Source organism: Bradyrhizobium sp. WSM3983, assembly GCF_000473045.1.
Lineage (GTDB): Bacteria > Pseudomonadota > Alphaproteobacteria > Rhizobiales > Xanthobacteraceae > Bradyrhizobium.
The window spans coordinates 108393-335356 of sequence record NZ_AXAY01000006.1 but is presented as its reverse complement, the minus strand read 5'-3'; the positions used below and the strand labels follow the sequence as shown (position 1 = coordinate 335356).

The 226964-nt window shown below is 63.9% G+C and carries 215 protein-coding genes, 3 tRNA genes and 4 pseudogenes (2 of these 222 cut by a window edge); 98 read left to right on the top strand and 124 right to left on the bottom strand.

The window, feature by feature from the left end:
• The 4 genes from YUA_RS0112895 to YUA_RS0112880 form a co-directional block, all read right to left on the bottom strand.
• On the bottom strand, positions 1-242 hold part of the coding region annotated (locus YUA_RS0112895) for an efflux RND transporter permease subunit (protein ID WP_027531069.1) (this coding region is incomplete at its 3' end). Its footprint begins 2715 nt before the window's first position; 242 of 2957 annotated nt are visible.
• Positions 242-3394 carry an efflux RND transporter permease subunit gene (locus tag YUA_RS0112890; protein ID WP_027531068.1) on the bottom strand — a complete coding sequence of 1051 codons (3153 nt, stop codon included), beginning with the start codon at positions 3392-3394 and terminating at the stop codon, positions 242-244. The genes YUA_RS0112890 and YUA_RS0112895, both read right to left, overlap by 1 nt.
• A gap of 36 nt (positions 3395-3430) precedes the next feature.
• Complete coding sequence (locus tag YUA_RS0112885) at positions 3431-4855, bottom strand: efflux RND transporter periplasmic adaptor subunit (RefSeq protein ID WP_027531067.1); 1425 nt, start codon at positions 4853-4855, stop codon at positions 3431-3433.
• Complete coding sequence (locus tag YUA_RS0112880; RefSeq protein ID WP_245285154.1) at positions 4845-6290, bottom strand: efflux transporter outer membrane subunit; 1446 nt, start codon at positions 6288-6290, stop codon at positions 4845-4847. The genes YUA_RS0112885 and YUA_RS0112880 overlap by 11 nt, the downstream gene beginning before the upstream one ends.
• A 445-nt stretch (positions 6291-6735) precedes the next feature.
• Between YUA_RS0112880 and YUA_RS48105 the strand changes: the two are divergent.
• The 3 genes and pseudogenes from YUA_RS48105 to YUA_RS0112870 form a co-directional block, all read left to right on the top strand.
• Positions 6736-6966: pseudogene (locus YUA_RS48105) on the top strand (DUF1365 family protein); the annotation flags it as partial.
• Positions 6967-7059: 93 nt separating this feature from the next.
• Positions 7060-8289 (top strand): cyclopropane-fatty-acyl-phospholipid synthase family protein, encoded by a 1230-nt coding sequence (locus YUA_RS0112875; protein ID WP_027531065.1) that lies wholly within the window; start codon positions 7060-7062, stop codon positions 8287-8289.
• Positions 8290-8386: 97 nt separating this feature from the next.
• On the top strand, positions 8387-9421 hold the full coding sequence (locus YUA_RS0112870; RefSeq protein ID WP_027531064.1) for a cysteine synthase A: 1035 nt from the start codon (positions 8387-8389) through the stop codon (positions 9419-9421).
• Positions 9422-9437: 16 nt separating this feature from the next.
• Here YUA_RS0112870 and YUA_RS0112865 read toward each other — a convergent pair whose 3' ends face one another.
• The 5 genes from YUA_RS0112865 to YUA_RS0112845 all read right to left on the bottom strand — a co-directional run bounded on the left by YUA_RS0112865 (position 9438) and on the right by YUA_RS0112845 (position 14801).
• Positions 9438-9974, bottom strand: a complete 537-nt coding sequence (locus YUA_RS0112865; protein ID WP_027531063.1) for a DUF805 domain-containing protein — start codon at positions 9972-9974, stop codon at positions 9438-9440.
• Between the two features lie 311 nt (positions 9975-10285).
• Positions 10286-11026, bottom strand: coding sequence for an amino acid ABC transporter ATP-binding protein (locus YUA_RS0112860; RefSeq protein WP_027531062.1), 741 nt, complete (start codon positions 11024-11026; stop codon positions 10286-10288).
• Positions 11027-11037: 11 nt separating this feature from the next.
• Positions 11038-12558, bottom strand: a complete 1521-nt coding sequence (locus tag YUA_RS0112855) for an amino acid ABC transporter permease (RefSeq protein WP_027531061.1) — start codon at positions 12556-12558, stop codon at positions 11038-11040.
• Entirely contained in the window at positions 12555-13760 is a 1206-nt protein-coding gene (locus tag YUA_RS0112850; RefSeq protein ID WP_027531060.1) for an amino acid ABC transporter permease, read from the bottom strand. The genes YUA_RS0112855 and YUA_RS0112850 overlap by 4 nt, the downstream gene beginning before the upstream one ends.
• Before the next feature lie 24 nt (positions 13761-13784).
• Positions 13785-14801 carry an amino acid ABC transporter substrate-binding protein gene (locus YUA_RS0112845; protein WP_027531059.1) on the bottom strand — a complete coding sequence of 339 codons (1017 nt, stop codon included), beginning with the start codon at positions 14799-14801 and terminating at the stop codon, positions 13785-13787.
• Between the two features lie 387 nt (positions 14802-15188).
• On the opposite strand from YUA_RS0112845, the gene metC reads away from it, so the two are divergent.
• A complete protein-coding gene (gene metC, locus YUA_RS0112840; RefSeq protein ID WP_027531058.1) occupies positions 15189-16373 on the top strand; it encodes a cystathionine beta-lyase in 1185 nt (394 codons plus the stop codon).
• Between the two features lie 70 nt (positions 16374-16443).
• On the opposite strand, the gene YUA_RS0112835 is transcribed toward metC, so the two are convergent.
• The 6 genes from YUA_RS0112835 to YUA_RS0112810 form a co-directional block, all read right to left on the bottom strand.
• Positions 16444-16782: a lipid-A-disaccharide synthase N-terminal domain-containing protein gene (locus tag YUA_RS0112835; RefSeq protein ID WP_027531057.1), complete on the bottom strand. Its 339-nt coding sequence runs from the start codon at positions 16780-16782 to the stop codon at positions 16444-16446.
• Positions 16779-17513 carry a glycosyltransferase family 2 protein gene (locus YUA_RS0112830; RefSeq protein WP_027531056.1) on the bottom strand — a complete coding sequence of 245 codons (735 nt, stop codon included), beginning with the start codon at positions 17511-17513 and terminating at the stop codon, positions 16779-16781. The genes YUA_RS0112835 and YUA_RS0112830 overlap by 4 nt, the downstream gene beginning before the upstream one ends.
• Positions 17514-17579: 66 nt before the next feature.
• Positions 17580-18425 (bottom strand): phosphatase PAP2 family protein, encoded by an 846-nt coding sequence (locus YUA_RS0112825; protein ID WP_027531055.1) that lies wholly within the window; start codon positions 18423-18425, stop codon positions 17580-17582.
• Between the two features lies 1 nt (position 18426).
• Positions 18427-20169, bottom strand: a complete 1743-nt coding sequence (locus YUA_RS0112820) for a glycosyltransferase family 39 protein (RefSeq protein ID WP_027531054.1) — start codon at positions 20167-20169, stop codon at positions 18427-18429.
• A 50-nt stretch (positions 20170-20219) separates the two neighbouring features.
• A complete protein-coding gene (pbpC, locus tag YUA_RS0112815; RefSeq protein ID WP_245285153.1) occupies positions 20220-22352 on the bottom strand; it encodes a penicillin-binding protein 1C in 2133 nt (710 codons plus the stop codon).
• 8 nt (positions 22353-22360) lie between these two features.
• Positions 22361-27565 carry an alpha-2-macroglobulin gene (locus YUA_RS0112810; protein ID WP_027531052.1) on the bottom strand — a complete coding sequence of 1735 codons (5205 nt, stop codon included), beginning with the start codon at positions 27563-27565 and terminating at the stop codon, positions 22361-22363.
• A 403-nt stretch (positions 27566-27968) separates the two neighbouring features.
• Here YUA_RS0112810 and YUA_RS0112805 point away from each other — a divergent pair.
• From YUA_RS0112805 to YUA_RS0112795, 3 genes are all read left to right on the top strand, one after another.
• Positions 27969-28045: transfer RNA gene (locus tag YUA_RS0112805), tRNA-Arg, on the top strand.
• A gap of 102 nt (positions 28046-28147) precedes the next feature.
• Positions 28148-28375: a hypothetical protein gene (locus tag YUA_RS49940; protein ID WP_156947106.1), complete on the top strand. Its 228-nt coding sequence runs from the start codon at positions 28148-28150 to the stop codon at positions 28373-28375.
• A gap of 279 nt (positions 28376-28654) precedes the next feature.
• Positions 28655-29056: a hypothetical protein gene (locus YUA_RS0112795; protein WP_156947105.1), complete on the top strand. Its 402-nt coding sequence runs from the start codon at positions 28655-28657 to the stop codon at positions 29054-29056.
• Between the two features lie 188 nt (positions 29057-29244).
• Here the strand turns inward: YUA_RS0112795 and YUA_RS43865 are convergent, their stop codons facing one another.
• The gene (locus YUA_RS43865) at positions 29245-30510 is read right to left on the bottom strand and encodes a hypothetical protein (protein ID WP_245285152.1); all 1266 of its coding nucleotides are present in this window, start codon (positions 30508-30510) and stop codon (positions 29245-29247) included.
• A 266-nt stretch (positions 30511-30776) separates the two neighbouring features.
• Positions 30777-31121, bottom strand: coding sequence for a hypothetical protein (locus YUA_RS52535; protein ID WP_371259879.1), 345 nt, complete (start codon positions 31119-31121; stop codon positions 30777-30779).
• A gap of 652 nt (positions 31122-31773) precedes the next feature.
• On the opposite strand from YUA_RS52535, the gene YUA_RS50985 reads away from it, so the two are divergent.
• Positions 31774-31929 carry a hypothetical protein gene (locus YUA_RS50985; RefSeq protein ID WP_027531048.1) on the top strand — a complete coding sequence of 52 codons (156 nt, stop codon included), beginning with the start codon at positions 31774-31776 and terminating at the stop codon, positions 31927-31929.
• A 308-nt stretch (positions 31930-32237) separates the two neighbouring features.
• Here the strand turns inward: YUA_RS50985 and YUA_RS0112765 are convergent, their stop codons facing one another.
• The 3 genes from YUA_RS0112765 to YUA_RS0112755 all read right to left on the bottom strand — a co-directional run bounded on the left by YUA_RS0112765 (position 32238) and on the right by YUA_RS0112755 (position 33772).
• Entirely contained in the window at positions 32238-33047 is an 810-nt protein-coding gene (locus YUA_RS0112765) for a hypothetical protein (RefSeq protein ID WP_027531047.1), read from the bottom strand.
• Positions 33048-33222: 175 nt separating this feature from the next.
• Positions 33223-33462, bottom strand: coding sequence for a hypothetical protein (locus YUA_RS0112760; protein ID WP_027531046.1), 240 nt, complete (start codon positions 33460-33462; stop codon positions 33223-33225).
• Positions 33463-33535: 73 nt separating this feature from the next.
• Positions 33536-33772 carry a hypothetical protein gene (locus YUA_RS0112755; RefSeq protein WP_027531045.1) on the bottom strand — a complete coding sequence of 79 codons (237 nt, stop codon included), beginning with the start codon at positions 33770-33772 and terminating at the stop codon, positions 33536-33538.
• Between the two features lie 266 nt (positions 33773-34038).
• Here YUA_RS0112755 and YUA_RS0112750 point away from each other — a divergent pair, with 266 nt between their 5' ends.
• Entirely contained in the window at positions 34039-34386 is a 348-nt protein-coding gene (locus tag YUA_RS0112750) for a DUF6481 family protein (protein WP_027531044.1), read from the top strand.
• 159 nt (positions 34387-34545) lie between these two features.
• Here the strand turns inward: YUA_RS0112750 and YUA_RS0112745 are convergent, their stop codons facing one another.
• Positions 34546-34788 (bottom strand): pentapeptide MXKDX repeat protein, encoded by a 243-nt coding sequence (locus YUA_RS0112745; protein WP_027531043.1) that lies wholly within the window; start codon positions 34786-34788, stop codon positions 34546-34548.
• A 342-nt stretch (positions 34789-35130) separates the two neighbouring features.
• On the opposite strand from YUA_RS0112745, the gene dctP reads away from it, so the two are divergent.
• Genes dctP through YUA_RS0112730 form a run of 3 tightly spaced genes read left to right on the top strand, consistent with a single transcriptional unit; the run spans position 35131 to position 38059 of the window.
• Positions 35131-36153, top strand: coding sequence for a TRAP transporter substrate-binding protein DctP (gene dctP / locus YUA_RS0112740; protein ID WP_027531042.1), 1023 nt, complete (start codon positions 35131-35133; stop codon positions 36151-36153).
• Entirely contained in the window at positions 36150-36704 is a 555-nt protein-coding gene (locus YUA_RS0112735; protein ID WP_027531041.1) for a TRAP transporter small permease, read from the top strand. The genes dctP and YUA_RS0112735 overlap by 4 nt, the downstream gene beginning before the upstream one ends.
• On the top strand, positions 36701-38059 hold the full coding sequence (locus YUA_RS0112730; RefSeq protein WP_027531040.1) for a TRAP transporter large permease: 1359 nt from the start codon (positions 36701-36703) through the stop codon (positions 38057-38059). Before YUA_RS0112735 ends, YUA_RS0112730 begins: the two co-directional genes overlap by 4 nt.
• A 5-nt stretch (positions 38060-38064) precedes the next feature.
• Here the strand turns inward: YUA_RS0112730 and YUA_RS43860 are convergent, their stop codons facing one another.
• Genes YUA_RS43860 through YUA_RS47440 form a run of 3 tightly spaced genes read right to left on the bottom strand, consistent with a single transcriptional unit; the run spans position 38065 to position 41185 of the window.
• Entirely contained in the window at positions 38065-39174 is a 1110-nt protein-coding gene (locus tag YUA_RS43860; protein ID WP_051383158.1) for an SCO family protein, read from the bottom strand.
• Positions 39171-39899, bottom strand: a complete 729-nt coding sequence (locus YUA_RS46845; RefSeq protein WP_051383157.1) for a HEAT repeat domain-containing protein — start codon at positions 39897-39899, stop codon at positions 39171-39173. The genes YUA_RS43860 and YUA_RS46845 overlap by 4 nt, the downstream gene beginning before the upstream one ends.
• On the bottom strand, positions 39896-41185 hold the full coding sequence (locus YUA_RS47440) for a tyrosinase family protein (RefSeq protein WP_027531039.1): 1290 nt from the start codon (positions 41183-41185) through the stop codon (positions 39896-39898). The genes YUA_RS46845 and YUA_RS47440 overlap by 4 nt, the downstream gene beginning before the upstream one ends.
• On the opposite strand from YUA_RS47440, the gene YUA_RS52305 reads away from it, so the two are divergent.
• Positions 41184-41309: a hypothetical protein gene (locus tag YUA_RS52305; RefSeq protein ID WP_256375362.1), complete on the top strand. Its 126-nt coding sequence runs from the start codon at positions 41184-41186 to the stop codon at positions 41307-41309. The two genes, YUA_RS47440 and YUA_RS52305, sit on opposite strands and share 2 nt — an antisense overlap.
• 25 nt (positions 41310-41334) lie before the next feature.
• Here the strand turns inward: YUA_RS52305 and YUA_RS0112710 are convergent, their stop codons facing one another.
• From YUA_RS0112710 to YUA_RS0112695, 4 genes are read right to left on the bottom strand one after another with little or no spacing between them, the layout of a single operon-like run.
• Entirely contained in the window at positions 41335-42246 is a 912-nt protein-coding gene (locus YUA_RS0112710; RefSeq protein WP_027531038.1) for a hydroxymethylglutaryl-CoA lyase, read from the bottom strand.
• Position 42247: 1 nt separating this feature from the next.
• Entirely contained in the window at positions 42248-44251 is a 2004-nt protein-coding gene (locus YUA_RS0112705; RefSeq protein WP_027531037.1) for an acetyl/propionyl/methylcrotonyl-CoA carboxylase subunit alpha, read from the bottom strand.
• Between the two features lie 4 nt (positions 44252-44255).
• Positions 44256-45860 (bottom strand): carboxyl transferase domain-containing protein, encoded by a 1605-nt coding sequence (locus YUA_RS0112700; protein WP_027531036.1) that lies wholly within the window; start codon positions 45858-45860, stop codon positions 44256-44258.
• Positions 45861-45900: 40 nt separating this feature from the next.
• The gene (locus tag YUA_RS0112695; RefSeq protein ID WP_027531035.1) at positions 45901-47073 is read right to left on the bottom strand and encodes an isovaleryl-CoA dehydrogenase; all 1173 of its coding nucleotides are present in this window, start codon (positions 47071-47073) and stop codon (positions 45901-45903) included.
• Positions 47074-47198: 125 nt separating this feature from the next.
• On the opposite strand from YUA_RS0112695, the gene YUA_RS0112690 reads away from it, so the two are divergent.
• Positions 47199-48227, top strand: a complete 1029-nt coding sequence (locus tag YUA_RS0112690) for an AraC family transcriptional regulator (RefSeq protein ID WP_027531034.1) — start codon at positions 47199-47201, stop codon at positions 48225-48227.
• A 31-nt stretch (positions 48228-48258) separates the two neighbouring features.
• On the opposite strand, the gene YUA_RS0112685 is transcribed toward YUA_RS0112690, so the two are convergent.
• Together YUA_RS0112685 and YUA_RS0112680 are read right to left on the bottom strand one after the other, a co-directional pair.
• On the bottom strand, positions 48259-48753 hold the full coding sequence (locus tag YUA_RS0112685) for an Lrp/AsnC family transcriptional regulator (RefSeq protein ID WP_027531033.1): 495 nt from the start codon (positions 48751-48753) through the stop codon (positions 48259-48261).
• Positions 48754-48849: 96 nt separating this feature from the next.
• Complete coding sequence (locus YUA_RS0112680) at positions 48850-49155, bottom strand: ETC complex I subunit (protein ID WP_027531032.1); 306 nt, start codon at positions 49153-49155, stop codon at positions 48850-48852.
• 259 nt (positions 49156-49414) lie between these two features.
• Between YUA_RS0112680 and YUA_RS0112675 the strand changes: the two genes are divergently transcribed.
• Positions 49415-50593, top strand: a complete 1179-nt coding sequence (locus YUA_RS0112675; RefSeq protein ID WP_027531031.1) for an OpgC domain-containing protein — start codon at positions 49415-49417, stop codon at positions 50591-50593.
• 48 nt (positions 50594-50641) lie between these two features.
• On the opposite strand, the gene YUA_RS0112670 is transcribed toward YUA_RS0112675, so the two are convergent.
• Entirely contained in the window at positions 50642-50836 is a 195-nt protein-coding gene (locus YUA_RS0112670) for a hypothetical protein (RefSeq protein ID WP_027531030.1), read from the bottom strand.
• A gap of 802 nt (positions 50837-51638) precedes the next feature.
• Between YUA_RS0112670 and YUA_RS0112660 the strand changes: the two genes are divergently transcribed.
• Positions 51639-51860 carry a hypothetical protein gene (locus YUA_RS0112660; RefSeq protein WP_027531029.1) on the top strand — a complete coding sequence of 74 codons (222 nt, stop codon included), beginning with the start codon at positions 51639-51641 and terminating at the stop codon, positions 51858-51860.
• A 45-nt stretch (positions 51861-51905) separates the two neighbouring features.
• Here the strand turns inward: YUA_RS0112660 and YUA_RS0112655 are convergent, their stop codons facing one another.
• A complete protein-coding gene (locus tag YUA_RS0112655; protein WP_027531028.1) occupies positions 51906-52634 on the bottom strand; it encodes an outer membrane protein in 729 nt (242 codons plus the stop codon).
• Between the two features lie 329 nt (positions 52635-52963).
• Between YUA_RS0112655 and YUA_RS49935 the strand changes: the two genes are divergently transcribed.
• The gene (locus YUA_RS49935) at positions 52964-53245 is read left to right on the top strand and encodes a hypothetical protein (RefSeq protein ID WP_027531027.1); all 282 of its coding nucleotides are present in this window, start codon (positions 52964-52966) and stop codon (positions 53243-53245) included.
• Between the two features lie 413 nt (positions 53246-53658).
• Here YUA_RS49935 and YUA_RS0112645 read toward each other — a convergent pair.
• The 4 genes from YUA_RS0112645 to YUA_RS0112630 all read right to left on the bottom strand — a co-directional run bounded on the left by YUA_RS0112645 (position 53659) and on the right by YUA_RS0112630 (position 56038).
• A tRNA-Pro gene (locus YUA_RS0112645) sits at positions 53659-53735 on the bottom strand.
• Between the two features lie 82 nt (positions 53736-53817).
• Positions 53818-54303, bottom strand: a complete 486-nt coding sequence (locus YUA_RS0112640) for a DUF192 domain-containing protein (protein WP_027531026.1) — start codon at positions 54301-54303, stop codon at positions 53818-53820.
• Between the two features lie 127 nt (positions 54304-54430).
• On the bottom strand, positions 54431-55066 hold the full coding sequence (locus YUA_RS0112635; protein WP_027531025.1) for a cold-shock protein: 636 nt from the start codon (positions 55064-55066) through the stop codon (positions 54431-54433).
• A 210-nt stretch (positions 55067-55276) separates the two neighbouring features.
• Positions 55277-56038, bottom strand: a complete 762-nt coding sequence (locus YUA_RS0112630) for an NAD-dependent protein deacetylase (RefSeq protein WP_027531024.1) — start codon at positions 56036-56038, stop codon at positions 55277-55279.
• 268 nt (positions 56039-56306) lie between these two features.
• On the opposite strand from YUA_RS0112630, the gene YUA_RS50980 reads away from it, so the two are divergent.
• On the top strand, positions 56307-56471 hold the full coding sequence (locus YUA_RS50980; protein ID WP_164988584.1) for a hypothetical protein: 165 nt from the start codon (positions 56307-56309) through the stop codon (positions 56469-56471).
• Between the two features lie 72 nt (positions 56472-56543).
• Here YUA_RS50980 and YUA_RS0112620 read toward each other — a convergent pair whose 3' ends face one another.
• Positions 56544-56825, bottom strand: coding sequence for a hypothetical protein (locus tag YUA_RS0112620; protein WP_027531023.1), 282 nt, complete (start codon positions 56823-56825; stop codon positions 56544-56546).
• Between the two features lie 317 nt (positions 56826-57142).
• On the opposite strand from YUA_RS0112620, the gene YUA_RS52300 reads away from it, so the two are divergent.
• Positions 57143-57268 (top strand): hypothetical protein, encoded by a 126-nt coding sequence (locus YUA_RS52300; RefSeq protein WP_084292470.1) that lies wholly within the window; start codon positions 57143-57145, stop codon positions 57266-57268.
• Between the two features lie 14 nt (positions 57269-57282).
• On the opposite strand, the gene YUA_RS0112610 is transcribed toward YUA_RS52300, so the two are convergent.
• From YUA_RS0112610 to YUA_RS0112590, 5 genes and pseudogenes are all read right to left on the bottom strand, one after another.
• Entirely contained in the window at positions 57283-57480 is a 198-nt protein-coding gene (locus YUA_RS0112610; protein WP_027531022.1) for a hypothetical protein, read from the bottom strand.
• 151 nt (positions 57481-57631) lie between these two features.
• Positions 57632-57982 (bottom strand): GrlR family regulatory protein, encoded by a 351-nt coding sequence (locus YUA_RS0112605; protein ID WP_027531021.1) that lies wholly within the window; start codon positions 57980-57982, stop codon positions 57632-57634.
• Positions 57983-58446: 464 nt separating this feature from the next.
• Positions 58447-58584: a hypothetical protein gene (locus YUA_RS50975; protein WP_198029406.1), complete on the bottom strand. Its 138-nt coding sequence runs from the start codon at positions 58582-58584 to the stop codon at positions 58447-58449.
• Between the two features lie 493 nt (positions 58585-59077).
• A complete protein-coding gene (locus tag YUA_RS0112595) occupies positions 59078-59374 on the bottom strand; it encodes an HU family DNA-binding protein (RefSeq protein ID WP_027531020.1) in 297 nt (98 codons plus the stop codon).
• 272 nt (positions 59375-59646) lie between these two features.
• Positions 59647-59856 (bottom strand): annotated as a pseudogene (locus YUA_RS0112590) (helix-turn-helix domain-containing protein); the annotation flags it as partial.
• A gap of 47 nt (positions 59857-59903) precedes the next feature.
• On the opposite strand from YUA_RS0112590, the gene YUA_RS0112585 reads away from it, so the two are divergent.
• Together YUA_RS0112585 and YUA_RS0112580 are read left to right on the top strand one after the other, a co-directional pair.
• Positions 59904-60089, top strand: coding sequence for a hypothetical protein (locus YUA_RS0112585; protein ID WP_027531018.1), 186 nt, complete (start codon positions 59904-59906; stop codon positions 60087-60089).
• 308 nt (positions 60090-60397) lie between these two features.
• Positions 60398-60700, top strand: coding sequence for a hypothetical protein (locus YUA_RS0112580; RefSeq protein ID WP_027531017.1), 303 nt, complete (start codon positions 60398-60400; stop codon positions 60698-60700).
• A gap of 95 nt (positions 60701-60795) precedes the next feature.
• On the opposite strand, the gene YUA_RS49930 is transcribed toward YUA_RS0112580, so the two are convergent.
• The 6 genes and pseudogenes from YUA_RS49930 to YUA_RS47430 all read right to left on the bottom strand — a co-directional run bounded on the left by YUA_RS49930 (position 60796) and on the right by YUA_RS47430 (position 63891).
• Entirely contained in the window at positions 60796-60960 is a 165-nt protein-coding gene (locus tag YUA_RS49930; RefSeq protein ID WP_156947104.1) for a hypothetical protein, read from the bottom strand.
• Positions 60953-61273 (bottom strand): hypothetical protein, encoded by a 321-nt coding sequence (locus YUA_RS0112570; protein WP_027531016.1) that lies wholly within the window; start codon positions 61271-61273, stop codon positions 60953-60955. The genes YUA_RS49930 and YUA_RS0112570 overlap by 8 nt, the downstream gene beginning before the upstream one ends.
• A gap of 28 nt (positions 61274-61301) precedes the next feature.
• A complete protein-coding gene (locus YUA_RS0112565) occupies positions 61302-61610 on the bottom strand; it encodes a hypothetical protein (protein ID WP_245285151.1) in 309 nt (102 codons plus the stop codon).
• The gene (locus tag YUA_RS47435) at positions 61607-61888 is read right to left on the bottom strand and encodes a hypothetical protein (RefSeq protein WP_063627781.1); all 282 of its coding nucleotides are present in this window, start codon (positions 61886-61888) and stop codon (positions 61607-61609) included. The genes YUA_RS0112565 and YUA_RS47435 overlap by 4 nt, the downstream gene beginning before the upstream one ends.
• 193 nt (positions 61889-62081) lie before the next feature.
• A pseudogene (locus YUA_RS52530) lies at positions 62082-62192 on the bottom strand (PEPxxWA-CTERM sorting domain-containing protein); the annotation flags it as partial.
• A 1084-nt stretch (positions 62193-63276) separates the two neighbouring features.
• Positions 63277-63891 carry an alpha/beta hydrolase gene (locus YUA_RS47430; RefSeq protein WP_035970887.1) on the bottom strand — a complete coding sequence of 205 codons (615 nt, stop codon included), beginning with the start codon at positions 63889-63891 and terminating at the stop codon, positions 63277-63279.
• Between the two features lie 344 nt (positions 63892-64235).
• On the opposite strand from YUA_RS47430, the gene YUA_RS0112545 reads away from it, so the two are divergent.
• The 6 genes from YUA_RS0112545 to YUA_RS0112520 all read left to right on the top strand — a co-directional run bounded on the left by YUA_RS0112545 (position 64236) and on the right by YUA_RS0112520 (position 68124).
• Positions 64236-64781, top strand: a complete 546-nt coding sequence (locus tag YUA_RS0112545; RefSeq protein ID WP_156947103.1) for a hypothetical protein — start codon at positions 64236-64238, stop codon at positions 64779-64781.
• Between the two features lie 2 nt (positions 64782-64783).
• Entirely contained in the window at positions 64784-65902 is a 1119-nt protein-coding gene (locus YUA_RS0112540; RefSeq protein ID WP_027531010.1) for a hypothetical protein, read from the top strand.
• Positions 65903-66143: 241 nt separating this feature from the next.
• Complete coding sequence (locus YUA_RS0112535; RefSeq protein WP_027531009.1) at positions 66144-66446, top strand: hypothetical protein; 303 nt, start codon at positions 66144-66146, stop codon at positions 66444-66446.
• Between the two features lie 300 nt (positions 66447-66746).
• Positions 66747-67199: a VOC family protein gene (locus tag YUA_RS0112530; protein ID WP_027531008.1), complete on the top strand. Its 453-nt coding sequence runs from the start codon at positions 66747-66749 to the stop codon at positions 67197-67199.
• The gene (locus YUA_RS49925) at positions 67166-67351 is read left to right on the top strand and encodes a hypothetical protein (RefSeq protein WP_156947102.1); all 186 of its coding nucleotides are present in this window, start codon (positions 67166-67168) and stop codon (positions 67349-67351) included. The genes YUA_RS0112530 and YUA_RS49925 overlap by 34 nt, the downstream gene beginning before the upstream one ends.
• 134 nt (positions 67352-67485) lie before the next feature.
• Entirely contained in the window at positions 67486-68124 is a 639-nt protein-coding gene (locus tag YUA_RS0112520) for a glutathione S-transferase family protein (RefSeq protein ID WP_027531007.1), read from the top strand.
• Positions 68125-68241: 117 nt separating this feature from the next.
• Here YUA_RS0112520 and YUA_RS48085 read toward each other — a convergent pair whose 3' ends face one another.
• Genes YUA_RS48085 through YUA_RS0112505 form a run of 3 tightly spaced genes read right to left on the bottom strand, consistent with a single transcriptional unit; the run spans position 68242 to position 68968 of the window.
• On the bottom strand, positions 68242-68409 hold the full coding sequence (locus YUA_RS48085) for a hypothetical protein (RefSeq protein ID WP_084292438.1): 168 nt from the start codon (positions 68407-68409) through the stop codon (positions 68242-68244).
• Between the two features lie 7 nt (positions 68410-68416).
• Positions 68417-68668, bottom strand: a complete 252-nt coding sequence (locus tag YUA_RS0112510; protein WP_027531006.1) for a hypothetical protein — start codon at positions 68666-68668, stop codon at positions 68417-68419.
• Positions 68669-68713: 45 nt separating this feature from the next.
• Complete coding sequence (locus YUA_RS0112505) at positions 68714-68968, bottom strand: PilZ domain-containing protein (protein WP_027531005.1); 255 nt, start codon at positions 68966-68968, stop codon at positions 68714-68716.
• A 228-nt stretch (positions 68969-69196) separates the two neighbouring features.
• Here YUA_RS0112505 and YUA_RS0112500 point away from each other — a divergent pair.
• A tRNA-Glu gene (locus YUA_RS0112500) sits at positions 69197-69271 on the top strand.
• 125 nt (positions 69272-69396) lie between these two features.
• On the opposite strand, the gene YUA_RS0112495 is transcribed toward YUA_RS0112500, so the two are convergent.
• Complete coding sequence (locus YUA_RS0112495) at positions 69397-70593, bottom strand: 6-phosphofructokinase (protein ID WP_027531004.1); 1197 nt, start codon at positions 70591-70593, stop codon at positions 69397-69399.
• Between the two features lie 45 nt (positions 70594-70638).
• Positions 70639-71856 carry a fructose-1,6-bisphosphatase gene (locus YUA_RS0112490; RefSeq protein WP_305728013.1) on the bottom strand — a complete coding sequence of 406 codons (1218 nt, stop codon included), beginning with the start codon at positions 71854-71856 and terminating at the stop codon, positions 70639-70641.
• A 394-nt stretch (positions 71857-72250) separates the two neighbouring features.
• Between YUA_RS0112490 and YUA_RS0112485 the strand changes: the two genes are divergently transcribed.
• The 6 genes from YUA_RS0112485 to YUA_RS0112455 all read left to right on the top strand — a co-directional run bounded on the left by YUA_RS0112485 (position 72251) and on the right by YUA_RS0112455 (position 77445).
• Positions 72251-72910 carry a hypothetical protein gene (locus YUA_RS0112485; RefSeq protein WP_027531002.1) on the top strand — a complete coding sequence of 220 codons (660 nt, stop codon included), beginning with the start codon at positions 72251-72253 and terminating at the stop codon, positions 72908-72910.
• Positions 72911-73100: 190 nt separating this feature from the next.
• Complete coding sequence (locus tag YUA_RS0112480) at positions 73101-73727, top strand: PilZ domain-containing protein (RefSeq protein ID WP_027531001.1); 627 nt, start codon at positions 73101-73103, stop codon at positions 73725-73727.
• Positions 73728-73857: 130 nt separating this feature from the next.
• Positions 73858-74115 (top strand): hypothetical protein, encoded by a 258-nt coding sequence (locus YUA_RS0112475; protein WP_027531000.1) that lies wholly within the window; start codon positions 73858-73860, stop codon positions 74113-74115.
• 322 nt (positions 74116-74437) lie between these two features.
• Complete coding sequence (locus tag YUA_RS0112465) at positions 74438-75478, top strand: PrsW family glutamic-type intramembrane protease (protein WP_027530999.1); 1041 nt, start codon at positions 74438-74440, stop codon at positions 75476-75478.
• Positions 75479-75547: 69 nt separating this feature from the next.
• Positions 75548-76126, top strand: a complete 579-nt coding sequence (locus tag YUA_RS0112460) for an HdeD family acid-resistance protein (protein ID WP_027530998.1) — start codon at positions 75548-75550, stop codon at positions 76124-76126.
• A gap of 233 nt (positions 76127-76359) precedes the next feature.
• Positions 76360-77445 carry a 3-deoxy-7-phosphoheptulonate synthase gene (locus tag YUA_RS0112455; protein WP_027530997.1) on the top strand — a complete coding sequence of 362 codons (1086 nt, stop codon included), beginning with the start codon at positions 76360-76362 and terminating at the stop codon, positions 77443-77445.
• A 55-nt stretch (positions 77446-77500) separates the two neighbouring features.
• Here the strand turns inward: YUA_RS0112455 and YUA_RS0112450 are convergent, their stop codons facing one another.
• Genes YUA_RS0112450 through epmA form a run of 3 tightly spaced genes read right to left on the bottom strand, consistent with a single transcriptional unit; the run spans position 77501 to position 79951 of the window.
• Entirely contained in the window at positions 77501-77755 is a 255-nt protein-coding gene (locus YUA_RS0112450; RefSeq protein WP_027530996.1) for a hypothetical protein, read from the bottom strand.
• A 40-nt stretch (positions 77756-77795) separates the two neighbouring features.
• Positions 77796-78890: a lysine-2,3-aminomutase-like protein gene (locus tag YUA_RS0112445; RefSeq protein WP_027530995.1), complete on the bottom strand. Its 1095-nt coding sequence runs from the start codon at positions 78888-78890 to the stop codon at positions 77796-77798.
• Positions 78887-79951: an EF-P lysine aminoacylase EpmA gene (epmA, locus tag YUA_RS0112440; RefSeq protein WP_027530994.1), complete on the bottom strand. Its 1065-nt coding sequence runs from the start codon at positions 79949-79951 to the stop codon at positions 78887-78889. Before epmA ends, YUA_RS0112445 begins: the two co-directional genes overlap by 4 nt.
• Positions 79952-80113: 162 nt before the next feature.
• On the opposite strand from epmA, the gene efp reads away from it, so the two are divergent.
• Entirely contained in the window at positions 80114-80680 is a 567-nt protein-coding gene (efp, locus tag YUA_RS0112435) for an elongation factor P (protein WP_027530993.1), read from the top strand.
• 39 nt (positions 80681-80719) lie between these two features.
• Positions 80720-82321, top strand: coding sequence for a peptidoglycan DD-metalloendopeptidase family protein (locus YUA_RS0112430; RefSeq protein ID WP_027530992.1), 1602 nt, complete (start codon positions 80720-80722; stop codon positions 82319-82321).
• A 60-nt stretch (positions 82322-82381) separates the two neighbouring features.
• On the opposite strand, the gene YUA_RS0112425 is transcribed toward YUA_RS0112430, so the two are convergent.
• Together YUA_RS0112425 and YUA_RS0112420 are read right to left on the bottom strand one after the other, a co-directional pair.
• Positions 82382-82885, bottom strand: a complete 504-nt coding sequence (locus YUA_RS0112425; protein WP_027530991.1) for a cupin domain-containing protein — start codon at positions 82883-82885, stop codon at positions 82382-82384.
• Between the two features lie 23 nt (positions 82886-82908).
• On the bottom strand, positions 82909-83388 hold the full coding sequence (locus YUA_RS0112420) for a carboxymuconolactone decarboxylase family protein (RefSeq protein WP_027530990.1): 480 nt from the start codon (positions 83386-83388) through the stop codon (positions 82909-82911).
• Between the two features lie 54 nt (positions 83389-83442).
• Here YUA_RS0112420 and YUA_RS0112415 point away from each other — a divergent pair, with 54 nt between their 5' ends.
• Positions 83443-83976: a MarR family winged helix-turn-helix transcriptional regulator gene (locus YUA_RS0112415; protein ID WP_027530989.1), complete on the top strand. Its 534-nt coding sequence runs from the start codon at positions 83443-83445 to the stop codon at positions 83974-83976.
• A 27-nt stretch (positions 83977-84003) separates the two neighbouring features.
• On the opposite strand, the gene YUA_RS0112410 is transcribed toward YUA_RS0112415, so the two are convergent.
• Positions 84004-84255 carry a hypothetical protein gene (locus YUA_RS0112410; protein WP_027530988.1) on the bottom strand — a complete coding sequence of 84 codons (252 nt, stop codon included), beginning with the start codon at positions 84253-84255 and terminating at the stop codon, positions 84004-84006.
• A 198-nt stretch (positions 84256-84453) separates the two neighbouring features.
• Between YUA_RS0112410 and YUA_RS0112405 the strand changes: the two genes are divergently transcribed.
• Positions 84454-85683: a lytic murein transglycosylase gene (locus YUA_RS0112405; RefSeq protein ID WP_027530987.1), complete on the top strand. Its 1230-nt coding sequence runs from the start codon at positions 84454-84456 to the stop codon at positions 85681-85683.
• Positions 85684-85685: 2 nt separating this feature from the next.
• On the opposite strand, the gene YUA_RS0112400 is transcribed toward YUA_RS0112405, so the two are convergent.
• From YUA_RS0112400 to recJ, 3 genes are all read right to left on the bottom strand, one after another.
• Positions 85686-86477 carry an aldolase gene (locus YUA_RS0112400; protein ID WP_027530986.1) on the bottom strand — a complete coding sequence of 264 codons (792 nt, stop codon included), beginning with the start codon at positions 86475-86477 and terminating at the stop codon, positions 85686-85688.
• A 96-nt stretch (positions 86478-86573) separates the two neighbouring features.
• Positions 86574-87383 (bottom strand): SDR family NAD(P)-dependent oxidoreductase, encoded by an 810-nt coding sequence (locus tag YUA_RS0112395; protein ID WP_027530985.1) that lies wholly within the window; start codon positions 87381-87383, stop codon positions 86574-86576.
• Positions 87384-87430: 47 nt separating this feature from the next.
• A complete protein-coding gene (recJ, locus tag YUA_RS0112390; protein WP_027530984.1) occupies positions 87431-89272 on the bottom strand; it encodes a single-stranded-DNA-specific exonuclease RecJ in 1842 nt (613 codons plus the stop codon).
• A gap of 285 nt (positions 89273-89557) precedes the next feature.
• On the opposite strand from recJ, the gene YUA_RS0112385 reads away from it, so the two are divergent.
• Positions 89558-90634, top strand: a complete 1077-nt coding sequence (locus YUA_RS0112385) for a methyl-accepting chemotaxis protein (RefSeq protein WP_027530983.1) — start codon at positions 89558-89560, stop codon at positions 90632-90634.
• Between the two features lie 170 nt (positions 90635-90804).
• Positions 90805-90999, top strand: coding sequence for a hypothetical protein (locus YUA_RS43850; RefSeq protein ID WP_051383155.1), 195 nt, complete (start codon positions 90805-90807; stop codon positions 90997-90999).
• A gap of 11 nt (positions 91000-91010) precedes the next feature.
• Here the strand turns inward: YUA_RS43850 and YUA_RS0112375 are convergent, their stop codons facing one another.
• Entirely contained in the window at positions 91011-91997 is a 987-nt protein-coding gene (locus YUA_RS0112375) for a helix-turn-helix domain-containing protein (RefSeq protein WP_027530982.1), read from the bottom strand.
• Between the two features lie 503 nt (positions 91998-92500).
• Between YUA_RS0112375 and YUA_RS0112370 the strand changes: the two genes are divergently transcribed.
• From YUA_RS0112370 to YUA_RS0112360, 3 genes are all read left to right on the top strand, one after another.
• Positions 92501-93511: a formylglycine-generating enzyme family protein gene (locus YUA_RS0112370; protein WP_027530981.1), complete on the top strand. Its 1011-nt coding sequence runs from the start codon at positions 92501-92503 to the stop codon at positions 93509-93511.
• Positions 93512-93719: 208 nt separating this feature from the next.
• Positions 93720-95825, top strand: a complete 2106-nt coding sequence (locus YUA_RS0112365) for an adenylate/guanylate cyclase domain-containing protein (protein ID WP_027530980.1) — start codon at positions 93720-93722, stop codon at positions 95823-95825.
• Positions 95826-96087: 262 nt separating this feature from the next.
• Complete coding sequence (locus YUA_RS0112360) at positions 96088-96831, top strand: SDR family oxidoreductase (RefSeq protein ID WP_027530979.1); 744 nt, start codon at positions 96088-96090, stop codon at positions 96829-96831.
• A 36-nt stretch (positions 96832-96867) separates the two neighbouring features.
• Here the strand turns inward: YUA_RS0112360 and YUA_RS0112355 are convergent, their stop codons facing one another.
• The 7 genes from YUA_RS0112355 to YUA_RS0112320 form a co-directional block, all read right to left on the bottom strand.
• The gene (locus YUA_RS0112355; RefSeq protein ID WP_051383154.1) at positions 96868-97878 is read right to left on the bottom strand and encodes a L,D-transpeptidase family protein; all 1011 of its coding nucleotides are present in this window, start codon (positions 97876-97878) and stop codon (positions 96868-96870) included.
• A gap of 105 nt (positions 97879-97983) precedes the next feature.
• Positions 97984-98988 (bottom strand): 4-hydroxythreonine-4-phosphate dehydrogenase PdxA, encoded by a 1005-nt coding sequence (locus YUA_RS0112345; RefSeq protein ID WP_027530977.1) that lies wholly within the window; start codon positions 98986-98988, stop codon positions 97984-97986.
• On the bottom strand, positions 98985-100523 hold the full coding sequence (locus tag YUA_RS0112340) for a tripartite tricarboxylate transporter permease (RefSeq protein ID WP_027530976.1): 1539 nt from the start codon (positions 100521-100523) through the stop codon (positions 98985-98987). Before YUA_RS0112340 ends, YUA_RS0112345 begins: the two co-directional genes overlap by 4 nt.
• A gap of 10 nt (positions 100524-100533) precedes the next feature.
• Positions 100534-101016 carry a tripartite tricarboxylate transporter TctB family protein gene (locus tag YUA_RS0112335; protein ID WP_027530975.1) on the bottom strand — a complete coding sequence of 161 codons (483 nt, stop codon included), beginning with the start codon at positions 101014-101016 and terminating at the stop codon, positions 100534-100536.
• 220 nt (positions 101017-101236) lie between these two features.
• Positions 101237-102226 (bottom strand): Bug family tripartite tricarboxylate transporter substrate binding protein, encoded by a 990-nt coding sequence (locus YUA_RS0112330; RefSeq protein WP_371259878.1) that lies wholly within the window; start codon positions 102224-102226, stop codon positions 101237-101239.
• A gap of 54 nt (positions 102227-102280) precedes the next feature.
• A complete protein-coding gene (locus tag YUA_RS0112325; RefSeq protein WP_027530973.1) occupies positions 102281-103531 on the bottom strand; it encodes a CaiB/BaiF CoA-transferase family protein in 1251 nt (416 codons plus the stop codon).
• A 9-nt stretch (positions 103532-103540) separates the two neighbouring features.
• Positions 103541-104335 (bottom strand): enoyl-CoA hydratase/isomerase family protein, encoded by a 795-nt coding sequence (locus tag YUA_RS0112320; RefSeq protein ID WP_027530972.1) that lies wholly within the window; start codon positions 104333-104335, stop codon positions 103541-103543.
• A 115-nt stretch (positions 104336-104450) separates the two neighbouring features.
• On the opposite strand from YUA_RS0112320, the gene YUA_RS0112315 reads away from it, so the two are divergent.
• Both YUA_RS0112315 and YUA_RS0112310 read left to right on the top strand, forming a co-directional pair.
• Entirely contained in the window at positions 104451-105116 is a 666-nt protein-coding gene (locus tag YUA_RS0112315; protein WP_027530971.1) for a GntR family transcriptional regulator, read from the top strand.
• A gap of 88 nt (positions 105117-105204) precedes the next feature.
• On the top strand, positions 105205-105852 hold the full coding sequence (locus YUA_RS0112310; RefSeq protein ID WP_027530970.1) for a glutathione S-transferase family protein: 648 nt from the start codon (positions 105205-105207) through the stop codon (positions 105850-105852).
• A 67-nt stretch (positions 105853-105919) separates the two neighbouring features.
• On the opposite strand, the gene YUA_RS0112305 is transcribed toward YUA_RS0112310, so the two are convergent.
• The 5 genes from YUA_RS0112305 to YUA_RS0112285 form a co-directional block, all read right to left on the bottom strand.
• On the bottom strand, positions 105920-106141 hold the full coding sequence (locus YUA_RS0112305) for a hypothetical protein (RefSeq protein ID WP_156947101.1): 222 nt from the start codon (positions 106139-106141) through the stop codon (positions 105920-105922).
• A 91-nt stretch (positions 106142-106232) separates the two neighbouring features.
• Complete coding sequence (locus YUA_RS0112300) at positions 106233-106991, bottom strand: sulfite exporter TauE/SafE family protein (RefSeq protein WP_027530968.1); 759 nt, start codon at positions 106989-106991, stop codon at positions 106233-106235.
• A gap of 56 nt (positions 106992-107047) precedes the next feature.
• Positions 107048-107173 (bottom strand): hypothetical protein, encoded by a 126-nt coding sequence (locus YUA_RS52295; protein ID WP_256375361.1) that lies wholly within the window; start codon positions 107171-107173, stop codon positions 107048-107050.
• A gap of 128 nt (positions 107174-107301) precedes the next feature.
• Positions 107302-107775, bottom strand: coding sequence for a hypothetical protein (locus YUA_RS43845; RefSeq protein ID WP_035970882.1), 474 nt, complete (start codon positions 107773-107775; stop codon positions 107302-107304).
• 16 nt (positions 107776-107791) lie between these two features.
• Positions 107792-108118 carry a hypothetical protein gene (locus YUA_RS0112285; RefSeq protein WP_027530967.1) on the bottom strand — a complete coding sequence of 109 codons (327 nt, stop codon included), beginning with the start codon at positions 108116-108118 and terminating at the stop codon, positions 107792-107794.
• 102 nt (positions 108119-108220) lie between these two features.
• Here YUA_RS0112285 and YUA_RS0112280 point away from each other — a divergent pair, with 102 nt between their 5' ends.
• Together YUA_RS0112280 and YUA_RS0112275 are read left to right on the top strand one after the other, a co-directional pair.
• Positions 108221-109153 (top strand): LysR family transcriptional regulator, encoded by a 933-nt coding sequence (locus tag YUA_RS0112280; protein ID WP_027530966.1) that lies wholly within the window; start codon positions 108221-108223, stop codon positions 109151-109153.
• 176 nt (positions 109154-109329) lie between these two features.
• Complete coding sequence (locus YUA_RS0112275; protein ID WP_035970880.1) at positions 109330-111273, top strand: serine hydrolase; 1944 nt, start codon at positions 109330-109332, stop codon at positions 111271-111273.
• 51 nt (positions 111274-111324) lie between these two features.
• On the opposite strand, the gene YUA_RS0112270 is transcribed toward YUA_RS0112275, so the two are convergent.
• On the bottom strand, positions 111325-112053 hold the full coding sequence (locus YUA_RS0112270) for a haloacid dehalogenase type II (RefSeq protein WP_027530964.1): 729 nt from the start codon (positions 112051-112053) through the stop codon (positions 111325-111327).
• A gap of 164 nt (positions 112054-112217) precedes the next feature.
• Here YUA_RS0112270 and YUA_RS0112265 point away from each other — a divergent pair, with 164 nt between their 5' ends.
• Positions 112218-113411, top strand: coding sequence for a hypothetical protein (locus YUA_RS0112265; protein ID WP_027530963.1), 1194 nt, complete (start codon positions 112218-112220; stop codon positions 113409-113411).
• Between the two features lie 96 nt (positions 113412-113507).
• On the opposite strand, the gene glpX is transcribed toward YUA_RS0112265, so the two are convergent.
• The 5 genes from glpX to YUA_RS49920 all read right to left on the bottom strand — a co-directional run bounded on the left by glpX (position 113508) and on the right by YUA_RS49920 (position 118092).
• Positions 113508-114509 carry a class II fructose-bisphosphatase gene (glpX, locus tag YUA_RS0112260; protein ID WP_027530962.1) on the bottom strand — a complete coding sequence of 334 codons (1002 nt, stop codon included), beginning with the start codon at positions 114507-114509 and terminating at the stop codon, positions 113508-113510.
• Positions 114510-114646: 137 nt separating this feature from the next.
• Positions 114647-115963, bottom strand: a complete 1317-nt coding sequence (locus YUA_RS0112255) for a homoserine dehydrogenase (RefSeq protein WP_027530961.1) — start codon at positions 115961-115963, stop codon at positions 114647-114649.
• A 28-nt stretch (positions 115964-115991) separates the two neighbouring features.
• Positions 115992-117212, bottom strand: a complete 1221-nt coding sequence (locus YUA_RS0112250) for an LL-diaminopimelate aminotransferase (protein WP_027530960.1) — start codon at positions 117210-117212, stop codon at positions 115992-115994.
• A gap of 245 nt (positions 117213-117457) precedes the next feature.
• The gene (locus tag YUA_RS0112245) at positions 117458-117733 is read right to left on the bottom strand and encodes a hypothetical protein (RefSeq protein WP_035970878.1); all 276 of its coding nucleotides are present in this window, start codon (positions 117731-117733) and stop codon (positions 117458-117460) included.
• Positions 117734-117774: 41 nt separating this feature from the next.
• Positions 117775-118092 (bottom strand): hypothetical protein, encoded by a 318-nt coding sequence (locus tag YUA_RS49920; protein ID WP_198029408.1) that lies wholly within the window; start codon positions 118090-118092, stop codon positions 117775-117777.
• Here YUA_RS49920 and YUA_RS0112240 point away from each other — a divergent pair.
• From YUA_RS0112240 to YUA_RS0112230, 3 genes are read left to right on the top strand one after another with little or no spacing between them, the layout of a single operon-like run.
• Positions 117986-119818, top strand: coding sequence for an alpha/beta hydrolase (locus YUA_RS0112240; protein WP_027530958.1), 1833 nt, complete (start codon positions 117986-117988; stop codon positions 119816-119818). The genes YUA_RS49920 and YUA_RS0112240 overlap by 107 nt on opposite strands.
• Before the next feature lie 58 nt (positions 119819-119876).
• Entirely contained in the window at positions 119877-120275 is a 399-nt protein-coding gene (locus YUA_RS0112235; RefSeq protein ID WP_027530957.1) for an MAPEG family protein, read from the top strand.
• A gap of 25 nt (positions 120276-120300) precedes the next feature.
• Positions 120301-121167: an ornithine carbamoyltransferase gene (locus tag YUA_RS0112230; protein WP_027530956.1), complete on the top strand. Its 867-nt coding sequence runs from the start codon at positions 120301-120303 to the stop codon at positions 121165-121167.
• On the opposite strand, the gene YUA_RS51610 is transcribed toward YUA_RS0112230, so the two are convergent.
• On the bottom strand, positions 121119-121295 hold the full coding sequence (locus YUA_RS51610) for a hypothetical protein (protein WP_245285149.1): 177 nt from the start codon (positions 121293-121295) through the stop codon (positions 121119-121121). The two genes, YUA_RS0112230 and YUA_RS51610, sit on opposite strands and share 49 nt — an antisense overlap.
• 185 nt (positions 121296-121480) lie before the next feature.
• Here YUA_RS51610 and YUA_RS0112225 point away from each other — a divergent pair, with 185 nt between their 5' ends.
• On the top strand, positions 121481-122248 hold the full coding sequence (locus YUA_RS0112225) for an outer membrane protein (protein WP_027530955.1): 768 nt from the start codon (positions 121481-121483) through the stop codon (positions 122246-122248).
• A gap of 148 nt (positions 122249-122396) precedes the next feature.
• On the opposite strand, the gene argC (YUA_RS0112220) is transcribed toward YUA_RS0112225, so the two are convergent.
• The 5 genes from argC (YUA_RS0112220) to YUA_RS0112200 all read right to left on the bottom strand — a co-directional run bounded on the left by argC (YUA_RS0112220) (position 122397) and on the right by YUA_RS0112200 (position 128890).
• Complete coding sequence (gene argC / locus YUA_RS0112220; protein WP_027530954.1) at positions 122397-123395, bottom strand: N-acetyl-gamma-glutamyl-phosphate reductase; 999 nt, start codon at positions 123393-123395, stop codon at positions 122397-122399.
• A 192-nt stretch (positions 123396-123587) separates the two neighbouring features.
• On the bottom strand, positions 123588-124637 hold the full coding sequence (gene argC / locus YUA_RS0112215) for an N-acetyl-gamma-glutamyl-phosphate reductase (RefSeq protein ID WP_027530953.1): 1050 nt from the start codon (positions 124635-124637) through the stop codon (positions 123588-123590).
• The gene (locus tag YUA_RS0112210) at positions 124637-125320 is read right to left on the bottom strand and encodes an FMN-binding negative transcriptional regulator (protein WP_027530952.1); all 684 of its coding nucleotides are present in this window, start codon (positions 125318-125320) and stop codon (positions 124637-124639) included. The genes argC (YUA_RS0112215) and YUA_RS0112210 overlap by 1 nt, the downstream gene beginning before the upstream one ends.
• A gap of 258 nt (positions 125321-125578) precedes the next feature.
• The gene (locus YUA_RS0112205) at positions 125579-128176 is read right to left on the bottom strand and encodes a DUF3857 domain-containing protein (RefSeq protein WP_035970875.1); all 2598 of its coding nucleotides are present in this window, start codon (positions 128174-128176) and stop codon (positions 125579-125581) included.
• 183 nt (positions 128177-128359) lie between these two features.
• On the bottom strand, positions 128360-128890 hold the full coding sequence (locus YUA_RS0112200; RefSeq protein WP_027530950.1) for a DedA family protein: 531 nt from the start codon (positions 128888-128890) through the stop codon (positions 128360-128362).
• A gap of 268 nt (positions 128891-129158) precedes the next feature.
• On the opposite strand from YUA_RS0112200, the gene parE reads away from it, so the two are divergent.
• The 4 genes from parE (at position 129159) to YUA_RS0112180 (ending at position 133712) form a co-directional block, all read left to right on the top strand.
• Positions 129159-131207 carry a DNA topoisomerase IV subunit B gene (gene parE / locus YUA_RS0112195; RefSeq protein WP_027530949.1) on the top strand — a complete coding sequence of 683 codons (2049 nt, stop codon included), beginning with the start codon at positions 129159-129161 and terminating at the stop codon, positions 131205-131207.
• Positions 131208-131634: 427 nt separating this feature from the next.
• Positions 131635-132420 carry an outer membrane protein gene (locus YUA_RS0112190; protein WP_027530948.1) on the top strand — a complete coding sequence of 262 codons (786 nt, stop codon included), beginning with the start codon at positions 131635-131637 and terminating at the stop codon, positions 132418-132420.
• 314 nt (positions 132421-132734) lie between these two features.
• A complete protein-coding gene (locus tag YUA_RS0112185) occupies positions 132735-132920 on the top strand; it encodes a hypothetical protein (protein WP_027530947.1) in 186 nt (61 codons plus the stop codon).
• A gap of 21 nt (positions 132921-132941) precedes the next feature.
• Positions 132942-133712: an SDR family NAD(P)-dependent oxidoreductase gene (locus tag YUA_RS0112180; protein WP_027530946.1), complete on the top strand. Its 771-nt coding sequence runs from the start codon at positions 132942-132944 to the stop codon at positions 133710-133712.
• Positions 133713-133809: 97 nt separating this feature from the next.
• On the opposite strand, the gene YUA_RS0112175 is transcribed toward YUA_RS0112180, so the two are convergent.
• The 3 genes from YUA_RS0112175 to YUA_RS0112165 all read right to left on the bottom strand — a co-directional run bounded on the left by YUA_RS0112175 (position 133810) and on the right by YUA_RS0112165 (position 137789).
• Positions 133810-134580, bottom strand: a complete 771-nt coding sequence (locus tag YUA_RS0112175; protein ID WP_027530945.1) for an outer membrane protein — start codon at positions 134578-134580, stop codon at positions 133810-133812.
• Positions 134581-134759: 179 nt separating this feature from the next.
• Entirely contained in the window at positions 134760-136016 is a 1257-nt protein-coding gene (locus tag YUA_RS0112170) for an FAD-dependent oxidoreductase (protein WP_027530944.1), read from the bottom strand.
• A 249-nt stretch (positions 136017-136265) separates the two neighbouring features.
• The gene (locus tag YUA_RS0112165; protein WP_027530943.1) at positions 136266-137789 is read right to left on the bottom strand and encodes a caspase family protein; all 1524 of its coding nucleotides are present in this window, start codon (positions 137787-137789) and stop codon (positions 136266-136268) included.
• Between the two features lie 189 nt (positions 137790-137978).
• Here YUA_RS0112165 and YUA_RS0112160 point away from each other — a divergent pair, with 189 nt between their 5' ends.
• From YUA_RS0112160 to fabA, 4 genes are all read left to right on the top strand, one after another.
• The gene (locus YUA_RS0112160) at positions 137979-138941 is read left to right on the top strand and encodes a helix-turn-helix domain-containing protein (protein WP_027530942.1); all 963 of its coding nucleotides are present in this window, start codon (positions 137979-137981) and stop codon (positions 138939-138941) included.
• Between the two features lie 281 nt (positions 138942-139222).
• On the top strand, positions 139223-140767 hold the full coding sequence (locus YUA_RS0112155) for a DEAD/DEAH box helicase (RefSeq protein WP_027530941.1): 1545 nt from the start codon (positions 139223-139225) through the stop codon (positions 140765-140767).
• A gap of 128 nt (positions 140768-140895) precedes the next feature.
• The gene (locus YUA_RS0112150; protein ID WP_027530940.1) at positions 140896-141963 is read left to right on the top strand and encodes a GGDEF domain-containing protein; all 1068 of its coding nucleotides are present in this window, start codon (positions 140896-140898) and stop codon (positions 141961-141963) included.
• A gap of 208 nt (positions 141964-142171) precedes the next feature.
• Complete coding sequence (gene fabA / locus YUA_RS0112145; RefSeq protein ID WP_027530939.1) at positions 142172-142702, top strand: bifunctional 3-hydroxydecanoyl-ACP dehydratase/trans-2-decenoyl-ACP isomerase; 531 nt, start codon at positions 142172-142174, stop codon at positions 142700-142702.
• Between the two features lie 3 nt (positions 142703-142705).
• Here the strand turns inward: fabA and YUA_RS0112140 are convergent, their stop codons facing one another.
• From YUA_RS0112140 to YUA_RS51605, 10 genes are all read right to left on the bottom strand, one after another.
• Positions 142706-143149 carry a TfoX/Sxy family protein gene (locus YUA_RS0112140; protein ID WP_027530938.1) on the bottom strand — a complete coding sequence of 148 codons (444 nt, stop codon included), beginning with the start codon at positions 143147-143149 and terminating at the stop codon, positions 142706-142708.
• 182 nt (positions 143150-143331) lie between these two features.
• Entirely contained in the window at positions 143332-143742 is a 411-nt protein-coding gene (locus tag YUA_RS0112135) for an iron-sulfur cluster assembly accessory protein (RefSeq protein WP_084292432.1), read from the bottom strand.
• Between the two features lie 49 nt (positions 143743-143791).
• Positions 143792-144163, bottom strand: coding sequence for an SUF system Fe-S cluster assembly protein (locus YUA_RS0112130; protein ID WP_015686425.1), 372 nt, complete (start codon positions 144161-144163; stop codon positions 143792-143794).
• Positions 144160-145407: a cysteine desulfurase gene (locus YUA_RS0112125; RefSeq protein ID WP_027530936.1), complete on the bottom strand. Its 1248-nt coding sequence runs from the start codon at positions 145405-145407 to the stop codon at positions 144160-144162. Before YUA_RS0112125 ends, YUA_RS0112130 begins: the two co-directional genes overlap by 4 nt.
• Positions 145404-146708: a Fe-S cluster assembly protein SufD gene (gene sufD / locus YUA_RS0112120; protein ID WP_027530935.1), complete on the bottom strand. Its 1305-nt coding sequence runs from the start codon at positions 146706-146708 to the stop codon at positions 145404-145406. The genes YUA_RS0112125 and sufD overlap by 4 nt, the downstream gene beginning before the upstream one ends.
• A gap of 11 nt (positions 146709-146719) precedes the next feature.
• Entirely contained in the window at positions 146720-147472 is a 753-nt protein-coding gene (gene sufC / locus YUA_RS0112115) for a Fe-S cluster assembly ATPase SufC (protein ID WP_027530934.1), read from the bottom strand.
• A 61-nt stretch (positions 147473-147533) separates the two neighbouring features.
• Entirely contained in the window at positions 147534-149030 is a 1497-nt protein-coding gene (gene sufB / locus YUA_RS0112110; protein WP_027530933.1) for a Fe-S cluster assembly protein SufB, read from the bottom strand.
• A 113-nt stretch (positions 149031-149143) separates the two neighbouring features.
• Positions 149144-150283, bottom strand: coding sequence for a cysteine desulfurase family protein (locus YUA_RS0112105; RefSeq protein WP_027530932.1), 1140 nt, complete (start codon positions 150281-150283; stop codon positions 149144-149146).
• A gap of 51 nt (positions 150284-150334) precedes the next feature.
• Positions 150335-150469, bottom strand: a complete 135-nt coding sequence (locus YUA_RS52290) for a hypothetical protein (protein ID WP_256375360.1) — start codon at positions 150467-150469, stop codon at positions 150335-150337.
• On the bottom strand, positions 150466-150609 hold the full coding sequence (locus YUA_RS51605; RefSeq protein ID WP_245285148.1) for a hypothetical protein: 144 nt from the start codon (positions 150607-150609) through the stop codon (positions 150466-150468). Before YUA_RS51605 ends, YUA_RS52290 begins: the two co-directional genes overlap by 4 nt.
• A 271-nt stretch (positions 150610-150880) precedes the next feature.
• Here YUA_RS51605 and YUA_RS43840 point away from each other — a divergent pair, with 271 nt between their 5' ends.
• The 4 genes from YUA_RS43840 (at position 150881) to YUA_RS0112075 (ending at position 153564) form a co-directional block, all read left to right on the top strand.
• Positions 150881-151747: a LytTR family DNA-binding domain-containing protein gene (locus YUA_RS43840; RefSeq protein ID WP_245285147.1), complete on the top strand. Its 867-nt coding sequence runs from the start codon at positions 150881-150883 to the stop codon at positions 151745-151747.
• 319 nt (positions 151748-152066) lie between these two features.
• Entirely contained in the window at positions 152067-152714 is a 648-nt protein-coding gene (locus YUA_RS0112085; RefSeq protein WP_014495555.1) for an alpha/beta hydrolase, read from the top strand.
• Positions 152715-152721: 7 nt separating this feature from the next.
• Complete coding sequence (locus YUA_RS0112080) at positions 152722-153234, top strand: DUF1697 domain-containing protein (protein ID WP_027530931.1); 513 nt, start codon at positions 152722-152724, stop codon at positions 153232-153234.
• A 39-nt stretch (positions 153235-153273) separates the two neighbouring features.
• Complete coding sequence (locus YUA_RS0112075; protein WP_027530930.1) at positions 153274-153564, top strand: DUF1330 domain-containing protein; 291 nt, start codon at positions 153274-153276, stop codon at positions 153562-153564.
• 15 nt (positions 153565-153579) lie between these two features.
• Here the strand turns inward: YUA_RS0112075 and YUA_RS0112070 are convergent, their stop codons facing one another.
• The 3 genes from YUA_RS0112070 to YUA_RS0112060 form a co-directional block, all read right to left on the bottom strand.
• Positions 153580-153903 (bottom strand): multidrug efflux SMR transporter, encoded by a 324-nt coding sequence (locus YUA_RS0112070; RefSeq protein ID WP_027530929.1) that lies wholly within the window; start codon positions 153901-153903, stop codon positions 153580-153582.
• Between the two features lie 10 nt (positions 153904-153913).
• Positions 153914-154591 (bottom strand): glutathione S-transferase family protein, encoded by a 678-nt coding sequence (locus YUA_RS0112065; protein ID WP_027530928.1) that lies wholly within the window; start codon positions 154589-154591, stop codon positions 153914-153916.
• Positions 154592-154703: 112 nt separating this feature from the next.
• Positions 154704-155807, bottom strand: coding sequence for an anhydro-N-acetylmuramic acid kinase (locus YUA_RS0112060; RefSeq protein ID WP_027530927.1), 1104 nt, complete (start codon positions 155805-155807; stop codon positions 154704-154706).
• 165 nt (positions 155808-155972) lie between these two features.
• Between YUA_RS0112060 and tyrS the strand changes: the two genes are divergently transcribed.
• The 4 genes from tyrS (at position 155973) to YUA_RS0112035 (ending at position 161252) form a co-directional block, all read left to right on the top strand.
• A complete protein-coding gene (tyrS, locus tag YUA_RS0112055) occupies positions 155973-157226 on the top strand; it encodes a tyrosine--tRNA ligase (protein WP_027530926.1) in 1254 nt (417 codons plus the stop codon).
• 56 nt (positions 157227-157282) lie between these two features.
• Positions 157283-158527 (top strand): MFS transporter, encoded by a 1245-nt coding sequence (locus YUA_RS0112050; RefSeq protein ID WP_027530925.1) that lies wholly within the window; start codon positions 157283-157285, stop codon positions 158525-158527.
• Positions 158528-158761: 234 nt separating this feature from the next.
• Positions 158762-159199, top strand: coding sequence for a DoxX family protein (locus YUA_RS0112045; protein WP_035970869.1), 438 nt, complete (start codon positions 158762-158764; stop codon positions 159197-159199).
• Positions 159200-159557: 358 nt separating this feature from the next.
• On the top strand, positions 159558-161252 hold the full coding sequence (locus tag YUA_RS0112035) for a methyl-accepting chemotaxis protein (RefSeq protein ID WP_027530923.1): 1695 nt from the start codon (positions 159558-159560) through the stop codon (positions 161250-161252).
• A gap of 65 nt (positions 161253-161317) precedes the next feature.
• Here YUA_RS0112035 and YUA_RS0112030 read toward each other — a convergent pair whose 3' ends face one another.
• Positions 161318-165106 carry a DUF3971 domain-containing protein gene (locus tag YUA_RS0112030; protein ID WP_027530922.1) on the bottom strand — a complete coding sequence of 1263 codons (3789 nt, stop codon included), beginning with the start codon at positions 165104-165106 and terminating at the stop codon, positions 161318-161320.
• Between the two features lie 204 nt (positions 165107-165310).
• Between YUA_RS0112030 and YUA_RS48075 the strand changes: the two genes are divergently transcribed.
• Together YUA_RS48075 and YUA_RS0112020 are read left to right on the top strand one after the other, a co-directional pair.
• Positions 165311-166060 (top strand): redoxin domain-containing protein, encoded by a 750-nt coding sequence (locus YUA_RS48075; RefSeq protein WP_084292428.1) that lies wholly within the window; start codon positions 165311-165313, stop codon positions 166058-166060.
• A gap of 111 nt (positions 166061-166171) precedes the next feature.
• A complete protein-coding gene (locus YUA_RS0112020) occupies positions 166172-167539 on the top strand; it encodes a M23 family metallopeptidase (protein ID WP_027530920.1) in 1368 nt (455 codons plus the stop codon).
• 27 nt (positions 167540-167566) lie between these two features.
• Here the strand turns inward: YUA_RS0112020 and YUA_RS0112015 are convergent, their stop codons facing one another.
• Entirely contained in the window at positions 167567-168205 is a 639-nt protein-coding gene (locus tag YUA_RS0112015; RefSeq protein WP_035970918.1) for a TetR/AcrR family transcriptional regulator, read from the bottom strand.
• 245 nt (positions 168206-168450) lie between these two features.
• On the opposite strand from YUA_RS0112015, the gene YUA_RS0112010 reads away from it, so the two are divergent.
• Genes YUA_RS0112010 through YUA_RS0112000 form a run of 3 tightly spaced genes read left to right on the top strand, consistent with a single transcriptional unit; the run spans position 168451 to position 174231 of the window.
• Positions 168451-169965, top strand: a complete 1515-nt coding sequence (locus YUA_RS0112010) for an efflux transporter outer membrane subunit (RefSeq protein ID WP_245285146.1) — start codon at positions 168451-168453, stop codon at positions 169963-169965.
• 17 nt (positions 169966-169982) lie between these two features.
• Positions 169983-171107 (top strand): efflux RND transporter periplasmic adaptor subunit, encoded by a 1125-nt coding sequence (locus YUA_RS0112005; RefSeq protein ID WP_027530917.1) that lies wholly within the window; start codon positions 169983-169985, stop codon positions 171105-171107.
• A gap of 10 nt (positions 171108-171117) precedes the next feature.
• Positions 171118-174231, top strand: coding sequence for an efflux RND transporter permease subunit (locus YUA_RS0112000; RefSeq protein ID WP_027530916.1), 3114 nt, complete (start codon positions 171118-171120; stop codon positions 174229-174231).
• A 54-nt stretch (positions 174232-174285) separates the two neighbouring features.
• Here the strand turns inward: YUA_RS0112000 and YUA_RS0111995 are convergent, their stop codons facing one another.
• Together YUA_RS0111995 and YUA_RS0111990 are read right to left on the bottom strand one after the other, a co-directional pair.
• A complete protein-coding gene (locus YUA_RS0111995) occupies positions 174286-175470 on the bottom strand; it encodes a DUF5666 domain-containing protein (RefSeq protein ID WP_027530915.1) in 1185 nt (394 codons plus the stop codon).
• Positions 175467-176357, bottom strand: a complete 891-nt coding sequence (locus YUA_RS0111990; RefSeq protein ID WP_027530914.1) for a DUF6502 family protein — start codon at positions 176355-176357, stop codon at positions 175467-175469. The genes YUA_RS0111995 and YUA_RS0111990 overlap by 4 nt, the downstream gene beginning before the upstream one ends.
• A 126-nt stretch (positions 176358-176483) precedes the next feature.
• On the opposite strand from YUA_RS0111990, the gene YUA_RS50970 reads away from it, so the two are divergent.
• Genes YUA_RS50970 through YUA_RS0111970 form a run of 4 tightly spaced genes read left to right on the top strand, consistent with a single transcriptional unit; the run spans position 176484 to position 180701 of the window.
• The gene (locus YUA_RS50970) at positions 176484-176648 is read left to right on the top strand and encodes a hypothetical protein (protein ID WP_198029405.1); all 165 of its coding nucleotides are present in this window, start codon (positions 176484-176486) and stop codon (positions 176646-176648) included.
• A 7-nt stretch (positions 176649-176655) separates the two neighbouring features.
• Positions 176656-178581 (top strand): glycosyltransferase, encoded by a 1926-nt coding sequence (locus YUA_RS0111980; RefSeq protein WP_027530913.1) that lies wholly within the window; start codon positions 176656-176658, stop codon positions 178579-178581.
• A 3-nt stretch (positions 178582-178584) separates the two neighbouring features.
• Positions 178585-179325, top strand: a complete 741-nt coding sequence (locus YUA_RS0111975; protein WP_027530912.1) for an ABC transporter ATP-binding protein — start codon at positions 178585-178587, stop codon at positions 179323-179325.
• The gene (locus tag YUA_RS0111970) at positions 179322-180701 is read left to right on the top strand and encodes a glycosyltransferase family 1 protein (protein WP_027530911.1); all 1380 of its coding nucleotides are present in this window, start codon (positions 179322-179324) and stop codon (positions 180699-180701) included. The genes YUA_RS0111975 and YUA_RS0111970 overlap by 4 nt, the downstream gene beginning before the upstream one ends.
• A 59-nt stretch (positions 180702-180760) precedes the next feature.
• On the opposite strand, the gene YUA_RS0111965 is transcribed toward YUA_RS0111970, so the two are convergent.
• The 8 genes from YUA_RS0111965 to YUA_RS52465 form a co-directional block, all read right to left on the bottom strand.
• Entirely contained in the window at positions 180761-182008 is a 1248-nt protein-coding gene (locus YUA_RS0111965; RefSeq protein ID WP_027530910.1) for an ABC transporter substrate-binding protein, read from the bottom strand.
• A 106-nt stretch (positions 182009-182114) separates the two neighbouring features.
• Positions 182115-183026, bottom strand: a complete 912-nt coding sequence (locus YUA_RS0111960) for a DMT family transporter (RefSeq protein ID WP_027530909.1) — start codon at positions 183024-183026, stop codon at positions 182115-182117.
• Positions 183013-183981: a DMT family transporter gene (locus YUA_RS43835; protein WP_245285145.1), complete on the bottom strand. Its 969-nt coding sequence runs from the start codon at positions 183979-183981 to the stop codon at positions 183013-183015. Before YUA_RS43835 ends, YUA_RS0111960 begins: the two co-directional genes overlap by 14 nt.
• Before the next feature lie 16 nt (positions 183982-183997).
• Positions 183998-184879 (bottom strand): NAD(P)-dependent oxidoreductase, encoded by an 882-nt coding sequence (locus tag YUA_RS0111950; protein ID WP_027530908.1) that lies wholly within the window; start codon positions 184877-184879, stop codon positions 183998-184000.
• 1 nt (position 184880) lies between these two features.
• Positions 184881-186012 (bottom strand): peptide chain release factor 2 gene (gene prfB / locus YUA_RS0111945; protein WP_156947099.1). Its coding sequence is split into 2 segments (ribosomal slippage): positions 184881-185942 and positions 185944-186012, totalling 1131 coding nucleotides; the frame shifts between segments, so codons are not numbered across the junction.
• Positions 186013-186121: 109 nt separating this feature from the next.
• A complete protein-coding gene (locus YUA_RS0111940; RefSeq protein WP_027530906.1) occupies positions 186122-188629 on the bottom strand; it encodes a penicillin-binding protein 1A in 2508 nt (835 codons plus the stop codon).
• Positions 188630-188850: 221 nt separating this feature from the next.
• Entirely contained in the window at positions 188851-190149 is a 1299-nt protein-coding gene (locus YUA_RS0111935; protein WP_027530905.1) for an N-acetylmuramoyl-L-alanine amidase, read from the bottom strand.
• Positions 190150-190764: 615 nt separating this feature from the next.
• Positions 190765-191553: a hypothetical protein gene (locus tag YUA_RS52465; protein WP_305728012.1), complete on the bottom strand. Its 789-nt coding sequence runs from the start codon at positions 191551-191553 to the stop codon at positions 190765-190767.
• A 123-nt stretch (positions 191554-191676) separates the two neighbouring features.
• On the opposite strand from YUA_RS52465, the gene YUA_RS0111930 reads away from it, so the two are divergent.
• Together YUA_RS0111930 and YUA_RS0111925 are read left to right on the top strand one after the other, a co-directional pair.
• On the top strand, positions 191677-193977 hold the full coding sequence (locus YUA_RS0111930) for a ribonuclease E/G (protein WP_305728011.1): 2301 nt from the start codon (positions 191677-191679) through the stop codon (positions 193975-193977).
• A gap of 64 nt (positions 193978-194041) precedes the next feature.
• The gene (locus YUA_RS0111925) at positions 194042-195274 is read left to right on the top strand and encodes an FAD-binding oxidoreductase (protein WP_027530903.1); all 1233 of its coding nucleotides are present in this window, start codon (positions 194042-194044) and stop codon (positions 195272-195274) included.
• A gap of 44 nt (positions 195275-195318) precedes the next feature.
• On the opposite strand, the gene YUA_RS0111920 is transcribed toward YUA_RS0111925, so the two are convergent.
• Positions 195319-196152, bottom strand: a complete 834-nt coding sequence (locus tag YUA_RS0111920; protein ID WP_027530902.1) for a helix-turn-helix transcriptional regulator — start codon at positions 196150-196152, stop codon at positions 195319-195321.
• Between the two features lie 91 nt (positions 196153-196243).
• Here YUA_RS0111920 and YUA_RS0111915 point away from each other — a divergent pair, with 91 nt between their 5' ends.
• Positions 196244-197122, top strand: a complete 879-nt coding sequence (locus tag YUA_RS0111915) for an SDR family oxidoreductase (protein ID WP_027530901.1) — start codon at positions 196244-196246, stop codon at positions 197120-197122.
• Between the two features lie 27 nt (positions 197123-197149).
• Here the strand turns inward: YUA_RS0111915 and YUA_RS0111910 are convergent, their stop codons facing one another.
• From YUA_RS0111910 to YUA_RS0111900, 3 genes are all read right to left on the bottom strand, one after another.
• Complete coding sequence (locus YUA_RS0111910; protein ID WP_027530900.1) at positions 197150-198484, bottom strand: dicarboxylate/amino acid:cation symporter; 1335 nt, start codon at positions 198482-198484, stop codon at positions 197150-197152.
• Positions 198485-198568: 84 nt separating this feature from the next.
• Positions 198569-199117, bottom strand: a complete 549-nt coding sequence (locus YUA_RS0111905; protein WP_027530899.1) for a biotin transporter BioY — start codon at positions 199115-199117, stop codon at positions 198569-198571.
• 90 nt (positions 199118-199207) lie between these two features.
• Positions 199208-200395 (bottom strand): pyridoxal phosphate-dependent aminotransferase, encoded by a 1188-nt coding sequence (locus YUA_RS0111900; RefSeq protein WP_027530898.1) that lies wholly within the window; start codon positions 200393-200395, stop codon positions 199208-199210.
• Between the two features lie 229 nt (positions 200396-200624).
• On the opposite strand from YUA_RS0111900, the gene YUA_RS0111895 reads away from it, so the two are divergent.
• The 10 genes from YUA_RS0111895 (at position 200625) to aat (ending at position 210518) form a co-directional block, all read left to right on the top strand.
• Positions 200625-202028: a M48 family metalloprotease gene (locus YUA_RS0111895; RefSeq protein ID WP_027530897.1), complete on the top strand. Its 1404-nt coding sequence runs from the start codon at positions 200625-200627 to the stop codon at positions 202026-202028.
• A gap of 52 nt (positions 202029-202080) precedes the next feature.
• Positions 202081-202848 carry a DsbA family protein gene (locus tag YUA_RS0111890; RefSeq protein ID WP_027530896.1) on the top strand — a complete coding sequence of 256 codons (768 nt, stop codon included), beginning with the start codon at positions 202081-202083 and terminating at the stop codon, positions 202846-202848.
• A 222-nt stretch (positions 202849-203070) separates the two neighbouring features.
• Positions 203071-203943: a DUF1236 domain-containing protein gene (locus YUA_RS0111885; protein WP_027530895.1), complete on the top strand. Its 873-nt coding sequence runs from the start codon at positions 203071-203073 to the stop codon at positions 203941-203943.
• 226 nt (positions 203944-204169) lie between these two features.
• Entirely contained in the window at positions 204170-204637 is a 468-nt protein-coding gene (gene aroQ, locus YUA_RS0111880; RefSeq protein WP_027530894.1) for a type II 3-dehydroquinate dehydratase, read from the top strand.
• A gap of 37 nt (positions 204638-204674) precedes the next feature.
• Positions 204675-205166, top strand: a complete 492-nt coding sequence (gene accB / locus YUA_RS0111875) for an acetyl-CoA carboxylase biotin carboxyl carrier protein (protein WP_027530893.1) — start codon at positions 204675-204677, stop codon at positions 205164-205166.
• 80 nt (positions 205167-205246) lie between these two features.
• Positions 205247-206605, top strand: a complete 1359-nt coding sequence (gene accC / locus YUA_RS0111870; protein WP_027530892.1) for an acetyl-CoA carboxylase biotin carboxylase subunit — start codon at positions 205247-205249, stop codon at positions 206603-206605.
• 104 nt (positions 206606-206709) lie between these two features.
• Positions 206710-208227 carry a CHASE3 domain-containing protein gene (locus YUA_RS0111865; protein ID WP_027530891.1) on the top strand — a complete coding sequence of 506 codons (1518 nt, stop codon included), beginning with the start codon at positions 206710-206712 and terminating at the stop codon, positions 208225-208227.
• Positions 208224-208664 carry a response regulator gene (locus tag YUA_RS0111860; RefSeq protein WP_027530890.1) on the top strand — a complete coding sequence of 147 codons (441 nt, stop codon included), beginning with the start codon at positions 208224-208226 and terminating at the stop codon, positions 208662-208664. The genes YUA_RS0111865 and YUA_RS0111860 overlap by 4 nt, the downstream gene beginning before the upstream one ends.
• Positions 208661-209776 carry a sensor histidine kinase gene (locus YUA_RS0111855; RefSeq protein ID WP_027530889.1) on the top strand — a complete coding sequence of 372 codons (1116 nt, stop codon included), beginning with the start codon at positions 208661-208663 and terminating at the stop codon, positions 209774-209776. The genes YUA_RS0111860 and YUA_RS0111855 overlap by 4 nt, the downstream gene beginning before the upstream one ends.
• 61 nt (positions 209777-209837) lie before the next feature.
• On the top strand, positions 209838-210518 hold the full coding sequence (gene aat / locus YUA_RS0111850) for a leucyl/phenylalanyl-tRNA--protein transferase (RefSeq protein ID WP_027530888.1): 681 nt from the start codon (positions 209838-209840) through the stop codon (positions 210516-210518).
• A 29-nt stretch (positions 210519-210547) separates the two neighbouring features.
• Here aat and YUA_RS43830 read toward each other — a convergent pair.
• Positions 210548-211611 (bottom strand): annotated as a pseudogene (locus YUA_RS43830) (DUF2155 domain-containing protein).
• 302 nt (positions 211612-211913) lie between these two features.
• Between YUA_RS43830 and YUA_RS0111835 the strand changes: the two are divergent.
• The gene (locus tag YUA_RS0111835; RefSeq protein ID WP_027530887.1) at positions 211914-212921 is read left to right on the top strand and encodes a hypothetical protein; all 1008 of its coding nucleotides are present in this window, start codon (positions 211914-211916) and stop codon (positions 212919-212921) included.
• Between the two features lie 11 nt (positions 212922-212932).
• Here YUA_RS0111835 and YUA_RS0111830 read toward each other — a convergent pair whose 3' ends face one another.
• The gene (locus tag YUA_RS0111830; protein ID WP_027530886.1) at positions 212933-213835 is read right to left on the bottom strand and encodes a LysR family transcriptional regulator; all 903 of its coding nucleotides are present in this window, start codon (positions 213833-213835) and stop codon (positions 212933-212935) included.
• A 99-nt stretch (positions 213836-213934) separates the two neighbouring features.
• On the opposite strand from YUA_RS0111830, the gene bla reads away from it, so the two are divergent.
• Complete coding sequence (bla, locus tag YUA_RS0111825) at positions 213935-214819, top strand: class A beta-lactamase (RefSeq protein ID WP_027530885.1); 885 nt, start codon at positions 213935-213937, stop codon at positions 214817-214819.
• Between the two features lie 16 nt (positions 214820-214835).
• Here the strand turns inward: bla and YUA_RS0111820 are convergent, their stop codons facing one another.
• Positions 214836-215774 carry a GlxA family transcriptional regulator gene (locus YUA_RS0111820; RefSeq protein WP_027530884.1) on the bottom strand — a complete coding sequence of 313 codons (939 nt, stop codon included), beginning with the start codon at positions 215772-215774 and terminating at the stop codon, positions 214836-214838.
• A 90-nt stretch (positions 215775-215864) separates the two neighbouring features.
• Here YUA_RS0111820 and YUA_RS0111815 point away from each other — a divergent pair, with 90 nt between their 5' ends.
• The gene (locus YUA_RS0111815) at positions 215865-216551 is read left to right on the top strand and encodes a DJ-1/PfpI family protein (RefSeq protein ID WP_027530883.1); all 687 of its coding nucleotides are present in this window, start codon (positions 215865-215867) and stop codon (positions 216549-216551) included.
• Between the two features lie 494 nt (positions 216552-217045).
• On the opposite strand, the gene YUA_RS0111810 is transcribed toward YUA_RS0111815, so the two are convergent.
• Positions 217046-217453: an NADH:ubiquinone oxidoreductase subunit NDUFA12 gene (locus YUA_RS0111810; RefSeq protein ID WP_027530882.1), complete on the bottom strand. Its 408-nt coding sequence runs from the start codon at positions 217451-217453 to the stop codon at positions 217046-217048.
• Positions 217454-217715: 262 nt separating this feature from the next.
• Between YUA_RS0111810 and YUA_RS0111800 the strand changes: the two genes are divergently transcribed.
• The 4 genes from YUA_RS0111800 to YUA_RS0111790 all read left to right on the top strand — a co-directional run bounded on the left by YUA_RS0111800 (position 217716) and on the right by YUA_RS0111790 (position 221563).
• Positions 217716-218330 (top strand): BA14K family protein, encoded by a 615-nt coding sequence (locus YUA_RS0111800; RefSeq protein WP_027530881.1) that lies wholly within the window; start codon positions 217716-217718, stop codon positions 218328-218330.
• A 22-nt stretch (positions 218331-218352) separates the two neighbouring features.
• On the top strand, positions 218353-218508 hold the full coding sequence (locus YUA_RS49910) for a hypothetical protein (protein ID WP_156947098.1): 156 nt from the start codon (positions 218353-218355) through the stop codon (positions 218506-218508).
• A gap of 386 nt (positions 218509-218894) precedes the next feature.
• Entirely contained in the window at positions 218895-219308 is a 414-nt protein-coding gene (locus YUA_RS0111795; protein WP_027530880.1) for a response regulator, read from the top strand.
• A complete protein-coding gene (locus YUA_RS0111790; protein ID WP_027530879.1) occupies positions 219305-221563 on the top strand; it encodes a CHASE3 domain-containing protein in 2259 nt (752 codons plus the stop codon). Before YUA_RS0111795 ends, YUA_RS0111790 begins: the two co-directional genes overlap by 4 nt.
• Here YUA_RS0111790 and YUA_RS0111785 read toward each other — a convergent pair.
• Positions 221560-222456, bottom strand: a complete 897-nt coding sequence (locus YUA_RS0111785) for a DMT family transporter (protein ID WP_027530878.1) — start codon at positions 222454-222456, stop codon at positions 221560-221562. The genes YUA_RS0111790 and YUA_RS0111785 overlap by 4 nt on opposite strands.
• A gap of 763 nt (positions 222457-223219) precedes the next feature.
• On the opposite strand from YUA_RS0111785, the gene YUA_RS0111780 reads away from it, so the two are divergent.
• Positions 223220-226964 carry the 5' portion of a vitamin B12-dependent ribonucleotide reductase gene (locus YUA_RS0111780; protein ID WP_027530877.1) on the top strand. 29 nt of this gene lie beyond the right edge of the window, so only the first 3745 of its 3774 coding nucleotides appear in the window; it begins with the start codon at positions 223220-223222; its stop codon lies off the right edge, out of view.

Here is a 226964-nt window from a genome sequence, read left to right as displayed (position 1 = left end):
ATCTGGTTGATGCCCGCGATTTCGCCGAGCCGCCGTTCCAGCGGCGCGGCGACGGTTGCCGCCATCACCGAGGGATCGGCACCAGGACGGCTCGCCGAGACGAAGATGGCGGGGAAGTCGACATTCGGGACGGAAGCAACCGGCAGGAACTCGTAGGCGACGCCCCCTAGCAGGAACAGCCCGATCGACAGCAGCGTGGTCGCGACCGGGCGGCGGATGAAGGGCTCCGAGATCGATGCCATTACTGCATCCCCTCGGTCGCGCCCGCCGCCGGGGGGCCTTCGGGCGCCGGCGGCGGCAGCGCCTGCTCGAGGCGGCGGTTGATGCGGTCGAGCGCGAGGTAGATCACGGGCGTGGTGTAGAGCGTCAGCAGCTGGCTCAGCAGCAGGCCGCCGATGATCGATATGCCGAGTGGAAAGCGCAGCTCGGCGCCGGTGCCGCTCTCGATCGCCAGCGGCAGCGCGCCGAACAGCGCAGCCAGCGTCGTCATCATGATCGGACGGAAGCGCAACAGACAGGCCTGCACGATCGCCTCATGCGCCGGCATGCCCTGCCCGCGCTCGGCCTCCAGCGCGAAGTCGATCATCATGATCGCGTTCTTCTTGACGATGCCCATCAACAGGATGATGCCGATCAGGCCGATGACCGAAAGATCCTGCCCACACAGGATCAGTGCCAAAATGGCGCCGACGCCGGCCGAGGGCAGCGTCGAGAGGATCGTGATCGGGTGGATGTAGCTCTCGTAGAGCACGCCCAGCACGATGTAGATCGTGATCACGGCGGCGAGCAGCAGCCAAGGCTGGCCGGCGAGCGCCTTGGCGAACTCAGCGGCATCGCCGGCATAGACTCCGACGATGCTGTTGGGCATTTCGATCCGGGTCTCGATCGTCTTGACCGCTTCGACGGCGTCACCGAGCGCGGCACCCGGCGCGAGGTTGAAGCTGAGCGAGATCGCCGGGAATTGCGCCTGGTGCGAGATCGCGAGCGGCGCCGTGGTGCGCTTCAGCGTCGCCACCGCGTCGAGCGGCACCTGGGCGTTGGGCGCGCCGACGACGGAGCTGCTGGCGCCGCCCGGCAGATAGAGTTTTGACAGGATCGAGGGATCGCGCTGGTACATCGGCAGCGCCTCCAGCACCACGCGGTACTGATTGGCCTGACCATAGATGGTCGAGATCTGGCGCTGCGCAAACGCATCGTTCAGCGTGTCGGTGATGGCCTGCAGGCTGACGCCGAGCTGACCGGCGCGAGTGCGGTCGACGTCGAGCTGCGCGCGCAGGCCGCCTTCCTGCGCTTCCGAAGAGACATCGCGGAACAGGGGATCGCGCCGCATCTCGTCGACGAGTTTTCGCGCCCATTCAGAGACCAGCGTCGCGTCGGTGCCGGTCAGCGTGTACTGGTATTGCGAGCGGCTCGACTGGGTCGATATCTGCACGTCCTGTACCGGCTGGAAGTAGACGGTCATGCCGGGGATGCCGGAGACCTTGTCCTTCAACCGCGTGATGACCGCGCTGACATCGTCGCGCCGCTCGCCGCGCGGCTTCAGCGTCATGACGAGGCGGCCGACATTGGTGGTCGGATTGACGGAGCCCGCGCCAATCACCGAGACCACGCCGGTCACGTCAGGATCGGCCTTGATGGCATCGGCGGCCTCGGCCTGGCGCTTCTGCATCTCGCCGAACGACACGTCGGGCGCCGCCTCTGTCACCGCCGTGATCGAAGCCGTGTCCTGCAGCGGCAGAAAACCCTTCGGCGCCACGACATAGAGGACCAGGGTCGCCACCAGCGTCGCAAAGGTCACGACCAGCGTGGCGCGCTGGCGCTCCAGCACCCAGAGCAGCGTGCGATGGTAGAACTCAACGGTGCGGTCGATGAAGCGGCTGACCGCGGCAAGCCCCGGCACCGCCAACTCCTCATGGGCGTGCCTGAGCAGCCGCGAACACATCATCGGCGTCAGGGTCAGCGAGACCACCGCCGAGGTCACGACCGCGATCGTCAAGGTCAGCGCGAATTCGCGGAACATGCGGCCGACCAGGCCCGACATGAAAAGCAGCGGGATGAACACTGCGATCAGCGACACCGTCAGCGAGATCACGGTGAAGCCGATTTCGCTGGCGCCCTTGAGCGAGGCCTGCATCGCGCTGTCGCCGTTCTCCATATGGCGGACGATGTTCTCGATCATGACAATGGCGTCGTCGACCACGAAGCCGGTGCCGATCGTGAGCGCCATCAGCGACAGATTGTCGAGGCTGAAGCCGGCAAAATACATGATGCCGAAGCTCGTGATCAGCGACAGCGGCAGCGCCACGCCCGCGATCAGCGTGGCGCGCAGCGAGCGCAGGAACAAGAGCACCACCAGCGTCACCAGCACCACGCTGAGGACCAGCGTGAACTGCACGTCGTGGACCGAGGCGCGAATGGTGACGGTGCGGTCGGAAACGATGGTCAGGTGCACGCCGGCTGGAATGGCGCGCTGGACTTTCGGGATCTCGGCGCGGATCTGCTTGACGACGTCGATGACATTGGCACCGGGCTGGCGCTGGATGTCGATAATGACGGCCGGTGTGCCCTGGTACCAGCCGCCGGTGCGGTCGTTCTCGAGCCCGTCGACGATCTGGGCGACGTCGCCGATCGTGACCGGCGAGCCGTTGCGATAGGCGATGATGATCGGCCTGTAGGCGTCTGCGGCGGCGATCTGGTCGTTGGCGGCGATGATGTAGGATTGCTGGGCGCCGTCGAGCGAGCCCTTCGGCCCGGAGACGTTGGCGTTCGCGATCGCGGCGCGCAGATCCTCCATCGCGATGCCATAGGCGGCTAACCGCGCCAGATCGGCTTGAATGCGCACGGCCGGCTTCAGCCCGCCGAGCACGGAGACGCGACCGACGCCGGAGATCTGGCTGAGCCGCTGCGCCAGCAGCGTATCGGCGATGTCGCTCATCGCGCGCAGCGAGATCGTGTCCGAGCGCAGCGCCAGCGTCATCACCGGCGCGTCCGCCGGGTTCACCTTGGCGTAGGTCGGCGGATAAGGCAGCGTCTTGGGCAGCACGCCAGCGGCGGCGTTGATCGCGGCCTGCACGTCCTGCGTCGCGCCGTCGATGTCGCGGTTGAGGTCGAACTGCAGCGAGATCTGGCTGACGCCGAACGAGCTCGTCGAGTTCATCGCCGTCAGCGACGGGATCTGGCCGAGCTGCCGCTCCAGGGGCGCGGTGATCAGCGAGGCGATCACGTCGGGGCTCGCGCCCGGCAGCTGCGTCGACACCTGCACGGTCGGGAAATCAACCTGCGGCAGCGCGGAGACCGGCAGCGCGAAATAGCCGAGCGCGCCGCCAATCAGCAGCGCTATGCCGAGCAGCGAGGTCGCGATCGGCCGGCGGATGAAGGGTTCGGAAACACCCATGAGATGCGCCTGCCGCTCAGGCGGCTGTTGCCGGGATCATGGCTGCTTGGCTCCAGGTCCCGTTGGTTGAGCCCCCGGCCCCGGCGCCGGGCCGGTCTGGCCCTTCTGGTCGCCTTCACTGCTCTTCCGCTTAGCGCGGAATTCGCCATCCTTGCCTTGCCCGTCCTTCTGCCCGTCCTTGGCTTGACTGTCCTTGGCCTGACCGTCCTTCTTCTGGCCATCCGGCGCGCGCGTGCGCTTGCGCGGGGCGAGGTCAGCCGACGGCGTCTGCTCGTCGCGGCCGATGATGACCTTGGAGCCATCGGACAGATTGGCGAAGCCCGTTGTGACGACCTTATCGTTCGCCGTCAGGCCGCTGGCAATGACTGCGTCATGCTCGTTCTGCTGGGTCACCGTCACCGCTTTGGCCGAGACGACGTTGTCCTCGCCGATGATATAGCTGAACGTGCCGATCGGTCCGCGCTGCACCGCTGACGTCGGCACCACCAGCGCCTGCGACAAGGTTTCGACCTTGAGGCGGACATTGACGAACTGGCCAGGCCAGAGCTGGTAATTGGCGTTGGGGAATTCGGCCTTGAGCTTGAGCGTGCCGGTGGTCTGGTCGACCTGATTGTCGATGCCGGTGAGCTTGCCGGTGTCGATCACGGTGACGCCGTCATTGCCGAACACGTCGACCGCGAGCGCGCCCTTTGCGGCGGCAGCATTGACACGCATGATCTGCTGCTGCGGCAGGCTGAACCACACCGCGATCGGCTGCAATTGCGTGATGACGACGAGGCCGGTGGTGTCGGCAGCGTGGATGATGTTGCCCTGGTCGACCTGGCGCAGGCCCGCGCGGCCCGACAGCGGCGCCACGATCTTGGTGTAGCTCAGCGTCGCCGCCGCATTGTCGATCGCGGCCTGGTCGGCCTTGACCAGCGCCTCGGTCTGCGCGACCGCGGCGCGCTGGGTATCCGCCTGCTGCTTGGAGCCGGCATTGGTGGCCGCGAGCTGCTCGTAGCGCGTCAGATCGATGCGCTGGTTGGCGAGCTGGGCTTCGTCCTGGGCCTTCTTGGCGACGGCCTGGTCGTAGGTCGCCTGGTAGAGCGCAGGGTCGATCTCGCCGAGCACGTCGCCCTTCCTGACGTCCTGGCCTTCGGTGAACTTCACCGCGATCAGCTTGCCGTCGACCTGCGAGCGCACGGTGACGGTGTTGAGCGCACGGATCGCACCGACGCCGTCGAGATAGACAGGGACGTCCTGGACCTTGGGCGTCGCCGCCAGCACCGGCACCGGCAGATCGGGCCGCTGGTTGCGGCCGTTGCCCTGCTGCTGCGGCTGCTGATGCATCACGCTCCAGCCGAGATAGCCGAGGCCGCCGAGGATCGCGACTGTGATCAGGGTCATGACGAAGCCGCGGCTGCGCGACTTTTTCGCCGTCCCTTTCTTCGCGTCCTGCTTCATGTCCGGCTTAAAGAGCATTGACCGGTTTCTCCATTCGCGGCTCCCAGCCGCCGCCAAGCGCCTGATACAGGCTGACGATGGCAAGAAGGCGTGCGAGCTGCGCCTGCGCCAGCGTGTCTTCGGCCTGGAATAGCGTCAGTTGGGTGTTGAGCACCGTCACGATATCGGCCGTGCCGGCATGCAGCTGCTGCTCGGCGAGGTCGAAGGCGCGCCGTGAGGCGTTGACGACATCGCGCTGCAATTGCAGCTTGATCGTGGTCTGCTTGATCGAGAACAGCGCATTGTCGACGTCGGTGAAGGCCTGGACGATGGTCTTGCGATAGGTCTGGAGCAACTCGTCCTGTCGCGCCTTGGCGTATTCGAAATTGCCGAGGATCTTGCCGCCGTCGAAGATCGGCTGGGTCGCGCTGCCGACCAGCTGGAAGAATGCCGCGTGCGGCTGGAACAGCGAGACCAGCGCCGAGCTCTGATAGCCGCCATTGCCGGTAAGCTGGATGGTCGGAAAGAATTGCGCGCGGGCATTGCCGATGTTCGCAGTTGCCGAGGCGAGTTGCGCCTCCTGCCGGCGGATGTCGGGCCGCTGCGTCAGCAGCTCCGACGGCAGGCCGGGCGTGACGCGCGGAATCGCGATCTGGTCCAGCGAACCGCCCGCAAGGCGCACGCTCTCCGGCGGACGCGACACCAGCACGGCGAGCGCATTGGTGTTCTGGTCGAGCGTCTGCCGCAGCGGTGGCACTAGCGCCTTCTGGTTGGCCAGCACGCTTTCCTGCTGGGCGACGTCGAGATCGGTACCGGTGCCGGCCTTGCGGCGTTCGCGGATGGCATCGAGGATGCGCTGGGCGCTGGCGATATTGCGCTGTGCGGTGCGCAGGCGGTCCTGCGAGGACAGCACCTGGAAATAGGCGTTCGCGACGGCTGCGAGGGTCGTCAGGGCAACGGTGTCGCGGTCGAAGCGGTTGGCATGGGCAGTCTCTTCCGCCGTCCGCAGCGCGTCGCGGTTCTGGCCCCAGAAATCGAGCTGGTAGCTGGCGCTGAGCGACGAGGAGTAATTGACGACTTCACGGCCGCCATTGGTCAGGCCCGACGCGCTCGAGCCGGATGTGCGCGAATACGTCTCCGATCCGCTTCCCGACAGGCTTGGCAACAGCGCCGCGCCCGCCTGGCGCGCCTGGGCGTCGGCCTCGACGATGCGCGAGACCGCGGCAGCGATGTCGAGATTGACGGTCTGGGCCTCTTCCATCAGCTGCGTCAGCTCCGTCGAGCGGAAGCCGCGCCACCAATCCAGCGTCGGCGGCGCGTCCGCCTTCCCGGCGTATTTGTATTGCGTGGGGACATCGAGCGCGGGATCGGGAAGGTCCTGGGTCAGCACGCAGGCGCCGGAGCTCGAGGCAAAGCAAAGCACCGCGAGCCAGCGCGCCGGCGTGCGGAAAGCTGAACCAAGAGATCGCCGCATGGCGACCGCCGCAACTCGCTGGGTCACATCCACCCCCTGCCGGGCAGATCCAACCGCCACCGCGCGGCCGGATTAGCCGATTCGCGGCTGAACAGCTGGGTGGGTCTGTGTAACTCGGTCACAACGGTGATGCTTTCTGCGGAAGTTGAGAGCCATCCTAGCCGGGCGCGGAACTTCGCGACAGTCCCGCACTTGCGAAATGCGTCCCCGAAAGTGCCCACATCCCCGGCCCGAAAATGTAAGATATGCCTGTCTTACAGGGCTTTCTCTCATTCTCGAAACATCCGGAAACGGGTCAAGCTTACTAAGATTTCATGTGATATTGCCGCCACACTGACGCCAGAGCCAGCGAACCGGTCCCGCGCTCCACTGAAACCTGAGCCGCAACGCACCGTAACCTTGTCCAGCACAAGGCGGGGACGCTGACACGGCGGCCGAGGCGCTCGCGGCGACCTTCAGCGGCCGCCGCCGGCCGCTGACCTCGCGTGTTCTGCCGCGATCATTCTTCGGCCTGCTGCTCGTCAACCTCAAGCTGAAGGCGGTGATCCACTGGGAGGCGCTGCAGCTCTGGCTGAAGGATGCGCGGCTGGTGCCACGACCGAATGCTGCAGTGCCGCCTGACTGCGAAACCACCTTGGCGGCCGGCAAAACACTCGCCTATATTATCCGTAGCTGACCGTTTGCGGGGCGCGCGCGGTTCTGGCGAAAGACGGGATGGGCGCGTCTTGCGGATTGTCACCCTTGACCAGTTGAGGCGATGAGTCCGGCGATGTCGAATATCGTCTCGGTGACGCCCGATAATGTGGAGACAGCGCTCGCTGACGTGCCGCGGATTGTCCGCCTTGCACTCACTTTCGGCTCCAGGCTCAGGCGCGGTACACTCGATGTGACCCTGCCCGATGGCCGTGTGATCCGGCTTGGCGGTCATGAGCCGGGTCCGAATGCCACCATGCGCCTGCACAATTACGGCTTCGCCTCGCGCCTGATCAATGGCGGCGACATCGGCATCGCTGAAGCCTATCTCGCCGGCGATTGGGATACGCCGGACCTGACGCAGTTTCTCTACCTGTTCTGCGTCAACCACGATCTGATCCAGGCCATGCTGCGCGACAAGCCGCTGATGCGGTTCGTCCAGATGGTGCAGCACTGGTTCAACCGCAACACCCGCCGCCAGTCCCGGCGCAACATCCACGCCCATTACGACATCGGCAATGCGTTCTACTCGGCCTGGCTCGATCCGAGCATGACCTATTCGTCGGCGCTGTTCGAGGGATCGACCACAGACCTCACGGCGGCGCAGACCAACAAATATCGCCGCCTCGCCGAGGCGCTCGACCTGAAGCCGGGCCAGAAGCTGCTCGAGATCGGCTGCGGCTGGGGCGGCTTCGCCGAATTCGCCGCCAAGACTTTTGACGCACGCGTCGTCGGCCTCACGATCTCGACCGAACAACGCGACTTCGCGCGCAAGCGCATCCACGAGGCGGGCCTCGCCGAGAAGGTCGAGATCCGGCTGCAGGATTATCGCGACGAGCGGGACCGCTACGACCGGATTGCCTCGATCGAGATGATCGAGGCGGTCGGCGAGCAGTTCTGGCCGCGCTATTTCGCACAGTTGCGTGACCGGCTGCTGCCGGGCGGGCTTGCCGGCATCCAGGCCATCACAATCCAGGACCGGCTTTTCCAGGGCTACCGGCGCGAGGTCGACTTCATCCAGCGCTACGTCTTTCCCGGCGGCATGCTGCCCTCGCCGGCCGTCCTGAAATCGCTCGGGGAGCGATTCAACGTCCCTGTCATCGGCGAGCGCATCTTCGGGCAAGATTATGCCAAGACGCTTGCCTCCTGGCGAAATAATTTTCGCGCGGCGTGGCCGGGCTTGGTGCCGCTCGGCTTTGACGACCGGTTCCGGCGGCTTTGGGAGTACTATCTCGCCTATTGCGAGGCCGGATTCCTCTCCGGCAATATCGACGTCCGGCAGGTCATCTTCGCAAAGCAGCAATAAGAGTTTGCGCCCTCGCCTTGCAAGGGGTCGCTTGTAAGCCTGGCGACCCTACTTTAGGGTCGCGTCCATCTCGTGAACCAGCCGGTAATTGCCTGACATGACCATCAACAACGACGTTGTCGAAGCCATCGGCAACACCCCGCTCATCAAGCTCAAGCGCGCCTCCGAACTGACCGGCTGCACCATTCTCGGCAAGGCCGAGTTCATGAACCCCGGCCAGTCGGTCAAGGACCGCGCCGGCAAATGGATGATTTTGGAAGCCGAGAAGCGCGGCGAGCTGAAGTCCGGCGGTCTCGTAGTGGAGGCGACCGCCGGCAACACCGGGATTGGGCTAGCGGTGGTGGCGAGCGCGCGCGGCTATCGCACGCTGATCGTGATTCCGGAGACGCAGAGTCAGGAGAAGAAGGACTTTCTCAAGCTGTGCGGTGCGGAGCTGCTGGAATCGCCGGCACTGCCCTATTCCAATCCGAACAACTACCAGCATGTCGGCCGCCGCCTTGCCGACGAGCTGCGCAAGACCGAGCCGAACGGCGTGCTGTTCGCCGACCAGTGGAACAATCTCGACAATGCCAAGGCGCATTACGACTCGACCGGCCCCGAGATCTGGGAGCAGACCGGCGGCAAGATCGACGGCTTCGTCTCCTCGGTCGGCAGCGGCGGCACGCTCGCTGGCGCCAGCCGTTTCCTGAAAGAGAAGAACAAGGACATCCGGATCGCCTGCGCCGATCCGCACGGCGCCGGCATGTTCGAATACTTCAGGACCGGCACCGCCAAGGCGACCCCCGGCGATTCCATCACGGAAGGCATCGGGCTCGGTCGCGCGACCGCGATCGTCGAGAGCGCGAAGGTCGATGACGCCTATCTCATTCCCGATGCCGAAGCGGTTACGGTGATCTACGAGCTGCTCCAGCACGAAGGCCTGTGCCTCGGCGGGTCGACCGGCATCAACATCGTCGGCGCGATGCGGCTCGCCAGGGAGCTCGGGCCCGGCAAGACCATCGTCACCATTCTCTGCGATTCCGGCAGCCGCTATCAGTCAAAGCTGTTCAACGCCGACTTCATGCGCGCCAAGAACCTGCCGGTGCCGGAATGGCTGGAGAAACGCAGCAACATCAAGCTGCCGTTCGTCTAGCTTCCAGGCAGGTCCGTCAACTCCAGTTCGGACGCGCAGTGCCTTGCGACACGCGCGCGAGGCGCTGATTCGACATCGAAGGCTTGTTGACCGCGCGCGCGGGCGGCTCGAACGGGTTGGTGTAAGCGCCCTCATTGTGAGCGCTCGGCCAGAAGGTGAGCGCCAGCAGCAGAGCGAGATTGACCAGCCCGCCGACCATCGTGCCCTGATGCTCCTGACCGATCGCCCAGGCCGGAAACCGGCCTGCCGCCACGTGATCGACGATCATGAACGCGATCCAGGCCGGGATGACGCAGACCGGATCCCAGCCGATGTCGCGGATGCGCATCGATTGCAGCGTAAAGGTCGCAAGCCCGAACAAGACCATCGCAGCGACGATGGCCCAGTTATGGGTGAGGTCCTCGGGACGGATCATGCTCGGCGATGTCGTGCGCAGCACGGCCATCGCGATCGCAAAGCAGATCGCGGTCATCACGATCGCCAGCGCGATCGAGGCCAGGAAGAAGTGCAGCCGCCCCAGACGGGCATTGAGGCCGAACACGAAGCCGAGCATTTGACGCCCCCTTTTGCGCGACATGCGCAGAAAGAGCTTTCGGACGCGTGAAGCGGCGGGTGTCGTCATCAGCATGGTTTTTGGCCGGCGACTCAATTGCGTAAAATTCTATGCTTCGGGTTTCATGGCACGGTGCCGGAGGGCAAAGGCGCTCTTGCGCCGTGCCCACCATCTTTCGGCGATCGCGGACGGATGGTGGGCACGCCGTGCGCGCTCAGCAGCGCTCGCTCTCCGAAGGTTGGCCAACGAAGAGTCCAGCCGATTCGCATGCCTCGCCGGTCGGCCGGCGAGCATCCGGGCTTCCCCGGAGATCAGCGCAGGATCTGGCTCAGGAACAGCTTCGAGCGCGCGTGCTGCGGGTTGGCAAAGAATTCGTTCGGCGTGTTGGCCTCGATGATTTGGCCGGCGTCCATAAACACCACGCGGTTGGCGACCTCCTTGGCAAAACCCATTTCGTGGGTCACGACCAGCATGGTCATGCCCTCCTTGGCGAGGTCGACCATGGTGTCGAGGACCTCCTTGACCATTTCGGGGTCGAGCGCCGAGGTCGGCTCGTCGAACAGCATCACTTTGGGGTTCATGGTCAGGGCGCGCGCGATCGCGACCCGCTGCTGCTGGCCACCGGACATCTGGCCCGGGAATTTGTTGGCCTGGTGCGGGATCTTGACCCGCTCCAGGAATTTCATCGCGGTCTCCTCGGCGACCTTCTTCGGAATGTTGCGCACCCAGATCGGCGCGAGCGTGCAATTGTCCAGCACGGTCAGGTGCGGGAACAGATTAAAACTCTGGAACACCATGCCGACCTCGCGGCGCACCGCGTCGACATGCTTGAGGTTCGGCCCGAGTTCGATGCCGTCGACGACGATCTCGCCCTCCTGGAATTCCTCGAGCGCATTGATGCAGCGGATCAAGGTCGATTTGCCCGAGCCCGACGGGCCGCAGATCACGATGCGCTCGCCTTTGTTTACCTCGAGGTCGATGTCGCGCAGCACGTGAAATTCACCGTACCATTTGTTGAGGCCGGAAATGTTGACGATGGGATCTGCGGTCATGGTGAGCTCGATCAGTTGCGACGGTGGGCGTTGAGGCGGCGCTCGACGAAGAGCGAGTAGCGCGACATTCCAAAGCAGAAGATGAAGTAGATGATACCGGTGAACGCGAAGCCGGTGAAGGCGGTCGACGGCGTGGTCCAGACCGGATCGGCGAATGAGGCCCGCAGCGAGCCGAGAAGATCGAACAGCGCGACGATCGAGACCAGCGAAGTGTCCTTGAACAGCGAAATGAAGCTGTTGACGATGGCGGGAATGACGTGGCGCAGCGCCTGGGGCAATACGATCAGCGAGGTGGTCTTCCACCAGGACAAACCGAGCGCGGAGGCCGCCTCTCCCTGCCCACGCGGCACCGCTGCCAGACCGCCACGCAGGTTCTCGGCCTGATAGGCCCCGGTGAATAGCGAAACGCCGATCAGCGCGCGCACCAGGCCGTCGACGGTGAAATTGCCCGGCAGGAACAAGGGCAGCATGTAGGTCGCGAAAAACAGCACCGTGATCAGCGGTACCCCGCGCCAGAACTCGATATACGTAATCGAGAAGATCCGGATCAGGGGAATGGTCGAACGCCGGCCAAGCGCCAGCGCAACGCCGATCGGCAGTGATGCCACGATGCCGGTAATTGCGATCACCAGCGTCACCAGCAGCCCGCCCCACAGCCGCGTATCGACGATCGGCAAGCCGCCGTGATCGAGCCCCATCAGCTTGATCACCGCCGCAATTCCGGCGAACGTGGCGAGGCTGGCGATCAGTGGCCGCGAACCGGCGCGCGTGCCACCCCCGAGCATGAACAGGATCACCGAAACGATCACCGCCGTGATCAGGAAATCGAGCCAGGGCCCCTGCCCTGCCGCCTGCATCTGATCGCGCGGCCAGGTCAGTGGAAAGATCACCCAATGCAGCAACGTGCCGACCAGCGCGATGACGCTGCCGATCGCCCAGAGCAGCGGCCCGGCAGGAGAAGCCTTGCTCAGACCGACCAGAATCTCACCGGCTCCGCTGATGCTGTCGGCGAACAATTGCAGGAGGCCCGCGACCCAGCTCACGCCGAAGCCGGTAATGCCCCCGCCATGCAGCAGGAAGAATGCGACCACGGGAAAGGCGAAGAAGAATAGCCCGGCGTTCGAGCCCTTGGCCGGCAGCCTCGGAATAAGCAGCGGCAAGAGCAGCACTGCGCCCAGTGCGAAGGTCAGGTTGACCCGCCAGCGTTCGGCCTCGGGATAGAAGCCGTAGAAAAGCTGCGTGAACTTGGCCTGGATAAAGGGCCAGCAAGCGCCGACCGGACGGCCGGCATTCTCGGCGAGGCAGGCCGTGCGATCCTTGCCGCTCCAGACCGCATCGACCAGCAGGAACTTGATGGTCGGAACGACGGCGTACCAGACCAGCAACAGGCCGAGGATCGTCAGCAGGATATTGGTCGGCGAGTTCAACAGGCGCGTGCGCACGAAGCCGAGAAAGCCGGTGGTCTTCACAGGCGCCGGGCGCTCGGCAACCAGGTCCTGCCGGACAAAGGAAGACGCGACAATATCGGTCATGCACCGAGGCTCCGACTGATGCGCCAGCCATAGACGCTCATGATGGCGCTGGTGATGAGCGAGGTCAGGAGATAGACGCCCATCGTCATGGCGATGATCTCGATCGCCTGTCCGGTCTGGCTCAGTGCCGTGCCGGCGAACACCGAGACGAGATCGGGATAACCGATCGCGACCGCAAGCGACGAGTTCTTGGTCAGGTTGAGGTATTGGTTGGTGAGCGGCGGCACGATGACGCGCATGGCCTGCGGCACCACGATCAGCCGTAACGTCGCGCCTCGGCTCAAGCCCAGCGAGGAGCCCGCCTCCATCTGCCCCTTATGGACCGACAGGATGCCGGCACGGACGATCTCGGCGATGAAGGCCGCCGTATAGGTCGACAGTCCCACCGTCAGTGCGACGAGCTCCGGAATGACCCGCCCGCCGCCGGCGAAGTTGAATCCCTTCAGCTGCGGAAATTCGAACGTGAAGGGCAGGCCGAACACAAGCATCGTGACGAGCGGAAATCCGACGAGCATTGTCAGCACATACGGCCAGATCCGGATCACGCGGCCCTGCCCAAACAGCGCGCGCCGCGCGTAGCTGCGCAACGCCAGCGACGCGACGAGGCCGAGCGCCAGCACGGCAAGGAATGGAGCAAGGCCGGGCTGCCCCAGCGGTGACGGCACGATCACGCCGCGATTGTTGAGAAAGAAGGCGCCGAAGATCGAGACGCTTTGCCGCGGCGCCGGCAGTGCCGCGAGCACTGCGAGATACCAGAACAGGATCTGGAACAGCAGCGGCAGGTTGCGGATGGCCTCGACATAGAGACCGCCGACGCGCGACACCAGCCAGTTGGGCGACAAACGGCAGAGTGCGACGATGAAACCGATCAAGGTGGCAAAGAAGATGCCGACCACCGAAACCAGCAGCGTGTTCAGGACGCCGACCACAAAGACGCGGAAGTAGGTATCGGACCCCGAATAGGAGATCAGGGTCTGATTGACGTCGAAGCTGGCGCTGTTTTGCAGGAACCCGAAGCCCGCGGCGATGTGCTGAGTTTCCAGGTTGGTACGGGCGTTCGAGATGATCTCATAGGCAATCCAGGCCAGGATCGCGCCAAAGACAAGCTGGACGGCGACGCCGTTCCAGCCTGCCTTGCCACCGAGCGCGCGCCTCAGCTTCAACGCGACTTGCGGTGGCGGTTTCCGGGCCTCGTCGCCCATCGGCACAGCCTGCGGGGGTGCCGATCAGCGGATCGGCGGCGCGTATTGCAGCCCGCCCTTGGTCCAGAGACTGTTGATGCCGCGGCTGATACCGAGCGGCGAGCCGGCGCCGACATTGCGATCGAACGACTCTCCGTAATTGCCGACTGCCTTCACGATCCGGATCACCCAGTCCTTGGTGAGGCCAAGCTGTTCGCCGAGATTGCCGTCGGTGCCGAGCACCCGCTTGAGCTCCGGCTTGTCGGATTTCGCCATCTCGTCGACGTTCTTCTGGGTGATGCCGAGCTCCTCGGCCGTGACCATCGCGAACAGCGTCCATTTCACGACGTCGAACCACTGATCGTCGCCGTGGCGCACCATCGGACCCAGTGGCTCCTTCGAAATGATCTCGGGCAGCACGATGTGATCGGCGGGATTGGTCAGCTTCAGGCGGCTGGCATAGAGTCCGGATGAATCGTCGGTGAAGACGTCGCAGCGCCCCGACTCGTAGGCCTTGACCGCTTCGTCGATCGTGCCGAACGCGATCACCTCATACTTCATGTTATTGGCCTTGAAGTAATCGGCAAGGTTCAGTTCGGTGGTGGTGCCGGTCTGGACGCAAACGGAGGCGCTGTTGAGCTCCAGCGCGGAATTGACCTTGAGCGACTTCTTCACCATGAAACCCTGTCCGTCATAGTAGGTGACGCCGGTGAAGTTGGCGCCTAGCGACGTGTCGCGCGAAACCGTCCAGGTGGTGTTGCGCGAGAGCACGTCGATCTCGCCGGATTGGAGCGCCGTGAAGCGGTCCTTGGCTGACAGCGGCACGAACTTGATCTTGGTCGGATCGTTCAGGACCACCGCCGCGATCGCACGGCAGACATCGACGTCAAGGCCGGTCCAGTTGCCCTTGTCGTCAGGCGAGGAGAAGCCGGGCAGGCCCTGGCTGACGCCGCAGGACAGCATGCCCCGGTCCTTGATGGTCTTGAGCGTTTGCGCATCGGCGGCCTGGGCAGAGAGGCCGGCGGCGAGAGCAAAAGAGAGAGCCAGGGTTACGCGTTTCATGGGCTTCAAGCCTTTCAAAGTCATCTCAAGGTCAGGAACGGTGTCTCTGCCAAGACTTTCCCTATGGAAAGGGGAGCCTTGCAAGAGTCATGCTGGAAAATCTTGCCGAACACTCGCACATCCTGGGAGGCCATACCTTAATCCTCGCCGCAGGCGCCCGCCGTTGTGGCTGTGGCGCAAGGTCCGGTCAGACGAAGGATCGAAGGTCGCGGCAGGCCCCTCAACATGCGGCGACTGAATAGCACCTGCGCATCACAGAACGACTGGCGAGCCGGGTCAAGGGGTTGACGGGACTCTTCTGTGTTCTGTTATTAACGTGAGCGGCCTTTCGGCCGTCCCAGCCGTGCGATCCGCGCCCGGCAGAAACGCTTTTTTGAAAGCAGACGCATGGATTCCTCGCACCCCGCACAGCAGCATGCCGAAACCCGGCTGGTCACCTCCGGCCGCGACACCAAGGCGCAGAAGGGGTTCGTCAACCCGCCGGTGTTCCACGGCTCGACCGTGCTCTATCCGACCGCCGAGGACCTGCATGCCCATCGCGGCGAGTTCACCTATGGCCGCCACGGCACCCCGACCACGCGGGCGTTCCAGGACACGCTGATGGCACTGGAGGGGCCGCAATGCGCCGGCGTCGGCATCGTGCCGTCCGGCCTGTCGGCGATCTCGACCACCCTGCTCTCGGTGCTGAAGACCGGCGACCATCTGCTGGTCTGCGACAACGTCTATCGTCCCACGCGCAATTTCTGCAACGGCATGCTGGCCCGCCTTGGCATCGAGACCACCTATTTCGATCCGCTGATCGGCGCCGGCATCGAGAAGCTATTCAAGCCCAACACCCGCGCCGTGCTGGTCGAGGCGCCCGGCTCGCAATCGTTCGAGATGTCCGACATTCGCGCCATCGCCGAGGTCGCACATGCGCGCGACGCGCTTGTCATAGATGACAACACCTGGGCGACGCCGCTCTATCACCGCTCCCTCGAGCAGGGTGTCGACATCAGCATGCAGGCAGCCACCAAATACATTGGCGGCCATTCCGACATCATGTTCGGCACCATCTCGGCCAACGCCAAGGCCTGGCCGCAGATTGCGGAAGGCATCCGTCTGCTCGGCGTCTGCGCCGGCCCTGATGACGTCTTCCTCGCGCTGCGCGGCCTGCGCACGCTGTCGGTCCGGCTCGCGCAGCATCACCGCTCCGGCCTCGATATGGCGCGCTGGCTCGCTGGCCGCCCCGAAGTCGCGCGCGTCCTGCATCCGGGGCTCGAGACCGATCCGGGTCACGCCATCTGGAAGCGCGACTTCACCGGTGCCTCCGGCCTGTTCAGCATCGTGCTGAAGCCGGCGCCGCAGAAGGCCGTCGACACCATGCTCAACACGCTCAAGCTGTTCGGCATGGGTTTCTCCTGGGGCGGCTTCGAGAGCCTTGCGATTCCCTTCGACTGCGACGCCTATCGTACCGCGACCAAGTGGGCGCCGGGTGGCCCGACACTGCGACTGCACATCGGGCTCGAGAGCGTCGACGACCTCAAGGCCGATCTCGATCGCGGTTTCGCTGCCCTCAAGGGGGCAATGTGAGCCTACAGACGAGGCTTGATGATCGTGGTCTGCGTGAAAATACGATAGCGCCGTCTCAGCGGTTGTGCGATCAGCGGTCCAGCATCTTCGACATCCGGCCGCGGTTCTTGATGATCAGCATGATGTTGCGGATATAGATGATCGTCGCAAACGCCTGTCCGAGGATGATGACCGGCTCGCGCTTCACGACGCCGTAGGCCAGCGTCATCAGGCCACCGCCCATCGAGCAGAACCAGAACGCCATCGGCACCACGCTGTTGCCGGCGCGCTCGCTCGCGATCCATTGCACCAGAAAGCGCGCGGTGAAGAACAGCTGAGCGACCAGGCCGAAGGCGAGCCAGAAATCGAACTTGGCGACGAAGACGTCGTAAAAATAATTGTGCAACGCCTGACCAAATTGAATGATCATGCCTTTACCTCGGTCACGTCTGGAGTGGGCTTCTTGCGGCGGATCAGCCACCAGACGCCGGCGAGATCCATGATCCCGATCCACAGCCGGTCGAAGAGGCCGTAATTGGACACGCCGGAATGGCGCGGCCGGTCGATCACGTCGACATAGGCGATGTCAAAACCTTCGCGGCGGACGAGCGCCGGCAGGAAACGGTGCAGCCCGTCGAAATAGGGCATGGTCAGGAAGACCTCGCGCGGGAACGCCTTCAGCCCGCAGCCGGTGTCGCGCGTGCCGTCCTGCAGGATCGTGTTGCGGATCTTGTTGGCCACCCGCGACTGGAGTTTCTTGAAGCCGGTATCCTTGCGTCCGACGCGTTGTCCGGCGGCAAGCCCGACATTGGGGCCCTTCTCCACCGCCGCGATCAAGTCCGGAAGGAACGCCGGATTGTTCTGGCCATCGCCGTCGAGCGTCGCCACGATCGCGCCGCGGGCCGCGCGCACGCCGCTGCGCACCGCCGCCGACTGGCCGCCCGATTTGGCATGGCGCAACTGCCGCAGATTGTCCCGCTGCGCCATGATCGCCGCGAGCCGCTCGCCGGTCGCATCGGTCGAGCCGTCGTTGATATAGATGATCTCATAGGCCCAGCGGCCATTGAGCGCGGCCGTGATCTCCTCGATCAATGGCGCAATATTGTCGGCTTCGTTGCGCACAGGGACGACAATGGAAACCGAAGGCTGGGACGACGACAAATCGAAGCTCGTGGTTGGAATTAGCCTGCCTCCGGGGAACCGGCAGCCCCGAGGAAGCAGCCGCTTTTATGGGGCAGATGGCCCGCGGGCAACCCTTTTGAGCCGGTCCGTGATCGCCCCCGGCAGCGGCACGATGGTGCCGTCGGCACGGATCGCAAAGCCGAGGCGGCGCGCGGCAAACCAGTAGCGGACCGCCATGGCGCCGACCATCCCGACCAGAGCGCCGGCCGTGACGTCACTCGGGTGGTGCGCCAGCAGCACCAGGCGTGTCAGCACGATCACTATTGCGTAAGTGAACATGAACACGCGCAGGCGCGGCCACAGCGCCGAGACAGCAAAGGCAAGAGCGAAGACCGTCACCGCATGCCCCGACGGCAGGCTGGCATACGCTCCCGTGCCCTCGAACGGTATGAAGTTGAACGGATCGGCCTTGCCGCCGACGAACGGACGCCCGCGACCGATGAGATATTTCAGGATCTCGGCGACGAACACGGAGAAGGCAACCGACAGAAACAGATATTGCAGCCGGGTGCCGAAGCCGAGCAGCAGCGCGCGGCTTGTGCCGTGCATCGCGGCCGCAACGAGCGCCACGACGATGAGCGCGACACCCAGCAAGGAGAGCACATTCTCGTCCTTGCCGAAATCGGTGAGGATGCGGATCGGCCAGAGCGCCGGCGTACCGCGCGCCGGCATCAGCTGGATCTCGGTCTGGTCAAACGCGACCATCAGCACGATAATCAGGGCGGCGCCGGCCGCGCTGAGCCACAGCGAATGTCGCGCCAGTTTTCGCGCAGCGGCTTCGCGGCACGAATGCGAGGGCGTGCGCACGAGCTGCGCCAGCGCATGCCCCGCGACCGCGAGCAACTGCATGGGATAGCTCGCACGCGGCGCGATGACGGGCGTAACAGGCATCCTATTCGGTGCCCTCGGAGCGGAAGATCGAGATCGAGATCGCGCGTCCTTGCGAGAAATTATAACCGTCGATGCGCGTTCCGACCTTGTAGCGCAGGCCGATCGCTTCGGCGCGCTGCACGAAGCTGCGCTCCGAGCGCTGCTCGATCAGCGCAAACCGGCAGCTTCCCTGCCTGAGGAAGTCGGCAGCTCCAGACCCGTCGGTCAACAGCGTCTGGGTGCCCGTCAGGAACACGAGGCTTGGCTCATGATAGCCGGCCGACGCTGCCTTCGGCCCGACGCAGGTGACATTGCGCAGCGCACGCGCGACCTCGATACTCGGAAACAGCGGCGTCAGCGACGGCAGCACGATGCCGTAGACCACCACCGCCAGCATCAGCGCCGCAACCAGCGCGTTGAGCACCGAGCGCTCGGCCCGGTTGTCGTCGTAGAGCCACCAGGCGAACAGGCCGAAGATCAGCGAGGCCGCGATGAAGGGCCAGGCCACAAAGGCCGGCTGCCGCGTCAGCATGACCGCGCCGACGACGGCGATGATCGAGCCGCCCGCGGGGATCGCGAACCACCAGGCCGAGCCACGCGCCAGCCAGGAGCGCGACAGCACCCGACGCTCCAGTGCGCCGACGGTGAGGATCGCGATCGCGGGGTAGAGCGGCAGCACGTAATGCGGCAGCTTGGTCAGCACCGCCTCGAACACGATCCACGACGGGATCAGCCAGGCCAGCAGGAACTGCGCGCCGGGCTCGCGCCGCGCCCGCCACACCGCAGGTGCCGCCATCGCCGCAAGCGGCGCGCCGGGCCAGAAGGTGATCCAGAACAGTGCCAGGTAAAGACCGGGCGGCGCGCCATGGGATTCCTGCGCGCCGATCTTGCTCAACATGTCGCCGCCGACGGAGTCGGCGAAGAAGGCATCGCCCGCGCGCCAGAAGATCGCGACGAACCAGGGCAGCACCAGCACCAGCATCCACATCAGGCCCCAGACCGGGCGCAGCTTCCACAGCCAGGAGGCATCGCGGTCCAGGATCGCGAGCGCGACGATGGTCAGGCCTGCGAACATCAGGATCAGAGGGCCCTTGATCAGGATGCCGACGGCAAGCGCGGTCCAGAAGATCGCGGGCCAGCTCCAGGGCGGATGGGTCTCATTCTCGGCGCGCTGCCAGGACAGATAGGCCCGTGCCATCGCGCCCATCGCGGCGACGACGCAGAACAGCAGCATCGCGTCGGTCTTGGCGAGACGCGCTTCAACACCGAGCAGCACGGAGGCGGACATCAGCAGCGAGGCCAGGACTGCCGCGCGCCGCGTCACGAAGCCGAGCGCCGTCCAATAGGTCATCAGGACCGCGCCGATCGCGCCAATCAGCGACGGCAGCCGATAGACCCAGATCCGCAATTCGGCCTTCGGCAGCTTCAGCGCCGTCGCGGCTTCGACTGCAGCCGATTGCAACCAATAGATGCCGACCGGCTTCTTGTAGCGCACGTCCTCCTGGAAACGGATGTCGACATAGTCGCCGCTCTCGACCATCTGCTTGGTGGCCTGCGCGAACCGCGCCTCGTCGCGGTCGACCGGCGGGATGGTGAAGAAGCCGGGCAGGAACAGCAGCAGCGCACACAGCACCAGGAAGCTCACCGCACGTGCGTGGCTGGCAGTGGCAAAGTCGAGCATCAACACGAGCCGGCTGCCCGGATTCACAGGCGTTTTCGGCTCGCGGGGCGCTCCAAAACGGGGAGTTGGGTAGGTCTCGGCCATTGGTTCCGCTTACGCTGAAACCGCCATCGCCACAACCGCTTAAGCCACGTTCATTGAATTCGAATGACAACTGTGTCCGCGGCGCCAGTGGCATCGATCACGGTCAGCCGTGCAAAGCCCGGGCCGGGCGGATCGATCAGGCGCTGGCGCCGTCCGTCGATTTCGCCGAGCGCGGTACCGTTGACCATGACAGTCATCGGCAACACCCCGCCGGCGACCTTGACGGGCATGGCGGCAACCTCGGCGCCGCCCGAGCGATCCACGTCGATCCGGGAGCCATTGAGCGGGAACTGGATGTGGAGCGCCTGCTCACCGCCGGTCCGAACCAGTTCCCCGACCGGACGGAACCGCTTCAAGGGTAAAGGCAACTTTGCGTTGCTGGCAACCAGGGTTCCCTTCGGGGGCTTGGGCAGCGGAACCAGGGTCTTGCCGGTCCGCGCGAAGGCGTCGAACAGGATGGGCGCCGCGGCGACGCGGCCGATCAGGCCGGGAACCGGCGCGCCATCGGGCCGGCCGACCCAGACGCCAATGGTCATGCGGCCGTCGAACCCCACCGACCAGGCATCGCGATAGCCGTAGGAGGTGCCGGTCTTGAAGGCGATGCGGTTGTGGGCGGCGTTCTCCGGCGGCGGAGTTCCCAACAGCACATTGCCGACCTGCCAGGCCGCGACCTGATCCAGCAGCCGCAGTGGCTCACGATCGTCCGTGGCAGCCATCACCTCACGCAGGGGCTTGGTGGTGCCGAGCCGGGCGAACCCGGCATAGAGCTGCGCGAGATCCTGAAGCGTCACGCCGACGCCGCCAAGGCCCATCGCGAGCCCCGGTGCCTCGTCTTTAGGCAGAACCAGATTGCCGCCGGCCTGGCGCAGCCGCGAGGCCAGCCGGCTCGAGCCAACGCGGTCGAGCAATACGATCGCCGGCACGTTCAGTGAGAGCTGCAGCGCCTTCTTCACCGGCACCGTGCCCTGGAACGTCATGTCGAAATTTTCCGGCGCGTAGGAGCCGAAGCGCACCGGCCGGTCGTCGATCAGGCTGTCGGGATGCACAAAACCGTCCTCGAAGGCGAGGCCATAGATGAACGGCTTGAGCGTCGAGCCCGGCGAGCGGATGGCGCGGGTCATGTCGACCTGCCCTGCCCGGCTGTCGTCGAAATAATCCGCCGAGCCGACGCGCGCGAGCACGTCGCCGCTGTCATTGTCGACCACGATGATGCCGACCGAAATGTTCGGCCCCAGCACGATGGCGCGATCGCGTGCCAGCGGCTCCAGCACCTTCTGGAGATTGGAATCCAGCGTCAGCTTGATGATCGGCACGTCCTTGACCGTCGCCAGCGCACTGTCAGACGCATGCGGGGCCAGGATCGGCATCGGCTTGCGCAGCTTTGGCACGGGAACGGCCTTGGCCTGCTTGGCGTCGTCGGTGCTGACCACATGCTCCTCGACCATGCGGTCGAGTACGCGGTCGCGTGCGATACGCGCCGCTTCCGGATAGCGATCGAGCCTGCGCGTCTCCGGCGATTGCGGCAGCGCGACCAGCAATGCAGCCTCGGCCAGCGACAGCCGCTTCGGCTCCTTGCCGAGATAGGCGATGGAGGCGGCGCGGACGCCCTCGAGATTGCCGCCGTAGGGCGCGAGCGCGAGGTAGAGGTTGAGAATCTCGTCCTTGCTCAGCGTTCGCTCCAGTTCGATCGCGCGCACGATCTGGTGCAGTTTTGCATAGAGCGAACGCTGCCGCCGCGGCTCCATCAGGCGGGCGAGCTGCATCGAGATGGTCGAGCCACCGGACACGATGTGGCCGCGCGTGGTGAGTTGCGCCGCTGCGCGGCCCAGCGCCAGCGGATCGATGCCGTCATGGGCGTAGAAGCGCTGGTCCTCATAGGCGAACAACAGTTTCAGATAGGTCGGATCGACATTGGCTTTGGCATCGACCGGCAGCCGCCAGCGGCCGTCGGCCATGGCATAGGCGCGCAGCAGTTTTCCGTTGCGGTCGACGATTGTGGTGGACACACGGCGCGCTTCGTCGAGCGGCAGCGGGCCGAGTGAGTAGACCCAGCCGACGAAGCCGATGACGCCGAGGATGAACGCGAGCGCGGCGACGGAGGGGAGACGATATCCCCTGCCCCGTCCTCCGTCATGGCCGGGCTTGACCCGGCCGTCCACGCCGTCGCTCAGCGCCTCGCTCATCTCGCTACTCACTTCGCCGCCCGCACCTCGACGGATCCCGTCCCAGTGCGGCCGTAGCGCGAGGGGTTGTACATATCCTCGACATAGGCCTGCGGCAGCACGTATTTGCCGGGCGAGACCACGCGCACGACATAGGCCACGGTGAAGACCGCCTTGGAGTCCGAGGCACGATCGACCGCAGCAGTGAAGCGGTCGTCACGGAACTCGGTATCCTCCGGCTCCTGCCCGTCCTCGATCCAGTCCAGCGTACCACTGTCGCCCGACGACACCAGCTTCGGGTTGTCGATCTCCAGCCCCGCCGGCAGATAGTCGGACACCATGATGTGGCCGTACTCGGGCTTCGCCTCCGTAATCTTCAACACCACGGCGAAGCGATCGTTCTGCTTGACCTTGCTGATGTCCGCCGGCTTGCCGTCGAGCGTGAAGTAATTGCGCTCGATCTTGAAGCCGTTGGACGCGGCCGGCTCCGGCGTCACCGGCGAGCCGGACACCGAGATCACCGCCTGCACCGGCGCATCGCCGGTGTTGGTGATCTTCAGCGGCTTGCCGCTGAGCGTGTCCGCCTTGTAGCTGCGGTAGAGCGCGGTCTTGACCGGCTGGCCGTCGACCTCGATCGAGAGGTTCTCCTTGGCCAGTGCCCGCGCCGCCAGCACCAGCCACGCATTCTCCTGCGTGGAGGTGTAGGGCGTCAGCCCGCGCGCGGTCTCGACCCGCAATACGGCTTGCGTCAGCGTCGCCTTCGGCGCGTTGCCTTCGCTTGCGAGCGAGACGAGTGCAGCAGCGTCGCGCAGCTGCGAGCCGTAGTCGGTGCGGCCGAACTCCAGCACCGGCTTTGGCGCGAGGCTGTCGAGGGCTGCGCCATAGACCCGCTCAGCACGGTTACGGTCGCCGACCAGAGCCAGCGCCGCCGCGAGCTGGGATTTGGCGATCGGCGTCGCCAGATTGTTCAGCTTGGTATCCGCGAGATAGCGGAGATCGCCGATCGGCGCCGCGCCGTTGCGGGCTAGCACGTAGAGGCCGTAGGCGAGATCGCGGCCGCCGTCCTTCTCCGGCTCGTTGCCGTTGACGACCGAGTTGCGGATGCGATCGAGCGCGTTCTTGAACAGCACGTCCGGCACCACAAAACCCTTTTCACGGGCACGGGTGAGGAAGTCCGTGACGTACGCATCGAGCCAGGCATCATCGCCGCCAGCCGACCACAGGCCGAACGAGCCATTGGAGCCCTGACGGGCCAAAAGCCGCTCGATGGCATCGCGAATGCGCTGGTCGACCTCGGTGTCCATGGCGAGATGCGCCCCCGCCGCGAGGTCGTTGACGTAGAGCAGCGGCATCGCGCGACTCGTGATCTGCTCCGAGCAGCCATAGGGATAGCGGTCGAGCGCTTTGAGGATCGTCGCCGCATCGAGCGCGGTCGACAGGCTCGCCGAGACCGAGACGCTGCCGGTGCCCGGCACGAGGTCGGAGAACATGTCCGAGGTTAGCGTCAGGCTCTCGCCCTTCGCCAGCGTCCGGATCGAGCGCCGCGCCAGCACTTGCGTTGCCGCCTTGACGTCGAGCGCATAATGGCGCGCCAGCCCCAGGCCGTTCGGCCCCTTGATGTCGACGTCGAGCGTCGCCGGCCCCGCTGCGGTTGCGTCGATTGCCAGCGAGAACGAATTGCGCTGCTTGGCGGCGAGCTTGACCGTGGTGGCGGGATTGCCGGTCATCTTTACCGGGCCGCCCGTCTTGACGTTGATGACATAGTCGCCGGCCTGGCCCTCGACATTGTCGATCTCCAGATTGACCGTGCCGTGGTCGCCGTTGAGCAGGAAGCGAGGCAGGGTCGTGGTCAGCACCACGGGATCGCGGATCACGACGTCCGTGTTGGCTCGCCCGAGTTTGGTCGCGGTCCACGCCACCGCCATCACGCGCGCCGTGCCGGCGAACTCCGGAATCTCGAAGCTCACTTCCGCGCTGCCGTCGGCGCCGACGGTAATGATGCCCGAATAGAGCGCCAGCGGTTTTTGCGCGGGCGGCGAGCCCTGGAGCTCGGCAGCGCCTGCGTCGCCGCCGGACTTGATCTGGCCGCGCGTGCCCGACATGCCGTCGATCAGTTGCCCATAGAGATCGCGGATCTCCGCGCTCAGACGGCGCTGGCCGAGATAATAGTCATCCGGCGCCGGCGGCTTGTAATTGGTGAGGTTGAGAATGCCGACATCGACGGCGGCGATGACGACCTTGGCGTCCTCGCCCGGATTGAGCCCCTCGAGCTTGACCGGGATCTTCAGCGTTGCATTCGGCCGGATCAGCGCTGGCGGCGTCAGCTTGACCTGGAGCGTGCGCGTCTGCTTGTCGATCCCGAACCATTTCAGGCCGATCGCGCGGCCCGGCATGCGCTGGGCTGCCGCATCGAGCGGACGGCGCAGCGTTGCCACCACATAGGCGCCGGTGCCCCAATCCTTGCCGACCGGGAGCTTCACCTGCGCGGTGCCTTCCTTGACGTCGATGGTCTGCGTCGTCAGCAGGCGATCGCCGAGCACGTTGACGGTAAGCTTGCCGGCGGAGCGGGCATTGACCGACACCGTCATGGTGTCGCCTGATGAGTATTGCGGCTTGTCGATCGAGGTCTCCAGCAGGTCCGGCGTATCGGCGCTGCCGTCGGAATACCAGCCGACATCGAATTGCACCGAGGTCATGGGGCCGTCGGCGTCGTTCGCTTTGACATCGAGCCGGTAGCGGCCGGGCTGGGGCGCGAGCGAGATCCGCGACGGCTTGTCGGCGGCGATGGTGACGTCACCGTCGGCGACGCGCGAGGTCGACTTGACCGGCTCGTACTCCCAGTAATTGTTCTGGCGGTACCATTGGTAGCGCGACTCCATCTTCAGGAGCTCGTAGCGCAGGCCGTCGCGCGGCAAGGTCTTGCCCTCGGGCGAGACGAACACGATGTCGAACTCGGCCTTGTCGCCCTCCGCGACGTTCTTGTCGCCGAATAGCGGCTTGATGCCGATCAGCGCCGCCGCGGGCGCGACCGGCAGCACGAGCTTGCGCTCGACGGCGCGCCCGCCCGTCTCGACCATGCGGACGAAGATCTGCGCCTCCTGCGGACGGGTCGAGGCCGGCTGCTTCTCCAGCGTCACCGGAAAGGTCGCAACGCCATTGGAGTCGGCTTCGGGAAGGTTCTCCAGCGGCGTGCGCTCGTTCGACGTGGTCTCCTCATCGGCGACGCCGAACTGGTAGCCGGCAAAGCCTGGCCGCTCGCTTGCGGGCGCGATGAGCATGTCGCCTTCGAGCTGGAGACCAGACGCCGGCGCGCCATAGAGGAAGTGACCGTCGGCTTTAAGCTCCACAGGAGCGTTAGCCTTGATCAGCTTGTCCTTGGCAGACAAGTCGAATTCGATCCGATCCGGAACGTAATCCTCGACCATGAAAGTGGTCTCTCCGACCGAAGATCCCTTCGGATCGGTGAAGGCGCGGACCCGCCAGGTGCCGGTCGGAACGGCCGAGTTGAGCGGCACGGCAAGCGTGCGGCCGCCGGCGCCCTGGTCCGCGAGCTGAGCGCGGCGGAATTCGACGCCGTCGGGGCGCTCGATCACCAGGGTCAGCGGCCCGCCATTGACGGCGTTGCCCTGCCCGTCCCGCAGCAGCGCGGTGAGATAGACAGTCTCGCTGGAGCGGTAGACACCGCGCTCGGCATAGACGAAGGCGTCGGCGCCAACAGGCACCACGCGGCCCGCGACACCGCGGTCGGACAGATCAAAGGCCGAGGTCTTCAAGCTGAGGAAGGCGTAGTCGGCCTTCTCGCCGGTGACCGTCAGCATCGCCGGCGACAAGCCGCCCTCGCCGCGCGCGAGCCCCGCCTCGAACAGCACGTGGCCCGAATCGTCGGTCTTGCGCGTCGCCAAAATCTCGTTGTTGCGGGCGAGCAGCCGCACCTCGGCTTTGCCGACCGGGTCGGTCGAGGCCAGCGAATTGACGAAGACGTGGATGCCGTCATTGCCGGAATAGGCGGTGACGCCGAGATCGGAGACGATGAACCATTGGGTTGCGAGCTGGTAATCATCGTCGCTGCCGGGGCCCTTGGCCGCAGCCGTCATCACGTAAACGCCGGGCTGGAGCTCACCCAGCGCCTGGTCGACCGGAAACGCTGTGATGACGTCCTGGTTAAGCGTCATCGCGGTCGCGAGCTCGCCGGACCAAACCTTCACACCGCGCTCGCCGCCGAGATCGCTGAGCTGGTACTTCGACAGCGTCTTCTGGAAGTCGCTGTCGACCACAGTGTTGATCAGATTGCGATCGCCGATCCGGAACACGTTGACGGTGACCGCGGGCGTGTTGACGCTGACGACGGGAATGCCGCGCTGACCGGTCCGCGGCAGCACATAGGCGCGGCTGGTGAAGCGCACGAACGGCTTGCGGTCGCGCACATAGATGTTGAACTCGGCCGATTTCGGCAGGCCTTCCTTCACGGTCGACGGCAGGCCGGCGCGCAGGTTGATGTTGTAGCGCTCGCCGTGCTTCAGCCCGTCGACGCAGAGCTGCTTGCCCTCGGCTGACAGCGCCGGCTTGTCCTGGCCCGCCAGCGCGAGGTACGGCGCGAAGTCGGTGCGCTTGGCGAGCTCCTCCGAGAACTGGAAGCACGCGCGTGGGCTCGCCGAATCCGAGTCCACGGTATAGTCGAGCAGCCGGAAGCCGTGCTCGTCGCGCAGCTTCTCGTAGCTGCCGCGGACGTCAGCGACCTCGCGCATGTCGAGCGACAGCCGCAGCGAATCCAGCGCCGGCCGCCACAGCTTGCGCTCCGCGAGCGACTTGCCGAGCACGGCGAGCGCATCCGCCTCCTCGCCCGGATTGCCGGCGCGCTGATAGGCGAGGTAGGCGGCGGTCGAGGCGCGCTCCAGCAGGAAGGTCTGCTCGCTCGAGCTCTTCGGCGTGATCTGGAAGATGACCTTTGCGAGCCGCAGCCAGTTGCCGGCGTCATCTGGCGTGGTGGCGGCGATCTGGCCGAGCACCGAGAGCCCGGTGCGGTAATCGCTGCGCCGGAAGGCGGCGTCGGCGTCCGTCTTCAGCGTCGCATTGGTCTTGGCGACCGGTCCCGCCTCGCTCTTGATCTGCGCCTCCAGCTTGATGGCGGAATCAGCGAGATCGTCGCGTTTGAACGCCTTGTCCGCCGCGTGTGCGGCGCTCAGGCCAAGCGCCAGCGTGGCGCAGAGTGTGACGGCGCGAACCAGACCGATCATGAATGTACTCCCGGAAATCGCGGACGAACGCCGCGGCGGCGATAAAGTGCGCGGAAAGGTGACGGACTCAAGGCGATGGAACCAAAGGTGCAAAACGTCGCATTCGCCATGGCAAGCCACGCCCAGAGGAGACCGATCGCGCTATGGCCGCGCACGCCGTCCTGGGGCGCAGCAATACCGGACCAGTCGACCGGCGGCCGTGTCCCGGAAGCTGGTAAGCGCCCCCGGCGATGTGATCCATCGTCCAGTACGCTGCCGCTCAACCCGGCACCCTGACACTCCGCCGCTCCGCTTTGTCGCGACGTCGGGGAAAAGGGTTCGGTTCAGGCTTGGCGAAACACCAGATTTTTCATATTGGCATGCTATATGACAGCAGGCCCCCCGAACCGGGGTGGCCCAGGACGGTCCCATAGCTCAACTGGATAGAGTAGCGGATTTCTACTCCGCGGGTTGCAGGTTCGAGTCCTGCTGGGATCGCCATCAAAAATCGTGGCAAAGTTGCCCTTGCCGATCGCCTGCATCATACCGCCGCCGCCATAGAGCCAGCCATCGTTCGGGCCCGGGTTCTGGAACTCTCGCATCTTGGGTCGGATTGCCGACGCCATAGACACGGTTAAACAGCACGGGCTCGCGCTGGGCCAGGGGCCGCGCAGCGATCCGCCGCGCCTCGGCCTCAGTCACGGCCGCACTGTGCCGCCCGACTCCGAAGATCGCCATGATGCGCGGCTCGCGGTACGCTCCGCTCTCCTCGAGGATTTGCAAGCCGCCGGTCTCGGTCATGATCTGCGCGAGGAAATGCGCCGCCCGTAGCTTCGACGTCAACCGGGCCTTGGCGACCGCGTTTCGGCCAGCTCCGCACGATTGCCGACTCCAGGTCGGCACGCGCGCCGGCGCCGGCGATCGCTTTCAGCTGGGTAGCCGTGATCGCTTGCGGCATCTGTCACACTCCAACTTCGGATCGAGTTGCTCGATCAGGCAGTGTGCTGGTAGGGTCAGAAACAAAAAATTTAAAGGAAGGCGAATGCTTCGCTGCGATTTGAAAGCGCTCACCGTTCGGGAGTGCTTTGGTCTGCCAGACAAGGGCGGCGAATGGCCATCTCATCTTTGACCCTTTCACAAGCTACCAAGGTGGTCCTGGTCGTGCTCGCCGTCTATTTCCCGGTCGCACTTTACCTGCACTACAGCTACGTTCCGAAACCGGACCCGCCGAAGTTCGCACAGCTCTCCGGCCCTTTCCGCAGAGTCAACGAGACCGCGTGGCGAAGTGCCCTACCCCAAAAGCTTGATGCCATCGCAGATGTCGACTGGAGCCCCACGCGATCCACCCTTGCCCTCTTCGAGGACGGTCGCCCGCTCGGGCCACCGCACGCGCGCTGGAATGCGATCAACGGCAGCTACTGGCATTGGCGCGGAGAAGGCCTTGTTTTCTCTGCCAGCGACAACAGCGACCCCAATACCAACGGGCGGACCTATTCGGTGACGTGGCATTGAGCCGATGCTGAAGCCTTCACGCAACCGGGAGGAGGCTTCATCAGGCCTGGGCGCGTCGAGGCCAGCACGTCGACTATCGAGCGATTTTGGCGCAGCAATAATCGGCAGGAAAATCAAAGATTTGCCGAGAGTTGCGAACCAAGCCGACATTGATTCGACCTCCACCATTCGGCAACCGCGCTGCAAGATCATTCCACAGCTCCGTCGGCAAATCCGGGACCGCGACCCGGACGCTGTACCGATCCATGGACGCGTCGTGAAACCACTCGGTCGCAGCGAAATCGAACCCGAAGCTGCCGGCGTGGCGGATGGAATATCCCTTCTCGCTGATCATGGCTCATGGTTTGGGCGGCTTGCCGTGCACCGGCCTCGTCGAGGGGACGGCGGGCGCGGTGCGTGACGTAGAGACCGTGGGCGAAATGGAGTTCGGCCGAGAGCGAGGCGAACTCGCGCGCAAAAAGCCGTGCTGCATGGCGGCCATTGCGCAGGATGGCTGCGACGCGCCCCTTCGTTAACGCCCAATAGGCTTCGCTGCCCACATAGGGCGGGGAAGTGCGCCGGCAGCGCCGCGCCGCCCAGGAGCCGGACCGCGTTGCGGGTATCCGCACAAGGCGCGCGACCATCGAACCGCCCGCTGCGGCGCCCTGCTCGCGCCAGCCGACGAAAACCGCCGAGCCGAGCCTTCTGTATTCCGCACCGAGCGAATCCAGCTTGTTATGGCTTCGCACCATCACGACCGGAATCTTGCATCGCTGCGCCCAGCGCAGGACGCACCGGATGCGACCCGACCGGCCGGCAAAGCATGTCGTGTCGAAGACCAGCAGATCGAGCGCCGAACCGTCGCAGCGCAGAACCGCCTCGAACGCCCCGGCAGAGGCACAGGAATCCAGCAGCAGAATTCGGGGTACACCGGCCCGGGCAAACGCATCAGACAGCGGCAGCCCGAGCGTGACGAGCCGCAAGTTTGGGACAAGGCGCTCGATCAGCTCCAGCGTCTCGCCGTAAGCGCCGGGCAGCACCAGAACCTCGCCGCCGGCGAGAACCGGCGCAGAAGCGAGCAGCAGCGCCGAGATCGCTGCCATGCCGGAGGCGGTGTAAATCGCCTCGCTGGTGCAGCCGAGCTTGAGCTCATAGAACGGAGGGCCACTGACACTGAGATCGGCCCGCTGGTAGTCGTAACTGAATGTGAAAAGACTGCTGGTGGGACAGGCCGATGTCGACCACGCCGTCTCGGTTGCGCTCCAGTCCCGCAGCTCATGCTCCCCACGCAGCGCGGCGGCGAGCTGGAATTTTGCCTCGATGACCTCGTCCACAGATCGCGGACAAGCCAGGCGTCGCGGCAATTTCAGGCAATCGTTCAGCAGCCCGATTTCCCTGTGCTTCCGCGCCAGATAGGCTTCAATAGTCTCCATGTCAGTTTGATGCCACGATCGGAAACTTTCACCATCCTTCAACGTCTCGCGCGCGCCAGAGGTCCAAACGTCGGCTTGCGCCTCGTGCAACGAACGATGCACGAAATACGTTGGCGCCGTCGGGGGCGACGCGACGTCAAGCTTTCGATGAATGCCGACGCCGTCCTGAAGACGGAAGCCGCCTGATACAGGAAGCCCCTTCGGCTTTGTTCACGATCCGACTCCGCTTCGTTCGCCAAGCACGAATCGAGACTGCGAAATCGACGTCCGGATGGTCCTTAACGTCGCGTTTCCGTGGTCTGAGGCGATCAAGCGTGCAGCGGCACGAGCGCCGGCCGCACCCGGTAGGCATCGATCGCAGCGTTGGCCAACAGGAGCCTGCGCCGCTCTCCGCGAATTATCATGCGGTCGATCCTATTCAGGATGAAGCGGGCTGAATCCTGATGCTCGCCGATGAGCAGACCAGATTGATCGAGAAATTTCCAGGCGATCTCGAAAGACTGAGCGCGTAATTCAAGGTCTATCATTGCCGGCCAACGTCGCCGGATAACGGATGTTCCTTCCGGGACCGTGCAGTGCTGGCCGCGGCGAGTGGCGCGGCAAAAACTGCGGGCCGTGCGGAACGGCATCACGCTCGGCTTGGTGTCTATCATGAAACAGAGTGGTGCCCGCCTGCCAGCCACCGGTCGGCTTTGAAGGGCCCGTGCTTGTCGCCCCCGAGCACGGGGCTTTCTCATGATTGGTGCCAAGCCCCGAACCGCGCGAACTTCCCTGTCAGGTGAAAATCAGTCCCTTCGCTCGTCGTCGCGCCGATCGCGGGCGAGCTCGTGCCAAGCCAGGGCCAGCTCGATGAGTCGTTGCCGGTCGGGGCCTTCGGACGCCGCAGCGCGCTTCATCGCCGCCTCGGCTTCATGCTGTGGGTCGTACTTCGTACACATGTGGCCAACTTTAACCGGCCGATATGGACAAGTGCGTGGCAATTTCGTCCGTATGATTGCGGTGGAGGAAAGTCGGACCGGCGTGCGCGCTTCCGCACGATGTTACCGCGACGAATTTTCAGGCTGCGCAAGGGCGGTTACCGGCGACGACGCCACGTTAAAAATACGAAGACCATCAGTCGTCGTATTTGGTGCGACGGACTCTGTCCGCTCGATAGCAGCGTGTTGCCGGGCGGATTGAACGTCGTCTTTCAGGTCTCATTCTGGGCGATATGTGAAGTGCGTCACAGCCGAATTCCCAGGCGTTTGCTAAGCAGCGGCTCACGCGCCGCAAGAATGCGACACGGGATGAATGGCTGTTCTCGCCATGACACAAGAAGCTGAAGCACAGGCTGGCGCATCATCGCGCAAGACCGACCTGTTCGGCCTCGCGCTTCTCGCCGCCATCATCCTGGTGATGACGGCCTGGATCGGCGGCCTGGTCTGGGGCGCGATGGCGTTCCTGACCTGGCTCGTTTCCTAAGCGCAACGCGATCGCACGCGTCAGGACAGGTAGTGCACCAGTTGCACCGCCTTGATCCCTCCGCAAACGATCATGGCCCATAGCGCCAGGCTGATCTGGATCGCATCGAGCATGTTCCTATCCCCGCGACTCGTGTCTCCGTTTTTCTTTGATCAAGGCGCGTTGCGGCTGGCAGCGCCAGCGAAAAGTTGGAGCAGTTGTTGTGCGTCGCCGCAACCTTGTCAGGCCACGTCTCTACACAGGCCCAAACGCAAAATGAGGCGGGCACCGGACCCGCCCCATTCATGTTGGACGCTGCTTTGAGAAGTTCAGTAGCAGGCGCGCGGATCGGCCTGCACATACTGGCCGCTCGGATAGCGGTAATAGCAATTGCCCTCAGCGAGATAGTAGCCGGGGCGCGAAGCGGCGGTGGCACCGGCGACCGCACCGGTCGCGCCGCCGATCACGGCGCCTGCGGCCGCACCCGTGGCGTTGCCGGAAATCAGGCCGCCAAGCACGCCGCCGACGATGGCCCCGCCGAGTGCGCTCGCGCCGGGATCTGCGGGCGGCGGCGGAGGCGGCGGTTCATAGGCGACCGGCGGCCCCGGTGGCGCGTAGGCCACCGGCACGTCGTCGATATAGTCCTCGGAGATGTAGGCGGGCGGGCCGTCCATCCGCTGCGGATAATAGTACCAGACGCCGCCGACATCCCACCACCAGCCGGGGCGGCCGTTGTGGACCTCGTGGCGCCAGCGTCCACCGTCCCAGGCAAGATTGCCGCGATAAGCGTGTCCGCCCCAGTCGCGCGCCGGCGCGGGCCCGCGTGCCATGTAACGACCCGCTCCGGGCGGCGGACCACCGGCATTACGCGGTCCGGGACCGTGCGGGCCGGGACCTGCTCCTGGACCCGGAGCCATATGGGCCTGGCCGCCGGGCTGAGCCCCGGGGTGCCCTGCCTGCTGTGGCGGAGCACCCTTGCGCATGGTCTGATTGGCCGGGGGCGGCGCACCGGCGCCGTGCGCCGGCGGCTGGCCCGGACCTTTCGGCAGCGCGGCGTCCTGCGCTTGCGCGGACAATGCCAGCAACGACATGGCCGAAACCATGGGAAGGATGATTTTCATGCGGCTGGACGCACTCATGCGTGCTTACCCCTCAACTTTTGGTGGTCCACGCGCAATAGACGATTCGGATCGCGCCTGGGTGATGCCGACGGACATAACCGACCTGTCAAACTGACCCGACAAGCAGGCCACGTCCCGTTACAAATGTTTAAGATCACGGCAATTTTTCGTCCGAACGCGTTGCGAGACATGTCTAGCGGGCCGGCTCGATCACGTTGCAATTGCTGCGCCCAGACATCAGGCAATCCTGCAGCTTGCTGGCCGCGGTGAGGTCGCGGGCGAGCCACAAGCCGACACCGAGGATGACGGCGGCGATAATCAGCCCTGCGATTGCACCGCGACGGCTGTCGCCCGATTGGGGCTTTGCCGGCGCACCGGGCTTCCCGGTGGTGTCAGGCTTGGAGTCAGGCTTGTTGGACTCAGGCTTGGACATGGGGACCTTGTCGCTCGGTGAGGCCCTTTATCACCTCTGCGACGTGGCGTCACATCCCACCCGCCCTCGCCGCTCAGCCCCTGGTCCCCCTCAGCGCCTCCTTGCGCGAGGTCTCGACCGCCGGGATCGCCTGCTGCGCGCGCGGCGCGCAGCTCGTCAGGATGAAGGCAGTCTGGGTGCACTCCCATGCAGCCCCCAGAACGGTGCTCTCGATGGGCTGCGGGCGGGCGGCCAACATCACCGCACCCGCTACGGCCGCTACTGCGACCGTGACTGCAAGGGCCTTCAGGCTCAGCCGGAAATAGATCATGCCCGTGCTCCGTCTCGTATCGGGCGGACGCTAGGCGCCGCCGCTGGGTGCCCTTATGAGGGGCATCACAATTCGGCAGTTTTTCCGGGCTACGAAGGATCGGCTGGTCCAGCGATTTCGTTGACCTGATCGGCTGCGATTATGGGTGGCTTCGCGGCGCGTGGCGATGTACACGCTTCTGCGTCGCGTGGTGCCTGCTTGTGCCCAGCCGACGTACCAACAGCCAGTGATGTAGGATCGAAAGCGAGGATGACAAGGTTCGTTCGATGAGTGGATTCAGGGAACCAGGATTCTCCGACCGGCAAAAGGCCGCTCAGGAAGCACGCAAAAATCTTTTGAACAAATTCAAGTCGCAGCCGGGTCACGACGATCCGGAGGTGGCGGCACGTCGTGCCGAGCGCGAGGCGCTCGCGGCCAAGCGCGCTGAGGCAAAGGCGACGCGCGAGGCTGAAAAGGCCGAGCAGAAGCGGATTGCGGAAGAGGCTGCAGCTGCGGAAGCCGCGCGGTTCGCCCGCGAAGCGGAAGAAGCGGTCGCCAGGCAGGCCGAAATGGAGGCCGAGCAAAAGGCCAAACGCGACGCCCGCTACGCTGCCCGCAAGGCCAAGCGGAAGTAACGTTCAAATCAAATTGAACCGAGGCTCGCCTCGGTTCACACGGCAATTCGGAATGGTCCCCACCGGGGCGCGCGTGAATGCGCGGCCCGATGGCAGGCTACGAACGCCGTCGAATCCGAGCGCGCCTCGGCGAGACGCGACGTGACGACCGGTGGAAGATCAGTTCTTCTTCATCATCCCGTCGTCCTTCTTCATGCCATCCTTCGACATCGTGTCCTTCTTCATGCCGTCGTCCTTGGGCATGGTGTCCTTCTTCATGCCGTCCTTGGACATCGTGTCCTTTTTCATCATGCCGTCGTCCTTGCCCATCTTGTCCTGGGCGAAAGCGGCCGGCGACAGCGCCAGGCCAAGCGAGAGAGCGGCAGCCGAGACGCCGAGCACGATGCGGGTGCGAATGGTCATGAGAAATATTCCCTTCGAGATGGTGTTTGTCAGCGACTTGTGCCGCTACACAATCTCGACGGATCGACACGCGCGCTTGTTACGCGACGTTGCGATTTTTTGTATGTCGTCGGGTAGCCTCGCGCGATCGTCGCCTGAGACACGGCGTTAACTATGGGAACAGTGAGGATCGGCGTGTGCAGCGCAGCAAGGCCAACACTTGCCGCGGCATTCGGTCTCGAACTATCAGACTAGAGAAGTCGGGGTCGAAGACCGGCTAGGATGGGCCACCGCGCCGGTCTTATGACCCGCCCAGATCACGTCAAACAAGAACTGTCCTAAGAACCGCCAAGGGGATTCTCCATGTTCACGCGCCGCCATCTGCTCGCGACCGCCGTCGCCGCACCTGCCATTCTCCGCTTCGGCATTGGCACCGCGCATGCCGCGACCACGCTGAAGATCTCGCACCAATTCCCCGGCGGCACCATCGACAAGGGCGATTTCCGCGACCGGCTCTGCCGCATGTTCGCCGCCGAAGTCAGTAAGCGCAGCAATGGCGACATCGCGGCCGAGATCTATCCGAACTCCTCGCTGATCAAGACCAACGCGCAGTTCTCCGCGATGCGCAAGGGCGCGCTCGACATCTCGCTGTATCCGATGCCCTATGCCGGCGGCGAATTGCCCGAGACCAATATCGGCCTGATGCCCGGCCTTGTCACCACCTACGACCAGGGCATGCGCTGGAAGAAGGAGCCGGTCGGCAAGGCGTTGACCGACTTCCTCGCCGACAAGGGCATCATCCTTTTGAGCTGGGTGTGGCAGGCCGGCGGCGTCGCCAGCCGCTCCAAGCCGATCGTGTCGCCGGAGGATGCAAAGGGCATGAAGGTGCGCGGCGGCTCGCGCGAGATGGACATGGTGCTGCAGACCGCCGGCGCCTCGGTGCTGTCGGTGCCCTCGAACGAGATCTACGCCGCGATGCAGACCGGCGCGTGCGATGCGGGTATCACCTCCTCCACCAGCCTGATCTCATTCCGTCTCGAAGAGGTCGCGAAGTCGCTGACCTCGGGCGCGGGTGCCTCCTACTGGTTCATGCTCGAGCCGCTGATGATGTCGAAGGCCATCTTCGACAAGCTGCCGAAAAACCAGCAGGACATCCTGGTCGCCGTCGGCGACGAGCTCGAAGCCTTCGGCCGCAAGGGCGCGCAGGATGACGACGTCGAGGTCGCCAAGGTCTACGAGAAGGCCGGCGCAAAGGTCTCGGCGCTCGATGCCGCGACCGTTGGCAAGTGGCGCGACATCGCCCGCGACACCGCGTGGAAAGATTACGGCGCCAAGACCGCGACCGCCGCCAACCTGCTCAAGCTCGCCTCCGACGTCGCTGCATGAGCCACGGTCCGCTTCCGGATCGTGACGACACGACGAATGCTGCCGCAAGGACCGGCCTTGCGGCAGCGCTCGATCGCGGCCTCGCCATCATCAACCGCATCATCGTCGTGTTCGCCGCGCTGGCGCTGGTCGCGGCCTGCGCCATCCTGAGCTACAGCGTGCTCAGTCGTGCCTTGTTCAAGGCTGCCAACTACTGGCAGGACGAAGCCGCCGTGTTCCTGCTGGTCGGCGCCACCTTCATGACCGCGGCCTATGTGCAGCAGAACCGCGGCCATATCGGCATCGAGGCCTTTGTCGGCCTGCTGTCGCCGCTGGCGAACAGGATCCGGCTCTGGTTCGTCGACGTCGTGACGTTCCTGTTCTGCACGTTCTTCACCTGGAAGTCGTGGACGCTGGCCCATGAAGCCTATGTCGACGGCCAAGTCTCGAACTCGATGTGGTCGCCGCCGCTCGCCATTCCCTATTCCCTGATGGCGCTCGGCATGAGCCTGCTCTGCGTCCAGATCCTCGTGCAGCTGGCGCTGCCGTTCGCAGGAGCCAAGCGTCCATGAGCGTTTTCGGTATCGGTATCGCTTACGGCGTCGCGACGCTGCTCGTGATGTTTTCGGGCATGCCGATTGCGTTCGCGCTCGGCGCGGTCGCGGTCGTGTTCATGGGCATCTACATGCCCGCAGCTTCGCTCGATACGGTGACGCAGAACGTCTACGAGGAGATGGCCTCGATCACGCTGCTGTCGATCCCGCTCTTCATCCTGAAGGGCGCGGCGATCGGCAAGTCGCGGGCTGGCCAGGATCTCTATTCGGCGCTGCATGCCTGGCTGCATCGCGTGCCCGGCGGGCTCGGCGTTGCCAACGTCTTCGCCTGCGCGCTGTTCGCGGCAATGGCGGGCTCCTCGCCCGCGACCTGCTCGGCGATCGGTTCGGCCGGCATCCCCGAGATGCGCAAGCGCGGCTATTCTGGCGGCTTTGCTGCCGGCATCATCGCCGCCGGCGGCACGCTCGGCATCCTGCTGCCACCCTCGATCACCATGATCCTGTTCGCGGTCGCTGCGGAAAAGTCGCTGGGACGGCTGTTCCTCGCTGGCATCGGCCCCGGCCTGTTGCTGGTCTCGCTGTTCGGCGGCTATGCCGTGATCCGCTTCCGCCGGGAATATGCCGCGGCTGAAGCCGCCTACAAGAACGGCGGTCCCGAGGCGGCCATCCTTGCCCGTGACGAATACACGCTCGCCGAACGTTTCAGCGTGTTGCCGCGGGTGCTCCCATTCGTGCTGCTGCTCACCGGCGTGATGGCCGCGCTCTATGGCGGCTACGCCACGCCGTCGGAGACCGCCGGCCTCGGCGGACTTCTGGCGCTGGGATTGATCGCGGCGATCTACGGCGTGTGGCGTCCGAGCGACCTGGCGCCCATCATGAAATCGACGATCCGGGAATCGACCATGCTGATGATGATCATCGGCATGTCGCTGCTGTATTCCTACGTGATGAGCTACCTGCACATCTCACAATCGGCCGCCGAATCCGTCGTCGCCATGCACCTGCCGCGCTGGGGGCTGCTGTTTGCGATCCTCGTCATGGTGGTCGTGCTCGGCTTCTTCCTGCCGCCGGTCTCGATCATCCTGATGACGGCGCCGATCATCCTGCCGCCTTTACGCGCCGCCAGTTTCGACATCATCTGGTTCGGCGTGGTCATGACCATCGTGATGGAGATGGGACTGATCCATCCACCCGTCGGCCTCAACATCTTCGTCATCCGCAACGTCGCGCCGGACATTTCGCTCAGCGAAGTGATCTGGGGCACGTTGCCCTTCGTGCTCTTGATGATGGGCGCCGTGCTGCTGCTCTGCCTCGTGCCCGAGATCTCGACCTGGCTGCCGGACCTCGTGATGGGGCCGGACGGGAGCAGGTGAATCCCTCAGGAAGTTTGAGGCTGCGCGCGATTCTTGGCTTCATCATGCATGGACAGAATTTGGTCTGCCATGTCCCGCGCGTCCCAAAGACGACGCACATGCGCCTGCGCGATATCGCCCGAACGGTCGATCAGGATCAGTTCAATGCGGTGCCTGTTGACGGTCGATGTACCGTAGCCGACCCCCAGCTGCAAACGATCGCGCAATGCGTCGAAGGACCCGGTCGTGCGCAGAAGCTGGCAATTTTGAGCGAATGTCAGTCCCCGCTCCCGGCCATATCGTCGAAGCCGCTCGGGCAGATCATATGCTGGATCGTAAGTGATTCCGGCAATCATCACCGATCCATCGGCCTTCGTCCCGCAGATCAACCTTGCCACCTCGGCAAGTTGACCCACGGTTCGCGAGCACTTTTCCGGGGTCATGCAACGTGTGTAGAAGAATGCGACGAGTCCTACTCGCTTCGCGAACAGGTCTCCGAACTGCGTGCACTGTCCATCTTGATCTTGCATCTCGATATCGCCGACCCCGGCAACCGTACCGACGATCAGCCCCGAGCTTTGCTCGACCGCTTCGCTGGCCCGGCCTTGGTGGCAGCAAGCGGCATGTACCTGCTCCGGGACCGGCTGGAGCAGAGCCGATGCCGGCACGTCCTCTCCGGAGCTTGGCGCAGCGCAACTGCGCAGATTGAGAGCCGACAATGCCGCCATCACCTCATCGACCGCTGTGACGGGCGAATGCCCTGGCGCCGACGCCCCGTCCTCAAAAATGACAAACTGATTGCGCCGACGAACTCGCTCGGCTGCACGATTGATCAACGACCCGATACCGTTCGGCAGGTTCGGTGCCGCGCGAACGACGCGCGCGGCCGCGGCGATCGCATAAGCGTCGGTCCCGGTTTCAAACTCCTCGATCGCATAGGGAAGCAATTCGCCCGCGAAGCCCGCCTTGACAAGTTCGACCATGATCAGCGCCCGAAGGCGCTCGACCTCGGAAGAAGCCTTGCCCCGGTACAGCGGGGCATTTTCGTGGAGCAGTGCAAGCAAATCCCGGTCCACTGAAGTGGCGGCGCGCAAGGCTGCCGCAACATCGTCAGGCAGACGTGTGGATTCGATCATGGTCCGGGCCGTGTGACATTGGGCACGATTCCGTCGAGTTCTAGCGCGCCGCCGACCGTCGACTTGATATCCGGAAACTCGTTCTCGTCGTTCAGGATCGTCGTGGCGCTCTGCACGAAACGATCGGGATCCAGATTCTTCAGAGCGACCGCTCCGGCACGACGGACCTCCCTGAACTCGTCCTTGTTGTGCAAAATTTCTTCCAGGCCCTGAACAGAACTCGGGTCTCTGGCCAGTACGCGAACGGCCTGCATACGCACGGCGGGATCGGTATTGCTCTTGAGGATCTGATTTGCCACGGCGCCGATAGAAGCGTGATCGTCCCTCGCAAGGAGGGACAACGCGGCGGCTGGCGGAAGCAGCGCCGCGGCCGTGCCCTGTAGACCCTCGACCAGCCTGCTTCGCGCGAAATCGTCCTTCTGGCTCATCAGGACGCCCAAGGCGTAACGACGGACGTCTTCGCTCGGGTCGCTCGTGGACCGCCGCAGGGCGTCGACATATTCTGCACGTACGGGATCGAACTCACGCTCGAGAAAGGTTCCCGACTGCAGCAACTGCAAGGCCTCCCTGCGATTATCGGCCGAGCTGGATGGGCTCGATAACGATGCCAGCGCTGCTCTCCAGGCCACCACGGGCGGCTCGGGCGTGGTCGGCGCAGCAAACGTCGCCTGTGTCGCAGTTCCGAGTCTGGCGGCAACCTGCTCTCGATAGTCCTTGGCCTTCATGCGACGCCTCCAGCGTGGAGTTCGAATGGAACGTCATCATAGTCGAAACCCAAGGAGTCACCCCCGTGGATTCCTTGCCAATCTATCATCTCCCGGACCATTGGTTGAAGTCCGGGTCGCGTCGTGATCGGAGACGTCGGGAACGGTCCCCGCGGCGGCGGAAAGATCGGTCGAGGCGGCGTCGTTGATTGGTTCCATGGCCACATCGTGTCGCCGAGATTGTGTCCTATCAGGCCGGGCCGTCCGGGGGGCGCACCGGCAGTTGAATAGGTTGCCGGGTTAGCTGAATCCGTCCGCTGGTTGAACCACTGCCAGAACGCCCAGAGCCGATCGACGTTTGCATGGAGCAGAAAAAAAAGCGGATCCTTCGGAGCCGTGACGGGGACGTTGATGGGACCGTCAAAGCTGGTGTGCGCCCGTCCGTGGGGGGCACCTTCCATGCGGCGAAACCGGTCGTATTGCGTACCCAGCAACATCGTCTCGGCCTGCGAAATGACGTTCGGTCGTCCAAGCAGCTGCGCCGGCGGAGCTCCATTGATATTGAAGGTTGGACGTCGATCAATGGAGTCGAGGGTGTCGGTCTTCCAAAACTCCAGCGCGTGCCCGTGGGGGAACTGGATCGTGTCGCCTTGCGCCGGATTGGCGGGCGGCATGCCGAGGAACGCCATATCGAAAAGCGCGGCGGCGGGTTCGTCGAATCGCCAATAGGGCAAGGTGACGCTCGAGTCGATGTTCTGCAACGTGCGCTCCAGATCGAGCATATAAGCGCGATGCCACGCTGGAAACCCGGGAAAGCCATGCGCTTCGTCCAGCGAGTCCGTCACATGCGTGTCTCTAAACCCCTGGAATACACCGCGGCCGGCGTTATTCAGCTTGCCCAACGCCAACAGGAAACGGTCGCGCTCCGCCGCGGAGAGATTGACCGCATTCTTGCGAATACGCACCATCATTTCACGCCGGGCAACCTGGCCGCCGGACGCCATCACATCGATCGCGGCATCCCCATAGGCATTGCTGGGATGCTGGAATTCGCCCGCCACCCAGAACTCGACGGGGGTACCATCAGTGGGAAGTTCGAGATCGAGTTGGGCTGCTCCCGCATCGCTGCGAACCGTATCGAACGCTAGGCGACCGCCTCCGTTCGCTCCTCCGTTCTGTAGCGTGATACGTGCCGGATTGGATGCGCCCGACGCGTCAGCCATACGGGCCGTCGCCTTCACGGGGACCCAGGTCACAAATGCGCGGCCTTGTGGATCGGTGGTCGAGACTTGGATGTCAACGCGCATGGCGACCTCTGGCAATGCAGTAGGCGCGATCGAAAATTTAACGCCGGAATATATCGAAGCGATACTACCCTTGCGTGCAAAAGAAGCAAGGAAATTTGGGGCGATCGTGTTAGACGCGCGCTGATGCCGCAGGAGGAGGCCGAAGCGTCCTAGGCAACTACCCGCTTCTTCTTCGCGTTCAGCGCGGACGCGACCCGGCTCACCGGCGGCTTGCCCAGCACGCCGCTCATCGTGTTGGTCGCGGCCAACAGCTTCTCCATGTCGACACCGGTCCTCACGCCCATGCCCTCGAGCATGTAGACGACATCCTCGGTCGCCACGTTACCCGTGGCGCCAGGCGCATAGGGACAGCCGCCCAATCCGCCGGCGGCAGCATCGATGACGCGGACGCCCTCCTCCAGCCCGGCGTAGAGATTGGCGAGCGCCTGGCCATAGGTATCGTGAAAGTGCATCGCGAGCTTTGCGGTCGGAATGTTGGCGGCCACCGCGCGCAGCATCTCCTTCGCCTTGCTTGGCGTGCCGACGCCGATGGTGTCGCCGAGCGAGATCTCGTAGCAGCCGAGATCCCAGAGCGTGCTGGCGAGATCTGCAACCGCCTTCGGCTTGATCTCGCCGTCAAAGGGGCAGCCGAGCACGCAGGAGATATAGCCGCGCACCTTCACGCCGTCGGACTTGGCGCGCGCCAGCACCGGCTTGAACCGCTCGATGGACTCCGCGACCGTGCAATTGATGTTGGCGCGCGAAAAACCTTCGGAGGCGGCGGCAAACACGGACACCACTTTCGCACCCGCCGCGCGCGCGGCGTCATAGCCCTTTTCGTTCGGCACCAGCACGTGGAATTCGGCACCAGTCACGTGGGCAACGCCGCGCAGCACGGCGTCGGAGCTTGCCATCTGCGGGATCGCCTTGGGCGAGACAAAGGCGCCGACCTCGACGGTATCCAAGCCCGCCGCGACCAGCGCCTCGATGAAGGCGATGCGGGCCTCGACGCTGACGGGTGTCTTCTCGTTCTGAAGGCCGTCGCGCGGCCCCATCTCGATGATGCGGACGGGATCGCTCATGTCACTCTTCCGATGGCTCGACCACGGCGAGCTCGACGCCTTCCTGGACAATGTCGCCGACCTTGCACTTGATGGACTTCAACACGCCGGCATAGGGCGCGCGCAGCGTATGCTCCATCTTCATCACCTCGAGCGTGAGGATCGGCGCGCCCTTCTCGAGTTTTGCACCCTCCTCGGCCAGCACGGCGACGACGGTGCCCGGCAAGGGTGCTGCGATCTTCTCTTCGCCGACATGCTCCTCGCTCTCGCCGCCGAACGGATCGACCCAGTGCAGGTCGAAGCGTCCGTTGCGCGTGCGCAAATACAGCTCATGGCCGTCGATCACGGCGGCAACGGAGGATTTGACGCCATCCAGCGTCAGATCGAAGCCGCCATCTTTCGGCACAAACGTGAAAGCCAGCTCGCGCTCGCCGATGACCAGCGTCGACGGCCCGCTACCATAATTGAGCGTGATCTTCTGCTCGGGCCCATGCCCGATGCGGAAGGCAAAGCTGCGCTGCCGGCGCCCGACCGGCATCCAGCCAAAGGTCTGCCAGGGCGAAGTCGCCTGTCCCTGCGCGGCCTGCCGCTCGTCGTTGACGATCGTAGCGACCGCGGCGCACAGCTCGAGCTCGCCGGGGGCCGGCGCTCCCGAGGTCAGGGCCGCCAGCTCGCGCTCGATGAAGCCGGTGTCGATTGCATTCGCCCGCACCTTCGGATGCGTGATCAGGGCCGACAGGAACGGGATGTTGGTGACGATGCCGCGGACGTCGGAGTCTTCCAGCCCGCGGTTGAGCCGGTCGATCGCGACGTCGCGCGTCGGCGCCCACGCAATCATTTTGGCGAGCATGGCATCGTAATATGGCGAGACCGTATCGCCTTCGCGATAGCCGGCGTCGATGCGCAAGCCGCCGGTCTCAGCAGGCAGCCGCCAGGTCGAGAGCTTGCCGACCGAGGGCATGAAATTCCTGGTCGGATTTTCGGCATAGACACGCGCTTCAACAGCGTGGCCGTTGAGCTTGATCTCGTCCTGCTTCAGCGGCAGCGCCTCGCCAAATGCGACGCGCAGCTGCCACTCGACGAGGTCGATCCCGGTGATCAACTCGGTCACGGGGTGCTCGACCTGGAGACGCGTGTTCATCTCGATGAAGAACACGTCCTTGCCATCGGAGACGAACTCGATGGTGCCGGCGCCCACGTAGTTCACCGCGCCCGCCGCCTTTCGCGCGGCGGCGCAAACCGCCTCGCGCTGGCCCGCAGTGAGCGTCGGCGACGGCGCTTCCTCGATCACCTTCTGGTGCCGGCGCTGCAGCGTACATTCGCGCTCGAACAACGAGAGCAGATTGCCGTGGCTGTCGCCGATGATCTGCACCTCGATATGCCGGGGATTGTCGACATATTTCTCGATCAGCATACGGTCGTCGCCGAAGGCGGCCTTGGCCTCGCGCTTGGCGCTGACGATCGCGGGCGCAAGCTCGGCCGCAGAGGGGACGATGCGCATGCCGCGGCCGCCGCCGCCGGCGGAGGCCTTCACCAGGATCGGAAAGCCGATCTTGTCCGCGGCCCTCGACAGCGTGGCGTCATCCTGGGCCTCGCCGTGATAGCCGGGCACCAGCGGCACGCCGGCCTTCTCCATCAGCGCTTTCGAGCCGGATTTCGAGCCCATCGCATTCATCATCCCGGCGGTCGGGCCGACGAAGACCAGCCCGGCATCGAGGCAGGCCTGCGCGAATTCAGCGTTCTCGGACAGGAAACCGTAACCGGGGTGCACTGCCTCGGCGCCGGTCTTGCGCGCGGCCTCGATCAACCGCTCGACATTGAGATAGCTGTCGCGGGCGCGCGCCGGCCCGAGCAGCACGGCTTCGTCGGCGAGCGCGACGTGCATCGCGTCGCGGTCGGCCTCGGAATAGACCGCGACGGTGCGCAGGCCCATGGCGCGGGCGGTGCGGATGACGCGGGCTGCGATCTCGCCGCGGTTGGCGATCAGGAGCGTGCGAAAACGGCGGTAGAGCTTTGAACGGTCCATCGCATCACATCCTGAACAGGCCGAATTTCGTCGGCTCGATCGGCGCATTCGACGCCGCCGAGAGGCCAAGGCCGAGCACCAGCCTTGTATCGGCCGGATCGATCACGCCGTCGTCCCAGAGACGCGCGGTCGCATAGTACGGATGCCCCTGGCTCTCATATTGCGCGCGGATAGGCTCGCGAAATTTGTCCTCCTCTTCCTTCGACCAGCTGTCGCCCTTGGCCTCGATATTGTCGCGGCGGACCTGGCTCAGCACCATCGATGCCTGCTCGCCACCCATCACCGAGATGCGCGCGTTCGGCCACATCCAGAGGAAGCGCGGTGAGTAGGCACGGCCGCACATGCCGTAATTGCCGGCGCCGTAGGAGCCGCCGATCACGACGGTGAATTTCGGCACCGAGGCGGTCGCAACCGCCGTCACCAGCTTGGCGCCGTCACGCGCGATGCCGCCGGCCTCGTATTTCTTGCCGACCATGAAGCCGGTGATGTTCTGCAAAAACACCAGCGGAATGCCGCGCTGGCAGCACAGCTCGATGAAATGCGCGCCCTTCAGCGAGCTCTCACTGAAAAGAATGCCGTTGTTGGCGATGATGCCGACCGGATAGCCCCAGATATGGGCGAACCCGCACACCAGCGTCGTGCCGTAGAGCTTCTTGAACTCGTCGAACTCGGAACCATCGACCACGCGGGCGATGATGTCCCGTACATCGAACGGCTTGCGGCCATCGACCGGCACCACGCCGTAGATCTCCTCCGCTGCAAACAGCGGATCGCGCGGCGGATGCATGTTGAGGTTCGGCCGTGCAGATGGCTTCAGCGTGCCGACAATGCGGCGGGCAATGCCGATCGCATGGGCATCGTTCTGGGCGTAATGATCGGTCACGCCGGATTGCCGCGAATGCACGTCGGCGCCGCCGAGCTCCTCCGCGCTCACGACCTCGCCGGTCGCGGCCTTCACCAGTGGCGGGCCGCCGAGGAAGATGGTGCCTTGATTGCGCACGATGATGCTCTCGTCCGACATCGCCGGCACATAGGCGCCGCCGGCGGTGCAGGAGCCCATCACGATCGCGATCTGCGGGATGCCTTGAGAGGACATCTGCGCCTGATTGTAGAAGATGCGGCCGAAATGCCGCTCGTCCGGAAAGATCTCGTCCTGCAGCGGCAGGAAGGCGCCGCCGGAATCGACCATGTAGACGCAAGGAAGATTGTTCTGCCGCGCGATATCCTGCGCCCGCAGATGCTTCTTCACGGTCATGGGATAGTAGGTGCCGCCCTTGATGGTGGCGTCGTTGGCGACGATCACGCATTCGCGGCCCGCGATGCGGCCGACGCCGGTGACGATGCTCGCCGAATGCACGTCGCCGCCGTAGAGCCCATGGGCCGCCAGCGGCGACAGCTCCAGGAACGAGGTCCCGGGATCGACCAGCAGGTCGACGCGCTCGCGCGCCAGCATCTTGCCGCGCGCGGTGTGGCGGTCGCGTGATGCCTCCCCTCCGCCGCCGGCAACCTGGCTGAGCTTTTCGCGCAAGTCTGCGACAAGCGCGCGCATGGCCTCGGAATTGCGCGCAAAATCGGATGACGATGGATCGATGCTGGAATGAAGCGGCATTGAGGTCCCGCGTTTCTGGTGACGTGGTTGGGTGGAGGGATTAAGCGGTTTCCGCCATCAGTTCGCGGCCGATCAGCATGCGACGCACTTCGGACGTCCCAGCGCCGATCTCATAGAGTTTTGCGTCGCGCCAGAGACGTCCGACCGGAAACTCGCTGGTGTAGCCGACACCGCCGAGCGCCTGGATCGCCTCGCCGGCCATCCACGTCGCCTTCTCCGCAGAGTAGAGGATCGCGGCGGCGGAATCCTTGCGCAGACTGCGCGCATGATCGGCGCGGTCGCAGGCGCGGCCCACAGCGTAGACATAGGCGCGCGTGGCCTGCCAGGTCGAATACATATCGGCGAGCTTGCCTTGCATCAGCTGGAAATCGCCGATCGGCTGCCCGAACTGTTTTCGTTCATGCATGTAGGGCACTACCGCGTCCATGCAGGCCGCCATGATGCCGAGCGGACCGCCGGACAGAACGGCGCGCTCATAGTCGAGGCCCGACATCAGCACCTTGACGCCCTCGCCCAGCTTGCCCAGCACGTTCTCTTCCGGCACCTCGCAATCGTCGAAGAACAGCGGATAGGTATTGGAGCCGCGCATGCCGAGCTTGTCGAGATGCTGGCCATGGGTGAAACCCTTGAAGCCTTTCTCGATCAGGAAGGCGGTCATGCCGCGCGGGCCGGCCTCCGGATCGGTCTTGGCGTAGACGACCAGCACGTCGGCATCGCCGCCATTGGTGATCCACATTTTCGAGCCGTTGAGCACATAGCGGTCGCCGCGCTTGTCGGCGCGCAGCTTCATCGAGACCACGTCGGAGCCGGCGCCCGGCTCGGACATCGCGAGCGCGCCGACATACTCGCCGGAAATCAGTTTGGGCAGATAGCGCTGGCGCTGCGCATCATTGCCGTTGCGGCGGATCTGGTTGACGCAGAGGTTGGAATGGGCGCCGTAGGAGAGCCCGACCGCGGCCGAGCCGCGCGAAATCTCCTCCATGGCAACGACGTGGGCGAGATAGCCCATGTTGGAGCCGCCATATTGCTCCGGCGCGGTCATGCCGAGCAGGCCGAGGTCGCCAAAACGCTTCCAGAGGTCGGCCGGGAACAGGTTGGCCTTCTCGACCTCCGCCGCGCGCGGCGCCACCTCCGCCTCGACAAAGGCGCGCACGGTGTCGCGCAGCATGCTGATGTCTTCGCCCAGATCGAAGTCGATGCTCGGGATGTTCAAGGCGATTCCTCCGTACTCTTGCGGATTTCTTGTCCGTCCCGAACCTACCCCCGCCCGGGCGCCGTGGCGGTCGAAAAGGTTGCATTTTCCGCCAAGTTTGGCGAGGATTTTCCAAAGGACTTTCGATGCCCTTTCAGACCGCAACCGCGACGCCCCGCCGCGCCATGACCCCCGCCGCCTTCGTCCGCGGCGTGGTCGCGGCCTATGCCCGCTATGGGCGGGATCCGGCCGAGGCATTGAGCAAGGGGCAGGTCCTGTCCGACCTCGTCGGATCGGCCGACGGGCGGGTCACGGCGGCGCAGTTCGAGGCGCTGGCGGGCCATGCCATGCGCGAGCTCGACGACGAGGCGCTCGGCTGGTTCTCGCGCAGGCTCCCTTTCGGCACTTACGGCATGCTGTGCCGTGCCTCGATCACCGCGCCCACGCTCGAGGTCGCGCTGAAGCGCTGGTGCCGGCACCATCGCCTGCTCACCGAGGACGTGCTGTTCGAGCTTGCGGTCAGCGGCGAGACCGCCACTATCTCCATTCGCGAGCAGCGTGATCTCGGGCCGTTGCGCGAGTTCTGCCTCGTCACCCTGCTCCGCTACGTGCTCGGCTTCTCCTGCTGGGCGGTGGATTCCGCGATCGCGCTGCGTGCGGCGGAGTTTCCCTATTCCGAGCCCGGACACGTCTCGGTCTATCCGACCATCTTCTGCAAGCATGTCCGCTTCGATGCGGATTGCGCCCGCATCATCTTCGACAAGCATTATCTCTCGCTGCCGCTGACCCGCAGCGCCGCCGATCTCGACAGCATGCTCAAGGGCGCGCTGCGCCTGACGGTGCTGCCCTATCGCCGCGATCGTTTGCTGGTCGAACGTGTCAGGCGCGTGCTGCGGGAGGCGCGCGGCCGCATTCTGGGTGCGGAGGATGTCGCAAGCGAGCTCGCGCTCTCCACCCGCACCATGCATCGGCGGCTCCGCGAAGAGGCAACCTCGCTGCGCGACCTCAAGGAGGAAGCCAAGCTCGAGCTCGCCAAGCAGGAGCTGATGCGCGGCCGCACCCCGATCAAGCGGATCGCGGAGATCGCCGGCTTCCGCAACGAAAAAAGCTTTTCGCGGGCCTTCCGCAGCTGGACCGGCGCCAGCCCGCGCGAGTTTCGGGGGCGATATCGCTGAAGGGTGCGGTCGCCGTCGCCTCGCGCGGCTCCTATCCTGCCGGCGCCGCAGCCGCGATCTCTCGCAACGGCAGCGGCACGTCCTTCGCGACACCCAGTACTGGAAAGCTGCGGACGTTCTTCACGTTGGGCATGGCGGCGAAATGCAGGAGCTGCTGACGCATGCTCTCGACGCTCGGCGCGACGCATTTGAGGAGATAGTCGGTGTCGCCCGAAATGCGCCAGCACTGCTGGATGCGCGGGATCGCGGCGATCGATCCCTCGAACGCTTCGAGCACTGGTTGCGCCTGGCTGCCGAGCTGGATCGAGACGAACGACACCACCTCATAGCCGAGCAGCCGCTCGTCGATGACGGCACGCACGGCGCGGATCACGCCGCGGCTGAACAGCGACTTGAGCCGCCGCAGGCAGTTCGGCGCGGAGACGCCCACGCGCAGCGCCAGCTCGTTGTTGCGAACCCGCCCGTCCTGCTGCAGCTCGGACAAGATCTTCAGATCGACGCCGTCGAGCCGGTCACGCCCCGCCATCCCCCACCTCGTCATGGTCCCGTCATGCGGACCAGCGAAGCACGCGGCGGAATGGGTGCCAAGGGCTCCCCGCGAGAACGAACGAGGTGAAGCCCCTCAATGCGTCCAGGGCTCGCCGCGGCGGAAGGAGAAATTGTCGGCGTAGGCGACTTGGCGGTGGAGCGATTCCTTCGGCTCGATCACCTGGTAGGCGATGCCCTTGCGCTCGCAATAGGCGACCGCCTCGTCCTTGGTGTCGAAGCGCAGCGTGATCTGCTGCTTCATGTCACCGGACGAGGTCCAGCCCATCAGCGGCTCGACCGCACGCGGCTGCTCCGGCTCGTAATCGAGCTGCCATTCCTTGGCCTTGGACCGGCCGGATTGCATCGCGTTCTTGGCGGGCTTGAAAATGCGTGCGGTCATTGGCGGTCGGGCCTCTTGGTCTTTTCGTTCGATTTTAATGCGTCACGGTAGCGATTGGTGGAAACCGCGGGCATAGTATAGAGACACCTTTCGGGAACTGATCGGTGATTCCGGGGCCCCCGGGTCCCTCACCGACGGGTATAGTCATTATGCTGCACTGTGACAATTGCGTCCCCGCCGCCGTCCGCCGGGGAATCCCGCCCGGCGGCCCTGCCTCGCCGACATCCGCCTATCCGTCCCCTTCGAAAGCTCCCGTCGCATGGCCTTCCTGAACATCAACGCCACGCTCCCCGAGAAGGGCCGTGACCTCAGGCTCGACCTGTTTCGCGGCGTCGCCAACTGGGCGATCTTCCTCGACCACATCCCCGACAACATCGTGAACTGGATCACGACGCGCAATTACGGCTTTTCCGACGCCGCCGACCTGTTCGTCTTCATCTCCGGCTATACGGCCTCGTTCGTCTATGCCCGCATGATGCTGGAGCGCGGCTTCATCGTCGGCGCCACCCGCCTCACCAAGCGGGTCTGGCAGCTCTACGTCGCCCACATCATCCTGTTCGTGATCTACATTGCCTCGATCAGCTATCTCGCGCTGCGCTTCGGCGATTCCGAGATGATCAACGAGTTCAACGTCGCCGGCCTCGTTGACAACGCCACCGAGACGCTGCGCCAGGGCCTGTTCCTGCGCTTCAAGCCGCTCAATCTCGACGTGCTGCCGCTCTACATCGTGCTGATGGGCCTGTTTCCGCCGGTGCTGTGGTTCATGCTGCGCAAGCCGGATCTGACGATGGTGCTCTCCATCATCCTGTGGCTGACCGCGCGTCACTTTGGCCTGAACCTGAACGCCTATCCGGCCGGCCAGTGGTACTTCAACCCCTATTGCTGGCAGGTGCTGTTCGTGTTCGGCGCCTGGTGCGCGATGGGCGGCGCACGTCGCTCGGGCTGGCTGATCAACTCACCGATCACGATATGGCTTTGCTTCGCCTATCTGGCGTTCGCACTGATCATGACGATGGCGGGCCGTTTCCCGACCTTCGGCGGCATGTTTCCGGAATGGCTGTTCTCGACGTTCAATCCGAACGACAAGACCAACCTCGCGCCCTACCGCTTCATCCACTTCGTCGTGATCGTGATCCTGGTGATCCGCTTCGTGCCGAAGGAATGGCCGGGGCTGGAGTGGAAGATCTTCGATCCGGTGATCGTCTGCGGCCAGCAATCGCTCGCCGTGTTCTGCGTCGGCGTGTTCTTGTCCTTCGTCGGCCATTTCGAGTTGTCGATGAGCTCGGGCTCACTGTTCGCGCAGCTCTTCGTCTCCATCGCGGGCATCGCGATCATGACGACGGTCGCCTATTACATCTCCTGGTCGAAGCGGCAGGACAAGCCACTGAAGCCGCCGCCGGCGAAGCCTGCGGCCACCCCGACGGCCAAGACTGCTTGAGAGAGGCTGCTTGAGAGAGACCGCCTGAGCCGCGCTGCGGCGGAAGCCTCAGGCCGCCGCCTCGCCGTCGTATTCGGTAAATTTCTTGTAGATCCAGTCGCGGCCGTCGTGACGGCGCCAGACCTTGCCGTAGACGAGCTGCCCGTTGATCGAACGGCGCGGTACGATCACGGTCCAGAGGTGCCAGATCTCGGTCCAGTTCGACCGTTGGCGGGGTGTTTTGGAGTTGAGATCGAAAGCCATGGCGGACAACTCGCGCGAAACGAAACGCCGCGACGAATGTGATCTCGTGTGAGCCGCTGATGGGGCGTCGTCGCGTGCCGGGACTGGTTTGATACCAGTCCTCAAAACGACCGCAACGACGGCTCGTGCTTAACCTAACCGATCAACCTTACTTGCCGACGGAGAGCCGCGTTGTCGGTTGAAACGCCTGCCTATCTTTCCTAAGATGTATGCGCAATTTGAGAATCAGTGCGCCGTTTCCGAAGAGCGCGCTGGAATGGTTTCGAGCTCAGACCGAATTTTTCAAACGACTGACTGCGGGTCGATAATCATGAATTTGCAGTTTGCATATTTGCACCTCGCGATGATTTCATCGCCCCCACCGGTTGCCAGGCCGTCACACGACAGATCGCCGAGGGCTGCCAACGACAATTATCCAGTCTGGCCGCTGATCCCGTTTCCGGCGGGCTGGTACGCCTCGAACTGAGCCCTTAAAAGCGCAACGCCGCGCAAGCGGAATATCATCGCTTGGCGGCGTCCGTTTAGACATTGGGCGCTGAAATCCCCAACACTGTTATGTCTATGGCGACGCCCAAAGGTTCGATGAAGCTTTGGTAATTCCTGCGGCCGTTAACGCACCGTCAGCAAAAATCATCACGGCTGCGCCTATTCTCCAGCAAACATCAGAAACCATTCGCTCTGTCACGGGTTGCAGCTTCTTCCCGCCTGTCCGGGGGATGCCGCGAACGGGTCTGATCGGCTCGCGCTTGCCGTGAAAGGACAGTCATCCCGTCTCACGTCCGTGTGAGTTGGAGCGCGGCCGGTGAATTTTCGCGAGCGAACGCTGACCAATGAACAGCAGGCCGTTGGCCAAGGGGATGCTGTGAGCCAAATCGATACGACCGAGAAACTGTCCGAGGCAGAGCAACCCCGGACATCGCTGTTTGCACTGTGCTGGCTCGGGTTCGCGGCGGTCGCGATGGTAGGCTGGATCTGCGTGCTGGGCTGGATGGCCTGGCGCCTCGTCGACTGGCTGCTGTCCTGACGGCTGAGCAGGCCGGCTGTGGCATGTCGGCCGCTTCCGATCACATCAGTAGTGGTAATTCACGCCGATCGTCGCGGCATGGATCGTGTCCTTGAGATGGGCCACCGTGATGCCCTCGACCGGACTGATCAGCTGTATCGGGCCCTTCGTACCGAAGTCGTGGTAATTGTATTCGACATTGGCTGACCAGCATGGTGCAAACGCCCATTCCACGCCCGCACCCAATGTCCAGCCGGTCCGCATGACGGACGCGCTTGGATCGATTCGGAAACCAGTGGCCGGACTGACATAGGCATCATCGATCTTCTCGTGGGTCCAGGCGACGCCACCTCGCCCATAGAACAGCCAGCCTGAACCGTAGGCGTAACCGAACCGTGCGGTGATCGAGGCCAGAAGATCGTTCTTGAGGCCGAACTGCGAGGGCACGACGAGGTTGCCGAATGCGGGAAATCTGACATTGCTGGCGTGCTGGCTCGACAGGCTCGACCATGCGGCGCGGCCCTCGGCGCCGACGACCCAGTTGGATGCGAATTGATGGTCGCAGCCGGCCTGTCCGCCGCCAATGAATCCGCCCGCGCCGAAATCGACGGTCCCGCCGGCGCTGTTGATCGTGCGATCCTCGCTCGCACCGCCGCCGAGATGACCCCCGAGATAGCAGCCGGTCCAGTTGAAGGTGAGCGGCGCCAGTGGAGGCGCCTGCCGCGCATAATCAGCCGCGGATGCCGCGGTCGCAGACAAGACGAGAATCGCCGTACCGCATAGAGCTCTAAACATGTCCGAACATTCCCCATTGCACGCGCAGAGATAGTGCACGCGAAGCTGACGCGAAGGTTGTGTGGCGGACAGGTTGTCGCGGCAACGCGCTGCCGGCCTGACCAAGGCCAGCGCTAAACGACGAGGGCCGCAGCGACTGAGTTCGCTGCGGCCCTCGGATTGGACAAAATGAAGCTGGGTAAAAACGATCTAAGTGAAATATGCAGCCAGCCCCGGCGAAGTAATCCTATCGGGGCATCGCTGGATTTCAACAAACGTGCGAGTGTTGGGCGGGCTATGCATCTCGGCATCCGTGGCCGAGATCTCCATCGACGCAAGAGGAGATTGCAATGAAGCTCATTCTTTCAATCTTCATGATCTTCCCGGCCAGCGCTTTCGCCAACGATTGCCCAGGATTTTTAAACTACGTAAAGGCCAACTCGGAGCTAAGACAGTTCAATAATAGCCAGATTCAATGCTTTAAGACCAAGCATCCAAAGCAGCACGCTCCCACGTTCACTTTTTCATCCGGCAACGTGACCGTCGCTTGTACAAGATCGGGATCGTATCCCTACCGCCAAATATCCTGCAACGATGGCGGCCACAGCTTCGGAAAAGCGCTCAAGAACTAAGAGCACTCCTGCACCCATCGCATCCAGAGCAGACGAAGCGCGGCTCGATATCTGACAGCCGCATATCGTCACGCCAACGATCAGCGTCGAGCGCAACATGATGGCCGCAATGGCAATAGACCAGGACTCCGCGCAGCCCCATCTCGCGCATCTCGCCGAACGTACGTTGACCGGCCGACCGTCCGCGTGTGGCGTCTGACCGGGCGAGGCATGCCCTCCTCCAAGCCAGTCGATCCAGCTGGCGGGGACTATTCGGCAGAAGCTGTGCGGTGTGAATCCTCAATCAAGGAGAGTGGTCGGGTTACCCCTGAGTCAAATTGACTCACCCCCTGCCTCGAACTTCCCATGCCCTTCCCAATGCTATTTTCTGGGAAGACGGAAGCTGAAAATCTCTTATAAGTCATTGAAATTACTGGTCGGGGCAGCTGGATTCGAACCAACGACCTGCAGTACCCAAAACTGCCGCGCTACCAGGCTGCGCTATACCCCGAATGTCCGGCGAGCCCCGTCGATACACGCTTCCCCAAGCGCCAGCAAGCCTACCGAGCCGGCCTTGGCCGCACCGTCAGGACCTATTTGCTGCCGAACAGGGGGTGGCCAACCCGATCGCCCGGGCGGATGCCGTATTTCTGCGCTGTTCCCGCCACCACCTCGAGGACGGCCCGGGCGGGACCTCCCGAGGAAATGATCCTGGTCGAGAGCGGCTCGGTGTTCTCGGCGATGCGCAGGATGCGGCCGTCGGCGCGAATGAAGATCATGTCGAGCGAGACGAAGGTGTTCTTCATCCACATCGAGACTTCCTGCTCGGGATTGAAATCGAACAGCATGCCTTTGCCGTCCGCCAATTCCTTGCGGTACATCAGCCCGGTCTGCTTCTCCTCGTCCGTGGTCGCCATCTCCACCGAGAATACCTGCACGCCGTTCTTGGTGACGATCTCGAGCGGCTGGAAGCTGGCCGCGCGAGCGGACCCGCTTGCGACGGCAAAGCCGACAACGACGAGGATGGCGGCAAGCCAGCCCCGGGCAACGGACCGGGCGGCCTTTCGATCAAAACTCATGGAATGGACTCATTGTGCCTGACGGCGGGGGACTGCGACATCCTTACGCGGCGATCATGACAAAAGCCAGAAGCGCGCGACCCCGGGGCCGCGCGCTTCTGCTCACGAATGCGAAAATGGGAAGCCGCTAGTGCGACTGGAGCCCCGGCGATCCCGTCTCCGGATGGATCTCGGCCGCCATCATGCCCTTGGAGCCGGGCCCAAAGCGCACCAGCACATACTGCCCCGGCCGCAGTTCGGTCATGCCGAAGCGGCGCAGCGTCTCCATGTGCACGAAGATGTCGGGGGTGCCCTCCCCGCAGGTCAGGAAGCCGAAGCCGCGCAGCCGGTTGAACCATTTGACCTGGGCTCGCTCGAGCCCGCTGGTCGGGGTCACCGTGACGTGGGTGCGCGGCGGCAGCATCTGCGCGGGATGGATCGCGGTCGACTCGTCCATCGAGACGACGCGGAAGGCCTGATAGCCCTTGGCACGCTGGATGCACTCGACGACGATGCGGGCGCCCTCGTACGCGGTCTGGAAGCCGTCGCGCCTAAGCACGGTAACGTGCAGGAGCACGTCGGGCCATCCATTGTCGGGAACGATGAACCCGTAGCCCTTTGAGGCGTCGAACCATTTGATGACGCCGTGGACCTCGACGAGGTTGGCGCTGCCCTCGCCCAGTCCGGTGAAGGGACTGAGCGCGCTATCGCGACCACCGCCGCCGTGCTCGCCGGCCGCGGGAACTCCCAGCTTCTTGGACTCAAATCCGTCCGACGACCCCATAACCCCGGACCCCACACATTCTATGCAACCCGCCCTCAGCGGCGGCGTCGAATCACGCGTCTTTAGAGAACCTTCAGAGAATCTTCTCAACTCGACGCGACACGAATCTTTCGAATCAAAAGATAACACTCCCGGTTGCGAGGCATAGATAAAAAAGAGATTCGCCGGAACCTATGAACAGCTTGCACAGGCGCGAATCAAATTGATGCCTCAATTGCCGACAAAGGGTCCGAGTGCTTCGCCGATGTCGTGACGGATGACGAGGTCGGCGATGTCGTCCTGTTCGGTCGGCTCGCGATTGATGATCACTAAACGTGCACCGGCGTTCTTCGCCATCATCGGAAAGCCCGCCGCCGGCCACACCACGAGCGAGGAACCGATCGCGATGAAGAGATCACAGGCCTGCGAGAGCTCGGTTGCGCGTTGCATTTCATCCTCGGGCATCGCCTGACCGAATGAGATCGTTGCGGTTTTCACCGGCTCGTCGCATGCGGTGCAGTTGGGGGCGGCGCCGTCCTGGTCGAAGCGGCGCTTCACCCAATCGAGCTGATAGGCCTGCCCACATCCGATGCAGCGCGCGTAAGTGGTATTGCCGTGAAGTTCAATCACGCGATCGGCGGCGAAGCCTGAGGCCTGGTGCAGATTGTCGATGTTCTGGGTGATGACCGCGGGAATCTTGCCGGCGCGATGCAGCGAAGCCAGCGCGCGATGGCCGCGGCCGGGTTTGGCTGCGGCGAACACCTCCTCCATCGCAAAGCGCCGGCGCCAGGATTCGTCGCGCGCCTCCTGGCTCGCGACAAACTCATCGAACTGGATCGGACGGCTGCGGGTCCAAATTCCGCCCGGCGAGCGGAAGTCAGGGATGCCGCATTCGGTGGAAATGCCGGCACCGGTGAACGGCACGATGATGTTGGCGCTCGCGATCATGTCGCCGAGCCGTTCGACACCGCTCTGAAGGTCCGATGCAATCACTCGCCGCCTCCCGATTTGCTGTCGCGCTAGCTGCAACATCTGCAAGCGACAAGATTGTTGACGCTCTTATCCACTGCGGCGCAAGTCGTGGGCGGCGATGGGGCGGCAATTTTTCCGACCTTCGCTTATCACAATCCTGCAATGCCTCCTCCCCATTGACGCCCCAATCGGAAGCGCCAATGCATGTGTTTACGCGACTCAACGTGATTGCGGCGGCAGCGCTTGAGTTCAGAAGTGCACACATGCTCAAGTGTAGTGGGGATTTGACATGACCGAAGACGAACAACGCAAAATCCGCGAACGCGAAGAGATCGCCGCCCGTGTCGCCGCCTTCCGTGCCACGCAGGAAAAATTCAAGCGCGAGCGCGACGAGTATTTTGTGTCGACGCTCGAGAACGCCCGCAAGGTTGAGCGGCCCTCGCTCTGGCCGTAACGATATCGCGCAGGACATGCGCGCACGAAAAAAGCCCGGAGCATCGCTCCGGGCTTTTCGATTCTTCAGCTCTTACCAGTGACGGTAGTAGCGGTGGTGCCGATAGTACGGTCCACCATAATAGGCGTACGGGCCGGGGCCGTAGGCATAGGCCGGGCCGCCATAATAGCCATAGCCGGGATCATAGTAGCCGTAACCGTAGGGATGGGACGCCGCGATGGCGCCCGCGGTGATCGCACCGGCGGCGAGACCGAACGCAAGGCCCGGGCCGACGTGACGCGCCTGCGCAGGTACAGCAACCGCGGTCGCGCCAACCGCCGCAACGGTCGCAAGAACTGTCAATGTTTTCCTCATAGCTGTCCTCCTTCACATTTCGCGGGGACAACGCGAACCACCCGCGATGGTTCGCCTGTTGTGGAACCGGGCCTTGCAGAAAACTCTCACTTCGATGGGAACGATATCGGGAAGCGCGGATTGGATCTGCAAGTGCGGGAGCCTCCGCCATCCGGGTCGAGGCGACAGCACGACGACCCCGTCAGCATCTCCGCGGTGCTGGCGGGGTTTTCAGTTTCGAACGCTGAGCGGTCTTTCTTTTCGAGTCTCTTTGCAAAATCGGGAACAAGCACGCCGCGCACATGTTGAGGTGGTCTTCCCGCAAGAAGGGGCTCGTCATGCCTGCCTGGCTCGAAGTACTGCTCAATCTGTCCGGCTATGCCGGCTTCGTGGCGCTTGCAACCCGCGGCGCCGCATGCCCGCAGGACACCGCCGACGATGAGGCCTATGGCAGCAAGCGCTAGTTCGCGTGCCGTGGCTAATGTGCCTGTGCCGGCTGGCCCGCTGTGCGCACCAGCCGGTCGGCCTTGACCGCGACGCGCGTGTCCTCGACCTGTGGCCGCAGCGAAAAGCTGATCGCCACGAAGGCGAGACAGAACAGCGTGCCGACGACAGCGACGCGGCGATAGGTCTGGCGGTCGCCCTGATAAAATGACGGCTCTAAAAATGGTGTCATAATGGTTCTTGGCAAAAACGGTTTTCTTGTTGTCTTTGCCAGACACCTATCCCAACGCGCAGCAAGCGCAACGCGATTGGGCTTTTAACCTAACCGAATAGGGTTATCGCGATCCGCCCAAGCTTTCGTTAGGGGGTTGCGGCGGGCACCGTCAGATTTCGGCGAGCCACTTCAACGACGCGCGAAAACCGAGGCTGCGATGGCCCGCGACCAGCACGGTGCCGTACACCTCGGCCCCCTCCTCGCTGAATGTCCCGGAGAAGCCGCTGGTGGCTTCAGCACCGGCGAAGAGTGGCCGGACCAGCGGATCGGCAAACGGTGAGTGCTGGTTGGTGGCAAGCTCACCCTTCCAGGTACCATTGCCGAATGTGTAGGAGCCGCGCGACCAGAAATAAGGTCCGCCGCCGAGCAGCACGCCATCGCGCAAGATCAGCACGCCACTGTCGCGGCCCTTCACGCCATCGAGCAAGTGGATGTGGATGGAGTAGAGCCCGTTCCTCATGGATGCGCCCTCCGTCGCCGGCGACGATAGCGCGGCGTGTGGGGAGCGTCGAGACCGCGACGCGTATCTTGTCGCTGTCCGATGACCGGCTTTGTTCAGGCTTCACCGCCATTTCGTTCCCAGGGAACGAATCGGAATCGACGAAATCAGCACAGAGCAATTCTTAAAAAATCGTTTGCACGCAAACGAGCGGCAGAGCGCTGCATGCGAACGATCGCACCGTGTCGCAGGACATCGGCAGAGGCGGCCGCAACGACGACACGATGACGCGAAGCATCGCACTGACTCGTTTTGGTACAGCCCCCAACCGATATTCGAGCAGGCACAAGCTGTTCTGCATTCGACTCCATTTCGTTCTCGAAGAACGAATCGGAGTCGAGCAAATCAACGCGAAGCCATTCCTAATGATCGATGAAGCGAAGCCATCCTCACCTGAGGTCCGCAATGCCTCTAGCAGAGGACGCTCAGGCCGCGCGCTTGGCGTTGCCCTTCTCGGCAAAGCATTCCAGGATCTGGATGCGGAGCTCTTCTGCGGCCGGGCCCTCGACCTTCCTGAGCTGGTTCCAGAGCCGGATCACTTCGCGCTGTTTCTCGACGGTCATGAGTCACCTCCAAAGCGGGTGACTCACTAGAACAAAATGAGAACAAAAAGTCCAGCCCCCGCGCGAAATTTCCGGTGCATCGCATTGAACCTTTTCGGCACAGCGAGGACCCATGGAGGCTGGGGATTTCAGCGCCCGGTCACATGGCAGCGCCGCCTGACGAATATACTCCGTCACCGCGGCGCTGTTGCTTTTTGGATTTTCAACCTTAAGTTAGAAACACGGCTGACGGCCAGGCGCTGAAATCCCAACGCCGTCAGCAAGAGAGCCCCGTGCGCAAGCACGGGGCTTTTCTTTTGGGACGCCCGATGAGTTGCGAGGCCTGCCGTGAACTTTTTCAGCGCTGGTGCGCCTAATCAATGAAGCTTCCCCCAGGCTTCACCCCCATCCGAAAACCCCGCTTCCCCCAGGCGGGGTTTTCCCCTTTTTGTCGACATCGCTTCGCCAGTTCTGCGCGCCGCTCAGGGCACGCAGACCGCGCGGGATCGCCGGATCAGACGGAGTCCTTGGCCACCTTCAGCGGCGAGGCCTTGACCGACTTGCTCGCCGGCTTCGCAGCAAACTGCATCGGCTCCTTGGTGAAGGGATTGACGCCCATGCGGGCTTCGGTCGCAGGCTTGTTGACGACCGACATCTTTACGAAACCGGGAATAACGAACTCGCCGGACTCGTTGAGCTCCTTGTAGCCGACGGTCGCCATGTACTCGATGACCGACTTCACGTCGTTCTTCGCAAGCTGCGTGCCTTCCGCAATTGCATCGATCAATTGGGTCTTGGTCATCTTCGCCATGTCTGGATTTCCTCTGAATTGGGTGCGCGCGAGCTGCGATATAGCTTTGTCCGGGAAGCGGCAAAACTACGCGACGCGCGTCTGTTCATGCCTGTCGGCCACGAAGCAGCCGGGCTTAGAACCCATTGAGGCCGAAAACGCAAGCAGCAGTTCTGCGTGAGTTCCGTCATGTTTCCGCCGGACAGTCGCGTCTGCGGCGAGGACAAATCGAATTCCGCAGCACCCATAAAGAGTTCGCCATCCTCGCGGACTTAACCCGCGCTCGCTTGCGGCTACGTCTCCCGAGCCACACTGCTCAGATATTTGGCCGGTGGCTTTCCGAGCGCCTTCTTGAACATCGTGATGAAGGCCGCGACTGATTCATAGCCGAGAACGGCCGAGACCTGCTGCACGCTCGCACCCGCAGCGAGCTCCCTGATCGCGACGATCAGATGCAGTTGCTGACGCCAGCGTCCAAACGTCAGCCCCGTCTCCTTCGCGACGCCTCCATGGCGGTGGCCTTTTGAGACCATTCCCTGCATAATGGTGCATGGCTAAAACAAAAGTGACCTTCAAAACCGTCCGCATTTCGGACACCGACTGGAAGATACTGGCGGACTACCCGGGCAGCGAACAGCGCGAGATCAAGGGATTTGTCAGCAAGGCGGATGCCGACGACTGGATCAACGGCGATCGCAAGATCGCCTGGCTCCGTTCCCAAGGCTACGCCAAGTGATCAGGCTACGCCAACTGACCAACGCTGCGCCAAATGATAAGGCTACGCCAAATGACAGCTTTCAAGTGACGTAGCCTTCGAGCGCATCGCCCTTCAGCTTCCTCCCACCCCCAATCTCGCGCTGACAGCAGCGCGGGATTTTTCTTTGGGCCGATGAGCTGCAGGCCCTGAACGACATCCCCATCGTCTTATCCCGCTCAAGGGGTCACCTCGGCGTGAAACTTGTGACTTGATCGACATTGTTCAGACTCTGGTAACTCAACGCAGCCACTCTCCTCATCAGTTTCGTTGCGTTGGAGTACCCCACAGTGCTGGATTTTGACGAGCTGCGTGAACTCGCAGCTGATGTTCGCGTGTTTGTCGACGTAGCCGAAGACAAGGCCGAGGCGCTCAGAGCCGTCATCGCGGCCTATGACGTGGTGCTGGCGATCTTCCCGTCCGGCGACGACATGGGTCTCCACGTCATCAAGGGCAAAGCGATCCTGGACAAGATCGCAAAATCGCGGACGCAGGCGAGCTACAGCCACACGGCCATCGCGGTTCCCGACCTCGAGCATGCGGAAGTGCTCAAATATCTGACCGCGCCCGTCGAACAACGGATTGCCGCGTAACTTGCCATGATGGGCGCCGCTTTTCGAAACCGCTTCCGACGATGTCGGGGGCGGCTTTTTCGCGTCTCGGATTGGCGCTGCCAGAACGTCTCGCTTCAATGCCCCCACACAGCGGCCGTGAAGCCGACCGCGATGAAGCCGATGCCGATGATGGCCGTCGCGATTTCGGCGGCGTTTTCCGCACTGAACAATTTGACGATGGCAGTCCCGACCGCGCTGAGAACGATGTCGAAGATGAGGCCGAGCAAGGCGTCAAGCATGGCCAATCATCCCCACCTTGCCCTGGCGCACGTCATGCACGACATCGCCGATGGTGCTGCCCACGACGATCGCGGCGACGACAGGCCGGCCAGCAGACGCCAGCAGGATGGCCTCGTAGCGCATGCCCTCGCCCGGGTGCTTGTAGCTGCCGACGGCAGCGAAGAAGAGCACCGCGATCAGGCAGCCGACGACATATCGTTTGAACCAGTTCACGGCGAAAGACCTCGTTTCCAGGCATTCGTCGCATGAGACGCAACCCCGGTTCATCAGGCCGGGCCCGCTCGCCGGCAGGACATGCATGCGATCACGCATGCGCGGCCACGCCTTGGCCTGGCTACCTTCAATCTTGCATGTCCCTGGTCGCGAAATGGCATCCAAACGCAACCATGGCCAGCGCAAACGTCGAGCCAAACAGAATTCGCAAAACCAGGCCCAGGTCCTCGCTCACATACCGGACGTCGTGTCGGTGTGCGTAACGTTCAGGGTGGGCGGCATCAGGCTCTTGAGGAGAGATTGTCACGAGCACAAGCCACGCGACCGTCCCGCAAAGCGCCGCAACCCGCGCAATCTTTCCCAGCCTTTGAAGCCAGCGCGTCATGCCGATCTCGTCATGGCCGGATCTTCCCTCGCTTTTGCCGATTGCCGTCACCGCAACTGCAGGCTCCTCACGACGGTGAACACGCTGATGACGACAAAGGCTGGCAGGCTGTAGACCATTGCGTTCACGGCCCATCCAATGACCATGCCCCAGAAGACAGAATCGCTGAGCGCTCCCCAGAAGAGGTACGCTGCGGCCATGCCTGGAAATTCAACGCCCGACCAATCGCTGGTGCCGTCTCTCATCGACGGTATCGACATGAAGACCGTGGAAATCAGGAATCCGATCGCCAACGCGATCATCGGGTTCGTTCTCAAGGTCTGAGCCATGCAACTTAGTCGCGCTGCCTCGCCAACGGTTCAGGTGCCGTACTTGGGGCCCTGTCGATGCACTAAATATTCGCCGTCGCGGCTCTTGGCTGGCAGCGTCAAATTGAGTGCACTGAACCGTAATTCCACGCGCAATAAAACGAATGAGACCGCCAATGAGGCGGCCTCCATAGTGTCGTCCGGGGCTGTCGATTTATGCAGCGGCGAGATCAGCCTTGTTCTTTCGCCGATACGCCATGAACCCAATGCCAGCGAAGCCAAGAACCATCATCGCCCAGGTGGAGGGTTCGGGAACGGCACTTACAGTGTCGCCAAAGAGATAAAAATCGATGTTCGGTGACGCAACCTGCATGTTCGGATTCGAAAGAGTTAGAATGGTATAGCCGATCGTAGGATAATAGACGAAGTTCTTACCGACGGTAAAACTGGGATCAAAACCATTCAACTGGTGGCCATTCTGAACGGCAGCGTTGTCGGCCCAATTCCCCTGAATATAAATCGTGTCAGTAAATTTTCCTCCGGCATCAACGAGTCCAGATCCGCCGCCACGGAAATGCAAGACCTCGCGCCCGCCAATGACCAGGGACTCCGTCCAACTCGATGTCAGGTCAGGACCGTTGTTCGTCACGTAACCAAATTGCAATAAGCCGTAACCATTCGGGAAGGCGGTCGTGGGATTGGTGAATGTCCCGGGATTTGTAACGATGCCATAAACGGATGTTTGGCCAGCCGGTATGGATGAAGGAAAGCTGGACGTCGCACCATAATGCGTCCCAATGAAGCCATCGTAAGAGCCGGGCTTGAAAGTCAGCGTGGTACCAAAGCTGTCGCCTCCGCTCGGAAGAAACGCATTGGCAAAATAACTCGTAACGGCCGTGCCTAGGCCACTGCCGCTGAAATCTATTTGATAATAGCTGTCGCGCTCGAAAATAAACCCGGCATTTGCGAGTTCCGGCCACGCAACGAGCGCTGCAACGCCGAACCCAACAGCCCAATTCCGAACGCTTCGAGTCGGCGCAATCTTCATTTAAAGAGCCTCGGTTTAAATGGTTTTTTGTTTCTCCTCTTTTTCAGGTACTAAGAGTTTAGTCAATTGCAAATTGCGCGTGCTGGATCCAAGTTTAGCCGGTCCAGTCTCCGCAATCGCTTCGAGCCGGCCCGTCGTCACGCCCCACTTAAGCGTATGGAATTACGGTGACGGCACTCAGCTTGCCGTTGCTACCCTGCGGCTCCGATCGCGCCCTGCGGGCAGCGACAATTGAGTGCTGGACTGGCACGGTAATTGCGGCGAGCTTATCGCCCGCGCTCCCTGCAAGGCGGGCGCGGCGATCAGTGCGTTCGAGCCGTTGCCGGCGCAGCGGCCTTACGGCAAGGCCGCCAGACCACTCCTATGTCTGGACTCTCTTGGCAAACCACCCTCGTGCGATCTGTCTGTCCCCCGACGTGATCGCGTGTCCCGCGTGAAGGACATGATGCGTCACTGCGGCGCCTGCGCGTGTCAGCCTCTCGGCGAGCCTGAGACCATCGCCGCGCGATCGACGGGTGTCATTCTTTCCATCGATGATCAGGACGGGCGTCGCATGCATCCTCGCTGGCAGGTCTTTCGATAGCGGCGACAGCGGTCGAAACAGAATAGCGCCACTGAGTAGGCTGGGTCTGGTCAGGAGCAGGGCCGCGGTCATTATCGCGCCATTCGAAAAACCTACCGCGATCGGAGCCGCAAATCCGTGATACGAGCTACATTTCTCGATGAAGCTGGCTAGCGTTGAAGCGCGCTCTGTTATGTCCGCTTCATTGACTGTCCGGTCCGGATGTCGATGGAAAAACGCGAAGCCGCCTTCAATGGCAACGGTTCCTCGGACACTAAGGGTCGACGTCTCGGGAGACAGGTCTCGAGCCAAAGGCAGCAGGTCAAGTTCGGTGCCACCAGTACCATGCAGTAGCAGAAGTGGCGCGCAGACAGGATCAGCCCCTGGGGTAAAGAGATGAAAGATCTTGCTCATGCTGCCAGTATGGCAAAGCGGTCCATCCAGTTCCAGGTCCGCATCCGATGACGGCGCTGGCACCGTAATCTCCGTCGGGTAGCTTCTGCGTGACGCGATCAATCCGCGCCGAGCGCCAATCCTACGATGCACACAACCCTAACCGGTTTGGCAATTTATGATTGCGCAGGTAAGCTTCCGCCCCAACGCCCCGATCCGTGAGGTCAAACTTGGTTGAGACTATCAAGATCAAAATCTCCCGCAAGACGACGGCTCAGAAACGTCAGTCCGCGAGAGACCGCAGGCGGATGCAGTATGAACTTGGCCGGTTGGTCCAGACGTGGGCCCTTCTGCAGGAGAGCCTCGTGGGCGTCTTCGAACAGGCAACCGAATGCCCGCCCCATGTCGCGAATTCGATGTGGCATTCGATCAAGAGTGATTTGGTCCAGCGGGACGTGCTTATTGCTGCACTCCAGTCTTCAACTCATTTGCTCCGGGCCTGGAAGGGTGACGTCCAAAAAGAACAGCGGGTGCTCATCTTTGAGGAATACATCTGGGCGATTACCGAGATCAACAAGCTGTCCCACACCAGAAACGACCTGGTCCATTCACCCATCATCTTCTTTGGGGCGTCAGGCGCGACCGAGATGGATGCTCGCATCCAGCACAGCAACCCGCGGGCCGGTAAGCTGAAGGACAAGGAGCTATATCAACTCAGCCGCTGGATGTGCGCAAAGTGCGATGATATCGAACGCCACATGGCCTCCCTTTGGCCTCACGTTCGCAAGCACGGCAAGGTTCCCGCCCGGCCCAAGTTCAAGCCCTTGTCGACATTACCAACGCGGGCTCAGAAGCCGACACGTGCGAAGGCCCGGCCGCGCCGCAAGAACTCCATTGCTCATTACGTGTGATAATGTCCGGCTGGATACCCGTATTCACTCTTCCGAATGTGTTCGTCAAAGACCCCATCGAGGTCGAGTATGTCGCGCTGGTTTCGCCAGACGACTCGCGGTGCAAGGAGTACGGCAAAACCAACAAGAACTTCCCGAAATTCCTCCGATCCTTCACCGACGCATTCAGGCGCAAGGTGACACCGAGCGTCGTTCTCATGCGCGAAGACGCTCCAAAGTGGGTTAGATCTCACGAGGCAATAGGCGGTTTCCGCGACGCAATTTCGATTTCCGCAGTGGCGCACAACAAGACAAGTTCGATCCTCTATTCCAACGCGCGATCCCACCAATATTCGACCTTCTTCGATTTTTATGCCTGGAACCTAAGTAAGGAACTCAACATCCTGGTTACTGATAATCCAGCCATGCTGGGCATGGACACGATTGATGATTTTATGGGCCAGTCCATCGCCGGACTACCGACCTCTCGATCGGAAGGACTGGACACGGACGAAACTCTACTCAATGCCTTGCTCGGGGAATGGCCGCGTCGATTTTCAAGGTCTTCTGCCACCTGGAGGAGCCGCGCTCTATTCCGATCGTTGAACATGGCTCATGCTGCAGCACAGATACCCCCATTAGTTGACCTCACGGCTCAGTCGCTCGGCCGACACGTTGCGCTCTGGGTTAGTGCTTTTGAAATCCTAACCCATCCTCAGGACGGCGATGCCGGACTAAAAGAGGTTTACAGGGTATTGGAAAGCGTCGATTGGCGGATGGCGGACTGCAAAGACATTGTCCACGACTGCTATCTCGGCCGCAGTGGGAGACGTCGAAAGGGAAATCTTCCCTGCTGGATATATGGCGAAATGTACCACGCTCGGAACGACTACCTGCATGGGAATGCACTATCGGACGACCGCCTAGTTGTTAAATCGAGCGGCCGAAATCTCTTTCAGTTTGCGCCAACGCTTTATCGGCTCCTCCTCACCGGCTTTCTCGGCATTGATTTCTACGGGCCACCCACCGCAGACAAGACGACCGAGGTTCAGAGGATTCTCAATTTCAGGTTCGAGAATCGCCAAGGCGATCACGAGCGGGCTATCAGCCGAGTACTTAAGCCACCCGCGAAGGACGACTGACCGAAGAGCCGCGTTCAATGTCCGACACCACCTGAATTACGGTACTAGCACCATCACCGTAATCTCCGGCCCATCGGCTCGACGAGCTTCTGCCCCTGGAATTGGAAGCCGGGATCAGCGATTGCTGTGCAAGCGGCGTGATCTGCGAACTGATAACGCTGCTGCGTGACGACTATCGTATCATGTTGCCAGCATTGCTAGAGAGTTATTCGCAAAATGTCTCTAGAAAGGGCAATCAGCCATGGGTATCCATGCGGCGCTTCAGGAAATGGTCAAGCCGATCGGTGAGTACGGATTCTACGTATATCTCGTTCTGATGGCTGTCTATGTCGCATTCATTGCTACTATTCGGAGAGCTGCTCTGAACGATATCCGAAATAGCGGAAGCGGCTGGCAGGAAACTAATCGCATTGTTCATGCGATCCTGAATGAGCGCTATTCTAATCGGCGTGTGCCGGCCCTGATCGCGTTTTATGGCATGCCGATCCTCACCATATTCCTAGCGCTTCTGCCTTTTCTGATTTCGTCGTCGGGTAAGGGCTAACCCGCCTGTGGCCTACGCCGGATGCTTACGAGCAAGTTTCCGATGGAGACGATTTCTAAGAAGGCCAACTGTGCGCGCCTCGGAACGCATACGTGCTCGGTATGCGCCTTATAGTCCCTGATAGGAGCGCCTGCACTGAGTTGATGGCGTTTGTCCGGGCTCGCTTATTTTGAGCTATCAGCCGCCCCCTCACGCACATTTGCCTCCGCCCCCTGCCCCTCATCCCCATTTCCTGCTATCTCCTACCCCCGCCGTTTCGGCCCAAAGCAAAACCCTCCGACCACCAAGGGAGCAACAACCATGCGATATCTTCACACCATGCTGCGCGTGCGCAATCTCGATGTCGCGCTGAAGTTTTACCAGGATGCGCTGGGGCTGAAGGAGGTGCGGCGGATCGAGAACGACAAGGGGCGTTTTACGTTGGTGTTCCTGTGCTCGTCGGACGATCTCGAGGCGCTGAAGAAGCAGCCGCAGACGCGCGGCGCGCCGCTGGTCGAGCTCACCTGGAATTGGGACGAGGAGACCTATGGCGAGGACCGCTTCTTCGGCCATCTCGCCTATGAGGTCGACGACATCTACGCCACCTGCGAGAAGCTGATGAAGGCCGGCGTCACCATCAACCGGCCGCCGCGCGACGGCAACATGGCCTTCGTCCGCTCGCCCGATCTGCACTCGATCGAGATCTTGCAGAAGGGCGAGCCGAAGGCGCCGGCCGAGCCGTGGTCGTCGATGCCGAACACGGGTCACTGGTAACGCGCGCGCCGCTGGAACAGGCCCTCTCCCGCTGCGTTCTCTCCCTCACAATGCGATTGGAGGAGGACGCAATGGGACGAGGACTATTGCTGTGGCTGCTGGGCGTGCCGATCCCGGTGATCATTCTGCTGTGGCTGTTCTTCGGCCACTGATTGCCTGATGAAGCCTGCAATGAATGCTCCGCCTCGGGCGGAGCTTTTTGCATGAGGGGCTCGCGGCAATGCGCATCGCCCTTTGCGCGGGATTCCTGCTATCACCCGCGCAACAATGCTGCGGGAGGAGCCACATGCCAGAGACAAAACTGACGATCTGGGGCCGGGCCAACTCGGTCAACGTGCAGAAGGTGCTGTGGTGCCTGGCCGAGCTCGACCTGCCCTATCAGCGCATCGACGCCGGCATGGCATATGGCAAGACCCGCGAGCCCGACTATCTCGCGATGAACCCCAATGCGCGGATCCCGACGCTGGTCGAGGGCGACTATGCGCTGTGGGAATCCAATTCGATCATGCGCTATCTCTGCATGGCGCATGGACGCGGCACGCCGATCTATCCGGAGCCGCCGAAGAAGCGCGCCGGCGTCGACCGCTGGCTCGACTGGACGCTGTCGATGGTGCAGCCGGTCGACCGCCCGGTGTTCTGGGGCATCGTGCGCACGGCACCTGGCGAGCGCGACATGGTCAAGATCCAAAGGGATGTCGATGCGGCCGCCGAGGTCTGGGCCATCGCCGACCACCATCTGGCCTCGCGGCCCTTCATGGAAGGCGACCAGTTCACGCTGGCCGATATCGCGATCGGCGCCTATGCGCGGCGCTGGCTCGGCGTCGAGGGGATCACCCGTCCGGCGCAGCCGAACCTGACGCGGTGGCTCGCCGAGCTCGGCCGCAGGCCCGGATTCGTGCAGCACGTGGCCCCGCCGATGTCGTGAGCCGCTGACGCGGCTTAAGCTCTGGTGAGCGCGCGCTGATTGGCTGTGACCGCGCAAACCGCCGGCACGTGACGGCTACTGTGCGTGGGGTTGTTTTCGCGGTCTTGTTGTGGGGCCTTAGTGCCAGCCGCGCTCGACCAGCACGACGACGACGATCAGCACCAGCGTGACGACCGCGGTCGTGAGCTTTGCGATCCATGAGAACCCGCGTCCGACCCACCACAGCAGCGCGCAATACATCAGCGCGGGGACGAGCAGATCGAGCCGCAACAGGTCCGGCGACATCCGCCCCTCAGCGCCCGGTCACGGCGTCGACCCTGACCGCGCCGCCGATCTTCACGCAGGTCCCCTCGACCATGGTGAAGCCCCGCCCATAGGAGGCACAGCCATTGGCGTTGGCAGACCCCTTGGCAGACCCGGCGGTGCCCTTCAGCGGCAGGGCCCTGCCGGACTGCGCTTGCTCCGCCGGCGGCAGCCGCAAGGTCTCGGCCCCGGCCGTGGAGGTCGTAGCGAGAGCGATCAGGAAGAGGACGGTGAGACGCATCTACGCCTTGTAGCCCGGACCCGGGCTGCGCGCTATCGGGCCACGTCAGAGGAACTTGATGCCGGCCGATTTGCCGCGCCGCCAGATCACCTGGCAGCTCCGCCCGGTCCTTGCATCGCGCGCGAAGGCCATCCGGATCACGCCCGGAAGCTGGCTCGCATCCTCGTCCATCGTGATCTTGGCGCCCGAGGTCGAGATGTCCTGGACCAGGCAATGCCGCGCCGCGAATCCGCCATCGAGCGTGATCCAGGCGTGCCGCGACAGCAGTTTGCGGGCCGCGCGCTTCTTGGGCTGTGGCATTGGCGAAAGATATCTCCCGCTCCAGCGCTAGCCCAGGGAACCCTAAGAAACGGTTGAAATCGCCGCCCGAATGATCCCGGGGCAGGCTATCCACCGGGCCCAAAAGAGCGTTCCGGAACGGCTTGCCCACGGACCCAAAGGCCACTATACGTTCGCCCGCTGCAAGCCGCCGGGCACGACTCGGCCGGCCGGCGGGCCTGTCGCCAAATGCGGCCTGGCCTTGCGTTTGCTCCCTTCGTCTATCGGTTAGGACGCCACCCTTTCACGGTGGAGAGAGCGGTTCGATTCCGCTAGGGAGCGCCAAAATTCCCAAGACTTCTTTATTCCCAAGACTTCTTTGATTTGGTTTCGCTTTTTGCGCAATCTGGCAAACTCGGATCCGACGGGATTATCGTCCCGGCAGATTCACCCGGGATGCCGATGGACGCTTAAGACGCGCGGTTGAGGAAGATCGGCAGCCCCCGCTTGTTGGAATAGAGAGGACGGTAGCGCTCCGTGTTGTATGTGCTGGCGACGTCCAATACGCGCGGCCCGAGCCTGGCGTCAGGGATGGGGACCAGGTCGTAGCGTCCCTCGACCAGCGCCGACATAAGGCCGGTCTTGCCCTCCAGGATCGCATCATAGGCCATGTTACCAAAAGTCAGGGCGACGAGCTTGTCGATGAAGTCAGGATCGCCCGATCGCAGATCGTAGGTGAGATCAGAGACGATGGTCTCCTCGCCGGCGCGCTGCTTGATCTCGTCGGCAAGCGCTTCGGCCACGCTCGTCCTTTTGCGGTGACCGTAGGCGTCAGGTTCGCCGTATTCCTGCATCTTGTAGCCCTCCCACTCGGCGCCTTCGCTGAGCACGATCAGCGCGTAGTTGCTTGGGTTGGCGCGCTTTTCCTCGCGCAGCAACTCGATCAGCTTATCAAGATTGACTTTGTACTCCGGTATCACGCATCGGATCGAAGTTGCGTATGCAGTATAGAGTGCCGTGAATCCGGCATCGCGGCCAAAGATGCGGAAAATTCCAACTCGCTCGTGTGAGCCGACAGTGGTGCGCTGCCGCTGGATGGCGTCGCTGGCGCGGGTGATCGCGGTCGAGAAGCCGATGCAGTACTCGGTATTGCGGACATCGTTGTCCATCGTCTTCGGGATGGCGATGATCTTGACGCCGAGTCCGCTGAGCTTGTCCGCGTAGCTGAGCGTGTCGTCACCGCCGATGGCGATCAGGTGATCGATGCCGAGCCCGGAGAGGTTCGCCAGTACCTGGCCGGTGAGGTCCCAGGTCTTGGCTGAGCTAGCGCCCTTGGCACTATCCGAGACCGGAGGGTCTTGGCCGACGAGATGATCGGGCAGCCTTTTCATTTTTGAGGGATTGGTGCGGCTCGAGTGCAGCACGGTCCCGCCGCGTCGGTCGATGATGCGCGTATTTTCGCGATTGAGCGGAATGAGGTAGTGGGATTTGCTGGCGGGGTCGTCGAGGTTCAGATGCGTGAGGGCCTCCCAACCGCGGCGGAGCCCGACGACTTCGATGTCGTCCTCGCTGCCGCGATAAGTCACGGTCTTGATGATTGCATTGAGGCCGGGGACGTCGCCGCCGCCCGTGAGAATGCCGATGCGTTTTTTTCTCGCCACGCCCACCTCCTGGTACTAGCATGTCGCAATAGCGCCCGTGTCGCACGCTCTCTATTTGGCTGCTTCAGGCTTGCGCTCTTCTCGCAACTGAAAGCGCTTCAACAGAGCGGACACGGTGTCGCGGAAGCCGCCATACTCCAACTCGGAATAGGGCAGCATCGCAGCGCCCGACCAACCCTGGCTGCGCATCTCGATCGCCTTGCGTTGTGCGCACCGGCGCACCTCGTCCCACGCCAGATTGTCGAAGAAATCGGTATAGGACTCGGCAAAGCGGCCATCCTTGTCCACCGAAAAGCCGGCGCAGGAAACGATCGGCAGACAGTACATGCCAGTCACCGGTGTATTGAGCGGCACCGGCATCAGCGGCATCACGTGCGAGCCGCGTGCATCGCCACCGACGAAGTGCGCCTTGGCGAAGGGCGAGACGATTTCCTCGGGCGCGGGGAAAATTCCCTGGTTCCTGATAATCGCGACCGGATCATCCTTGCCGGTGTACTTGCCTGCGATCGCGTGAAGACGCTGCGCTGATACAGCGGCGGCGACCTCGCCATGTGTTCGAGAAACGATGCGATCAACGCCAAAGCGCTCGTTGTCGCGGAGCAGCGCGGCAATGTGGTAGTTGTCCGCGGGCGCGTCGAGTTCGATCACGCTGTCGCCAATTGTGTTGTCCATGTCGATGACATGGAAACGGAATCCCTTGATCATCTGGGGCAGCATCAGCCCGGCGCAATACATTGGATCAGCAAAGGCAAGGTAGAGCGGCAGGTTATAAGCGCCGGGGCCGCATTTGTCGGCGGCGAACACCATGAACGACTCCGCGGGCCTCTGGCCCGATAAGCTGTGCTCGAAGCTGAGTTCGGCGACGCCCGGGCCGGCACCGCGAATGTTTCCAGAAGGTGCGTCTGCGAGAAGATCCTGACCGGCGCCGTAGAGACCGGAAGTCTTCGCGACCGAAGTCGCCGCGAGAAACGTCTTCCAGGCGAATTGATGGACGTCGGAGCTGCCTTCGCCCCTCGTGTGCGTCATGATGATCGCGATGTCGTCGCCGGTGTGGCAGATGAAGCCGTCGATCAAAAGACCAGTAGAGATCGCCTTCCCGACTTCGACATCGACAGCCGCCATCATGCGTGAAGACGGTTTTGTATGCCCTCCAACGGAGCCAACATCAGCCTTGATGACGGAAAGAGTGAGTCTCATGAGCGTTCCTCCCCGCGCAAGCTCGCGCCTCGGCCTCGGCGCTTGCTGCGCCGGGGCGACGGCGCTGCTCATTCGCGGCAAGAACTCTCTAATGTTGCGATAGGTTCCCGCCTTGGGTTGATAGCTCCCCGCAATTGAGTGAGCGGCCCTGCCCCTTTGCTGGAGGCCGAGTTTGCCAACAGTCGAAATAGACGATGTGCATCAATGCGCAAATTTGCCTTTAGAAAAGTGGCAAACCAGTTGAGTTCGTTCGCATATCGCCCTTCGCTAGGGAGCGCCAGGCAGCCCCCATTCCCCTCGCCGCTCGCCCAGGAAGCTGCGCTGCACCTTCGCCGCCCCGCCCGGCGACCGATGAATCGCATCCCGCGGCATGAATCTCCCAGGCCCTCACCCCCGACAAATGTCCGAAGGAAAGCCACCCCGCCCGCCGCGATGGCGTCGCGTCTTGAAGGACCTGGTTAGGCCCATGGAGCAGCGCAAATCCACCGCGGACGGCCAGCCCGGCGCGCCGTTGGCGACGACCACGCCCCCGGCCTGGATGCGCCGCACGGCGCCGTGTTCGCCGGACCGACGCGCCAAGATGCTCGAGCACATGGCGCGCGCCAGATCGGCGCCGCAGCCCCAAGCCGCGAAGGCAACGGGGCCGTCGCGTATGAGCGGCTGGGACATTCTTCGCGACGCCTATGGCTGCGCCGTCTTGTCAGCCATCATGGCGTTCTTTTTCCAATCGCGTGTGCCCTTTTACCTCGGGGCGTTCATCTTCCTGACAGACGGCAGGCGCATTGAATGCGCGCTGGCAACGATCGGGATTCGGTTCGAGCCGGGAGCGATCGGGCCTGAGATCCTCAAGGGCTTCGTCTCCCTGTTCGGATGGTTCGCGCTGCTCGTGTCGTTGCGGGACTCGGTCCCCGGCTGGCTCGCGGCATGGATGCCTCCGGTCGAGCCGTCCTGGTCGGCCATCGCCGGCTTTGCCTTGGCATTCGTCATCGTCGAAGCGCTCGCGACGCGCGCGATGCGGCGCGTATTGCCGTGGTTCGGATTGGAGATCAGCTCCAACGGCCTGACCTGGGCGATGATCAGGCTCGTCTTGGTCATTGGCGCACTGGTGCTGCTCAGGTCTCTCTGAACGCCACCGTTCGGGTTGGGCGAGGCCACCCGTCAGGTCTCCGTAAGCCCGTGCAGCGCTTGCTCCGGAACACTACCGATGCACCCATTTACCGGAAATTTACCCCTGCTCCTGAATGCGGGTATCATTTGCTTAGAATTTGATCGCTACCGTGGAATTACGGAAATAATCCGAAACACGATTGGCGCCCATGTCCGTCGCAGAATTCCTCAGGCAGCGTGCGGTGGAAGTGACCGTGAGCGGTAGCTATTCGCTGCATCGCTGGTACGATTGCGATGGCAAGCTGCGAAACTTCGCCTGCCGCACCAAGCGCGTCTCGCCCTTCCGCATGATCGTGGACGTGCCGGTCGTCGGCAAGATCGGCGAGCGCGTAACCTCCTACTTCCAGGATTTCGGCGAATTCCAGTGCACCATCAGCGCGACGCTGAAATCGGGCTTCCTGATGGAACTCGACATGACCCGGGCACGCCGCGCCTGGATGTCGGAAAAGCTGACCTGGCTTGAAAAGAAGCAGAAGGACGACAGCATCGAGGAGCTGCGGCGTGACGGACGCTTCGTTCCGCAGGCCTCGCACACATTCCTGACGGTTGCCGACGGCAGCACCCATCCCTGCTTCATCATCGACGTCTCCACGGCCGGCGTCGCGATCTCCTGCGAATACGACCCGCCGATCGGGACCCCGCTTGCGGTCGGCGCCTGCGTTGGACGCGTCATCCGCAAGTTCGACAACGGCTTTGCGGTGAGGTTTACCGAGAAGCAGGAGCGGGACGACCTCGTCCGCCTGGTCGTTCGCCAGGCCGTACCGCAGCCGGCCTGAAGCCGGCCAAACCAATCCGTATTGCTGCCCTATCGCGGCCCCATTGCGGGATCAGCTTTTGACGGCCCGTGCCGTGTGCCGGGCTTCATTTGCAGACTTGCGATCGGGGGACCGGATGGCAGTCGACAAGATCACAGTTGATAAGATCACTGTTGATAAGATCACTTGGGACAGGGTTGGCCGGGTCACCGAGCCCGGGCGCTACATGTACAGATTCGGCTGGCTCACCATTACGGCCGGCGATCTCGATATCTGGAAGCAATATCCGCAAGCCGCCTTCACGCTGCTCGCCCACCATTCCGAGCCAGACGAGGCCGTCGCCGAGGAATTCCACCTTGGGGCCTTCGACATCGCGCCCGGCGCACCGCCGCCATTCACAACCCACTGAGGGCGGAAGCCCGCGGGTTGCCCCGAGGAAGGCAATTTCCACCTCTGGACTCGCAGCTTGCACGCGTGCATCGTGAATCGAAGAAACCTGCGCATTGCCTTGATCTGACTTATCAATCGCGGTCCGCTGACAGGCGCGCCGCCGTTGCGGTCGACAACGAGGTGCTGCTGTCATGCAATTGATTGCGCTCGCATTCTACACTCTACGGTCCTGATGAACCCTGGCTGTCGCGCTTGTTAAGCAACGGGACAGCAAGCGCATGACAGATGGTCGCATCGGGAGACGTAGATAAGCGGACCAAGGGAACCTATTTTCGGCGCCGATGTATCTGATTGAAGCGTTACCCACCGTGATCGGAACAGCCGCGATCGCCCCGGCGCTGCTGATGCTGTGGCTTGTCATTGCCGCCGAGGAACGCCCCGGGCCGCCGGCCCAGGTCTGGACCGCGTTCCTGCTTGGCGCGGCCAGCATCTCGCTGCTGGGTCTCGCCCGGGCCCCCTTCGCCAAGATGGTTGCGGCACCCGACAATCCCTGGGTGGCGCTCGCCATGCATTCGGTCTTCGGCGTCGCGCTGCCCGAAGAGGCGGTGAAGGTGATCGCCATCGTGCTGATCTCCTCGACCAAGCGGCGGACCTTCGCCAACCCCATGGACACCGTGGTCTATGGCGCCGCCGTCGGCCTCGGCTTCGCGGCTTACGAGAACCTCGCTTATCTGGTGCAGCACGCCGAGATGTGGCGATCGCTGGCGGCGCTGCGCAGCATCCTCACTGTGCCGTTCCACGGCGCGCTCGGCATCATCGCCGGCGCCTATCTCACGATCGCGCGCGCCGGCACGGCGCTGGGCGCGAACCGCCATCACCGCGACTGGGCCCGCCTCTCCAGCCGGCTACTGATCTTCGCGGGCCCACTGGCGCTGCATTCGGCCTTCGACTTTCCGCTGCTCACCCTCCAGCGCATGCCGGATCTTGATCCAACACTGCGAATGTGGCTGGGCGGCACGAGCCTCCTGATCGGCTTCAGCTCGATCGCCTTTGCCATGCGCCTGGTACGGCGCGTCGCGCGCCACCACGCGCCCCGCACCGATATCGCGCGGGAACGGCTCAGCCAGCTGCGCCGGATGTGGGCGCTCTGGCTCGCCGGCGGCGGCGTCGGCTTCCTCGGCCTCGCCTTCGTGCTGACCTCGATCCACCATTGGCTCATCAACCCCGACCGCAATCTGACGCTGGCGCTGATCCCGATCGGCTTCGTCTCGATCCTGCTCGGCCTCGCGCTGCTGGTCGTCACGACCGCGATCTACGTTCTGGGCCGCAACCGCATCCGCACCAGTGGCGAGGGTTTTTCGTCAGCGCACGGCGGCGGTTGATCGGCGGGATGGCAAGCGTGGCGTGTGCGTACTAGATTGAGCGCACATGTTTCGATCCGGAGCTTGCCGATGACATCGCCCGAGGAGTTTTCACGGCTGCAATCCGCGATGAGCCAGGCGGTGAAGGCGCATTGGAAGGCCTTTCTGTTCGAAGGCATCTTGCTTGCCGTTCTCGGCATTGCCGCGCTGATCCTGCCGCCGCTCGCAAGCCTTGCCATCACGATCTTTCTCGGCTGGATGTTCCTGATCAGCGGCATCGGCGGATTGATCGTGACCTATTGGGCCCGCGCCACGCCCGGCTTCTGGTGGTCGTTGATCTCGGCGGCACTGGCCGTACTCGCCGGCATGTTGCTGCTGGCGCGACCGATGCAGGCCGTGCTGACGCTGACCATCGTGCTCGGCGCGTATTTTCTCGCCGAGGGCGTCACCACCATCATGTATGCGCTGGAGCATCGCCGCGAGCTGAGCGGCCGCTGGTCGTGGCTCCTGATCTCGGGCCTCGTCGACATCGCGATCGCGTTCATGGTGATCGCGGGACTGCCCAGTTCGGCGGAATGGGCCATCGGCGTGCTTGTCGGCATCAACCTGCTGTTCGGCGGCGCCACCCTGATCGGCATGGCGCTGGCGGCGCGCAAAAGCAACAGTTGAGGCGCCTCGACGCCCGAAGGCCGTTTTGGGGGTGACAATCCGCCAACGGCGCGCTATATGACCGGCATGATCACCGTCGCCACCAGCTATTTTTGGTACTTTAGCTACGACAGCTCGCTGGCGGCAGGAGGATCGCGCTCAATCTGAAATATTGAAGCAAACGTCCGAACAGCCGCCAGACCTGGCGGCTTTTTTATTGGCCGGCAGGTTCGAGAAACAGACAGGAGCCCGCCGTGCTGAGCACGACCGACGATCTTCGTATCCGCGAACTGAAAGAGCTGAGCACGCCTGAGGACGTGATGCGGGAGGTCCCGCGCACCCTCACGGCAACCCGCGTGGTGATGGCGGCGCGCAACGCCATCCATGCCATCCTCAACGGACAGGACGACCGCCTGCTGGTCGTGGTTGGTCCCTGCTCGGTGCATGACCCCAAAGCCGCGCTCGAGTATGCCGAGCGCCTCGCCGCCCTGCGCGAGGATCTGGCCGACCAGCTCGAGATCGTGATGCGGGTCTATTTCGAGAAGCCGCGCACCACGGTCGGCTGGAAGGGTCTGATCAACGATCCAGATCTCGACGGCAGCTTCGACATCAACAAGGGCCTGCGGCTCGCACGCAACGTGCTCTCAGCCATCAACAATCTGGGCCTCCCCGCCGGTGCCGAATTCCTCGACATGACGACGCCGCAATACATCGCCGATCTCGTGTCCTGGGCCGCGATCGGCGCGCGCACGACCGAGAGCCAGATCCATCGCGAGCTGGCGTCGGGGCTGTCCTGCCCGGTCGGGTTCAAGAACGGTACCGACGGCAATGTGCGCATCGCAGCCGACGCGGTGAAATCAGCCTCGCACCCGCATCATTTCATGGCGGTGACGAAGCTTGGCCGCTCGGCGATCGCCTCGACTGCGGGCAACGAGGACTGCCACATCATCCTGCGCGGCGGCAGCAAGCCGAACTATGATGCGGCAAGCGTCGCAGCCGCCTGCAACGATCTGGCGAAATCCGGCGTCGCGCCGCTGGTGATGGTGGATGCGAGCCACGCCAATTCGAGCAAGAAGCCGGAAAACCAGCCGCTGGTCACGGCCGATATCGCCGGCCAGATCTCGGGCGGCGAGAACCGCATCATGGGCGTGATGATCGAGAGCAATCTCGTCGCCGGCCGCCAGGACGTGGTGCCGGGCAAGCCGCTGGTCTACGGCCAGAGCATCACCGACGGATGCATCGATTGGGCGACCACGGCAAATGTGATCGAGCAGCTGGCCGATGCAGTCGAGATCCGGCGCAATACCGCGCGCGCTGGACTGCACGAGCGCTCCGCGTAGGCCGGATCTAAGGCGGGCGGGGCGATGCTGTTCGCGCCCTGCCCGCAGCGGCGGCCTAGCAACCGCGGCAGATGCTCTTGATCTTCTTGTCGAGCAGAGCGTCTTCCTTGTTCACGGGATTGTTCGGATCGCTCAGATTTTTCTCGTTCGGCACGTCGCCGGCGCGCGGCTGGCGGTGACCAACCGGCGCCTGCGGCAGCGTTCCCGACGAGGCGCCGCCTGAAGTCGACGATCCCTTGGTGCCGGTCTGCGCAATCGCCGTGCCGCCAAGCAAGATCGCGAGCGATGCTGCCACGATGACCTTTTTCATGTCCGATCCTCCATTCCTCAAACCGGCGTTCTCTGGCCGCTCAAGCCTCGGGCGGATAGAGATGAACGTCGCCGCAATAGTCAACGATACGATAGCGCGTTTCTGATGCCGCATCACGCGTCTCCGGTGCGGTATTTTGCACCGCCAACACATAATTCGGCCCGACCGGCGATTTGCCGGCGCCGCCGGGAATGTCGATGACATAGTCAGGCTGACACATTCCTGATACCCGGCCGCGCAACTGCCGCATCAACGCCTGCCCCTGCGCCAGCGTCGTCCGCAGATGCGCAGTGCCCGGCGCGAGATCGCCGTGGTGAAGGTAATAGGGCTTGATCCGGCACTCGACGAAGGCCCGCATCAAATCCGACAAAGCGGTGACGTTGTCATTGACGCCGCGCAACAGCACGGACTGGCTCACCATGGGGATCCCGGCGTCGACGAGCCGCACGCAGGCGTCGCGGGCCGGTCCCGTCAGTTCGCGCGCGTGGTTGGCATGCAGTGCGACCCAGGTCGTCGCGCCCTCGACCTTCAGCGCCGCGACCATGTCGTCGCTGATCCGCGCAGGGTCGGCCACGGGCACGCGGGTATGAAGGCGAATGATCTTGACGTGAACGATGCCGGCGAGATCGGCCATGATCTCGCTCAGCCGGCGGGGCGACAGCATCAGCGGATCGCCGCCGGTCAGGATCACCTCCCAGATCTCGCTATGGGCGCGGATGTAATCGATCGCGGCGCGATAGGCGCTGTCCGAGAGCGCGTTCTCCTTGCCGGGTCCGACCATCTCGCGGCGGAAGCAGAAGCGGCAATAGACCGCGCAGACGTGAACGAGCTTGAACAGCACGCGATCGGGATAGCGATGCACGATGCCTGACACCGGCGAATGCGGGTGATCGCCGATCGGATCGGCGTTCTCGCCCGGCTGCATCTCGAGCTCTGCCGGCGTCGGAACGAACTGCCGCGCGATCGGGTCGTCGGGATCCGATTTGTCGATCAGATCGACCAGCGCCGGTGTGATCGCAACGGCATAACGTGCGGCGACGCGTTCGAGCGCGGGCAGCGCCGTGGCAGGCACGAGGTCCGCGGCCACAAGTTCGGCCGGCTCGCGCAAGGTCCGTGCAAGATTGGTTTTCGTCATTTTTCACGTAACGCTTCATTTGCAGGCGGTGTCCACACCACCTGATCAATCCGTGTTGCGCCGCTTGCCAGCATTACCAGCCTATCGAAGCCGAGCGCGACACCGCTCGCCTCCGGCATTTGGGCGACCGCGGCCAGAAAATCCTCGTCCAGCGGATAGGCCTCGCCGTAGCGCCGCTGCTTCTCCGCCATGGACTCCGTGAAGCGCTTGCGCTGCTCCTCGGCGTCCGTGAGTTCGCCAAAGCCGTTGGCGAGCTCGACGCCGCAGGCATAGACCTCGAACCGTTCCGCGACCCTGGGATCGTCGGTCTTCACCCGCGCCAATGCCGCCTCTGGAGATGGGTATTCGAACAGAATGGTCAAACGCCCCTGCCCGAGATGCGGCTCGACATGCTCGACCAGGACCTTGCTGAAAATGTCCGACCAGGTGTCGTCGTTGGCGACGCGGACCTTACCGGCCGCCGCCTGGGCGAGCGCTGCACGGTTACCCTCGTTGCCCGAGATTGTCGACAGCAGGTCGATCCCGGCGAACCGCTCGAAGGCGCCCGCGACCGTCAGCAGCTCCGGCTCGGCGAAGGGGTCGGCGGTCCGGCCCCGGAACGCGAAGGTCCCGATTCCTGTCTCCTGCGCCGCGCGGGCAATGACCACCACAGTGTCGGCCATGATGTCGTCATAGGGGGCGCCCGCCCGGTACCATTCCAGCATGGTGAATTCGGGCAAGTGCAGGTCGCCACGCTCGCGGTCGCGGAACACCCGGGCGAACTCGAAAATCCGCTCCTCGCCGGCCGCCAGCAGCTTCTTGCAGGCAAATTCGGGCGAGGTGCGCAGGTAACGGCTGGCCCGGCTGCCATCAGGCTGGATGATCTCGGTCCGGGGGGCGTGCAGATGGGTCTCATTGCCGGGGGAGACCTGGAGAACGGAGGTTTCGACCTCGACGAAGCCCTGCTCGGCGAAAAAGCCCCGTATCGCCCCGGTGATGGCCCCCCTGGCCTGGAGGAACGGTCGCCGGTCGAGGTGCCGCCCGGGCGCCCAGAATGGCGAAATCGGCTTGTCCCCAGCCATTACCCGGCCATCCCGCAGGCCAGCAAAATGCTGGCATTCAACGACAAAATGCGTATGTTGCGGCCCGAAACGGGCGCCGAGGTCTGATTTGAGGCCCCAAGTCCCCCATCGATTTGACCACGTCCTGGCCGGTGCCGGGCCAAGCAAGCAGGAAATATAGCTTTGAGAGTCATCGCCAGTTCTATTCGCAAAGGCAACGTGATCGAGCAAGACGGCAAACTGTATGTCGTCGTAACCGCCGAGAACATCCATCCCGGCAAGGGCACGCCGGTCAGCCAAATCGAAATGCGCCGAATCTCGGACGGGGTAAAGATCTCCGAACGCTACAAGACCACCGACCAGGTCGAGAAGGCCACGATCGAAGAGCGCAACTTCACCTATCTCTATGAAGACGGTGACGGTTTTCACTTCATGAACCCGGAGACCTATGACCAGGTCCAGGTCTCCAAGGACGTCATCGGCGACGCTGCGGCCTATCTTCAGGAGAGCATGACGGTCAAATTGTCGACGCACGACGTCAACGTGGTGTCGATCGCGCTGCCGCAGCGCGTGACACTGGAAGTGGTCGAGACCGAGCCAGTGACCAAGGGCCAGACCGCTTCGTCCTCCTACAAGCCGGCGGTGCTCTCCAATGGCATCCGCACCACCGTGCCGCCGCACATCGCCGTCGGCACCCGCATCGTGGTGATGACCGAAGACGGCTCCTACTCCGAGCGCGCCAAGGACTAAGCGAGGGATCGAAACAGGTGGCCGCCGGGGGGCGAGACAGTGGGTAGGAAGGGTTTCCGCTTCGTCTCGCTTGTTCTGGCGTCGCTTTCGCTCTCCTTCGCAACGCCGCTCACCGCGGACGAATTCCGCAGCCCCTCACTCACAGGTCTGCGCGTCGATTGGCGCGCAGCGCTCGACCAGCTCCGCACCGAGATCAACAGCCGCCCACTGGTCGCCGGCGATTTCATCTTCGTGCCGCGCCGTTCGGTACCGCGCTTCGATCCACGCGCGATGCCGGCGCTGGTGCAGCTCAACGCGGTCTCCTCGCAGTTCTTCACCGGCATTGCCCGCAGCTCCGTTCCCGTGCTGCTCCCGTTCGATGCCGCCGCTTATCTCGAGGCGCAACGCAGCAGTACGTCTGTCCCGCTGGCGCTGCCGCGCTACCAGGCCGATTTCAACCCCGCCGACATGTTCGACGCCGGACCTGCCGGCTACAGCGCGAGTTTCTCGTTAGAGTCCGGCGCCGGCGACGGCATGCCGACACGCGTGTTCACAAAGCCGGTCGAGATTCAGATCACGGGATCGGCGCTCGTCTACGACATCGCCGACCCCGCCGGCGGCAAGGGCGAGCCGGTCAAGCCACTTGCGACCATCTATCCGGACCTCCGCAGGTTCATCCGCGAAGGCTATGTGCGTTATGCCTTCACACGCTTCGGCGCCGCCTATGTGGTGTCGGTCCAGTGCCTGGACAGCGTCGCGAAGCCGCGGCGGCTCGCCTGCAAGGAGGCCTACCCCGTTGCCGAGCGCTTCCTGAAGGCGCTGCATGTCGCCGGCGGTCAGCGCGCGCGGCCGCTGATGGACGTTGCCTCCGCCGTGATCGATCGTCCCGCAGGACGATCGGCGGATTTCAGCTACCGGCCGAGCGGCGACATTATCCCGAACACTGGTTATCGCAAGCAGGGCGGCCATCCCGACGCGATGGCCTATGCGCAGATCCGCTTTCCGCTCGAAAAAGCGCCGGGCTTCGTGCATTCCCAATCCTACGCCACGCGCGATAAGGACGACCGTCCGACCGCCTATCCCTGGCGCGACAATTTCTGCGAGTCACGAAGCTTCGAGGTCTCGCAGTGCGGCGGCGGCTATGGCCACCAGGGCGAGGACATCCGCGCCGCCGACTGCCCCTCGCTCGGTGACGGCCGCGAACCCTGCGATCCCAAGCAGCGCGGCGTCGTAGCCGCGCGCGACGCCGTGATAATCCGTGCCTCCAAGGACCAGGCGGCGACGCTTGAGGTCAACAGCCGTACCGAGCACATCCGCTTCCGCTACATGCACATGAATCCGCAGGCGATGAACGCCGACGGGGTGCTCAATGGCCGTATCGTCACCGAAGGCGAGAAGATAGGTGTGATCTCGAACTATCTCGACCATCCCGCCGGCACGTCGATGCACCTGCATTTCGACATCCAGGTGTTCACCCGCGATGGCTGGATCTGGGTCAGCCCCTACGCCACGCTGGTCTCGGCCTATGAACGCCTGATCCGAGCCCGCGGACGCGAGGTCGGCCCGGAGATCGCCAGCACCCCGCAGCCCGTCGCACACGCGCTGCCCGAGGATGTGATCAAGCCCGATCAGCGCGAGGGATCGAGCAGCGAAGAGAACTGACCGGGCGCCGCCGATCGTAGTCCGGATGAGCGAAGTGACATCCGGGATACTGTCAGCCAGCTAATCCAGATACGTCGTCAGTTGCGCACCCTCATCCGCAACGAACACGGCAATCAATTCGGCGGGCTCCGTGGTGCTGGCATTGGCGGAGACCAGATGCGTCGCGCCTGGCGGCTCGAAGAAGGACTGGCCGACACCGAATGTCTCGACCGGGCCGCCACCGAGCTGCGAGCGGATATCGCCCCTGGTAATGTAGGCGGTCACCGAGCCGGCATGCCGGTGCGGCCGCGAAAACCCGCCAGGACCGTAAAACACGCGCACGATGGTCACGCGCTTGCCGGGCACATTGGGCAAGGCGTAGGAACCGATTGGCTCAACCTTGTCGAGCGGCGAGCTCTCCGCGGCTGTCACACAGAGCGGCGCGAGCGCGCCTGATACGGCGTCCATCGTCACCGGCAGCACTTTGCCGACCGCAAGCGCGCAAGCGAGTCCTCCGACGACGGCCAGCGCCATCGAGCGCACTGGCATCGGGCGCTGCATGGTGGTCAAGTTCAATGCAGTCATGACAACCTCCCCGCTCTCAGCAATCAGGATGCAGCAGTTTGCGCGGCGCCTGGGCGCTTCGGCGGGGTCCAGCGAAAGGCCGCGCCAAACCGATTCCAGACGTTGATCGAAGCGACCGCCGAAGTCAGATAGGTCAGCTCCGTCTCGGAGAATTCGTTCTGCGCCTGGGCATAGACCTCGTCACCAAAGCCGTCCGGCAGCAAAGTAAGTGCCTCGGTCCAGGCCAATGCAGCGCGCTCGCGCGGCGAGAAGATCGGGGCCTCTCGCCAGACCGCGACCAAATGCAGCTTGTCCGCGGGGATTCCCAGTCGCTCCGAGAGGAGCACGTGATGCTGTACGCAGAAGGCGCAGCCGTTGATCTGCGAGGCGCGCAACTTGACGAGCTCAAGGAGCTGCTTGTCGAGGCCGGCCTTGGCTGCAACCTGGCCCAGAGCAAGCACCAGATCATACGCGTCCGGCGCAATCCTCTTGAAATCCTCGTATTCGCCGCGGGCGTGTGACATTGCCGTTCACCTCGTGTTATTATACGAATGCTTATATCTTATAAGAGCTCTTATATGACGCGCAAGTCTGCCGACATCACAAGATCGCAACCGGGACGGAACGCGCCCGCCGCTGCCAAGGATAGCCCGGTGCACGTGCCCGCACCCGGCCAAGGCAAGCGCGGCGAGCAAGGCTATCTCGGCTATCTCTTGCGCCAGGCCCACGCCGCGGTGCGGCTGAAGATGGAGCGCACTCTGGCCGACCTCGGCATCACCTCGCCGCAATTCGCGGTGCTGACCATGCTGAATGCCTATCCGGGACTATCAGGCGCCGATGTCGCCCGCCTCACCTTCCTGACGCCGCAGACCGTAGGCGTCATCATCCGCAATCTCGAGCGCGACGGCGCGATTGTGATGACACGGCATCCCGTCCACGGCCGCATCCAGCAATGGACGCTGACGCCGCGTGGTGCAATGCGGCTCAAGGCATGCCGGGACCGTGTGCTCCAGCTGGAGAAGCGCCTGGTGACGGGGCTAGACAGCAAGGCTGAGATCACTGTCCGCCGCTGGCTTGCCGGCATCGCAGCCGATCTGCAGGACGAGGCTTAGTCGCCTGCTCCGTCGCCGCCGGCTGCGCTATCCGCCCTTCAACGTTCTCTTGACTTCCCCGTCGGGCCAGGTTTCGCCGGCCGCGATGACCCGGACGCGGGTTCTGTCCGCGGCGTTCACCAGCACATGCGAGCTCATCCGGTCGCCGCTCGGCTCCAGATGCAGATTGGTTTCAGGCTTCCAGCTCAGCGTCGCCGCAAGATCGCCGGGAAAAATCTGCCAGCACGATCCGTCGTCGAGCTCGACGACATGGCTTTCCGCATGTGTGCGTATCTTCATTCCACCCCGAAGTTTCGTTGAAGGCAGGCCCCGGCGATTACCCGGGGCCTGCTCCGTCAATCGTTGTCGTAATGAATCACGGTCTTGCTGGGAATGCAGGAGCGCGACAATTTGTTCCGGGACATACCGATGCTATGGCTTGTTCCACCGTTTCGGGAACCTGCTCGCAGCGGCCATGTTTCACGCTACAATGCCTCCATGAAACAAGCTGATTCCTCGGCCAATCACACTCGCCGCGCGCTGCTCCAATCGGCAATCGGCGCCACTGCCCTGCTCGCAGCCCCGACGCGTGTTCTCGCTTCGCCTGCCGGCTTCGACGAATGGCGCGAGAGCTTTCGCGCACGTGCGATGGCCAAGGGCATTTCGGCTGCGACCTGGCAGCGCGCGATGGCGCGGGTCGAGCCCGACATGAGCGTGTTCAAGCAGATGCGCAACCAGCCGGAATTCCACGAGCAGGTCTGGCAATACATCAACCGCCGCGTCTCCGACTGGCGCATCATCAACGGCAAGATCGCGCTGAAGAACAACGAGGCGCTGCTCGCGCGCATCGAGCGCGATTTCGGCGTCGAGCGCGGCACGCTGCTGGCGCTGTGGGGCGTGGAGTCGGCGTATGGCGATCCGCTGGTGCAGCAGAACCACATGACGCCGGTGTTTCCTTCGCTTGCCGCACTCGCCTGGAACGAGCCGCGGCGAAAAGCCTATTGGGAGACCGAACTGATCAATGCGCTGCGCATCGTCGACAAGGGCTGGAGCACGCCCGAGGAGATGCAGGGATCATGGGCCGGCGCGATGGGTCATTCGCAATGGATGCCGGAGGTCTGGCTCAATGTCGGCATCGACTATGACGGAGACGGCAAGGTGTCGCCGTTCGGCAAGCCCGATGACGCGCTGGGCTCGACCGCAAAATATCTTGTCAATCGCGGCAAATGGCATCGCAGCGAGCACTGGGGCTACGAGGTCCGCGCGTCCGGCGAGATGAGCGGCAGCCGCACCTATGCGGCGTGGCAGACGGCCGGCGTCACCCGCGCCGACGGCCAGGCATTTCCGCAGCCGAACGCATCCGCGCAGATGTGGACACCGGTTGCGGGCGGGCCGACGTTCCTGCTGGGGCCGAATTTCTATTCGGTGAAGAGCTACAATCCCTCGATGAATTATGCGCTCGCGATCTGCCATCTCGGCGACCGCTGCCTGGGCGCGCCGCCGTTCATTCAGCCCTTTCCCGGCTCCGAGCGCGCGTTGACGCTCGCAGAGGTGCAGGAGATGCAGACGCGGCTGACCAAGGCCGGCTTCGATACCGGCGGCACCGACGGCCGCGTCGGCAACGACACCATGAAGGCGATCAAGGATTTTCAGCAGCGCGCCGGGATCACGCCAGCCGATGGTTATGGCGGGCTGAAGGTGCTGGCGAAGCTGCGGCAGGGATCGTAAGCTTAGTGCCGGTACTGCGGCTCTTCCGCGTCGAGTTGGCGGCGGATCGCGGCGAGATGCAATCGCGCGGATTCGGAATCGCCTTCGCGCATCTGCTTGTAGGTTTCGGCTGCAATCGCGGAATCGACCGGCAGCACCTTCCGTCCCGTCGACATTGCCAGCACCTGCACTTCGGCCGCGCGTTCGAGGTAGTAGAGATCGTCCCAGGCTTCCGCGATCGTCGGCGCCAGCACCATCACGCCGTGATGCTTCATGAAGACGATGTCGGCATCGCCCACGGCTGACGCGATGCGCGCGCCTTCGCGGTTGTCGAGCGCGAGGCCGTTGTAGTCGCGATCGACCGCCGTGCGACCGTAGAATTTCAGCGCGGTTTGCCCGGCCCAGATCAGGGGATCGCCCTCGGTCATCGAGAGCGCCGTGGCATAAGGCATGTGGGTATGGAAGGCGACCTTGGCGCGCGGCAGGCGCTTGTGCATCTCGGCGTGGATGTAGAAGGCAGTCGCCTCGGGCTCGCCTTCGCCGTCGAGCACATGGCCGTGGAAATCGCAGATCAAGAGCTTTGATGCCGTTAGCTCGCGGAAGGCGTAGCCATAAGGATTGACCAGGAAGAGGTCGTCATGGCCGGGCACGACGGCCGAGAAGTGGTTGCAGATGCCCTCCTCAAAGCCGTAGCGCGCAGCCATGCGGAAGCAAGCGGCGAGATCCTCGCGCGCGGTGCGGATCGCATCGGTGGCGAGGTCCGGGCGGTTCGAGCGGACGGGCGCGGGTGAGGAGGCGTGAAGGCTGTGCGCCATGGCGAAGGAGACCTCTTTCAGGCAGGAGACGCCAGCGTTTTACAGGGCCGGCGCCTGCGCGTCAGCCCCTGCGGCAGCCGCCCTGCCCTGCGCGCCTCACGCCCGCCGCGGCACTCCGCCGGCATTCATGCCGCCGTCGATGACCAGCTCGCTGCCAGTGACGTAGCGCGAGGCATCCGAGGCCAGATACAGCACGCCGGAGGCAATCTCTGCGGCCTGACCTGCGCGGCCAAGTGGGGTTGCGACCTTGGCCCGTTCCTCGAGATCGATTGGTGCGTTCTGGCCTGCGCCAGTTGCCCCGGTCGGGATCTTGCCCCAGATCGGTGTGTCGATGATGCCGGGATGCACGGAGTTGACGCGGATGCCGTCGCCGGCCGCCGCGCACTCCATCGCGATCGATTTGGCGAACAGCCGCACGCCGCCCTTGGTCGCCGAATAGGCCGACAACCCCGGCGCGCCGCGCAGCCCCGCCAGCGAGGACATCATGACAATCGAGCCGCTGCCATGCTTGCGCATCAAGGGCAAGCAATGCTTGACCGAGAGAAACACGCCGTCGAGGTTGATCGCATTCTGCTTGCGCCAGTCGGTGAGCGTCATGTCGACGATCGAAGGCACGGCAATGCCGATGCCGGCGTTGGAGACCATGATGTCGAGCCGGCCATAGCGCTTCGAGATCTCTGCGACGATCTCGATCCAGCGCTCCTCGCTGGTGACGTCCTGCTCCAGAAAGATCGCCTTGCCGCCGGCCTTGGTGATACGCCCGGCGAGCGCGGGGCCGCGCAGCTCGTCGATGTCGGTGGCGATCACGGTCGCGCCCTCGCGCGCGAACAGCTCGACGACGGCCTCGCCAATACCGGACGCGCCGCCCGTCACCAGTGCGACCTTGCCCTCAACCTGCCCTGCCATGTTCACTCCCTTTCTTTTTGTTGTTTGAGGTTCGTTGTTTGAGGCCGTTATCTGATCACGGATGGCCCCTGGTCCGGTAGTGCGACATCAATGACGCGAAACTGCACGCGCTCGGCACCTTGATAGCGATCGACCGACAAGGAGCCTGCGACATGCAATTGCTGGCCCCGGTTGGCCAGCAGTGCATTGCCTAGCTTTTGCCCGGCCGAACGGAACGCGATGCCATTGACGATGGCGCCGTCGCCCGACTTGAAGCGCAGCCTCAAATGCGCCTGTCCGACCTCGTCGGCAAAGACGAGCTGATGCGCCGGCAGCGCCAACACGGCTTCCGGATTGCCGCTGCCGAACGGACCGGCGCGGTTGAGCGTGGCCGCAAGATCCGTCGTTACCGCCCGCGCCGAGATCGCGCCGTCGATGTAGAGCTCGTTGACATGGCGCGCCTCGGCGACGTCTCGCGCCAGGGCGTTCTCCAGATAGGCGCGGAATTCGGCGAGCTTCTCTTTCCGTAGCGTGACGCCCGCGGCCATCGCGTGGCCGCCGCCTTTGAGCAGGATGCCGTCGGCGACAGCCTGCCGCACCGCCTTGCCGAGATCGACGCCGGCGATCGAGCGGCCGGAGCCAGTGCCGATGCCGCCGGGCTCGAGCGCAATGGCGAAGGCGGGCCGCGAAAACTTCTCTTTCAGGCGGGACGCGACGAGGCCGACCACGCCGGGATGCCAGCCTTCGGACGCGGTGACGATGACGCCGAGCTTGTCCTCCAGGCCAATCGAAGCCAGCGCCTCGGCTTCGGCCTGCGCTTCGGCGGCCTGCTCGATGACGCGGCGCTCGCCGTTGAGGCGGTCGAGCTCGGCGGCGATCCGCGCAGCCTCGACGCTGTCGCCTTCCAGCAAAAGCCGCACGCCGAGATCGGCGCGGCCGATACGGCCACCGGCATTGACGCGCGGCCCCAGCATGAAGCCGAGATGCCAGGCCTCCGGCGGACCGTTGAGCCGCGCCACGTCCATCAGCGCGGTATGGCCGACATGGTCACGCCGCCGCATCGCGATCAGCCCCTTGGCGACAAAGGCGCGGTTGAGACCGATCAGCGGTGCAACATCGGCGACGGTGCCGAGCGCGACGTGATGCAGCATGCCCAGCAGATCGGGCTCGGGCATCTCCGCGTTCCAGAAACCGCGCCGGCGCAGGTCACGATTGACGGCGACCAGCGTGACCAGCACGAGGCCGACGGCGGCGAGATGGCCGAGGCCGGAGAGATCGTCGAGCCGGTTCGGATTGACCAGCGCATCGACCTCCGGCAGCTCCGTGCCGGCCTGATGGTGATCGATCACCACCACGGACATGCCGAGCCGCTTCGCCTCCGCCAGCGGCTCGATGCTGGTGGTGCCGCAATCGACTGTGACGAGCAGCGTGGCGCCCTTTGCGGCCAGCCCGCGCACCGCTTCGACGTTGGGGCCGTAGCCCTCAAAGATGCGGTCGGGAATGTGGATCAGCGGGTCGAGCCCGCAATGACGCAGGTGCCAGGCGAGCAGCGCCGCCGACGTCGCGCCGTCGACGTCGTAGTCGCCGAAGATCGCGACGGTCTCGCCCTGCGCGGCCGCATCCGCGATGCGCTTTGCGGCGCCCTCCATCTCCGTCACCGTGAACGGATCGGGCATGAGCTTGCGGATGGTCGGATCGAGGAAGTCAGGCACCGCGTCGATCTCGACACCGCGGCCGGCCAGCACCCGCGCCAGCAATTCCGGCAGCTGGTGACGCTGCACGATGGCGAGGGCCGTGGCGGCGCCGCGCGCATCCAGCCGGCTGCGCCAGAGCTTGTCGGTCAGCGAGCGCGCCACGCCCAGGAAGGCCTGGGGCATTTCGACGGGCAAGGCGGTGGCGGGCGGCGTCATGACGAGAGGCAATCTGTTGAGACCCGGGGCCCGGACGATCACGCTAGGCGCCCGGTCACTGGCTTAGGGGATTGGCTGGGAAACTCCGGGCATTTGCAACGGCCACGGCTCACAAAGCGGTGGATGGCTACCCGACCGGCCGGACTGACTATCATTTGGGCATTCCGCGGAATAGCAAATTAAGCAGGCGTTAGGTTGAATCCTAGAAAAAGACTCGTATTCGATCTGTAAGTGATTGTTCCGTGTTCGTTGCAGATCAGGCCTCATTGCCAAGGGAAGTTCCCGATGTCTGCTGCGCTGGGTCTGAAAACCAAGCCGACCACCACCGAACCCTCCGATGATGATTCCGACATCTCCGCGCTGATCAATCGCCTGACCGCGGAGGTCAACCAGATCGCGGTCGACAAGACCAAGTCGATCCAGCAGATCACCAACCAGATGAAGATGCTGGCGCTGAACGCGCTGATCGAGAGTTCGCGTGCCGGCGCGCAAGGCGCGGGCTTCGCCGTGGTGGCGCAGGAGGTGCGCGGTGTCGGCCAGCAGGTCGAGACCATCGCGCGCGAGCTCGAGACGCAGCTGACGAAACGCACCGGCGATCTCGTCGCCTCGATCGACCGCATGAGCCAGCGTTCGCGCGGCGAGCGCATGATGGATCTGTCGCTCAACGCGATCGAGCTGATCGACCGCAACCTCTATGAGCGCACCTGCGACGTGCGCTGGTGGGCGACCGATTCCGCATTGGTCGATTGCGCGGCCTCGCCTGCTCCGGCGGCGGTCACCTACGCCTCGCAGCGGCTCGGCGTCATCCTCGGCGCCTACACCGTCTATCTCGACCTCTGGCTCTGCGACCTCGACGGCAACGTCATCGCCAACGGCCGGGCCGATCGCTTTCGCGTCGTCGGCCAGAACGTCGCCCACACAAAGTGGTTTCGCGAGGCGAAGACCCTGCGCTCCGGCGACGACTATGTTGCCGGCGACGTCGAGAACCAGCAGCTGCTCGGCAACGCCCAGGTCGCGACCTACTGCGCCAGCGTCCGCGCCGGCGGCCAGGCCAACGGCGCCCCGATCGGCGTGCTCGCCATCCATTTCGACTGGGAGCCGCAGGCACGCGCGATCGTGCAGGGCGTGCGCGTCGGCGACAACGACAAGGCCCGCGTGCTGCTGGTCGACTCGCATTTCCGCGTCATCGCGGCCTCCGACGGCCAGGGCATCCTCAGCGAGCGCATCTCGCTGTCGCTCAACGGCCAGCGCTCCGGCGTCTATCACGACCGCTCCGGCACGATGATCGCCTTCCATGCGACGCCGGGCTACGAGACCTACCGCGGGCTTGGCTGGTACGGCGTAATCGTCTGCGCGGCGTGAGGCTGGAGCCGTCCCAGATCTTGAAAACAACCCCATGCACAGTAGCTGCGGGGTTATTTTCTCAACGGTTTTCGTTGGCCGTTTGACACGTCGGGCAAAACACCGGCATGAACGGACGCTGGGAGACGGCCGAGATGTAGCGTCCATTCGGACATGGCATCAATTTCCAGATGGTCGTCGACGGCATCGATCCAGTGCTGAGAGCACTCGGCGAAGCCAATTGGGCGCTCTACGAACCGCCGAACGAGGCCTGGTATCGGGTCGGCGATCAGGAGGTCGGGCAGCGCGAATTCCTGGTCCAGGATCCCGACGGCTATTTGATCCGCCTCGTCGAACGCGTAGGGACACGCGCGCCATCGTCGTAGCCCCGGCGGCGCTAGGCTCTGGCGACGCCCTCGCCGGCTGTCGGCAATGTTGCCAGTCCGAGCGTCTGTGACGGGCGCTCCCCGAACATCGCAAGGTAGTATTGCGCGAACCGACCGAGTTCGTAAAAGCCCTGCCCCATCGCAACGGCCGCCACGGTGGTCGAGCCTGGTGCGCTCTCGTGCAGGATGGAATGAACGGCGCAGAGCCGCTTGTGCCGGAGGAAGCTCGCCGGGCCGAGACCGAACACCTCTTGAAAGGCGCGGTGCAAGGTCCGTCGCGACACGCCCAGCGCGGCACAGATCTCCGACACGTGAACCGGGCGCGTGCCGGTCTCGTCGAGATAGTCCTCGACCCTGCGGATCAGCCGTCGTGCCGAAGGCAGCCATCCGCTATCATCGGGGGGAAGCGACGACATCACGTTGACCGCCATGCACTCGACGATCGCCCGCTTCCAGTATTCGGCGGTCGATTGCGTCAAGCCCAGCTCGTTGGTGCGCAGATGCGACATGATCGCAACCAGACGGCGCGTGGCGATCGCGCCGTTTGCAGTGTCGGCTCTGAAATGACCGCGGCTGCGCCAGGTGTCGGGATCGCTGAGCCTCGCTTCGCCGCCAAACAGAGACGCAACGTCGTTGAGATCGAGGCGCATCGCAGCGTAAGCGGATGCGCCGTGGAAGACCCCATCATGCTCGAGCAGCGGCGGGATCACGAGCACATCGTTGGGCTGCATATCGAACGACCAGTGGGCGACGCGCTGCTCGGCCGCGAGCAGCATTCCGATGATCAGCTTGTCGTCGCTGGACACACGTTGCGTGCGCATGCCGACGTTGAAGCTGCCGATGCTAAGCGAAAAGTCGCCGATACCGATGTGCGACAGCGTTCCACGCAGCCGTCCACGTCCGAGCTGCATCACATCGACATGCGAGCCGTGAACGGCCTGATGAAGTCCTTCGAAACCGTCCAGCTTACGCGAATCAACCAGAAGGAATTTCCCCATGGCTGTACTCTGTTACTGAAGCGCGACTATTCTGCGGCAGGCGGCAATGAAATACCACTACAACGCGAGGTGGGTGCGGCAGACTGACCTCGCGTTTTGAGGCAAATCAGCGCCGAATTTGACGCGAGGTTTGCGCTACATAACCCTGGGGGTTGAGGAATTTGCGACATGGGTCAATTAAGTCTCACCTGCTGCTCCCGCGTACTGGCACAAACTGCACATCACAGCAGTCCAATCTTCGGATACCTTTTGCAACCTTAGCGATATCGATCGAAAGCGCTCTGCGGATGGCAGAAGTGCACGCGGCAACTATGAGCCGCGTGCTGGAATGCGGGCACGCAAAGGAAAGAGATGTTGACGCAATGCCGCGTCTTCCTCTCCCCGAACGCCAAAAAAGAGGGAACCAGACCATGCGTCCAACATGCCGGGCAATGTACCGCCGTCGAAGTCTGTCAAAGTCCGCACCGTAGCGTCAGTGGAATGTGCGTATCGGAGTTTCCACTATGCTGCGGGCGGATCTTGGTCACTGCGAGTGGCTGCCGGATGATGTGAAGACCGGCGAGATGGTCTTCATTCCCGGCGGGACCTTTCGCATGGGGTCCGACCATCATTATCCCGAGGAGGCGCCGAGCCATCGCGTCTCCGTCGACGGCTTCTGGATCGATCGTACGCCGGTCACCAACCGACAGTTCAAGCTGTTCGTCAACGCGACCGGCCATGTCACTGAAGCGCAGATCGTTCCGGATCCCAGGGACTATCCCGGCGCACTGAAGGAAATGCTCTACGCGGGATCGCTGGTGTTCTCGCCGCTGCCGCGCATCACCGACCTCACCGACTGGAGCCAGTGGTGGTCCTTCATGCGCGGCGCCAACTGGCGCCATCCTTACGGCCCCGGCAGCAACATCAGGGGTCTCGACGACCATCCGGTGGTGCACGTCTCCTATAGCGATGCGGCGGCCTATGCTCGTTGGGCCGGCAAGGACCTGCCGACGGAGGCCGAGTGGGAGTTTGCCGCGCGCGGCGGCCTCGAGGCCGAAGAGTTCGCCTGGGGCGATGCGCTTATGCCGGGTGGCAAGCACATGGCCAATATCTGGCAGGGCAACTTCCCCGTCCGGGATTTCGGCGAGGATGGGTACGAGCGTACCTCGCCGGTCATGGCTTTCCCACCGAACGGCTACGGCCTCTACGACATGATCGGCAATGTCTGGGAATGGACCTCCGACTGGTGGTCGGCCAGACACGCGGCAGAAGCTGCAAAACCCTGCTGCATTCCACAAAATCCCCGTGGAGGCCACGAGGACGCCAGCTACGACCCTCGCCTCCCCGACATCAGGATTCCCCGCAAGGTCCTGAAGGGCGGCTCGCATCTCTGCGCACCCAATTACTGCCGCCGCTATCGCCCCGCCGCACGGCACGCCGAGCCGGACGATACCTCGACCAGCCATGTCGGCTTCCGCTGCGTGGTGCGGATGCCGCTCGTCATTCACCACGAACAAGGATCTGCTGCAACATAGGAGTATCGCATGAGCAGCGAGTTGGAGAAGAACAACAACCAATCCGAGGCTGACCAGACGATCAATCGCCGAAAGCTCCTGTTGGGAATATCCTCCATTGGCCGGGAGGCGGTGCGATCGCCGCGGGCGCGGCGATCGGCTTCGTGACGCGCCGGCCGCGACAGAACCGATTGTTCGAAAGTACTGACGGAGGCGTCACGCAGCTCCGATGACCGGAGAGACAAGCAGCAAGCGGCAATTCCGCATCGGCTTCCAGACATCGATCATCACGGTGTTCCTGGGCGTGGTGCTGCTCGTGGGCCTGACGCTGGTCTATCTCAGTTTTGAGCGCGTGACTGTGATCACGCGAACCGCAGCCTCCGGCTTCATCGAGAAGGTCGCGCAGTTAGGCGCCGATCACGTCGACGAGCAGTTCAAGAATGTGCGCGACAATCTCGACATCCTGTCCGGCCTGCCCGCGATCCAGGAAGCCGACATCGCCGACAATTCGTGGCTCTACAGCTTGATGGCGGCGATGCTGCGCAACAATCCGCGGCTGTTCAATCTCTACGTCGGCTACGAGGACGGCTCGTTCATCGAGATGGACGTGATCGATCGCGCCAGACCGGCGTTCCGGGCGGGGCTGAAGGTCGATCAGGATGCGGTGTTCCGGCTGGTCGTGATCTCGCGCACCGCAGGCAGCGTACCGGTCACGCAGTATCTGTCGGAGAACCTGATCGAGGTTACGGAAGTCGTGGGGCCCGCCGGCTATGACCCACGGAAGCGGCCCTGGTATGTCGAGGCGTTCAAGAACGACAAGACGCTGCTGACCGGGCCTTACGTCTTCTACGCCACGGGCGAGCCCGGCTACACGCTGCGGACGCCGCTGAAAGAAGGCCGCCACGGCGTCGTTGCCGGCGACGTGCTGCTGAACCGGTTCGAGGACATGCTGGCGGAGCAGAGGATCGGCCAATCGGGGCTGGCCTTCCTGTTCAACGATGCCGAGCGCATCGTTGGCCATCCCGAGATGAGCCGCCTGATGACGGAGATCCCGGAGCGGCAGGACGATCTGCCGCAGATCGGCGCGCTCAAGCTGCCCGCGCTGGTCCCAATCATCCGCTCCTGGCGCGACGGCGGTTCGGCCCAGCAATTCTTCAATGACGCGGCGGGCCGGACCTATATCGCGGCGGTCCACCGGCTCGATACGGCCGGTTCGGCCAACGTCCGGCTCGCGATCGTCGCGCCGCTCGACGAATTCTACGCCCGGATCATCAACGAGCGCCGCACACTGTTCGCGCTGGCGCTGGCCTTCGTCGGCGCCACGCTGCCGTTCGCGTTCTGGCTGGGGTCACGGATGGCGGAGCCGCTGCGAAAACTGGTCGAAGAGACCGACGCGATCCAGCGCTTCGACATCGCGGAACGGCCGCGCATCCATTCCGCCATCGCCGAGATCGAGGAGCTCGGCCGCTCGGTCTTCACCATGCGCAGCGTGGTCAGCAGCTTTGCGAGCTTCATTCCGCGCCCTATTGTGCGGCAACTGATCGAGACCGGCTCGTCGCTCCGTCTCGGCGGCAGCAGGCGCGAGGTCACGGTGTTGTTCACTGACGTCGCCGAGTTCACGGCCAAGACCGAGCGGGCCGATCCGTCGCAGGTGATGATCTACACCTCGCGCTATTTCGCGGCGCTGTCGGACGAGATCATGCGGCACCAGGGCACAGTCGACAAATATATCGGCGACGCCGTGATGGCGCTCTGGAATGCGCCAGCGGACGATCCCGATCACACCCTCAACGCCTGCCGCGCCGTTCTCTCCTGCCTTGCCGCCAATGAGGCCCTGAACAAGGAGTTTCGGCGCGAGGGCTGGCCGCCCTACGACACGCGGTACGGCCTACATGTCGGCGACGCCGTGATCGGCAATGTCGGCTCCAGCGACCGGATGAACTACACCACGCTCGGCGCCACCGTGAACCTGGCGTCACGGCTCGAAGGCCTCAACAAGAACTACGGCACACGCGTGCTGGTCAGTGCCGCCGTGCGCGCCCGTGTCGGCGATGCGTTCCTGTTCCGCAGCGTCGACAGCATCACACCGAAGGGATTTGCCGAGCCGATACAGATCAGCGAGCTGCGTGGCGAGCTGGCGCTGGCCAATGAGGCCGAAATTATCATGTGCCAACGCTGGGACGAGGTCTTTGCGGCGATCGCCCAGGACGGCGCGGCCGACACCACCCTGGTCCGGCTCTCCGGCTTCCTGCACGACTATCCCAAGGACGGCATCGCGGAGTTTCATGCCCGGCGTTTTCGCGCGGCGGTCCGGAATACGGGAGCTGCGGCATGAGCCCAGCGGTTGGATAGAGATCACCTTGGCTGCGGGAAACTGGCGGGACGATCATTCCGTCGAGCCAAAGGGAATGCTCCCTTACCAATTTTTCTAGGAACGCACGGCTCCTGAGCATTTTCCGGCAAGTCTGGCCCGTTACAGGCAAGAGCGTGCCCAGCAACTCTGTTAAGATGCATCTCGCATCACGTTTAGCAGCAAGAGAGCGTGAGCATGCGCTGGATTTGGTCAACTCACGTTCCGAAATGTTGAGGAGACATGCATGAAGATTGTCGTGATCGGCGGGACCGGGTTGATCGGATCCAAGCTCGTGGCGAAGCTCAAGCAACAGGGCCATGAGGCCATTGCGGCCTCGCCGAAGTCCGGCGTGAATGCCGTGACGGGGGAAGGCCTCGCCACAGTGCTGACTGGCGCGGATGTCGTCGTCGACGTCGCCAATTCGCCATCCTGGGAGCCTGCCGCCGTGCTCGAATTCTTCGAGCGTTCAAGCAAGAACCTCGTCGCTGCCGAGGCGAAAGCTGGCGTCAAGCACCATGTCGCGCTGTCGATCGTGGGGACCGACCGCTCGCCCGACATCGCCTATTTCCGTGCCAAGCTCGCGCAGGAGACGGTCGTCAAGGGCTCTTCTGTCCCCTACTCGATCGTGCGTGCCACCCAGTTCTTCGAATTCCTCGGCGCCATCGGCGAAGCGGGTGTGACTGCCGGCAAGATTGTCGTCCCATCAGCACTGTTTCAGCCGATTGCCTCCGACGACGTGGCCGATTGCCTCGCGGAGGTCGCCACAGGGCGACCACTGAACGGCACGATCGATCTCGCTGGTCCCGAGAAGGCTCCCTTCAATGAGTTCGTCGCGCGGCGCCTGAAGGCGGCCGGCGACAGCCGCCCTGTGATGGGAGACCGCACGGCGCAGTACTACGGCGCCCCCATTGGCGACACTTCGCTGATCCCGCTCGGCGAGGCGCGGCTTGGAAAAACGCCACTCGCAACCTGGCTTACGAGCGTCTGAGGATCTGTCTTCCGGCCTTCGCGACCGGCGCTGGCATCATCCGCCGCCTTCCACGAACGCGACCGGCGTCCCTTTCGCGACGCTGGCTGCGACGCGTTCGGCGTCCCAATTCGTCAGACGCACGCAACCATGCGATTGTCGCTTGGAGATATTTTGCGGCGACGGCGTGCCATGGATGCCGTAGCCGTCGGCGGACAGGTTGATCCACACCGTGCCGACCGGATTGTTCGGACCGGGCATGATCTTAAACGGCTTTCGGGAATGCACGCCCTTGAAGTGATAAGCGGGATTGTAGCGGTAGGTCGGATTGGGATCGATCTCGGTGACCTTCAGCGTGCCTGAGGGCGACGGCTTCTCCTCGCTGCCCACGGTTGCCGGATAAAAGCCGATCAGCGCATTCGACTTGTCGAACAGTTTTACGGTTTGCCGCGTCTTATCGATCTCCACTCTGCCGGCCTTGGCAGGCGCAGCGCTTCCTGCGTCGCTCGTATCAACGACGGCGATGGTCTCGCCGGCGTGATCGAAATGGCGTCCCGAATTGAGCGCCGCCAGCAGCTGTTCGCTCATGTGAAACTTCTCGGCCAGCGCTTCGCGCGGACTGGTGTAGCCGAGTTTCGGAATGTCCTTCATGTCCTCCATCCTGGCTGGAAGCTTGTGCAGGAACGGGCCTGCGACGTCCTTGTCGATGATGGTATAGGTCCCCATCGGCGGCCGGCCGTCCGCCTGCAGCGCCTTCCAGACGTCCTCCGTCAGCTCATCCGAGCTTGGCAATTGCCGCGCTTCCGCATAAGCGCGAAGCGCCTTCCTGGCGTTCTCTCCGAATTTGCCGTCGATCTCGCCCGGAGAGAAGTGCGCCCTGTCCAGCAGGACCTGCAGGCGCACGCCCGCCGGGGTCGGCTTTGCGTTCGAGAGGGTCTTCTTCGAAGGCTCGGCGGAAGCGATCGCGGCCGCGTCCATTCCGGCGGCGAGCGCTGGTGCGGCCGTCAATGCGAAGAGCGTGACGACGAAGGCGATTCTCACTGCCGCGCGTGGCACCTGCTCGGCCATGTTCCAGCTCCGACGCTCCGACGAGGAGACGTTCGTCGGATTGGCAACTCGGCTCCACGGCGGAAGTTTCCAGTTTTTCCTGAAGTGAGTAAGCCCGGTTACCAATCAGGCGATGCGCCGCCCGGCCATCTCCGCCGCGAGCAGCACTGCGGCGCGGCTGGCGCCGGTCGATGCGATGCCCTGCCCTGCGATGTCGTAGGCGGTGCCGTGCGCGGGCGTGCAGATCGGAAACGGGAAGCCACCGAGCAGGGTCACGCCGCGATCGAACCCCATCAGCTTCATCGCGATCTGGCCCTGGTCGTGATACATCGTCAGCACCGCATCGAAGGCGCCGGCCTTGGCGCGCAGGAACACGGTGTCGGCGGGAAACGGCCCCTCCACGGCAATGCCATCGCGCTGGCCGGCCGCGACCACCGGCGCGATCACATCGATCTCCTCGCGACCGAAATTGCCACCGTCGCCGGCATGCGGATTGAGGCCTGCGACCGCGATACGCGGCCGCGCAAAGCCGGCATTGCGCATGCAGGCATCGGTCAGCGTGAGCGCGCGCTGGATGCGTTCGCCGGAGAGCTTTGCCGCGACGTCCTTGAGCGGGATGTGCGAGGTGACCCGCGCATTCCAGAGCTCGCCCAGAACGTTGAATTCGCTGGCCGGCGTCTTGAGACCGGCAATCTCCGCGGAGAACGCGATCTCGTCGTCATAGTCGGCGCGGGCATACCGCATCGCCTGCTTGTTGAACGGCGTGAAGCAGACGGCATCGACGCGACCGTCGCGGGCAAGCTCGAGCGCGTGGCGGTAATTCGCGAGGGCGAATGTCCCGCCGGCCAGGGTCGCGGTTTTCGGCTCGACGTCCCGGGGATCGAGATGGCCGAGATCGACGAACAGCGCATCGCCCTTCGCTGCACGAAAGTCGGCGCCCTGCTCCACCGTCGCCAGCTCCGGCGTGAGGCCAGCGACGCGGGCGCCCTCGGCGAAGATGCGGCGATCGCCGATCACGACGAGACGGGCGCGCGCACGGATCTCGTCCAGCGCCACGAGCTTGGCGGTCAGCTCGGGGCTGATGCCGGCGGGGTCTCCCATCGCCAGCGCAATGAGCGGCTTTGCGGTCATATGATCACCTTTTCCTGGCTTGGCGTCTCGGCGGCCGGCGACGCGGGTTTGCGCCAGAGACGCGCGAGCTGCAGCACCAGCGGAAGCAGCAGCAGCGCGATCCCGCCCACCACGAGGCACGTCACCAATTTGTTCGCGAAGAAGATCCCGAGCGATCCCTTCGACATCAGCATCGACTGCCGGAACGCATCCTCGGCCTTGTCGCCGATGACGATGGCAAGCACCAGCGGCGCCAGCGGATAGAACAGCCTCTTGAAGAGATAGCCGACGATGCCGAAGCCGAGCATCATGACCACGTCGAGATAGGAGTTCGACACCGAATAGGCGCCGACGACGCAGATGATGACGATCAGCGGCGCTATGATCACGAAGGGAATCCGCATCAATGCGGCGAACACCGGCACGGTCAGCAGCACCAGCGCGACCGCGACGATGTTGCCGACATACATCGAGGCGATCAGGCCCCAGACAAAGTCCTTCTGGTCGACGAACAGCATCGGCCCCGGATTGAGGCCCCAGATCATCAGCCCGCCCATCATGACCGCCGCAGTCGCCGAGCCGGGAATGCCGAGCGAAAGCATCGGCAGCAGCGCGCTGGTGCCGGCGGCATGATCGGCGGTCTCCGGCGAAATGATGCCTTCGACCTCACCGGTGCCAAAGTAGCGGCCACCGCGCGAGAAGCGGCGTGCGATGCCGTAGCTCATGAAGGATGCCGCGGTCGGACCGCCCGGCGTGATCCCCATCCAGCAGCCGATCGCCGCGCTGCGCAGCAGCGCAACACTGTGGCGCGGCAGACGGCCGACCGCGCGAAACACCTCGCGCCACTCGATCTTCGAGGACACGGCGCGGGCATGGAATTCCTCCTCGACCGCGACCAGCAGCTCGCCGATGCCAAACAGGCCCATGACCGCGACAACGAAATTCATGCCCTTGACCAGCTCGTCGATGCCCATGGTGAGGCGCACGCTGCCGGAGACGGTGTCGATGCCGATCGCGGCGATCGCAAAGCCGATCGCGAGCGCCACCACCGTCTTGATCGGCGCCGCGCCGCCCATGCCGACGAAGCTCGCAAAGGCGAGGAAATAGACCGCGAAATATTCCGCCGGTCCAAAGGCGAGCGCGACCTGCGCCACCCATGACGCAAGGAAGGTGATCAGGATGACGCCGACCAGCGCGCCGAACGCGGCCGAGCCGAAGGCGGTGGCGAGCGCCGTGGTCGGCCGGCCGTCGCGCGCCATTGGATAGCCGTCGAAGGTCGTCGCGACCGAAGACGGCTCGCCCGGAATGTTGAACAGGATCGACGTCACCGAGCCGCCGAACAGCGCGCCCCAATACATGCTGGAGAGCAGGATGATCGCCGATACCGGCTGCATTCCGAAGGTCAGTGGCAGCAGCAGTGACACGCCGTTCGGCGCACCCAGCCCCGGCAGCACGCCGACGAGAATGCCGAGCAGAACGCCGACAGCCATCAGAGCCAGATGCGGCACGGTGACCGCGATGGTGAAGCCGTGGAAGAGTTCCTGGAGATTCTCCATCGCCCTTCCCTCAGAATCCGAGAGCCGCGGCGAGCGCGCCATGCGGCAGGCTCACCTGGAACATGCGCTCGAATACGACGTAGAGCGCGAGCGCCGTTGCCGTCGCCGTAACCGCCGAACGCAGCACGGATTGATGCCGGGGAATCGCGAGCACCGCGAAGATGTAAGCCACCGATGCGATATACATCCCAAGCAGAGGGATGGCAGCGACGAAGATCGCAGCCGGCACGAACAAGCCCGCCAACCGTCGCAGCTCAATGGACGTGATTGCGATCGGAACGTTTGCCAAGGTCGCAACTGGCACAACGCCGCGCACCAGATTGTAGAGGCTTCCAGCGACGATGATGATGCCGGTCAGGAACGGGAATGTGCCGGCATCGACGCCCGCGCTCGACCAGCCGATGCCGTTGTCCAGGCTCTGGACCACCACCGCAACGCCAAAGCTGCCGGTGAGAATGGCGGTCGCAAGTTCGAGGGCGCGTCGCGAGATCATCGAAGGCTCCGGTCAGCCACGCACAGTGGCCGGTTATGGCGCACGCGTTTCCCCGGCGTTCGGTGTCGTCCCGGCGAAGGCCGGGACCCATAACCCCAGGGAGGAGTTTGACGAAGACTCGAATCCACAACGGTACAACGACCTACACTTCTCGAAAGATCACGCGGTATGGGTCCCGGCCTTCGCCGGGACGACAGAGGAGTTTGAGGCCAGCCCCGCCTCACTTGACCAGCCAGCCCTGCTCGCTCGCGACCTGTTTGACGTGCTCGAGATCCTCCTTGATGAACTTGTCGAAGTCCGCACCGGTGAGGAACGTGTCGATCTGCGAGCTCTTCTCGATGTAGTCCTTCCATTCCGGCGTCGCCTGCACCTTCTTCATGAGATCGACGAAGTAGGCGGCCTGCTCCGGCGTGACCTTGCCGGGCAGCCAGACCGTCCGCGGCTGCTCGTATTGCTTGATGTCGAGGCCCTGCTCGGCACAGGTCGGCACGTCGCCCCAGCCCTCGGTTGCCGTGACCTTGGCGCCCTGCGGCAGCCGCTTCGGACTGAAGACACACAGCGGGCGCTGCGTGCCGCCGCGCCACTGCCCGAGGCTTTCGCTGGGATTGTTGACGTGGGAGTCGAGATGTCCGCCGGCAAGCTGCACAGCGGTTTCGGCGCCGCTCTTGAAGGGAATGTAGGTCAGCTTGACGTGACCGACCTTCTCGATCATGCGGGTCAGGACCTCGTCGGTGTCCTTTGACTGCGCACCGCCCATCTTGAACTCGCCGGACGCAGCCGCCTTCAGATAGTCGCCCGCCGTCTTGTAGGGCGCGTCCTGTTTCACCCAAAGCAGGAACTCGTCCTGCGCCATCGCAGCGATCGGGGTGAGATCGGTATAGTTGAAGGCAACCTTGGAGACGAGCGGCTGCTGCCAGGCGTTCGAAGTGCCGAAAATCACCTTGTAGGGATCGCCGGCTGACGCCTTGCCGTAGACATAGCCCTCGGCGCCGCTGCCGCCGCCCTTGTTGACGACGACGATCGGCTGATCCGTCAGCTTGTACTTGGTGATGATGTTCTGCACCGCGCGGGCGATATTGTCGGTGCCGCCGCCGGGGCCTGCGGTTGCCACGAACTCGATCGGCTTCTGCGGCTGCCAGGCCGCGAGCGCCGGCGCGCTGCCTGCGACAACGGCCGCACTGACGGACAGGAATAAAGACGTCCCACGCATGATTTCCTCCAACTGATTCTTCTGTTTTGTTTGATCAGTCGTCTCGACGTCCGTTCAGGCGACGCGTTCCCTGCGCTCCCTGGATGCCGAGACGATAGCGCCTTCTTGTTCGAGCGCTTCGATTTGCTTTTCGTCGAACCCGTGCTCGGCCAGCACCTCGCGTGTGTGCTCGCCATAGACGGGCGCGCCCGACACGACCTTGCCGGGCGTCTCCGAGAATTTGACCGGCAGCCCGATCGTCTTGACCGGACCGAGCGTGGAATGCTCGACCTCGACGACCATCTCGCGCGCCAGCGTCTGCGGATCGCTGAGCGCCTCCAGCATGTCGTGCACGGGGCCGCAGGGCACGCCCTTCTCGTCGAGTGCCGCGAGCCAATGCGCGCGCGTCTGGGTGCGGAAGCGCGCGCTGAGGACGGCTTCAAGCTCCTTCAAATTCGCCATGCGGTCGGCGCCGTTGACGAAGCGCGGATCGGCGGCGAGCTCGCTCGCGCCGAGCGCTTCCAGCATCAACAGCCAGTGCTTCTTGTTGGCGCCGCCGACCACGAGCCAGCCGTCGGAAGCCTCAAAGGCCTGATACGGCGCGTTGAGCGGATGGGCCGAGCCCATCGCGCGCGGCGCCGTGCCGGCGGCGAGCGCGATGGTCGATTGCCAATAGGTCTGCACCAGCGCCGCCTCGTAGAGCGAGGTCTCGACCCACTGCCCTTCGCCAGTCTTGAGACGATGCGTGTAGGCGGCGAGGATGCCCATGCTCGCGAGCAGGCCGGCAGTGATATCCGACAGCGGCGGCCCGCATTTCACGGGCGGACCGTCCGGGCGTTCGCCCGTAAAGCTCATGATGCCGCTCATGGCCTGCGCGACGAGGTCAAACCCGCGGCGGTGCTTGTAGGGACCGGTGCGGCCGAAGCCCGACAGGGAGCAATAGATCAGCGCCGGAAACTTCCTGTGCAGCTCTTCATAGCCGAAGCCCAGACGTTCCATCGCGCCCGGCGCAAAGTTCTCGACCAGCACGTCGGCGTCGGCGATCAGCCGCCGCAGTACCTTTTTGCCGCCGTCGGTCTTCAGATCCAGCACAATGCCGCGCTTGTTGCGGTTCATCATCAGGAACGAGGCGGCCTCGTCCCCGATCTTTGGCGACACGGAATGGCGGGTGTCATCGCCATTCGGCCATTTCTCGATCTTGATGACGTCTGCGCCCATGTCGGCGAGCATCAACGTGCAGGTCGGCCCCGCCATGACGTGGGTGAGATCGATGACCTTGAGGCCGGCGAGCGGGCCTGCGCGGCGCGAAGTGGATTGCGATTGCATCCGGGCGTCCTATTGACCGCGCCACTGCGGGGCGCGCTTGTTGAGGAAAGCATCGAGCCCTTCGCGAAAATCCTGGCTCGTGTAGCACATCAGAATGAGGTCTTCGCCCTCGTCCCGGGTCAGCCGCCGTTGCAGGCGGGCCACCGCCTGCTTGGTTGCGTTGAGCGTCAGCGGTGCGTGGCTGGCGACGAGGCGCGCGACCTCGTCGGCGCGCTTGTCGAGCGCTGTGAGATCGTCGACGACCTCGCCGAGCAGCCCGACGCCGGCGGCCTCCGCGGCATCGACCAGGCGCGCGGTGAAGATCAAATCCTTGACGCGTGCCGCGCCAATCAGAGCGGTAAGACGACTGACATTGGACATCGACAGGCAGTTGCCGAGCGTCCGTGCGATGGGAAAGCCGATCTTCGCGCTGCGGGTCCCGATGCGCAGGTCGCAGGCGGCTGCGATGCCCGCCCCGCCGCCGGTGCAGAAGCCGTTGATCGCCGCGATCGTCGGCACCCGGCATTGCTCGAGCGAAGTCAGCACCCGATCGATCCGGTTCTCGTAGTCGATGGAGTCCTGCGGTGTCTTGAATTCGCGGAACTGGTTGATGTCGGTGCCCGAGGCAAAGGCCTTGTCGCCAGCCCCGCGCAGCACCAGCACCTTGATGGAGCGATCGTCGTTGGCCTGCTCGCAAATGGCGGCGAGCCGCTCGTACATGGCGAAGGTGAAGGCGTTGCGCGCCTGCGGACGGTTGAAGGTGATCCGCCCGATGCCGTCCCTGCATTCAAAAGCGAGGTCGTCCGCTGCTGCGCCCTGGTCCATTTCCTCGCCCCCAACTGTTTTTGTATTTTTGAATGCAAAATTTGGGAATTTCAAGATATATTTGCCTGACTTTCGTCTATTGAACCAATTTTGCATTCAAAACTAGAGATATCCCATGCTGCATGAAGAGGTCGTCGGCCGTATCCGCGACATTCTGCTCGACGGCGAGATTCCGCCGGGCGCGCGGATCCCAGAGCGCGAGCTGTGCGAGCGGCTCGACATCTCGCGCACGCCGCTGCGCGAAGCGCTCAAGGTGCTGGCTGCCGAGGGCCTGGTGCAGCTCCTGCCCCATCGCGGCTCGCGCGCAGCAAAACTGACCGACAAGGACGTGCGCGACCTGTTCGAGGTCTGCCAGGGCCTCGAAGCGCTGGCCGGCGAGCTCGCCTGCGAGCGCATCACCGACGCCGAGATCGGCGCGCTAGCCGCCGCGCATGCGGAGATGGTGCGGCATTATCGAGAGGGCGATCTGATCCAGTACTATCGCGGCAACCGCGCCATCCACGAGGGGATCGTCAACGCGGCCGGCAATCCCGTGCTCGCGGGGCTCTATGCGTCCGTGACCGCGCGCATCCGCCGCGCCCGCTACGTGACGCCGATGACGCCGCAGCGCTGGGCGTTTGCCGTCAGCGAGCACGAAGCCATCCTGAACGCGCTGCAGCGCCGCGACGGCGCCGGCCTCTCCCACATCCTGCGCGCGCATCTGCGCCACAAGCGCGAAGAGGTGTTGCAGGCGGGGTTTGCGGAGACGGAGGCGAGCGAGCCCACGCTGAAGATCGCGTGAGGGCGTCGCCCGGATCCTCGCCAGAACTCGCGGGGCCCTGTAAGCTTGGAAGGATCGGACCATCCTGATCGTGGCAGGACAGTGTTGCATGGCGACCGAACTGCACGGCTACCAATATAGCGTCTATTCGTGGATCGTCCGCCTGGCGCTCCATGAAAAGGGCGTGGCGTATGATTGGATCGAGGTAAATCCCTTCGCGGAGGATATCCCTGCAAGCTATCTCGCGATGCATCCCTTCAAGCGCGTGCCCGCGCTAACTCACGCTGGGTTCGTCCTCTATGAGACAGGCCCCATCACACGCTACGTGGATGAAGCCTTCGAAGGTCCCAAGCTTCAGCCCGTGGAGCCGAGAGAACGGGCACGCTGCAATCAGATCATGTCGATCGTCGACAGCTACGCCTACTGGCCTCTGGTCAGGCAGGTCTTTTCGCACGGGGTTTTCAGGCCGCGCATGAGCCGACCGGTGGATGAGAGTGAGTTTCAGAGAGGCCTCGAAGCCGCGCCAAGGGTGCTCGCTGCATTGGAGAGCATTGCTGGCGAGGGGCCATGGCTCTGCGGCAATCAACTGTCCCTGGCTGACATCCATCTCGCGCCGATGGTCGGCTACTTTGTGCTGGCCGAGGAAGGCAGAGCGCTTCTTCAGAAGTACCCCAGGCTCGGCGCATGGTGGTCGGAACTCTCCAACAGATCCACATTCGTCGCGACAACGCCGCGATTGCCGCCAGCCCTGCGGTGACCATCATCGCTTCCTTCGACGGCAACCGGCCTGCGCATCGACGAGCGCGCGCACGCATCCTCTCCGGCTAGGCGCGATTGCCGAACAGATCGAGCGTGATCGAGCGCAGCCAGCGGTGAGCGAGATCGCGATGGTAGCGCTCATGCCAATATTGCGCGATCTCGATCCGCGGTAGCGCAACCGGTGTCCTGAACACGATCATTCCGAGCGGCTCGGCGAAAATGGCGGCGAGGTTGGCGGGCAAGGTCGCGACGCCATCGGTTTGCGAGGCCACTGGATCGAAAAGCACGGCATCTTTGAAGCCGGCACGATGGGCGACGGCAGCTACGACACGGCGACGGTCGCGTTCGGCAGGATTTGAGCATCGACGCCAGAGTGTCTCATGCGAGATAGCCGGAAACGCCATCCCATAAGAGCTTCAACGCGGTAACGACCAGCAGTCCGTAGCAGGCCCGGTAGATCTTCTGCTGGTCGAGCCTTCCGTGCAGCCGCCAGCCGAGCCAGACGCCGGAGGGAATGGCGAGCAGGCAGATCGCCATCACGATCCAGACATTGCCGGCCGGCCGCACCAGCAATAGCCACGGCACCGCCTTGGTGGCATTGCCGACGGTGAAGAACAGGCTCGTCGTCCCCGCATAGACCTCCTTGCTGAAGCCGAGCGGCAGGAGATACATCGCCAACGGCGGTCCGCCGGAATGCGCGACCATGGTGGTGACGCCTGAAGCAAGACCGGCCGCCATCGCCTTCGGCGTCGAACGCGGCCTGATGGTCACCTTGGGATCGCTGAAAAACCACAAGCCGACGAAGATCAAGGTGACGACCGCCATCACGATGGCAACGGCGCGGTGATCCAGCACGCGAAACAGGACATAGCCGAGACCGATGCCGACCACGAGCCCGGGCAACAACAACACGAGGTCCGGCTTGGACCAGGTCGAGGGCTTCCAGTAGCGCAGCGCGAACAAATCCATCGCAATGAACAGCGGCGCGAGCAGGCCGCCGGCCGTCACCGGATCCATCACGAACGACAGCAGCGGAATGCCAACGATCGAGAATCCGCCGCCGAATGCGCCCTTCATGAAGCAGATCAGGAACACGCCGGCAAAGGCGATGAGGATAGTCGAGACTGTGAGGTCCACCTGCTTGCCTCCAAATTCGTCACGTGCAATCCGTCGCGATGCTCCGGACAGCGCGTTCAGTCCGCCTGCGACCTGGGCCGGGGATTGTCCTTGCTGCCAAAAAACACGCCGGGCAGCGCTGAGGGCACTCCAAAGGTCAATCCGAGGAACGCCAGAAACAGATCGAAAAAACTGAGGTGCATTGTCGTCGCTCCGCTGCCACCGAGCACGCACGCCCGGTGCAATTTGCCGTTTGGCCGAACAATGATCCGATATGTAGTTCGGATCAATGAGAACATTGAACTCAGTGCAATCCGATTGGGCTTTTTGACTAAACAGCTACTTTGTCAAAACGCCCGGGAACGACATTCCGTCGCTCGAGTGCCTGGACCGAGTTTGCGAACGCGCGCTCCAGAACGCCTTTGCCGATGCTGCCGAGTACAAGGCCCAGAATCCAGCCTTTGAGATTCTTGCCCTCGCGGACGACAACCACGTCGATGTCGGTCATGCCGTCAGTCCGGCGCAGAAACGTATAAATGTGGCCCGAGGCGCCTCCCCACACGTTGGAATCAGTCGTGGTCAGGACAACGCGGTTGGGATTGGACCAGTCGTAACGCAGCCGCTCCCAGATCCCTCGCGAGCCTTCCGTCACGTCGGCATCGGTGAGGCCGAGATGATGAATCCTGAGATCTTCATCGCCGCTGTTGCCAAAGAATCTTGAGCGGCCGGGCCCGAAGTCGGTGAGCCCGGCGATATACTGCTCGGGTGTTAGAGTGGTCGTCGCATGAAGGCGGATCGTGGACATCTCTCGCTCCCGGATTTCAGTTGGAGATCGCGCTGGTCTTGCGGACGAGCAGGGTGTCCCCGCTCCGGCTGATCTCGAGCGCACTCGCCTGGGCCGGTGTCGAAAGAACCACGCGCTGGCCGGGCGCCAGCACCGACACGAAGCGGATCGGGGTGCCCGCCTCGCCCTGCGCAAGCGTGGTGACGACGCGGAATCCATCAGGCTCGACGGTGTAGTAGGCGACGCCGGAGACTTCGCCGAGATCGATGCTCTTCGCCTCGATCGGCCGCAGGCCGTTGGCGTGGGCGACCCCAAACGAGGCGATGGTGAAGACGGCGGCGAGAAGCGTGTTGCGGATCGACATAGGACTCTCCGTTGGCTTGGGCGATGAGCGGGACGCTCGTCAGCTCTCTTGCGGCAGGACATGGTCGGCCTATGTCTATTGATCAAACAGATGGGGTCGATAATGGGTATCGATACTGTCAATCTCGGTCGCGTCGACTTGAACTTGCTTGTGCATCTCAGTGCGCTGCTGACCGAACGAAGCGTCACGCGGGCGGCTGCCCGCGTCGGCATCGGCCAATCGGCGATGAGCCATAACCTCGCGCGCCTGCGGGAGTTGTTCTCCGACGAACTGCTGACGCGGGGGCCTACAGGGATGCGCCTCACGCCACGTGCGGCGATCCTCCTCGATCCGGTGCAGGCCATGCTGGCGCAGGTCGAGGCGCTCGTATCGCGCGAGCAGCCGTTCGATCCCGCGACGGCGGTGCGGACCTTCAGGTTCGGACTGCCGGACAGCATGGAAATCCTGTTCATGCCGGCGCTGCTCGCGCGCATGCGCGAGGTCGCACCCGGCATTCACCTCAGGCTCTACAATTTCGATGCCTCGCGGCTGCTCGATGATCTCGATTCAGATGAGATGGATATTGCCATCGGCTATGACGCCTTCCAGCAGGGCCAAGTCCACCACAAGCGCCGCAAGCTCTTCACCGACAGCTATGTCTGCATGTTCAATGCCGAGAAGACGGGGATCACAGCGCCGATCTCGCTTGAGGATTATGTGCGGCTCCCCCACTTGCTGACCAGCCTGAGGCCCGGACGCAGCGTGCGCGGCATTGTCGACGAAGCCTTGGACAAGCTCGGGCTGATCCGATCGATCGCGCTTACGACGCCTCGATTCCTGACCGTCCCCTGGCTGGTCGCGCGCGCGCCCGTCATCGTCATCATGCAGTCGCGACTGGCGCGCCGCTTCGCCGCCGAACTCGGGCTGAGCCTCAGCCCCCTCCCCATGGAGCTGCGTGAGGTCACGGTGTCGTTGCTATGGCATGCGTCCTACGATCACGATCCGGCGCACAGCTGGCTGCGCGAGCAGGTGGCGCAGCTTGCCGCCGAGCTGTGATCAGAAGATGCCGACATGGACCTCGCGGAGAAGCTGTCTGGCGTTGACATTACCCGTGATCAAACATAACGTTACAACTCGTAGCAGATGCGGTGCTTTCCTCCCCCTGTCATTGCCAGGTCTTGCCGAGGCGCAATATGGGACTGCGGCTTTTAGGATCGTCTGAGAGGCTCCCCATGAAACTCATCCAGGCATCATGCTTGGCGGCGCTCATGCTTTGTCTCGGTGGTGTGGCCCATGCCGACGATTTGCAGACCGTCGGTGATCCCGACGGTCTCGGCTTTTCGGCGCGGCGATTGGCGCGCATGACCTCCTGGTTCGAGGCCCAGACCAAAAAGGGCGACCCTTCCGGTTTTGTCGTTGCGGTCGCCCGGGGTGGCAAGCTCGCCTATCTGCAACCCATTGGCTTCGCGGACCACGACAAAACGATTCCGATGCGGACGGATTCGATCTTTCGCATCGGTTCGATGTCCAAGCAAATCACCAGCGTCGCGACCATGATGCTGGTCGACGAAGGCAAGCTCGACCTCGACGCGCCCGTGGCGCAATATTTGCCGGAGCTAAGCGATATGCAGGTCGTCAAAAAGGATCCGGTCACGGGGGATCCGATCCTCTCGGATCTTGCGCGGAAGATTTTTGAACCGGCGAAGCGGGCGATGACCATTCGGGATCTCCTGCGCAACACGTCCGGCCTCGTTTATGCGATGGCTGACTATGCCGATCCCGGATTTGGCAATACTGCGATACACGTGCTTTACGGTGCCAGGGCGCCGTTCCGACGCGACAAGCCCATCGCTTCCTTCGTCGCAAGCCTCGGCACACTCCCGCTTCTGCACCAGCCGGGCGAAGTCTGGGAGTATGCGATCGGTTACGATGTTCTCGGACGTGTGATTGAAGTCGTGTCGGGCCAGACATTCGACCAGTTTCTGCAAAGCCGCCTGTTCGCGCCGCTTCATATGGTCGACACCGGCTTCTATGTGCCGGAAGACAAACTCGCCCGTCTCGTCGCCGTACCGGGCGCACAGTCCGCACCTCTTTCGGATGGGGACGTCACGAAGCCGCCAACGTTCTTTTCGGGCGGCGGAGGGATCGTTTCGACGGCTCCTGATCTCCTGCGTTTCTGCCAGATGCTGCTCAACGAGGGCGAGCTTGACGGGGCGCGCATTTTGAGACCCGAAACGGTCCGGCTGATGATGACGAACTCGCTGCCATCGGACATGCACGTCGCGGGACACGAAGCCGGTCCCGCTTTTGGGACCGGTTGGGGGCTCGGCTTCGCCATTCGCACCAATCCGGATTTCAGCATGATCCCAGGCGCGGTCGGCAGCTTCAACTGGCAGGGAAGCTGGGGTACGTTTTTCTCAGTCGATCCCGCGCAGAAGCTGATCCTCCTGTTGCTGATGCAGCGGCCGCAGTACAGGGACAACGGTTTCTATTTCAACGCCATCCGGCGCCTGCCCTATGCAGCGTTGAAGGTTCCTGAAGTCGCCGCGCCACCTACGTCGCAGCCATCGAACCCCGCCCCGCTTACCGACTATGTCGGGCGTTACGATTTCGGCGGATCCGCAAGTTCGCTGGACCGACAGATATTGGTCGCCGACGGTAACGGCTGGATCGGCCTCAAGTCCGTTGCCGTGGAGACCGATGGCCTCAGGGTGATCAGACCAGTTGAAGGAGGCCCCGCCGCCAGAGCGGGCGTTCTGGCGGGAGACCTCATCACAGCCATCGACGACGCCTCGATCCGGGGCCTGACCCTGGAAGCGGCACTTCGCCGGATTCCAGGTCCGGTCAACGCCAAGATCAAGCTCAAAATCATCCGCGAGACGCAGAGCGATCCGGTCGTTGTCGCCTTTGCCCGAGAGGCGGTCCCCTCGCACAGTGTCGCGCTTCGAATCCGCATCACGGACGGCAGGCTCGTCGTCGAGGCAGCGGGCGCCTGGTCGATCCTGGATTTCGACAAGGGCGAGCCGACGCCTGTGGCGGCTCTTTCAAGGGATGAATTCTACGTCGAGGGTGGCGATCATACGCGGATCGCGTTCGTTCGTGATGCTGCAGGCAAGGTCAACGGCGCGGTTCTCAACCCGGGACCATGGGAGCAGCGCGGCACGCTCGTTCAATGACATAAGCGGTCGTTTTGTCTCCGAGGGAACGCCATGGCTCGCCCGCTTTGGCTAGCACCCCAACCTGTCGGCGATGCCGCCAAAATCCTTGGCGACGATGTCCCAATTGCCGGTGGCTTCGAAATCAACCTTCTGCAACGGGCCATACTCGGTCGGCCGCGCGACGAAGGCGGTCTTCAAGCCGTACTTCTGCGCGGCGGCGAGATCGCCATTGTGCGCGGCGACCATCATCACCTGCTCCGGCTTGAGGCCAAGCAGCTTTGCGGCGCCGAGATAGGTTTCGGGATCGGGCTTGTAGTGCTCGAACAGCTCGGCCGACATCACGAGGTCCCACGGCAGCCCTGCGAATTTCGCCATGTTGGTGAGCAGCGCGACGTTGCCGTTCGACAGCGGCGAGATCACGAATTTCGTCTTCAGCCGGGTCAGGCCGGCGACGCTGTCCGGCCAGGGGTTGAGGCGGTGCCAGCCCTTGTTGAGATGATCGAGATCGGCTTCGGTGAGGCCCTTGATCGCAAACTTCTCGACCAGCCTTTCCAACGAGCGGCGGTGCAGATTATCCAACATGATGTAGCCGCGCTCGGGGTGCTGGCGCACGTCATCCATCGAAGCCATGTACATGCCGCGCCAGCCGTCGACCAGCGCGGTCCAGTCGGCGCTGATGCCGCGGCCCTTCCCCCACCACATGAAGTCGGTGATCAGGCTGGTGCGCCAGTCGACGACGGTGCCGAACACGTCGAAGACGAGGGCTTTGACGGCGGAGAGATCGGAATTTGTGGTCATGCATTGCTCCGTTGAGTTCTCGCGCCCCGGTTGGCTCCGCTCAGATCGAGGGCTTTAAAGCATGATCCTTTCCGTGCAACAATAGCGCTGGCCCGCCACATCAAGCACGCCTGAGACGGGCGAGATGACCGGCCTCAACCGATCGGGGTGCAAGCGCATCTGCCATGACCATCCCTGTTGCATTTGTATTACTCGAGAATGCCGGCCTCCCGGATGAGGCAGCCTTGATCGAGACCTTACGCGTGCGTCATCCCGGCAAAAGGTGGGATCGCAGCCCAGTTGCACGAAGTAACGACACGGACGGTCCGATGTTCATCCGCGCCGATGATCATCTTATGACCATCCTCTTGATGCCTGCGCCCATGCCCTTCGATCAGCAATTGTGGCGGCATGCCTCCTGGGTATGGCCCGAACCTTTCGACGCCGACGGACGCCATCGCGCGCACCTCGTGATCTCGGCGATGGGCTCCGCCGAAAACAATGCAGAGACGAAAGCGCTTTCGTTCGACGAGAGTACGCGCCTCACGACGGCCTTTGTCGGCGGCGTGCTCGAAGCGCTGCAAGGCTGTCTCGGCGTCGTCTGGTGTGGAAAAGTTGGCCGCTCTCCCGAGGCGTGGTTGGAGCAGTCGCGCCGCTCGTTCGATCCGTTTCCAGATCACCCGTACAGTCTGTGGATGGAAATCGTTCCGTACCGTTCCGGCGAGACCATCGGAGCCTACACGGTAGGATTGTCAGCATTCACGGGACGCGAGATCGAATTTGAGGTGGATGGGCTTGATGAGCACGTTGTCACCGTCCGCGTTGCCCAGCTTTCGTCATATCTTATCGCAAACGGCCTCGACACCGAGATCAAGAGCGGCGCGGTGTTTGAGGCCGACACCGAGGTCGATCATCGTGTTGGCGTGCTCTACCGCAACTCGCGCTTCAACATCGGGCCGGTCATTTCATTCTCATCTGTTCAGGACCGATCCAAGAGGCTCAAGACTTACGAGATCATTCCTACCTCGATCGCCCGGCATCATCCACTGCTGGTCATGTTGGGCAAAGTCGGGCTTTTCGATCCGGCACAGGCCGAAAATCAGATCAGGCTAAGGCCAGATCATTACGTTTCGGAAGTTCGCCTCGAGAGCTTCGATAACGGCCTTTCGAGCGCGCTATCTGGAATGCTCACGACCGACGCCTATGCCAAGGCGGACACGATCGCGCGCCGTGCACTCGCGAGCGGAGACACCGCATCCGCGAGGTCTCTTCTCCTGCCTTGGTCACAGGAAGTTGGCCGCCTTCAAGAGGCGGTCAAGCTTGCTCTGACTCTATGTGATGTGTTCATGTTTTCGCCGGCGCCGCTCCGCAGCCCGTAACCGGACACTCGATGGATTAGATGCCCATTCATAGTCCACCCGCGGCGGGCGCCGGGCGGCACCAGCCAAATGATCTCTCGTGGGATAGTCGCGGCGTCAATCCAAATGGAACTTCGCGAGCTCGCGGTGCTCGGCCTTGATGTAGCGCACGGTGCCGGTGACGGAGCGCATCACCACTGTCTCGGTCTCGATCACGCCGTCCTTGCGGAACTTGACGCCCGAGAGCAGCGAGCCCGTGGTGACGCCGGTGGCCGCGAACAGGCAGTCGCCGCGCGCCATGTCCTCGATGCCGTAGATCATCTTGGGATCGTTGACGCCCATCTTGGCGGCGCGCTCGCGCTTCTCGTCGGAATCGAGGATCAGGCGGCACTGCATCTGGCCGCCGATGCAACGCAGCGCCACTGCCGCGAGCACGCCTTCCGGCGCACCGCCGGTGCCGAGATACATGTCGACGCCGGTGTTATCGGGATCGGCGCAGTGGATCACGCCGGCGACGTCGCCGTCGGTGATCAGGCGCACGGCAGCTCCCGTCGAGCGCACGCTCTCGATGATGCTGGCATGGCGCGGACGGTCGAGCACCAGCACCGTGATGCCATCAGGCTTGACACCCTTGGCCTTGGCAAGGCGGTGGACGTTGTCGGCCGGTGTCGCATCGAGTTCGACGACGCCCTTGTCGTAGCCCGGACCGATCGCGAGCTTCTGCATGTAGACGTCGGGGGCGTGCAGCAGCGTGCCGCCGTCGGCCATCGCCATGGTGGCGATCGAGCCCGGCATGTTCTTGGCGCACAGCGTGGTGCCTTCGAGCGGGTCGACCGCGATATCGACTTCCGGGCCGGCGTTCATGCCAACCTTCTCGCCGATGAAGAGCATCGGCGCCTCGTCGCGCTCGCCCTCGCCGATCACGATGGTACCCTGGATCGGCAGCTTGTTGAGCTCGCGACGCATGGCATCGACGGCAGCCTGGTCGGCGGCCTTCTCCTGCCCGTGCCCGCGCAGCCGCGCCGACGACACCGCCGCCCGCTCCGTCACGCGCACGATCTCCAGCGTGAGAATGCGTTCGAGCAGCGCATGCGGCGGCACTGAAATATGGGTCGACATCGGCTCACTCCTTCGAAACGTTTGGGACGGACATCTCCGTCCGCATCAACTCGTAACACCCACAGTTCGTTCGAACCGTGTCATTATTTGAGCATGACCTTATCGGAAAACCGCTTCACACTTTTCCGGGTCATGCTTTAGTTCTTCTCGATCCTGATGACTTGCGGCCGCCCGCTGATCACTTTGTCCTTCTGCACGGCGGCGAGCGCGCGGCGCACCGCGTCCTCATGCGTGGCATAGGTGATCAGGATGACGGGCACTGGGACCGCCTTGCCATCGGGGGACGCAGCGCCGCCATTGGGATGGCGCTGCACGATCGACTCGATCGAAATTTTCTGCTCGGCGAGCCGGGTTGCGATCGCAGCCGCGGTGCCCGGGAAATCGCGCGCCAGAAGGCGGATGTAGTAGCCGCCCTCGTGCCGCTCCATCGGCGCCTTCTTGGTGTCGTGCAGCTGCGCGATCGGCCGGCCGAATGGATTGGCGCGGATGCCGCGCGCAACATCGGCGATATCGGCGACGACGGCGGATGCGGTCGCAGCACCGCCGGCGCCGGGACCGACCAGCGTGATCGGCGGAATGCCCTCGCCATCGATGGTGACCGCATTGGTGACACCCATCACCTGCGCGATCGAGGAGGTTTTTGGAACCATGGTCGGATGCACACGCTGCTCGATGCCCGTGGCGGTGCGAACGGCAACGCCGAGCAGCTTGAGCCGGTAACCGAGATCGTCAGCGGCGCGCAGATCTTCCGGCGCGATGGAGGAGATACCTTCGACATACACCGCGCTTTGAGCAACTTTCGTGCCGAATGCCAGGCTGGCAAGAATGGCGAGTTTCTGCGCGGTGTCGTGGCCGTCGACATCGAAGGACGGATCGGCCTCGGCATAGCCGAGCCGCTGCGCGTCCTTGAGGCACTCGGCGAAAGACAGGCCCTCCTGCTCCATCCGGGTCAGGATGTAATTGCAGGTGCCGTTGAGGATGCCGTAGACGCGATCGATGCCGGTTCCCGCAAGACCTTCGCGTAACGTCTTGATGACAGGGATCGCGGCGCCGACGGCTGCCTCGAAATTCAGCGCACCGCCATGCTTTTCGGCGGCCTTGGCAAGCTTCAGACCGTGCTTGGCGAGCAGCGCCTTGTTGGCGGTGACGACGGACTTGCCGGCGCTCAACGCAGCTTCGACCGCCGACAGCGCGGGATCGCCGGCGCCGCCCATCAGCTCGACAAAACAGTCGATGCCGGGATGCGTGGCGAGCGCCATCGGATCCTTGGCCCATTCGACGCCGCGCAGATCGATGCTGCGCTTCTTGGCCTTCGAGCGCGCGGTGACGGCGACAACGCGAATGCCGCGGCCGCTGCGGCCCGCGAGCACGCGCGCCTGCGTTTCGATCAAACGGACAACTTCGGCGCCCACGGTGCCGAGCCCCGCTATGCCCACTTTCAGGGGTGCAACCATGATGCTTTAGTGAACCTGCAGAAGAGAATTAGCGCCGATTGGCGAGCGGAACGACGTTGTGCAACGTTTCGATGCCGCTTTCAAGGAAGCGGCGCACGCCGCGCGCGGCCTGCCTGATCCGTTGCTCGTTTTCCACCATGGCGATGCGGACATATCCTTCACCATGCTCGCCGAAGCCGACGCCAGGCGAGACCGCGACGCCGGATTTCTCCACCATCAGGGTCGCGAACTGCATGCTGCCGACGGTGCGGAACGCTTCCGGCAGCGGCACCCAGGCGAACATCGAGGCTTCGGGCGGCGGAATGTCCCAGCCGGCGCGGCCGAACGATTCCACCAGCGCGTCGCGGCGCTTGCGATAGGTGTCGCGCATCTCCTTGATGCAATCGTCAGGACCGTTCAGCGCCGCGGTCGCAGCGACCTGCACCGGCGTGAACGCGCCGTAGTCGAGATAGGATTTGACGCGGGCGAGCGCTGCGATCACGCGCTCGTTGCCGACCGCAAAGCCCATGCGCCAGCCGGCCATCGAATAGGTCTTCGACATCGAGGTGAACTCGACGGTGACGTCGATGGCGCCGGGCACCTGGAGCACCGACGGCGGCGGGTTGTTCTCGTCGAAATAGACCTCGGCATAAGCGAGATCGGACAGGATCAGGATCTCGTGCTTCTTCGCGAAAGCGACGAGGTCCTTGTAGAAATCGAGGCTCGCGACATAGGCAGTGGGGTTCGAGGGATAGCAGACCACGAGCGCGAGCGGCTTCGGGATCGAATGCACGATCGCCCGTTCCACAGCTTCGAAGAATTGCGGCGTCGGCTCCGAGGGCACCGAGCGGATCACGCCGCCCGCCATCAAAAAGCCGAAGGCGTGAATCGGGTAGCTCGGGTTCGGGCAAAGGATGACGTCACCCGGCGCGGTGATCGCCTGCGCCACGTTGGCAAAGCCCTCCTTCGAGCCCAGCGTCGCCACCACCTGGGTGTCCGGGTTGAGCTTCACGCCGAAGCGGCGCTCGTAATAGGCGGCTTGAGCCCGGCGCAGGCCGGGGATGCCACGGGAGGCCGAGTAGCGGTCGGTGCGCGGCTTGCCCAGGGTCTCCTTGAGCTTCTCCAGCACGTGCGGCGGCGCCGGCAGATCCGGGTTGCCCATGCCGAGATCGATGATGTCGGCGCCGGCATTCCGCGCGGCCGCCTTGGCCCGGTTGACCTGCTCGAACACGTAAGGCGGAAGGCGGCGGATGCGGTAAAAATCGTCCATGGCTCTCTGGGCTCCGGGCAACCGGTCAAGGCAGAATCGATGGGCGATGACCACCCTTCGAGGAGATCTCGCCCCGCGCACAAAAATCACTCAAAATCAAAAACTTGGAGCGATCTTCGGCGACAAGGACTGAACTCCTTCGCCCTGACTCTCGGCTGAATTGAAGTCTTTTTAGCACGGAGTGGCGGGGGCGCCAGCGATTACCTTGCGCCCCGAGGCGACCGTCCCGTGCCTAAGTGGCGTCCCTACTTGGCGTCCTTGGCGGCGACGGCCTGGCGGTCGCGGGCGGCGGCAAGCTCGGCCTCGATCTTGGCGCGCTGGTCGGGCGGGATGATCGCCTGATCACGATCCGGCGGCAAATCGTGCACCGGCAGATAGGCACCGGGCTCCCTGGGATGAGCCGGCGTGTCGGCGGCGGACATGTCCACGAGCTGGCTCGAACAGCCGCCGAGGGCAAGCGCCGCCGTCAGCAGCGCGCAGCATGCAAGCCGCGACTTTTGCAGGTCCCGCAACACAAACACCTGGGAATTCCCCTACTCGTCCCATGCGAGGCTGTGGGAGCTTAACCCAACAACCTGCCCAAGCTCAAACCATTGCTGCCCACAAATGGTACGAGCGAGAAATCATCCAAGGCCCACACCCAAAGAGGTGCACCGCGATTGTGACAAAAGCAAGAAGCCTTGTCGCAGTGCAGCACATCTTCGCGCCGGTTTAGCGCGAAACCAGCGAGCTTCGCGGTGACGAATACGGAATGAATCGTTACTGTCGCCTTCATGAGTAGCGCCACGACCGACACGCCCAGCTCCGGAACAAATTCCGGAACAAAGTCTGAGACGAAGTTCGATGCGGAAGCCTTCGCGATGAATGTCGCGCGGGCCATGGAGAGCGGCGGCAAGGCGCTCGCCGCGTATCTAAAGCCGCGCGAAACCGGCGAGGTGCAGGACCGTCCGCCGGCCGAGCTCGCTGAGGTCGTCAAGACCTTCACGTCGGTCGCCGAATACTGGCTGTCCGACCAGTCGCGTGCGTCCGACCTCCAGACCAAGCTCGCCAAGGACTATCTCGATCTCTGGGGCTCGGCGGCCCGGCGGATGGCCGGCCAGGAGGCTCAGCCTGCGATCGCGCCCTCGCCGCGCGATAAGCGCTTTGCCGATCCGGAATGGAAGTCGAACCAGTTCTTCGATTTCATGATGCAGCTTTATCTGCTCACGACCAAATGGGCGCAGGAGCTGGTGCACGATGCCGAGGGGCTCGATTCGCAGACCCGGCGCAAGGCCGAATTCTACATGCAGCAGGTCACCAACGCGATCTCGCCGTCGAACTTCGTGCTGACCAATCCGGAGGTGCTGCGCGAGACGGTTACAAGCAGCGGCGAGAACCTCGCGCGCGGCCTGACGATGCTGGCCGAGGACATCGCCGCCGGCAAGGGCATGCTGAAGATCCGCCAGTCCAACCCGGACAACCTCGTCGTCGGCGTCAACATGGCGACGACACCGGGCAAGGTGATCTACCAGAACGAGATGATGCAACTGATCCAGTATTCGCCGACCACGGAGAACGTGCTGCGCACGCCGCTCCTGATCGTGCCGCCCTGGATCAACAAGTTCTACATTCTCGATCTCAAGCCGGAGAAATCCTACATCAAGTGGTGCGTCGACCAGGGCATCACCGTGTTCGTGATCTCATGGGTCAATCCCGACAAGCGCCTGGGCGCCAAGAGCTGGGAAGACTACATGAAGGAAGGCGTGCTCACGGCGATGGACGTGATCGAGAAGGTCACGGGCGAGATGAAGGTGCACACCGCCGGCTATTGCGTCGGCGGCACGATGCTCGCGACCACGCTGGCCTGGCTTGCCGAGAAGCGGCGCCAGCGCGTGACCTCGGCGACGTTCTTTGCCGCGCAGGTCGATTTCACCCACGCCGGCGATCTGCTGGTGTTCGTCGACGAGGAGCAGATCGCGGCGCTCGAGCAGGACATGAAGGCGTCCGGCGTGCTCGAAGGCTCCAAGATGGCGATGGCCTTCAACATGCTGCGCTCGAACGACCTGATCTGGTCCTACGTGGTCAGCAACTACCTCAAGGGCCAGCAGCCGAGTGCGTTCGACCTGTTGCACTGGAATTCCGATGCGACGCGGATGACCCAGGCGAACCATTCCTACTATTTGCGCAACTGCTATCTGGAGAACCGGTTGTCGACCGGCACGATGGTGCTCGACAACACGCTGCTCGATCTCTCCAAGGTCATGGTGCCCGTCTACAATCTCGCCACGCGCGAGGACCACATCGCGCCGGCGGAATCGGTGCTGTACGGCTCGCAATTCTTCGGCGGGCCCGTGAGATACGTGCTGTCCGGCTCCGGCCACATCGCCGGCGTCGTCAATCCGCCGGCCTCGAACAAGTATCAGTACTGGACCAACGACAACATCAAGGACGTCAACGTCGCCCAGTGGATGAAGGGCGCGGTGGAGCACAAGGGCTCGTGGTGGCCGGACTGGCGCGAATGGCTGCGCGGGCTCGATCCGGAGGAAGTGCCCGCGCGCAGCGTCGGCACAGAGGCGCTGCCGCCGATCGAGGATGCCCCGGGCAGCTATGTCAGGGTTCGCGCATAGCGCAATGGCGCGCGCTTTCGTATAAGCTCACGACATCGACTTGAGAGGGGACCGGGTTATGACGCGCGAATTGTTCTGGCTGACATGTACGGTGATCCTGACCGGAATCCTCTGGATTCCCTACACCATCAACCGCTGCCAGGTGCGCGGGCTCAGTGGCGCCATGGCCAACCCCTCGCGCGGCGACAAACCTCAGGCCGAGTGGGCGAACCGCCTGATGTTCGCGCACGACAATGCGGTCGAGAACCTCGTGCTATTCGCCCCGCTGGTGCTGATCCTGAACGCGATGGACTATTCCTCGAAATGGACGGTGCTGGCTTGCGCGATCTATTTCTGGTCGCGCGTCGCGCATCTGATCGTCTATGCGCTGGGCATCCCGGTGTTCCGCACCCTGGCCTTCACCGTCGGCTTCCTCGCTCAGGCCGTGCTGGCGCTGGCGATCTTCAAGATCTTCTGACCGCGCGTCCCCAGGATGCGCAGCGATGCCTAGCGAATCCAGCCGGGATTTCGTTCAGCTCCACGATCTCAGCGCGGACGCGATCCTGTCGATCGTCGACCGCGCGCAAATCCTCGAGGCGGCGTGGCACGACCGCGCCGTGCCGCAAAACCTCGCCGGCAAGCGCGTGGCGCTGATCGTCGACGATGGCGGATGGCGGAACACGACCGCCTTCGACCTCGGCATCCAGGCGATGGGTGGCATCTGCGTCCATGCGCCCGTCAGGTTGAATGCCGCCGAGGCAACGGCCGATCTGGCGCAATATCTCGACAATTGGTTCGACATCCTGGTCGTGCGCACGCGGGAACTGTCAGCTCTGCAAGAGCTCGCAGCCAACGCCAACGCGCCGGTCGTCAATGCCAGAACGCGGTCGAACCATCCCTGCGAAACGCTCGGCGATCTCGCCTATGTCAGGAGCAGGAGAGCCACGCTCGACGGCCTGAAAGTGGTCGGCGTGGCACCCGATGCCAACATCCTGCGTTCCTGGGTTGAAGCCTCCATCGCCCTGCCGATCACGGTGACCCAGGTGTACCCGGCGGATTGGCATGTCCGGGACATCGCAAGCCCACGGTTCGAGGCCAGCACAGATCTCGACGCATTGTACGATGCGGACGTGATCATCACAGACTGCTGGCCTGAAGGCGCACGCGCGGATCAACTGCGCGACTATCAGCTGTCGGCATCGCTGCTCGATAGTTGCCATCCCGACGTCATTTTCCTGCCCTGCCCGCCCGTGACCAGAGGCCAGGAGGTCAGCGCTGACGCGATCTCGCATAGCGCCTGCCAGAGCCCGGCGGCGAAGGCCTACCTGCTCCACGCGCAGAACGCGCTGCTGGAATGGATCGCCGCCTGATTGGCGCCGCCGACTGTCACGGGCGCCAGCAAAGCGAGAAAGCCCCGCAGCCGCGTCGACGGCGCCTTCGCCCAGTCCGCGTAGGACTGGGCGTTCTGCCGATAGAACTGCAGGGTGGACTCATCCATGGCGTCGCTCGCGTCGGCGAGCCGCCGACAAGCGGCCTACTGTGAAGGCCGCCCGGCGGCAATCGCAGGTGTTGCCGAGCGATGACACCGCGGCAGAATCGAACAGCCTTCCGATTTACACATACAGGTTGTGATCCATCCCCAGGTATATTGACGCATCGCCATTGATTGATTCGGAACAGAACATGAATTGGAAGCTTGCATCCATGCTCGGCGCCGTCGCGCTGGCAGCCGTCGCGACCCAGGCCAACGCTGCCGATCTCGCCGCCCGCCCATACACCAAGGCGCCGCCGATAATCGCCGCCGTCTATGATTGGAGCGGCTTCTACATCGGCGCCAACGGCGGCTATGGCACTTCACGCAACTGCTGGGACCAGACGGTCGGCTTCGCGCCCGGCGTCGCGGAAGGCTGCCACGATGCGACGGGTGCCGTCGCCGGTGGCCAGATCGGCTATCGCTGGCAGAGCAGCGCTTTCGTGTTCGGCCTCGAGGCGCAGGGCGACTGGGCGGACCTCTCGGGCCGGAATACCAGCACCGTGTTCGGCGTCGCGAACCGCACCCACATCGACGCCTTCGGTCTGTTCACCGGCCAGGCCGGCTACGCCTGGAACAATGCGCTGCTCTATGTGAAGGGCGGCGCCGCGGTCACCAGCAATCATTACCGCGGCATCGGTACGGGTGGTCTGGCCGGAGCCGAGTTCGATGGTGCGAACGAGACCCGCTGGGGCGGCACGATCGACGTCGGCTTCGAATACGGCTTTGCCCAGAACTGGTCGGTCGGCCTCGAATACGACCACCTGTTCATGGGGCACCACGACGTCACGCTCACGGCCAATGGCGCGCTGGCGCCTGTCGGCACGTTCTCGCGCACCGACCGCATCGGTCAGGATGTCGACCTGATCACGGCCCGCATCAACTACAAGTTTGGCGGCCCGGTCATCGCGAAGTACTGAGGCTTGGTGTCCCGGACGCGGTGCAGCGCGCAAGCGCTGCTCCGCAGAGCCGGGACCCAGAAGACTACAGAGGCAAAGCAAGAATCGGCCCCGGCTCTGCAGCGCACCGCCGAGAGGCGCTGCGCTGCGTCCGGGGCACGAGCGTGCCTTACTCCTCCGGCAGACCCAGCATCAGCCGCATGTTCTGCACGGCTGCGCCCGAGGCGCCCTTGCCGAGATTGTCCAGCCGCGCGACCAGCACGGCCTGATGGTACTTGTCGCTGGCGAAGACGTAGAGCTCGAGCATGTTGGTCTCGTTGAGCGCTTCCGGCTCGATCCGGCCGCCCTTTGACGCCTCGTTCTGGAGCGGCATCGCCGTAACGTAGTTTGAACCTGCGTAGCGCTTGGCCAGCGCGGCCTGAAGGTCCGCGCCGCTGGGCTTGCCCGGCAGCGTGTCGAGCTGAAGCGGGATCGAGACCAGCATGCCCTGCCGGTAATTGCCGACCGACGGGATGAAGATCGGCCGCCGCGTCAGGTTCGAATAGAGCTGCAGTTCCGGCAGATGCTTGTGCTCGAAGCCGAGGCCGTAGAGCTCGAAGGACGGCGCGCTGCCGTCTTCAAAGCTCGCGATCATCGACTTGCCGCCCCCGGAATAGCCGCTCACCGCATTGACGCTGATCGGATAGTCAGGCGGCAGCAGCCCGGCATCGACGATCGGCCGCAGCAGCGCAATGCCGCCGGTCGGATAGCAGCCGGGATTGGAGACCTTCTTCGCAGCCTTGATCTTGCCGGCCTGGTCCGGCGCCAGCTCCGCAAAACCGTAAGCCCAGTCAGGTGCCACCCGGTAGGCGGTCGAGGCGTCCAGCACCTTCGGCCCCGCCGCGCCCATGCTGTCGATCAACGCGACCGTCTCCTTGGCGGCATCATCAGGCAGGCAGAGGATGACGAGGTCCACCTCTTCCATCAGCGCCTTCTTGGCCGCGGGATCCTTGCGCTTGTCGTCGGCGATGGTCTTCACCACGACGTCGTTCTGGAGCTTGAGCCGCTCGTTGATGCCGAGCCCGGTGGTGCCGGAGCCGCCATCGACGAAGACGGTGGCGGGCTTCTTGGCTGCGCCGGAGGACGGAGCCTGATTGGTGTCAACGAGACTGGTTTCAGAAAGACTCATGGCACGCTCCTTTCGAGCTTGTTCGTGTCGCCGCCGGCGCCGTGGCCGAGCTCGAGTATTTGGCTTTCGGCGACAGCAGCGTTACGAGGGCAGTCAGCCTGGCCTGGTGCGAGGTGATCTCGCGCCAGGCATAGGCCTCGGCGTTGCTCCGGTAGAATTGCGGCGTCTCCTCATCCGCGCCGGCACCTCGCTTTATGGAAATAGCGCGATCTGCTCCAGCCCCGCGGTTTCAGGAAATCCGAACATCAGGTTCATGTTCTGGATCGCCTGACCGGCCGAGCCCTTCACCAGATTGTCGAGCGTTGAAAGCACGATCGCCCGATCCTTGATGCGGTCGGCGACGACACCGATCTGAACATAGTTGGAGCCGCGTACGTTCTGCGTCTGCGGCAGCACGCCCTTTTTGGCGACATGCACGAACGGCTCGTTGGCGTACGCTTTCTGCAGCGCTGCCCGCAGATCGTCGGGCGTTGCACCGTTGAGCTTGACGTAGGAGGTGCAGAACTCGCCTCGCGCCATCGGAATCAGATGCGGCGTGAAATTCACCGTCACCGCGGAGCCTGCCGCGACGCCGATTTCCTGCTCGATTTCAGGCGCGTGTCGGTGAGTGCCGACCGAATAGGGCGACAGCCCCTCGCCCGCTTCGCTGAACAGCGTGTTCTGCTTCAGCCCGCGGCCGGCGCCGGTGACGCCCGATTTCGCGTCGATGATGATGTCGTCAACGTCGATCAGCTTGGCCTTCGCCAGCGGAACCAGCGCCAGCAACACCGCCGTCGGATAGCAGCCGGGACAGGCGACCAGCCGGGCGGAAGTGATCTTCTCCCGGTAGAATTCGGTCAACCCATAGACAGCTTCGCCTTGCAGTTCGAGCGCACGATGCTCATGGCCGTACCACTGTGCATAGGTGTCCTTGTCGCGCAGCCGGAAATCCGCGGACATGTCGAGGATCTTGATCTTGGGATTGGCCTTGAGCACGGCCGCGATGATCTCCTGCGTGGTGCCGTGCGGCAGCCCGCAGAGCACCGCGTCGAGCTTGGTCCAGTCGACCTTTTCCCACTCCACGAGTTTTGGCAGGTCGAGCATGAAGAAGTGCGGAAACACCTCGCTCATGGCCTTGCCCGCATGGGTGTTGGCGGTGAGCGCCGTGATCTCGGCATTCGGATGCCGCGCCAGCAGGCGCACCGCGTCGGCTCCGGTGTAGCCGGACGCGCCGAGAATGCCGATCTTCTTCTTCGTGCTCATCACACGCCCCCTTCAGGCGCAATCGCTTGTTGTGTTTGTACCGCATCTGTTGCGAAGGCCAACGGTCTCGCTTCGCGCATCAGGCCTGCGATCGTGCGCGAGTCCGCATCCGCCTGCGAGCCCAGCGCATCGCTGAGCGCCGCGTAATCGGCATCGGACTTGTGCTGGTTGAGCTTGAAGCTGCCTTCGACCTCTTCAACTGTCATGACCAGACCCACAATCCCCTTCTTCAGCGCCTCGAGCCGGCCCGCCGTCATCTTGCCCGGTGTCCACGGCGTCTTCGGCAACAGCCAGCTTTCGAACTTGTCGCTGAGCGTGTTGATCTGCACCGCCAGCTCGCCGTCCGACAACGACCGCACCGGACCACTCAGATGCACCGACTGGTAGAGCCAGGTCGGCACCTGATCCGGCGAGACGTACCAGTCCGGCGATACATAGGCATCGGGGCCGTTGATCGCGAGCAACCAGGACGTCAGGCCGTCCGCAAGCTTTACCAGCGGATTATGACGGGCGACATGAAAGGCGGCCTGCGGCGTGCCGTCGGCGGCGTAGGTCAAATAGAACGGCAGCGGCGAGGCGACGGGCTTGTGGCCGTCGAAGGCGCACATGGTGCCGAAACCGCGGTCGCCTGCGAATTTCAGGCTCGCGGCGCGATCCGGCTTGAAAAAGGGTGGCGTGTACATCGTGGTCTCCTGCTGGGCCTCTTTTGGGGGCCGCCGGATCAGATCGCGCTGACAGGAGAGAGAATGCCGCGGATCGGATCCAGCGGCAAAGACGATGATCTCAAACGCGATCGACCGCCCAAACCGCTAAAGTGCGGCGGCGGCGACGGGCGAACAGGATGGTCGCGGCGTTGATCATGGCGGGCGGCTATAAGACCAAATCGGCCTGGCGTCAAGGTTTTGGACCTGCCATTCCGCGCCACCGCAGCCTTTCCGTCACTACCATCTGGCCAGCCCAAGATGACTGAAGAGTGTCCCCCAGAAGGAACGTCCGCGGGTCAGCTCGTACAGATGAGCGCCTGCTTGCTCGTTTCCACGAGCCGACGCCTTGCTGTACCAATCGATCGCCTGCTGGGTATCCTTCGGTACGCCCGTGCCACTCTCATAGGCCCACCCCAAATTGTATTGGGCCCAACCGTCGTTCTGATCGGCGGCCTTGCGCAGCAGGGATATGCCCTTGGCAAGATCCTGCGGCACGCCTTCGCCTTTGATGTGCAAGAGGCCGAGACCCGTCTGCGCGTACGTCGAGCCCTGCTCAGCCGCCTTCGAAAATAGATCGAAAGCGATGGCAAAGTCCTGGGGAACGCCGCGTCCGTCCCTGTACATGGCGGCAAGCCGGGTCTGGCTGTACACATTGCCCTGATCCGCGGCCTTGCCGTACCAGTCGGCCGCCTCCTTTTCGTCGCGAGCCGTTCCTGTGCCCGTCTCGTAGAGGTAGGCAAGCTGCTCCTGACTGTAGGTATCGCCCTGTTCGGCGGAGAGACGAAACCATTTAATCGCCTCCGTGCGGTTGCGCTTCGTTCCATTTCCGTCCCGATACATCGCGCCCAAATAGGACTGCGCGCGTGCATTGCCGATTTCGGCCAGCGGCTTCAACCGCTCCATCGCGCGTTGGAAATCGTGAGCGAGATATGCGTTCGCACCGTCGGTGAAGTCTGCGCTGACCTCGACGACCGAGGCTGCTCCCTTCGGGGTCAGACCGATCGGCCCGTACCTGAACTCATCGAGCTTATCGAACCCCTTCTCGATAGCCGGACCGAACTCCGCCGGGCAAACCGGTGCGTCGAACGTAAGGCGAAGAAGCGCATTGGAGCGAATGACTCGGCCATCGACGGCGATGGCGCCACTCACCTCAATCCGGCCGTGGACCTCAACATTGCCCGTTCTGCCTTCAAACGTCGCCGAATAGGCAATCGGTGCCGGTTTCTCGTAAAAGAACGTGTTTTCGGGAACCGTGAGCGAAGCGACCTCGCGGTATTCCATCGGTCGGCAAACAAAAGGCCGTCCATTCGTCTGGCGCGCAACCAACCGCAAGAGCGATTGTCTTGGATCGGTCAGAGGCAACATCCTGATGCGCGCGGGCCGGTCGAGATCGACGGGTTTGCTGATCTGGAACGTTGATGTGATCGCGTAGTCGTCCGTCAGCTCGCGCGGATTTGGATAGGTGTAATCGCCGGTGCCGGTCAGACCGGCCTGCTCGATCAGCTTCCTGGCGGCCATGCGCCGGTCCGCATCATCCAGTCCCTGCGCGAGTACGCGCCCCAGTTGCGCGCCGACGCCGGTGCCGGACAGGATCGACCGGGCTTCGCGTTTGCCATCTTTGCCAAGGACGTAGTCCGTTTCCGCGGCCAGCCGGAAGTGCTCCGGACCAGCCATGGGAATGCGGCCCAAGGCGCCCTTGTCGATGTTGAGAACCGGCTTGCCCGCGAGGTCCGGCGGTAGGGACCCGAAGGCGAACAGCGAAGCGGTCGGATCGAGATATTGGTCGATCTCCGGAACATAAGCGATCGCGTGGTCGAAGTTCGGGGTGGCGACTTCAGTGAGCGAGTATCTTGCGTCCGAATTCACCGCGACAAAATTGGCTTCGATGCCCTGAGCGGCAAGCAACGCCTTGAACAGCGTCGCATGCGCCTTGCAATCGCCGTAGCGCGACGCAAGCACCGCCGAGGCGGGCTGCGAGGTCCAGCCGCCGTCCTCAAGTCCAATCCCGACGTAGCGGATGTTTCGGGCCACCCAATTGTAAATGCGCTCGACTTTCGCGCGCGTGCCGATCGCATCGCCCGCAATCTCCCGCGATAGTCGCGTCAGCTTCTCATCCGGCTGCGCCATCGGCGCGTTGCGTGCGTTCAGCATCGCCGCGAAAGCGGAATAGTCGGCAAAAGTGCTGACCTCGAAACGCTCGGCATAGGCGAGCGTCTCGTCGTCGATCTGGCGAGGTCTGGGCGCGTCCTGCTTGAAGCGCACGTGATGGACGATCCGGTCGTTCACCCTCTCTTCACGGTGTTCGACATTGCGCAACGCGACCCGCAGCGGCCTGGATGCCGGTCCATCAACGGTCACTTCGAGCAATTCCGGGGGCTGGCTCGCCGGCTCACTCCAGGAGCGCGCAAACTCACCTGGAAATCTCGGCTGCTTCGCGTTGTAGACCAGACGCCCGCGGATGCTGTCGCCGGGAGCAACATGGGGATAGGCGATGATCCTGTTGCGAACCTCGTCGAAATAGGGCGAGGAGGAATCTATCGACGCCGGTTGATCGCGGATGGCGCGCTCGTCTACCTCGACCGCGGTGCCGTCGGCCTTGAGAGTGGCAAGCGCCATCGACGACAAATCTTCAAAATAGCTGTTGTACTGAAAACTCTGCTGCGCGATCGCCTCTGCGCCCTTCTCGTCGAGCGCCTTGATTTCGAACTCAAAGACCTCCGTGCTCAGCCCCTTCTCGTCGAATGTAACGGCGTAGCGCGCCACCGTTCGCCGCCAGCCCGGATCGACCCAGCCGGGCCGATCCGCGCCGGATGATTCAGCGGCATACGATTTCATGCATGGCGACGCGAGGAACAACGCAGCCAGGAAAGCTGAACAAAAGCGTACGATCATATGCTGAGCGCTCGGCCGTTAAGTCGGCAGCTCAACTAGCAGGCGAAAATTACCAGCCGTACTCTCAAAAGGAACGACTTTTAAGTTTCTCCCGCCCCCGTGCGCGTCAACCTGTCCCGGGCACGCTCAGATGACGCGCCAGAGCCATTCCATGATCTTCGCGATTACGTCGCCGAACAGCAGCAGCGCCGCCGACCAGATCAGCGCGGAGACGAAATTGGCGGCCTGAAAGCTCCAGTAAGGCATCTCGAAAATGCCGGCTGCGAGCGGCACGGAGGCGCGCAAGGGGCCGAAGAAGCGGCCGATGAAGATGCTGGGCACGCCCCAGCTGCGTACGAAGGCCTCGCCCTTGGGCAGGATTTCCGGATAGCGCGAGAGCGGCCACATCTGGGCGACCTGTTCCTTGTAGCGGTAGCCGAACCAGTAGGAGACCCAGTCGCCAAGTGCGGCGCCAATGCCGCCGGCAATCCAGACCGGATAGAAGCTGATGCCGCTCGCACCGATCAACGCACCGATCGCCACCAAAGCACCCCAGGCCGGGATCAGAAGCGAGATGAAAGCCAGCGACTCGCCGAAGGCCAGCAGGAACACGATCGGCGCCGCCCAGACCTGATGAGCACGCACGAAGTCGGCCAGTGCGTGCGCGTACTGCTCCATTCCAGATCGCCTTCCCGCCCCGTCACGAGCTCCTCAGATAAAAAGACTGGTAAGCCAAGGACTTGTGTGACATCAAGTCACAAAACCCCGCCCAAGCCGGGCTTGGGCGTCAAATTGCCGGGAACTGGTGGGGTTGCGCGTAAAATCGCCGGGATTGGCTCTCACCCACACCCGCCCGGCCGGCACGCGGTGACCTTTCCAAGCCAGCCGTGGCATAGTCGCCTGAACCGATTCGCCGCTGCGCGGCCCTCAAAACGCATCAAGATATATGTCCAAGCAGTTGAAAACAAAAAGCAAAGACGATTTGTTCGACGGCAATGAGCCGAAAGCTCGCGCGACTGCCGCAAAGGCGGCCCCGCGTGGTACCGGTGGCGAGGCCGATTATACGGCCGCCGACATCGAGGTGCTTGAAGGCCTGGAACCGGTCCGGCGTCGGCCCGGCATGTATATCGGCGGCACCGACGAGAAGGCGCTGCATCATCTCTTCGCCGAAGTCATCGACAACTCGATGGACGAGGCCTTAGCGGGGCACGCGACCTTCATCGGCGTGGAGCTCTCCGCAGACGGCTTCCTCACCGTCACCGACAACGGCCGCGGCATCCCGATCGATCCGCACCCGAAGTTTCCGAAGAAGTCGGCGCTCGAAGTCATCATGTGCACGCTGCATTCGGGCGGCAAGTTCGACAGCAAGGTCTACGAGACCTCGGGCGGTCTGCACGGCGTCGGCATCTCCGTGGTGAACGCCCTCTCCTCGCGTCTCGAGGTCGAGGTCGCGCGCGGCCAGAAGCTGCATCGCATGACGTTCGAGCGCGGCCATCCCAAGGGCAAGCTCGAGGATCTCGGCAAGGTCAACAACCGTCGCGGCACGCGCGTGCGCTTCAAGCCCGACACCGACATCTTCGGCGCCAAGGCCGCGTTCAAGCCGCAGCGCCTGTTCAAGATGACGCGCTCGAAGGCCTATCTGTTCGGCGGCGTCGAGATCCGCTGGAACTGCGCGCCCGAGTTGCTCAAGGGCGTCGAGGATGTTCCGCCGGAAGCGACCTTCCACTTCCCCGGCGGCCTGAAGGACTATCTGGCGGCCGCGATCCACGCCGACACGCTGGTGCATCCCGACATCTTCTCCGGCAAATCGGGCCGCAACGGTGCGCATGGCGCCTGCGAATGGGCCGTGGCCTGGACCGCGGATGCCGACGGCTTCCTGTCGTCCTACACCAACACCGTTCCGACGCCCGATGGCGGCACGCACGAATCCGGCCTGCGCAGCGCGCTGCTGCGCGGCCTGAAGGATCATGCCGAGCGCGTCGGCCAGGGCAAGCGCGCCTCGTCCATCACCTCGGAAGACGTGATGGTGGGCGCCGCCGTGATGCTCTCGGTGTTCGTGCGCGAGCCTGAATTTCAGGGCCAGACCAAGGATCGTCTCGCCACCGCCGAAGCGCAGCGCATCGTCGAACAGGCGATGAAGGATCCGTTCGACCATTGGCTGTCGGGCAATCCGAACATGGCCAACCGGCTGCTCGACTTCGTGATCGATCGCGCCGAGGAGCGGCTGCGCCGGCGACAAGAGAAAGAGACCGCGCGGAAAACCGCGGGCAAGAAGCTGCGCCTGCCCGGCAAGCTCGCCGACTGCACCGACGCCGGCACCGATGGCTCCGAGCTCTTCATCGTCGAGGGTGACTCGGCAGGCGGCAGCGCCAAGCAGGCGCGCGACCGCAAGACCCAGGCCGTGCTGCCGCTGCGCGGCAAGATTCTCAACGTCGCCTCCGCCGGCAAGGACAAGCTGACGGCGAACGCCCAGCTCTCCGATCTGGTGCAGGCGATCGGTTGCGGCCAGCTCCTGCAATATCGCGAAGAGGATCTGCGTTATCAGCGCATCATCATCATGACCGACGCCGACGTCGACGGCGCCCACATCGCTTCACTGCTGATCACCTTCTTCTACCGGCAGATGCCGAAGCTGATCGACGAAGGACATCTCTTCCTTGCTGTACCGCCGCTCTACAAGCTGACCCACGGCACCAAGTCAGTCTACGCGCGCGACGACAAGCACAAGGAAGAGCTGATCAAGAGCACGTTCAACGCCAACGCCAAGGTCGAGGTGAACCGCTTCAAAGGCCTCGGCGAGATGATGCCGGCGCAGCTCAAGGAGACCACCATGGATCCGAGCAAGCGGACGCTGCTCAAGGTTGTGCTGCTCGCCGACGATCGCGACACCACGGCGGATTCGGTGGAGCGCCTGATGGGGACCAAGGCCGAAGCGCGCTTCGCCTTCATCTCCGACAAGGCCGAGTTCGCCAGCGAAGAGCTGCTCGACGTCTAATGCGGCGATTCCCGTTGAAAAGCCCCGGCCCGAGGCCGGGGCTTTTTCATTTGGGATGGACGATCAAGCCTCTCACGGACGATTCATTCGCAGCATTCGCTTCTCGAATGCACGACTCGGCCAACGACTCACAGCAGCCAGTCGGAAGCCAAGGGCTGAGGCAGGATTGCCTCTGTTTCGGACAAAGGCGAATTCCTAACAAAAACCTACCGGGCCGACGATACGGCGACCGACGTAATGCATTGAAATTACACTTCTTTTCGAAGATACGGCGACAGATCCGCAAAACCCGGCCAATGGGCGTTTTCCGGCGACTGTGCCTGCCCTGCAACAGCATTTCGGCGAGAACCGTCTATAGTCCGGGCATCAGATCACACGGACTTCAGTGCGCTCGCGCCTGCTACGGACCAAGGTTGGGGATTTTATCATGAAGAAGATTTTGCTTGCAGTGACCGCGGTCGCGGCGATGACCGGTTCGGCTTCGGCGGCTGACCTTGCGGCCCGTCCCTACGTGAAGGCTCCGATGGCGGCTCCGGTTGCCAACTGGACCGGCTTCTACATCTTCGGCGGCGGCGGCGGCGGCCTCTCGAACTCCGACCAGCAGATCCGCGACACCGCGACCGGCACGCCGCTGACCATCACCCAGCGTCAGGGTGGTTCGGGCTGGTTCGGCACCGTCGGCCTCGGCTACGACTGGCAGTTCAGCGGCACCTGGGTCGCCGGCGTGTTCGCCGACGGTCAGTTCGGCAGCATCCGCTCCACGGTGCAGGATCCGATCCTCCAGATCACCGGCAACCAGAAGCTGGAAGACTCCTGGGCCGCTGGCGTGCGCCTCGGCTGGCTGGTCGCTCCGAACGTCCTTTCCTATGTCAACGGCGGTTACTCGGGCGCCCACTTCGGCAGCACCAGCTTCACGACCCTGGGCGGCGCTCCGACTGGCGTGCACCTCAGCGGCTACAACCGCAACGGCTGGTTCGTCGGCGGCGGTGTCGAGAACAGCCTGAATATCTTCGGCATCTCCTCGCCCGGCTGGTTCATGAAGACCGAGTACCGTTCGGCCTTCTATGACGCCAAGACCCGGGATGAGCTCTCCGACGTCACCAACCTGCCGACCGGCGTCAACAGCATCCGCGCCAACAGCTGGAACCAGACGATCTCGACCTCGCTGGTCTACCGCTTCAACTGGACCGGCCCGGTCGTCGCCAAGTACTGAGCTGAAAGGTACTGAGCTGAATTTTACTTCAGACGTCAAAGCCCCGGCATCACCGGGGCTTTTTCGTTGTGCGCTGCCTTAACGGCTGACTCTCGCTTCAGCGACCGATACGTCTCGCCAAGCTCGCTCGATTCCAGCCCAATCGGCATCCGCGATCTGATCGCTCAGCTCATATGCGTCCTCCCCGCGGCCTTGCGTCCGCAGCCATTGTGTCTGAACCGAAGCTACGGCTAGTCTGACGGGAAGTTTTCGCGACCCGCGGCGATCCCTTATGCCGCGGGTCGCGACAGAAGCAGACCGATGAGGAGGAATGCATGTGCAGATTTCTGCTGATCGCAGGCCTGTTTGCCCTCGCTGTCGGGCTGCTCTGGATCGGACAGGGCACGGGCACCATTGCCTGGCCGCGATCGAGCTTCATGGTCAACCAGCTGCAATGGGCCGGCTATGGCGCCGCCATGGCAGGCTTCGGGCTGGTGCTGATCTGGCAAAGCAACCAATAGAAGAAACCAGGAAGTGACAGCATGACATCCAACCGGTTCGATCTGCGCGGCAAAGTCGCGATCGTCACAGGAGGCAATGGCGGCATCGGGCTCGGCCTCGCGCACGGGCTCGCCGACGCCGGCGCCGATATCGCCGTGGTCGGACGCAACGAAACCAAGTCGGCCGCTGCCGTCGCCGATCTCAAGGCGCGCGGCGTGAAGGCGATCTCCGTCACCACCGACGTGACCGACAAGGACGCGGTCGCGGCGATGATCGACCGCGTCGTCAGGGAGCTCGGCCGCATCGACATCCTGATCAACAATGCCGGCATGAGCATTCGCAAGGCGCCGCACGAGCTCGAGCTCGACGAGTGGAACAAGGTGATCGACACCAACCTCACCAGCGCCTTCGTCTGCTCGAAGCTCGCCTATCCGGCGCTGAAGGCCTCGGGCAACGGCAAGGTGATCAACATCGGCTCGATGATGTCGATCTTCGGCGCAAGCTTTGCGACCGCTTACGCAGCGAGCAAGGGCGGCATCGTGCAGTACACGCGCGCCTGCGCCAATGCCTGGGCGCCCGACAACATCCAGGTCAACGCGATCCTGCCGGGCTGGATCGACACCGATCTCACCCGCGGCGCACGCGAGCAGGTGTCGGGCCTGCACGAGCGTGTGCTGGCGCGCACGCCTGCGGGGCGCTGGGGCGACATCGACGACTTCGCCGGCATCGCCGTGTTCCTCGCCTCGCCCGCCTCGAACTTCGTCACGGGCACCGCGATCCCCGTCGACGGCGGCTTCTCGGTGATGGCGTAAGTCATCGCCGCCTCGCACACCAAAAAGGAAGCCCCGGTCGAAGCCGGGGCTTTGAATTGTTGGCAGATCTTTTTTTGCTGATTGGTCCGTTTGCTGCTCAGTAGCGGGCAATGACCGGCGCATCGAACTTGTAGCTCGCACGGACGACGGCCCACTGGATGTCACGCGGCTTGGCATCGAACGTGTAATTGCCCGAGGTGCCGCCGAGCTGATAGGTCTGGCTGCCGAAGGCCGCGTAATTGTACTCGAGGCCGACGATCCAGTTGCGGGTGATGCCGTATTCCCAGCCGGCGCCCACGGTCCAGCCGTTGGCCCAGTGGGTCTGACCGCCGTTGCCCGTCGCCGGGCCGACCGTGTCGGTCACCGACAGACGGTTGTTGACGCCGGCATAGCCACCCTTGATGTAGAACAGATTGTTCTGAACCGCGAAGCCGGCGCGGCCGACGACGGTCGCGAGGACGTTCGCACGCCAGGTGAAGACGTTACCGCCCGGAGCGAAGGCGGTGTTCACGATGGTGCCCTTGTTGTCGAGGCCGGAAATCGTGCCTTCCATGCCGAACACGTAGTTGTTGGCCTGCCAGTTGTAGCCGATCTGGGCGCCGCCCATGATGCCGGCACTACGCTGACGATAGCCCTGGCCCGGCGTCAGATCGCCGAACGGCGCACCGACGCCATTGTTGATGAACTGCTCATTGGTCCAGGCGCCACCGATGTGGCCGCCGACATAGAAGCCGGTCCAGGTGAACAGCGGCTCGATATAAGCGGGCGCCTTGGTGTAGGGACGCGCGGCGAGATCGGCGGCGGAAGCAGCACCGGTCGAAACCAGAGCGGTCGTGCAGGCGAAGGCAGCAATCAATTTGTTACGCATGGTACACCCCGTGTCCTTTGATGGGCGCACGCTCACACGCAGTTCTTACTCAAATTTGAATCAAGAAAGTTAAGGCGCCGGATTGGCACATGGCGGTCCTTGAATCCGCATGAGCTGTTGCACGCAAGCAACGCGCAGCGCGTAGATTAACGCGACATTATCCCTACCGAATCCCTGCGCTACGCTGTGGGCACGGCTTTCGAATGCACGTGCTCGGGCCGCACACCGATGGCAATGAAGCGCGCCGGAATACCCTGAAGCCACGGCAATGCGGAGATCAACCGCAACAGCAGCGGCACCTTGAGCGGCCGACCGCCGCCCTTCAGCGCGCCGCTGATGATGCGGTTCTGCACGATCACCTGCATCGCCTGCGTCATCTTCACCGGGAACTCGCGGCGGCGCTGCACGGCATCGAGCTCATCCTGCGATGGACGGCCGCGCGTCAGCCTGTCCGCGAGCAGGTTGGCAGTCGCGACTGCATCCTGCACGGCAAGATTGACGCCGACGCCGCCGACCGGCGACATCGCATGCGCGGCGTCGCCGATGCAGAGCAACCCGGGCCGCGCCCAGCGGCCCAGACGATTGATTGCGACGGTGAGGAGCTTGATGTCGCCAAAGCTCTTCACGGCGGCGATCCCCTGCTTGAGGACCGGCGCCATCCGCACGACATCGTCGAGCAGTGCCTGCAATCCCCTCGCCTTCACCGCATCATACTGCCCCTTGGCGATGACATAAGCGCACTGCCAGTAATCGCCGCGGTCGAACGTGACCATCATCTTGCCGGGTTCGATCCGAGCAAACAGGTTCTCGGTCTCGTCCGGCTTGTGGCCGGCGCGGAACCAGAGCACGTCCATCGGCGCGCCGATCTCCTCGACGCCAAGGCCTGCCCGCTCACGCACCGTCGAATGCCGGCCGTCGCAGGCGATGGTGAGATCCGCCTCGATGTCGACGATGCCGTCGGACGTCCTGGCGCGCACGCCGGCGATGGTGTCGTCGTGACGGATCAGGTCGACGGCCTCGGTGCTCATCAGCACCTCGAGCGAGGCGAAGCGTCGGCCCGCCTCGCGCAGGAAATTGAGAAAATCCCATTGCGGCATGAAGGCGATGAACGGGTACTTCGAATTCAACCGGCTGAGATCGGCGATCCGCACCTTGGTGCCGCCGAACAGGCCATCCATCTTCTGCAATTGCTGATGCGGCAGCTTGAGGAAGCCATCGATCAGGCCGAGTTCGTCCATCACTTGAAGCGTCGAGGGATGCACGGTGTCGCCGCGAAAATCGCGGAAGAAATCGGCGTGCTTCTCCAGCACCACGACATCGATGCCGGCGCGCCCGAGGAGATAGCCGAGCATCATGCCGGCCGGTCCGCCGCCGACGATGCAGCAACGGACTTTTCGGACGCGCGATGCGGGTTGATCCGATGTGGTTTCATCCATGATCCGGCTCCGCTGGTGCTTTTGGTCGCAATCTGAGTTTAGCGCGAGGATGCGTCGGGGATAGGATCAATTTGACGAAGCTAGCCTCACCTTCAATGGTTTGTCCGTCATCCCGAGGCGCCGGAGCGTAGCGGAGGCCTCGAAGGATGTCCGGCCCGGCTGCATCCCGGCCGGTGCTCCGCACCGCGCAACTCGCGCCTCCAGCGACAATGGCTTCGCCATTGCGCGGGGATGACGGGTAGAAGGCGCTCAATTGTTGCTGCGGTTCGCCGTGCGGAAGCTTTTGACCTCCGAGACGCTGCCGTCACGATAGGTCAATTCGACCGACATGAACTGCGTGGCTGGTGGCAGCTTCTCATAGAGCAGCATGCCGGCTGTGATCGCCGAGGGATCGCGGAGGTCGCAGGGCGGCAGTTTCAGCACCTTGTCCGGCACCGCCGTGTCGATGCCGATCCTGACCTCGCGGATGGCGCAGCGGTACGACACCAGATGGGAATAATAGACCAGGAGCCCGTTGAACTGACGGAACGACAGCCAGCTCGTGGCGGTCATGTCGAGGATCTTGCGCTGATCGCGGATCAGCGCCGCCTCGGGATCGAACTTGATCGGGAACGGGCCCTGCATGTCGCCGGAAGCGTCGACGTAACGGACCTCGATCGTGCCGGCCTGCGCATCCGGGGGCAGCTCGATCGACGGGTTCGGCATCCGCTTGCGCGTGCGCGGATCGAGCGCGTCGATGAAACCGGTCTCGTGGAAATCGCCGCTGCCGGCCATGCGCCAGGACACCCCGAGGGTGGGATCGGCGAAGGAGAACGTCACGCTCCAGCCGCCATTGTGGCGCGAGAAGCTCGCGATCGGCGCGTTGGTGGTCTCTTCCTTCTGCACGCGCGGCACCGAGACCGGCGGCAGCGCCGCGACCTTCTGCGGCGCCGGATCGGCCGGACGCGCAGCGGCCGCCGCCGCATCCTTCGCGGCACCGCTGAGGAAGACGTCGTCGACCATCTGGTCGAAATAGACCGGCACCTGCCTGTGCTTGACGGTGTCGGCCATCTCGCTGACGAGGCGGCGCGTGTGCTGTGCGACCTGCACGAGGTTCTCGCCGGGCTGCAGCAGCTCCTTGGCGAAGGTGCGCGTGAACACCGAATTGGGATTGGCATCGTCGTTAGAGAGACGATCGAGCGCGGTCTGCCGCGGGCCCGCCGAGAATACCGAGAATACGCCTTCGGGCAGCTGCGTCATCGGTGCAAGGCCGCCGCCGCCGGCGACTGCGCGCGTACCGCTACGCTCGAACGGATTGTTGCGACAGGCGTCGAACACCAGGATCGAAGTGCGCGCCTTCTTGTTCTGGAGGCGCTCGACGACACGATCGGCGAGAATGGAGGCGTCGCGCACCAGCTCTTCCTGGCCTTCGGTCGCCGCCGGCACGTCGGTTGGCAGCAGATAGTTCTGGCCCGCGATCTCGAAACCGTGGCCGGCGTAGAAGAAGAACGCGGTATCGCCGGGCTCGATCGCCCGGTCGAAGGCGAGCAGCGTCTCGGAGAATTGCTGCCGGTTCTGGTTTTCGGCGACCATCACGGTGAAGCCGAGCTGCTTCAGCGTATCGCCCATGGTGCGGGCGTCGTTGACGGCCTTCAGGAGCTTCGGAACGTTCTTGTAGTCGTTGTTGCCGACGACGAGCGCGATACGCTTCTCGGCATGCGCCGCACTCGCGAAACCGCTGAGGCTCGCCGCCAGGCCAAGTGCTGCCAAAATTCTGAAAACCCGACGCCTCATCGTGATCTTCCCGTTGCAGAACGGCTCCCCGTTGGCTCGATGCGGAACCTTACGCCGTTGATGTGATAGTCGGTCCAGCCGTAACAGCGGTTCAACCGGCCGTCCCCGCGGTTCCCTATCTGGCCTATGGCAAATTCGTGTGGAATCTGCTTTTTGTTGGGCGGAATTCCGTTCGAGACGAGGGCTGCCGTGTACCGCTGGTGCACTGACGAGGTCGAGCCGCACGATCGCTTCGATTTTTGGCGCGAGGTGCGCGCCAAGGGGTTGTTCGGCGTCACGGCGGAACTCGAGCGCGAACAGCGCGGCGACTTCCACGGCGAATTCTCGCTGAGCCAGGTCGGCAATGGCGCGCTGGTGGAGCTGAAGGCCTCCTCTTATGCGGTCGAGCGGAGCCAGACCGACATCGGCTACGCGCCAGGTGACAGCATCTGCGTCTACCAGCAGCTCGGCGGTGGCGGCTGGTTCGGCGGCATGCGCTCCAGCGATTTCGCGATCGCCAATGGCGGCTTCGCCACCAGCCATACCGACCTGCCCTACCGCACGAGGCCGCTGGGCGCTTCCGGCTTCCACCTGCGGATCCTGAAAATCCCCGTCAGCGGCCTCGCGACACAGGACAAGCGCACGCGCGAGCTTGCGCCCAAGGTTTTCAACGATCCCGCTCTCGCCCCTCTGCTCGATGCCTGCTTTGCCGACCTCGGCGAGGCGGCTGCGAATGATGGTTCATCCAGCGCCGTCCCACTGGTGCAGGCGCTTGGGCATCTGGCGCTGATCGAGCGCGGCATCGTCAGGCCGGGCAGCCGGCGCGGACAGGCCGCGCTCCGGACCGCCCGCCTGTCGCTGGCCCGCCGCCTGATCGCGCGCCGTGTGCAGGACCCAGACCTTGCGCCCTCACGGGTGGCCGACCTGCTCGGTGTCTCCGTGCGCCATTTGCATATGCTGTTCGAGGTCGCCGACCGCAGCTTCTCCCAGACCGTGACGGAAGAGCGGCTGAAGAGAAGCCGTCGCCTGCTGCGCGAAGCCCCGGAGCGGCTGATCGCCGACATCGCCAATGCCTGCGGTTTCGAGAGTCTGGCGACCTATTACCGGGTCTTCAACGCCGCCTATGGCATGGCGCCTGGCGATTTCCGGGCCCAGGCCGCAGGGGCGCGTTAACCACCGGACTGGCGGCCGCGGCGAAAAGCCAAGCCGCGCCCGCTATTTGGGCAAAAACCTGAGGGTTTTAAGGACCTTCCCGCGCCTGCTCCATTGACTTTGGCCGATTCCGCCCTATGTTCCGGATCGACGCGGCTCGGTATCGAAGAGCGATTCCTGAGCCTGGCGCTTTGTTCGCGTGAGTCAGCACCCCCAGCTTCTTTGAGAGCGCGCCGTTTAGGGGTGGAACGCGACAGCCTTTTTACTCTCGATTCCGAACGGCGGTTTCGACCAGAGGCTCAATGTCCTTTTCCAATCTCGGACTATCCGAAAAAGTCCTCGCCGCAGTGGCGGCCACCGGTTACACCACCCCGACCCCCATTCAGGAACAGGCGATCCCCCACGTCCTCGCACGCAAGGACGTACTCGGCATCGCCCAGACCGGCACCGGCAAGACCGCGGCCTTCGTGCTGCCGATGCTCACCATCCTCGAAAAGGGTCGCGCCCGCGCACGCATGCCGCGCACGCTGATCCTGGAGCCGACCCGCGAACTCGCAGCGCAGGTGAAGGAAAACTTCGACCGCTACGGCGCCGGCCAGAAACTCAACGTCGCCCTCCTGATCGGCGGCGTCTCCTTCGGCGACCAGGATGCCAAGCTGACGCGCGGCGTCGACGTGCTGATCGCAACGCCAGGCCGGCTGCTCGACCATACCGAGCGCGGCGGCCTCCTGCTTACCGGCGTCGAGCTGCTCGTCATCGACGAAGCCGACCGCATGCTGGACATGGGCTTCATTCCCGACATCGAGCGCATCTGCAAGCTCGTTCCGTTTACACGGCAGACCCTGTTCTTCACCGCGACCATGCCGCCGGAAATCCGGCGCATCACCGAGACCTTCCTGCACAATCCGCAGAAGGTCGAAGTCTCCAAGCCCGCCACCACCGCCGTCACCGTCACGCAATCGCAAGTGCCTGCCGGACGTGAGGCGCATGAGAAGCGCGAGTTGCTGCGTCGCCTGCTGCGCGAAGCCAAGGATCTCAAGAACGCGATCATCTTCTGCAATCGCAAGCGCGAAGTCGCGATCGTTCACAAGTCACTTCAGAAGCACGGCTTCAGCGTCGGCGCGCTGCACGGCGACATGGACCAGCCGGCCCGCATGGCGGCACTCGACCAGTTCCGCAAAGGTGAGCTGCCGCTCCTCGTCGCCTCCGACGTCGCTGCCCGCGGCCTCGACATTCCCGAGGTCAGCCACGTCTTCAATTTCGACGTCCCCCATCATCCCGACGACTACGTCCATCGTGTCGGCCGCACCGGCCGCGCAGGCCGGTCCGGCATGGCGATCTCGCTCGTGACGCCGCTCGACCAGAAGTCGATGGTGGCGATCGAGAAGCTGATCGGCCAGAGCATCCCGCGTGCCGAAGGCGATTACGAGGTGAGCGCAGATTCGGGTGAGCAGAGCGACCGTCCGCGCGAATCGCGCGGCCGCGATCGTGAACGCTCCCGCGGCGGACGCGGCAAGCCGCAGCGCGGTCGCGACCGTGAGCGCAGCCGAGAGCCGCGCGAGGCGCGACATTCCTCCGAGGCAACGCCTTCGTCGGACGCAAGGCCGGCTGCCGAAGCACGGCCGCCTCGCGAAGAGAGGCCGGCACGTGAGGCAAGGCCTCCGCGCGAAGCCAGGCAATCCTCCGAGCCGCGTCATGGCTCGCGGCCGCAAGCCAATCCATCGCATGTGCCGTCGATCGGCCGCCCCGAGCCGCGCCGGCAGCGCGAGGCCGACGCCGAGCCCGGCGATCACTCGCATCTCCCGGCGTTCCTGCTCCGACCGGTCCGCTCCCCTGCCGGGGCCTGAAACCACGATACACGCCTGAGTTGAACGGTCGATCGTTTACCGACAATTCATGATCGTCCGTTAGCCTACGAACATAATTTAAGCATTGCTGCGGTCGGCTGCACACCGACCGCTGTGGGGTATGTTCTGTGGTCAAGGTTCTCGATGAACACGAGCGCACGATGGCGTTTGCCGAGGTGGCGCTCGGCCAGATCCGGTCACTGAAGCAAACCGCAATTCCCCGCAACTACGAGATCTGGTACGTCTACGCGACGGGCTACAACGCGCCGCTCAACAAGATCATCAACGAGACGCTGGCACGCAACGGCAAGCTGACCGAAGCCGATCTCGAGCAGATCTACGACACCTATCTCTCCCACATCAAAACGACCGACCGCATCGACAAGGTCGGTGCGCGCGTCATCGGCGAGATCGACGACGTGATGACGGTCTTGAGCGACGCACTCGGCATGACCAGCGCCTACGACACCAGCCTGTCGGGCGCGACCGCGCAATTGTCCTCGGCCAAGAGCCGCGAGCAGATCAAAACCATCGTCGAGGCGCTGCTGCGTTCGACCGGCGAGATGCGCGAGACCAACAAGGCGCTGGAAGACCGGCTGACGCTGTCGAAGAACGAGATCAGCAATCTCCAGCAGAGCCTGGAAGCGATCCGCGCCGAGAGCCTGACCGATCCGCTGACCGGCCTCGGCAACCGCAAATATTTCGACCGCATGATCGGCATGGCCGTGCAGAGCGCGCTCGCGAGCGGCGAGCCACTGTCGCTCCTGCTGCTCGACATCGACCATTTCAAGTCGTTCAACGATTCCTACGGCCATCTCACCGGCGATCAGGTGCTGCGGCTGGTCGGCCTGTCGCTGAAGCAGTCAATCAAGGGCCAGGACATCACCGCCCGCTATGGCGGCGAGGAATTCGCGGTGGTGCTGCCCAATACCGCGCTACGCCAGGCCCTCACCGTTGCCGATCACATCCGCCGGGCAGTGATGGCGAAGGAATTGAAGAAGAAGTCGACCGGCGAGATCCTCGGCCGCGTCACCATCTCCGTCGGCGTCTCCATGCTGAAGCAGGGCGACGACACCGACGCGCTGATCGAGCGTGCGGACGCCTGCCTCTATGCGGCCAAGCGCAACGGCCGCAACCGCGTGATCTGCGAAGTCGACCCGGAATACGCAGTCGAGACGCACAACCGGGTGGCGTGACGCGGCCGGTCGCCGTCGCGACATCTTCATGCGGCCGTAATAGGCCTGAGCGACATTTCGAGCACGTGACGCGGCAAGGGCCATCAGCCTGACATGGCCGAAGCTTGAAGGGTCTTGCGTGCTTGACATTGCTCCGCGACGGACGACATCTGAGGCTGTATCGTCGGCCCCGTGCACCTGACTGCGCGCCCGCAGAGGTTCTGTCGTCTTGCCAAACCCGCATGATTTTCACACACCCCAACCGTCCTACACCAGGGACGAGTTGCTGAGATCGAGCGAAGGCGGCTATTTCGGCCCGGGCAACGCGCAATTGCCGGCGCCGCCGATGCTCATGATGGACCGCATCACCGAGATCAGCTTGGACGGCGGCGCGTTCGGCAAGGGCCACATCGTGGGCGAGCTCGACATTGTGCCGGACCACTGGTTCTTCGACTGCCACTATCGCGGTGACGCGATGATGCCGGGGAGCCTCGGGCTGGATGCGATGTGGCAGATGGTCGGTTACTGGCTCGGCTGGTCGGGCTCGCCGGGCAAGGGCCGCGCCATCGGCGTCGGCGAGGTCGAGGTCACGGGCGCCGTCACGCCGCAGACGCGATCCGTGCGCTACGAGGTCGCCATGCGCATGGTCCGCCGCGGCAAGCTGGTGCTCGGAATTGCCGACGGCCGCGTGCTTGCCGACGGTGTCTGCGTCTTTGTGGCAAAGGACATGCGGGTTGGCCTGACCAAGGCCGCGGAGTGATCCTCAAGTCTTCCGTTTGGCGCCCTTTCGCACCTGGGCCTTTTTAGTCGCCTTCTTCGGCGCTCTCGCCGGCTTGGTGACTTTCTTCGCCGCCTTGCTCGCTGCCTTCTTCCCTTTCGGCCGCTTCTTCACCTTGGCGCGCTGGGCGGCGGCGAGCGCCGCCCTCGCCCATTGCGCCAGCTCCTCGGAATCGTCGAACAGGCGCGCCGGCAGCTCCCAATAGGAATTCACCAGCACCGTCTTGGCGCGGGTCGAATACTGGAACGGCTTTGAGCCTTCGGCCTCAAAGTCCGGGATGGTCACCTCGTCGGCGCGGAAGAACAGGCCGGCCCGCAAGGCGAGCGCGAAATTGATCCCGTCGGCGGAGATGCCGTAGCCGGAGAACATTTTACGGATGGCGACGGGGCCGAAATCGGCGAACAGGTCGATCAGGAATTCGCGGTCCATGGCCCGGCTGCCTCCCCAACTTCGTCCCGGCGCAGGCCGGGACCCATAGCCACAGGGAGCAGTTTAACGAAGACTGCTAGTCGTGCCAGTGTTGGTACTAACACTGCCCATCACCGAGAGATCACGCGGTATGGGTCCCGGCCTACGCCGGGACGACAGCGGAATGAGACGAGAAAGCGGGCTTACCCGTCGATCTTGGCCGGGCGCAGCTCGACCGACTCGCCGCAGCCGCAGGCGGAGATCTGGTTGGGGTTGTTGAAGACGAACTGGGCCTGCATCTTGTCGGCCTTGTAGTCCATCTCGGTGCCGAGCAGGAACAGCACGGCCTTGGGGTCGATCAGGATCTTGACGCCCTTGTCCTCGACGACCTCGTCGGTCGGGCGGATATCGTGGGCGTATTCGACCGTGTAGGACTGGCCGGCACAGCCGCCGTTCTTCACGCCGACGCGCAGACCCACGATCTCGGAATCGGCGCGCTGGGTGAGCTCGGAGATACGCTGGGCAGCGGCATCCGTTAGCCGCATCACCTGCGGGCGCGGCCGCCGGGGCTTCGGAGTGGATGCAGGTGTCGAGCCGGACGATATCTGGGTCATGTCAGTGATGTGGTCCGTTGCGGAGCGAATTCAATATCGAGGTTACGTGTCACCACATGTTCAGGACGAGGCGCGCCTCGTCGCTCATGCGTTCCGGCGTCCAGGCCGGCTCCCAGACGACCTTGACGTCGACCACGCCGACGCCGGGAACGCTCGCAACCGCGTTCTCGACCATGGTCGGCAGCTCGCCGGCGGCCGGGCAGTTCGGGGTCGTCAGCGTCATCTGCACGTCGACCGAGCGGTCGTCCTTGATCTCGACCTTGTAGATCAGGCCGAGCTCGTAGATGTCGGCCGGGATTTCCGGATCGAACACGGTCTTGAGCCCGGCGATGATCTCGGTCGTGAGACGCTCGGTCTCCTCCGGCGGCAACGCCGAATGGGTCTCCATCGGATTGGCTTTGATTTCGGCCGTGTCACTCATGCGAACAAATCCCGCGCCTTCAGCAGCGCCTGTGCCAGATGATCGACTTCTTCCCGCGTATTATACATGCCGAACGAGGCCCGGCAGGTGGCGGTCACGTTGAACCGCTCTAAAAGCGGCATCACGCAATGGGTGCCGGCACGGACCGCGATGCCCTGACGGTCGATCACGGTGGCGACGTCATGGGCATGCGCGCCCTTGAGCTCGAACGAGATCACCGGGCCCTTGCCCCGCGCGGTGCCGATCAGCCGCAGCGAGTTGATCTCGCGCAGCTTCTCCTGGGCGTAGGTGACGAGATCGTGCTCGTGGGCGGCGATGCGCTCCTTGCCGATCGAACTGACATAGTCGATGGCGGCGCCAAGGCCGACGGCCTCGACGATCGCGGGCGTGCCCGCCTCGAATTTGTGCGGGGGATCGCCATAGGTGACGACATCGCGCGAGACCTCGCGGATCATCTCGCCGCCGCCGTTATAGGGACGCATCGCGACAAGATGGTCGTATTTGGCCCAGAGCACGCCGATGCCGGTCGGCCCGTACACCTTGTGGCCGGTAAAGACGTAGAAGTCGCAGCCGATATCCTGGACGTCGACCGGCAGATGCACCGCGCCCTGGCTGCCGTCGACCAGCACGGGAATGCCGCGGGCATGGGCGATCTTCACGACGTCCTTGACCGGCACGATGGTGCCGAGCGCGTTCGACATCTGCGTGATCGCAACCAGCTTGGTCTTCGACGTCAGCAGCTTCTCGAACTCGTCGATGAGGAAGTTGCCTTCATCGTCGACCGGCGCCCACTTGATCACGGCACCCTGGCGTTCCCTGAGGAAATGCCAGGGCACGATGTTGGAGTGGTGCTCCATGATCGAGATGACGATCTCGTCGCCTTCCCCGATGTTCGGGCCGCCCCAGGACGAGGCGACCAGGTTGATTGCTTCTGTCGCGTTGCGGGTGAAGATGATTTCCTCGGTGCGGGCAGCGTTGATGAACTGCGCGACCTTGGTGCGTCCGCCCTCATAGGCTTCGGTCGCAGCGTTGGCGAGGTAGTGCAGGCCGCGATGGACGTTGGCGTATTCGGACGTATAGGCCTGCGTCATGCGATCGAGCACAACGCTCGGCTTCTGCGCGGATGCCGCGTTGTCGAGATAGACCAGCGGCTTGCCGTAGACCTGCATGGCAAGCGCCGGAAAGTCCTGACGCACGCGCGCGACATCATAGGCGCCGTTCTTGACAGCGGGATGCGTGCTCATGACCGGCGCTCCAGCCAGCGCTCGGCAATGCCGATCACGTGTTCGCGCAAGCCGTCGTCGGCAATCTGCTCGACCGCTTCACCCACGAAAGCCTGGATCAACAGCGCCTGGGCCTGCTTCTCGGGCAGGCCGCGGGCCTTCAGATAGAACAGCAGGCTGTCGTCCAGCGCGCCGGAGGTGGCGCCGTGGCCGCAGGAGACGTCGTCGGCGAATATCTCGAGCTCGGGCTTGTTGTCGGCCTCGGCTTCGTCCGAGAGCAGCAGTGCGCGGGTCATCATCTTGCCGTCGGTCTTCTGCGCGTCGGGGCGAACGATGATGCGGCCCTGGAACACCGAATGGGCGCGATCGTCGATCACGGCACGGAAGACTTCGCGGCTGACGCAGTTCGGCACCGCATGGTCGACCACCAGCGTGGTGTCGCCATGCTCGGTCTTCTGCAACAGGTTGACGCCATTGGCCGACAGCTCGCTGCCCTCGCCCGCCAGCGTGATGAGACCCTGCAAGCGGCTGACCGCGGCACCAGTGGTCATGTTGAAGAAATTGAGTTTGACGTTGGCGCCGACCGTCACGAAATGCGAGGTCACGTTCACCGCGTCAGGCGCATCGTCCATCAGGCGGATATGCGCGACGTCAGCGTCGTCGCCGACCGTGACGATCACGGCGTCATTGACCTGGTAAGCCTTGGCGCCAGCCGCGACGAAGCTCTCGACGAGGGTGGCGCGAGCGCCCTTCCCGATCACGACCTGCGAACGGGTGAAGGCCGATGCGGAAGCCGCGGTCGCGATGTGGATGATCTGGATCGGCGCGGACAACTGCGCACCGTCGGCGATCGACAGCACCACGCCATCGGTCGCCATTGCCGCGTTGAGTGCGATCACGGCGTCGGTGGAAGCGGTCGTCAGCAGACCGGCATCCTTCTCCAGCGTTTCCCGCAACGTCCTGAAGCCCGCCTCAGCGGTGAGCGCCCTGACGTCCGACAGATCGGCCGCGAACACGCCGTCGACCAGCACCAGCTTGCGGGCGCCGGCGATGGCATGCGCCTTCACGGCGTCCGCGGCGCGCTTCAGAGCAGCCGCATCGGGCGCGGCTGCCAACGGCAGCACCTCGCCGACCAGCGCGCGGAGATCAGTGTATTTCCATTCCTCGATCCGGCGGTGCGGCAGGCCGAGACGCTCATAGGTCTCGAACGCCTCGCGGCGCGAAGCGATCACGGAAGGCGAACCCGGCAGGCGACCTTCGGCGCTGGCGAACAGATCGCTCACCGCGCGGCCGCTTCCGGTCTTTGCCACAGCAACGTTCATCGCAAAATTCCTTACGCGGCATCCTCGAACTGGGTGTAGCCGGATTCTTCCAGCTCAAGCGCCAGCTCCTTGCCGCCGCTCTTCACGACGCGGCCCTTCGACATCACGTGCACGACATCGGGCACGATGTAGTTGAGGAGCCGCTGATAGTGGGTGATGACAACCATGGCGCGCTTGGGCGAGTGCAGTGCGTTGACGCCGTCGGCAGCAATCCGCAGCGCGTCGATGTCGAGGCCGGAATCCATCTCATCGAGGATGCACAGGCTCGGCTCGAACAGCGCCATCTGCAGCACCTCGTTGCGCTTCTTCTCACCACCGGAGAAACCGACATTGACGCCGCGCTTGAGCATGTCCTGCGGGATGTTCAGCGACTTCGAGACCTCGCGGACCTTCTTCAGGAAGTCCGGCACCATCAGTTCGCTCTCGCCGCGCGCCTTGCGCTGGGCATTCAGCGCGGTACGGAGGAAATTCATGGTGGTGACACCGGGAATCTCGACCGGATACTGGAACGCCAGGAACACGCCCTTGGCGGCGCGCTCCTCGGGAGCCATCTCCAGGAGATCCTCGCCCTTGAACAGGATCTGGCCGTCGGTGACTTCGTAGCCGGGTTTGCCGGCGATGACGTGCGAGAGCGTCGACTTGCCGGAGCCGTTCGGTCCCATGATGGCGTGAATCTCGCCTTCGTTCACGGTCAGCGTCAGCCCATGGAGGATCTCACGCTCCTCGACACGAACCTTCAGGTCTTTCACTTCAAGCAAAGCCATCTTGGTATCCAGTTTATTCAATTGATGTTGGAGCGCCGTAGCGCACCGCGAGGGTCGGCGATTAACCGACCGACCCTTCAAGCGAGATCGAGATCAGCTTCTGCGCTTCTACCGCGAATTCCATCGGCAGTTGCTGCAGCACGTCCTTGACGAAGCCGTTAACGACGAGGCCGACAGCCTCTTCCTGGCTGAGGCCGCGCTGGACGCAGTAGAACAGCACGTCCTCGGAGATCTTCGACGTCGTCGCCTCGTGCTCGAACGTTGCCGACGAGTTCTTGGCCTCGATGTACGGCACGGTGTGCGCGCCGCATTTGTCGCCGATCAACAGGGAATCGCAGGCGGTGAAGTTGCGCGCGCCGGTCGCTTTCCGGTGCGCGGTGACGAGGCCACGATAGGTGTTCTGCGACTTGCCGGCGGCGATGCCCTTCGAGATGATGCGGCTCGACGTGTTCTTGCCGAGATGGATCATCTTGGTGCCCGAATCGACCTGCTGGAAGCCGTTCGAGATCGCGATCGAGTAGAATTCGCCGCGCGAATTATCGCCGCGCAGGATGCAGCTCGGGTACTTCCAGGTGATCGCCGAACCGGTCTCGACCTGGGTCCAGGAGATCTTGGAGTTGTTGCCGCGGCAGTCGCCACGCTTGGTGACGAAATTGTAGATGCCGCCCTTGCCTTCCGAATTGCCCGGATACCAATTCTGGACCGTCGAGTACTTGATCTCGGCATCGTCATGCGCGACGAGTTCGACCACGGCGGCGTGCAACTGGTTCTCGTCGCGCTGCGGCGCGGTGCAGCCTTCGAGATAGCTGACGTAGGAGCCCTTGTCGGCGATGATCAGCGTGCGCTCGAACTGGCCGGTGTTGCGCTCGTTGATGCGGAAATAGGTCGACAGCTCCATCGGACAGCGCACGCCCGGCGGCACGTAGACGAACGAGCCGTCGGAGAACACCGCCGAATTCAGCGTCGCGTAGAAATTGTCCGAGGTCGGCACCACCGAGCCCAGATACTTCTGCACCAGTTCGGGATGCTCTCGGATGGCCTCCGAGATCGGCATGAAGATCACGCCGGCCTTCTTCAACTCCGCCTTGAAGGTGGTCGCGACCGAGACCGAATCGAAGACAGCGTCGACCGCGATCTTGCGGCGCGCCGGATCTTCCTCGCCGGGCTTCGGCTCGACGCCTTCGAGCATGGCAACTTCCCGCAAGGGAATGCCGAGCTTCTCATAGGTCTTCAGGATCTCCGGATCGATCTCGTCGAGCGAGGTCACCGTCTTCTTCGGCTTCGGCGCCGCGTAATAATAGAGATCCTGGAAGTCGATCTTGGGATAGTCGACGCGCGCCCAGGTCGGCTCGGTCATGGTCAGCCAGCGCCGATAGGCTTCGAGCCGCCACTGGAGCATCCAGGCGGGCTCGTTCTTCTTCTCGGAGATGAACTTGACGGTCTCTTCCGACAGCCCCTTGGGGGCCTTGTCGGACTCGATCAGGGTCTCAAACCCATAACGATATTGGTCGACGTCGATGCGCTTGACGCGCTCGACCGTCTCTTGGACGGCTGGCATTCTATCCTCCGCTCGCGGTTTCAAGGACCGCGGTGGATCAAACTCGAACGAGTATTACGATGTTTTTTGGCCGAAAGCACGGGCTTAGAACCGTTCAAGCCGTGTTTCGTCGCTTACGCTCTAAGTAGGGTATTACCGAGCTTTCGCCAAGCCTCTAACGCCCTATTGATGTCATCCGGTCCCGTGGACCAGCCCAGACTGAGACGCACCGCTCCCTGGGCCACGGTGGCATCGCACCCCATCGCCGAGAGCACGTGAGACGGCTGGACCTTTCCTGAGGAACAAGCCGAACCCGAGGATACGGCGACACCTTCGAGGTCAAAGCCGATCACGGCAGTCTCGGCCTTGAGACCGGGTGCAGTGAATAGAACGGTATTTGGCAACCTCTTCACGTCTTCCGCGAAGACGGTTGCCCCAGCAACCGCGCGAAGGCCATTTCCCAAGCGATCTCTGAGGCTTGCCATCCGTTCCACATCTTCCGGCAGAGCCTGAAGGGCGGCTTTCACCGCCGCACCGAAGCCGGCGATGCCGGCAACATTCTCGGTTCCCGCCCGGCGACCGAGCTCCTGTCCGCCGCCCCGCAGCACCGGTTCCAAGCCGGCGAGGCCCTCCGCCACGACCAGCGCGCCGACGCCCTTGGGGCCGCCGATCTTGTGCGCAGAAAAGGTCGCAAGGTCCGCGCCTACCGCGTTAATGTTGAAAGCAATTTTGCCGAGTGCCTGGATCGCATCGACGTGCAGGAGGCCACCGGCCTCGTGGGCGATCTGTGCCGCCTCGGCCACCGGCTGGAGCGCACCGGTCTCGTTGTTGGCCGCCATGACCGACACCAGCGCCGGCTGACCGTCCACGAGCAACGCGCGAAGGTGGTCGAGATCGACGACCCCGGAGCGCGTGACCCGGATCTGGCTGATGTCGTCGGCCGGGAACCGGCCGCCCGCCAGCACCGAGGCATGCTCGACAGCGGAGACCAGGAGTCGCCGCGCCGGCTCGCCCGACCGGCCGCGCAGGCCGGGCGAGAGCGCCAGCGCGTTGGCCTCGGTTCCGGCGGAGGTGAAGACCACGTTCCGCGTTAGCGCGCCCACGGCCGACGCCAGCGCGGCGCGGGCGTCCTCGACCAGCCGCCGCGCCTCGCGCCCCTCGGCATGGACCGAGGACGGATTGCCGATCAGCTCATAGGCGGCCAACATCGCTGCGCGCGCCTCGGTGCGCAGCGGTGTGGTCGCATTCCAGTCGAGGTAGACGCGGCTCGGCATGGCGCCCTCTTAGCACCTTTTGCCATCGCGCCAATCGGCGGCCGCCGCACATCAGGCCGGCTGTTGCTGCGCGACCCCGGCCGAGGAACGCGGCTCCATCCGCAGCCCGAACAGCGGACGCAGCCAGCCGATGCGCCGCGCGATCTCGTAGCTGACCAGACAGGTGAGCGCGGTGCCGGCAATCACGATGGCCGCCTCGCTTCCGGGAGACAGTCCGCTGCGCTGAACGCCAGGTGGTGGTGGAAGTAATAATCGGCGAAACTTGCGGGATAGCCGAGGTTCTCGACGATCTGGAGGTACGACTGCGGTGGCACGATCACGAGCATGCCGAAGATCAGCGGAATCCGACGTGGTAGAAGATCAGGAGCCCGAAGGCTAAAACCCGCACCCAATCCAGATCGATGCGTCGTTCCGAATTTGATGCTTGTTGCGGTGTTGACATGGTTCTCTGCTCCTTGACGGGACCACAAACGCGGTTTTCGGGCCATGGCTGACGGCCAAAATGCTCCCGAAACGGAGCGCGTCGAGACGGTTTGGGATCAGAACCGAGCGCGAGGGGACGAGGCATCGCCGTCCGGGACGAGCGGTTGGCCCGGCGTGATCAATGCCGACTGGACGATGTTCGCTGTGATCGCCGCCATCGCGTTCGCCGTCGGCATCGTCAATGCGCTCTCCGGCGCACAGGACGCCGCCTGGCGCGGCGACAGCTATGACATTGGCCGGCGCCTGTTCTGGGAACTGTCGAGCATCATCGTCATCCTGCTGCTGGTGCCGATCCTGATGCTGTCGGTGCGGCGCATGCGCCGGACCGCGGGCCCGGCGGCGTGGATCGGAATTGGTGCGGCCGCCCTGCTCGGCTTCTCGGTCCTCCACATCATCGGCATGGTGGGCTTGCGGAAACTCCTGCTCTGGCTCGCGGGCAGCGCCTACGACTTCCATTTCTCGCTGGCGGTGGTCCTGTACGAGTTCCGCAAGGACGCGGTGACCGCATTTCTGCTTGGGGCAACGCTCTGGCTGATCGAAAGCCGTCGTGAGCTGCGCAAGGCGGCACGCGCAGGCCTGTCCATGCCGGCCGCTCCGCTCGGGCAACCGTCCCCCGATCTGATCTGGCTCCGGGACGGCACCAGCCGCATCCGCGTCGTACCGCGCGATATCCTGTGGGTCGCCTCTGCCGGCAATTACATCGAATACTGCCTCGCCAACGGCACCCAGCACCTGATCCGCGGCACGCTTGCCGCGACCGAAAGCGAACTCGCCCGCTTCGCCATCGTGCGCGTTCACCGGACCAGGCTTGCCAATCTCGACCGGGTGAGCGGCGTGGACTTCAAGCCGTCGGGGGATTTCGAGCTCACGTTCGACAATGGCCAGACACTTGGCGGCAGCCGCCGCTACCGGCCCGCGGTCGCCTCGCTGGGAGGGCGCGCGGCGCGTGAATCGCTCGCCGGCTCGCCCGACAGCCGATAAACAATCGTGATTCCAATCAGTTGCCGCCACAATTGCAAGCGGGGCCATCACCCTGTCCGCTCCCGACCGTCATTGGCGTGACACCGCGATGACCGGCTAAGTTCTTGAGCACATTGGCAGATGTCGAAGATGCTTGCTTTTTGCCCCGCAGCCTATGTTAGAACGCGGCCGTCAAGTCACCGCGCGCCATCGCGCATCACCGCGAGGCGCACGCCTTCTCATCCTTCCATTCGCGCTTTCGTCGGCATCTGGCGACGAGGGCCACAATCGGTTGATTGCCAAGGATCCTCGCTCCAGCAAATCAATCCAGAGATCATCCATGCCTGAAGTTATTTTCACTGGCCCCGCCGGCCGTCTCGAAGGCCGCTATCACCCGGCCAAGCAGAAGAACGCGCCGATCGCGATGATCCTGCATCCGCATCCGCAGTTTCACGGCACGATGAACCATCAGATCGTATACCAGTGCTACTACGCGTTCGCGCATCGTGGCTTCTCGGTGCTGCGTTTCAATTTCCGTGGCGTCGGCCGCAGCCAGGGCTCGTTCGACCATGGCACCGGCGAATTGTCGGATGCGGCGGCCGCCCTCGACTGGGCGCAGACCATCAATCCCGAAGCGCGCGCCTGCTGGGTTGCCGGCTTCTCCTTCGGCGCCTGGATCGGCATGCAGCTCCTGATGCGCCGCCCCGAGGTCGAAGGCTTCATCTCGATCGCGCCGCCGGCCAATCTCTACGACTTCTCGTTCCTCGCGCCCTGCCCCTCGTCCGGCCTGATCGTGCATGGCGAGAAGGATGCCGTGGTGCCGCCCAAGGACGTCAACACGCTGGTCGAGAAGTTGAAGACGCAGAAGGGCATCGTGATCGACCAGCAGGTCATCCCCGGCGCCAACCATTTCTTCGACGCCAAGCTCGAGCCCCTGATGGAAACCATCACGGCCTATCTCGACATGCGTCTCGCCAACGTGCGGTAAGAATGACATGGCCGCGTTCGTAGCCCTGCTGCGCGCGGTCAATGTCGGAGGCACCGGCAAGCTGCCAATGACCGAGCTCAAGGCGATGTGCGAAGAGCTCGGTTTCGGTGCCGTGCGCACCTACATCGCCAGCGGCAATGTGGTCTTCACCAGCCGCAAATCGGAATCCGCAATCAAGGCCGTCCTCGAAAAGCGCCTGCACGCTTACGCCGGCGCGCCGGTCGGTGTGCTCGTGCGCAGCGCTGCCGCGATCGCAGAGGTCTTGGCCGACAATCCGTTTCCCAAAATGGCGCCCAACCGCACGGTCGCGATCTTCCTCGACAAGGCGCCACCTGCGGACACGTTCGCCGGAATTCGGGGCCAGAAAGACGAAGAGGTCAAGCTTGGCCGCCGCGAGATCTACGTGCATTACGGCGACGGCATGGGGACGTCAAAACTTGCGATCCCCGCGGCCAAGACCGGCACCGCGCGCAACATGAACACCATCGCCACCCTGGCGAAGATGGCCGCGGAGCTCTAGCTGACCGAAGACGGCGTCGCTCGGTTGGGGGGACAAGCAATGAAGGCGTATCTGGTGCTCGACCTGTCGGTGAACGATCTTGCCAGGTTCAAGACATACATCGATGAAATCCCGGCGTTCATCGCCAAGCATTCGGGACGTTACATCGTTCGCGGCGTCGAGCCGACCACAATCGAAGGCAACTGGACGCCCGAGCGCCTCGTCATCATCGAATTTCCGGAGCGCGCGATGGCGCAAGCCTTCCTGGATGATCCCGGTGCTCAGGACCTTTTCGAGCTACGCCATGCCACGACGACGAGCAAGCTGCTGCTTGCCGACGGCTGCACCTGACCGCAGCAACGCTGCTCAAGCCAGCTTGAGCGCGACGATCCCCATCAGGACGAGGGCGATGCCGGCAAGCTTCATTGCGCTCAAGGTCTCGCCGAACAGCACGACGCCCATGACGAAGGTGCCGGCGGCGCCGATGCCGGTCCACACCGAATAGCCGACGCCGACTTCGAGTACTCTCAAGGCGCGTCCGAGCAGGAAGACGAAAGCGGCGAGCAGCACGAGCGAAGCAATGCTCCAGCCCACGCGCGTGTAGCCCTCCGCATATTTCATGGAGATCGCCCAGCCGACATCAAGCGCGCCGGCGATCAGCAGCATCAGCCAAGCCGTTGACTGCGACATCGGCGTGCGCTCAGGCCGCAAGCTTGAGGAGGTGCGCGTCGTGGCGAACGAGGAAAGCGCGCAGCAATTGCGGGTAGTCCGCGCTGACCGCAGTACGCACGCTCGGACGCTGCGCGAGCTCCTCACGCCAAGCGCAGACCTTGGGCACATCGCTGAAGATACCGTGCTCAGTCAGGTCGTCGAACAGATCGAAGTAACGGAAGACGGGCGCAAACACCGCGTCGACCAGGCTGAACGCATTGCCTGCGAAATAGGGCCCTGCGCCAAGCGCGACTTCCACGCGCACAAACTTCGCCGCGAGCGCCTGGCGCTTGCTTTCGAAGGTCGCAGGATCGGTCGTGGTCTCCAGGCCCCAGAGATCGCCGAGGATCGCCGAGCCGAACTCCATCCAGGCACGGTGCTCGGCACGCTTCAAGGCATCCGCCGGATGCAGCTTCGCGCCGGCTTGCGTCTCCTCGATGTACTCGCAGATCACGTTGCTCTCGAAGAGAGCGACCTCGCCCTTGTCGGTTGTCACCATCAGCACCGGCACCTTGCCGAGCGGCGACAGTTTCAGGAACCAATCCGGTTTGTTGGCGAGATCGATATCGATCCGCTCGAACGGCACGCCCTTCTCCTTGAGCGCGATCACCGCGCGCTGCACGTAAGGGCAAAGCTTGTGGCTGATCAGTTTCAGCGAAGTGGTCATGGCGAGGATCCCGGCGTTTCAATGCAATCGCATCCAATATAGATGCAACTGCATTCACACGTCAAGATCAATGCATCTGCATCAACCCACCGTGACCCTCAGGCAGTCCTTTTTAAGGTCTGGCGATCACCCCGCCAGTCATCGGCATCGGCACGCCCGTGGTGGCCGGATAGGACAGCGGCAGGCCCTTCAGGCCGCGGGCGGCGAGGAAGCCGAAGGCTTGCGCCTCGATGGCATCGGAGGCCCAGCCGAGAGTCTCGGCGGCCTCGACGCTGGCCGTTCCGACCCGATCCCGCAGCATGCGCAGCATAGTGAGATTGCGGGCGCCGCCGCCGCAGACGATCCAGCTTCGCGGACGCCGCGGCAGCAAGGGTATGATGCGCGCGATCGCGGCGACAGTGAAAGCGGTGAGCGTCGCAGCACCGTCGGCCGGCGGCACGTCGCCGAGCTTCACCGCGGCAAAGTCGTTGCGGTCGAGCGATTTCGGTGGCGGTAATGCGAAGAACGGCAGCTCTAGTGCGCGTACGATCCAGGCCTCGTCGGCGTTGCCGAGTGCTGCGAACTTGCCCTCCGCATCGAACGCCTGGTTCATGGTGCGGTACATGAAATCGTCGAGCAGCGCGTTGCCGGGCCCGGTGTCGCAGGCAATCAGCGTGTCGTTGCCATCGATATAGGTGATGTTGGAAACGCCGCCGATATTGACGACGATGATCGGCCCCTCGCGCGCCAGCGAATTGGCGAGCGCCCGGTGGTAGACCGGCACGAATGGGGCGCCCTGCCCGCCCGCCTCGACGTCGGCAGCGCGGAAGTCGTGCATCACAGGGATATGGATGGCCTTGGCCAGCGCCCGCGCGTCACCGATCTGGACCGTCAGCCGCCGCTCGGGACGGTGCAGCACGGTCTGGCCGTGAAAGCCGACGATGTCGATATCCTCCGGCTTCATTCGGTTCTGGGCGACGAAGGCGGCGACCGCCTCGGCATGCGCCAGCGTCACCGCGCGCTCGGCCTCGGCCAGAATGCCCGGCCGGGCATCGCGTTGCGGCAAATGCGCAGCCTCGGACAGAGCCTGGCGCAGCAGATTGCGCTCGGCTGGGCTATAGGGCCGGTAGCCGGACGGTCCGAATGCCTTTACCTGTTTCCCGTCGGTTTCGATCAGCGCGACGTCCACCCCGTCCAGCGAGGTGCCGCTCATCAAACCGAGTGCCGTCAACATCATGGATCAGCGTCCTCAAAGACCCTCTCTGGCATGCCGATCTTGTGCCAGAGGGACACATCTTATAATGCCTCAGCGCCAAGTGGCGGGCGGCAATCGAGTTCCCATAGAAAGACGCTTAAATTGCGCCCGAAACAGTAAACCAAGAATTGTCAGGCACGCCGACAGATGACTGCATTTAAATCGGATTTCCTCAATACCCTGCAGGAACGTGGTTTTATTCACCAGTGCTCCGATTTCGAGGGGCTGGACGCCCTCGCCGCCAAGGGCGAGGCGATCGCCTATGTCGGCTACGACTGCACCGCGCCCTCGCTGCACATCGGCAACTACCTGACCATGATGCTGCTGCACTGGTTTCAGCAGTCCGGCAACAAGCCGATCACGCTGATGGGCGGCGGCACCACCATGGTCGGCGATCCCTCCGGCAAGGACGAGACGCGCGCGATCCGCACCGTCGCCGAGATCGAGGCCAACAAGGCTTCGATCCGCGGCGTGTTCGCGAAGGTGCTGAACTACGGCGACGGCAAGAGCGACGCCATCATGCTCGACAACGCGGAGTGGCTGACCAAGCTCAACTGGATCGAAATGCTGCGCGACGTCGGCCGGCATTTCTCGGTCAACCGCATGCTGACGATGGACTCCGTGCGTCTGCGCCTCGAGCGCGAGCAGGAGATGAGCTTCATCGAGTTCAACTACATGATCTGCCAGGCCTACGACTTCGTCGAATTGGCCAAGCGCACCGGCTGCCATTTGCAGATGGGCGGCTCCGACCAGTGGGGCAACATCATCATGGGCGTCGATCTTGGCCGCCGCATGGGCACGCATCAGCTGTTCGCGCTGACGACGCCGCTGCTGACGACCGCGTCGGGCGCCAAGATGGGCAAGACCGCGCAAGGCGCGGTGTGGCTCAACGCCGACCAGTTCTCGCCCTATGACTTCTGGCAATATTGGCGCAACACCGAGGACGCCGACGTCGGCAAATTCCTGAAACTGTTCACGACGCTGCCGATGAGCGAGATCAAGAAGCTCGAGGCGCTCGGCGGCTCGGAGATCAACGAGGCCAAGAAGGTGCTCGCAACGGAAGCGACCGCGCTGCTGCATGGTCGCGACGCCGCGAACGAAGCGGCCGAAACCGCACGCCGCACCTTCGAAGAAGGCGCACTCGCCGAGAGCCTGCCGACGGTGGAAATTCCGCGCGGCGAGCTGGAGGCCGGACTCGGCGTGCTCAACGCCTTCGTCAAGGCGGGCCTCGTCGCCTCGAATGGCGAGGCGCGGCGTCAGATCAAGGGCGGTGGCCTGCGGGTTAACGACGATCCCGTCACCGACGAGAAGATGGCGCTGTCAGCGCCCAATCTGACGCCCGAAGGCGTGATCAAGCTGTCCTTCGGCAAGAAGAAGCATGTCCTGCTCAAGCCTGCATAGGCTTATGAGCTTTTGATGCTTGCCAGGGCGCGTCGAAGCGCGCTCCCTGATGGGCAATGGACCAGAAGACGCCCAGCGAACAGGGGAACACGCAGCAAGGCGCGGTGCGTACCGCGCTTGTCGTGCTCGCGCTCTGTTTCACGCTGGCCGTGCTCGGCCGCGGCCTGAGCGAGAGCTTCACCGTCTTCCTGAAACCGATCTCCGAAGACTTCGGCTGGGACCGCGCGCAGGTGGTCTCGATCTATTCGCTGACCTGGCTGATCAGCGGACTGACCGCGCCGCTGGTCGGCCGCCTGTTCGATCATTCCGGACCGCGCATTGTTTACGCGCTCGGCCTGTTGCTACTTGGCTCGGCCTTCCTGATCGCAGGCCACGCGCAGGCGCTCTGGCAATTCCAGATCTCCATCGGATTGTGTGTCGGCATTGGCGTTGCCTTCATCGGCAACGTGCCGAACTCGATCCTGCTCGGCCGCTGGTTCGGGCCAAAGCTGCCGACCGCGATGGCGGTGGTCTATTCAGCGATGGGCGGAGGCGTGCTGGCGTTGCTGCCGGCCTCGCAGCTCTTGATCGATAGTCTCGGCTGGCGCGAGACCTATCAGGTCTACGGCTTCGCCGCGCTCGGTCTGCTGCTGCCGCTGCTGCTCCTGCCCTGGCGCATGTTTTCGGCCGGCTCGCCATACGTCACCAAGAAGACCGATCCTGATTTCATCGACAACGGCTGGACGCTTGTGAGCGCGATGCGCCACCACGCTTTCTGGGCGCTGTTCTCGACCTTCTTCTTCACCGCGGTCGGCATGTACTGCATCGCCGCGCAGATCGTCGCCCATCTGATCGATGCCGGCTTTCCGCCGCTACAGGCCGCGACCGCCTGGGGCTTTTCGGGCGTCGTGCTGGTGTTCGGCATGATCGGCGTCTCGGCGCTCGACGGGCTGATCGGACGCCGGCCATCCGTGCTGCTCAGTTACGCGATCTCGATCCTCGGCATAGTCCTGCTCTGGCTGCTTCAGTATTATCCGAATGTGTTCCTGCTCACCGGCTTCGTCGTCTGCTTCGGCAGCATGATGGGCTCGCGCGGGCCGCTGATCACCGCGACCGCGATGAAGATCTTCAGGGGCAGACGAGTTGGCACCATCTTCGGCACGATCTCGATCGGCAGCGGGCTTGGTTCGGCCTTCGGCTCCTGGAGCGGCGGCCTGATCCACGACGCCACCCACGGCTACAACGCGCTGCTCGTCTTCGCACTTGCAAACGTAATCCTCGGAATGATCCCGTTCCTGATCGTGCCCGCCTTGCGGCGCTAGGTCTCCCAGAGGTAACCTGAACTCATTCGTGTTACCGGGGAACTACGGACGGGCGCGACGCGTATACGCGTTAAAAAAATGCGGACGGCACGCGGCTGAAATCACACGCTGCGGTGTTTTGTCCGACATGACAAAAATGTCAGCGCAAATTGACCTGGCGCAGCTTGCAGGGCGGAACCGAATGCGTTCCTAGTCGCAGGATTGGATGCAGGATTGGATGGAGGGCACAAACCAATGAACTTTCCTTATCTCGCTCGCTTTCAACCGGTTCTCTTGAGCCTGTTTCGCTTCATCACTGGACTGCTGTTGTTCCAATATGGCGTGGCCAAGCTGTTCAAGTTCCCGGTGCTCCCCTACTTCGCCGACATCCCGCCGCTGATCTATGTGGCCGGCACGATCGAGCTGGTGCTCGGCGCGACGCTGATGCTCGGGCTGTTCACGCGGCTGACGGCGTTCATCCTGGCGGGTGAAATGGCCTTCGCCTACTTCATGGGCCACGTGATGAAGACCGGCACGCCGGTGCTCCTGCCGCTGCTCAACGGCGGCACCGCCGCGATCCTGTTCTGCTTCGCCTGCCTCTACATCTCGGCAGCGGGCGGCGGCTCGATCAGCGTCGATGCGCTGATGGGCAAGGAGCACGACGCGCCGGGCGGCGCCTTTGCGCGGCGCTGACGCGCGTAACCGATCCGCAAGACCCGGCACTGGCGTTTCGCCGGTGCCGGGTCAGCGCGAGCCCAGCACATTCCAGATGAGGACGAGGGCCGCCACGAGCAGCGCCGACATGATGATGCGGTGAACGAATCGGTTCATTGCGCGCTCAGCCAGGCTCGATATCACCACTAAAGTCTGAGACCGTTTTCCTCCCGCAAGAATACGGGTATGCGGCATCGCATCGCGATTTGCCTGCACGATTGCGCATAGAGCTGCGAAGGATCACCCGCGCGGCAGGCCCGCGTACGCCTATCTTCATGATTGGTAAGAATTTCATGTTAGCGATGCGAGCAATAACAAACATGTCGTAGGGGCTGTGATGAAGCTGCTGAGCCATCTGAAGATTCGCACCAAGCTTGCCAGCATGGTCTGCCTCGCAGCTCTGACAATCACAGCCATCATCGCGGTATCGACCGTCCTCAGCAAGAGCCGCATGATGGACGACCGGGTCCAGCAGATGAAGGCCGCGGTCGATCTGGTCCACGGCCTCGCACAGACTTTCCAGGATGACGCTGCCGCCGGCAAGATGACGGTAGACGACGCCAAGCTGCAGTTTCGCCAGCGTGCCCGCAACATGAAATTCGGCGGTGGTCAGGGCTATCCCGTCGTCTACAATTCCGACACCTCGATCCTGGTCAATGGCGCCAATCCGCAACTCGAAGGCAAGATCACGGGCGCCACGGATTCAAACGGCATCCTGATTGCCGATGCTCAGCTCAGCGCCGCCAGGCAGGCGCCGCAGGGCGGCGTCACATCCTATCTCTACCCGCGCCCCGGTCAGACCGAGCCCGTCCGCAAGACCGTGTTCGTCCGCCAGTTCACGCCCTGGAACGCCACGATCAGCTACGGCCTCTATGTCGACGATATCGACGCCGACGTGCGCGCGCTCACGCTGGAGCTCGCCGCGATTGGCGCCGGCCTGATGCTGCTGATGGCGACGCTGTCCTGGCTGATCGCCCGCGACGTGCTCAGTGCACTCGACCGTCAGAAGACTCGCATGCAGGACATCGCCGACGGCGCCATCGACAAGCCGGTCGAGGAAACCGATCGCGGCGACGAGATCGGTCGTATGGCGGAAACGCTCGAAGTGTTGCGGCAGACCGCCTTGACGGCCCGCTCGCTGGAGGCCGAGCAGGTCGCGGCCAAGGCGCGTGGCGAGCAGGAAAAGCGCGACGCCCTGATCTCCCTCGCCGACCGCTTCGATGCGTCCGTCGGCCAACTCGTCGGCCTGATGGCCTCGGGCTCCGGCGAGCTGGAGACCACGGCCAAGTCGATGTCGTCGACCGCCGAGGGCACCAATCGCCGCGCCGCCGTGGTCGGCTCGGCCGCGACCGAAGCCAGCCAGCGCGTCCAGACGGTGGCGGCGGCAGCCGAAGAGCTCTCCTCCTCCATCACCGAAATCAGCCGTCAGGTCGCGCAATCGGCGGAAGTCACCGGCCGCGCGGTGGAGAGCGCACGCCATACCGACACCATCGTGCGCGCGCTATCCGACGGCGCCCAGCAGATCGAGCACGTCGCCGAGCTGATCTCCAGCATCGCCGCGCAGACCAATCTGCTCGCGCTCAACGCGACCATCGAGGCCGCGCGCGCCGGTGAGGCCGGCCGCGGCTTCGCCGTCGTCGCCTCCGAAGTGAAATCGCTGGCGAGCCAGACCGCGGAAGCCACGCGCGAGATCGGCGACAAGATCGCCCAGATCCAGGGCGCGACCAAAGAAGCCGTCGACGCCATCGGCGGCATCACCGCCACTATCGAGGAGGTCAGCCGGATCGCCACCTCGATCGGCGCCGCGATCGAAGAGCAAGGTGCGGCCACCGCCGAGATCGCCCGCAGTGTCTCGCAGACCGCCGAGGCCACCAAGGAAGTCACCACGAACATCGGTGGCGTCAGCTCGGCGGCCAACGAGACCGGCAACGCCGCCGGCATGGTGCTCGCGGCCGCGTCGAACCTCTCCAAACAGGCCGAGCAGCTCTCGGGCGAAGTCGGCACGTTCCTGGCGGGCGTGCGCGCGGCGTAGGCTCTTCGGGCGCTAAAATTTCCACACGACCGTCTTCGAATGTTCAGCGAATGCAGTTTCCGCGGCTAACGTCGTGCCGGGCTGCAACCGCTCGACAGCGGCCTTGCCGTTCCCGCCGGGCTGTCGCCGGACTGCGCCGACGGCAGTTCGTCGATCGGCGTGTTCTGTTTGCCGGTGTTGAATTCGAAGATCTTGCGGAACACGCCGGGTACCATCGCGGAGATCGGATTGACGCGCATCACGGGAGCCGCAGGCGTGCCGACGACCTCGTAGGTGACGCCGATCAGCCCCTCCTTGTCGCCGCCGCCGAGGAAGAGGCCGAACAACGGGATCTGGCCAAAGATGTTGTTGACGCCATACATCGGCACGAAGGTGCCGCTCATGCACACCTGGTTGCCGGGATAGTCGATCGAGCCCTCGATGGTGGCGCCGATCATTGGCCCCTTCACCAAGCCATCGCGGACCGTGAGCGCGCCATTCTGCCGGGTGAACTCCGCACGCAAGGCGCTGAAGGAAACACCGCCGCCGCCCGGTGTACCGTTCGGCGCGCCCGCGGCGACGCGTTCGAGCTGCGCCTCGCCCTTCACCGTGAAGTCGCGCACGTTGATCAGACCCTCGCGAGCCGTGGTCGGCTCGGATGTCGGCGGCTCCATCGCCACCACCATCTGGCCGCCGATTGCCTTGGTATAGGTGTCGGTGAACTTCAGCAGCGATCCGGCATCATTGGTCTGGAGATAGATCACCTCGCGGCTGCCCTGCGCACGCCCGCCGCGCAGATCAGCGGCCACCGGCGTGTTCTGACCGATCCTGCCGCTCAGCGAGAACGCCTTGATCGCCCCGCCGCGCTTCGACATCTTGGCGTCGACGCTGCGCATCGCCTCGCCATTGAAGCCGGCGACCGTGCCGAGCTTCACGTCGATATCGAAATCGACGTTCTTCAGCTTGCTCTTGCCGTCGTCCTTGGAATTGCCTGAGATCGCCGACTTCAGGAAGCCGCGGCCGTCGAACACGTCGCCGCGCATGGTGCCGCGGACCACGCCGTCCTGACCGCGCTCCACCTTGAGCGACGTCTTGTCACCGTCCGACGGCGAGTACGTCGGGAAGTTCGCATTCATGAGATCGCCGTTCGGGTCGACTTCCAGCGAGCCCTTGATCGAAGCGCCGCCGCCTTCGATGACGATATCCTCGAGCCGCGTCGATTGTGCCGTCGGCACCACCTTGAACGTCGCCTTGCTCGACTTGCCCGGCAGCTTGACCCAGCCGGGAAGAATGTTGTCGAGCTTGACCGAAGTGAGGTCGGCCTCGATGCCGAGCTTCGTCGTCTGCTCGGGTCCACCGGCAATCTTGCCGGACACCTTGACCGGCACCGACCCGCTGACGGCAGGACTGAGGTCGAAACCAAGGCGGGCACGGCCGGCATCGTCAAGCGTCGTCTGCACCTTCACGTCCGCATCGCCATCGGTCGCCTTGCGGTAGTCGAGCGAGGCCGCCTGCCCGTTGATCTTGACGTCGCCCTTGACCTGGTAGCCCTGGTTGTTGGCGACGATCTTGAGATTGTTGGCCTCGAGCTTCTGGTTCATCACCAGCTTGTCGGCGGCAAAGCCGTTGAGATCGGCGGTGACGGCGTAGACGGTGTCCGCCTTGGTCAGCTCGCCCTTGACCGGCAAGCCCAATTGGATGTTCGCCGTGAACGTTCCCTTGCTGGTGTTGGGATCGACGACGGTCGACGACAGATCGCTCAGGCGATCATTGGACAGCATTTCGGCCGCAGCGGGTACCGGACCATCGACACGGAATCGAGTCCGCGAGGGCGAGGGTTTCGGCGCCATGTCCGGCACCTCGAAGACAAAATCGGAAATCGTGATCTTGCGGCCCGCCGGCGTGTCGGCAATGCCCTGCCCGATATTCACGGTAGCCGTGCGCCCGGTCACGTGCGCCTTCAGGTCGGCGTCGTGCACCACCGGCATGCCGTCGACGGGACGAACCGCAACCCCACTCGCCACAATGTTGACCGACAGGCCGTCATCGGGAATGGGCGGTCCCCTGCGCGGAAGGTTCCGCGTCGGCGAGTTGATGCCGACCTCGATGCGCTGGAGCGTGCCGCGCTCGATCCGCTCGATCACCCATTGGCGCAATTCGGGCACGACCAGCGTCGGCCACATCCGCTTCAGCGCGGAGGCTGACATCGGCGTCCCCGCAAAGCCGAGCGTCAGGCGCGGCTCGCCGGAATAGTCGATCGCCCCGGTGCCGGCGACGCCGATCTCGCCGTTGGAGATGTCGGCCTGCGTCAGCAGCATGCGCTTGTGATCGGTGTCGAAGCGGAAGCCGATCGCGATACGGTTGAAGACGAGCGGCGGCTCGTTGTCGATACCGCCGAGCAGGATCGAGCCGCCGCTGAAGCCGAGTTGCCAGTCGTTGATGTTGCCGTTCGGCGGCTCGAGATGGGCCAGCAGCGTCAGGCGGTTGGCGCCTGAGAGGATCTTGAACGGCGCGACCAGCACCCGCCGTCCCGCATCCCATTCGACATTGATCTCGGCCGAGTCGATCGCCATCGGATAGTCGGGTGTGTCGGTGTCGATGATGTTGCCCGCGCCGATCGTGATCTTGCCGCGGAAGAATGTCGGCACGCCGTCGCGGCCGAGTTCGCCTTTGAGCTCGCCGGTCAGCGGCAGGTCGGCGGTATAGGTGAGGTCCTTGACGCGCAGCGCCAGCAGGATGTTCGAGGTCGAGACCTTGTCGGCGCGGATGTCGACCGAGCGCACCCCGTTCTCGGTCGGCCCGATCGTGGCGCGCAGCGACCACGGGTGCGCGCCCTCCTCGCCGAGGCTGAGCGTCACACCGCCATGGCTCGGCCGGCGCAGGCTGAGCGTGATGTTCTCAAACGTCCATTTACTGCCACGCTGCTGGTCGTCGACGATCAGATTGCCGTTCTTGAGGCCGATCTCGTTGAGGTTCTGGCCGTCGAGGCCGGTCATGCTCAGGCTGTCGAGCCAGTCGAGGCCCTGAAGGATTCCGCTCTGCGCGGTGGGTTGAGGCGCGTCCGGCGTTGCAGGCGCCGTCCCGAACGGCGGCGGCGGAACGCCGTTACGCGGGAATGTCGGCGGCAGGCCCGCTTCCTTCTTGGACGCGACGCCGGTTGCGAGCGGTTTCGCCGTGTCGCCGGCGGACACCGTGACGGTCCCGTCGGGCGCGATCCGGATCGCGAGCTCGGCATCGACAAGGTTGAGGCTTTCGGCGCGCAGATGCCCGGTGAGCAGTGCCACCCCCGACAGCCGCACCTCGGCCTTCGGCGCGCTGGCGACGATGGCATGGTCATGATCGCGAACGATGATGTCGCGGATACGCACGGCAATCCGAACCCGCCCGGCGCGCTCGATCTGGGTGCCGCCGACCTCCACGGTGTTGCCGTGGCCGATATTGTCCTCGATGGCAGCGGCAAGCCAGGGCGTCGCCATGTCGAGGTTGATGGGACCGGCACCAAGCCGCCACCACAGCGCACCAAAGCAGCCGACGAAGATGACCATCAAAGCGCCGAGGACGATGGACATCCGGCGAGGCCATCGTCCGCTCGGCAGCACCCGCCGAAACACCGAGAAGCCGCCACCGACGCGCGAGTTGGAACGCGACAACAGGCGGCGCGCGCGATGCCCCGCCTCCTCTTCCTGATCTTGATCCCAGTCGGCCTCGTTCCATTCCGGCTGCGCGTGATGGCCGCCGTGCCGATCGAAGTCCCGATTGTGATCCTGGGGCGACGTATTCCTAGCCATTGCCTCTCGATACAGGCGCCCGTCGTAGGATTGAGCGCCGCCGGGACCGCAGCCGTCGACGGGAATCGACGCTCCCCGCCCCGGCATTGCCGCCCTACCTCGAATGTTCCTGCTGTTCGTCATTTCGCCCCGGGAGCGCGTTCAACGAGCAGTGGGGTGGTGCGTGGAATTCCTTGTAACCATACTCCGGCGCCGTAAAACTTGCCCAGCCGAGGGCGCGAATCCGGCACGCCGGACGAGAGCAGCAATATCGCTTTGGTTGACCCGCCGAAAGCGACGAAAGGAAGGCGTATGTCCAAGAAATCCCGAAAGAAATCGTCCAAAACGCCCTCCGGCAGTCCGACCGCTAAAGAGAAGCTCCTGAAAACGCGGACATCGACTCAAACACGTGGCGCGAAAACACAGCCGGCATCGACAAGCAAATCAAGCAAGGCAGGCGCTAAGGCAGCATCGCACAAGGCCGCACCGAAACGGTTAAAATCTTCTGAGAAGGCCACCAAGCCCGTCGCTTCGGCTTCCGCCGTTTCACCAAAGTCCTTGTCAGCAAAGTCCCTGTCAGCAAAGTCCTTGTCAGCGAAGTCCTTGGCCGAAGGCCAGAAAGCGCCGGCCTTCCGCCTGCCCCGCGATGGCGGCAAGGTCGTCACACTGTCGGACTATGCCGGCCAGAAGCTCATCCTGTTCTTCTACCCTCGCGCCGACACGCCGGGATGCACGCGCGAGGCGATCGATTTCACCCGGCTCAAGGACGCCTTTACCGCCGCCGGCACCGCCGTGCTCGGCATTTCGGCCGATCCGTTAAAGGCCCAGGAGAAGTTCCGGGACAAGCACAGCCTCAGTATCCCGCTGATCTCGGACGAGCAGCATGAGATGTTGGAGGCGTATGGTGCCTGGGGTGAAAAATCCATGTATGGCAAGAGCTTCCTCGGGATTCTTCGTACCACGGTGCTGGTCGGCCGCGACGGCAAGGTGGCCAAGATCTGGCGCAACGTCCGCGTCGACGGCCATGCCGATGAGGTGCTGGCCGCGGCAAGAAGTCTTTAACCAGCTCGTCAAAATCGAGTGTTCCCGTTTCCGGAAAATTAACCATGACCGGCCCAGATTGCTGCGGCAATTGAGCCGTCAGGAACCGTTCCGACCGGCGCGGGAGTGCCGATGTCGAAAAGTTCTGCCCAACATTCGCAGTACCCCCAGCATCATCCCAACGATTACGGACGGTCCTTCCATCGCCGTCCCGCTGCCGCAGCGGCCGCCGCCGCTATTCCCCTTTCCGACACCGACGATGCCTACACCATCTTGCATCACGGCAAGCAGGTCCGCCTCGGGCCCGTCGTGTTCTGGATCGTGGTCGGCACCGTCGTGCTGCTCGGGCTGTGGTCGGCGGCGACCGCCACCTATTTCGCGTTCCGCGACGATGTCCTGACCCGGCTGATCGCCCGTCAGGCCGAGATGCAATACGCCTATGAGGACCGCATCGCCGAGCTGCGCGCCAAGGTCGACCGCACCACCAGCCGGCAATTGCTCGACCAGGAGCAGTTCGACCAGAAGCTCGACCAGATCATGAAGCGCCAGACGGCGCTGGAGTCCCGGGCCACGGCGCTGGGCGCCATGCCTGATGTTACGGGATCGATTCCCCGCTCGGCGCCGCAGCGCGGCGACGCGAACCAGACGACGACGCAGGGCACGCCAAAGCCGTCGCCGATCAGCGACACCGTGATCTTCGTGGCGCCACCTGACCGCGAAGCCCGGCTCGAATCGCGTGCGCCGACCGTGATCGCCCCGCCGGTCAATCAATTCGCCAGGAACCAGGGTTTTGACAACGTCCTGGTCCGGCTGACGACCTCGCTCGATCAGGTCGAACGCCGCCAGGTCGCGGCGCTCAGCGCCGTCGAGGAAGGCATGGATTCGCGGATGCGGCGGATGCGCGGCGTCGTCAGCGACCTTGGCCTGAACCTTTCCAATCTCGAGGCCGCCGTGCCGCGCGCCGCGATGGGCGGCCCATTCGTGCCGGTGAAGCTCACCGCCAATGCGGGCCCGTTCGAGAAGCAGCTCTATCGCATCAACACCACGCGCGCCGAGATGGACCGGCTCAACCGTACGCTGGCGCAGGTGCCCTATCGCAAGCCTGTCGTCGGCGAGGTCGAATTCACGTCCGGCTTCGGCGTACGCAGCGATCCCTTCCTTGGCCGGCCTGCGATGCATACCGGTCTCGATTTTCGCGCCGCGACCGGTGATCCCGCGCGCGTCACCGCCAACGGCAAGGTCGTTTCGGCCGGCTGGTCCGGCGGTTACGGCCGTATGGTCGAGGTCGATCACGGCAACGGGCTGTCGACCCGTTACGGCCATCTCTCCGAGATCAACGTCAAGGTGGGCGAGATCGTGAAGATCGGCCAGGTCATCGGCCTCGTCGGTTCGACGGGACGTTCGACCGGCCCGCATTTGCATTACGAAACCCGCATCGATGGCGAAGCCGTCGACCCACAGAAGTTTTTGCGCGCTGGCGTGCGGCTCAGCGCGGGCTAGATCCGGCCTATACCGGTCCAACGCGCCTCAGACAGGAGCCTGGCACGCTTTCAGGAAAAATTTGAGCCCTGCCTCGATTTCCTGTTCGATCGCTCTCTCGGTGAGATCGCTGAGGCCCAGCACAATCATCAGTGGCAGTTCGCCACGAACCAGGGACAGGAACTGTTTGGCGGCTTCCGCCGGATCGTCAAATTCCAATTGCTTCTCGGCCCTGGCCTCCTCGAGGAATCCGGAGAGTCGCCGAATCGTCGCCCGGGGACCGCTTTCATAGAAGAGGCGGGCGAGTACGGGAAACCGGCCGCTCTCGTTAGCGATGATGCGGACGAAGGCGACGTCCTTTCGATGAATGAAGGTGTGGAGGTATTGTTTGGCGAACTCTCGCAGCGCTTCGGACAATCCTGCCGACAGTTTGGGCAGCGGCAAGTCGCGCTGCAGGGCCTCGCACTCCGCCACGATCAAAGATGCGAACAAGGCTTCCTTGCTCGGAAAATACGCGTAGAGCGTGGCCTTCGAGACGCTGGCAGCCTTCGCGATGGCATCCATGCTGGTTGCGGAAAAGCCCTGATCGAGAAACAGCTGCCACGCTGCACGAGTGACGATGTCCACCTTGCGGCCCGCATGTGAGCTCTCCCTCTCGTGAGCCGGACGGTCGGTTGTTTCGATCAAGGGCGCCTCCTTCGGCTCGCGACTCAACGGCATTCGGCGTCAACGCGAACAATGGCTTCGCGGTATCACCTGCCAAGAACAATGAACTGGCTCTCATCGTAATCTTCGCTGGGTAACGAAAAACTGAACAGTGCAGTACCGTTGACAACGCAAGCCATCGCAGTCAAGTACTGAACCGTTCAGTTTCCAGCGGAACCCGAATGTTGTCACGAGCGGCATACAAGTACGGTGCTTTGATACCTCTTATGCAAGCAATGCTTGCGTTGGGCGGTTGTGCCGTCGGTCCGAATTTCGAAGCTCCTGATGCTCCCGCGGTCACCGGTTACACCGCTGGCCGATTGTCCGGAGCCACAAGCGCGGATGGCCCGGGGGGCACGGCACAAAAATTCATCGACGGCGCGGACGTGCCGGCGGTCTGGTGGCAAGTGTTTCGCTCACGACAGATCGCGGCCTTTGTTCGGGAAGCGATCGACAACCATCCTGATCTTGCCGCCGCGCAAGCCGCGCTACGCCAGGCGCGCGAAGTCGCGGCAGCCGACACGAGTGCGCTGCTACCATCGATCACTGAAAGCGATAGCGTGACGCGCAATCAGGTCTCGCCGGCACAGTCCGGACAGACCGGACCGGCCTCGCTCTACACCCTCTACAACACGTCCGTCCCGATTTCGTTTACGCCCGACATTTTCGGCGGTAAGGCCCGAGGGATCGAGGCGGATCTCGCCTATGCCGACTATCAGCGCTTTCAGCTCGAAGCGACCTACCTGAGCTTGACGGCGAACGTGGTGACGACTGCGATTAGCGATGCGTCCTACGCGGCGCAGATTCGCGTCACCGAGGAGCAGATCGAAGGTCAACGCCAGCTGGTTGCGCTGCTCGAACAGCAGTTTGCGCTCGGCGCCGTCTCCAACAGTGACGTCCTGACCCAGAAAGCCCAGCTCGCACAGACAATCGCGACCCTTCCGCCACTGCAGAAGTCGCGCGCGCAAAACCGCAACCAGTTGATGGCTTATCTCGGCCGGCTGCCAGGCCAGGACAAGGGAGAGGGGGTGCCACTGGCAAACCTGCGCTTGCCGCGCGACCTGCCCGTCACTGTACCGTCGCTCCTCGTGCGCCAGCGGCCGGACATCCGGGCCGCCGAAAGCCAGGTGCATCAGGCCAGCGCCAACGTCGGCGTTGCCACCGCCAACATGCTTCCGAATGTCACGCTCTCGGCCTCGGGCGGCAGTTCCGCACTGGCGTTGTCCTCGCTGTACGGGCCCCAGACTACGGCCTGGAGCGTGGCCGCCAGCGTCACGGGGCCGATCTTCGACGCCGGCAACCTGTTCCACACCAAGGAGTCCAAGGTCGCGGCGATGGAGCAGCTCGCTGCGAAATACCGATCGACCGTGATCACCGCATTCCAGAACGTGGCCGACGCGCTCCGCGCGATCCAATCGGATGCCGCGCTGCTGAAGGCCCAGGTCGAGGCAGAAAAAACCGCAGCCGAAAGCCTGAAGATGTCTCAGGCGCAGTTCAAGGCCGGCTCCACTACGTTCATCTCCGTCATCAACGCCGAACAGACGCTGCTGACCGCCCGGCTCAACCGCGTGAAGGCGCAGGCCTCGCGCTATGCCGACACCGTCGCGCTTTACCAGGCTCTCGGCGGCGGGTGGTGGAATCGCGTCGATGAATCCCCCGCCGCCGAGGTAAGGCCCGCGGGCGTTGCCGCGATATTCGTTCCCGCCGGGGCGCTGCCGCAGGCGGCGCCGCCAGCCAACTAATGCGAAAGCCCGACGCCATGTTGAAGCGCATGATCATCATGTTGTGTGCCATCGGAGCGGTATTCGCCGCCCTCGCCTGGTTCGTCAATTTCCGCGCCGGCATGATCAGGCAGGCGATGGCCTCGCTCGCCGATCCGCCGCAGACGGTGTCGACCGCGGCCGCTCAGGTCAGCGACTGGCAATCCACCTTGACCGCGATCGGCACGTTTCGCGCGGTCAACGGCGCAGATCTCTCGCTGCAACAGCCCGGCATCGTGGACAGCATTCATTTCGAATCCGGCAAGGATGTCGCCGCCGGCGACGCGTTGCTCGATCTTCGCACGGAGGACGACGTCGCCAAGCTGCAGTCGTTGCAGGCCACCGCCGACGGCTTCGGCATCACCTTGCGGCGCGACCAGGGCCAATTGAAGATCAATGCCGTCAGCCAGGCGACGGTCGACAGTGATGCCGTGAACGAGCGCAACGCGCTGGCCCTGGTGGCCCAGCAGCGGGCGTTGCTAGACCAAAAGACGCTCCGGGCGCCGTTTGCCGGACGTCTCGGTGTGCGTCAGGTCGACGTCGGCCAGTATCTGACCGCGGGCACGACCATCGTCACCCTGCAGGCTCTCGACCGACTCTACGTCGATTTCACGCTGCCGCAGCAGGCGATCGATCAGGTCAAGGTTGGACAGGAGGTCGCAGCGCGCGTCGACGCCTTTCCGGGCCGCACCTTCAAGGGCGTCGTGCAGGCCTTCAATTCCAAGGTCGATCAAGCCAGCCGCAACGTCCAGGTCCGCGCGGTGTTCGACAATGCGGACCGCAGGCTCCTGCCCGGCATGTTCGGGCGGATCGACGTGCGCGTCGGGCACCCCACGAGCTACCTCACGCTGCCGCAGACCGCGATCGTCTACAACACGTATGGTGAGTCGGTTTTTCTCGCGGTCAAGAGCGATGCGCCAGGCAAGCAGGGATTGATGGCCCGCCAAACCTTCATCAAGACCGGCGCTACCCGGGGCGATCAGGTGGCGGTGATCTCCGGCCTCGATCCGGGCGCGACGGTCGTCACCGCGGGCCAGATCAAGCTGCGCAACGGCACCCTGCTGAAGGTCGACAACTCCGTCCCCCTGGCGAACGATCCAAATCCGTCACCCGCTGATCAGTGAGAGGGAAAACGTGTCCTTTACCGACATCTTCATTCGTCGGCCGGTGCTTGCCATAGTCGTCAGCCTGATGATCCTGGTGCTGGGTCTGAAGTCCATGACCTCGCTGCCGATCCTGCAGTATCCACGCACGCAGAACGCGATCGTCACCGTGACGACGACATATTACGGGGCGGATTCGGCGATCGTCGCAGGATTCATCACCACGCCACTGGAAAATGCCATCGCTCAGGCCAATGGCATCGACTACACGACGTCGACCAGCCAATCCAGCACCTCGACCATCACCGTCAACCTGCGGTTGAACTTCGATTCCGGCAAGGCGCTGACCGAGATCAACACAAAGGTGAACTCGGTGCTCAACCAGCTGCCGAGCGGCGTGCAGCAACCGGTGCTGACCGTCAAGGTCGGTCAGACCATTGACGCCATGTATCTCGGCTTCAGCAGCGACGTACTGGCTCCGAACCAGATCACCGACTATCTGATCCGCGTGGTACAGCCCAAGCTGCAGGCCGTGCCGGGCGTGCAAACTGCGGAACTGCTGGGCAACAAGACCTTCGCGTTGCGCGCATGGCTGGATCCGATCAAGCTCGCGGCCTACGGGCTGACCGCCTCCGATGTATCGACCGCGCTGTCCAGCAACGACTACATTGCCGGCCTCGGCACCACAAAAGGTCAGATGGTGCAGGTCAATCTGACCGCCGCCACAAACCTGAAGTCTCTGCAGGAATTTCGTGACCTCGTCGTCAAGCAGGCGGGCTCGTCCAACGTCAAGCTGTCCGATGTGGCGAACGTCACCCTCGGCTCGGAGGATTATGACTCGTCAGTAGGCTTCAATGGCAAGCGAGCCGTCTACATCGGCATCCAGGTCGCGCCAAACGCCAACCTGCTCGACGTCATCAAAGGCGTCCGCTCCGTCTATCCCGACATCAGGGCGCAGCAGCCGGAGGGAATGAATTCCGAGATCATCTACGACTCCACCGACTTCGTGAACAGCTCGATCGATGAGGTGATCCACACGCTGGTCGAAGCGCTCCTGATCGTCACCGTAGTGGTCTTCCTGTTCCTCGGCTCATGGCGTTCGGTGCTTATCCCCGTGATCGCCATACCGCTGTCGCTGGTCGGCACCTTCACACTGCTGCTGGCGCTCGGCTTCTCGATCAACCTCCTGACACTGCTGGCTTTGGTGCTGGCAATCGGCCTCGTGGTCGACGACGCCATCATCGTCGTCGAGAACGTCAACCGCCATCTGGCCGAGGGCACAAAGCCGCTGCAGGCGGCGATCATCGCCGCGCGGGAGCTATCGGGTCCGATCGTGGCCATGACCGTTGTGCTGATCGCGGTCTACGTGCCGATCGGATTCCAGGGCGGCTTGACCGGCGCGCTCTTCACCGAATTCGCCTTTACACTCGCGGGCGCAGTCGCTGTGTCGGCGATCATCGCGTTGACACTCACGCCGATGTGCTGCGCCTTCATTCTCAAGCCACCGAACACCGGCAAGCCAACGCTGAACGATCGCATCGTCGGGTTCATCGACGCCCGGATGGAGTGGTTGCAACACCGCTACCGGGGGTTGCTCGAATCGAGCATGAAGACGATCCCAGTCACGGTCGTGTTCGCAGCCCTGATCTTGAGCAGCATCTACTGGCTCTACACGAATTCCAAGAACGAACTGGCGCCGGAAGAGGATCAGGGCGCGATCCTGATGCAATCGACGCTTGCGCCGAACGCCACACTTCAGCAGAAGCTGCTGTATTCTGCCGAGGTTTACCGACGCATTTCCGCCCATCCTGAAACCGCGGCGGTGTTTCAGCTCGATCTGGTTGGAAGCTCGATCGCGGGCTGGGTGCTCAAGCCCTGGGACAAGCGAGACAAGACCGCGGCGGATCTGCAGCCGGTCGTTCAGCAGGAGATGGCAGGTGTCGCCGGTGCCAGGATCGTCGCGTTCCAACTGCCGCCACTGCCCGGGGCGAGCGGCCTTCCGATCCAGTTCGTGATCCAGACCACGGACCCGTTCGACCGGCTCGACGGCATCGCGAAGGCGTTCACCGCCGAGGCTCTGAAAAGCGGCAAGTTCATCTTCCTCGACAACGACCTGAAAGTGGACCAGCCGCAAACCACGGTGCTGATCGATCGCGAAAAGACCGCACAGCTCGGGCTTAAGCTAAGCGATATCGGCGGCGCACTCGGCAACATGCTGGGCGGCGGGTATGTCAACTATTTCGGCCTGGACGGCCGCTCCTACAAGGTCATCCCGCAGGTCGAGCAGCGTCAGCGGCTGAACGCCGATCAGGTGCTCGACTATTACATCAAGACCTCGGACGGCACGGCTGTCCCGCTGTCGACGGTGGCGTCGCTGAAAACGACCACGGTGCCGCAATCGCTGAACCATTTCCAGCAGGTCAATGCCGCCACCATTTCCGGCGTGGCCATGCCCGGTGTAATCACCGGGGAAGCGCTCGCGACGTTGAAGGAGATCGCGGACCGGACCCTGCCCAAAGGTTACACCATCGATTATGGCGGACAGTCGCGGCAGTTCATTCAGGAATCATCCGGTTTTGCCGCCACCTTCGGGTTTGCCCTGATCATTATCTTCCTGGCGCTGTCGGCGCAGTTCGAGAGTTTCCGCGATCCCCTGATCATCCTGGTTTCGGTGCCGATGTCGATCGCAGGTGCCATGATCTTCATCATGCTGGGCATCAAGGGCGCGAGCCTCAATATCTACACCGAGGTCGGCCTTGTCACGCTGATGGGGCTGATCAGCAAGCACGGCATTCTCATCGTCGAGTTCGCCAACGAGTTGCAGCATGCCGGCCGCTCCAAGCGGGATGCGGTCATCGAAGCGACCGCGATCCGGCTGCGCCCGATCCTGATGACGACAGCGGCCATGGTCATCGGCGTGATGCCGTTGATCACTGCGTCCGGTGCTGGCGCAGCTTCGCGCTTCAACATGGGGCTGGTGATTGCCTCGGGACTTTCGATTGGAACGCTGTTCACCCTCTTCGTGGTGCCGGCGTTCTACATTCTGCTGGCGGCGGACCATTCCGCGGCAACGACAGGTAATGACACGGTGATATTCGATGCCGCTGGATCCGGAACGAGCGGCGAGCCGCGCCCCGCCCATTGAGGAAAGCAGATGACGAAACAGGGATCACCACACCATGCGACCGATCCGGATTCCTTAGCGCCGTCCGCCGCCCATCCCGCCTCCGGGACCACCGAAGCCGCCACCACCCATTCCGCCACCGGGGCCCATCGGGCCGCCGGGCGAGCCCAAGCCGCCGGGGCCTGTCGGGCCAGTCGGTCCCGTGGGCGCGGAGCCGGGATTGCCACCGGGATTCGATCCAGGCGCAGCCGGTCTGCCCGGCTGGCTGCTACCCGGGTTCGGCGTGCCGCGGTCCGGATGCATGATCGAACCGCCGGGCGAACGGCCGGGATTGCCGCCGCCGGGCTGAGGTGCGCCTGACCTCGGGCCAATCGCTTGCGTCGACTCGACCTGCAGCCCGCGCGAGCGATCGAACACGCCATTGACGACCATGCGCGCTTCGCCCGCCGCCGGGCCAAAGCGTGAGCTGTCACGGGCAACGAGCCCCGAGCCGAGTTGCAGGCTGGAGCCTGCGCGCTGTACGTAGGCTTCGATCGAGAGGCGGCTCGCGCCGACGAGATCCGAGAAATCGTCGATGCGCGTGCGCGCGGCCTGCATCGCGCCCTGGCTCGCCCTGCCCTCGATCTGGACGCGCTGGCCGACCAGCAAGGGATCGACTCCGGCGAGCTTCAACCCGCCAATATGCAGCCCTTCGGGTCCGCGCTCGACCAGGCCCGTGACGCGCTCGGCGGCGGCGTGGCGGGGCTCGACGAGACTAGCGACGATCACGCCGTCGGTCCGGCGCAGGCCATAGACAGCGACGTGCGCGCCCGCGCGGAGCTTGCTGTCCTTGCTGCCCGCGACGATCTTCTGACCCAACACCGTCAGTTCATTGCCCTTCACCGATTCGATCGGCCCGGAGACCTCGCTCGCGATCGCGATGTTGCGGGTGACGAGCGTGCCGTCGACCTGCCGTGTCGCGACCACGCGCGCCAGCTGGCCGATGCGCAGCGCCTTCGGGCTCGCCGCCTCGCCGTCGATCCGTACCGGCACGTCGCTCGCATAGGTGACGCGCTCGCCATTGACGTAGATGCTGCCGAAACGCTGGATGATGCCGACGATGCCGGTGCCACCGATGCCGTGATCGTCCCCGCGCGTGATTCCGGTGCCGCCGATGCCTTGATCGGTGCCGCGCCTGACCTGCGCGCGCGCAATCGCCGTTCCGGCGAGCCAGAATCCGGTCAGCAGCAAACGGCGAGAGATCAGCGGCGGCCGGCTCATGACGAGCTGCCCTCTTTGCCGCCGACCTTACTGGCTTCCTTGGCCTCGCCCTCCTCATCGGCATCTTCGCTGTAGATGTAGATTCCGAAATTCCAGCGGGCGTCGCCCCCCCTGTCTTTGGCGAGCGCGCGATTGGCCTCGCGATTGGCGGTCTTCAGCGCGTCCATCGCGAGCTCGCGCGAGCGCGCTTCGAGCCGCTTCGCAAGCTTCGGCGAGATATTGTTGTAATGGACCGCGCGTTCGAGGAAGCGCGGCGCCGGCCCCGACACATTCTCGGCGGCGGCCGCGATATGGTCGTGCAGATTGCGGCCTAGATAATGCCATTTGCTGTCGTCCGCGCCACTTGGAACGAAGGCCGCCTCCACCAGCTCGATCTCGTCGGCCGCGTTGATGGTGACGAGCTGGCGGTCGATCCATTCGTCGAGCACCGCGCGCGGGCGCACATCCTTGGTGACGGAGGCGACGAGTTGCTCGAATGACGGCGCATCGCCCTCGGCGGTGCGCGGCAAAGCCAGCGGCTCGCCCTTCGCGTCGGTGAATTCGGGCGCGGCGAGCCAGCGCGCGATCACCGCGCTCGTCAGCGACAGCGCCGCCGGCGTCTCGTGCACGGGCGCACCGGCTCCACGCAGCCGCGCCACCTCCTTGCGGTGGATGCCGGTAAGAAGGCTGACGCGGCTGTCGGTCTGCTCTTTGCCTTCGAGCGCGAAATCATGCTCGGCGACGTTGACGAAGAGCTCGCGGAGCAGCTGCGCCAGGGCCGGAAAGGTCATGCCGCTACGGATGCAAAGCCGCACGAGCGGGCGCAGCAGCCGCGCCAGCGGCGCGTGCAGCTTCGCGGCGGCATTCGGCTCTGGAGCCGCCGCTTTGGGCCCGGACTTGGCATTCATGTCTGAATTGTACGCGGGCCACACGTGGGACACAATCCCACATTTTCCCATTTCGCGATTGACGTGGTAAATTTTCCCACGTAGACCAACCGCCACTGAGGGCGCGACGTAAAGGGACTCACACCCATGGCTTACCGCTTGGTCCGCAATTCCAGTTCACTGCGTGCGGTACCGTCTCCCGAAAGGAGCCGTGCCGTCGCGATCCAGCCGATGCTGCCGGCGCTTTTGCGCGGCGTGATCTTCATCTCGGTGCTCGCCGCACCGTTCGTCGCAGCACTGCTCGCGGGCTGACACCGTCATGCATCACACCAGCTCTCCCCCGCGCCGTCCGTCGGTGCTGCACATCTTCAAGGTCTACTATCCCGACCTGTTCGGCGGCACGCTCACGGTAATCCGTGACATCTGCGCCAGCCTGAAGGACGCCTTCGCCTCCGCCGTGCTGACCTGCTCGCAATCGGTCGAACGCGAGATCGTCGTCAACGACGTGCCGGTTGAGCGGGTTCGCTCGTTCGGCAATGTGCTGTCGCTGCCGGTGGCGCCCACCTATCCCTGGCGGCTGTGGCAGAAGATCGGCGAGCACGACCTGCTGGCGCTCCACGCGCCCTTCCCGCTCGCCGACCTCGTCTTCGCCTTCGGATTCGGCCGCAAGCGGCCGCTGGTCGTGCACTGGCACGCCGACATCGTCACCCATGCCGGCCTGCGCTGGTTCATCGAGCCCTTGATGCGGCGGACGCTGTGCCAGGCCAAGGCGATCATCGTTTCCGACCGCGTGATGGTCGACGAGACGGCGTTGCTGCGGGAATTCGAAGACAAATGCCATGTCGTGCCGTTCGGCATTGACACCAGTCTCTATGACTGGCCGAAGATCGACCCGCACCACGTCAACGATCGCGGCCGCCTCGTGCTCGCCTGCGGCCGGCTCGTGCCCTACAAGGGTTACGACGTGCTGATCCGCGCCGCCGTCGACCGCCAGTTCGAGGTCTGGATCATCGGCGAAGGTGCCGAGCGGCCCCGGCTCGAGCAGCTGATCAGCGAGTTCGGCCTCGGCGACCGCGTCCGCCTGCTCGGCTCCGTCAGCGATTGCGAACGCATCAAGCTGATGTGCCTGGCCGACGTCTTCGTGATGCCGTCCGTCACCAATGCCGAGACATTCGGCCTATCCCAGCTCGAGGCCATGGCTGCCGGCCGCCCCGTGGTGAACACCGCGCTCGACACGGCGGTGCCGCGTGTGGCCCGCCACGGCATGGAGGCGATCACCGTGCCGCCGGGCGACGCCGAGAAACTCGGTGAGGCCATCGACGCCCTGATCCGCGATCCCGAGCGCCGCCGCCGCATGGGGCTTTCGGCCCGGACCCGCGCCGTGAGCCGCTATTCCGCGACGGCCTTCAAGGAAGGCATGGAATCCGTCTACCGCGCGGCCGTCACCGCGCCCTGCGACGAGCAGGTCCCCGTGAATGAGCAACCACAGGCGACGGGCTGGCGCGACAGCGTCCAGATCGCCGCGGCGCTGGCCTGGTCCGACATGCGCCACCGCTATGTGCGCTCGCTGCTCGGTCCGTTCTGGATGTCGCTCCAGATGGCGATCGTGGTCGCGGTGCTTGGCTCGGTGATCGGCCAGATGTCGAATGCCGACATGCTGGCGCGCCTGCCGATGCTCGCACTCTCGATGACGGCCTGGACCTTCCTCAACAGCGTCGTGCTCGATGCGACCACGGCCCTCCAGAACTCCGCGAGCCTGATCCGCGACCGGGCGCTGCCGCCGGTGATCTTCCTGCTGCAATGCACGTTCCGCCAGGGCCTGTTCGCCCTGCATAACGCCTGCGTCCCGCTCATTCTCTGGCTGCTGCTCACACCGCACGATCTCTCCGGCGCGCTCGCAGCGCTCCCGGGCCTCTCGCTGTTCGTGATCTGCACCTTCGCACTTAGCCTCGTGCTCGGCGCGCTGGCGACCCGGTATCGCGACCTCAAGCCGATCATCGAGTCCACGCTGATGCTGGCCTTCCTTGCCTCGCCCGTGATCTGGTCCGCCGACATGATCAATCACCGCTCGACCGTGATGCGGCTCAACCCGTTGACCCATCTGTTCGCGGTGTGGCGCGAGCCGCTGGCCGGCGGCCATGTCGATGCGACCAGCATCATCTATGTCCTCGTCGCGCTGGCGCTGCTGCTCTGTGCGAGCGTGCTGACGCTGGTCCATTTGCGTAAAGCCGCCTTCTGGATCTGACCGATGGCCTCGATCAGCCTGCATAATGTCTGTCTCGATTATCCCCTCTACGGCGCCTACGACTTCTCGCTGAAACGGCGGCTGCTCGGCCACCTCATCCGCGAGAAGGGCGAGATGAGGATCATCCGCGCCGTCGACAATGTCAGCATCGCGGCCGAGGCCGGCGCGCGCATCGGGCTTGCCGGCCCCAACGGCTCCGGCAAATCGACGCTGCTGCGGCTGATCGCCGGGGTCTATCCGCCGAGCAGCGGTCGCGTCGCGATCAGCGGCAATGTCGTGCCCCTGCTCGGCCTCAATGCCGGCGTGAACCTCGACTTCATCGCCGAGGACAACATCGCCCTCCTGCTGCGCATCAGTGGCCGCAAGCCGACCCGTGCCGTGATCGACGAGATCTGGGCGTTCACCGAGCTCGAAGAGCGCATGCAGCGGCTGCCGTTGCGAATGTTCTCCTCGGGCATGCTGATGCGCGTGCTGTTCGCGACCGCGACCGCCTTTCCGGCCGACATCCTCCTGCTCGACGAATGGCTGAGCGTGGTCGACGAGCATTTTGCCGAGAAAGCCGAGCGCCGGCTGCAGAACCTGGTCTCGCAGGCCGCGATCGTGATCATCGCCTCGCACGACCAGCCGCTGCTGCGCCGCACCTGCACCAGCATCATCAATCTTGATCACGGCCGCATCACCTCGACCATCGCGGTCGAGCCGCCGATCACTCACGCCTTCGAGCTTCGCGAGAAACGCGCATGAAACAGAACATCCTTGTCGTGTCCGAGGCGCTCGGTGAGCCCAACCACAAGCGCGGCATCTTCCATTTCACGCGCGAGTTGATGCGCTCGCTGGCCGCCGAAGGCCATGAGCTCACCCTGCTGGTCGAGACCACGCGGCGTTACCGCAAGCTGCGCCGGCGCGAGCGGCGCACAAAACTGTTCCCGACGCAGTCGCGCAACATCGAGCTTCTGGCGCTCTATCGGTTCCTCGACGAGATCAACATGAGCGAGCCGGTGACGCGCAGCGGCTTGCGGCGCACGCTCGACTGGCTCCGCCACAAGGCCACCATGTCGGTATCGTGGGACTATGTCGCCTGCTTCCTGCGTGCAATCGGCCTGCGCGGCCTGCGCGCGCGGCTGATCGAGAACCGGACCGCGGCTCTCGAATACATCCCGCCGGATCTGCGCCACCTCGAACTGTTCCGCGACTTCCAGCTCGAGCCCGGATTCTACAGCTATCAGGACTCCTCGGCCTTTTTGATGCTGCCGCCGCCGCGGATCGAGGCGCGCGACTATGACGTCATCGTCATCGACACGCCGACACGGGTGTCGGTGAGGCGCAGGCCGGATGCCAAGGTGATCTGCGTCGTGCACGACCTGCTGCCGCTCACCGATCTCAAGCTCAGCGACGTCGCGACGCGGTTGTTCCTGTCGCGGCTGCTCACCAGCCTGCGTCAGGCCGACGAGCTCGCCTTCGTTTCAAACTATAGCATGATGCGGTTCAGGGACCTGTTACCGCAATTTGCGCACCTGCCGGCGCGGGTCGTGTATCCCCGCACCCGGTTCGACGCCCCGGATGTCCTGCACCTCCCAGCCCTGTCGGGGCGTCCGGGGCGGGCGAGCTTTGTCGTGATCGTCTCGAACGAGCCGCGCAAGAACATCGCTACCGTCGTCCGCGCCTTCCGCAACATCCCCCAGGCCGATCTCGTGGTGATCGGCTATGCCGGCCAGATCAGCCGGATGCACAATCTGCCGCCGAACGTCCGCTTCGCCGGCTATGTCGACGAGCATGAGAAGGCCGCGCTGATCGCCGGGGCGCACGGCCTGATCATGCCGAGCTTCGCCGAGGGTTTTGGCGTGCCGATCATCGAGGCGCTGGCCGCGAACACGCCGGTGCTGTGCTCAGACATCGCCGTGTTCCGCGAGGTTGCGGGCGAGCTCGCCGATTATTTCGATCCGTTCGCGACCGAGTCGATCGTCGCCTCCGTCACCCGCGTGCTGGCGCGGCGGGAGGAATATCGCGGCCGAATCCGGGCACGCCGCTCCGAGCTTGCGGAGCGTTTTGGTTACGAGACCCAGGCCCGCGACTTCCTCGGGCAGTACGCGGCCCCGGAACGCCTGGTCGCGGCGCAATAGGCCTCGTCGGCGTCGCCGGCGGCGTGGTCCTGAAGAATCAGGTCCGCCCCCAGTCCTGACTACTGGCTACGCTCGTGGCCGACTTCGCCGGTGATGACGTCGCCGAACAGCTCCCAGGCCTGCCCGTTGAACCGCATCAGCTGCATCTGCTCGATCGGGAAGTAATCGTCGGGCGACGTGTTGACCATGATGCCGGGCAGCATCAGGTCGGTGTGAAAATTCTTCAGGCTTGCGGCCTGCTTCATGACGTTGTCGCGCGTGAGCGTGTCACCGCACTGCTTCAGGACCTGCGCCATCGCCTCGGCCTGCACGTATCCGTAGACGTTGTTGGAATTGGCCTTGTCGCCGTCGGGGTAATATTTGTCCATGAACTCGCGCCATTTGACGATGGCCGGATCCTTGTCCCAGGTCGGATCGGTCGGGTCCTTCAGATAGATGGTCGAGATGATACCCTTGGAATAGTCGAGGCCGGCAGGCTTCAGGACCGAGGCGACCGAGGTTGCGGTGTTGGCCAGGAAGAATTTCGGCTTCCAGCCGAGCTCGCCGACCTTGCGGATCGCCTGTGCCGAGCCCTTCGGCGCGGCCCATGAGAAGAAGATGTCGGCACCGGAATCGTGCAAGGCGACGATCTGCGAGTCGATCGAGGGATCGCTGACCTCATAGGATTTGTCGGCGATGATCATGTTGGCCTTGTCGCCGAGGCCGTCCTTCAGCCCCTTGAACTGGTCCTTGCCGGCGTCGTCGTTCTGCCAGAACACCGCGATCTTGCCGTTCGGGAAATTGTCGCGGATGTACTTTGCGTAGATCCGCCCCTCGCTCTGGTAGTTGGGCTGAAAACCCATGGTCCACGGAAAGTTCTTCGGGTCCCCGAACTTGGTGCCGCCGGAGGCGACGAACAGCTGCGGCACCTTCTTGGCGTTCATGTATTTCATGATCGCGGAATTCGAGGGCGTGCCGAGCGGCTGGAAGATCAGCAGCACCTCGTCGCTCTCGACCAGCTTGCGCGCCTGCTCGATCGCCTTGGGCGGCGAATAGGCATCGTCATAGCTGATGAAATTGATCTTGCGGCCGTTGATGCCGCCTTGATCGTTGATCATCTTGAAGAACGCGGCCTCGGTCTTGCCGATCACGCCATAGGACGATGCCGGTCCGCTGTAGGGCATGATGTTGCCGATCTTGATTTCGCTATCGCTGACCCCGGGATCGTATTTCTTCTGCGCCAAGGTCTGTGCCAAGGCCGGTGTGGTAACGAGCACTCCGGCAGCAAGCATGGCGAGGGCAGCAAGGCTTTTGCGACGACCCGGCATCGTTCTCTCCCCTATTTTGTAGTCTTGTTTTGTGGAGAGTGTCGCAAGGTGGCCGGCGACTGGCAAGCGGCAGGATTTTCCGCAGAGTGAAACGCCGGCCAGGAACTTAACCGACGCGCTGCAGCATCCCCAGCGCCCGTCCGTCGATCACGATCAACGCGCTGCCGATGACGATCGCGCCCGCGATCTCGCGCATGGCGATCGGCTCACCCAGCACCAGCCACCCCAGGAGGATCGCGGTCACGGGAATGAGCAGCGTCACCAGCATCACGTTGGTTGCGCCAGAACGCCGTATGATCTGAAAGAAGACGATGTAGGCCAGCGCCGTCGAGAGCGCGGCGAGGCCTAGCACCGCAAGCCAGGTCGCCAGACCCGGAACGGGAAGACGCCATGGCTGCTCAACCGCACCGGCAACAATCGCCATCATCACCGTCGATGCCATCAATTGAAACGTCGCGGTGCCGAGCGGCGGCGAGTCCTTCAGCAACCTCCGCGCGGCGAGCGCCGCAAAGCCATAGCTGAATGCGCCGCCGAGACAGAGCAGAATGCCGAGCCCCTGCCCGGTCCGCGTCTCGATCCCCCATCCCCGCAGGATGATCACGCCGGCGAGGCCCAGCGCCACGCCTGCCACCCGTCGCGCCTGCAGCGCCTCTTCACCCGCCGCGGCCATCACCAGCACCGTGAACAGCGGCGTGGTCGCGTTCAGGATCGACGCCAGACCACTCGGAATGAAGGTCTGCCCGGCCACGATCAGCGAGAACGGAATGACGTTATTGAGCAGTCCGATCACGGCGAAGGCTCGCCAGCCCGCCACGCCGCTGGGAAAGCAGATCCCATGCATGCGCAGGATCGGGAGCAGAATGGCCGCACCCAGCGCAACGCGCAGGAACACCAGCGTCAGCGGCGGCAATTCCCGTAGTGCCGCGCCGTTGAAGAAGAACGACCCGCCCCAAAGGATCGAGAGCACCGCGAGCAACGACCAGTCTCGCGCGTCGATCCGGTTATCATTGAAGGGCATGCGTCTTACCTCGGCGGTCGGACCTGCCGCCTAGGCCGGCGCGACGCATCTCGCCACCCGATTTCCGACAAGACGATGCCCATGAAGATCGGCGCGAACGGGCGTCGCCCGCGATATCAGCGATCACCGCCCCGATCACCAGCGCGCCGCCAATGAGCGCATGCATGGCCGGCACCTCGCGAAAGCCGACCCAGATCCAGAACGCCATCAGCGGCGTCTCCAGCGTCGCGATCAGGGAGGCCTGTCCTGACGGCAGCAGGCGCGAGCCGAGCATGTAGAAGGTCAGGCCGAGCGCGACCTGGAGGCAGCCGAACATTGCGAGGATCGCGAGGTTATGGCCACTGACATGGGCGATGTCATGGGCGAACGGCAGGCTGACGAGGCTGCCGATGAAGTTCGACAGTGCTGCCGCCGCGACCATGGAGGTCTCCCTGTGGCGCCGAACGACAACCGTCATCGCCGAGATGGCGAGCACCATGAGGCAGCTCAGGGCTACGCCGCTGATATCGGCGCCGGCTCTGATGCCACCGACGGTGATGGCAACGCCGGCAAACGCGACGAGGCTGGCGAGCAGCGTACGCCATGTCGCGGCTTCGCCAAGCCACAGCCACGCCAGCGCCGCCGCGACGAACGGCTGGGTCGCGATCAGCACCGCGACATTCATGACATCAGTCATCTGAAGCGCGGGGATGAACGAGATCATGCCGATGGCGGACAATGACGCCACGAGCAAGCCGCCGCGTCCCGGCACCACCAATTGCCGCAGCGCGTCCGCCCCCTGCATCAGGACGAGAAGCACCGAGATCAGACTGCCGCCGAACAGACCGCGCCAGAACAGGATGGTCCAGGGATCGAACGGCAGCAGCCGCGTGAAGAACGGGGCGGTGCTCCAGGCAATTGCCGCCGCGGTAACGAGGGCAATGCCGAGACCGCGTTCCGATCGAGGCTGCCCCATATCGATACGCCCCCGCTTAAGACGGCTTCTTCGGCCGCGAGACCAGCTCGATCATCTTGCCTTCGTCGTCATCGGGCATCGCGGCCTTGGCCTGCGCGTAGGACTCGACGGCGGCGCGTGAGACCAGCGGCTTGTCGGCCAGCAGGCTCTCGGCGAGCTTCACGGCGTAGGCGGCATCCTTGTGCCGCAGCGCCGCCGTGAATGTCGCGCCGCTGAAGTCGCGGGCGACCATACGCCTGGAGTGGCGCTGCACTTGCGGGCTGGCAGCGACGCCAGCCTGGATTGACTCCAGCACCAGCTTCATGTCGAGCCCGGCCTGCTCGGCGATCGCGAGGCCCTCGGCGAGGCCGGCGATCTGGATCGCGCCCAGGAGATTGTTGATGAGCTTGTAGACCGTGCCGGAGCCAACCGCGCCGAAATGGCGGATGGTCGAGCCGATCGGTTCGAGGAACGGCCGCGCACGTTCGAGGTCGGCCGCGTCAGCACCGGCGAGCAGCGTCAGTTTTCCGGCCGCGGCCGCATCCGGCAATCCCGTCACGGGGCAATCGATATAGATCAGCCCACGCGCATTGAGCTCGCGGCCCATCTCGCGCGCATGGTCATAGGAGACGGTGGAGCACTCGATCGCGATGGTGCCGGCCTTCGCCGTCTTGGCTGCGCCGTTCGGCCCGAGCCAGACGGCGCGCGAAGCTTCGTCGTCGGCGACCATGGTCACGACGGCGTCGGCGTCGATCGCAGCATCCTCAGGCGAGGTCGCCCAATGCCCGCCGCGCGTGATCAGGTCTTCTGCTTTTGCCCTGCTGCGATTCCACAGCGTCACCGTGAAGCCGGCGTCGAGATAGCGGCCGGCCATGCCATGGCCCATCCGTCCCAATCCGATGAAAGCGACGCGGGGCATGCTAGTCCACGTCCTCGATGTCAGCGCCGGTGGTACCGAAGGCGCGCTGCGCCAGCGTTGCCGCCATGAAGTCGTCGAGCTCGCCGTTGAGCACGCCCGACGTGTCGGAGGTCTGCACGCCCGTGCGCAGATCCTTCACCATCTGATAGGGCTGCAACACATAGGAGCGGATCTGGTGGCCCCAGCCGATATCGGTCTTGGCGGCTTGGTCGGCGGCGGCCTTCTCCTCGCGCTTCTTCAGCTCGATCTCGTAAAGGCGTGCGCGCAGCATGTCCCAGGCCTGCGCCCGGTTCTTGTGCTGGGAGCGGCCGGCCTGGCAGACCACCGCAACACCGGTCGGAATATGCGTCAGCCGCACCGCGGACTCGGTCTTGTTGACGTGCTGGCCGCCGGCGCCGCCCGAGCGCATGGTGTCGGTGCGAACGTCGGCTTCCTTGATGTCGATCTTGATGCTGTCGTCGATGACGGGAAACACCTGCACGCTCGAAAACGAGGTGTGCCGTCGCGCGTTGGAATCGAACGGCGAGATCCGCACCAGGCGGTGCACGCCGGCCTCGGTCTTCAGCCAGCCATAGGCATTGTGGCCGGAGACCTGGATGGTCGCGGATTTGATGCCGGCCTCTTCGCCCTCGGACTCTTCGAGGAACTCGACCTTGAAGCCATGCGTTTCGGCCCAGCGCGTGTACATGCGCAACAGCATCTGCGCCCAGTCCTGGCTCTCGGTGCCGCCGGCGCCGGCATGGACCTCGAGATAGGAATCGAAGCGATCGGCCTCGCCCGACAGCAACGCTTCGAGCTCGCGCCGCGCCACTTCCTTCTTCAGATTCTTAAGTGCGGCTTCAGCCTCGGCCACGACGCCGGTATCGCCCTCGGCTTCGCCGAGCTCGATCATGCCGATATCGTCTTCGAGCTCCTGCTCGACCTTGCCGATGCCCGAGAGCGAATCCTCCAGCGAGGTGCGCTCCTGCATCAGCTTCTGGGCTTTCTGGGGATCGTTCCAGAGGTTGGGATCTTCTGCGAGCTTGTTCAGCTCAGCGAGGCGCGCCGTCGATTTCTCGACGTCAAAGATGCCTCCTCAGCAGCCCGACTGACTGCTTGATCTCTTCTACCAACCGTTCGATTTCGGCGCGCATGTCGTTCTCTGGTCTCGCGGAATTGCTCCGCGTTTGATTTGCAACGCGGATGTAACGGCGGCGGCGCCAAAGCGCAACCGCCCGCCTCGCCTGCATTAGGCGTTATCCGCTACCACAGCCCGCCGGTGCCCGGCCGCATGAGGAAGCCGGAATCCGGCTGCTGTTGCGAAGACGGCATGCCGCCGCGCCCGTCTGCGTCGGCGACCCCGATGACCGAGTAATTATCCGGCGGCGCCGTGCCCGGCTTGAAGGCCTCGAGGATGGTTCCACCGGTTTCACCCGGGCTGGCGCGCATGCCGGTCTTGGCGACGACGCGAACCAGCTTGATGCCGGCCGGCACCTTGAACGGGACCGCGGGCTTGTCGGCAAGCGCGAGCTTGAAGAAGTCGCGAGCGATCGGGGCAGAGAGATGGCCGCCGGTTGCGGCATTGCCTTTGCCGAGCGAGCGCGGCTTGTCGTAGCCCATATAGATGGCAACCGCGACATCGGGCGAGAAGCCGACGAACCAGGCGTCCTTGGCCTCGTTGGTGGTGCCGGTCTTGCCGGCGATCGGCTTGCCGACTTCCCTCACGACGGTCGCGGTACCGGCCTGGACCACGCCTTCCAGCAGCTCGGTGATCTGATAGGCGGTCATGGAGTCCAGCACCTGCTCGCGGCGATCGATCAGCTGCGGCTCGTTCTGGTTCTTCCAGCCGCCGGGCGCGTCGCAGCCGCGGCATTCGCGCTGGTCATGCTTGAAGATGGTGTGGCCGTAGCGGTCCTGGATACGGTCGATCAGAGTCGGCTTCACCCGGCGGCCGCCATTGGCGAGCATCGAATAGGCCGTGACCATGCGCATCGCCGTGGTCTCGCCGGCACCGAGCGCGTAGGAGAGATAATTGGGCAATTCATCATAGACGCCGAAGCGGCGCGCATATTCGCCGATCAGGGGCATGCCGATGTCTTGCGCAAGCCGTACCGTCACCGTGTTGCGCGATAGTCTCAGCGCATTGCGCAAGGTCATCGGCCCCATATACTTGCCGGCATCAAAGTTTTCAGGCCGCCAGACACCGGCGCCCTGGCCCTGATCGATCTCGATCGGGGCGTCGAGCACGACGGTCGACGGCGTGTAGCCGTTGTCGAGCGCGGCCGAATAGACGATCGGCTTGAACGACGAACCCGGCTGGCGATAGGCCTGCGTGGCGCGGTTGAACTGGCTCTGGTCGAACGAGAAGCCGCCGACCATGGCGAGCACGCGGCCGGTCCAGGGGTCCATCACCACCATCGCGCCCGACACTTCGGGGATCTGCCGCAGACGGTACTGGCCTTCGACCGGCTGTCCTTCCTTGCTGTAGAGCGGATCGGCATAGATCACGTCACCGGGCTGCAGCACTTGCGCCACCGACGTCGCGGCCCTGCCCTTCGCAGCTCCTGAAGCCGCCTTCGCCCATTTGACGCCGTCGAGCGTGATCAGGCCGGTCTCGCGCTGCTTGCTGACGGCGCCGCCGAGTTCGCGGTTCGGTTGGAAGCCGATGCGCGCCGACTGGTCGCTGGTCTCCAGCACCACCGCCATGCGCCACGGCGAGATGTCGGAGAGCGACTTGATCTCGGCGAGCTTCACGCCCCAGTCGCCCGAAATATCGAGCTTGCTCATGGCGCCGCGATAGCCCTGCTGCTCGTCATAGTTCACGAGGCCGGCGACCATCGTCTTGCGCGCCATGACCTGGATTTTCGGATCGAGCGTGGTGCGGACCGAGAGACCGCCCTCATACAGCTTCTTCTCGCCATAGCGCTCGAAGATGTCACGGCGGACTTCCTCGGCGAAATATTCGCCGGCGAAGGTGTGGGCACCATTGGAACGGTTGGTGACGGCCAGCGGCTCCTTGCGCGCCTTCTCGGCGTCGGCCTGCTTGATCCAGCCGTTCTCCTGGAGACGGTCGATCACGTAGTTGCGGCGTTCGATGGCGCGGTCGCGGTTACGCACCGGATGCAGCGTCGCCGGCATTTTCGGCAGCGCCGCGAGGTAGGAGGCTTCCGCGACGGTGAGTTCGTTCACCGACTTGTCGAAATAGACCAGCGAAGCGGCGGCGATGCCGTAGGCACCGAGGCCGAGATAGATTTCGTTCAGATACAGCTCGAGGATCTTGTCCTTCGAATAGGTCTTCTCGATGCGCATCGCGAGCAGGGCTTCCTTGATCTTGCGCGCGAACGAGACCTCGTTGGTCAGAAGGAAGTTCTTGGCGACCTGCTGGGTGATGGTCGACGCACCCTGCGGGCGGCGGTTGGAGCCGTAGTTCTGCAGATAGACCAGACCCGCGCGCGCCATACCGGTGTAGTCGATGCCGCCATGCTCGTAGAAATTCTTGTCTTCGGCGGCGAGGAACGCGTTGATCACGAGCTTCGGCACCGCCTGGATCGGCAGGTACAGCCGCCGCTCCTTGGCGTATTCGCCGAGCAGCGAGCCGTCGACCGCGTGCACGCGGGTCATCACCGGCGGTTCGTAATCCTGAAGCTGAGAGTAATCGGGCAAGTCCTTGGAGAAATGCCAGATCAGGCCTGCCACGGCACCGACACCGACGAGGAACATCACCGTTCCCGCAGCGAACAGGAAGCCCATGAACCGCACAAGCAAGCGCATTATGTGTTTATCCGTTCAATCCCAGGATCAGCTCCAGGCGTCCAAAACGGGCGCCATCCTCATGTCGCGAATTCACCGGCCTTACTCAATACTATCAATGCCGGACCGAAAGACGCTTGCCGAACGGGATTCTCGTCGATTCCGGAACCCCCTGCGCCGTTTTTATAAAGCGTCCGCTGTGGCCAAACTAGGGCTTAACATCGGAACCAGCATTCCCTGCTTTAATTGCCAGCCCCCGCCGTCGCCATCCGCTTGGCCAGGAACGTGTCGATCGCCTGGGCCATCGCGCCCACCGCGCGCGACCGCCAGCCCTCGGACACGAGGTGCTCGAGGTCGCCCTTGTTGGAGACGTAGCCGATCTCGACCAGCACCGAGGGCACGTCGGGGGCTTTCAGCACCCGAAAACCGGCCGACTTCAAGGGATGCTTGTGCATTCGCACGGTCGACTTCATTTCGCCCATCAGCAAATGGGCAAAACGGTTTGAAAAGGTACGGGTTTCCCTCTGCGTGAGGTCGATCAGGATGTCGGCGACATCAGTCGGCTCTTCCGCCAGATTGAAGCCCGCGATCGCGTCCGCGCGGTTTTCGGCATCCGCCAGGCGCTGGGCCTCGGCGTCGGACGCCTTGTCGGACAGCGTGTAGATGGTGGCGCCCTGCGCGTCGCCCTCGGCCTTCGGCAGCGCGTCGGCGTGGATTGAGACGAACAGCGCGGCGTTCAGATTGCGGGCGACTTTGGACCGGTCATTGAGCGGTATGAAGGTGTCGTCGTCCCGCGTCATCACCACCCGGTATTTGCCGGCCTTTTCCAGCCGGTCGCGCAGCGCGAGGCCGAAGGCCAGCACCAGGTTCTTCTCGCTCTCGCCGCTCGACTGGGTGCCGTTGTCGATGCCGCCATGGCCAGGATCGATCACGACGACCGGACGGCCATCGACCGGCGCCCCAGGCTTCTGCTGCGCCGAGTCAGGAGCGGCAGGAATTGTCGCCGGCGGCGCGGCAGCGATCGTCGGGCGCAGCTCAGGGCGATTCTCTGGCGCGGGCGTCTGCACGAAGGCCGCGCGATCAACCTCCTCCAGCTCGAGCACGAGCCGGGCCGGCTGGCCGTTGGCCGCCTCGAGCACGTAGGAATTGGTGATCTTGGCCGGCCCGGCCAAGTCGAACACGATTCGGGAGCCGCCGGGCATCACGAGGCCGTAGCGGAAGGCCTTGACCAGCCCTCGCCCGGCCCCGGTGCCGGGAGCCAGTTGAAAATTGACCTGGGGAACGTCGACCACGACCCGATAGGGATCGGCGAGCGTCGTGGCGCGGAAGCTGACGGTCTGGTCGAGGTCGAGAATGAAGCGAGTCTGCTTGCCATCGCCGGCCAGGCGCGCCGCCGTGGCAATCGGAAAATTCGCCGTCGCAACAGAGGGTTGCGATGGGCTCTCGGCCGCACTCAGACGCGAGGAATCGGCGCACGGCAATGCCGCGGCGCACAGAAGCGCAACCCCCAGCAAAACCCGTTGATTTGTGCGGCTCGCCACCGAATCCGTGCCTCCGAGCAGCCCTCTCTAACGCAATAGAACCACAGGGTTAATCGATCCCTAATGACGGAAACGCGAAACTTTCCGACTGTGACCGGCATGCGACGCTCCCTTGCACGTATGCCCCATTCCTCGTATGTACGGAATGCTGACGGCCGATATTTCCGGTTGTGTCGCGTTCAGCCTCCCGGTGCAGCGCCGGAACGCCCAAGGTTTGGGATTCCAGCGTTTTTCCGTTCCCCTCTAAGACCAGCGCGGTGCGCGGCAGCGAGGCGGAACGGGGCAAGCCCCGGCGGCGGACGGTTTCCGGTTACCACTGCGTTTCCGGGACGGTTCTGACAGCGACGTAACCCGTTACCCGGTCCCTTAATCCCAAGGGAGCGGTTCGTAATCCCCAAGGCGAGCGCGCTCGCGCCATGCCTGGCCAGCAGCAACTGATTGAGGGGCGGCCCCGCCGCCCAATGTTTCATACGGGCCGACGCTTGATGCGCCAGACTGTGCCGACGAATTCTGAAGGACCATTCGCGACGCTGCGGAGTGACACTCCCGCGCGCCGCTTCGGTCCTCCGGCTTCCGATTCGGCAAGGCGCGAGAGACGGCGTTTCGGCCTTCCCCTCACCCCCGAATCAGGTGGACCGTCGCGTCACCCGGCAGCGCTCTTCGCGCCCACGGTCGATCGCGCCCGCCGCCGCCAAGAGTTAAGACATGCCCAACAAGATGTTGATCGATGCTACTCACCCGGAGGAGACCCGGGTCGTCGTGGTCCGCGGCAATCGCGTCGAAGAGTTTGACTTCGAGACCGCGCAACGCAAGCAACTGCGCGGGAATATCTACCTCGCCAAGGTCACAAGGGTCGAACCCTCGCTCCAGGCCGCCTTCGTTGAATATGGCGGCAACCGCCACGGCTTCCTCGCCTTCAGCGAAATTCACCCCGACTATTATCAGATCCCGGTCGCCGACCGGCAGGCGCTGATCGAGGCCGAGGAGCAGGCCCATCGCGAAGCCGAGGAAGAGAGCGAGAACCGCTCCCACGGCCGCCGCCGCTCGCGCCACCGCAACTCCCGCCGCCGCGGTCATGGCGAGCGCGTCCGCAGCGACATCGTCGAGGGTCTCGACGCCGGCGCCGATCCGGCCGCTCAGCCGGTCGAGGGCCAGGATTTGCCGGCGCATGCCGGCGGCCCAGCGCATGAGGGCGAGCACCTGCACGCCGATGCCGAACATCACGGCGAGCACGAAGGTCACGACCATCACGATCACGATCATCATGACCATGATCGCGACGATCATGAGCACGATGATCACCATCACGCCCATGGTGACGAGCACCACGCTCACGATCATGACGACCATGATCATGGCGACCATGGTCATGACGACGAACACGATCATCACGACCACGATCATGCCGACGAGACGCCCGCGCCTGTCGCAGCCATCGGCGCCGAGCCCGTCGTCGCGGCCGAGACCGTTGCCGAGCCTCAGGAGGCTTCCGCCTTCGAAACGCACGGCGAGACCTTTGCCGAAGCGGTGACCTCCGTCACCGAACCGGCCGATGCCGTCTACGCCGCCGGCGAGACCACTGAAGCGCCGCATGGCGAGGCTGCGGACGCCGACGGTGAGGACGACGAGGACGAAGAAGACGGCGAGGAAGAGGAAGTCGTCGAATCGGTCGGCGGTGACGACGTGCTCGAGGAAGTGCCGGAGCGCACCTTCCGTCCGCGCCGTCAGTACAAGATCCAGGAAGTCATCAAGCGCCGCCAGGTGATGCTGGTTCAGGTGGTCAAGGAAGAGCGCGGCAACAAGGGCGCGGCGCTGACGACCTATCTGTCGCTCGCCGGCCGCTATGCCGTGTTGATGCCGAATACCGCGCGTGGCGGCGGCATCAGCCGCAAGATCACCAGCGCCCAGGACCGTTCGCGCCTGAAGGAAGTGGTGCAGGATCTCGACGTGCCCGAGGGCATGGGCATCATCCTGCGCACCGCAGGTGCCGCCCGCACCAAGCCCGAGATCAAGCGCGACTTCGAGTACCTGATCCGGATGTGGGAGACGGTGCGCGACCTGACGCTGAAGTCGCAGGCCCCGACGCTGGTCTACGAGGAAGGCTCACTGATCAAGCGCTCGCTGCGCGACCTCTACAACAAGGAGATCGACGAGATCTCGGTCGCCGGCGACTCCGGCTACCGCGAAGCGCGCGATTTCATGAAGATGCTGATGCCCGCCAATGTCAGCGCTGTGAAGCAGTATCGCGACGGCCAGCCGCTGTTCTCGCGCATGGGCGTCGAGAGCCAGCTTGACGCGATGTTCTCGCCGACCGTCCAGCTACGCTCCGGCGGCTATATCGTGATCAACCAGACCGAGGCGCTGGTTTCGATCGACGTCAACTCGGGACGATCGACGCGCGAGCACCACATCGAGGACACCGCGCTCAAGACCAATCTGGAAGCGGCCGAAGAGGTCGCCCGCCAGCTCCGCCTGCGCGACCTCGCCGGGCTGATCGTCATCGACTTCATCGACATGGACGAGAAGCGCAACAACCGTGCGGTCGAGCGCAAGCTGTCCGACTGCCTGCGTCAGGATCGCGCGCGCATCCAGGTCGGCCGCATCTCGCATTTCGGCTTGCTCGAGATGTCGCGCCAGCGCATCCGCGCCAGCGTGCTGGAATCCTCGACCGATCCCTGCCCGCATTGCGGCGGCACCGGCCACGTCCGCTCGGTCTCCTCGGTGGCGCTGCAGTTGCTGCGCGGCCTCGAAGAGATCCTGATGAAGGGCGCGACCCACAATCTCGTGGTCCGTACCCGCACCGACGTCGCGCTCTACGTGCTGAACCACAAGCGCGGCCATCTGCGCGATCTCGAAAACGGCTTCAAGGTCACGCTGGCGGTGATCGCTGATGCCAGCGTCAGCGGACCGCAGGCCTATGTGATCGATCGTGGCGAGCAGGTGCACACGCTGGAAGCCGCCAAGGCGCTGCTGGCCGCACAGGCAGCCGCAAGCCCGCCGCCGTTGGCCGAGGAGGCCTATGACGACGAGGAGTTCGATTCCGAACTGGAATCCGAGGTCGAGACCGAGGAGACCGAAGGTCTCACAGAAGAACAAGCCGCAGGCGATGCTTCGCCCGAGCAGGACGGCCAGCGCGGGCGCAAGCGCCGCCGTCGTCGGCGTGGCCGCGGCGGTCAGCGCGACGGCGAGGCGCGCGAGGATGGCGCTCCCGCTTCTCCTGAAGGGGCTGTAGCGGCCGCTAGCGAAGGCGAAGAGGACGCCGAGGCCGAACCGGACAGCGAGGAAGGCGAGGAACAGGCCGCCCGCGGCGAGCAGCAGGGCGCAGACGCGCGCCGGCGCCGGCGCGGTCGTCGCGGCGGACGTCGCCGGCGCGGTGGCGGCGAGGAAGGTCTCGCCGGCTCCATCGGCGACGAGCTCGGCGGCAATCCGGCGTCGGAAGCAACCGATGCGGTGGCCGATTTCGATAGCTCCGGCAGCGAGACGGCGCCGTCGATTGCGCATTCGGAGCACATCGCCCCGGTCGAAACGTCTCAGCCCGAGTTTCAGTTGCAGACACCGGTTGAAACGCCGATGCAGCCCGCGCCTTCAGCCACTGCTGCTGAAGAAGAGCCCGCATCCGACGACAAGGCGGCACGACGCCGCTCCACCGTCCGCGAGAAGGTGAGCTTCCTGTCGAGCAGCCCGAGCGAGCCGGCAACCCAGGTTGCGGCGGCGCCAGAGCCGGTTGCTCCGCCGGCGCCTGAGCCCGCGCCGGAAGCGGCAAGCGAGACGCCGGCCGCACCGCGTCGCGCCGGCTGGTGGTCGCGCCGTTTCGGTGGCGGCGAATAGAACGAAATCCAGATGAAACCGCCCGGCCAAGCCGGGCGGTTTTGATTTGGCGAGGTCAGATCCAATGCAAAGCGCAATCGTTCTCGGCGGCGGGATGGTAGGGGTGAGTGCCGCCTTGCATCTGAAGCAGCGCGGCTGGACCGTCGCGCTCGTCGACCGCAGGGAGCCGGGCCGCGAGACCAGCTACGGCAACGCCGGGATGATCCAGGCAGAGGCGGTACGGCCCTATCCGATGCCGCGCGATCTCGCCTCGCTCGTGAAGATCGCGACCGGTCGCACCAACGACGTGCGCTACAGCTTGTCCTCGCTGCATCGCCATGTCGAGCCCCTGCTCCGCTATTGGTGGCATTCGGCACCGAAGCGGCATCGCGAAGCGATCGAGGCCTGGTCGCGCCTGATCGCCTATGCGACGCCCGAGCACGACATCCTCATCCGCGAAGCCCATGCCGACAATCTGATCCGCCGGGCCGGCTATCGCGTGCTGCATCGCGACCCCGCCTCGTTCGATCTCGCGATCAAGACCGCGGAGGAAGACCGCCGCGAGTTCGGCGTGAATTTTCGCGTGCTCTCGGGCAGCGAGCTGACCAAGGCAGAGCCGATCCTGCGCGACGACCTTCCCGGTGCGATCCATTGGCTCGACACCTGGACCGTGTCCGATCCCGGCGCCCTGGTCACCGCCTACGCCGATCTGTTCGAGCGCCTCGGCGGCACCATCGCGCTCGGCGATGCGCAGTCGCTGCAGCAGACCGCGACCGGATGGTCGGTCGACACCGACAATGGCCGCATCGATGCCGCCAACGCCGTCGTGACCCTCGGGCCGTGGTCGCCGGATCTCTTGCACAAGTTCGGCTATCGGATTCCCCTGGTGCGCAAGCGCGGCTACCACATGCATTACAGCGGCGGCGCCTCGCTCGACCTTCCGCTGGTCGACAAGGGCAGCGGCTATGCCATGGGTCCGATGGCCAAGGGCATCCGTATCACCACAGGCGCGGAGCTGACGGGGCCGGATGCTTTGGCCACGCCGGTGCAACTCGCCAGTGCCGAAGCCTCGGCACGCGAGCTGATCGATCTCGGCAAGCGCGCCGAACCGGAGCCATGGTTCGGCACCCGACCGTGCACACCCGACATGGTGCCCGTGCTCGGCCGTGCCCCGCGGCATCCCGGCCTCTGGATGAATTTCGGCCACGGCCACCAGGGTTTTACGCTCGGCCCCGCCACCGGACGCCTGCTCGCAGAGATGATGAACGGCGAGACGCCGTCGATCGATCCAACGCCGTACCGGCCGGAGCGGTTCTAGCTCTCCGCTAAGCACCGCGAGCGCCGCCGTCAACGGATCATCCGTCAGTCGACTCGCGTGGCCAGAACGGCCTTGATGCACTGCGCATCCTCCGGCGTCGCGGGGTTGTAGACGACCATGCCGAGATCGGGCCGGCCGTCGACCGAGAAGGCCGAATATTCGAACGCGATCGGGCCGAGCACGGGATGGCGCAGACGCTTGACGCCCTCGCCGTAGCTTCGGACGTCGTTGTCGGCCCACAGCTTCGCGAATTCGGGACTGAGACGGCACATCTCGTCGACGAACTCGGCGACATGGGAGACCGCGCCGGCGCGCGCCGCATCCGCCCGGAACGCCGCGACCACGAAGCGGGCAACGCTGTCCCAATCATATTGCGCGGCGCGCACATTGGGCTCACTGAAGATCAGACGCAGGATGTTGCGCCGTTCCGGCGGGAATTTTGAATAGTCGGTCAGCACGAGCGTGGCCGCCCGGTTCCAGGCGACGACGTCCCAGATCGCAGTCCTGATGATGGCGGGGCTGGTCTCAAGTGCATCGAGCACGCGCTGAAGCCGCGGCGATACACCTTGGCTTGCCTGGTAACGGACCTCGGGCGGACGGCCGAGCCCGATCAGGAACAGATGCTCGCGCTCGACATCGGTCAGCATCAGCGCTCCGGCGATGCGGTCGAGCACGTCGGCCGACGGTGCGCCGCCCCGACCCTGCTCCAGCCACGTGTACCAGGTCGGGCTGATATTGGCCCGCTGCGCCACCTCTTCACGCCGCAGCCCCGGGGTGCGCCTGCGGCTGCCGCCAAAGCCGAAGGCGGCCGCGTCGAGCCGGGTACGGCGATCCTTCAAATAGATCCCGAGCAGATTTTCGCTGGTGGTCTCGCTCATCCTGTTAGCTATTATACCCTGATAATGTCACTACTTTACCCGGATAACTATGGCGCGGATGCTGCTTTCCACCAACACTGGAGAGCTGCTCATGCGTGTATTCGTCACTGGCGCCACCGGCTTCGTCGGCTCCGCCGTCGTTGCCGACCTGATCGCCGCCGGCCATAGCGTCACCGGCCTCGCTAGGTCCGACGCCGGCGCAGCCGCCCTCACCGCGATGGGCGCCGCGGTCCATCGCGGCTCGCTGGAGGACCACGCCTCCCTGCGCAGCGGCGCCGCCGGCTCCGACGGCGTACTCCACCTCGGCTTCAACCACGACTTCTCGAAATTTTTGGACAATTGCGAGCTTGACCGCCGCGCCATCCTCGCGCTCGGCGAGGAGCTCAAGGGCTCCGAGCGTCCGCTCATCGTCACTTCCGGCGTGGCACTGCTCGCGCCGGGGCGCCTCGCCACCGAGGATGACGAGTCGGCACACGGCTTCCCACGCGTGTCGGAATCGACCGCGCTCTCGCTGGCCGGCGTCCGGGCCGCCGTGGTCCGTCTGCCGCCGACGACGCATGGCGAAGGCGACCACGGTTTTGTGCCGATCCTGATCAACCTCGCGCGCGAGAGAGGCGTGGCAGCTTATATCGGCGACGGCATGAACCGCTGGCCGGCCGGGCACCGCATCGATGCCGCCCGCGTTTATCGCCTCGCGCTCGAGCAAGGCGCGACCGCGCCGTGCTATCACGCGATTGCGGAGGAAGGCATCCCGTTCAAGTCGATCGCGGAAGTGATCGGCAAAAGGCTCGGCGTACCCGTGGTCTCGAAGTCGCAGGACGAAGCGGCCGAGCATTTCGGCTGGTTCGCACAGTTCGCCGGCGTCGATGTGCCGACGTCGAGTGCAAAGACGCGCGCCTTGCTCGGCTGGACGCCAAAAGAAATCGGGCTGATCGAGGATCTCGACCAGCCCTATTACTTCAAGACCTGACGGCGGATTGCGCCGCCAGGTGGCAGATCAGTCCGTCGTGACAGCAGTTTCCATGTCCGTCGGATCGATCTGCCGGCTCAGCAGCGCATTGAGCTTGTCGCGATCGAGCTCGCCCTCCCACCAGGCGACGATCACGCAGGCCACGCCGTTGCCGCAGAGATTGGTCAGCGCGCGGCATTCGCTCATGAACTTGTCGATGCCGAGCACGATCGCCATGCCCGGCACCAGCCGCGGATCGACCACGGCCAGCGTCGCCGCCAGCGTGATGAAGCCTGCGCCGGTGATGCCGGAGGCGCCCTTCGAGGTCAGCATCGCCACGACCAGGATCGTGAGCTGCTGGCCGAAGGTGAGATCGAAGCCGAGCGCCTGCGCGATGAACAGGGTCGCCAGCGTCATGTAGATGTTGGTGCCGTCGAGGTTGAACGAATAACCCGTGGGCACCACGAGGCCGACCACCGACTTCGAGCAGCCGAGACGTTCCAGCTTCTCCATCAAGGACGGCAGCGCGCTTTCCGACGACGAAGTGCCGAGCACGATCAGCAGCTCGTCCTTGATGTAGGCGAGGAACTTGAAGATCGAGAACCCTGCAAAGCGCGCGATGGTGCCGAGCACCACGATCACGAACAGTGCCGAGGTCAGGTAGAACGTCGCGATCAGGCCCATCAAATTGAGGATCGCACCGGTGCCGAACTTGCCGATGGTGTAGGCCATCGCGCCGAACGCACCAAGCGGCGCCGCGCGCATCACGATCGAAATGACGCCGAACACCGCGTGCGCGGCGTCGTCGATGAAGCTGCGGATCACGTGGCCGCGCTCGCCGAGCCCCATGATGGCAAAGCCGAACAGCACCGAGAACAGCAGCACCTGCAGGATCTCGCCTTGCGCGAAGGCGCCGACCACGGTGTCGGGAATGATGTGCAGGATGAAGTCGACCGACTTCTGACCCTCGGCCTGCTTGGCGTAATTGGCGACCGCTTGCGCGTTGGCGGCGGCATTGCCGAAGCCTGCGCCCGGCTTGACGACGTTGCCGATGATGAGGCCGATGACGAGCGCGAAGGTGGAGACGATTTCGAAATAGACCAGCGCCTTGACGCCGATGCGTCCGACCTTCTTGGCATCCTGGATGTGGGCGATGCCGGAGACCACGGTGCAGAAGATGATCGGGGCGATCACCATCTTGATCAGCTTGATGAAGCCGTCGCCGAGCGCCTTGATCCATTCGTTGGTGGCAACCGTCGGCCAGAGCCAGCCGACGATCGCGCCGAGCACGATGGCAATCAGCACCTGGACGTAGAGAATTTTATACCACGGCTTGGCCGCGCTCGGTGCGGCCGGCGCCCCCGCCATCGTTGTCGTTGTCATTGTTTCACTCCCCCTCAAAATTTAGAGCCAGCCAAGATCAACTTGGCCGGCCCTGTCAATTGGAACTGCTCGGACTTGCGCGCTTTACCGGCGATCGATGATCCGGCGTGCCGCCGGCATCAGGGTCGCACCCAGCGCGTTCTTGACGAGAGATGCCGCTATAAACGGCGCGACGCCAACCTGCCAAGCCTTGGCGGCACCAAGGCCGAAGGCCAGCCAGCCGAACCCGCCGACGAAAATGACGACATGGCCGACGGCCATCGCCACAAACAGCAGACCCACGCTGCGATCCCAGCCGCGCTCGGCGAGCCAGCCGGTGACGAAAGCCGCGGCGACGAAGCCGAACAGATAGCCGGCGGTCGGGCCGACCAGCGGCGCAAGTCCGCCGACCGGACCGGCAAACACCGGTAGCCCCATCGCGCCTTCAGCGAGGTAGGCGATCATGGTTGCGCTGCCAAGGCGCCAACCATAGGCCGCGCCGATCATCAGCACGACCATGCTCTGCAGGGTCATGGGCACGTAGGGCAGCGGCAGATTCACCTTGGCGGATAGCGCCATCAACGCGGTGCCAAGCGCGACCAGCACGAATGCGCGCAAGCTGCCTACGGTCTCACCCGGTCGGGTCGGCCACAACAAGGCGGCGAGAGGAGAATGCCGCGCGGCGGCGGACTGTACGGTTCGGTCAGACAAGATGCACTCCGGAAGGCTGTTCGAAACTGGCGGCTATTTAAGCCAGTGAGCGATCCGGTCAACTGCCTCCCGCATCTCCGCGGCCGAGCGCGCGTAGGAAAATCGGACGAACGAGCGGCCATGGATCGGATCGAAATCAACGCCCGGCGTTGCCGCAACGTGGGCTTTCTCCAGCATCTGCTTGGCGAAGTCGAAACTGTCCGAGGTGAAGTCCGAGACGTCGGCATAGAGATAGAACGCGCCGTCCGCCGGCAAAAACTTGCTGAGGCCCGCTTTGGGCAATCCCTCGATCAGAATGCGCCGGTTTTCCTGATAGCCATGCTTGATCTCCTCCATCTCGGCCGCGCCATCGAAGGCGGCTTCGGCCGCGACTTGTGACAATGACGGCACCGAGATCGAGAGATTCTGCTGAAGCCGCTCGATCGGTCGCACGAGTATCTCGGGCACGACCATCCAGCCGACGCGCCAGCCCGTCATGCAAAAATACTTCGAGAACGAGTTGATCACGAGTGCGTGCTCAGACAGCGCCGCCGCCGTCACGGCCGGAAACGCATAGTCGAGCCCGTGATAGATCTCGTCGGAGATGAAGCGGATGCCGGCATCCTCTGAAGCTGCGATGAGGCCAGCGAGCGCCTCCCGGGACATCATCGTTCCCGTTGGATTGGCGGGGCTGCCGACCAGCACGCCCTTCAGGGGTGCCTTGCGATGGGCGGCGAGCAGCGCCTCGCCGGTCAGCGCGTGACGTGTCTCGTTGGTGGTCTCGATCAGCACCGGCTCGCAGCCGAGCGCGGTGAGGATATGACGATACGGCGGATAGCCCGGCACCGTGACAGCGACGCGATCGCCGGGCTCGAACATCGACAGGAAAGCGAGGATGAACCCGCCCGAGGAACCCGTGGTCACCACGATTCGCTCCGGGCTGACGGTGCAGCCATATGCATCGCGATAATGCCGCGCAATGCGCTCGCGCAAGGAGGGGATGCCGAGCGCCGAGGTGTAGTCGATCCGCCCCGCAGAAAGCGCGGCCTGCGCTGCCGCGATCGCAGTCTTCGGCGCGCCGGCCGCGGGCTGGCCGACCTCCATGTGAATGACATGGCCGCCGGCCGCCTCGATCCGGGCGGCCGCGGCCATCACGTCCATCACCATGAACGGGGGAACATCACTGCGGCGGGAGGGCTCGAGCCACTGCCCCACCCGGTTCCTCAATGTCGCATCGTGCATCGATTTCTGCTATTTCGCTGGCGGACCGGTCCGTTCGGCCCGGAAACAGGGCGCTTCACGCCCCAGACTAGCCGCATTATACGGCTCATAAGGGCATATCGCGTATCCGGTCCGCCGCCAATCGCCAAAACCAATCACAAAGACTGCATTCCAAATCCGCTTGCCAAATCCGCTTGCCAAGTCCGCTTGCCAAGTCCGCTTGCAAAGCCCGTTTGACCCAGACCGATTGATGTTGCTCCAGATCGCATTGCGCAAGAAGGCCTCCGCCCTTACCGCCCTCGTCACGGCGGCTGCGATCGCGCTGCTGCCAGTCCCGGCGACGCAGGCGCAGGAGGGCCGCGGACCGCCGGTCCTGCGCGACACCGAAACCGAGCAGCTGTTGCGCGAATATACGCGCCCGATCCTGCGGGTTGCCGGTCTGGAGAAGCAGAACATCCAGATGGTGATCATCAACGACAGCTCGTTCAACGCGTTCGTCGCCGATGGCCGCCGCATCTTCGTCAATTTCGGCGCGATCCTGCAGTCGGAGACGCCGAACCAGCTGATCGGCGTGCTCGCGCACGAGACCGGGCATCTGGCCGGCGGCCATCTGTCCAAGCTGCGCGAGCAGCTCGCCAATGCCCAGACCCAGATGATCATCGCCATGCTGCTCGGCGCAGGCGCGCTCGTCGCGGGTGCGAGCCGCGGCTCCAGCAGCGGCAATAACGGGCTCGCCAATGCCGGCGCGGCTGCGATCGCCGGACCGCAGGAGATGATCCGCCGCTCGCTGTTGTCCTACCAGCGCCAGCAGGAAGAGAACGCCGACCGCGCCGGCGTGAAATTTCTGACCGCGACCCAGCAGTCGCCGAAGGGCATGTACGAGACCTTCAAGCGCTTCACCAGCGAGAGCCTGTTCGCGGCACGCGGCGCTGACCCCTATCTGCAGTCGCACCCGATGCCCGCCGAGCGCGTCGCAGCACTCCAGGAATTCGCCAGTAGCAGCCCCTATTGGGACAAGAAGGACGATCCCGCGCTGCAGCTCCGCCACGACATGGTGCGCGCCAAGATCTCCGCCTTCATGGAGCGGCCGGAGCTGGTGTACCGCCGCTATCCCCTGACCAATGACAGCTTGCCGGCGCGCTATGCCCGCGCCATCAGCACCTATCTGCACGGCGATCTGCGCAGCGCCCTCACCCAGATCGACGCATTGATCGCGGTGCAGCCGAACAACCCGTACTTCTACGAGGTCCGCGGCCAGGCCCTGCTGGAGAGCGGCAAGCCCGCCGACGCGATTGCCCCCCTGCGCAAGGCGGTCGCACTCTCGAACAATGCGCCCCTCATCGAGATGTTACTTGGGCAGGCTCTGGTTGGAACCGATAATAAGGCCTACACGGACGACGCCATTCGGATCCTCCGTGCCGCCGTGGCACGCGAGCCCGAGGCCCCGCTCGGCTACATGCAACTCGCGATGGCCTACGGCCGGAAGGGAGACTATGCCGAGGCGGATCTCGCCTCAGCCCAGGCCGCTTACTTGCGCGGCGACAACAAGACCGCTCGCGAGCTCGCCACGCGCGCGAAAACCCGTTTTGCCGTCGGCACGCCCGGATGGGTCAAGGCCGACGACATCGTGGCGTCGAAACCGCCGCGCAACTAGCCTGATCACGACATCTGTTTTCGAAACCTGCTCTGGATAAGAGGATTTGCCAATGCCTTCGCTGCGCCTGCTTGCTCCCGCGCTGTTTGCGCTCGCCATCTTCGGCGCAACGGGACCGGCTTCGGCCGACAGTTTCTCGGATGCCCAGCGCACCGACATCGAGGCGATCATCAAGAACTACCTCGTCAGCCATCCCGAGGTGCTCGAAGAGGCGATGACCGAGCTCAGCAAGCGCCAGGCTGATGCCGAAACGAAGAAGCACGAGGCCAGCATCGCGCAAAACTCGGATGCGATCTTCAACTCGCCGCGCCAGGTCGTTCTCGGCAACAAGGACGGCGACGTCACCTTCGTCGAGTTCTTCGATTACAATTGCGGCTACTGCAAGCGCGCGATGGGCGACATGCTCGACCTGATGAAGGCCGATCCCAAGCTGAAGGTCGTGCTGAAGGAGTTTCCGGTGCTGAGCCAGGGCTCGGTCGAAGCCGCCCAGGTCGCGGTCGCCGTGCGCATGCAGGATCCCTCCGGCAAGAAATATCTCGACTTCCACCAGAAGCTGCTTGGCGGCCGTGGCGCCGCCGACAAGGCGCGCGCGCTTCAGGCGGCCAAGGAAGCCGGCCTCGACACCGCGAAGATCGAGAAAGACATCGCGAGCCCTGAGGTGCGCGCCACCATCGAGGAGAACTTCAAGCTCGCCGAAGCGATGGGCATGAACGGCACGCCGAGCTACGTGATCGGCAAGCAGATCGTGGTCGGCGCCGTCGGCCTCGACGGCCTCAAGGAAAAGATCGGCGTCGCCCGCTGCGGCAAAGCGACCTGCTGATCGCACGCTTTTCGATACAGAACGCTAGCGAGGCCGGCTGAAACGCCGGCCTTTTTCTTGCGTCAAACTTGGCCGTCAAACTTTGGCGCGATCCTGCAAAGTCATTCATCTGGTATTCAACAAACAAATGCTGCGGAACTGGCGAAGTTCCGGAACAACTCAAATCTCCTTTCGTTGTCGGCGCGGGCAATGACGCAAGTGAAAACACGTGAGGAGAATTCAATGTTGAACCGCTTTATGATCTCGGTTGCCGCACTCGCGCTCATCGCTGGCACCGGACTGGCGAACGCACAGGGCACGATGAAGAACGAGAGCGGCGGCGCCGGCGCTCAGCCGATGCAGCACTCGCAGTCCTCCGGCGGCGCCGCCGAACGCGGCAACTCGATGGGCAAGGAATCCACCCATGAATCCACCCATGAGAAGGGCACCGTCGGCCAGGCTGGCGGCTCCAGCAGCATGAAGTCCGGCACGTCCGCCGAGGAAAAATCCTCCGGCGCGACCAAGGACGAGCACTCCGGCCGCGAGATGAACAAGAACGCGGCTGAGGAGAAGTCCGGCGCCACCAAGGGCCAGCGCACCGACGAACACGCGCAGGGTCAGCAGGACAAGTCCAAGAGCATGAGCCAGGACACCAGCAAGTCCGGCGCCAAGGAACAGAAGGACATGAAGGCTGAGGGCACCAAGAGCGGCGCCAGCAGCACCAACAATGCCGAGAACCGGAAGGGCACCGAGACCCGCACCAACCAGAACGCTCAGGGCCAGACCGGCACCAGCACCAACCAGAACGCGCAGGGTCAGAGCAGCACCAACACGACGGTCGGCCAGGCCGGCGCCGGTGCCAAGCTGTCGACCGAGCAGCGCACGCAGATCACCTCGGTGATCCGCGAGGAGCACGTGCGGCCCGTGACCAACGTGAACTTCTCGATCTCCGTCGGCACCCGCATTCCCCGTGAGGGCATCGAACTGCATGCCCTGCCGTCGCGGGTCGTGACGATCTATCCGGAGTGGCGGACCTACAAGTACGTCCTCGTCAAGGAAGAGATCGTGATCATCAATCCGGACACCTACGAGATCGTGGCGGTCCTGAACGTCTAAGGCCGGACGACGGCAACCTCAGAGGGCGGGCAGCGATGCCCGCCCCCTTTGCGTTTGGCCGGCAGCCATGCTTCGGACTGGTTAACAAGCAATTTCCGTAGTTTCCGCACAGGTTTTTGCGCACTGGATGAGATACCTGAAGCGATCCCGGAGGCCCTTCAAGGCTTCCCCTGGGTCACTTTGTTACCTATAACCCCGCCACGCCGAAACACCTGCCGGGATAGGAATGGCCGAAGCAGCAACCGACACGATCCTCGTTCTCAACGGGCCGAACCTCAACATGCTGGGGACGCGCGAGCCCGAGAAGTATGGCCACGCGACGCTGGCCGACGTCGAGGCGCTGTGCCGGGAGACGGCCGCGACCTTCGGCCTCAAGGCTGATTGTCGGCAGTCCAACCGCGAAGGCGAGCTGATCGACTTCATCCACGAGGCCCACGCCCGCAAGATGAAGGGCATCATCATCAATGCCGGCGGCTATTCGCACACCTCGATCGCGCTGCACGACGCGCTGCTCGCGGTGCAGATCCCGACCGTCGAAGTGCACGTGACCAACATCCACGCCCGCGAGAGTTTCCGTCACCATTCCTACACCGCGCGCGCGGCCTTCGCCTCGCTCTGCGGCTTCGGCATCGAGGGCTACCGCCTCGCCATCCAGGGCCTTGCCGCCAAGGTCGGCATCAAGCCCAAAGCCTGACGCACCCTCCTCACACAGAACATTCGGATCAAAGAACATGGCGCGCCAGCCAGACGACAAAGCAGCCGCAAAGTTTTCCAGCGAGGATTCCGCGCTCGTTCGCGAGCTTGCTCTCCTGCTCGATGAGACCAGCCTCACCGAGATCGAGATCGAGCGCGCCGGCTTGCGGCTGCGCGTCGCCCGCAACATCAGCGTCGCCGCGACCATGCCGATGCCGGTGCAGCATGCGGCTCCCGCGCTCGTCGCCTCGCCTTCTGCCGCACCCGCGGCTGCCGCAGCAGACATGTCGAAGCATCCCGGCGCCGTGTCTTCGCCGATGGTCGGCACCGCCTATTGGTCGCCGGAGCCCGGCGCCAAGCCGTTCATCGAGATCGGCTCGAAGGTCTCGGTCGGCCAGACCCTGCTGATCATCGAAGCGATGAAGACCATGAACCAGATTCCCTCGCCGCGCGCCGGCACGGTGACGCAGATTCTGGTCGAAGACGGCCAGCCGGTCGAGTTCGGCGAGCCGCTGGTGATCATTGAGTGAGGGAGTGGCGAATAGCGAGTAGCGAACAGTTACTCTTCCCTATTCGCCATTCGCTATTCCCCGTTCGCCCCTGAGGCACCATGTTCGACAAGATCCTCATAGCCAATCGCGGCGAGATCGCCCTTCGCATCCTGCGAGCCTGCAAGGAGCTCGGGATCGCGACCGTCGCCGTGCATTCCACCGCCGACGCCGACGCCATGCATGTGCGCCTGTCGGACGAGAGCGTCTGCATCGGGCCGCCACCGTCGAAGGACAGCTATCTCAACGTGCCCGCGCTGCTGGCGGCCTGCGAGATCACCGGCGCGGATGCCGTGCATCCCGGCTACGGCTTCCTGTCGGAGAACGCGCGCTTCGCCGAGATCCTCGGTGAGCACAATCTGCAATTCATCGGTCCCAAGGCCGAGCACATCCGCCTGATGGGCGACAAGATCGAGGCCAAGAAGACCGCCAAGAAACTCGGGATCCCCGTGGTCCCCGGCTCCGATGGTGCGGTCGGTCCCAACGACGACGCGATAGCGATCGCCAGGAAGATCGGCTTTCCCGTGCTGGTGAAGGCGGCTGCCGGCGGCGGCGGCCGCGGCATGAAGGTTGCGCAGACCGAGGCGGACCTCCAGGTGGCGCTGTCGACGGCGGCCAACGAGGCCAAATCGGCCTTCGGCGACGCTTCGGTCTACTTGGAAAAATACCTGCAGAAGCCGCGCCACATCGAGATCCAGATCCTCGGCGACGGCCGCGGCGGCGCGATCCATCTCGGCGAGCGCGACTGCTCGCTGCAGCGTCGCCACCAGAAGGTCTGGGAGGAAGGTCCCTCGCCCGTGCTGGCCGCCGCTGCACGCGCCAAGATCGGCGAGACCTGCGCGAAGGCGATGCGCGAGATGAAATATCTCGGCGTCGGCACCATTGAGTTCCTGTTCGAGGACGGCGAGTTCTACTTCATCGAGATGAATACCCGCATCCAGGTCGAGCATCCCGTCACCGAGAGCATCACCGACATCGATCTCGTGCTGGAGCAGATCCGCATCGCCGCCGGCGGCGAACTGCCAGCCAAGCAGAGCGAGATCCAGATCATCGGCCACGCCATCGAGTGCCGCATCAATGCGGAGAACCCGCTGACCTTCCGTCCCTCGCCCGGCCGGATCTCGCAATACCACCCGCCCGGTGGGCTCGGCGTGCGGATCGATTCCGCGGTCTATCAGGGCTACCAGATCCCGCCCTACTACGATTCCCTCGTCGGCAAGCTGATCGTCCACGGCAAGACCCGCGCCGAATGCCTGATGCGGCTACGCCGGGCGTTGGACGAGATGGTGGTCGACGGCATCGAGACCACGCTGCCGCTGTTCCGCGACCTGGTGCGCCAGGACGACATCATCAACGGCGACTATCACATCCACTGGCTGGAGCAGTACCTCGCCGGTAAGACGGAACCGCCGGCGAAATAAGTCCTGTCCCGTGGAACCCTCTGGTCCCAATCGCGTTCTGGACGGTTGGAACAGTTCCAAGGGGGCATGTTGAACTCCACTACGCATAACAGGGCAAGAACGTCGTGACCGCTGGGGAACAGCGGCGGCGCGCATTCTGGCAGATCCTGCTGTTCGCAGCGGGACTTCTGGTGCTGACCGTGATCAGCGCCGGCTCCGTCTATCTCGTCAACAAGGCTCGCGACGACAGCAAATGGGTGGTTCACACCCTAGAGGTGGAAAACCAGCTCAACGCCCTGCTGCTCGAGATTCGTCGCGCCGAGAGTGGTGTGCGCGGCTACCTCTTGACCCGGAGCGAGAACTTCAAGACCGACCATGACAAGGCGGTCGCCGCGATCGTTCCAGCGCTGGACCGGGTGACGCGCCTGACCGGCGACAATCCGGCGCAACGCGAGGGCATCGAGAAGCTGAGCGCGGCGATCGAGATCCGGCTCGGCCAGTTCACCCAGGAAATGGACCTCGTCCGGCAGGGCCAGATCGACAAGGCGACATTCCTGATGAATGAAGCCGCTGCGGCCGATACCACCGCCGCAATCGGCAGTTTGGCGAGCGCGATGATCCAGGAGGAGGAACGGCTATTCCGGCTCCGCACGGCGAACGCCGACCGCAGCCAGACGTTCGCCGCTTCGATGACCGGCATCGGGTCCGGCCTCGTCGTGCTGCTCGCCCTGATCTCGATCTGGCTGGTGCGGCGCTCTGCCGGCGCCCGTGACGACGCCGAAGCACGGCTGCGCGACGGCAACCTCAATCTCGAGGCCACCGTCGATGAGCGAACGGCAGACCTGCGCGAAGCCAACGACGAGATCCAGCGCTTTGCCTATATCGTCAGCCATGACCTGCGCTCGCCGCTGGTCAACATCATGGGCTTCACCAGCGAGCTCGAAGAATTGGGCAAGGACATCTTTCGCCGGATCGGGGGGCTCACGGGCGTGCCGGCAGGCGGGCCGCCGGTCGATGTCGCTGACATCCCGCTCGACGGCCCCGACAAGCAGCTTTCTGCGGATTTTTCCGAAGCACTCGGCTTCATCAAATCCTCGATCGCCCGGATGGACCGGCTGATTTCGGCAATCCTCAACCTCACCCGCGAGGGTCGGCGCGAATTCCAGCCGGAAAAGATCGATACACGCGATTTCGTCGAGACCATCGTGTCGACGCTGGCGCACCAATCGGCCGAAGCGCAGGCCGAGATTCACGTCGAGCCATTGCCGAATATCGTCAGCGACCGCCTTGCACTGGAGCAGATCTTCTCCAATCTGATCGATAACGCGATCAAGTATCTCAGGAGCGGGGTGCCCGGCGAGATCAGAATTCGCGGGCGCACCAAGCTCGGCTACGCTATCTTCGAAATCAGCGATAACGGCCGCGGCATCGATCCGAAGGATCATCAGCGGATTTTTGACCTGTTCCGCCGTGCGGGAACCCAGGACAAGCCGGGCCAAGGCATCGGTCTTGCCCATGTGCGTGCACTTGTGCGCCGCCTCGGCGGCACGATGTCGGTATCGTCAGAACTGAATGCAGGCAGTACATTCACGATCACGCTGCCTATCGCCTGGAACGCCAGCAACCGGAACGCGGACAAATGACGTTGCCTGTCACCATCATCATGATCGAGGACGACGAGGGCCATGCGCGCTTGATCGAGCGCAACATCCGCCGCTCCGGCGTGAACAACGAGATTGTGTCGTTCGCCAACGGCACCGCCGCGATGAAGCACCTTTTCGGCGCCGACGGCACCGGGCTGGCGCAGAAAGGCAACGCGCTCCTGATCCTGCTCGACCTCAACCTGCCCGACATGAGCGGCATCGATATCCTGAAGCAGATCAAGGAAAACAAATATCTCAAGGCCTCGCCGGTGGTTGTGCTGACCACGACCGACGACAGTCAGGAGATCAAGCGCTGCTACGAGCTCGGCTGCAACGTCTACATCACCAAACCCGTCAATTACGAGAATTTCGCCAACGCCATCCGGCAACTCGGCCTGTTCTTCTCGGTCATCCAGGTCCCGCCCGCCGCCTCATGACCCAGCACACGCCAACCCTGCTCTACATTGATGACGACAGCGCGCTGGCGCGCCTGGTCGATCGCGGCCTGACGCGGCGCGGCTACAAGGTCATTCATGCCGCGAGCGGCGAGGAAGGCCTCGAGCGCATCCGCAACGCAGGCAGCCAAGGCTCCATCGAAGGCTCCATCGATGTCGTGGCGCTCGATCAATACATGCCGGGTCTCGATGGGCTCGAGACGCTGGAGCAGATCATGAAGATCCCGGACGCCCCGCCGGTGGTCTTCGTCACGGCATCGCAGGATTCCAGCATCGCCGTCACCGCGCTGAAAGCGGGCGCGGCCGACTATCTGGTCAAGGACGTCAAGGGCGACTTCATCCCGCTGCTGCATGTGGCGGCCGAAGGCGCGCTGCGCCAGGCCGAATTGCAGCGGGCACGCGAGGAGGCCGAGGCCGAGATCCACGCCTCGCGCGACCGCTATGCCGCGCTTGCCGCCGAACGCGAGCTGCTGCTGCGCGAGGTCAATCACCGCGTCGGCAATTCGCTCCAGATCATCGCTTCGCTCCTGCATCTGCAGGCGAGCTCCGCCGCCCAGGACGAGGTCAAGGTCGCATTGACCAACGCGATGGGCCGCGTCGCCGCCGTCGCCCAGGTGCACCGCCGCCTCTACACCTCGCAGGACCTGAAGAGCGTCGTGCTCAACCAGTATCTGGACTCCCTGCTCGAGGATTTGCGCCGCTCCGCCGAAGGCAACCGGATGTCGCGCCTGACGGTGAAGGCCGAGCCGATCGAGATCGACCCGGACCGTGCCGTCGCCGTCGGCATCATCGTCAACGAGCTGGTAATGAACGCGGTGAAATACGCCTATCCCGACGGTGCCGGCCCCATTCATGTCGAGCTGACATCGCAGGGCGACGATCTTCTGCTCTCGATCACCGACGACGGCGTCGGCGACAACGTCAAGGCCGATCCGCGCTCCACCGGCATGGGTCAGCGCATCGTCGCGGCCATGGCCACCAAGCTCGATGCCACCGTCGAGCGCGATCCCAACCATTCCGGAACCCGCATCATCCTGCGGTTCCGCCGTACCCCCGCCGCGCCCGGCACGGCCAACAGCGCCGCGGCGGTCTGATCCCGGCATCCGGAATTGCCCCCATCGCACGCGCATCGCGATCCTGCTATGATTGGGCACTATGACTTCGCGCGACTCCGCCTCGTCTGAAATCACGCCGGCAGTGCTGCTGCGCGCCTATGCTTGTGGCATCTTTCCGATGGCCGAGAGCGCCGACGACCCGACCCTGTTCTGGGTCGAGCCGGAAATGCGGGGCGTGATCCCGCTCGACGGCTTTCGTGTCGCCTCGCGGCTGGCCCGCACCGTGCGGACGGATGCGTTTCGCGTCACCGTCAACACCGCGTTCAAGGCGACGATCGCCGGCTGCGCCGCGCCGCAGGCCGGCCGCGAGGACACCTGGATCAACAAGCGCATCCGCGACCTCTATGGCGGCCTCTACGACCTCGGCCATTGCCACAGCGTCGAGGCCTGGCAGGGCGACGACCTCGTCGGCGGTCTCTATGGCGTCAGCCTGGGCCGTGCCTTTTTCGGCGAGAGCATGTTCCACACCGCGCGCGACGCCTCGAAGGTCGCGCTGGTGCATCTGGTGGCGCGGCTGATCCATGGCGGCTTCGAGCTGCTCGATACGCAATATGTCACCGAACATCTGAAGAGCTTTGGTGCGGCCGAGATCTCGCGGCGGCGCTACACAGCCTTGCTCGACAAGGCGCTCGCCGGCGAGCCCGGCGATTTCCTGCGACTGCCTGCGGGTGACGCGATCCCGGGCACGCGCGCGCTCGAGATCATCGCCTCGCGGCAATAGGGCCTAGCGGCAAAACCTTGGGATTTGGCCTAGCGGCCAAACCCTGGGATACCGAACAGACCCGGCCGCTGCTCCGGCGGCGGAGGCGGTGGAGCTGGTTGCGCCTGCTGCGGCGGCGGCAAAGGCTGCGGCGGACGCTGCTGCACCGCCTGCTTGGGCGCGGCCTTCTTCTGCGCCGGAGACGGTGGCGGCGGCGCAGGCTTGCTCGCCGGATCAGGCGCCGCGGTCGCGATGGTCTGCTGCGGCTCTTTGCAGTCGGTGAGCCAGATGTCGTAGATCGGGTGCTCGACGCCGTGCAGGCCGGGGCTCGCGGCATACATCCAGCCGGAAAAGATCCGCTTCACCTCGCCCTGCAAGGTGATCTCGTCGACCTCGACGAAAGCGTCGGTGTTGGCAGCTTCCGTGGCGGGCCGCGTATAGCAGGCGTCGGTCTTCACCCGCAGCGCGCCGAACTGCACGGTCTCGCCGATATCCTCGTCGAAATTGATGATGCGCCCGGTGATCTTGTCGAGGCCGGAGAAGGTCGCCTTCTTGTTCACGATCTTCTGGGCCGGCGGCTCGGTGACGACCTCGTCGCCCGGCTGGAGGCTCGCCGGGGCCTGCGGCACGGCGCCCTGCTGGGTTCCGCCCTTCTGCTGCGGCTGACGCTGACCAGGAGCTCCGGGAACAGCTGCGCCCGGCTGAGCAGGCGCGCCTGGCGGTGCGACAGCGACGGCCGGCGGCTGGTTCTGCGGCGCGATGGTGGTGCCCGGCGGCGGCGCCAGCGGCTGGGTCTCGACCGGCCCGGGCATGACGTTCCCCTGGCGGCTCGGCGGCTGCATCGGACGCGACGGCAGCACGCGGCCCTGCGGCGGCAGCTCAGGCACCTCTTCGTCGTCGTCCGGGGTGGGCTGCGGCATCGGCTGCCCGCCACGGGGGATCGTCCCCGGCGGCCGCAGCGGCGGTGGATCGGAGAAGATCGTGCCGATCTGCGCCTGCGCAGGCGTCGCCACCGTCAAAGCGGTAGCGGCCAAAAGCGCCGCAAGACCTGTCAGGGTAATGGTTCGAAACATATCTCGCGCGGCTTCAACAGCGAATCGGGCTTGTTGGACATTCTACAGGGGATACCGCCGCTCGCAGGCCATCCGGTTAACACGCCGAATACGGCGGGGAAAGGGCGGCATTCCTGCCGTACCCGACGCCGGCGTGACAGGCCGGCGTTCGAATGGGATAATTGCAGGCCTCTCCCCGGGGCCGAAGCGGGCATCGCCCCCGAAAATGACGTCCAACGATAACCAGAACCTCAAGGGCCCCGTGCCCGTCGTGCTCGATTCCGATGCCGTCGCCGTCTACAAGGCTTTTCAGGAGGCCGGCCGCCCCGCCTAGCACTGGGCTGGCATCATCATCATCATCCGAATGTCGTCTGCGCCTCGAACCATCTTCGCCCTTCCCCTCCGCGGCCTGACCTGGCTTGGCAGCCAGGGCACGCGCGCGGTCGCGGCCGTCGTGTTCATCGCGGCCGCCGTGCCGCCGCTCGGCGCGCTGCTGCGGCCCTACGTCACCGAGGCGATCCTCGTCCTGCTCTGCATCTCCTTCATGCGGGTGGATCTCGCGGCGCTGTACGGCCATCTGCGCCGACCGGCGCTGGTGGCGACCGCCACGGCCTGGACCACGATCGGCGTGCCGCTGATCGTGGGGCTGACCGCGCATGCGACCGGGCTCGCCGATCGCGCGCCCGGCCTGTCGCTCGCGCTGATGCTGCAGAGCATGGCCTCGCCGATGATGGCCGCGCCAGCGCTCGCAGCCCTGATGGGGCTCGATGCCACGCTCGTGCTGGTCACACTGGTGACAGCAACCGCGGTCGTGCCTTTCACGGCGTCGCTGTTCGCGAGCCTCTTCCTCGGTGGCATGCTGAGCATCTCGCCGCTCACGCTCGGACTAAAACTGCTCGGCATCCTCGCGGCATCGCTGCTGGCCGCGACCATGATCCGTTGGTTGTTCGGTGCCAAGGCAATTCAGCGCCACAAGCAACCGATCGACGGCTTCAACATCATCATCCTCTTGATTTTCGCGTCGGCGATCATGGGAGACGTGGCGCATGATTTCGTCGCAAATCCCCTCTTCACGGTCGGCATCGCGGCGCTCGCCTTTACCGTCTACTTCACACTGCTCGCCATCACGACGTTGCTGTTTCGCCGCATCGGCTACGAGCGGGCGCTCGCGCTTGGGCTGATGGTGTCACAGCGCAATCTCGGCCTGATGCTGGCCGCAACCGCCGGCGTGCTTCCGCCAACCACCTGGCTCTATTTCGCGCTGACGCAGTTTCCGATCCACCTTGCGCCGTACATGCTGACGCCGATCGCACGGCGGCTGACGGCGCGGGCGGGTACGCCCGGCGCGGCGGCTCCAGGCAGCGCAACTTAACGCCTGCAGCGTCATGGATTGCGCGGTCTCTTTTTCTTGCACTCAGCCAAGATCCAGTCGCGGAAGGCTTTCATCGCGTGCGAAAGCCTTTTCGACTTGAGGGACGCGAGCCAATACGATCCGAGATAGACGTGGCTGTCATAGGGACAGACCAGCCGCTTGCGCGAGAGATCGTCCGAAAATAACACGACCGGCAACAACGCGACTCCGGCGCCTTGAGCTGCTGCGTGCGCCAAAGAGACCGAGGAGTCGAATGTCGGGCCGGTCATCCGAGGTTGCCAGCATTGCACCACATCGAACCATTGCGCCCACTCGCCCACCCGATAGGACCGCAACAGCACCTCCTTATGGAGATCGGTGGGGGCCTTAAGTCGTTTCGCAACGGCTGGCGCGCACATCGGCGTGAAATGAGCCTCGACCAGACGCTCGGCGTTCGTCCCATGCCAAGCGCCGTCGCCAAATCGAATGGCATAGTCCAGTCCTTCGCCACCGAGGTCCACGCGATTGTTATTGGCGAAGATCCTGATGTCGATGTTCGGATGGCTCGCAGTGAAGCTCCTCAGACGCGGGAGAAGCCAGCCGGACGCGAATGTTCCGACCACGCCAACGGTCAGCATTTCGCGCATACGACCGTTCTCGAACCGGTCCAGCACCTGGTTGATCTGGCCAAAGGCGTCCGAGATTGCAGGCTGCAATGCCTCGCCTTCTTCCGTAAGCGCGAGCCCGCGGGTCAATCGCCTGAAGAGCTTCACGCGCAGACTATCTTCCAGAATCCGCACCTGCTGGCTCACGGCTGCCTGCGACACGCGAAGTTCCAGCCCGGCCTTGGTAAAGCTGAGATGGCGAGCGGCCGCTTCGAATGAACGGAGTGCGTTCAGCGGCAGACTGGAAATGTTGGCAGGGCGGCGGGCCACATCTGATCCAAGTTTTGCTTATGCATGGCCTTACGAACCATCGTTTGTCAATTGCCAGAGCGCGACGCAAAACCTGCCCGCAATTCACGGGGGTTCTCGATGCTTACACGACGTCAATTCAGTTCATCGGCATTTGCGGCCGCAGGAAGTCTCATTCTGCCGAACGTTTCGGGTGCTGCGCCGAGCGGAGCAGCACCGCTCATCAAAGCCATTGAACAACTGGAACTGAAGAGCGGAGGCCGGCTCGGCGTCTCCGTGCTCGACGCGACAACGGGAATTCCGATCCATCACAAGGGAGACGAACGATTTCCCATGTGTAGTACATTCAAAGTCCTGGCGTCGGCAGCCATACTCAAGAACGCAGGTAGCAAGCTGGAACTTCTTGAACGGCGCGTTCGTTTCGAGCAGGCCGACATCGTCGAGAACTCGCCGGTGACCCGCGAGCATGTCGGCGGAGAAGGTATGTCGCTCCGCGAACTTTGCGACGCAGCCATCACCATGAGTGACAACACGGCCGGCAACGCGCTTCTGAACAATATTGGTGGTCCCGCCGGGTTGACCAGCTTTGCACGTAGCCTCGGCGACAAGATGACAAGATTGGATCGGACTGAAACTGAACTGAACGAGGCCACGCCCGGCGACCCCCGCGACACGACAACCCCAAATGCGATGGCCGCAAATCTGAAACGCTTGTTGCTCGGTGATGCCCTCCTCCCGGAAGGCCGCGATCAACTCGCCAAATGGCTCATCGCGAACAAGACGGGAAACAGTCGTTTACGCGCGGGCCTGCCGCAAGGCTGGCGTGTGGGCGACAAGACGGGAGCAGGTGAACATGGCACCACCAATGATGTCGCCATCGTATGGCCGCCTGAGCGTTCACCGCTCATCGTCGCGGTCTACCTCACCGGCGCATCGCTCGACCCAAACGGACGAAATGATGTGATCGCCTCTGTCGGTCGCGAGGTCGGCAAGGCCTTTGGCTGACAGTCGTGTGCTCGCCCTAACTCGCCCGCGCTGCGCGCCGCAACGCCTGCGGGGGCTGGCCGAAGGCGCGGATGAAGGCGCGGCGCATTCTTTCAGGATCGCGGAAGCCGGTCGCCTCTGCCACGAGCTCGATCGCCTCGCGCGAGGACTGGACGCGCTCGCGGGCGACCTCGACCCGCAGCCGCTCGATCGCCTTGGACGGCGTCGTGCCGGTCTCCGCGGCAAAGGCGCGAGCGAAGTGCCGCGCGCTCATGCCGGCGCGATCGGCGAGGTTTTCCACCGTCAGCGGCGCGTCGAGATTTTCGCGCGCCCATGACAGCAGCGCACCGAAGCGGCCGTTCGGCGTCTTCAATTCCAGGAGCGAAGAGAATTGCGACTGGCCGCCGCTGCGGCGATGATAGAGCACGAGCTGGCGCGCGGTCTGTTGCGCGATCTCCTCACCATGGTCTTCCGTGACCATCGCCAGCGCGAGGTCGATGCCGGCGCTGATGCCGGCCGACGTCCAGACATTGCCGTCGCGGGTGAAAATCTGGTCAGGCTCGAACTTCACCTTCGGATAGCGCGCGACGAATTCGCGCGTCCGGCCCCAATGCGTGGTGGCGCGGCGACCGTCAAGCAGGCCGGCCTCCGCAAGCACATAGGCACCCGAGCAGACGCTGGCGATCCGCACGCTGCGCCTGGCCAGCCGTTGCACGAAGGCGAGCGTGGTCGGACAGCGCGCCGCCTCGGCCACGCCAGAGCCTCCCGCCACGACCAGCGTCGTGATCGCATTCGCCGATTTGAAATCGCGCGCCATCATCTCCACGCCGGAGGACGACCGCACGGCGCCTGCGTTCAGCGCCAGCACTCGCAGCGCAAGCGGCTTGTCACTGGCACGTGCCGCGATCTCGAATACCGAGATCGGGCCGGCTGCGTCGAGCAACTGAAAATCCGGGAAGATCAGGATGCCGATCATGCTCATGTCCGAAAGTGAGGGAAATATGCCATTTTAGACAGGAGGGCACCATGCCATTTTGTCGGCGTCAAGCACTCATTGGAGGTTCTCATGCCGGCACCGCTCCAGATCGGACTTCTGGTGTTTCCGCACGTCACCCAGCTCGACTTCACCGGTCCGTTGCAGGTGTTCTCGTCCGTCCCCGGCGCGACCGTGCACTTGATCTGGAAGACGCTGAATCCGGTGCCGAGCGATTCCGTGCTGATGCTGACGCCAACCGTGACGTTCGCCGACTGCCCGCAACTGGATGTGATCTGCGTGCCGGGCGGCTTCGGCACCGACGCTCTCCTCAATGACGAGGAGACGCTCGACTTCATCCGAAGGCGGGCTGCGAGCGCCAAATTCGTCACCTCGGTCTGCACGGGATCGCTGGTGCTTGGCGCGGCCGGGCTCCTAAAGGGCTACAACGCCGCCACCCATTGGAGCGCGATGGAGATGCTGGCCCTGTTCGGCGCGACGCCCACCAAGACACGCGTCTGCATCGATCGAAACCGCGTAACCGGCGGCGGCGTTACTGCAGGAATCGATTTCGCGCTGACGCTGGTGTCGCTGCTGGTCGATCGCACCACCGCAGAAGCCGTGCAACTTCGCCTCGAATACAATCCTACGCCGCCATTCAATGCCGGCTCACCGGATACCGCTCCGGCCGAGGTGCTCGCGCTCATGAGGGAGCGGGTCGCGCCATGGCAGGCACGCCGCCTCGACGCCGCCAAGCGCGCAGCCGAGCGGATGATGTAGTTTCGCGTATCACCACATCTCGTGTCCCGGACGCGCTGCAGCGTGCAACGCTGCGCCGCAGAGCCGGGACCCAGAAGGCGACACGGTAGGCACGGTGAGATGGGCCCCGGCGCTGCAGCGCACCGCCAAGAGGCGCTGCGCTGCGTCCGGGGCACGAGGCCCTCACTCCAACAGAAAAAGGCCGCCCGGTTTCCCAAGCGGCCTTTCCTGTCTCACGGCGGCTGCACATTTCATCGGGCGATTTCGGAGCTTCCAGACCGGGGGCCTATCTCCCGATCGAGTCCTGGTCGGCGGCCGCTGCATTTCGGGACAGTCGCGAGCTGTTGCCCGAACCGAACGCGATGGTCTCCCATCTCCGTAAGATGGGTTCATTGAGCCGCATCGCTCGTGCAGGCGCAACGCCCGCGCGAGCGGCATCCCCGCTGTTCCCGTTGTCCACAGCGATAGGAGGCGGATGCGTGTGCATCCAATCCGATGATGGAAGAGCGCTAGGGCTAGCCAGGCGTCCAGGGCTGGTAGTCGCCGGTCGCCTTCGGCCGCTTGCCGGCGGCCAAGGTCGAGCCGGAGGGCCGGTAGGCTTTCGCCGTGCCGGTGAGGTTCGCCTGGTGCGGCTTTTCCCACTCGCGCGGCTGGTAGTTCTCCTCCGTCGGCGGCACGTCGACCGTATGGTGCATCCAGCCGTGCCAGGACGGCGGAATGCGGCTCGCTTCGGCGTAGCCGTTATAGATCACCCAGCGCCGCTCGAAGCCGAGCGTCGGGTCAATCTTGCCGCCGGCCGTGCGGTAATAGCGGTTGCCCTGCTCGTCCTGGCCGACCAGCTCCCCGAACCGGCGGGTCCAGAGCTGCGTGCCAAAGGTCTGGCCGTTCCACCAGGTGAAGAGCTTCAGGAAGAATTGTTTCATGCGGCAAGGGCCCTGCTTCGTGCGGTCCTGATGCCATCCGGACAGCCAAATGTCCAGTTCGCCCAGTGCGGTCGTGCCCCAGCCCAAACGCGGTGGCACGGGCAGCCGTCGCTGCCGCAAAGAGGCTGCCGCAAATCGGTCGCGATCCATTCATGCCGGGTACAGCGTCGGCATGAAAATCTGCCGCTCATGCGCAAACCGGCGTGATCCCAGGAACTGCAGCCCTTTCAAGGGATTTGCTTCCGGGAGAAGGAGTTTGAACATGAACAGTCTGAGAATTTTGAGTGCAGCCGCAGCGCTGGCACTGATTCTTCCGATGGCGACCCCGAGCTTCGCCCAAGGCCATGGTGGCCACGGCGGTGGTGGCGGCGGCCATTTCGGCGGCGGTGGCGGCGCTCATTTCGGTGGCGGCGGGGGTGGTGCTCACTTCGGCGGCGGCGGCGCCCGCATGGGCGGCGGCGGCTTCAGCGCCGGCCCCCGGATCGGTGGCGGTGGCGGCAGTTTCGCAGCAGCTGCGCGCCCGAGCGCCGGACCCGCCTTTAGCGGCGGTGGCCGCAACTTCGCAGCGGCCGGAGGCCACTGGAATGGCGGCGGCGGCAACTGGCACGGCGGCGGCTGGCATCACCGCGGCGGCTTCTGGCCTGGCTTCGCGGCGGGCGCCGCGATCGGCGGGCTCGGCTCTTACGCCTATTACGGCGGCGACTATTACAACGATCCCTACTACGACGACAGCTACTATGACGACAGCGCGACCGTCGCCGTGGTGCCTGACAGTGGCGGCGATTCGTCCGCCTATTGTGCTCAGCGCTACCGGTCCTACGACCCGGCGTCCGGCACCTATCTCGGCTATGATGGCCTGCGCCATCCCTGCCCGTAACACGGCCTGAAGACCAACATTCATGGGCGACGCCGACAATCCGCGCCGCTCATTTGTTTTGGCCGGCTCTCGGCGAGTTTCCAGTTTCGGACACGGATTGAGCGACCATGACGGTGCGGTCGTGAAACCAGAAACCGGCGAACAAGACGGCGAGAACGATGGCATAGACCGCACATGATCGGCGCGCCCATCGGCGATACGTCCTGCGATCTTCCGCGCTCAGGTCTTGCACATCCTGTCGCGAACGCTGTCCATCAAGCCCGAGGCGAGTCATCGCAGAACCTCCGCAGATCACGGTTCTGCAGTAGTTCGACCTGCACGCACGTGTCATCATCCCGTCGGGTGACGTGCGTGCCTGCCCCGATGAAGCAGCAGCTATGGATCGCGCGGATTTGTCTCAACCTGTCATTGAAATCCGACGGAATTCACCTCCCACGCGGAACCTGCCGAGGCGCTATGCATTGCGCCGTGCATATCTACTTCGGTCCAATCCAAAATTGACCCGGCGCACGATTCGCCTATATCACCAATCTCTGTGGGGACTTCGATCTACTGGGAAAGGTCATGCCGCGTATTCTCGTGGTCGATGACGATCCGATGGTCGGCGCGACCATCGAGGTCCTCCTCCTGCGCCAGGGCTTCGATGTCACGTTGACCGACGGCGGCGAAACCGGGCTTGCTGCGCTCGAAGCGCAGACGTTTGATGTGATGCTGGTTGATATCTTCATGCCGCATATGCGCGGCTTCGAATCCATCCGCATCTTTCACGAGCGTGCGCCGGCGATCCCGTTGATTGCCATGTCGGGTTACGCCTTCGCCTCATCCGCATCGCCCTCCCCGGACTTCCTCCGCATGGCGCTGGAGCTCGGCGCATCGCGCTGCCTGCGCAAGCCGTTCACGCCCGAGACGCTGCTGACCACGATCCGGGAATGCCTCGGCGAGAGCGCGCCGCCGAAGGACCAGAAAGAGGCCCCTTGATTCCCTCGCAGCGCGTCATTCTCGGTGCTGGACTTGCCATCCTCCTGCTCATCACCGCCGCCTCGATCGGTCTCGACGTCAAGTCGCGGTCCGATACTGCCTGGGTCAACCATACCGTCGAGGTGCTGAAGAAGATCTCGGATCTGCGCGTTCTGATCCGCCATGCCGAGAGCGCCGCGCGGGGTTACGAGATCTACCGGAGTTCGGGTTTCAGCGACGAATTCCAGTCGGTGCGCGCCCAGATCGCGCCGGCCCTCGCCGACCTCAAGCGCAGCCTGCGCGACAACGCCGATCAGGTCGCGCTGATCGAGGGCACCGAGCCGCTGGTGATGCGCCGGGTCGAGATTGCCGCGGAAGCGATGCGCCTGCGCACCGCCGATGACCAGGCCGGCGTGGCCGCGCTCCAGAGCAAGGGCGAGGGTCGCGGCCTGATGGACACGGTGATGGGCAATCTCGACCGTTTGAGCGCGGAGGAGGAAGGGTTGCTCAACGCGCGCTCGCAGGATTCGCGCCGGACCGGCATCGTGCTGCTCGGCATCGATGTCGCCGGCGCACTAGTGATTCTGTTGCTGGTCGTGATGGTGATGCGCGAGAGCCACCGCGCCCAGGTCGCACTCAAGAGCACACTGCTGGAAACCACCGCGGCCAATCTGCAACTGGAGGCCGCCGTTGCCGAACGCACCGAGCATCTCGTCACCGCCCATGACGAACTGCGGCTGTCGGTCAACGTGCTGCAGAGCACGTTCCGAAGCATGGCCGAGGCGGTGCTGGTGATCGACGCCGAGAGCACTGTCCTGTTGTCCAATCCCGCCGCCGAGCGCATGCTGCTGCATCGGACCGGCATGAGCCTGCGCAATCTGCGCGCGCTGTCCGACGTCTTCCACGGCGACGGCGTCACGCCGCTCGAGTCCGACGGGCTGCCGTCCGTGCGCGTGCTGCGCGGCGACGAGTTCGAAAATTTGGAGATGATCGTCCGCCCGCACAGCGGCGGCATAGCCCGCCATCTGATGGTCAGCGGCCGGCCGATGCGCGACGGGCAAGGCGACATCTCCGGCGCGGTGCTGGTGTATCACGACGCGACCATTTCGCGCGATACCGAGCGGCAGCTGCACCAGTCGCAGAAGCTGGATGCGATCGGCAAGCTGACCGGCGGCGTCGCGCACGACTTCAACAACATGCTGACCGTCATCTCCGGCAACACCGAGACGCTGGTGGCGAGCCTGAAGCAGCAGCCGGATCTCCAGCGCGTGGCGCGCCTGATCGACGATGCCGCCGAGCGCTGCGCCGAACTGATCCAGCATCTGCTCGCCTTTGCGCGCAAGCAGCCGCTGCAGCCGCGCAACGTCGAGATCAATGGCGCCATCGCCGACATCGCCAAGCTCCTCCGCCCCACTCTCGGCGAGCAGATCCAGATCGAGACGGCCCTGCAACAGGGGCCGATGACCTCGCATATCGATCCGTCCCGCCTCACCAACGCCGTGCTCAACATGGCGATCAACGCCCGCGACGCCATGCCGAACGGCGGCAAGCTGCTGCTCGAGACCCATCGTGTCGTGCTGGACGAGGCTTATGCGCGGGCCAACCCCGACGTGCGGCCCGGACCCTACGTAATGCTCGCCGTCAGCGACACCGGCACCGGCATGCCTCAGAGCGTCCAGGAGAAGGCGTTCGAGCCGTTCTTCACCACCAAGGAGGTCGGCAAAGGATCGGGCCTCGGCCTCTCCATGGTCTACGGCTTCGTCAAGCAGTCCGGCGGACACATCAAGATCTACAGCGAGCAAGGCCACGGCACCACGATCAAGCTCTATCTGCCGCCGGGCGAAGGCACGGTCGAATCCACTGTCACCGCGACGCCCCAAGCCGAAGGCGGCGCCGAGACCATCTTCGTCGTCGAGGACGATACGCTGGTGCGCAACTTCGTCACCGCCCAGCTGCAGAGCCTCGGCTACAAGACGGTGGCCGCCGCCGACAGCAAGGCTGCGCTGCAGTTGATCGAGGCCGGCCAGACCTTCGACCTGCTCTTCACTGACATCGTGATCCCCGGCGGCATGAGCGGGCGCGAGCTCGCCGAGGAGGTCGCCAAGCGCAGGCCGGGCCTTAAGGTGCTCTACACCTCCGGCTATACCGACAACGCCATCGTCCATCACGGCAAGCTCGACGACGGCGTGATGCTGCTGACAAAACCCTATCGCCGCAACCAGCTCGCCGAGATGATCCGCAAGGCGCTGGCCGGCGGGGGGATGGTGGCAGGCTAACGCGTCGCCAGCACCACGGCCGCGAGCGTAAAGATCAGCGACGCGATCTGGCCCGGCCCCAGCGGCTCGTGCAGGGCCATCGCGGACGCCACCACGCCGATCACCGGCACGGCCATGGTCCCGATCGCGGCGACCGAGGCCGGCAGGCGCGCTAGCGCGGCGAACCAGCTGACATAGGCGATGCAGAACTGCACCACGGTCGAGTAGATCAGGAGCCACCAGCCGACCGGCGTCACCTTGTCCAGATGCGAGGTCTCGATCAGGAGGCCGACGATCGAGATCGGCAGGCAGCCGATCCCGATCTGCCAGGCGGCAGCCGTGACCGGCGGCAGATGGATCGGGTACTTCTTGGAGAATACCGTACCGACGGCAAAGCCGATCGCGCCGCACAGCGCCATGATGATACCCGGCAGCTTTTCCGCGCTGGCCGCAATGCCGTTGCCGCCCATGATCGAGGCGAGCCCGGCGAAGGCCATCACCAGCGCGATGGTGCGCAAGACCGTCGGCCGCTCGCCGAGCACGGGCCAGGCGATCAGCGAGGCCCAGACCGGCATGGTGTAGGCGATCAGCGCCGCCTCGCTCGCCGGCAGCCACAGCAGCGCTAGCCCCATCAGCACCATCCAGCCGGTGACGTTGAGGATTGCGGCGGTCGCCAGGCGCGGCCAGATCGCCGACGGAACCTTGAGGCTGTCGCCGCGGGCCAGCGCGAGCGCCGCCAGCAGCACGGCACCAAGCACGCCGGTCACGCCGCGAAGCGTCAGCGGCGGCAGCTCACCGAGCAGGAATTTCGTCACCGGCCAATTGAATCCCCAGCCGATCGAGGTGATCGCGAGGAACATCAGCCCGGCCGGGGCGATGCGCGGCGGCGCATCCCGACGAGTCGAATCAAGCATGTGGATAGTCCGGCAAAATCGAGGTCAGCTTGGCGCGGATTCGCAGGCGCGACCACCACCCCGGCGGGCATGCCTGCCCCTCCTTCCGTACCCCTACGTGAGTCCCGTTTGCGCAACCCCGTTGCCCAAAAATATACCTGCCCTGTGAACAGCGGGAGGAAGGTTCCGTATCGTCACGGGATGCAAATTTTTTCGGTTGGGAATCCCTGAGGACTCACCGATACTTGGCTCAACAACAGGTGAGGGCTTGGCCCCTGTTATCCCCCGCAATCCACCATATTTAGTATTTGATTCAGGAACTCGCACTAGTTCTTGACGGGCGCAACGGAGAGTCCTAGCTTTCGGTCCGTTCGGCGCGAGTGTGTTTGCGTCCCGCCGGCATTCCCCAAAGGGTCCGCAAAACTGCACTCCGCCAAGCCAGACGCAGGCAGCGGGAGAAGGGCTTGTCTGCCCGCGGACAGCGGACTTTTCGGGCGCCAGAACGGGCCGGCAACAGGCTCGGATGGCATCGGTAGACGTTGTGACGGTGTGGGGCGTTTGAACGCATGTCGGGCTCATCGCTTTGGGGCGGATGGGCTTGGACATGCCGGCGGATGATCGGTGCGCGCATCGAGGAGTCGCGTCGGGAGAAACTGGGCCGGATCCACCGGCTGAACTGCGGTGCCTTTGGGCCGATCGGGCCTGGATGGAAACGCGAAACGAAATGTCGACCCGGATGCCTGAACCGAGGCGGTCCGGTCAAAGAATAGGACGGGGCAAGACCATGCGGATTGAGCGGCGCCACACCACTTCGGGACAGTCACCTTACGCCGGGATCGATTTCCGGCTGACCACGTCGGAGATCAGGAATCCCGACGGCTCGGTCGTGTTTAAAATGGACGGCGTCGAGGTCCCGACCGAATGGTCGCAGGTCGCCTCCGACGTGCTCGCCCAGAAATACTTCCGCAAAGCGGGCGTCGCCGCGCGCCTGAAGAAGGTCGAGGAAGAATCCGTCCCCTCCTTCCTGTGGCGCTCCGTGCCCGACACCGAGGCGCTTGGCCTCCTGCCCGAGAAAGAGCGCTTCGTCAGCGAGCTCTCGGCAAAGCAGGTGTTCGACCGCCTCGCCGGCTGCTGGACCTATTGGGGCTGGAAGGGCAAATACTTTTCCTCCGACGAGGACGCCCAGACCTTTTATGACGAGCTCCGCTACATGCTCGCCATGCAGATGGTCGCGCCGAACTCGCCGCAATGGTTCAACACCGGCCTGCATTGGGCCTATGGCATCGACGGCCCCGGCCAGGGCCACTATTACGTCGACCCCTTCACCGGCAAGCTGACCAAGTCCAAGTCGGCCTACGAGCACCCGCAGCCGCACGCCTGCTTCATCCAGGGCGTCGGTGACGACCTCGTCAACGAGGGCGGCATCATGGACCTCTGGGTTCGCGAAGCCCGCCTGTTCAAATATGGCTCCGGCACCGGCTCCAACTTCTCGCGCCTGCGCGGCGAAGGCGAAAAGCTGTCCGGCGGCGGCCGCTCGTCCGGCCTGATGAGCTTCCTCAAGATCGGCGACCGCGCTGCGGGTGCGATCAAGTCGGGCGGCACCACGCGCCGCGCTGCCAAGATGGTCGTCGTCGACGTCGATCACCCCGATATCGAAACCTACATCGACTGGAAGGTGAAGGAGGAGCAGAAGGTCGCCGCCCTCGTCACCGGATCCAAGATCAACCAGAAGCACCTCAAGCTGGTGCTGAAGGCCTGCGTGAATTGCGAAGGTTCGGGCGACGATTGCTTCGATCCCGAGAAGAACCCAGCGCTCCGCCGCGAGATCAAGCTCGCGCGCCGCAGCCTCGTGCCTGACAATTACATCAAGCGCGTCATCCAGTTTGCCAAGCAAGGCTACAAGGACATCCAGTTCGACGTCTATGACACCGACTGGGATTCGGAAGCCTATCTCACCGTCTCCGGCCAGAACTCCAACAACTCGGTCTCGCTGAAGGACGACTTCCTGCGCGCCGTGGAAACCGATGGCGACTGGAACCTGAACGCCCGCACCTCCAAGAAGGTGACGAAGACGCTGAAGGCGCGCGACCTCTGGGAGAAAATTGGCTACGCCGCCTGGGCGTCGGCCGACCCGGGCCTGCACTTCAACACCACCATGAACGACTGGCACACCTGCAAGTCGTCGGGCGACATCCGCGCGTCCAATCCGTGCTCCGAGTACATGTTCCTGGACGACACGGCGTGCAACCTCGCCTCCGCCAATTTGCTGACGTTCTACGACACGACGACAAAACAGTTCGACGTCGCCGGCTACGAGCACCTCTGCCAGCTCTGGACCATCGTGCTCGAAATCTCCGTGATGATGGCGCAGTTCCCGTCCCGCGCGATCGCCGAGCTCTCCTACGAGTTCCGCACGCTCGGCCTCGGCTACGCCAATATCGGCGGCCTCTTGATGACCATGGGTCTCTCCTACGACTCCAAGGAAGGCCGTGCGCTCTGCGGCGCGCTGACCGCGGTGATGACCGGCATCACCTACAAGACCTCGGCGGAGATGGCGGCCGAGCTCGGCACCTTCCCCGGCTACAAGAAGAACGCCGCGCACATGCTGCGCGTCATCCGCAACCACCGCCGCGCCGCTCATGGCGAGGCCTCCGGCTACGAGGCACTCAGCGTCAACCCGGTGCCGCTCGACCACGCCTCCTGCCCGCAAGGAGACATCGTCACGCGTGCGCAGGCGGCCTGGGATGCGGCGCTCGAGCTCGGCGAGAAGCACGGCTATCGCAACGCCCAGACCACGGTGATCGCGCCGACCGGCACGATCGGCCTGGTCATGGATTGCGACACCACCGGAATCGAGCCCGACTTCGCGCTGGTGAAGTTCAAGAAGCTCGCCGGCGGCGGCTACTTCAAGATCATCAACCGCGCGGTCCCCGCCGCGCTGCGCGCGCTCGGCTATCGCGAAGCTGATATCGCGGAGATCGAGGCCTACGCCGTCGGCCATGGCTCGCTGTCCAACGCGCCGGGCATCAACGCCTCGACGCTGAAGGCCAAGGGCTTTACCGATGAAGCCATCGCCAAGGTCGAAAAGGCACTGCCGACCGCCTTCGACATCAAGTTCGCCTTCAACAAATGGACCTTTGGCGAGGATTTTATTCGCGACCAGTTGGGCATTGGCGCTGAAGCCATTGCCGCGCCGGGCTTCGATCTCCTCCAGGCGGTCGGATTTACAAAACGCGAGATCGAGGCGGCCAACGTCCACATCTGCGGCGCGATGACGGTGGAAGGTGCTCCGCATCTGAAGGCGGAACATTACTCCGTATTCGACTGCGCCAACCCCTGCGGCAAGATTGGAAAACGCTATCTGTCGGTCGAGAGCCACATCCGCATGATGGCGGCGGCCCAGCCCTTCATCTCGGGTGCGATCTCCAAGACCATCAACATGCCTAACGACGCCACTGTGGAGGACTGCAAGTCCGCCTACATGCTGTCGTGGAAGCTCGCGCTGAAGGCCAACGCGCTCTATCGCGACGGCTCGAAACTGTCGCAGCCGCTCAACTCGCAGCTCATCAGCGATGATGACGACGAGGACGATGCGGTCGAGGCGCTCTACGAGAAGCCGATGGCGGCGCGCGCCACCCAGGTCTCGGAGAAGATCGTCGAAAAGCTGGTCGAGCGCATCATCGTGATGCGCGAGCGCGAGAAGATGCCGGATCGCCGCAAGGGCTACACCCAGAAGGCGGTCGTCGGCGGCCACAAGGTCTATCTCCGCACCGGCGAATATGACGACGGCCGTCTCGGCGAGATCTTCATCGACATGCACAAGGAAGGCGCGGCGCTGCGCTCCTTCATCAACAATTTTGCGATCGCGGTGTCCCTCGGTCTGCAATACGGCGTGCCGCTCGACGAATATGTCGACGCCTTCACCTTCACCCGCTTCGAGCCGGCGGGCCCCGTGCAGGGCAACGACAGCATCAAGTACGCGACCTCGATCCTCGATTACGTCTTCCGCGAGCTCGCGGTGAGCTACATGTCGCGCTTCGATCTCGCCCATGTCGACCCAACCGAGTCGAATTTCGACGCGCTCGGCAAGGGCGTCGAGGAAGGCAAGGAGCCGGAGGAGCCGAACCACCAGGCGACCAGGCTGGTCTCGCGCGGCCTCACCCGCTCCCGCACCGACAACCTTGTGGTGATGCGCGGCGGCTCGGCCGCGATTGCCTCCGGCAGCGACAATGCGCCCGCCGGCGGCAGCCGCGTCACCTCGCTCGCCTCGCACGGCGCCACCGCCCGCGGCGCCGGCGATGCCCTGGAAGGCGCGGTCGCGCTGAAGCAGGAAGCCCAACACGACCTCTCCCCCACGGAGAAGCTCGAGGCGCTCCAGTGGAGCAAGGCCGGCAGCGCCGCAACGGTTGCGGCCCCCAGCAAGGCCGAGCGCCGCGCGGAAGCCAAGGCCAAGGGCTATGAGGGCGAGATGTGCAGCGAGTGTGGCAACTTCACGCTGGTGCGAAATGGCACCTGCATGAAGTGCGACA

What these genes read in the sequence shown, in the direction of transcription:
- YUA_RS0112890 (WP_027531068.1), bottom strand. Translation starts at nt 3,394, where the DNA reads ATGGGTGTTTCCGAACCCTTCATCCGCCGGCCGATCGCGACCTCGCTG.
- YUA_RS0112885 (WP_027531067.1), bottom strand. Translation starts at nt 4,855, where the DNA reads ATGCTCTTTAAGCCGGACATGAAGCAGGACGCGAAGAAAGGGACGGCG.
- YUA_RS0112880 (WP_245285154.1), bottom strand. Translation starts at nt 6,290, where the DNA reads ATGCGGCGATCTCTTGGTTCAGCTTTCCGCACGCCGGCGCGCTGGCTC.
- YUA_RS0112875 (WP_027531065.1), top strand. Translation starts at nt 7,060, where the DNA reads ATGTCGAATATCGTCTCGGTGACGCCCGATAATGTGGAGACAGCGCTC.
- YUA_RS0112870 (WP_027531064.1), top strand. Translation starts at nt 8,387, where the DNA reads ATGACCATCAACAACGACGTTGTCGAAGCCATCGGCAACACCCCGCTC.
- YUA_RS0112865 (WP_027531063.1), bottom strand. Translation starts at nt 9,974, where the DNA reads ATGCTCGGCTTCGTGTTCGGCCTCAATGCCCGTCTGGGGCGGCTGCAC.
- YUA_RS0112860 (WP_027531062.1), bottom strand. Translation starts at nt 11,026, where the DNA reads ATGACCGCAGATCCCATCGTCAACATTTCCGGCCTCAACAAATGGTAC.
- YUA_RS0112855 (WP_027531061.1), bottom strand. Translation starts at nt 12,558, where the DNA reads ATGACCGATATTGTCGCGTCTTCCTTTGTCCGGCAGGACCTGGTTGCC.
- YUA_RS0112850 (WP_027531060.1), bottom strand. Translation starts at nt 13,760, where the DNA reads ATGGGCGACGAGGCCCGGAAACCGCCACCGCAAGTCGCGTTGAAGCTG.
- YUA_RS0112845 (WP_027531059.1), bottom strand. Translation starts at nt 14,801, where the DNA reads ATGAAACGCGTAACCCTGGCTCTCTCTTTTGCTCTCGCCGCCGGCCTC.
- metC (WP_027531058.1), top strand. Translation starts at nt 15,189, where the DNA reads ATGGATTCCTCGCACCCCGCACAGCAGCATGCCGAAACCCGGCTGGTC.
- YUA_RS0112835 (WP_027531057.1), bottom strand. Translation starts at nt 16,782, where the DNA reads ATGATCATTCAATTTGGTCAGGCGTTGCACAATTATTTTTACGACGTC.
- YUA_RS0112825 (WP_027531055.1), bottom strand. Translation starts at nt 18,425, where the DNA reads ATGCCTGTTACGCCCGTCATCGCGCCGCGTGCGAGCTATCCCATGCAG.
- YUA_RS0112820 (WP_027531054.1), bottom strand. Translation starts at nt 20,169, where the DNA reads ATGGCCGAGACCTACCCAACTCCCCGTTTTGGAGCGCCCCGCGAGCCG.
- pbpC (WP_245285153.1), bottom strand. Translation starts at nt 22,352, where the DNA reads ATGAGCGAGGCGCTGAGCGACGGCGTGGACGGCCGGGTCAAGCCCGGC.
- YUA_RS0112810 (WP_027531052.1), bottom strand. Translation starts at nt 27,565, where the DNA reads ATGATCGGTCTGGTTCGCGCCGTCACACTCTGCGCCACGCTGGCGCTT.
- YUA_RS0112795 (WP_156947105.1), top strand. Translation starts at nt 28,655, where the DNA reads ATGGCCATCTCATCTTTGACCCTTTCACAAGCTACCAAGGTGGTCCTG.
- YUA_RS52535 (WP_371259879.1), bottom strand. Translation starts at nt 31,121, where the DNA reads ATGATAGACACCAAGCCGAGCGTGATGCCGTTCCGCACGGCCCGCAGT.
- YUA_RS50985 (WP_027531048.1), top strand. Translation starts at nt 31,774, where the DNA reads ATGACACAAGAAGCTGAAGCACAGGCTGGCGCATCATCGCGCAAGACC.
- YUA_RS0112765 (WP_027531047.1), bottom strand. Translation starts at nt 33,047, where the DNA reads ATGAGTGCGTCCAGCCGCATGAAAATCATCCTTCCCATGGTTTCGGCC.
- YUA_RS0112760 (WP_027531046.1), bottom strand. Translation starts at nt 33,462, where the DNA reads ATGTCCAAGCCTGAGTCCAACAAGCCTGACTCCAAGCCTGACACCACC.
- YUA_RS0112755 (WP_027531045.1), bottom strand. Translation starts at nt 33,772, where the DNA reads ATGATCTATTTCCGGCTGAGCCTGAAGGCCCTTGCAGTCACGGTCGCA.
- YUA_RS0112750 (WP_027531044.1), top strand. Translation starts at nt 34,039, where the DNA reads ATGAGTGGATTCAGGGAACCAGGATTCTCCGACCGGCAAAAGGCCGCT.
- YUA_RS0112745 (WP_027531043.1), bottom strand. Translation starts at nt 34,788, where the DNA reads ATGACCATTCGCACCCGCATCGTGCTCGGCGTCTCGGCTGCCGCTCTC.
- dctP (WP_027531042.1), top strand. Translation starts at nt 35,131, where the DNA reads ATGTTCACGCGCCGCCATCTGCTCGCGACCGCCGTCGCCGCACCTGCC.
- YUA_RS0112735 (WP_027531041.1), top strand. Translation starts at nt 36,150, where the DNA reads ATGAGCCACGGTCCGCTTCCGGATCGTGACGACACGACGAATGCTGCC.
- YUA_RS0112730 (WP_027531040.1), top strand. Translation starts at nt 36,701, where the DNA reads ATGAGCGTTTTCGGTATCGGTATCGCTTACGGCGTCGCGACGCTGCTC.
- YUA_RS43860 (WP_051383158.1), bottom strand. Translation starts at nt 39,174, where the DNA reads ATGATCGAATCCACACGTCTGCCTGACGATGTTGCGGCAGCCTTGCGC.
- YUA_RS46845 (WP_051383157.1), bottom strand. Translation starts at nt 39,899, where the DNA reads ATGAAGGCCAAGGACTATCGAGAGCAGGTTGCCGCCAGACTCGGAACT.
- YUA_RS52305 (WP_256375362.1), top strand. Translation starts at nt 41,184, where the DNA reads ATGGCGACCTCTGGCAATGCAGTAGGCGCGATCGAAAATTTAACGCCG.
- YUA_RS47440 (WP_027531039.1), bottom strand. Translation starts at nt 41,185, where the DNA reads ATGCGCGTTGACATCCAAGTCTCGACCACCGATCCACAAGGCCGCGCA.
- YUA_RS0112710 (WP_027531038.1), bottom strand. Translation starts at nt 42,246, where the DNA reads ATGAGCGATCCCGTCCGCATCATCGAGATGGGGCCGCGCGACGGCCTT.
- YUA_RS0112705 (WP_027531037.1), bottom strand. Translation starts at nt 44,251, where the DNA reads ATGGACCGTTCAAAGCTCTACCGCCGTTTTCGCACGCTCCTGATCGCC.
- YUA_RS0112700 (WP_027531036.1), bottom strand. Translation starts at nt 45,860, where the DNA reads ATGCCGCTTCATTCCAGCATCGATCCATCGTCATCCGATTTTGCGCGC.
- YUA_RS0112690 (WP_027531034.1), top strand. Translation starts at nt 47,199, where the DNA reads ATGCCCTTTCAGACCGCAACCGCGACGCCCCGCCGCGCCATGACCCCC.
- YUA_RS0112685 (WP_027531033.1), bottom strand. Translation starts at nt 48,753, where the DNA reads ATGGCGGGGCGTGACCGGCTCGACGGCGTCGATCTGAAGATCTTGTCC.
- YUA_RS0112680 (WP_027531032.1), bottom strand. Translation starts at nt 49,155, where the DNA reads ATGACCGCACGCATTTTCAAGCCCGCCAAGAACGCGATGCAATCCGGC.
- YUA_RS0112675 (WP_027531031.1), top strand. Translation starts at nt 49,415, where the DNA reads ATGGCCTTCCTGAACATCAACGCCACGCTCCCCGAGAAGGGCCGTGAC.
- YUA_RS0112670 (WP_027531030.1), bottom strand. Translation starts at nt 50,836, where the DNA reads ATGGCTTTCGATCTCAACTCCAAAACACCCCGCCAACGGTCGAACTGG.
- YUA_RS0112655 (WP_027531028.1), bottom strand. Translation starts at nt 52,634, where the DNA reads ATGTTTAGAGCTCTATGCGGTACGGCGATTCTCGTCTTGTCTGCGACC.
- YUA_RS49935 (WP_027531027.1), top strand. Translation starts at nt 52,964, where the DNA reads ATGAAGCTCATTCTTTCAATCTTCATGATCTTCCCGGCCAGCGCTTTC.
- YUA_RS0112640 (WP_027531026.1), bottom strand. Translation starts at nt 54,303, where the DNA reads ATGAGTTTTGATCGAAAGGCCGCCCGGTCCGTTGCCCGGGGCTGGCTT.
- YUA_RS0112635 (WP_027531025.1), bottom strand. Translation starts at nt 55,066, where the DNA reads ATGGGGTCGTCGGACGGATTTGAGTCCAAGAAGCTGGGAGTTCCCGCG.
- YUA_RS50980 (WP_164988584.1), top strand. Translation starts at nt 56,307, where the DNA reads ATGACCGAAGACGAACAACGCAAAATCCGCGAACGCGAAGAGATCGCC.
- YUA_RS0112620 (WP_027531023.1), bottom strand. Translation starts at nt 56,825, where the DNA reads ATGAGGAAAACATTGACAGTTCTTGCGACCGTTGCGGCGGTTGGCGCG.
- YUA_RS52300 (WP_084292470.1), top strand. Translation starts at nt 57,143, where the DNA reads ATGCCTGCCTGGCTCGAAGTACTGCTCAATCTGTCCGGCTATGCCGGC.
- YUA_RS0112610 (WP_027531022.1), bottom strand. Translation starts at nt 57,480, where the DNA reads ATGACACCATTTTTAGAGCCGTCATTTTATCAGGGCGACCGCCAGACC.
- YUA_RS0112605 (WP_027531021.1), bottom strand. Translation starts at nt 57,982, where the DNA reads ATGAGGAACGGGCTCTACTCCATCCACATCCACTTGCTCGATGGCGTG.
- YUA_RS50975 (WP_198029406.1), bottom strand. Translation starts at nt 58,584, where the DNA reads ATGACCGTCGAGAAACAGCGCGAAGTGATCCGGCTCTGGAACCAGCTC.
- YUA_RS0112595 (WP_027531020.1), bottom strand. Translation starts at nt 59,374, where the DNA reads ATGGCGAAGATGACCAAGACCCAATTGATCGATGCAATTGCGGAAGGC.
- YUA_RS0112585 (WP_027531018.1), top strand. Translation starts at nt 59,904, where the DNA reads ATGGCTAAAACAAAAGTGACCTTCAAAACCGTCCGCATTTCGGACACC.
- YUA_RS49930 (WP_156947104.1), bottom strand. Translation starts at nt 60,960, where the DNA reads ATGCTTGACGCCTTGCTCGGCCTCATCTTCGACATCGTTCTCAGCGCG.
- YUA_RS0112570 (WP_027531016.1), bottom strand. Translation starts at nt 61,273, where the DNA reads ATGCGTGATCGCATGCATGTCCTGCCGGCGAGCGGGCCCGGCCTGATG.
- YUA_RS47435 (WP_063627781.1), bottom strand. Translation starts at nt 61,888, where the DNA reads ATGGCTCAGACCTTGAGAACGAACCCGATGATCGCGTTGGCGATCGGA.
- YUA_RS47430 (WP_035970887.1), bottom strand. Translation starts at nt 63,891, where the DNA reads ATGAGCAAGATCTTTCATCTCTTTACCCCAGGGGCTGATCCTGTCTGC.
- YUA_RS0112540 (WP_027531010.1), top strand. Translation starts at nt 64,784, where the DNA reads ATGTCCGGCTGGATACCCGTATTCACTCTTCCGAATGTGTTCGTCAAA.
- YUA_RS0112535 (WP_027531009.1), top strand. Translation starts at nt 66,144, where the DNA reads ATGGGTATCCATGCGGCGCTTCAGGAAATGGTCAAGCCGATCGGTGAG.
- YUA_RS0112530 (WP_027531008.1), top strand. Translation starts at nt 66,747, where the DNA reads ATGCGATATCTTCACACCATGCTGCGCGTGCGCAATCTCGATGTCGCG.
- YUA_RS0112520 (WP_027531007.1), top strand. Translation starts at nt 67,486, where the DNA reads ATGCCAGAGACAAAACTGACGATCTGGGGCCGGGCCAACTCGGTCAAC.
- YUA_RS48085 (WP_084292438.1), bottom strand. Translation starts at nt 68,409, where the DNA reads ATGTCGCCGGACCTGTTGCGGCTCGATCTGCTCGTCCCCGCGCTGATG.
- YUA_RS0112510 (WP_027531006.1), bottom strand. Translation starts at nt 68,668, where the DNA reads ATGCGTCTCACCGTCCTCTTCCTGATCGCTCTCGCTACGACCTCCACG.
- YUA_RS0112505 (WP_027531005.1), bottom strand. Translation starts at nt 68,968, where the DNA reads ATGCCACAGCCCAAGAAGCGCGCGGCCCGCAAACTGCTGTCGCGGCAC.
- YUA_RS0112490 (WP_305728013.1), bottom strand. Translation starts at nt 71,856, where the DNA reads ATGAGCAGCGCCGTCGCCCCGGCGCAGCAAGCGCCGAGGCCGAGGCGC.
- YUA_RS0112485 (WP_027531002.1), top strand. Translation starts at nt 72,251, where the DNA reads ATGGAGCAGCGCAAATCCACCGCGGACGGCCAGCCCGGCGCGCCGTTG.
- YUA_RS0112480 (WP_027531001.1), top strand. Translation starts at nt 73,101, where the DNA reads ATGTCCGTCGCAGAATTCCTCAGGCAGCGTGCGGTGGAAGTGACCGTG.
- YUA_RS0112465 (WP_027530999.1), top strand. Translation starts at nt 74,438, where the DNA reads ATGTATCTGATTGAAGCGTTACCCACCGTGATCGGAACAGCCGCGATC.
- YUA_RS0112460 (WP_027530998.1), top strand. Translation starts at nt 75,548, where the DNA reads ATGACATCGCCCGAGGAGTTTTCACGGCTGCAATCCGCGATGAGCCAG.
- YUA_RS0112450 (WP_027530996.1), bottom strand. Translation starts at nt 77,755, where the DNA reads ATGAAAAAGGTCATCGTGGCAGCATCGCTCGCGATCTTGCTTGGCGGC.
- YUA_RS0112445 (WP_027530995.1), bottom strand. Translation starts at nt 78,890, where the DNA reads ATGACGAAAACCAATCTTGCACGGACCTTGCGCGAGCCGGCCGAACTT.
- epmA (WP_027530994.1), bottom strand. Translation starts at nt 79,951, where the DNA reads ATGGCTGGGGACAAGCCGATTTCGCCATTCTGGGCGCCCGGGCGGCAC.
- YUA_RS0112425 (WP_027530991.1), bottom strand. Translation starts at nt 82,885, where the DNA reads ATGACTGCATTGAACTTGACCACCATGCAGCGCCCGATGCCAGTGCGC.
- YUA_RS0112420 (WP_027530990.1), bottom strand. Translation starts at nt 83,388, where the DNA reads ATGTCACACGCCCGCGGCGAATACGAGGATTTCAAGAGGATTGCGCCG.
- YUA_RS0112415 (WP_027530989.1), top strand. Translation starts at nt 83,443, where the DNA reads ATGACGCGCAAGTCTGCCGACATCACAAGATCGCAACCGGGACGGAAC.
- YUA_RS0112410 (WP_027530988.1), bottom strand. Translation starts at nt 84,255, where the DNA reads ATGAAGATACGCACACATGCGGAAAGCCATGTCGTCGAGCTCGACGAC.
- YUA_RS0112405 (WP_027530987.1), top strand. Translation starts at nt 84,454, where the DNA reads ATGAAACAAGCTGATTCCTCGGCCAATCACACTCGCCGCGCGCTGCTC.
- YUA_RS0112400 (WP_027530986.1), bottom strand. Translation starts at nt 86,477, where the DNA reads ATGGCGCACAGCCTTCACGCCTCCTCACCCGCGCCCGTCCGCTCGAAC.
- YUA_RS0112395 (WP_027530985.1), bottom strand. Translation starts at nt 87,383, where the DNA reads ATGGCAGGGCAGGTTGAGGGCAAGGTCGCACTGGTGACGGGCGGCGCG.
- recJ (WP_027530984.1), bottom strand. Translation starts at nt 89,272, where the DNA reads ATGACGCCGCCCGCCACCGCCTTGCCCGTCGAAATGCCCCAGGCCTTC.
- YUA_RS0112385 (WP_027530983.1), top strand. Translation starts at nt 89,558, where the DNA reads ATGTCTGCTGCGCTGGGTCTGAAAACCAAGCCGACCACCACCGAACCC.
- YUA_RS43850 (WP_051383155.1), top strand. Translation starts at nt 90,805, where the DNA reads ATGGTCGTCGACGGCATCGATCCAGTGCTGAGAGCACTCGGCGAAGCC.
- YUA_RS0112375 (WP_027530982.1), bottom strand. Translation starts at nt 91,997, where the DNA reads ATGGGGAAATTCCTTCTGGTTGATTCGCGTAAGCTGGACGGTTTCGAA.
- YUA_RS0112370 (WP_027530981.1), top strand. Translation starts at nt 92,501, where the DNA reads ATGCTGCGGGCGGATCTTGGTCACTGCGAGTGGCTGCCGGATGATGTG.
- YUA_RS0112365 (WP_027530980.1), top strand. Translation starts at nt 93,720, where the DNA reads ATGACCGGAGAGACAAGCAGCAAGCGGCAATTCCGCATCGGCTTCCAG.
- YUA_RS0112360 (WP_027530979.1), top strand. Translation starts at nt 96,088, where the DNA reads ATGAAGATTGTCGTGATCGGCGGGACCGGGTTGATCGGATCCAAGCTC.
- YUA_RS0112355 (WP_051383154.1), bottom strand. Translation starts at nt 97,878, where the DNA reads ATGGCCGAGCAGGTGCCACGCGCGGCAGTGAGAATCGCCTTCGTCGTC.
- YUA_RS0112345 (WP_027530977.1), bottom strand. Translation starts at nt 98,988, where the DNA reads ATGACCGCAAAGCCGCTCATTGCGCTGGCGATGGGAGACCCCGCCGGC.
- YUA_RS0112340 (WP_027530976.1), bottom strand. Translation starts at nt 100,523, where the DNA reads ATGGAGAATCTCCAGGAACTCTTCCACGGCTTCACCATCGCGGTCACC.
- YUA_RS0112335 (WP_027530975.1), bottom strand. Translation starts at nt 101,016, where the DNA reads ATGATCTCGCGACGCGCCCTCGAACTTGCGACCGCCATTCTCACCGGC.
- YUA_RS0112330 (WP_371259878.1), bottom strand. Translation starts at nt 102,226, where the DNA reads ATGCGTGGGACGTCTTTATTCCTGTCCGTCAGTGCGGCCGTTGTCGCA.
- YUA_RS0112325 (WP_027530973.1), bottom strand. Translation starts at nt 103,531, where the DNA reads ATGCAATCGCAATCCACTTCGCGCCGCGCAGGCCCGCTCGCCGGCCTC.
- YUA_RS0112320 (WP_027530972.1), bottom strand. Translation starts at nt 104,335, where the DNA reads ATGGACCAGGGCGCAGCAGCGGACGACCTCGCTTTTGAATGCAGGGAC.
- YUA_RS0112315 (WP_027530971.1), top strand. Translation starts at nt 104,451, where the DNA reads ATGCTGCATGAAGAGGTCGTCGGCCGTATCCGCGACATTCTGCTCGAC.
- YUA_RS0112310 (WP_027530970.1), top strand. Translation starts at nt 105,205, where the DNA reads ATGGCGACCGAACTGCACGGCTACCAATATAGCGTCTATTCGTGGATC.
- YUA_RS52295 (WP_256375361.1), bottom strand. Translation starts at nt 107,173, where the DNA reads ATGCACCTCAGTTTTTTCGATCTGTTTCTGGCGTTCCTCGGATTGACC.
- YUA_RS43845 (WP_035970882.1), bottom strand. Translation starts at nt 107,775, where the DNA reads ATGTCCACGATCCGCCTTCATGCGACGACCACTCTAACACCCGAGCAG.
- YUA_RS0112285 (WP_027530967.1), bottom strand. Translation starts at nt 108,118, where the DNA reads ATGTCGATCCGCAACACGCTTCTCGCCGCCGTCTTCACCATCGCCTCG.
- YUA_RS0112280 (WP_027530966.1), top strand. Translation starts at nt 108,221, where the DNA reads ATGGGTATCGATACTGTCAATCTCGGTCGCGTCGACTTGAACTTGCTT.
- YUA_RS0112275 (WP_035970880.1), top strand. Translation starts at nt 109,330, where the DNA reads ATGAAACTCATCCAGGCATCATGCTTGGCGGCGCTCATGCTTTGTCTC.
- YUA_RS0112270 (WP_027530964.1), bottom strand. Translation starts at nt 112,053, where the DNA reads ATGACCACAAATTCCGATCTCTCCGCCGTCAAAGCCCTCGTCTTCGAC.
- YUA_RS0112265 (WP_027530963.1), top strand. Translation starts at nt 112,218, where the DNA reads ATGACCATCCCTGTTGCATTTGTATTACTCGAGAATGCCGGCCTCCCG.
- glpX (WP_027530962.1), bottom strand. Translation starts at nt 114,509, where the DNA reads ATGTCGACCCATATTTCAGTGCCGCCGCATGCGCTGCTCGAACGCATT.
- YUA_RS0112255 (WP_027530961.1), bottom strand. Translation starts at nt 115,963, where the DNA reads ATGGTTGCACCCCTGAAAGTGGGCATAGCGGGGCTCGGCACCGTGGGC.
- YUA_RS0112250 (WP_027530960.1), bottom strand. Translation starts at nt 117,212, where the DNA reads ATGGACGATTTTTACCGCATCCGCCGCCTTCCGCCTTACGTGTTCGAG.
- YUA_RS0112240 (WP_027530958.1), top strand. Translation starts at nt 117,986, where the DNA reads ATGAGTAGCGCCACGACCGACACGCCCAGCTCCGGAACAAATTCCGGA.
- YUA_RS49920 (WP_198029408.1), bottom strand. Translation starts at nt 118,092, where the DNA reads ATGGCCCGCGCGACATTCATCGCGAAGGCTTCCGCATCGAACTTCGTC.
- YUA_RS0112235 (WP_027530957.1), top strand. Translation starts at nt 119,877, where the DNA reads ATGACGCGCGAATTGTTCTGGCTGACATGTACGGTGATCCTGACCGGA.
- YUA_RS0112230 (WP_027530956.1), top strand. Translation starts at nt 120,301, where the DNA reads ATGCCTAGCGAATCCAGCCGGGATTTCGTTCAGCTCCACGATCTCAGC.
- YUA_RS51610 (WP_245285149.1), bottom strand. Translation starts at nt 121,295, where the DNA reads ATGGATGAGTCCACCCTGCAGTTCTATCGGCAGAACGCCCAGTCCTAC.
- YUA_RS0112225 (WP_027530955.1), top strand. Translation starts at nt 121,481, where the DNA reads ATGAATTGGAAGCTTGCATCCATGCTCGGCGCCGTCGCGCTGGCAGCC.
- argC (WP_027530954.1), bottom strand. Translation starts at nt 123,395, where the DNA reads ATGAGTCTTTCTGAAACCAGTCTCGTTGACACCAATCAGGCTCCGTCC.
- argC (WP_027530953.1), bottom strand. Translation starts at nt 124,637, where the DNA reads ATGAGCACGAAGAAGAAGATCGGCATTCTCGGCGCGTCCGGCTACACC.
- YUA_RS0112210 (WP_027530952.1), bottom strand. Translation starts at nt 125,320, where the DNA reads ATGTACACGCCACCCTTTTTCAAGCCGGATCGCGCCGCGAGCCTGAAA.
- YUA_RS0112205 (WP_035970875.1), bottom strand. Translation starts at nt 128,176, where the DNA reads ATGAAATCGTATGCCGCTGAATCATCCGGCGCGGATCGGCCCGGCTGG.
- YUA_RS0112200 (WP_027530950.1), bottom strand. Translation starts at nt 128,890, where the DNA reads ATGGAGCAGTACGCGCACGCACTGGCCGACTTCGTGCGTGCTCATCAG.
- parE (WP_027530949.1), top strand. Translation starts at nt 129,159, where the DNA reads ATGTCCAAGCAGTTGAAAACAAAAAGCAAAGACGATTTGTTCGACGGC.
- YUA_RS0112190 (WP_027530948.1), top strand. Translation starts at nt 131,635, where the DNA reads ATGAAGAAGATTTTGCTTGCAGTGACCGCGGTCGCGGCGATGACCGGT.
- YUA_RS0112185 (WP_027530947.1), top strand. Translation starts at nt 132,735, where the DNA reads ATGTGCAGATTTCTGCTGATCGCAGGCCTGTTTGCCCTCGCTGTCGGG.
- YUA_RS0112180 (WP_027530946.1), top strand. Translation starts at nt 132,942, where the DNA reads ATGACATCCAACCGGTTCGATCTGCGCGGCAAAGTCGCGATCGTCACA.
- YUA_RS0112175 (WP_027530945.1), bottom strand. Translation starts at nt 134,580, where the DNA reads ATGCGTAACAAATTGATTGCTGCCTTCGCCTGCACGACCGCTCTGGTT.
- YUA_RS0112170 (WP_027530944.1), bottom strand. Translation starts at nt 136,016, where the DNA reads ATGGATGAAACCACATCGGATCAACCCGCATCGCGCGTCCGAAAAGTC.
- YUA_RS0112165 (WP_027530943.1), bottom strand. Translation starts at nt 137,789, where the DNA reads ATGAGGCGTCGGGTTTTCAGAATTTTGGCAGCACTTGGCCTGGCGGCG.
- YUA_RS0112155 (WP_027530941.1), top strand. Translation starts at nt 139,223, where the DNA reads ATGTCCTTTTCCAATCTCGGACTATCCGAAAAAGTCCTCGCCGCAGTG.
- YUA_RS0112140 (WP_027530938.1), bottom strand. Translation starts at nt 143,149, where the DNA reads ATGGACCGCGAATTCCTGATCGACCTGTTCGCCGATTTCGGCCCCGTC.
- YUA_RS0112135 (WP_084292432.1), bottom strand. Translation starts at nt 143,742, where the DNA reads ATGACCCAGATATCGTCCGGCTCGACACCTGCATCCACTCCGAAGCCC.
- YUA_RS0112130 (WP_015686425.1), bottom strand. Translation starts at nt 144,163, where the DNA reads ATGAGTGACACGGCCGAAATCAAAGCCAATCCGATGGAGACCCATTCG.
- YUA_RS0112125 (WP_027530936.1), bottom strand. Translation starts at nt 145,407, where the DNA reads ATGAGCACGCATCCCGCTGTCAAGAACGGCGCCTATGATGTCGCGCGC.
- sufD (WP_027530935.1), bottom strand. Translation starts at nt 146,708, where the DNA reads ATGAACGTTGCTGTGGCAAAGACCGGAAGCGGCCGCGCGGTGAGCGAT.
- sufC (WP_027530934.1), bottom strand. Translation starts at nt 147,472, where the DNA reads ATGGCTTTGCTTGAAGTGAAAGACCTGAAGGTTCGTGTCGAGGAGCGT.
- sufB (WP_027530933.1), bottom strand. Translation starts at nt 149,030, where the DNA reads ATGCCAGCCGTCCAAGAGACGGTCGAGCGCGTCAAGCGCATCGACGTC.
- YUA_RS0112105 (WP_027530932.1), bottom strand. Translation starts at nt 150,283, where the DNA reads ATGCCGAGCCGCGTCTACCTCGACTGGAATGCGACCACACCGCTGCGC.
- YUA_RS51605 (WP_245285148.1), bottom strand. Translation starts at nt 150,609, where the DNA reads ATGCTCGTGATCGTGCCACCGCAGTCGTACCTCCAGATCGTCGAGAAC.
- YUA_RS0112085 (WP_014495555.1), top strand. Translation starts at nt 152,067, where the DNA reads ATGCCTGAAGTTATTTTCACTGGCCCCGCCGGCCGTCTCGAAGGCCGC.
- YUA_RS0112080 (WP_027530931.1), top strand. Translation starts at nt 152,722, where the DNA reads ATGGCCGCGTTCGTAGCCCTGCTGCGCGCGGTCAATGTCGGAGGCACC.
- YUA_RS0112075 (WP_027530930.1), top strand. Translation starts at nt 153,274, where the DNA reads ATGAAGGCGTATCTGGTGCTCGACCTGTCGGTGAACGATCTTGCCAGG.
- YUA_RS0112070 (WP_027530929.1), bottom strand. Translation starts at nt 153,903, where the DNA reads ATGTCGCAGTCAACGGCTTGGCTGATGCTGCTGATCGCCGGCGCGCTT.
- YUA_RS0112065 (WP_027530928.1), bottom strand. Translation starts at nt 154,591, where the DNA reads ATGACCACTTCGCTGAAACTGATCAGCCACAAGCTTTGCCCTTACGTG.
- YUA_RS0112060 (WP_027530927.1), bottom strand. Translation starts at nt 155,807, where the DNA reads ATGATGTTGACGGCACTCGGTTTGATGAGCGGCACCTCGCTGGACGGG.
- tyrS (WP_027530926.1), top strand. Translation starts at nt 155,973, where the DNA reads ATGACTGCATTTAAATCGGATTTCCTCAATACCCTGCAGGAACGTGGT.
- YUA_RS0112050 (WP_027530925.1), top strand. Translation starts at nt 157,283, where the DNA reads ATGGACCAGAAGACGCCCAGCGAACAGGGGAACACGCAGCAAGGCGCG.
- YUA_RS0112045 (WP_035970869.1), top strand. Translation starts at nt 158,762, where the DNA reads ATGAACTTTCCTTATCTCGCTCGCTTTCAACCGGTTCTCTTGAGCCTG.
- YUA_RS0112035 (WP_027530923.1), top strand. Translation starts at nt 159,558, where the DNA reads ATGAAGCTGCTGAGCCATCTGAAGATTCGCACCAAGCTTGCCAGCATG.
- YUA_RS0112030 (WP_027530922.1), bottom strand. Translation starts at nt 165,106, where the DNA reads ATGCCGGGGCGGGGAGCGTCGATTCCCGTCGACGGCTGCGGTCCCGGC.
- YUA_RS48075 (WP_084292428.1), top strand. Translation starts at nt 165,311, where the DNA reads ATGTCCAAGAAATCCCGAAAGAAATCGTCCAAAACGCCCTCCGGCAGT.
- YUA_RS0112020 (WP_027530920.1), top strand. Translation starts at nt 166,172, where the DNA reads ATGTCGAAAAGTTCTGCCCAACATTCGCAGTACCCCCAGCATCATCCC.
- YUA_RS0112010 (WP_245285146.1), top strand. Translation starts at nt 168,451, where the DNA reads ATGCAAGCAATGCTTGCGTTGGGCGGTTGTGCCGTCGGTCCGAATTTC.
- YUA_RS0112005 (WP_027530917.1), top strand. Translation starts at nt 169,983, where the DNA reads ATGTTGAAGCGCATGATCATCATGTTGTGTGCCATCGGAGCGGTATTC.
- YUA_RS0111995 (WP_027530915.1), bottom strand. Translation starts at nt 175,470, where the DNA reads ATGAGCCGGCCGCCGCTGATCTCTCGCCGTTTGCTGCTGACCGGATTC.
- YUA_RS0111990 (WP_027530914.1), bottom strand. Translation starts at nt 176,357, where the DNA reads ATGAATGCCAAGTCCGGGCCCAAAGCGGCGGCTCCAGAGCCGAATGCC.
- YUA_RS50970 (WP_198029405.1), top strand. Translation starts at nt 176,484, where the DNA reads ATGGCTTACCGCTTGGTCCGCAATTCCAGTTCACTGCGTGCGGTACCG.
- YUA_RS0111980 (WP_027530913.1), top strand. Translation starts at nt 176,656, where the DNA reads ATGCATCACACCAGCTCTCCCCCGCGCCGTCCGTCGGTGCTGCACATC.
- YUA_RS0111975 (WP_027530912.1), top strand. Translation starts at nt 178,585, where the DNA reads ATGGCCTCGATCAGCCTGCATAATGTCTGTCTCGATTATCCCCTCTAC.
- YUA_RS0111970 (WP_027530911.1), top strand. Translation starts at nt 179,322, where the DNA reads ATGAAACAGAACATCCTTGTCGTGTCCGAGGCGCTCGGTGAGCCCAAC.
- YUA_RS0111965 (WP_027530910.1), bottom strand. Translation starts at nt 182,008, where the DNA reads ATGCCGGGTCGTCGCAAAAGCCTTGCTGCCCTCGCCATGCTTGCTGCC.
- YUA_RS0111960 (WP_027530909.1), bottom strand. Translation starts at nt 183,026, where the DNA reads ATGCCCTTCAATGATAACCGGATCGACGCGCGAGACTGGTCGTTGCTC.
- YUA_RS43835 (WP_245285145.1), bottom strand. Translation starts at nt 183,981, where the DNA reads ATGGGGCAGCCTCGATCGGAACGCGGTCTCGGCATTGCCCTCGTTACC.
- YUA_RS0111950 (WP_027530908.1), bottom strand. Translation starts at nt 184,879, where the DNA reads ATGCCCCGCGTCGCTTTCATCGGATTGGGACGGATGGGCCATGGCATG.
- YUA_RS0111940 (WP_027530906.1), bottom strand. Translation starts at nt 188,629, where the DNA reads ATGCGCTTGCTTGTGCGGTTCATGGGCTTCCTGTTCGCTGCGGGAACG.
- YUA_RS52465 (WP_305728012.1), bottom strand. Translation starts at nt 191,553, where the DNA reads ATGATCGTGGTCGTGATGATCGTGTTCGTCGTCATGACCATGGTCGCC.
- YUA_RS0111925 (WP_027530903.1), top strand. Translation starts at nt 194,042, where the DNA reads ATGCAAAGCGCAATCGTTCTCGGCGGCGGGATGGTAGGGGTGAGTGCC.
- YUA_RS0111920 (WP_027530902.1), bottom strand. Translation starts at nt 196,152, where the DNA reads ATGAGCGAGACCACCAGCGAAAATCTGCTCGGGATCTATTTGAAGGAT.
- YUA_RS0111915 (WP_027530901.1), top strand. Translation starts at nt 196,244, where the DNA reads ATGCGTGTATTCGTCACTGGCGCCACCGGCTTCGTCGGCTCCGCCGTC.
- YUA_RS0111910 (WP_027530900.1), bottom strand. Translation starts at nt 198,484, where the DNA reads ATGACAACGACAACGATGGCGGGGGCGCCGGCCGCACCGAGCGCGGCC.
- YUA_RS0111900 (WP_027530898.1), bottom strand. Translation starts at nt 200,395, where the DNA reads ATGCACGATGCGACATTGAGGAACCGGGTGGGGCAGTGGCTCGAGCCC.
- YUA_RS0111895 (WP_027530897.1), top strand. Translation starts at nt 200,625, where the DNA reads ATGTTGCTCCAGATCGCATTGCGCAAGAAGGCCTCCGCCCTTACCGCC.
- YUA_RS0111890 (WP_027530896.1), top strand. Translation starts at nt 202,081, where the DNA reads ATGCCTTCGCTGCGCCTGCTTGCTCCCGCGCTGTTTGCGCTCGCCATC.
- YUA_RS0111885 (WP_027530895.1), top strand. Translation starts at nt 203,071, where the DNA reads ATGTTGAACCGCTTTATGATCTCGGTTGCCGCACTCGCGCTCATCGCT.
- aroQ (WP_027530894.1), top strand. Translation starts at nt 204,170, where the DNA reads ATGGCCGAAGCAGCAACCGACACGATCCTCGTTCTCAACGGGCCGAAC.
- accB (WP_027530893.1), top strand. Translation starts at nt 204,675, where the DNA reads ATGGCGCGCCAGCCAGACGACAAAGCAGCCGCAAAGTTTTCCAGCGAG.
- accC (WP_027530892.1), top strand. Translation starts at nt 205,247, where the DNA reads ATGTTCGACAAGATCCTCATAGCCAATCGCGGCGAGATCGCCCTTCGC.
- YUA_RS0111860 (WP_027530890.1), top strand. Translation starts at nt 208,224, where the DNA reads ATGACGTTGCCTGTCACCATCATCATGATCGAGGACGACGAGGGCCAT.
- YUA_RS0111855 (WP_027530889.1), top strand. Translation starts at nt 208,661, where the DNA reads ATGACCCAGCACACGCCAACCCTGCTCTACATTGATGACGACAGCGCG.
- aat (WP_027530888.1), top strand. Translation starts at nt 209,838, where the DNA reads ATGACTTCGCGCGACTCCGCCTCGTCTGAAATCACGCCGGCAGTGCTG.
- YUA_RS0111835 (WP_027530887.1), top strand. Translation starts at nt 211,914, where the DNA reads ATGTCGTCTGCGCCTCGAACCATCTTCGCCCTTCCCCTCCGCGGCCTG.
- bla (WP_027530885.1), top strand. Translation starts at nt 213,935, where the DNA reads ATGCTTACACGACGTCAATTCAGTTCATCGGCATTTGCGGCCGCAGGA.
- YUA_RS0111820 (WP_027530884.1), bottom strand. Translation starts at nt 215,774, where the DNA reads ATGATCGGCATCCTGATCTTCCCGGATTTTCAGTTGCTCGACGCAGCC.
- YUA_RS0111815 (WP_027530883.1), top strand. Translation starts at nt 215,865, where the DNA reads ATGCCGGCACCGCTCCAGATCGGACTTCTGGTGTTTCCGCACGTCACC.
- YUA_RS0111810 (WP_027530882.1), bottom strand. Translation starts at nt 217,453, where the DNA reads ATGAAACAATTCTTCCTGAAGCTCTTCACCTGGTGGAACGGCCAGACC.
- YUA_RS0111800 (WP_027530881.1), top strand. Translation starts at nt 217,716, where the DNA reads ATGAACAGTCTGAGAATTTTGAGTGCAGCCGCAGCGCTGGCACTGATT.
- YUA_RS49910 (WP_156947098.1), top strand. Translation starts at nt 218,353, where the DNA reads ATGGGCGACGCCGACAATCCGCGCCGCTCATTTGTTTTGGCCGGCTCT.
- YUA_RS0111795 (WP_027530880.1), top strand. Translation starts at nt 218,895, where the DNA reads ATGCCGCGTATTCTCGTGGTCGATGACGATCCGATGGTCGGCGCGACC.
- YUA_RS0111785 (WP_027530878.1), bottom strand. Translation starts at nt 222,456, where the DNA reads ATGCTTGATTCGACTCGTCGGGATGCGCCGCCGCGCATCGCCCCGGCC.